We start from the raw sequence: 229862 nt of genomic DNA, 5'->3' as shown, positions 1-229862 counted from the left end.
GCTGACCGTGGAGATCCCCGCCGGCAGCCCCGCCGGCAGCCCCGCCGGTCGCGGCCCCGGCGTGACAAGCACCGCCGACATCCCGTACTTGTGCGGCCCCACCGCATCGTTCTCCGGGTTGTCACCCACGAACAGGATGTCCTCGCACGGGCAGCCCGCAGCCGAAGCCACCGCGGCGTAGAAGCGCGGATCCGGCTTGCGGATGCCCAGCGTGCCGGAGAGCACCAACGCGTTGAAGCAGTCGGCGATTCCGGCCGCTTTCAGGGTCTGGCGGCGGACCCGCTCGGGGCGGTCCGTGTTCGAGGCGAGGACGCACGTCAGGCCGGCCCTGTGCAGGTCCCGCAGCGCCCCTGCCGCCTCGGGGTCGATCCTTGCGTCGGGCAGCGCCGTGAACACCGCTTCCGTCGCGAGCCGCAGGTCAGGGATGCCTGCGCCGCTGTCCTGGGCGGCGCGGCGCAGGCGCGTCGCGAAGGTGCTGCGTACCTCCCGTGCGCGGTCGGCCTCCCTCAGCCGCCGGGTCGCGTTGTCGAATCGGGTGGGGAAGTCGTCGGGGACCACCGTCCCCGGCAGGTCCCGCAGAACCTCGGCGATCAACCGGCCGTCAGCCGCCGGGCCGTGACCCGCCAGCGTGCCGACGAAATCAAGCGCCAGCACTCGCACCTCTGCCATGAGACCGCCCCTTTCCCGGGATCGGACTCACCTTATTGAACTCGTCCTGTGGTGCCGGCCCGCAGCTGCGCGGTGTCGCCAAGTCGGGCCCGCCGGTGTCTCAGTTACCGGAGACGGCCACTCGATTTCCGTTCGGGGCGAGCGGGATCGGGATCGTGCGGGAATCCACGCTGCGGCGTTGGCGGGAGTCGAGCGGTTTCTGGTCGGCATTCACGTTCAGCGACACGCCCTGGCCCCCGCTGAACGTGCCACTGGCGAACGCATTCACGCCGTCCGCGATGACCTCGTATCCAGGTGTGTCGATGACCTGGTGCTGCCGGCAGTCCCGGAACACCTGCTCGATCGGCACGAACCACAGCCAGTGGCGATCTCCGTCCTGGTTGAGGTCGACCTTTTCGTTGAACCAGATCGCGACGTTGCCCCGCAGCGTGACCGTCGCCGTCCAGTCGATGTCGTACTTCTGCGTCCCGACCACCAGCGTCGCCTCGACCACCGATTTGGGCGGTATCCGCAGCGGGAGATCGACGCTCCAGGTCTGCGTCTCCTTGTGCGTGAACTCCTGCGTCGAGGACAGGCTCGCCTCGATCGACGTCGTCTCGCTGACCTTGGCGACCGCCGGAATCTCCGCCGACACCTCCACGCTCACGCCGATCTTCAGCGATTCGGTGACCGAGATCCGCAGATCCTGCTCGGTCGTCTTGCTCTGCTTGTAGGTGACGGTCTGCTCCACCGCGGTTCCATTGCGGTAGTTGGTGGCCACCGAACTGACCTGTCCCGGAACGGGGGATGGCGCATTCGCGTCGTAGATGATGTCCCGGTACTTCGCGCCGACCTGATGCCGGTGGTAGTCGTTGAGGAAGCTCTGCTTCGCGTAATCGGTGGACGCGGTGAAGCGGCAGCCGTTCGACGCCGGGAACCGTTCGCGGGCCATCCACCGCCCCCACGCGTCCGTAATCTCCTGGAGGGGCCGCGCCGACGTTTTCGCGCTGCCCTGACGAGGTGCGGCATGCGCCGCTGTTGTGAGCGATACGGGAATGGCCGTCGCCACTCCGACAGCGGGAGCCAGCGCTAGCAGGCGCCGTCTGGATACATGACTCATCAGCGGGGGAGCCCTTCGTTCCGTGCGGGGTGAAACAAGCCAACTTCCTTGGTACGCCATGCAATCCACTGACAGCCGTTCCGCATAGGGACTTTGGTCCTGACCCCGCGTTGGAGCGAGCGGGGAAATGGGTGTCAGCATGTATGGACGTGACCCATACCGATTACGGAGACTTCCCTGACCAGCATGTTCAGCCCAGGTAGGCGGCATTGTGCCCGGAGCCACGGAGGGAAGGCAGTTCGCGGAGCAATGAGAGGACCGGCGATGTCGCTGTTCTGGCGCATCTTTCTGCTGAACGCCGCCGTGGTCATCGTGGCCATGGCGCTGCTGCTCGGGCCGTATGTCACCGTCTCGAAGCATGTGCGGCTCGGTGAGGCCGAGGTGGTGGTGTCCGGTGTCGCCGTGATGCTGGTGGTCAACGCGCTCCTCGTCCGATTCTTCGGGCTGGCCCCTCTCAAGCGGCTCTCGCAGGCCATGACGACGGCCGATCTGACCCGCCGCGAGGCACGCCCGGAAGTCGTCGGAACCGGGGAAGTCGCCGACCTGACGAGGACGTTCAACTCCATGCTCGACCGCCTCGAATCCGAGCGAGCCATCAGCAGCGCCCGCATCCTGAGCGCCCAGGAGGCCGAACGGCAGCGCGTGGCAAGGGAGTTGCACGACGAGGTCGGTCAGACCCTCACCGCCGTGCTGCTCCAGCTGAAGCACGCGGCCGACCGGGCGCCCGCCGCCCTCGGTGAAGAACTCCACCTCGCGCAGGAGACCACCCGCGCCGGCCTGGACGAGATCCGCCGCATCGCGCGGCGCCTGCGCCCCGGGCTGCTCGAAGAGCTCGGCCTCGCCAGCGCCCTGCGCGCCCTGGCCGCCGAATTCACCGTGCCGGGCCTCGCCGTACGCCACCGCATCGACCGGGGCCTGCCACCCCTGGATCCCGACAGCGAGCTCGTCCTCTACCGGATCGCCCAAGAAGCCCTCACCAACCTGGCGCGCCACTCGGCCGCGACCCAGGCGGAGATACGACTGCGCGGTGGCCGTGCCGGGGTGGTCGAGCTGCGCATCAGGGACAACGGGACCGGCACCGGGCGGGCCCCGGAGGGCAACGGCATGCGCGGCATGCGCGAACGCGCGCTGCTGACGGGCGCGGAGCTGTCGTTCGGCTCCGGACCGGGCGGCGGCACCGAAGTCCGCCTGGCCATCGCCACCATGGCAGGGAGCGCCGCATGACGACACCGGACCGGACCCGAATCCTGCTCGCCGACGACCACGCCCTGGTACGCCGAGGCGTACGGCTCATCCTCGACAGTGAGCCGGACCTCACCGTGGTCGCCGAGGCCGACAACGGAGCCGAAGCCGTCCGTCTGGCCCGCGACACACCCGTCGACCTCGCCATCCTCGACATCGCGATGCCCCGCCAGACCGGACTCCAGGCCGCGCGCGAACTGTCCCGGCTCCAACCGGACCTGCGCATCCTGATTCTGACGATGTATCACAACGAGCAGTACTTCTTCGAAGCCCTCAAGGCCGGGGCCTGCGGCTACGTCCTCAAGACGGTCGCCGACCGCGACCTGGTCCTGGCCTGCCGGGCCGCCGTGCGCGACGAGCCGTTCCTGTACCCGGGGGCCGAGAACACACTGATCCGCGAGTACCTGGAACGCCTGCGCCAAGGTCGGCCGCTGCCCGACCGGGCGATCACCGAGCGGGAGGAGGAGATCCTCAAGCTCGTGGCCGAGGGGTACTCGTCGAAGGACATCGGCGAGCTCCTCGTCATCAGCAGCAAGACCGTGGAGCGCCACCGCGCCAACCTCCTGCAGAAGCTCGGTCTCCGCGACCGCCTCGAACTGACCCGATACGCCATAAGAGCCGGGCTCATCGAGCCCTAGCCCGACTCCCGCACGTTGAACACCCCTTGTACCAGGAGCCCCCGGTGGCCACACAAGATCGTGCCGTACGCACCCGCCAGGCACTCATCCACTCCGCGGCCGAAGCCTTCGAGCGGCACGGATACGTACCTGCGACACTCGCGGACATCAGCGCCGGCGCCGGTGTGAGTGTGGGAGCGCTCCACTTCCACTTCGCGAACAAGGCCGACGTGGCGACGAGCGTCGAGATGGCGGCGGCGGTGCGGCTGCGCCGGGCGGCCCGGAACGCGCAACGACCCGGCACGAACGCCCTGCAGCGGCTCACCGACACCTCGTACGCGCTCGCCGACCAGCTGCGCCGCGACGTCGTGTCCCGCGCGGGCCTGAAGCTGAGCGGTGAGGGAGCGCGGGAAGGAGGCCTCGATCTGCGCCGCGAATGGCGGGACTTCGTGCGGCGCCTGCTCGCGGAGGCATCCGATCAGGACTTCCCTGACGAGCCCGTCGAGCGGAGCGACATGGCGGACCTGATCGTCGCCGCCACCACCGGCTTCGAGTTGCTCGCGCGCCGGGACCCCGCCTGGGCGGCGCCCCCGCTCCTGAGCACCTTCTGGCGGCTGGTGCTGCCTCGGACGCCGTAGGCCCAGGTTGACCGGTTCGGGTGGGTCGCCCGGGGCGTGCTGGGACTCTTGGGCGGGGAGGGGCCAACGGCCGCTGCCGAGGGATGCGGCGCGGAGCGCCAGGTACGACGAGAGGAACGGAACATGCGCAAGAGGCACGGAACCCGGTGGCCGGTCCTGGCCGGTCTCACGGCACTGGGAGTGGCCGCTGGGGTGCTGCCCGCGGCCGCCGCCCCACCCGACCCGGGCGTCCGTGAACAGGCCCGCGTCCAGGCCTACTTGGGGCGAATAGCGGACTCCCCGAGCGAGCTCAGGAGCTTCCTGACGGAGCTGCCCAAGGGCGCGGATCTGCATCACCACCTGGGCGGCGCGGTGCGCCCGGAGTCGCTGATCGGATACGCGGCGCGGGACGGCAAGTGCATCGACACCACGAGCTACGTCGTCACACCCGGGCCCCAGCCCTGCGCGGCCGGACAGCGCCCGGCACGGGACGCCGTGGCTCCGGGCCCGTTCCGGCAGCAGGTGATCGAGGCGTGGTCGATGCAGGGGTTCGTGCTGCCACCCGACGGTGACCCACAGCCCGGACACGACCACTTCTTCGACACCTTCGGGAAGTTCGACGAGGCCGAGAACGGTCACGATGCGGACATGCTCGCCGAAGTGGCCCGCGCCGCCGCCAAGGAACACAGCAGCTACCTGGAGACCCTGACCACGCCGGAGGCCGGCCCGCTGAACCAGCTCGTCGACCGCATCCTCCCCAAGGATCCCGGTCCCGACGACTTCGCGCGGTTCCATGCCACGCTGACGGCGAACCCGCGGTTCGAGGCGCTGGTCCGGCAGGCGGCGGACGACACCGACCGCGGCGTCCGCGACTACCGCAAGAAGCTCGGCTGCGACTCCGGGGCTGCCCCGGAGGCCTGCCGGGTCGCGATCCGCTTCGACTACCAGGTGCTGCGCGCCCAGGACCCCCGCCATGTGTTCGCCCAGCAGATCCTCGGCTTCGAGCTCGTACGCCGACACCTCGGCGGAGTTGTCGGCGTGAACATGGTGCAGCCGGAGGACGCGCCCGTCGCGCTGCGGGACTACACCCTGCACATGAAGATGGTCGGCTTCCTCAAGTCCCTCGCCCCGAAGGTGCGGGTCAGCCTGCATGCCGGCGAACTCGTCGAAGGTCTCAACGGGGTCGGCGGACGCGACCTGACCTTCCACATCAACGAGGCCGTCGCCGTGGCCGGCGCCGACCGGATCGGCCACGGCGTCGACTTCGCCGACGAGAAGGACCCCGAAGCGCTGGCCGAACGGATGCGGAAGCAGCACGTCCTCGTCGAGGCACCGCTCATCAGCAACGCCCAGATCCTCCGCGTCAGCGGCGTCCGGCACCCGCTGCGCAGCTACCTCGACGCGGGCGTCCCGGTCGCCCTGGCCACCGACGACCCCGGCGTCAGCCGCAGCGACCTGACCGCGGTCTTCCAACTGGCCGTCACCGACCAGCAGTTGACCGTCACGCAGCTGCGCACCCTCGCGCGCGCCTCGCTGGACCACGGCTTCATCGAGGGCCGGAACCTGTGGAAGGAGCAGGACAGCTACGGCGCGTTCGCCGCTCCCTGCGAGAAGGACACGCCCGACGCGCACCGGCTGCCGAGCGCCGCCTGCCGCACCTTGCTCGCCGCCAGCCCCAAGGCGTCGCTCCAGTGGAAACTCGAAGTGGACTGGGCGAACTTCCTGAAGCGGTACGCCCACCGCTGAGCCGGCACGCGGCCCGTGCGCCTTGGGCTCAGGCGACGGTGACCCCGACCGAGTGCCAGCCCGTCGCCCCGTTCGGGACGGTCGGGGTGCGCTCCTCGGTCTGGGTCACGCCCGTGCCGTCGGTGGCCCGTACGGTCAGGGTGTGGTTGCCGAGGGCGGTGGCCTGCCAGGGGAAGGACCACAGGCGCCAGGTGTCGACGCTGTCCTGGGCCGCCAGGTTCGCCTGCTGCCAGGGCCCGTCGTCGACGCGCACCTCGACGCGCTCGATGCCCCGGTGCTGCGCCCAGGCCACCCCCGCGACCATGACCGTGCCCCGTTTGACCCGGGCGGGCGTCCTGGGGGTGTCGATGCGGGACTGCGTCTTGACCGGGGCCTGCTGCGACCAGGACCGCTGCACCCAGTACGCGTCGTACGCGGCGAACGTGGTCAGCTCGATGTCCTCGATCCACTTGCACGCGGACACGTATCCGTACAGGCCGGGCACCACCATCCGTACCGGAAAGCCGTGGGCGAAGGGCAGGGGCTGACCGTTCATGCCGATGGCGAGCATCGCGTCCCGGCCGTCGAGGACCGCCTCGACCGGGCTGCCGATCGTCACCCCGTCCACCGACCGGGCCACCAGCTGATCGGCGGGCCCGCCGCGCGAAGGCGGGCGCACGCCGCACTCCTTGAGGAGGTCGGCGAGGCGTACGCCGATCCAGCGGGCGTTGCCCACATAGGGACCGCCCACCTCGTTGGACACGCACGCCAACGTGATGTCCCGCTCGATCAGCTCGCCCGCCCGGCCCTGGACGAGGTCGTCGAAGGTGACCGTGCGAGGGGTCGTGACCCCCTCGCCGTGGATCTTCAGCCGCCAGGTGGTGGCGTCCACCTTCGGGACGATGAGGGCCGTGTCGACCCGGTAGAAGTCGGAGTTCGGGGTGAACAGCGGGCTCAGACCCGGGAGTTGGAGGTAGGCGGCCTTCGGGACGGGGGCGGCGGGTGAGGCCGGGCGGGGCAGGACGACCTTGGCGCGGGAGGCGTCCGCTCTCTCACCGCTTGAGTTCAGTACGCGGCCGAGCAGCCCCGCGGCGGCGGACGCGGCAGCCGCCGCGGTCGCCGCGACGACGAACGCGCGCCGGTCCCAGCCCTCGTCCCCGGCAACCCTCCGCGTGCCCGGTCGTACGCCGGGCAGGCGCCCGACGAGCCAGTACAGGAGCATGGAGCCCGCGGCCGCGCCGAACACGGACGGCAGCGCGTCCACCGCACTGTGCGAGTCGGGGCGCCCGGTGGCGGCCAGCGCCCCCACGACCCCGAACGCGAGGACCCCGGCGGCCCCGGCCCGCCGGTGGCGCAGGGCAAGGACCCCGAGGAACAGGGCGAGGACCGCGAGCACGGCGAGGATGCCGATCTGCAGGACGAGCTTGTCGTCCGTCCCGAAGTGACGGATCGCCCAGTCCTTGAGCGTCACCGGCGTCCGGTCGATGGCCGCCCCGCCGACGGCGGCCACCGGCCCGGCCTCCGGCCGGACGGCGGCCGACACCAACTCGGCCACCGCCAGCGCCGCACAGCCCGCGAGGAGCCCGCACAGGGCGCCGAGTGAGGTACGGGTCCGCCCGCTCAGTTTCGTCGTCACACTCCGCATTCGATACCGCGGCGGCATCGGATTGTCCACGCACGGGCCGTGCGGTCACACGGACGGCCGCGATTCCCCCTGATGGACCCTCAGCGCATGGTGACGGTCAGCAGCGAGTACTGAATCACCGTCAGATCCACGGTCACCGTGGTGCCGCCCACCTTCCAGGGGACCGGTACCGGGGCGGGCGAGGCACCGTCCGGCGAGCTGACCGCGGCGGCCGTCACCTGCCTGCCCGCCGGGACCTCCAGCGAGACCGTGCAGGCGGCCGGGGTGGTCCTGAACGGAGCCGGGCTCTCGCCGAAGGCGGTGAAGTTGACCAGCTGGACGACGGTGTCGTCGCCGAGGTGGCTCAGTTCCAGGTGGATCCGGTGGTCCCCGGTGAGCGAGACGGCGGGCGGCGCGGCGGTCCGTACGGGTTCGAGGAGCCGGTCGGCGCTCGGACCGTCCGTGCGCGACAGATACGAGAGGCCGGGCAGGTCCTTGAAGTACCAGCACGTGCCCGCCCCGAAGGCATGGCGGCTGGTGGCCGGCACCGGGTCGGCCCTGCGGAAGCCGAGCACATCGGCGAGCGCGTACTCGGTCCTCGCGGTGCCGAACGCGTCGAGGGCGGTGGGCGCGGGGCCGGTGATGACGACTGTGCCGCCGCCGCCCACGAACGAGCGAAGGACATCGGCCTCGGGATCCGAAACCGCTTGGAGGTTGGGCAGATACAGGACGCGATATCTCGCCAGGTCAGCGATGTCGAGCCCGGGGCTGGGCACGGTGTCGAACGGAACGTGCGCGTACACCAGCGCCTTGACCGTGCCCCGGAACTCGCCCAGCCACTTCTGCTGGGTGCAGCTCTCCTCGGAGCTCTCGAAGCTCCACCAGTCCGTGACCCCGGCCGGCGGTTTGGTGTTGACGTACATGCCGCTGCCCTGCACGGGACTGACGAAGTCGCGGCTGGCGGAGGAGTGGTACACGCCCACCGTCGCTCCGGAGACGGCGTCGAACAGCCGCTCCTGATGCGCCGCCACGAACCCGAACATGCGCGTGCGCATCGCGGTGTCGGTGCTCTGGTCCTTGAACGGGCTCTTGACCTCGTACGGGTTGCAGCCCGCCGCGAGCAGCTCGGCCATCACCAAGGAGGCGTCGTCGGCCTTCCAGCCGTACGAGAAGGCCCAGGCGGGCTTCGTTCCGCTGGCGGCCCGCGCGTACTTGTACATCGAGATCAGACAGGTCCAGTCGCTCGCCGTGGCGTGGCGCATCCCGTCGTAGTTGCCGAGGATGTCCACCTCCCACACCTGGCTGACGCCCTCCGCCCGGCGCAGTTGCGCGCCGTCCAGGCCGATGAGGGACGCGTACTGGTAGTCCATCGTCACCGTCTCGACGAACGTGACCAGGTCGGGATTGACGGAGCGGCCCGCCGCGGCGATGTCCAGCTGGAACTGCGACAGGTTGCGGTGGCGCCACTCGACGTAGCGGCGGAAGCCCGGGTTGGCGAAGTCGGCCGTGCGGGGCAGTTCGAGGCCGGTGTCCGCCTTGAACGCGGCCGCCGCCCACGAGGAGGCGTCGCACCAGCTCATCGCGCCGTCGAAGTAGATGGGAACGTCCGGCCAGATCGCGTCGACTCCCGTCGCCGCGAGAGCTCGGATCCGCGCCAAGTAGTAGTCACGCCAAGGGGAGTTGGGGCTCAGCCAGCAGCTCTCGTCACCCGGGTCCACCCAGACGACCAAGCCGCCGTAGAACACGTTGGGCCGCCCGTCGAGCCCGCGCTGCACCCAGTCCTTGCCGCTGCTGTTCTTGTAGAAGGAGGGCCCCTTCTCGCCGCCCGGGCTGATCAGTTCGAGCGAGGGATAGTACATGACCACGCGCATCCCGGCCGTGTGGGCAAGGTCCGCGAAACCCTTCACCTTCGCCATGTGCGCGGTGAACTGCTGGTCGGTCAGCCAGTTCGACAGGACGGTGTCGAGCTCGATCACGCTGACGTTCTGCGCCTTCAGCGCGCTGATGACGGGCAGCATGTCGCGCTGGGGATCGGCGTCGTCGTCGAAGGTGCCGTCCGCGAGCCGGGCGTATCTGGCCCAGTCGGGGAAGGCGGCCCCGGCGACCCGGCCGGCGTCAGGCGCATGGGCCCAGGCCGGGCGGGGGCCGCCGCCGGGGAGGAAGGGCAGCAGCTGTGATGTCACTGCCAGTCCTCCGGCGCCGAGCCCCGTCCTCAACACGCTGCGCCTGCTCAGTCTTCGTCTCGATTCCATGCCCGGATCTCTCCCATCGACCACACCGGACCGGTACGGTTCCGGCTCGGGCGAGGCATCCTGTCGCCACGTGGCGGGATCGGCCAGAGCGCCCTTTCGGCCAGCGCGGCGATGGAGTGCGGGCAGGGCGCTACGACACCACCTTCGCCGGGCACAGCCGCTGCGGCTTGCCGCCCTTGAGGGTCGCGTCCACGCAGCCGCCCGGGAGCCCGTCATGGGCGGTGCCGCCGAAGTTGGCCGTGACGGTGAGCGCGCCGTCGCCGAAGACGGTCCGCTGCACGGTGCGGTCGGCGGTCAGCCAGCCGAAGGACGTCAACTCTTCGGCCCCCGCTGCCTGGTGGAGCGGAGCGAAGTACTTCTGGAGCGCGGCCAGTTCGCGCAGGTTCTGGTCGTAGCGCTTGTCCTTGTCGCTGAGCACGAAGTTCAGCGGGGTGTTGTAGAGCATCGCGAGCAGCGCCCGCGTCACCTTCTGGTCGGGAAGCTTGCCGAAGGACAGTTCCCAGCGCTCCACGTTGATCAGCGAGCCGTGCAGCGCGGTCTCGTACAACGGCACGCGATAGGCCGGGTCGTACATCGCCTTGAGGGCGTCGGCCACCGCGGCCCGGTGCTCCGGCTTGAAGTCGCCGACCCGCACCGGCTTGAAGAACGTGTCGGGGGCCGCCGCGGGAGTGTAGCCGCCCCAGGCCGGGTCGTCCTTGGGCTGATCCTGCGCGCTGTCGAAGTGGCCCGTCTCCATCGGCCACAGCCGGCCGTCGGCCGGGGTGCCCGAGCCGTGGTCGAAGGCGAGGACCTGGTTGGCCCAGGACCCGGCGGCCTCCGAGCCGAGCACGAGCGGGGCCTGCTGCGCGGTGCCGTCGGTCAGGCGCCGCATCCGGGCGAGCCGGTTGGCCCGGTCCCGGGCCATGGTCATCGGGTGCGCGGCGTCGTGGTCACGGAAGAGCTCGCCTGCCGCGTCCACGTCCAGGAAGTAACTGGCCGCGCCATTGGCGATCAGCGAGCGCGTGCGATCGGCGAGGTAGTGCCGCTGCGGCTCGGCCTGCTCGAAGGCCTGCGAGCTGAGGTAGCAGCCCTGCTTGTGGAAGCCGGGCTGCGGCGTGCCGTCGGCCCGGCGCACGCAGAACGACGGGTAGACGTTGTCGGGCCAGACCGAGTTCGGGGGAGTGTCGGGGCCCTTGTCGCGCCCGTTGGCGAACGAGTCGTACGGCCCGACCAGGTACCCGGCCTTCTGCGCCGCGGTGACGTCCGCCGTCGTCATGGGCGAGTCGTCGGCGTCGTAGCCGAGCCAAAGACGGGAAACGCCGAGGGAGTTGAGCTTCTCGATGCCGGCCGTCTTGCGGCTGCCGCCCCAGGTGTAGGCGTGGAACGCGCCCAGGAGCCTGCCCGTCTCGGGGTTCTTCCGGATCTTCTCGCTCAGACTGCCGAGCTCGCCGTGGTCGGCGAGCCAGTGCCGGTAGTCGACGGCGGGCGCGACCGGGGAGCCGTCGGTGAGGCTGAAGGCGACGGTGTAGTCGCGGGTCGCGTTGCCGCCGGAGAAGGCGTGCTTGGCCGTGGTGCGCAGGCGCCCGCCCTGGGAGGCGTACGCGAGTGACGTGCCGATGTCGGTGGGGGAGAGGTAGCTGATGCCTCGGCCGGCGCCGAGGGTGTAGCCCCAGACGGGCAGGGTGAGCTGGGACGCCATGTCCTCCTCGGAGCCCACGAGTTGGGCACGCGTCGAGTTCCAGAAGGTGTCGGCGACGGGCAGTGACAGGCCCTCGCCGCGCGGGAGCTGGAGGGCGGAGGCCGTCTTGTCGGTGCCCGTGACCGGCCAGGCCAGGGTCCCGTCGCGGTCGGAGGTGATGGTGACGAGCAGCCTGCCCTGCTCGACATGTGCCTCGGCGTTCAGGCCCCGCCCGGGATACGACCAGCGGGCGCCCCGGCCCGACATGGTCACATGACCGGGCCTGCCCGGCGCGTCGGCGGCCGGGTCCGACACGCGCAGGGTGCGCCCGTCGTCGGTGCGGGCGTCGATCGCCAGGGTCGTGGGGTCGATGGTGGCCGTGCCCCCGGCGACGGGCAGTTCCACCCGGCCGGCGTGGATGCGTACCCCGGCCGCATGGGTGGGCCCGGCGGTGGCGGCCGGGGTCAGGCCGGCCGCCAGAGCGGTGGCGACGGCGAGAACGAGAAGGGTGCGACGGCCGCTTCGGCGGGCCGGGCGCGCCATGGATGACTTCCCCGTGCTGATGTCCATGGCGCATGGATAGCGAAGAGTTGTAAGAGGGTTTCTTAAGACGTGACGGTGCGAGCGGAGTCGGGGCTCCGAGCCCTCAGCCACGTGATAAATGTCGGCGGCTTCGAGCCGCTGTGTGCGAGGGTGCCCGGGCGTATCGGACTTGAGACATCGGAGGGGTGCATGAGTGCTGCCAGGGTCGCGGTCGTGACCAGCGGGGTCGGCTTCGAGTACGACGTCGACCTGCCGCTCATCGTGGCCGCCCTGCGAGCCGAAGGCCTGGCAGCACAAGCGGTCGCCTGGGACGCCGAAGCCGTGGCGTGGGACGGGTTCGACCTCGCGGTCATCCGCTCGACCTGGGACTACGCGACGCGCCTGGATGAGTTCCTCGCCTGGGCCGAGACCACATCCCGGCACACCCGGCTGCTCAACCCCGCGCCGATGGTGCGCTGGAGCAGCGACAAGCACTACCTCCTGGACCTCGCCGAGCGGGGTGTCCCCGTCGTGCCGACGCGAGTCCTCGAACCCGGAGACCGGTGCGCCGAGGCCGACTTCGGCCGGGCCGGGGACGTGGTGGTCAAGCCGGCCGTCTCCGCGGGCGCCCAGGACACCGCACGCTACGAACCCGGTCAGGCCGCGGAAGCCGTCCGCCATGCGCGGATGCTGCTCGACCAGGGCCGCGCGGTGCTGATCCAGCCGTATCTGTCCCTGGTGGAGGAGGGGGAACGGGCGCTGGTCTTCGTGCGCGGCGCGTTCAGCCACGCTCTGCGCAAGGGGCCGCTACTGACCGAGCCGGGAGTCATGGACAACTCCAGGATGCCGCACCCCGACCTCACCCCTTACCGCCCCACCGAGGCCGAACTGCGCACCGCCTCCGCCGCGTTGGCGGCCGTGCCGTCACCGGGGACCCCGCTGTTCGCCCGGGTCGATCTGGCCCTGGACGAGGACCGGGAGCCGGTGATCATGGAGCTGGAGCTCATCGAGCCCAATCTCTTCCTCCAGAGCAACCCGCGCGGGCTCACGCTTCTGGTCGAGGCGATCGCGTCGGAGGCCGGGCTCAGGGCCGCGTGATCAGGCCCTCGGCAGGCACCGGCGGCCAGTGGCCGGGGGCGAGGACGCCCAGCGCGTACGCCTTCGCCACAAGCGCCGTACGTCCCTGGACGCGCCAGCGCTGGGAGAGCCGGGTCAGGTGGTAGTTGACGCCGTCGACGGTCAGGCCCAGAGCCTTGCCGATGGCGGCCGTGGTCGCGCCGGACGCGGCAAGCGCGAGGATGCGGGCCTGCGCCTCGCTCACCGAACCGTGCGGGGAAGGCGGGGGTTCGGGGCGCTCGTCCCGTACGTACAGCATCGCGAGCAGCACGGGGGCCGGGTTGGGCACGGCCATGATCGGGTCGATGGTGAACTCGCCCTCGCGCTCGGCGCCGTCCTTGCCCGCCCGCCAGGTCACCTCGATGGGATAGCGGGACGTGCGGCCCGCGCGCAGCGCCCTGACCAGCCGGTCGATCTGCTCCTCGGAGCGCGGGGTGAACAGCTCGCGCAGCGAGCGCCCGCGCAGCCGTCCCGGGGTGGTGCCCCACTCGGCGGCCATCGCGGGATTGGCGACGTGCACCTCGCCGTCGATCGAGCACACGGCGATCGGCAGGGGAATGCGGTCGAGCAGGGTCAGGAAGTGGTTGCGCCACGCCCCCAAGTCCTCCACCACCGCCTGCTCGTCGGCCATGCCGCGTGCCACCGCCCCTCCTGGGCCCGTCCGCAAGTGCCGGACGCGAGAAACCACTGCACAATCATGCAGTCCCGCGCCCGAGAGCGGCACACCGGGCGGGTGACGCTGGATGCATGACGGACATGATCCTGATCCCCACAGACGCACACTCCGCCGCCGACGCCGTCCCCCTGGTGGACATTTCAGGCGCCGGTCTCACCGAGACGCCCGTCCAGCAGGCCATGGAGCTGGCCCGCGTGCACGGGCCGGTGTTCCGGCGCCGCCTCAACGAGCACGAGCACCTCTTCGTCAGCTCGCTCGACCTGGTCACCGAGCTCGCCGACGAGACCCGGTTCTCCAAGGGCATCTCGAAGACCCTCGACCATGTGCGCGAGTTCGCCGGCGACGGTCTGTTCACCGCCTACAACGACGAGCCGAACTGGGCCAAGGCGCACGACATCCTCATGCCCGCCTTCGCGCTCGGCTCGATGCGGACCTACCATCCGGCGATGCTGCGCGTCGCGCGCCGCGTGATGGACAGCTGGGACCGCCAGGCCGCGCGGGGCGCGGCGGTGGACGTCGCCGACGACATGACGCGGATGACCCTGGACACCATCGGTCTCGCCGGATTCGGCTTCGACTTCGACTCGTTCGGCCGGTCCACCCCGCACCCCTTCGTCGAGGCGATGGTGCGCTGCCTGGAGTGGAGCATGAAGCGGCTCGGCCGCACCCCGGACGGCGACTACAGCGAGCAGGACCAGGAGTTCGAGCGGGACTCGGGCTATCTCGCCTCCGTCGTCGACGAGGTCATCGCCGCCCGCACGAAGAGCGGGGACACCTCCGTCGACGACCTGCTCGGCCTGATGCTGGGCGCGGCCCACCCCGAGGACGGCACCACCCTGGACGCGGCCAACATCCGCAACCAGGTCATCACCTTCCTCATCGCCGGGCACGAGACCACCTCGGGCACCCTGTCCTTCGCGCTCTACCACCTCCTCAAGGACCCGACCGCGCTGCGCCTGGCCCAGCGCGAGGCCGACGAGCTGTGGGGCGACACCCCCGATCCCGACCCCACCTTCGAGGACATCGGCAAGCTGCGCTTCACCCGCCAGGTGCTCAGCGAGGCACTGCGCCTGTGGCCGACGGCGGCCGCCTTCACCCGGCAGGCCCGCGAGGACACCCTGCTCGGCGGGCGCGTCCCGCTGGGCGCCGGCGATCTGGTCACGGTGCTCACGTCGATGCTGCACCGCGATCCCGCATGGGGCGACAACCCCGAGCTGTTCGACCCGGCACGGTTCACGTCCGAGGCCGAGGCGGCCCGCTCCCCGCACGCGTACAAGCCGTTCGGAACCGGTGAACGGGCCTGCATCGGGCGGCAGTTCGCGCTCCACGAGGCGACGATGCTGCTTGCGCTGCTCGTGCACCGCTACCGCTTCGTGGACAGCGCGAACTACCAGCTGCGGATCAAGGAGACCCTCACCCTGAAGCCCCACGGTTTCGCGCTCTCCCTCATTCCGCGCACCCCGGCCGACCGGGCCCTGAACGGGGCCGCACTCCCCGCCGCGTCCGCCGGCACGACGTCCGAGGCCGCCGAGTCCGGGCCCGAACTGCCCTCCCGGGTCCGCCAGGGCACCGGCCTGCTGCTCCTGCACGGCACGAACTACGGCACGTGCCGCGAGTTCGCCGAGCGCCTGGCCGCCGAGGCCACCGCGCTCGGTCTCGCCACCGAGACCGCCCCGCTGGACGCCCACGCGGGCGCACTGCCCAAGGACCGTCCCGTCGTCATCGTCGCCGCCTCCTACAACGGGCAGCCGACCGACGACGCGGCCCGCTTCGTGCGCTGGATCGAGGACGCCGAGCCGGGAGCGGCCGACGGCGTGCCGTACGCGGTGCTCGGCGTCGGCGACCGCAACTGGGCCGCGACCTACCAGCGCGTCCCCACCCTGATCGACGACCGCCTCGCGGCCCTCGGCGCCGAGCGGCTGCTGCCCCGCGCCGAAGCCGACGCATCCGGTGAACTCATGGGCACGGTAAGGGAGTTCGCGGAGCATCTGCGGGTGGCACTCCTCGAACGGTACGGGGATCCGGAGACCGTCGGCGCCACCGTGCCGCCCACCGAGTCCGCGTACACCGTCACCGAGATCACCGGCGGGCCGCGCGAGGCGCTCGCCGCACGCCACGGCCTGATGGAGATGACCGTCACCGAGGCCCGCGACCTGACCTCGCCAGGCCACCCCCGGCCCAAGCGCTTCCTGCGTCTGGCCCTGCCCGACGGCGTCACCTACCGCACCGCCGACCACCTCACCGTCCTGCCCGCCAACGACCCGGCCGTCGTCGCCAGGGCCGCGGCGGCCCTCGGCGTGGACCTCGACACGGTCCTCGGCATCCACGCGCAGGGCGCCGCGCCCGCCGCCCTGCCGGTCGACCGTCCCCTGTCCGTGCGCGAACTCCTCGCCCATTACGTCGAGTTGGGCGCCCGCCCCACCCGCGACCAGATCGCGCTGCTCGCCGCGCACAACCCCTGCCCGCCCGAGCGCGCCGCCCTCGAACACCTGGCGGCGGACGACCCGCGCCCCCTGCTCGGCCTCATCGAGGACCACCCCGCGCTCAGGGGCGCACTCGACTGGCCCACCGTCCTGGAACTGCTGCCCCCGCTGCGCCCGCGCCAGTACTCGGTGTCCTCGTCGCCCGCCCGCGACCCGCGCCACGCCGACCTGATGGTCGCGCTCAACCCCGGCGGCACCGGCTCCGGCCACCTGCACTCGCTGCGCCCCGGAGACACCGTGCTCGCCCGGGTCCAGCCCTGCCGCGAGGCCTTCCGCATCCCGCCCGAGGCGTCGCAACCGGTCATCATGATCGCCGCGGGAACGGGCCTCGCGCCCTTCCGCGGTGCCGTCAGGGACCGCCTGACGGCACGTCAAACCACCACCGCCATCCTCTACTTCGGCTGTGACGCACCGGAGGCCGACTTCCTCCACGCCGACGAACTGCGCGCCGCCGAACGGGCCGGAGCCCTCTCGCTGCGCCCCGCCTTCAGTGCCTCGGCCGAGGGCGGCGGCCGCTTCGTGCAGCACCGCATCGCCGCCGAGGCCGACGAACTCTGGCCGCTCCTGGAGGCGGGCGCGCGGGTGTACGTGTGTGGCGACGGCAACCGCATGGCACCGGGTGTGCGGGCCGCCTTCCGCGACCTGTACGCCCAGCGCGCGGGCGCCTCGGCCGAGGACGCCGAGGCCTGGCTGAACCGGCTCACCGCCGAGGGCCGGTACGTGGAGGACGTCTACGCGGGCTGAGGCACCCCGGGCCCCGCTCCCCGGCCGGGCGATCGGGCCGGCCGGGGAGCGGGCCCGCGCGGCGCGCACCAGAATCGTAGGAACCGGGCAGGCCGGTCACCGTAAGGCAGGCCTCCCCGCCCACCTCGACACCGGGAGAGAGCACGCGATGCCCACCAGCCCCGCAAGCACCGAGAAGAGCACCATGAAGGCCATGACGTACGCCTCGTACGGGGACAACTCGGTCCTGAGACTGACCGAGGAGCCACTGCCCAAGGTGGGCCCGGGCGAGGTGGTCGTCCGGGTGCGCTGCGCGGCCGTCAACCCGGTCGACTGGAAGATCATGTCCGGCGGTCTGGACGGCATGATGGACACGGTCTTCCCGGTGGTCCCGGGCTGGGACGTCGCCGGTGTCGTGGAGCGCACGGGCATCGACACCCCCGAGTGGAAGGCGGGCGACGAGGTCTTCGCCTACGCCCGCAAGGACTACGTGCACGGCGGCACCTTCGCCGAGTTCGTGACCGTGCCGGTACGGGCGCTCGCCCGTCGGCCGAAGTCCCTGAGCTGGGAGGAGACCGCGGGCGTCCCGCTGGCGGGGCTCACCGCCCGGCAGACGCTGACCCGGCTCGGCACGGGCAAGGGCGACACGGTGCTCGTGCACGGCGCCGCGGGCGGCGTGGGCACGTTCGGCGTACAGATCGCGCGAGCCATGGGCGCCCGCGTCATCGGCACCGCCTCTGAGCGCAACCACGACCGGCTGCGCGAGCTGGGGGCCGAACCGGTGACGTACGGCGACGGCGTCGCCGACCGCGTCCGGGCGCTGGCCCCCGAGGGCGTGGACGTCGTCGTCGACTACGTGGGCGGGGTGCTCGACACCACCTTGGCGGTGCTGCGCGAAGGGGGCCGGCACGCCTCGATCGCCGACCCTTCCGTCATGGAGGCGGGTGGCCAGTGGATGTGGGTGCGCCCCGACGGTCCCGGGCTCGAAGCCCTTGCCACGCTCGCGGACGCGGGGCAGCTCAAGGTCCCGGTGGCCGAGTCGTTCCCGCTGGAGCGGCTCGCGGACGCGTTCGAACTCAGCCGGACGGGTCACGCCCACGGCAAGATCGTGATCCGGGTCGGCGAGGACGCGGCGTAATCCGCACCCGGTCAGGTCAGCGAGGACGTGACGCAATCCGCCGTTCGTGGCCGGGCCCGGTGTCGGGTCGGTGAACTCAGGGGTAATTCTGGACGCCCGGCCACCCGGATGCGCGTTCGGGTGCGGCCGGGTGCCTAGCATGAGCGGCGTCGTCCTCTCGCAGCTGACACGAACGGAGTGCCGTGATGAGCGACCCCGGTCCGGGCTCTGGTCAGGAACCGGCCGAACCCGACGAGGGGTCCGGCACAGCGGCCCACAAGTCCTGGCCGCCCGTCGGCCGGCGTACGGCGGCGGCCCTGGCCGTGGCCGTCGTCGCGGTGGGCGCGGGCGCCTATGCCCTCGCTTCGTCCGGCGGCGGCTCCTCGGACGCGAAGCCTCCGGCGGCCAAGGGGCCGACGACCGTCGAGGTGTCGGCCGGCGCCTGCGGCAAGGGCTGGAGCGGCGCGACACCGGGTCCGCAGGTCTTCGCGCTGCGCAACACGTCCTCGACGGCGGCCGAGGTCGATCTCACCGACCCGGCGACCGGCGCCGTCTACGGGGAGGTCGAGGGCCTCGCCCCCGGCACGACCCGCGAGATGCGCGTGGTCCTCGGCGGCGGTTCGTACGCCTTCAAGTGCCTGCCGGACGACGCCGACGCGGTCACCGGACCCACCGTGAAGATCGCGGGCGCGAGTACGGGGAGCGGACCGGCCGCGGTCCCGGTGACCCAGCACGACCTCATCCCCGTGGCCCTCGCCTACCAACAGTGGATCACGGCCAAAACCGTTGAACTCACCGACCGCACCGATGAGTTGAAGCGCGCCGTCGACGACGGCGACCTCGCCGCGGCACGGGACGCCTGGCTGCCCGCGCACCTGGTCTACGAGCGCATGGGAGCCGCCTACGACGCGTTCGGCGATGCGGACGCAGCCATCAACGGCTCGGGCCCCGCGCCCTCCGCCGCCGGAGCGGCCCAGGACTTCGAGGGCTTCCACCGCGTCGAGTACGGGCTGTGGCACGGCGAGTCGGCCGCATCGCTGCGCGGGCCCGCCGACCGGCTCGCCCAGGCCGTGCACGCCCTGCGCGACAGCTGGCCGCAGGAACGCCTCGACCCGGCCCAGCTGGGGCTGCGTGCACACGAGATCCTGGAGGCCACGGCGCAGTCGGAGCTCACCGGCCGCACCGACTACGGCAGCGGCACCAACCTCGCCACCGCCCGCGCCAACCTCGACGGCACCCGCGAACTCCTCACCCTGCTGCGCCCGTTGCTCACCAGCCGCTACCCGGACCTGCCGCGCCTCGACGCCTGGCTGGACCGCACCGAGCACACCCTGGACGGCTTCGGAACGGGTGGCCACTGGACGCCGCTTGACCGGCTCGGCCGCCAGGACCGGCAGCGGGTCAACAGCGACGTCGGCCAGGCGGTGGAACTCCTCGCCCCGGTGGCGACGATCTGTGATGCGCGGAGGACGGCATGAGCGAGGTACGACGGCGCGGCTTCCTGCGGGGCGCGGCCGTGGGGGTCGGGACCGCGGTCACCGGGGCCGCCCTGAGCGGCGCGATCCCCCGCCCGGCCCTGGCGGACGCCGCGAGCAAGCCCTCCGGGCACGTGGACTTCCACGGCGTGCACCAGGCCGGGATTCTCCAACCCCCGCAGCGGACAACGGCGTTGGTGTCCTTCGACGTGACCGCCGCGGACCGCAGGGAGCTCAGCGAGCTGCTGCGTACGCTCACGGAACGGGCCCGCTTCCTGGCCACGGGCGGCTCCCCGGCACCGGTGGGGATCACCGCGCCGCCGAGCGACTCCGGGGTGCTCGGCCCGCAGGGGCCCACGGGCGGGGTGACGGTCACCACGGGCGTCGGCGCTTCCCTCTTCGACGACCGGTTCGGCCTGAAGAGCCGCAAGCCGGCCCGGCTCACCGCGATGCCGGCCTTCCCCGACGACGACCTCGACGCGGCCTGGTGCCACGGCGACCTGAGCGTGCAGCTGTGCGCCGACACCCCGGACGTCGTTCTGCACGCCCTGCGCGACATCGCCCGGCACACCCGCGGCGGGATGCAGGTGCGCTGGCGCATGGACGGCTACACCAGCCCGCCACGGCCGAGCGGAACGCCCCGCAACCACATGGGTTTCAAGGACGGCACCGCCAACCCCGACACCGCGGACGCGGCCGCGATGGACCGGCTGGTGTGGGTGGGCGCCGGGGGCGGTGAGCCCGCGTGGACGGCCGGGGGCAGCTACCAGGTGGTGCGGCTGATCCGGATGCTGGTGGAGTTCTGGGACCGGGTCTCGATCGGTGAGCAGGAGCGGATGTTCGGGCGCAGCCGCGACACCGGCGCACCCCTCGACGGCAACGCCGAATTCGACGCCCCGAAGTTCGCGGAGGACCCCAAGGGCGATGTGATCCCCCTGGACAGCCACATACGGCTCGCCAATCCGCGCTCCGGACAGCCGAGCGAGAACCAGCGGATCCTGCGCCGCGGCTACAACTACGACCGCGGCATGGACGCCAACGGCGACCTCGACATGGGGCTCGTGTTCTGCTGCTACCAGCAGGACCTGGCCCGGCAGTTCGAGACCGTCCAGAAACGTCTGAAGGGCGAGCCGCTGGTGGACTACATCAAGCCATTCGGTGGCGGCTACTTCTTCGCCCTGCCCGGAGTGCGCGACCGGACCGACTGGTTCGGGCGGGCCCTGCTCGCCTGACGGTCGCCCACCCGGCCGCACATCACCAACAGAGGGTCAAGTTTTGGCCTGATATTCCTGACTGGCTGTTCACCAGGAGGACACGGTGTCGCCGTCGCGGTGTAGTGGTCCGCGCGAAACATCACGTCTCGTCAACGACATCAAGACGGCGGCCGGTCGCCGGACGCCAGTGGAGGCACGCGGAGCATGGGCAGCAAAGGTAGCGCGGCGGGTCCGGGGCGCTGGGCCAGACGGTGGGGGGCGTTCGCCGGAGCGGCGGCACTCGGCCTGCTGAGCGGTACGGTCCCGGCCGCGGCGGACTCGGCGGACCACCACGGCGGCCAGACGGCCACCCCGGTCAAGCACCTGGTGGTGCTCTTCCAGGAGAACGTGTCCTTCGACCACTACTTCGGCGCGTACCCGGTGGCGGCGAACACCGACGGCACGAAGTTCACCGCCGACAAGCACACCCCGAAGGACATCGACACCCTGCGCAACGCCGGGCTCCTGACGAAGAACCCGAACCAGTACCTGCCCAAGCGGCTCACCCCCGAGCAGGCGATGACCTGCGACCAGAACCACAGCTACGGGCCCGAGCAGTACGCCGCCAACGGCGGCAAGGCCGACCTGTACGTCCAGAACACGGACTCAGGCAAGTGCTCCGGCAACCTGTTCGGCGAGCCCGGCCTGGTCATGGACTACTACGACGGCAACACCGTCACCGCGATGTGGAACTACGCCCAGCACTACTCGCTCGGCGACAACTCGTTCAGCACCACCTACGGGCCCTCCACGCCCGGCGCGCTCAACCTCATCTCCGCGCAGACCCACGGGGTGATCTCCACCGACCCCGCCTCCGGCACCGAGCACCCCAAGCAGACGGCGAAGCCCGACCCGTACGCCGTCGTGTCTCCCAACGCCAAGGGCGTGGGCACGCTGGTCAACGACCCGGACCCGGCGTACGACGACTGCTCGGGCAAGGACCACACCAGCACCAGCCCGCTCGCGGCGATGCAGGGCCGAAACATCGGCGACCTGCTCAACCAGCAGAAGGTGACCTGGGGCTGGTTCCAGGGCGGCTTCCGGCCGAGCACCGCCTGGGACGGCAAGCAGGGCGACTACGCGAAGTGCTCCGGCACCACCCACACCAACGTGGGCGGCGCGGCGGCCATCGACTACAGCCCGCACCACTCGCCGTTCCAGTACTACAAGTCGACGGCCAACCCGCACCACCTGCCGCCGAAGAACACCGCGGAGATCGGCCACAACGGTCAGGCCAACCACAACTACGACCTCACCGACTTCGACGCCGCGCTCAAGGCGGGCAACCTGCCGGCCGTCAGCTTCCTGAAGGCCCCGGAGTACCAGGACGGCCACGCCGCCTACTCCGACCCGATCGACGAACAGCACTACCTCGTCGAGCAGATCAACAAGATCCAGCAGTCGCCGGAGTGGCAGGACACCGCGGTCGTCGTCGCCTACGACGACTCCGACGGCTGGTACGACCACGCCTACGCCAAGCCGCAGAACGGCTCGAAGGACACCAAGCCCGGCTCCGACGGCAAGGCCCCCGACAGCCCCGCCTGCCAGGCCGGACCGGCCGCGGCCGGCGGCTACTCCGACCGCTGCGGCCCCGGCACCCGCCAGCCGCTGCTCGTCATCTCGCCGTACAGCAAGGTCAACTCGGTCGACCACACCCGCACGGAGCAGGCGTCGATCACCCGCTTCATCGAGGACAACTGGCACACCGGACGCATCGGCGACGCCTCCTTCGACACCCGCGCGAACCCGCTGACCTCGGCGTTCGACTTCAAGCACCCCAACGGCAAGCAGGTCCTCCTCAACGCCGACGGGTCGGTCAAGTCGGTCACCGACATTCCCAAGCACCCGGTCCCGCCCACCTCTTCGACCGGGGGCAGCACGTCCGGCACGGGCGGCTCGGGCAACAACCCGACGACCCAGACGGCCGGCGAGACCCTCGCCGAGACCGGCTCCTCCTCGGCGCTCGTCCCGGCCGGGATCACCGCGGGCGCGCTCGCCGTGGGCGGCGCGGGCATCGCCTTCGCCCTGCACCGCCGCAGGAACCGCACCAGCGCGGCCCAGTAACTCCCGCTGCTGGCAATACAGTTGACCGAAGGGCCGCCGACGACGTGTCGGCGGCCCTTCGCGTTGCGTGGCACAGGACGCGCCGGGGGAGAGTCGGCCCGCCCGTCAGCGGGCAAGCAATAAGTGGGGAGGGGTGGTTCCGGCCGGCTCTCGCGGAAGGTTGCTGATGGGTATCTATGGGCAGGACTGGGCGTCGTACCAGTCGTCGACACCGAACACGGGCGGCCTGTCCTTCGCCTTCGTCAAGGTCACCGAAGGACTCTCGTACATCAACCCCCGCTGGGTGACACAGCGCGATCACGCCAAGGCCAACGGCCTGGTGTGGGGCGGCTACCACTACCCCCACATGGGCAACAGCGCGCAGGCCGAGGCCGACTACTTCATCGGCCAGGTCAACTGGCGGCCGGGCGACGTGGTGATCCTCGACTGGGAGGGCTACGACTCGGCGAACTCCGGTGTCCCCAAGTCGACCCAACGTGCCTACAAGGACGCCTGGTTGAGATACGTCAAGAGCCGCCTACCGCACAATCCCGTCGGCATGTACGCCAACCTCGACTACTGGTGGAACGTCGACCAGGACGGCTTCTACGCCGACTTCCTGTGGATCGCCACGGCCGGACGCGCCGCCGGGAACCCCGGGATCCGGGCCGGCTGGATGTTCCACCAGTACGGCGAGTCCAACGGCCTCGACCTGGACTACTGCCGCCTCGCCAGCACCAGTGAACTGCGCGACTGGGCCCTCTCGTTCCAGTACTCACCGCCTGAGGAGACCGACATGCCCCAATGGATCATCGGCCGCGTCGACCCGGGCGCCCAGCCCACCGTCGTCCTGCTGCCGCACGGCAGTGCGTGGGCCGGCTACAACCGCAAACTTCACCTGGGCATGGACCAGATCACCGACACCCCGGCGACCGGCTCGGTGCGCGTCGCCCTGCACGACGGCAACACGTGGCACGGCGTCCAGGCCGTGCAGCTCGCGGCCGAGGGAGGCCCGGTCGATGTGGACATCACCAGCGGCGATGTGAAGCTGAGCCTGCAGACGGACGCTGCGGGCGTCAGCTTCGCCGTCGAAACCTGGTAGTCCCGGTCGAAACCCGGCAGGACTCGGTCGTCTTCCTCGGCGACGCACGGCCCACGGCGTGACACGCTGGGCACTCTTGTGTCGTGAGTCATGCGAGGAGGCGGGTGCGCGTGCGGCCGATCCAGCCGGGGGAGACCCCTTCGGTCCTGACCGTCCTGGGGGAGGAGCGGCGGCTCCGCAAGGAGCTCGGATTCTGGAGCCTGACCGCGATCGGGTTCTCCAACATCCTCGGCTCGGGCTGGCTGTTCGCCGCCATGTTCGCCGCCCAGACCGCGGGGCCCGCGGCGCTGCTCTCCTGGGTCGGGGCGGGCGTGCTGTGCGCGCTCGTGGCCCTGGTCATGGTGGAACTCGGGGCCACCCGCCCGGAAGGCGGCGGCACGGTTCGGTGGCCGCTGTACGCGAGCGGGCGCCTCGTCGGCACCGTCGTCGGCTGGTCCGTGCTGCTCTCGGTCGGCGGCACGGCCGCGGAGATCAGCGCGATCATGCAGTACGCCGCGCACTATCTGCCGAGCCTCTACGACAACGGGCGCCTCACCGGCTCCGGCCTCGCCGTGGCCACCGGGCTCAGCGTGCTCCTGACGGCTCTCAACTGGTTCGCGGTGCGGACCTTCGCGAAGCTCAACAACCTGGTCTCGCTGTTCAAGGTGCTCATCCCTGTTCTCACGGTGGTCGCCCTGTTCCTCTCCGGCACGCACTCCGGCCGCCTCACCGACCACGGCGGCTTCGCACCGTACGGCTACGCGGCCTGTCTGACCGCGCTCGCCGGCGGCGGCATCGTGTACTCCGTCAACGGCTTCCAGGCACCCCTCGACTTCTCCGGCGAGGCCCGCAATCCGCGCCGCACCGTGCCGCTCGCGGTGCTCACCGGCATCGGCCTCGCGGTGCTCGTCTACCTCGGCCTGCAACTGGCCTTCCTCTTCACCGTCCCCGACTCCCTCCTCGGCCACGGCTGGCACGGCGTGAACTTCGACTCGCCCTTCGGCCAGCTCGCCCTCGTCCTCAACCTGCACTGGCTGGCCACCCTGCTGTACGCGGACGCCGTCGTCTCGCCCGGCGGCTCGGCCTACGTCGGGGTCGCGATCGACGCCCGGCACACCTACGCGCTGGCCAAGAACGGCCTGCTGCCCCGCTTCTTCATGCGCATCGACCCCCGCTCCGGGACGGCACGCCGCGCCCTGGTCCTGAACCTGCTCGTCATCATCGTCTTCATGCTGCCGTTCGGCGGCTGGCAGGACATCGTCAGCGTGATGGGCGACATGTACCTGCTCGTGTACGCGGCCTCGGCGGTCGCCGCCGCCGCGTTCCGGGCCCACGACAGGGACCGGGGACTTCCACCGGCCGACGGGCAGGTTCCCGGCGTGCACTGGATCGCGCCCATCAGCTTCCTCGTGGCCAGCGAGTTCGTCTTCTGGTCGGGCTGGCACCACCTGCGGCTCGCCCTGCCGCTGGTCCTGGCGGGCGTCCCCCTGTTCCTGCTGCTGCGCCGCGACGCGGAGGGGCGCTCCACGCTTCAGGAGCTGCGGCACGGCGCCTGGATCGTCTTCCACCTCGCCGCACTGACCCTGCTGTCGTGGCTCGGCACCTTCGGAGGCTCGGGCCACCTGCCGGCACCGTACGACTCCGTCGTGGTGGGCGCCCTCGCCCTCGCCGTGTTCGCGTGGGCGGTCCGCTCCGGCACGGCCCACCTCAGAACGGCCCCCGTCACCGCACTACCCACGACCTGACGGCACACGACGGCGCTTCCGGTACGCGAAGGTGAGCACGGCGAGCAGCGGCCCCCAGAGGACGAGCGGCGTGTAACAGAGGTAGAAGACGCCTCCCTGCCAGCCACCGGCCCGGCCCGGGAAGGTGTCGGGCAGCTCATCGCCCCGGATCGTGGTGCCCATCACCTGAGTGCTGAAGGCGAGGACGGTCCACATGAGCGTGAGTACGGTGGCCCCGCAGGCGCCCGGAATGACGATCGGCGTAGGCGAGGAGTTGAACCCCTCGGGGCACGCAGGGCACGGATGTCGTCGAACACCCGTCGCGGCCTGTCCCTCCGGTGTTACCTTCCGTGTCAATCGATGCGGAAGGTGCGCCTTGTGCGTGTCGGTTCCGGGGGGCGGTGAGTGCGGTGGGGGATCTTGATGCGGCAGGGGGCGCCGATGCGTTCCTGCGGCACATGTTGTGGCGGTATCCGGGACAACGGCAGCCGATCGTCGCGCTGTTGGGGCCGAGGCGGTCCGGCAAGACCGATCTGTTGCGGGCCGTGTCGCGGGCGTGTGGCGGGACCGTGGTGCACGCGGGGCTCGACTTCGAGGAGAACCCCGTCGACCCGGTGTCGGCGGCCGCCCTCGTCGCGTTCCAGATGATGCGCGGCTGGGACAATCTGCGCCGAGGCCCGGTGTTCCACCGCTTCGGGCTCGGGCTGCTCGCCCTGAACGAGAATCTGGACGCGGACCGGGGCCGGGCCGCCGACCAGATACGTGAGCTCATACAGCAGTACACCCGCAACACCCGGCCGGGCAGGTTCGCCGCCGGGGTGGAACACGCCGCGGCGACCACCATGGACGTCGTCGCCCAGGGAGCGTTGAGCCCCCTGGTCTCGGGGCCCGCGCGGGAAGTGGTCTCCGCCGTGCGAGAGCAGGCCAAGCCCGTCATCGGATCCCTGCTGCAGAGCGCCGCCCGCTGGGGCGTACGGGACGCGCTCAGGTGGCACATCAGCGTTCCCGAGGCCGAGTCCGCGCGCTCCATCGACGCGCTCATCAGGCTGAGTTCCACATCACGGTCCGCCGCGGTCGGCCCCCTGATGGCCGCCTTCCTCGCCGACGTCAAGGACCAGGCCGAACGCCATCCGCCACTGCGCTCCGCCTGCTCCTGCGTGCTGCCCGTCCACGGCGCCCGCCGAGACCGACACGACCACGCCTGGGTGCTCCTGGTCGACGGCGCGCAGACCCCGGCCGGACGCCGCTTCCTCGTCGAACTCGCCGGCGCCCGGTCCCGCAACCAACTGGCCGACACGGACGGTTCGGGCGCGGCGGACCCGCTGCTCGTCCTGGCCGCGTGCGAGCAGTGGCAGTCCGAGTGGACGTCCTGGTGGTGCGAGCCCTGGCGCTCGGCGCCGCTGAGCGCCACGCCCCAGCGCCGCGTCCCGCTCCTCTCCCGGGCGACCCGGACACTGTGGGCCCGGGAGAACGACGCGGCCGTCGCCGCCGAGCGCGGGCCCGCGGCCGCCTGGTGGTACCCCGTATGGCTCGACCCGATGACCGAGGAGCAGGTCGGGTACGCGATGGACCGCTCCGACCCGTCGCCGGCCCGGCCGCTGCCCGCATCCGTCGTCCACCGGCTCACCGGAGGCCACCGGGGCGCCGTTTCCGCCGTACTCGACGAACCGTTCGCCGCGCACCCCGGACCGCACGGCCCCGCCGTGTCCATGGTCGCCCCGGCCGACGAGGACGGCACGCCGCTGTGGTCCCACGCCCTGGAGACCAGCCTCCCCGAAGGGCTGCCCGTCCCCGGCGCCACCTGGAGTACCGCCCCCGCGATCGTCCTCGCTGCCGCCTACCTCGCCGACGTACGCACCGCGGACGACCCGCGCCTTCCCGCGGCCTCGACGGAACTCCCGCGCAGCCTGGAACTCCTGCGCCGGCACCTGTGGGTGAGCACCTTCACCCACCGCCCCTCGCGCATCCGCCAGATCGGCTGGGGCGACGCCGACGGGCCCGCCACGCTGCACCCCTGGCTGGCCCGCTCCGCACTCACCGCACTGAACACCGCCCGGCCCGCGCGACCTGTCGGCACGAACCCCTGGCACGAGCTGTTCGCGGCGCAGGCCCTCGCCCTGGCCGCCCTGCCGGTGCACGGCGGCGACCCTGCGGCCGTCGAGCGAGGGCTCTTCCACGACCTGGCCCTCGGCCGCTTCGCGCCGGTCGCCGCGGCGCTCGCCGACCGGTTCGACGAGGACCACCGCGCCTGGATCCGCCTGCTCGACTACCTCTCCTCGGCGCCCTGCCGGCTGCTGTACGAGCACTCGCCCCAGGAGGCGTACGCGCTGCTGCTCGACGGGGTCGAGGACGGCGGGCAGACGGTCCTCGCGGTGGCCACCGCCAAGCTGCTCGCCCTGCTGTGGCTGTACAGCGACCCGCTGACCGAGCACACCCGGCGCTGGGACGGCGAGATACAGGAATGCTTCACCCGCCTCGCGCACAACTCCCGTCTGCTGGACGTCAGTCCGCTCCAGCAGGCGGCGGCCGCCTTCGCCTAGCCCCGCGACGGACGCGGCACCCCCGCGCCAGTCGACCGCACCGCAAGGAGTGTCCATGCCACCCGCTGTAGGCAACCCCCGCTTCGGCCGGCTGCGCCGTCACCCGGTCCTCTCGCTCCTCGCGGCGCTCGTGATCCTCACCGGCCTCGTGTTCGGCGGCCGCTGGGGCTACGGCCGGCTCTTCCCGCCCTCGCTGACCTGCGGCACCGGCATGACCGCGACGGGGACGCCGCTCGCCTGCGCGGGCGTGAACATCGACAGCGGGCCGTTCACCGACCACGAACCCGCCCGGATGCGGGAGTTGGAGCACATGGTCAAGTCGGCCAACGACGCGGTGAAAGGCCCGTACACCAGCGTCGTCCTGATGCTGGACCTCTCGCCCGTCTCCGACGTGGACACCCTCACCTACGACTCCCTCTACCCGAACATCGAGGGCGCGCTCACCGCCGTGTGGCGGGCCAACAACACAGCCGCCTACGGCAGTACGCCCGCCATCAAGCTGTACCTCGCCAACATGGGCAGCCAGTACGGCTCCTGGGCCGCGACCGTGACCAACCTGAAGAAGCAGATGAGCGCCGAACGCATCTCGGCGGTCGTCGGACTCGGCCAGTCCACCGAGCAGACCCGGCAAGCCGCCGCGGCGATCTCCACGCAGCTGCACATTCCCGTCATCGGATCGACGGTGACGGGCGACTCGATGAACCTCGACCCGGCCGACCCCACCGGCAAGAAGCAGATCGTCGACATGTTCCGGGTCTCCCCGACCAACGCGGACTCGGTGATCGCCGCGAACCAGTACGTGTCCACCCTGAAGCCGGCCGTGACCTCCCTCGCCGTGGTCGCGGACAGCGTCACGGGCGACGACTACACGCAGACGCTCGCCGAGGCGGCCAAAAGCAAGTTCAAGGCGGCTGGCCGCACAGTGACCGTGCTCCCGTACACCTCGCCCAGCGATCTGCCCGCCGGATCGGGCCGCCAGGACTACCTGGTCCAGCAGTTCAACCTCATGCACGCCAACCTGTGCCAGGCTGCCCCCTCTGTCGTCTACTTCGCGGGCCGGGGCCGCGACCTCGGGGCGTTCGTGGAGAACTGGGTGCAGGGCGCGCCCTGCGGAATTCCCCAGCTGCACATCCTCGCCGGTGACGACGCCTCGGAGGCCATCCACGACAAGGGCGTTCTGAACGGCATCGCCTCGGGCCGGGTCACCGTCGCGTACACCGCGCTCGCCAGCCCCGACGAGTGGGGCAAGGACTGCCCCGGCTCCGACGCCAAGCACAACTACGACCAGTTCTGGGCGGCGTTCACCGGCCGGCCCGACCCCTGCACCGGCCAGCCGCTGACCGCCGACAAGGACGTGGCGACCCTCACCTTCGACCCCGCCGACCTGGGCAGCGGGCAGGCCATGCTCACGCACGACGCGGCCGTGGCGGCGATCAGCGCGGGCCGGCGTGACGCCGTCGGGCTCAAGAACCCGGGCCTGGAGACCGGCATCCTGCACCAGTTCTACTGCGCCCAGATGCTGCCGGGTGCGAGCGGCTGGCTGTCGTTCCGCGCCGACGGCACACCCGCGGGCAAGCCCACCCCGGTGGTCCAGCTCGGCTCCGACGGCTCGACCAGGACGATCGCCCTCACCTGGCCCGACGGCACCCCCAACCTGAGCCTGCCGCAGCGCGGCGGCAAGGGGGCACCCGGCTGCTGAATCCTGCATGAACCGCCCGGGGCACGGTACTCGGGGAGCGACGGGGCGGCCGGCCCGGCCGCCGGGGCCCGCTACGAGGAGGTGGCTTCGCACGAGCGAGCCCGGGGCCTTGGGAGCCGGCTTCAGGAGCATCGCCGTCACAGTGCGACGGAAGGCAGCGCGATGAGCACCGAAGTGAAAGTGGCCCTGGTCCTCGCGGCCCTCGCCCTCCTCGCGACCGCTGTGCTGACCGTTGTTCTGACGGTACGTCTGATCCGCGCCCGCAAAGTCCTCCAGGACGCCGGAATCCCCCTTGCGCACAAGGCCGCCTTCTGGGGCGCACTGCTCTACGTCATCAGCCCCGTCGACCTCCTCCCGGACCCGATCTACCTCGACGACATCGGCGTGCTGCTCCTGGCCCTGCGAACCCTGCACATGGCGGCCACCGCCCCGGGCGGCCCGGACAGGCTCACCGAGGGGCGGGGAGCAACGCGCGGAGATCGGCCGAAGTGATGAGGGCCTCGGCGCAGCCGTCGCGCAGGACGACCGCGGTGTCCTGGGCGTGCCCGGTCAGTGTGCCGAGGGCCGTCGCCGCGGGCTCGCCGTAGCCGAAGTGCGGGAGGGGCGGTTCGAGGTGGCCCGACAGCGGATCGGCCGGGCCCGCCGTGCCGTCGTGCAGGGCTGCTTCGAGTGCCGCCAGGGTCACCGATCCGGTGAGTTCGGGCGCGGTGGGTCGGCGCTCGGGGCCCGCCGGGCAGGGGCCGGCCGGCAGGACGGGGTCCTGGCCGCTCCGCTTCCTCGCGCGGAGCGCCTCCAGCGCGTCACCGACAGAGGTGTGACTGTTGAGGTAGGGCAGCGGTGAGGTGCCGCCGGCCATGGGCGCGGCGTCGGCCACCCTGGGCGCACTCTCGTCACCGTCGAGGAAGCCCAGGCGCAGCATCCAGGTGTCGTTGAAGTACTTGGACAGGTACTGCCTGCCGGAGTCCGGCAGGATCACCACTACGACGGCGTCGGGCCCGGCGTCCGCGGCGACCCGATGGGCCGCGGCCAGCGCCGTCCCCGAGGAACCGCCCGCCAACAGGCCCTGTTCGCGGGCGAGTTGGCGCAGTGTGTCGAGGGCCTGCCGGTCGGCGACGGGCACGATGCGGTCGACGACATCGGGGTGATAGGACGTGGGCCAGATGTCCTGGGCGGTGTCCGGGTGCAGGAAGTGTCCGGCCGCCTCGATGAAGTAGGGGCGGCCGTCGCCCCCGGAGTAGACGGACGACGCGGGGTCCGCGCCGATCACCTCGACGGCATGGCCGCTGACCTCCTTGAGGTAGCGTCCGGCGCCGCTGATCGTGCCGCCGGTCCCGATGCAGGACACCAGATGCGTGACGCGTCCCCGGGTCTGGCGCCAGATCTCCGGCCCGGTGGTCAGGTAGTGCGCGTCCGGGTTGGCCGGGTTGTCGTACTGGTTGGCCAGCCACCCGCCCGGCGTCGTCTCGGCGAGGTGGGCGGCGAAGCTCATCGGGTGGTCGGGATGCTGGCGCGGCAGACCGGCCGGCTTGACCACCACCTCGGCGCCGAACGCCCGCAGGGTGTCGACCTTCTCGTCACTGACCCGGTCGGAGACGACCACCACGATCCGGTACCCCTTCTCGGCCGCCACCAGCGCGAGCCCGATGCCCGTGTTGCCGGAGGTGGCCTCGATCACGGTCCCGCCGGGCCGCAGCAGCCCGTCCTTCTCCGCCTGCTCGATCATGCGCAGGCCGATCCGGTCCTTGGCGCTGCCCCCGATGCTCAGGTACTCCAGCTTCGCGTAGACAGCGGCGGCACCGCCGGTGCGCAGCCGGACCAGCGGGGTGCCGCCGACGAGGCCGAGCGCAGACTCATACACATCCATTGCGTCCATCACGGCACCTTAGCCAATGGCCGCAGACGTCAAGCGCCATGCCGAGATGGCGAGTTGGTCCGTACGCCGACCATTCCAGCCCAGCCCCTCCGGAATCGCCGTCCCGGAATCAGCAACGAAAGTTGCCGCGGCCACTCGACGGGCGCACGCTCCTTGACATGAGCGCACACAACGGTCCCGCACACGCACACGGGCACGCACACGGCAACAGCCATGGCCACGGTCACGGTGACATCGACTGGGAGGCCATGGCCGCCGTCCTGGAGAACGGTGGTGAACTCCAGCTCCCGGTGCTGCGCCGGACCGCGGCCCGCCTGGCGCAGGCACTCGCGCCCGAGCACGAGGTGCGGCGCGTGCTCGACGTCGGGAGCGGGCCGGGCGTCATGACCTGCGTGCTCGCCGAGACCTTCGCCGACGCCGACGTGGTCGCCGTCGACGGCGCGCCCGCGCTCCTCGACCACACCCTGGCCCGCGCCGAGCGGCTCGGCGTCGGTGAGAGGGTCGCCGTACGGCATGCGGAGTTGCCGGAGGGCCTGAAGGGCGGCGGCCTCGGCGCGGCGGATCTGGTCTGGAGCAGCAAGGCCGTGCACCACCTGGGCGATCAGCAGGGCGCGCTGGACGCGCTCGCCGGTGTCCTGAACCCCGGCGGCGTGCTCGCCGTGGCGGAGGGCGGTCTGCCCATGCGCTGTCTGCCGCGCGACATCGGGATCGGCAAGCCCGGTCTCCTGGCCCGGCTGGATGCCGCCCAGGAGCACTGGTTCGAGGCCATGCGCGCCGAGTTGCCCGGCAGCACCACCCTGGTCGAGGACTGGCCCGCGATGTTGCGCCGCGCCGGGCTCACCCGGGTCGGCAGCTTCACGCTCCTGCTCGACCTGCCGGCGCCCCTGGGCGAGCCGGCCCGTGTGTTCCTGCACGCCCAACTGACGCGGCTTCGGGAGACGATGAGCGAGTCCCTGGACGCGGAGGACCGCAAGACTCTGGACGTGCTGCTCGACGCGGACGCGCCGGACGGCATCCTGCGCCGCCCCGACGCGTTCCTCCTGTCCGCCACCACGGTTCATGCGGGCGTACGTCCGGCTTGACGGCGGGCGCCGGGCACGGCGGCCGGATCGCCAACTGGCCGCCGTGCTATAGGAGTTGCTCAATCAATCCGGCAATGGGGGCTATCGCTCGGCGTGCCCCTTCGCCAGCGACCACTCGCGGTGGAGGGTGCCCAGCGGGATGTGGTGCTCGATGACGGGCGTGCCGAACAGGGACAGCTGGAAGTCCAGCCGGCCGCTGAGGTCGAAGCCGCCGTACGCCGCCCAGGATGCGGACGCCGATGCCTTGCCGTCGCTCGACGCGTTCGCCTTGGCGTCGACCTCGCCGCGCAGATAGGGCGCGAAGTCCGCGGTGACGCCGACGGCCCCGTACAGGCCGACGGAGGCCTCGGCGCCGAGCGCGCCCTTGACCGTTCCGGCGGCGGTGACGCTCGCGTTCACCGGGGTGCTGTGCACGGCCGACGTGCTGACCGGGGCCCAGCCCTTGCCCGCCGCGTAGCTGCCGCCGACCCGGAAGTCGCCCTTGACGTCCTGCTGGACGTCGAGGGTGACGTGGCCGTCGGCCTCCACCTGGACGTAACAGGTCAGGTCGAGGTTGACGACGACGGGCACCGGGCCCACCTGGATGACCGGCGCGCTGTGCAGCTTGGCGAACGGGATGCGCTTGGGCGCGCCCGTACTGGCGGCGGCGCGGCCCTTGAGCGCCCACTGCGAGGACCAGTCGCCGCTCATGCCGAGGAACGCGGAGCTCAGGCCGAGCCCGCCGTCCTTGCTGCCGTCGTACGAGAACTCCACCTGGGGAGCGAGCTGTACGAAGCCGGAGACCGATGCTCCCGCCGAGGCGGGGGCGTCCTTGGCGGTGTCCACCGCGGCGTTCACGTCGAGGCGCAGGTTGCCGAGCGGCAGCTTGGCGCCCTGCGGGCCGAACCGTACGCCCTGGCTCTTGGCGTAGGAGAAGGTGACGCCCTTCATCAGGGGCACGACGCTGACGGACGCCGGGTCGACCGGGACCTTGCCGTCGGCCTTGTCGTCCTTGAGGACCGAGGCCAGGGTCGTGGCGGCGGTCTTCACCTCGGTGCCGCGGTCGTTCTTGCCCACGACCTCGGTGACCTTGGCGAGCAGGCCGTTGGGGGCGCCGGGCGCCGGCGCGCTGGCGATGATGTCGCCCACCGCGACCGGCTTGTCGGCCGGCTTGCCGGGCGTGGGGGAGTGGCTCGGCTTCGCGGTGTGGGCCGGCGGGGCCGTGGCTATGACGGCGCGCCCGCTCGCCTTGTCGTACGAGGCGACCTTGAACGAGGACTTCTCGGGCTGGCCCATTCCGGTACGGGTGCGAGCCAGCGGCGTCGGCGCGGCCGAGCCCTGCGGCGCGGCGTTCACGTCGAGCTGCTGGGTGCCGTCGGCCGTCGCCGAGGGCGTTGCGGCGCTTCCCGGCCCGGCCGCCGCGGTGTGGCCCGGCGAGGAGCAGCCCGTACCGGCCAGCGCGAGGGCGGTCAGGCCGGGGAGCAGGAGGCGTCTGGTGAGGGTGCGCACGTAGATGTGACCTTCGGGTTGGGGGGTGGCCGTTACCGACAGGTAACGTGAAGGTGATCATGCCATGTGCGCACGGCCGTGGTCACCTTCCGATCCCGCCAACTCGCCTGCTGGACAGGTCCGTTGAAGCTTCACCTACGGGTGGCTGGCGGACGCCTCCATGGGCGCTGTGCGCCGCCAGGGGTGAAGATTCTCCAACTGGGCTGCCAGATCGAGCAGTTGGTGCTCCGAACCCGGTCGTCCGACGAGCTGGACGGAACCCGGAAGGCCCGAGGGAAGCGAGCCGAACGGCACGGCGAGCGCGGGTCGGCCGGAGAGGTTCCACGGCGGGGTCATCGGCGAGCAGGCGGTGTTCACCAGCACATTGGCCAGCCAGCCGCGCTCGTGCCAGGCATCGGCCGCCGGGCCCGGTCGGGCGAGTGCGGGAGTCACCAGCACGTCGTACTTCTCGAAGAACGGATCGAGTCGCTGGTTCAACGCCGCGCGGTGGTCGGTGCGCAGCATGCCCAGCCGTCCGGCCAGCCGCCCGATCGCCGCGTGGCGCCGGGTGCGGGGTGCGAGCAGCCGCGGGTCGAGCCCTCGGGCGTCCTGCGCGGTGCCGCCCGTCCAGCGGGCGAGGATGGTCGTCCCGAACGACAGGGGATAGGGCGGATGGGCGGTCGTCAGGCGGTGGCCCGCCCCGGCGAGAGCCCGGGCGGCCTGGCGGGCGAGCCCCGCGTACGCCGTGCCAACCCGAACTCCCGTGATGGGACTACGAGTTGAGGACGCGATGTCAAGGCCCAGGCTCTTTCCGTTTGATGCGCCCTCGCCGAAGTCCGTGACCGGCTCGTCCGCGAGCACCGAGAACATCAGCCGCGCGTCCGCCGCCGTCGTCGCGAGCGGGCCGTTCTCCGACATGCCGAACCAGCCGCCGCCGAGGTCCAGGGGTACTCGCCCGGTGCCCGGCTTGAGGCCTATGAGGCCGCAGTGCGCGGCGGGGATGCGCAGTGAGCCCATGCCGTCGTTGCCGAGCGCGATCGGCACGAGGCCCGCCGCCACCGCGGCCGCACTGCCCCCGGACGAGCCGCCCGCCGTACGCGAGGGGTCCCAGGGGTTGCGGGCGATGCCGTGCACCCCGTCCGTGGTGCCGAAGACACACAGCTCCGGTACGTGGGTCAGCCCCACCACCACCGCGCCCGCCGCGCGGAGCCGGGCCACGGTGACATGGTCCTCGGCGGCCGGGGTCGCAGGAGTGGCCGCCGAGCCGTTGCGGGTGCTCTCGCCGCGTACCGGCAGATTGTCCTTGATGGCCACGGGCACGCCCGCGAGCGGCAGTCGGGCCAGATCCGGCCGCGCGCCCACCGCGTCGGCCTCCTCCAGCGCGGCGGCCGCACGCACCACCCGGAACGCGCCGACGCGGCCGTTCACTTCGGCGATCCGGGCCAGGTGGTCGGCGACCACCTCGCGGGGCGCGGCCTCCTTGCGGCGCACCGCCTCGGAGATCTCGACGGCGGTCCGGCCTGCCCACTGGGTCACGGTGGCTCCTCGCTGCTGACTTGGTCACGAAGGCTGAGGAGGTCACTCTGTACGGCTCGTACGGACTCTGTCGATACCGCGATCTTCAGTGGGCCCAACTGGGCGTCCAAATCGGCGAGTTGAGGTGACGAGGGGGAGTGAGGTGGCCGCGCAGTGCGGTGAGCGCGGGGTGCGGGTTGTCGCGGTGCCAGATGAGGGAGTGTGGGTAGACCGGCGTCGGGTCGACGAGGGGAATGCGGCGCAGGCCCTGGTCGGCCGGCCAGACGAACCGGGTCTGCTCGCCGACCAGGGTCGCCAGCGTCGAGGAGTCGGCGATCGTGTCGAGCAGCGGCTCGGTGCCGAAGTCGGGGCCGGTCGCCTCGATGGTGAGCCCGAACGCGACGGCGAGCTCTTCGTAGTAGGCCGCCCACTCGGTCCCCGTGACCAGGCCGGGCATCCAGATCCGGTGTCCGGCGAGCTCGGCGGGCGTGACCGCGCGGGCGGCGGCGAACGCGTGGCCCGGCCCGGTCAGGAGCTGCACGGGCTCGTCGTGGACCCGGGCGGTCACGATGCCCTCGGGCAGGTGCCGCTCGGGCAGCGTGACCGCGCGGAAGGACGCGTCGATCGTGCCGGAGAGGACCGCGGCGAAGGCGGCGTCCGCGTCGAAGAGGGTCACCACGTCGAGCTCGGTCCCGGGATGGGCGCCGTGGAAGTCGCGCAGCAGGTCGGCGGGCGCGAGCCGCCGGCCGATCACGTCGACGCGCAGCGCGCGGCGGCCGGGCCGAACGGAGGCGGCCGCCCGCTCCTCGGCCCGCAGCAGCGCCCGGGCATGGGGCAGGAACGCCTGCCCGTCCATGGTGGGCCGGGCCCCGCGCGGGGTCCGCGTGAACAGCCGCACACCGAGCTCCTTCTCCAGTGAGGCGATGCGCTTGGAGACGGCCTGCTGGGTGATGGCGAGGTCGGCGGCGGCCTGCTGGAACTGGCCCGCGTCCGCCACGGCGACATAGGTGCGTACCGCGTTGAGATCCACGTCGGGCGACCCTAGTGCACAATTTCTGGTTGTAGCTGTCCGCCCAGGTGGTTGTTTGACCGGCGGACAGGGCGGCCGCTTTGATCTCGCTGGTCAACGCGAGGTTGTACGGCAGGGGCGGCGAAGGGTGTGCTGGGAATGGTGGGCAAGCGGTCGTTGGGGCGGCAGTTCGGGTGGCTGTGGGCCGCGTACGGGGTCAGCACGGTCGGCACGATGCTGGCGTTCGACGCATTGCCGATCATTGCGATCCTGGTGCTGCACGCCGGGCCGGCCGCGGTGTCGGCGCTCGCCGCCACCGGGCTCGCGGTGGGGGCCGCGCTCGCGGTGCCGCTCGGCCCGTGGGTGGAGTTCCGCCGCAAACGGCCGGTCATGATCGCGGCGGACCTGATCCGGTTCGCGACCCTGCTGAGCATCCCCGCCGCGTTCGCGCTCGGCCTGCTCGGCTTCGTCCAGCTGGTGGTCGTGTCGATCGTCGTCGGCGCGGCCGACCTCACCTCCAGGGCGGCGAGCGGGGCCTGCCTCAAAGCGCTGGTACCGCCCGAGGACCTGCTCGTCGCGAACGGCCGGTTCGAGTCCACCAGCTGGACCGCCACCATGATCGGACCGCCGCTCGGCACGGCTGCGATCGGACTGTTCGGGCCGGTGACCACGGTCACGGCCGACGCGGTCAGCTATCTGTTCTCGGCCCTGGGGATCCGGGCGATCGGCGGGAAGGAGGAGCCGCCGCCGCAGCGCGCCACCCCGTCGTCGGGGCCGAGGCGGGGCGAGCTGCTCGAAGGGTGGCGGTTCATCCTGGCGCACCCGGCACTGCGTCCGCTGTTCTTCAACGCGGCCCTGAACAACGGCCTGATCATGGCGACCGCACCGCTGATGGCCACGCTCATGCTCGGCTCCCTCGGGTTCGCGCCCTGGCAGTACGGGCTCGCGTTCGGCGTCCCGTGCATCGGCGGCCTCATCGGCTCACGGCTCGTGCGTCGGCTCGTCGCGCGGTTCGGGCAGCACCGGGTGATGCTCGCCTCCGGGGCGCTGCGCGCGTGCTGGCTGCCCGGCCTCGCCTTCGTCCGCCCCGGAGCGGGCGGCCTCGTGCTGGTCATCGCCGTCGAGCTCGGGCTGATCACGTGCTGCGGGATCTTCAACCCGGTGCTCGCCACGTACCGGCTCGAACAGACCGGGGCTGACCGGGTCGCCCGCACCCTGTCCGCCTGGTCGGTCACCACCAAGGTCACCATCGCCGCCATGACCGCCCTGTGGGGCGTGCTGGCCGGCCTGACCGGCCCGCGCACCGCCATCGCCGCCGCCGGTGTCCTCATGCTGGCGACCCCGCTCCTGCTTCCCCGCCGGGCCGGTACGCCGCTGCGCGAGGGGGAACCGGCCCCGAGCAGCACCTGAGAACCCCCGTGCCGGTTGGCATCAACGACCGCTGAACTCCCGCAAATCCGCGTTGAGTTGGTCGGCATGCGTCACGTACAGGCCGTGGCCCCCGTTCTCGTACAGCTTGAAGGTGCTGCCCGGGATGAGGGCGGCGGCGCGGCGGCCGGTGAGGTCGATGGGGGCGGAGGCGTCCTTGTCGCCGTGGATCACGAGCGTGGGGACGTCGATCTTCCGTGCTTCGGACGCCATCTCCAGGGTCACCAGGTTGGCGAGGAGGGCGGTCGCGGCGCGGGCGGTGGCTCCATGGCAGTCCTGGATCACCTTCTGGACGTAGGCGGCCGAGACGTCGTTGCCGGGCAGGCCGAGGGCGAAGTAGGCGTCGCCGCCGGTCGCGAAGAACTCGGCGAGGTCCCTGCGGAACGTCTCGTTGGCCGCGGCGACGGCCTCGGCGGGCAGCCCCTGCGGGTTGTCGTCGCCGCGCACGATGCCCGGCGCCATGCCGGCCACCAGAGCGAGCCGCGCCACCCGGCCGCTGCCGTGCCGGGTCAGATACCGCACCGCCTCGGTCGAGCCGAGCGAGTGCCCGATCAGGGTGACGTCGCGCAGGTCGAGGTGGTCCAGGAGCGAACCGAGGTCGTCGGCCAGCGTGTCGAGGTCGAACCCGCCCCAGACGTCCTCCGACTTGCCGTGCCCGCGCCGGTCGAGGCCAACGCAGCGGTAGCCCTCGGCGGCCAGCGGCAGCATCTGGAACTCCCACATCTCGGTACCGAAATAAGCACTGTTGACGAAGACCAGGGTGGGTCCGTCGGCCGGTCCGTAGTCGACGAAGTGGAGCGTGGTTCCGTCGGTGGCGGTGGCGAAGTACGGCATGAGAATCTCCCCGTCGTGTGGTGTCGTGCGGTGTGACCGGCCGCTGTGGTGCGCCGTGTTCACACTGTGGCCCGGGGCGGGGGCCGGGCACCATTACGCGTGGGGTAATGGCCCTCGCCGAGCCGTTGCCAGTCCACTCACCTTGACGGCCACGGGGTAGGAGGGGCAGGTCAGTTGTCGGGGGAGGGGGCGTACTGGGCGGTGCCGTTGCCGAGCGACCAGTCGATGGACTCGTTCTCGGTGAGGGTGACGAAGACGTTGCGGGGCTCGGTGCCCGCGTACGCGTGGGCCAGCTCGGCGATCCGCTGGTAGAGGGCCCGCTTCTGGTCGGGCGTCCGCCCGGCGCGCAGGGTGATCGCGACGTAGACGATGCCGTGGTCGCGGGGTACGCCGAGATAGCTGTCGTAGCGCAGGGTGCCGCGGGTTCCGTCGTGACCGGCCAGGACCTGGAACCGGTCGTCGGGCGGGATGCCGATCGTCTCGACCAGGGCGTCGTGTACGGCACGGCCCAGGGCGTCGAGGCGATCGCTGTCGGCCCCCAGCGCGTCGATGCGGACGAACGGCATGTCGGGCTCCCCCTTCAGGAATTGAGGCCTGGATCCGGCCTCGTGGTGACGCTGCGACTCCCACTGTACATACTAGTAGGTACAGTAGAGGCATGGGTCGACAGGGCTTGGGGTCGGGGACCAGGCCCTGACGGAGTGTCAGAAGACGGAGAGGCCCGTCAGGGTCGTGAAGCGGTCCAGGGCGGCGACGCCTGCCACCGAGTTGCCGCGTTCGTCGAGGCCCGGGCTCCAGACACAGATCGTGCAGCGGCCGGGCACGACGGCGATGATGCCGCCGCCGACGCCGCTCTTGCCGGGCAGGCCCACGCGGTGCGCGAAGTCGCCGGCCGCGTCGTAGGTGCCGCAGGTCAGCATGACCGCGTTGATCTGCTTGGCCTGGCTGCGGGTGAGCAGGGACGAACCGTCCGCGAGTATCCCGTGCCGGGCCAGGAATCCGGCGGCCCGCGCCAGGTCGGCGCAGGACGCGTCCAGGGAGCACTGGCGGATGTACTGGTCGAGGAGGAGCGGGACCGGGGTCCTGATGTTGCCGTACGACGCCATGAAGTGGGCGAGGGCGGCGTTGCGGTCGCTGTGGGCGGCCTCGGAGGTGGCGACCTGCTCGTTGAAGTCGAGGCCGGCATTGCCGGACTCGGTACGAAGGAAGGTGCGCAGCGTGTCGGCCGCGGTGCCGGTCAAGGCCTGAAGGCGGTCGGTGACGACGAGGGCGCCCGCGTTGATGAACGGGTTGCGCGGGATCCCGGCCTCGTACTCCAGCTGCACCAGGGAGTTGAACGGGTTGCCGGAAGGCTCGCGCCCGACGTGCTCCCACAGCTCCTCGCCCTCGCGGGAGAGGCACAGCGCGAGGGTGAAGACCTTGGTGATGGACTGCGTGGAGAAGGGGTGCTGCCAGTCGCCGACCCCGTACACCGTGCCGTCGAGCTCGGCGACGGCCATGCCGAAACGCTGCGGGTCGGCCGAGGCGAGGACGGGGATGTAGTCGGCCGGGCGGCCGCGGCCCGGGGTGGCCGCGATCTCGGTGGCGATGCGGTCCAGGACCGACTGAAAGGACGAGGACACGCTCAACTTGCTCCGGATTCCTGCGGCACTGCACGACTGCATCACCCTACGACAGGCGGCGCGGTGGTGCGCAGGCGGCGGGGCGGCGCTCGCCGGGGGCCGCGCCATGCGAGGCGCCCCCCCCGGGGGGGGGACCTGGGGGAGCGCGGCCCGTGCGACCCCGAATGCCCGAAGCGCCCAGGCACTCGATCCGTGCCCGGTCGTCTGTGGTGCCGGAGCGGCGGGTAGGGAATCGTTACGTTGGGGCCCAACAGCCATACCCGGGGAGTTCCGTTGCCCGTACCCACGCTACCGCTCAACCCCGTCCACGGCCCGCGCGGCCTTCCTCCGCTGGGCAACCTCCTCGCCTTCGGGAAGGATCCCCTGGGCTTCCTGACCCGCCTGCGCGACGACTTCGGGGACGCCGTGACCTGGTCCCTGGGACCGAGGCGCAGCCTGTTCATCTCCCACCCCGGGCACATCCGGGAGCTGCTCGCGGCGCGCGAGGACACGTACGACATCCTCGAAATCAGCTGGGCGTTCCAGCAGATCACCGGGCAGAGCGTCATTCTCAGCAGGGGCGACGACTGGCGGCGCAAGCGCTCCCTGGTCCAGCCGACCGTCCGGCCGCGACAGGTCCGTTCGTACGCCGACGCCATGGTCGAGTGCGCCGGCGCGGCGGCCGACGGATGGCGTGACGGCGCGCGGATCGACGTCCGCAGGGAGATGGCGCTGATCACCCAACGGATCGTCCTGCGCACCCTGTTCGGCAACGACCTCGGGCAGCAGACCAGGGCTCTCGGTGATGCGATGGAGGTGGCCGAGCAGGCGGTGGGGGCCGAGTTGCGCGGCATCGCCCTCTTCCTGCCCGCCTGGGTACGCACCCCCTCCCGGCGGCGCCTGCTCGCGGCGGTGGCCACCATCGACGGCGAAGTGCACCGGCTCATCCGGGAACGGCAGGCCCGGTCCGCCACCGGGCGACAGGACCCGACCGGCACCGAACGACCCGGCCCGGCCCACCCCGCCGAAGAGCGCGACGACCTGCTCACGAGGCTTCTCGCCGCCCGCGACGAAGAGGGCCGTCCGCTCTCGCCCAAGGAGGTGCGCAACGAGGCTGTCACCCTCTGGGCGGCCGGACATGAGACGACGTCCACGGCGTTGACCTGGGCGTTCCAGCTGCTCGCCCGTGCGCCCGAGGCTCGCGCCCGCCTGGCAGCGGAGCTCCGGGAGGTGCTGGCCGGCCGGCCGCCCACCATCGACGACTACGAGCGCCTCACCTGGACCCAGCAGATCGTGAAGGAGGCCATGCGCCTCTACCCGCCGGTATGGCTCATCCCCGCGGTCGCGCGCGAGGGCGCCACGCTGGGCGGCGCCCGCATCCCGGCCGGAACCATCGTCTGGTGCAGCACGTGGACCACACACCGGGACCCACGCTGGTTCCCGCGGCCCGACCAGTTCCGCCCGGAACGCTGGGACGCCGACGCCCCCGACGAGGTGCCCGACCATGCCTGGTACCCCTTCGGTGGCGGCCCGCGCACCTGCCTCGGCGCCCGCTTCGCCCAGGTCGAGGCCGCCCTGGTCCTCGCCACGCTCGCCCAGCGCTTCCACCTGGACCTGCCCGACACGGAGGTGGCCCCACGCGTAGGCCTGCTCCTGCAGCCGGCCACCCCGCTCCACGCGACCCTGCGAGGCGTCAACTGCCAAGCAAGGCCGACCAGTTGACCTGGCAGCCCATATTCGCGTGCCGGACCGGTTCCGTCCCGGCTATGGTGATCACGTCCAGGTGCGCAGGCAGCGGTTACTTCTTTGGTTGAGCGCCTTCGGGCGTCCGGGTTCGAACCCCGCACACCGCGCGCCGCCCTGATCTCTGGACCCGTGCTCGGCCCCCATCGCTCACTGAGCGGCGGGGGCTTTGTGCTGCGGGGACCGGGCCGTCGTAAATCGCATGCCCTGCCGGGTCCGGTCCGGATACGGTGACCGAGCAGGGGCGCCCGGTGCGTAGGAGATGGGTACTTCGGGTTCAGTGGTCCGGGTTCGAACCCCGGCAGCCGGGAGTGATCCCGGTGGTGGTGTAAGTCAGCACGCTGGATTTACGCACCCATGGCCGATCTTGATCTCGGGCGCCCCTGCCTTGCCGCCCACCGCTGGCACTCCGGACATTCTCTGACTATGGTCAGAGAATGGACGCAGGGCACATCGAGCGGGTACGCCGCTTCAACCGCACCGTCACCGAACGCGTGGGGGTGCTCCACGACCGCTACCTCGGCCGCGACCGCCCCATCGGCGAGGCCCGGCTCCTTTGGGAGATCGGCGAGCAGGGGCAGGACGTACGGGGACTGCGCGAGCGCCTCGGGCTCGACTCCGGGTACGTCAGCCGACTGCTGCGCTCCCTGGAGGGCGACGGGCTCGTGACGGTCGAGCCGCAGCCCCGGGACCGGCGGGTGCGTACCGTCAAGCTCACCGACGCGGGCCGCGCGGAGCGGGCCGTCCTCGACCGGCGCAGCGACGAGCTCGCTGGCTCCCTGCTTGAGCCGCTCAACCCCGCTCAGCGCGCCCGCCTGGTCGCGGCCATGGCCGAGGTCGACCGATTGCTGACCGCCGCGACGGTCATGGTGGACGCCGTCGACCCGGACAGTCCCGACGCCGAGCGCTGTCTGCTGGCGTACTTCACCGAGTTGCAGGAGCGGTTCGACACGGGCTTCGACCCCGGGCTGAGCCTGCTGCCCGACGCCGGTGAACTCCGGTCTCCCCACGGCCTGTTCCTCGTCGCCCGGATGCACGGCGAGCCGATCGGCTGTGCCGGCCTGAAGCTGCCGGCCGACGCCCCGGCCGAGATCAAGCGCATGTGGGTGGCGCCCGCCGCGCGAGGCCTCGGCCTCGGCCGCCGGTTCCTGGCCGAGCTGGAGGCACGGGCCGCCGAGCACGGCCGTGACGTACTGCGCCTGGACACCAACAAGGCGCTCAGCGCCGCGATCGGCCTCTACCACTCGTGCGGCTTCGAGGAGGTTCCCGCCTTCAACGACGAGCCCTACGCCCACCATTGGTTCGAGAAGCGCATCTCCGGGCCCTCGCCGCACTGAGGTTACGCCGGTCCGGTCCTGCCCCGTGACGGTGCGTCAGCTTTGAGTGACCCAATCGCGTGCGGCAGCTCGGGCCGGGGGCCCGGTGTTCAGCGCAATGACGCGAAGCCCCGCGGCCGAACGACCGGACCTGTCAGCCGCGCTGAGCCGCGATCAGTTCCGCCGCCTCCTCGTCCGTGGCCACCGAGGGCGGGGAGCCCTCCAACGGCTTGCGGGCCGTCTCCTTCATGGCGAGCGCGGCCACCAGGCCGACCAGCCCGGCCAGCATCGTGTAGAACGCGGGCATCAGGTCGTTGCCGGTGGCGCCGATCAGCCCCTGGACCACCAGCGGCGTCGTGCCGCCGAACAGCGACACCGAAATGTTGAACCCGATCGAGAGGGAGCCGTAGCGGATCGCGGTGGGGAAGAGCGCGGGCAGCGCCGAGGACATGGTGCCCAGGTAACAGACCAGGGCGAGGCCGAGAGCGAGGAGCCCCACGAAGACCGCGACCGTGCCGCTCTGCTTGATCAGCAGGAAGCTGGGCACCGCGAGCACGATGAAGCCGAGCGAGCCGCCGATGAGGACCGGCCTGCGGCCGACCCGGTCGGAAAGCCGGCCGACGGAGTTGATGAGCGCCATCAGGACGATCATGACGACCACGATGGACATCAGCCCGCCGGTCTCGTTGAAGCCGAGCGTCGAGAGGTACGTCGGCATGTACGAGAGCAGCATGTAGTCGGTGATGTTGAACGCGGCGACCAGCGCCAGGCAGAGCAGCATCGCCCGCCCGTTGCCGAAGAGGATGCGCTTGAGCGGCACCTTCTCGTGCTCGGCGGTGGCGGAGCCCGCCTCCTCCAGCTTCTTGAACGCGGGTGACTCGTCGAGCCTGAGTCGCAGGTAGAGGCCTACGAGCCCGAGCGGCCCCGCCACCAGGAACGGGATCCGCCAGCCCCACTGCTGCATCGCGTCGTCGCTGAGCAGCAGGGTGAGGGCGGTCACGAGCGAGGCGGCCGCCGTGTAGCCGATCAGCGTGCCGAACTCCAGGAAAGAGCCCCAGAACCCGCGGCGCTTGTCGGGCGCGTACTCCGCGATGAACGTGGCGGCCCCGCCGTACTCACCACCGGTCGAGAAACCCTGGACCATGCGGCAGAGGATCAGCAGGACGGGCGCCCAGACGCCGATGGTCGCGTAGCTGGGGATCAGGCCGATGGACAGTGTTGCGGCAGCCATCATGATCATGGTGAGGGCGAGGATCTTCTTCCGGCCGACCCGGTCGCCGAGCGGCCCGAAGAACATGCCGCCGAGCGGCCTGACCAGGAACGCCGCGGCGAACGTCGCCAGTGACGCGATGACCTGCATGGTGTCGCCGGCGCCGGAGAAGAACACCTTGCCGATGATCACGGCGAGGTAGGAGTACACCCCGAAGTCGAACCACTCCATGGCGTTGCCCAGCGCCGTGGCCTTGACCGCGCGTTTGACGGCGGCCTCGTCCGTGACGGTGATGTCCGAACGGCGCAGTACGGGATTGCGTCTGCGGTGGACCGCCCGGAACAGCGAACGGTGCCTGGCGACTGCCTCGGGCGGATGATCCTCGGTGCTCAGCACGCAGTGACTCTTTCGTTAGGCGATAGAAGGGTGCGCCCTACATGGAACTACCTCGACGCGACGCGGTTGCGCGGTGAACGTCCCCGGTCGCCGGACCAAAGCCCCGGGGCGGCAGCGGGACTCAGGTCCCCAATCGCAGCAAAAGGGACTCGTGAGCGGGGGCGGGCTCAGGGCGGCGGGCGGTCCAACCCGAACTCCGTAGGAAGAATTCCAGCAGATTTATCCACCGCTGGCGTCGGATATCCCGGCCATCCGTCCCGCCGCAAATGCGAGCGCGTTTTCCAGCCGCGCAAAGCGCGTGTCGCGGTACGCAAAAGCGAGCGTGGCGCGACACGTTCCGCGCCACGCTCGCCGCATTCGGTTCTCAGCCGATGCCTCAGTCCTTCAAGGCGTCCTTGGCCTTCTCCTTCGCCTGCCGGGCATCGCCCTTGGCCTGGTCGATACGCCCTTCCGCGGTGCGGCGCTCGTTGCCCGCCATGCGCCCGAGCGCTTCCTTCGCCTTGCCCTTGGCCTGTTCGGCCTTCGCCTTCTCGTCGCTCGACATGGAAATACCTCCACATGCGGTCGATCGCGTAATCCGACATGGATACGCATCGCCGCTCCAGCGGATCTTAAACAGGCGGACTACGCAAAAGATGGCGGCGGCCCGACCGGCGCCCGAAGGGCGTGGGCGGTGAAGTCGTCGCTCGAACTCCCCGACCGGCCGCCGGAGCCCACCGGCAGGCCCGTCCACGAGGCGGTGTTCAAGGGGGCGATCTGGTACGGGGCCCAGGGCGAGCCGCACTTCGTGAGACTGGCCGCGTCGGGCCGGCGCCCACCGATGCGACCCCAGGTCCGGGCCCACCTAGAAGTGGGCCTGCGTCCCGTCATCGACCGCGCTCGTCCTGGCCGACACCGGTAGTCGGTCCACTGCGGAGACACGCCTCCAACTCCCGGTGGAATAGCGCTGGTTGACCACCCGCACCCCGGCGGTCAGGCCGCCTGGAGCTGAGTCAGCGTCTGACGCAGCTCCTCACGCAGGGCGCGTCCCGCTGCCTCGGCGTCGCCCTCGGTGATGGCGTCCACGAGGGCGGCGTGCCCGGCGTCCCCATGGTCCGGCTCGTCGGTCCGCAGGCCGAGGAGGTCCACCAGGTCGATCAGACCCTGGCGCAGCGCGGGGACGAATTCGGTGAACAGGGCGGTCAGGACGGGGTTGTGCGCTGCGGCGACCACGGCCGCGTGCAGGGCGATGTCGGCGTCGACGAACTCCGCGCTGCTGCCGTTCGAGGCGCTCCGCCGCCCGGCCAGCGCCGATTCGATGGCGCCGAGATCCTCACCGGTACGCCGCCGAGCCGCCAACTGGGCCGCCTCGACCTCCATGACCATGCGGACTTCGTAGACGTCGGCCACGGCTGCCCGGCGGAGCTGGCTGGGCCAGTCCTCCCTGGGGCTTGTGGCGATGACGAACACGCCGGAGCCCTGGCGTGCCTGTACGAGCCCCGCTCCGGCGAGCGCGCGCAGTGCTTCCCGGACCGTCGAGCGCCCGACGCCGAGGATCCGCGCGAGCGAGGTCTCGCCGGGGAGCTTCGTCCCCACGGGCCACTCCTCCCCGACGATCTGTTCGCGCAGCCGGTCAGTGGCCTGCTCTACCAGGGGAGTTGGCCGCAGAGCGCCCAGCGGCATCCGAGGTCACCTTCTTTCAGTTCTCAGGTTGTCTGAGGAGTTCAACTGTGGTTACTGTACCGGCATGTTGCTGCACGAGCTCCTTCTCGGCTGCCGCTGCGGGGTCTGACACGACCGGCACCCCGCAGCGGGTGCCAGGCCGCGCCGGTCACCACACGGCTGACCGAAAGAAGCTCTGTCTCATGACTTCCCCCGGAACCGGGACGTTCCCCACGCTCCGCACTCCGTCCGCCGCCGTACCGCAGGACGCGCCCGCCTGGAATCCGCAGCGCCCGAGCGCGATGCCGCACCACCGATACCGGCCCGCGCACGATCGGGTCGCGCTGCCGCTGACCGACCGGACCTGGCCGTCGCGGCGGCTCGAACGGGCCCCGCTGTGGGTGCCCGTGGACCTGCGCGACGGCAACCAGGCACTCGCCGAACCCATGGACACCGCGCGCAAGCGGCGGATGTTCGACCTCCTGGTCACCATGGGATTCAAGGAGATCGAGGTCGGCTACCCCTCGGCGAGCCAGACCGACTTCGACTTCGTACGCCATCTGGCGACTAGCGGCGCGGTACCCGAGGACGTGACCGTCTCCGTCTTCACCCCGGCCCGCCGCGACCTGATCGACCGGACCGTCGACTCCGTCGAAGGGCTGCCGCGCACCCTGATCCACCTCTACACCGCCACCGCGCCGGTGTGGCGGGACGTGGTCCTCGGGCGTTCCCGGGCCGAGGTCCACCGACTGATCCTGGAAGCCGGGACCCAGCTGATGCGGCGCGCCGGGCAACTGCGGGGCACCGACGTCCGGTTCGAGTTCTCACCCGAGGTCTTCAACCTCACGGAGCCGGACTTCGTCCTGGAAGTCTGCGACAGCATGACCGAGCTGTGGCAGGCGACCCCCGACCGGCCGGTGGTGCACAATCTGCCGGCCACGGTGGAGATCGCCACGCCCAATGTGTACGCGGACCAGATCGAGTACATGCACCGCCACCTGGCGCGGCGCGACTCGGTCATCCTCTCCGTGCACCCGCACAACGACCGGGGCACCGGTGTCGCATGCGCCGAACTCGCCGTCCTGGCCGGGGCGCAGCGCGTGGAAGGCTGCCTGTTCGGCAACGGTGAGCGGACGGGGAACGTCGACCTGGTCACGCTGGCTCTGAACCTGTACGCGCAGGGGGTGAACCCGATGGTCGACTTCTCCGACATCGACGCCGTGCGCGAGGTGGTGGAGCACTGCAACCGGCTGCCGGTCCACCCGCGCCACCCCTACGGCGGCGACCTCGTCCACACCGCGTTCTCCGGAACACACCAGGACGCCATCTCCAAGGGCATGGCTCACCACGCGAAGCGGGCGGCGGAGCTGGGCGTCCCGGCGCGGGAGGCGCCCTGGGAGGTGCCGTATCTGCCGATCGATCCGAGTGACGTCGGGCGTACGTATGAGGAAGTCATCCGCATCAACTCCCAGTCCGGCAAGGGCGGCATCGCCCATCTGCTGCACACCCACCACGGCCTGGACCTGCCCAAGGCCATGCGCCCGGACTTCTCCCGCACGGTGCAGCGGGCCACCGACGCCGGCGGCCGGGAGCTCTCGCACGAGGACCTGTGGGAACTGTTCCGCACCACCTACATCACACCCGGTGTGGACGGTCCCTGCACGCTGGTCTCCTGGGAGACGGGTGAAGTCCGGCCGGGGGAGCACGAGTTCAGCTGTGTCCTGCGTACGGACGGTGGGGAGCGCACGCTGTACGGAACCGGCAACGGGCCGCTGTCGGCCTTCACCGACGCCCTCGCGACGGCCGGGATCACGGTCGACATCCTCACCTACGCCGAGCACTCCACAGGTACCGGACCGGGCAGCCCCGCCGTCGCCTACGCCGAATGCCGGGTGGCTGACGTCATGTGCTGGGGTGCGGGCTGGGACACCTCCATCCTCTCCGCCTCGGTCCACGCGGTGATGGCCGCCGTCAACCGTGCCGGGCGGGGCTGACCATGGACACGACCCCCGTCATCCGGGTGAAGAACGTCGACGTCGTCCGCGACGGCAAGCCGATCCTGTGCGACGTGTCGCTGACCGTACGGCCGGGAGAACACTGGGCGCTGCTCGGCGCCAACGGCGCGGGCAAGAGCACGCTGCTCAGCCTTCTCGGAGCACTCGTGCATCCAACGCGGGGCGCCGTCGAGGTCCTGGGGCACGCACTCGGCCGAGTCGACATGCGCCAACTGCGCACGTACATCGGCCATGTCGACCCACGGCATGCGGTGCGCTCTCCTCTCAGGGTCCGTGACGTGGTGCTGACCGGGCTGACGAATACGAGTGAGTGGGTACCGCGCTGGACGCCCACGGCGGAGCAGGCCGCGCGGGCCGAGCGGCTCACCGCTCTGCTCGGCCTCGCCGAACGCCACGAGGCCCGGTGGCCGACCCTGTCCCAGGGCGAAAGAGGCCGGGCGCTGATCGCGCGGGCCCTCATGCCGAGCCCCCGGCTGCTCCTGCTCGACGAGCCGGCGACCGGCCTCGACGTCGCCGGACGGGAGCAGCTCATCGAACGCGTCGACGCGCTCCAACTCGCCGACCAGGAACTGTCGTCGGTCCTGGTCACCCACCACCTGGAGGAACTTCCGCCGGGCACGACCCATGTGATGCTGCTGCGCGAGGGCCGCGCGCTGGCCCTTGGCCCGGCGGAGGACGTCCTGACCAGCGACCAGGTGAGCACGTGCTTCGCCCACCCGATCCACCTCACCCGCGCGGACGGCCGCTGGAACGTGAGGGCGGGCCGGGAGGCTCAGGAGCGGGTGGGCTGACGGGGCGAGGGGTGCACGCCGGTTGGTGTGACAACGGCCCTCGCGCGGGAGGCGGGTGTTCCTCTCAGCCGCGGCCGAAGAGGCGCTTCAAGCGGCCCGGGCGGGGTCCGGGTGACGCGCGGCGACGGCCCGCACCAACTGCTCGAACGGCCGCACCGCGGGCCGCTGTTCCTCGGGCAGGGGGTCCGGCAGATGCCCCGCGATCCGGGACACGGACCGCGCCAGCGCGTCCGGGCTGAGCGCCCGGGCCAGTTCGGCATCGGTGAGCCAGGCCGCGTCGGCCCAGGGCGTGCCGGGTGCGAAGCCGATGGCCGAGGCGATGAGCCCGACCGCGGTGTCCCGGTCCCCTGCGGCCGCCTCGACGTGGGCTCGGCAGACCAGCGTGCCCAGGTACGTTTCCCCTTCGAGGGGGAAGAGGTCCCGGGCCGCGGCGGCGCCGCCTGCCTTCGCGCACAGCTCCGCCAGGGCCTCGTGCAACTCGGGCAGTTGCGGCTCGCCGAGCATGGCGTCGGCCAGGTGCTTCGCCGCGTGGGGGAGGTCGTCGCTGTGGAGGGCGAGCCTGGCCACCGACACCTCTCCCTCCGCCGCCAGCCGTTCGTCGCCGCACTCCGGGTGCTGCATGCCCCACTCCCCACCTGAAACCAAGACCGTGTCGAGCGCAGAGGTTATCCGCAGGGCCTGAGCCGCCCGGGCAGGGGGCCAGGGCCACGCTCGCAAAACGGTTTGACGCTCGGCCGCACCCGGCGGTGGGATGGCGGCCCATGAGCGCAGAGCAGATGCATCACGGTCAGCACCCCGTGGACGATGACCTCGTACGGGCGCTGATCGCCGGGCAGTTGCCGCAGTGGGCCGGGCTCGCGGTGGAGCGGTTTCCGTCTGGCGGGACCGTCAACGCCATGTATCGCCTGGGCGACGACATGGTCGTACGGCTGCCGCTGGTCGAGGGCGGGGCCCCGGACGTGTCGCTGGAGCAGGAGTGGCTGCCTCGCCTCGCGCCACTGCTGCCCATTGCCATTCCCGAGGTGGTCGGCGTCGGGGAGCCGGCTGAGGGGTACCCGTGGCCATGGTCGGTGTACCGGTGGCTGGGCGGAGAGACCCCCGAAGCCGGGGCGCTCACCGAGCCCGTACTCGTCGCCGGGGATCTCGCCGGATTCGTGATGGCGATGCGGAGCATCACCCTGCCCGGGGCACCAACGGCCCACCGGGGAGGGCAACTTGGTTCGCTCGATACCGAGACCCGCGCGGCGATCGAGCAGCTTCGGGCGATTCCGGAGGAGGGCATCGACTGCGATGCGGTGGCGGCCGTGTGGGAGGACGCCGTGCGGGCCCCGGGCTGGGGCGGCCCGCCGGTGTGGCTGCACGCCGATCTCATGCCGGGCAACCTCCTGGTGGACGCGGGCAGGCTCACCGCAGTGATCGACTTCGGCTGCCTGGGGATGGGCGACCCGGCCTGCGATCTGTTCCCCGCGTGGAACCTCCTCCCGGCCGGTGCGAGGCGGGTCTTCCGCGAGGCCGTCGGTGTGGACGACGCGACCTGGAACCGCGGCCGGGCGCGAGCGCTCTCCCAGGCGCTGATCGCGCTGCCCTACTACCGCACGACGAACCCGGCGATGGCGCTCAACGCCCGCCATGTGATCCGCGAAGTCCTGGCTGAGTAACTGACGTGCTGTGTGCGGGAGTTGAGGGTGTGCGGTGGCGCCCCGGGCGGGTCGTCGACCTGTCCGGGGCGCGGCACGGCGGGTTCAGGCGAGCGGCTTCTCCAGCACGGACTTGCGGTGGCTGAACGTCTCGATCGAGTAGCGGCCGTGGTAGCTGCCCATGCCGCTCTCGCCGACCCCGCCGAACGGCAGGTCGGAGACGGTCAGATGGGCGAGCGGCAGGCCGAACCCGAGGCCTCCGGACGACGTCTCGGCGGCCAGGCGCTCGCGCGTGGTGTCCGAGTCGGTGAAGGCGTACAGGGCCAGCGGCTTGTCGCGGTCGTTGATGAACTCGATGGCCTCGTCCAGGCCTGCCACCGTGACGATCGGCAGGATCGGGCCGAAGATCTCCTCCCGCATGACCGGCGCCTTGGGGTCGACGTCGGCCAGGACGGTGGGCGCGATGTACTTGGTGGCCCGGTCGGTGGCGCCGCCGGTCACGGCACGGCCCGAGTCGAGCAGCGAGCTGAGCCGGTCGAAGTGCCGTTCGTTGACGATCCGGCCGTACTCCTTGGAGCTCTGCGGCTCGGCTCCGAAGAGTGCCTCGACGGCGCGGGCGAACAGGGGCTCCAGCGCGCGGGCGGTCTCCGGGTCGGTCAGGACGTAGTCGGGCGCGACACAGGTCTGGCCGGCGTTGAGGAACTTGCCCCGGGCCAGCCGGTCGGCGACGACGGACAGGTCGGCGCCGCGGTCGACGAATGCCGGGGACTTGCCGCCCAGTTCGAGGGTGACCGGGGTGAGATGCTCGGCGGCGGCCCGCATCACGATGCGGCCGACCGTGCCGTTGCCGGTGTAGAAGATGTGGTCGAAGCGCTCGGCGAGCAGCGCGGTGGTCTCGGGTACGGCGCCTTCGACGACGGCGACCGCGGCGGTGTCGAGGTACTGCGGCAGCAGGCGGGCGATGGCCGAGGAGGCGGCGGGGGCCAGCTCGCTGGGCTTGACGACGACCGCGTTCCCGGAGGCCAGCGCGCCGAGCATCGGGGTCAGCAGGAGCTGGACCGGATAGTTCCAGGGAGCGATGACGAGGACCACGCCCAGCGGGTCGTACTGCGTCCAGGCCGACGCGTCCGGGCCGAGGTGCGCGGGCACCGGGGCGGGCTCCGGCCGCAGCCACTCGGCGAGGTGCTCCAGGGTGTGGTCGATCTCGCGAATCGTGAAGTCGATCTCGGTACGGAAGGCTTCGGTCGAGCTCTTGCCCAGGTCGGCGTGGAGGGCTTCCGCGAGGTCGGCGCCGTGGATCGTGAGCATCTCGCGCAGCCGGCGCAGCTGGGTGGTGCGCCACTCGACGGGCTTGGTGCGGCCGGAGCGGAAGGCGGCGCGCAGCCGGGCGACGATCTCGGCGGGCTGCTCGGGGGTGTGGTCGTTCACGGTGCCTCGCTGATCAGTGCCGACCCGACCGCCGGGAGGGCGGTGAGGTCGAGCCGATTGGTTCGATGCAGATGCCAACCATTGAGGTTCGTAAATAAATTCCGGATCGACGGAGATCGACGGAAAATACTTTGCGTGACGGGTCCGGTACGGGCGCGGGGCAGCCGGCGGGACGACCCCTGATCTACATGTGGGGCCGGCCGTAGTACCGCCCGAACTGCTCCAGGTAGGAGGGCTCACCGGCATGTTTGGCCGCGTCGTACTCGGGAGCGCTTCGGATCTCGTCCTTGGTCCGGTTCACGTAGACCGTTTCCGTGGCGGCGTCGATGGCCTCGATGGTTCCGACGGGCAGGAGTACGTGCCTGCCGAAGATCCATGCTCCGGTGTCGACCACGAGGTGGGCGGCGTCGACGGCTTCGGAGTGCTTGTCGATCTTCCCGATGTGACCGTCGGTGGCTTCCACCCGGTAGCCGACGAGGTCAACTCCTGCCCGATACCCGGCAGTTGGCTGAAACTTCCAGATCTCGTCGCTCACCATCGTGCCTCTCCGGTGCGGGTGGACGGGCCGTCGCTGATTGCCGTGAACGTACGTCGCCGCCGAGAGTGCCGCCACCTCGGCCACCATGCGCGCGCTCACACAGTGTGACGCTCCGGGGTGCGGACCGTGCGGGTGTGGGGTCACGATGGAAGGCGCTCCAGGGCCGGCCACCGTCCGACGGTGACTCCGGCGCCCGGAGGGGCGTCGACACCCGCCACACCTTCCTCGTCCTTCGTCCGATCCCGGAGCAGATGATGCTGTCACCCCACTCGTACGTCGTCCATGAGCTCCTGGCCCTCCTGCGCAGCCGGGAACGCAGGGCCGCCCAGTCGCCGTGGGACGCCCGCGCGCGACAGGCGCGGGACGACGCGGCGTACACACTGTGCGTCCTGATGGGGGAGCGGACCACCGCCGCCGCCGTGGAATCGGCCGAGCGGCATCTCGCACACAGTCGCGGTGTGGTGCTGCCGAACGTTGCCCTGGCCCCGGACCGGGCTGTCTGACGAGCGCGGGCTATGCCCTGGTCGGGAGGTAGGGGCCGGGGCCCTTGAGGGTGCGGTGGATGGGGACGGTCGCCGTGTGGCGCAGGCCGGGCAGGGTGGACACCGACTCGGTGAGATAGCGGTAGAAGAGCTGCGCCGTCGGGACGTCGATGCTTGCGTACAGGTTGGCCGTGCCGGTCACGGCGGCGGCGAAGGACACCTGCGGGTGCGCGGCGAGCGCCTCGCCCGCCTCCGCCAGGCGGGACGGGTCGATCTCCAGCCACAGGGCCGCCCGGAAGTTCCGCTGCAGGACGTCCGGGTGGTACTCGACGTCGAAGTAGAGGACCCCGGCCGTCCTGAGTTCCGTGATGCGACGGCGCACCGTCGAGGGCGACAGGCCGGTCGCGGCGGCCAGTTCACCGGGCGCCGCCCGGCCGTCCCGCGCCAGCAGATCGAGCAGCTGCCGGTCGCTGTCGTCCAGCGTCACCGCGGGTGTGTCGGCCGTGGCCCGCACCGGGGCGAGGGGAGGCGTGAGTCGTGCGACCTGCGCGGCCGTCAGAGGTCCGCTCTTGTTGATGGTGCCGAGGTCCTGGCCGAAGAAGACGTGCAACAGGCAGTGCGCCGAGACATCCAGCACCTGAGGTGTGCGCGGCAGCTTCTGCAGGAGCGGTGACTCCTCGATGCCGGCGCCCCGGGTCCGCACCGAGCAGGAGATCTCGGTGCCACCCGAGCTGAGGTTGACCCACGTGGTGTCCGTGCGCCGGGCCATCGCCGCGCCGATCGAAGCCGCCGCATCGGGCGTGCACCGTACGCGCACGACCCACGGGGAGTCGCCGAGCCGCTGCGGGTCGGTCAGGCCCAGGACCCGGAGCTTGCCGGCGGAGCGCAGTCTCGACCAGCGCCGGGCGGCCGTCTGGTCGGACACCCCGAGGGCGTCGGCGATCTCGCGGAACGATGCCCGGCCGTTGATCTGAAGGGCATGCGCGAGCGCCAGGTCCTCCTCCGACAGTTCGCGATCCGTGCGGTCGAGGATGTCGAGATACGTCTTCATGGGACCCATGATGTCGGATCTGAGCAAGGTGCCAGCCGTGGCTCATGGGAATCGCCTGCGGTGCCCAAGACTCGCTCACAGGGGCCACGCCGTGATCAAGAGCGCGATTCAGGCCCCCGACACCTGCTCGATCCGATCGGAGAACCTGACATGCGCAAGTGGTGGCCCCTGACGGCGGTCTGCCTTGGCGCCTTCATCCTGCTGGTGGACGTGACCATCGTGAACGTGGCACTGCCCAGCATGGCTGACGACCTCGACGCCTCCTTCACCTCGCTGCAATGGGTGATCGACGGATACGCCCTGGCCCTCGCCGCCCTGCTCCTGGCCTCCGGCTCCCTCGCGGACCGGTTCGGCCACCGGCGGTTCTACGTCTACGGCCTGGCTCTCTTCGCCGCGGCCTCCCTGGTGTGCGGCCTCGCACCCAGCGTGGGCGTGCTGATCGCCGCCCGCGTAGTGCAGGGCATCGGCGGCGCCGCCATGTTCGCCACGGCCCCCGCCCTCCTGCTCACCTCGTACCAGGGCAGGGACCGGGGTACGGCCTTCGGGGTGTGGGGCGCGGCCAACGGAGCCGCCGCCGCGGCCGGCCCGCTGCTCGGCGGTCTGCTCACCGAGCACATCAGCTGGCCGACGATCTTCTGGGTCAATCTGCCCGTCGCGGCTGTCGCCATCGCCATGACACTGCGCGTGGTCCGGCCCGACCAGCCCCGTACGGTAGCCGCGAAAGCCCGCGTCGACCTGCCCGGTGCGGCCGCCTTCACCGTCGCCGCGGGCAGCCTCACCTACGGACTCATCCGTGGCGGGGAGGCGGGCTGGACCGGGGCCGAGACCCTGGCGACGTTCGCCGTCACCGCCCTGGCGCTCGTCGCGTTCGTGGTGATCGAGCACCGAACCGCGCGACGCGGCGGCGCCCCGATGCTGGATCTGGCGCTCCTGCGCCGGCCGTCGTTCGCGGGTCTGATGAGCGGCGCGCTGCTGCTCCAGGGCAGCGCCTTCGGCTGTCTGGTCCTGGTCTCGTTGTGGCTTCAGTCCGTACTGGGGCTCAGCCCGGTCGCGGCGGGCCTCGCGCTGACCCCGCTGGCCGCGGCGTCCTTCGTCGTGGCCGTCTTCGCCGGGCGCCACATCCAGCGCCTTGCCCCGCGCGTGCCGATCGGTGCGGGACTGCTCCTCGTCGCGGCGGGCATGCTGTTGCTGCGCGCCGGGATGACCGCCGACGCGGGGCGGGCCTCCCTCCTGTGGGGCCTCGTGGTCACCGGTATCGGGGTGGGTCTGGCCACGCCGGTGCTCGTCTCGGCCGCCACCTCGACCGTGCCGCCCCAGCGGGCGGGCATGGCGGGCGGTGCGGTCAACACGTTCCGCCAGCTGGGCATGACTCTGGCCATCGCGGTCCTCGGCGCCGTCTTCACCAACCGCGCGGCCGCCCTGCTCGCCGACTCCGGCACGGTGCCCGACGCCGACCAGGGCGCGGCCGCGCTGGCCGCGGGCCAGGCGCAGCACCTCGTCGACGCGGCACCCGCCGCACATCACGACGCGGCGCGACGCCTCGTGCACCAGGCCTTCGCGACCGGCCTCGACCGCGTCTTCCTGCTGTCGGCCATCGCGGCGGCCCTCGGCGGGCTGATCGTCCTGGCGCTCGTACGACCGCCGGCCCGGGCTGCCACGGGCGTGACCGGCGGCGGCCCCTCGGCGGCATCGGCGCCGCGCCCCCGGCGGGATTCGGTGTCGACGGGGGTGTGACCGGGCCCGACCTCGGGCGACCTCCTATCAGGTCAACAGGCCCTGTACATCAGCGAGTTCGGGGCCCGACGAACACGATGACGGAGGCCACCTGCTCCCGCTTGGGGTGGGTGTCCGCGCCGCCGAGACCGTAGTGGGTTTCTACGCGCTCGACGACGAGGGGATGGCCCGTGAGCCACAGGGTGACGGTCTGCCCGACGGCCGGGATGGGCAACGGGCCTTCGAACATGGCGAGTTCGACCGCCTCGGCGCTGTCCGTCGTATGGACGAACGTCATGATCTGACGGGTGCGTGTGAAGTCCTGCTCGAAGTCGACCTTGTCGCGGGCGGCCAGGGTGGAGGTGATGGCATCGGGAAGGCTCATGGGGTCATCATCGCGCCTCGTCCGCCCGCGCAGGGTCCCCCAAGCCCCTGGCCGATCTCGGCCAGGGGCTTCGGAGCGCCCGCCCACGGCCATCGGGGGTACGTGCCCGAACCGATCAGGAATGGAGAAGCGCGCCCACCGGGCCGCAATTAGCGTGGTCGTCATGAGGCACACCGGGGCGGTGTGACCCACGAATCCAGGAGCGATCATGACCACCACCGGCTCTTCCACCCAGGGCATCAAGACCGTGCTGCACCCCGTCTCCGACCTGGCGGCGGCCAAGGCGGTGTACACCGCTCTGCTCGGTGTGGCGCCGCAGAGCGACGAGCCGTACTACGTCGGCTACGAGGCCGAGGGACAGCAGATCGGGCTGGTCCCGGGCGGCGCGGAGCAGGGCATGACCGGGCCGGTGGCGTACTGGCACGTGCCGGACATCGAGGCGAAGCTCGCCGAGGTGACCGCCGCGGGAGCCAAGGTGAAGGACTCCCCTCGCGACGTGGGCGGCGGTCGCCTGGTGGCCACCTTCACCGACCCCGACGGCAATGTCCTCGGGCTGCTCCAGGACCGATGAGCGCGGACCGCCCGCCGGCCGCAGCGGCACCGACCCGCCCCGGCCGGTCCCGCGGACCACGCCGGACCATTGCCGCGGCGGCGGCGACGAAGTAGAACCGTACGTACTGCCCGCACGTGCTGACAGCGCCGGGCGGACCGGGCCGGGCGACACCGGCGGGAACCGCGCACGCGGCCCGTCCCACAGATGGAGAACACGATAAGCATGGCCAAGAGGACGGACCCGCAGTCGCCTGCGCCGCACGCTGCCGACAGCCACGACCTGATCCGCGTGCACGGCGCGCGCGAGAACAACCTCAAGGACGTCAGCATCCAGATCCCGAAGCGCCGGCTCACGGTGTTCACCGGTGTCTCCGGCTCGGGCAAGAGCTCGCTGGTGTTCAACACGATCGCGGCCGAGTCGCAGCGGCTGATCAACGAGACGTACAGCGCGTTCGTACAGGGCTTCATGCCGAGCCTGGCACGGCCCGAGGTCGACGTGCTCGACGGCCTGACCACCGTGATCACCGTCGACCAGCAGCGGATGGGCGCCGACCCGCGGTCCACGGTCGGCACCGCCACCGACGCCAACGCGATGCTGCGCATCCTCTTCAGCCGCCTCGGCAAGCCGCACATCGGCCCGCCCAGCGCGTACTCCTTCAACACCGCGTCGGTGAGGGCGAGCGGTGCGATCACCGTAGAGCGGGGCAACAAGACCAAGGCGCAGAAGGCGACCTTCAGCCGCACCGGCGGCATGTGCGTCCGCTGCGAGGGCCGGGGCGCGGTCTCCGACATCGACCTCACCCAGCTGTACGACGACTCGAAGTCGCTCTCCGAAGGCGCGTTCACCATCCCCGGCTGGAAGTCGGACAGCCAGTGGACCGTGCAGGTCTACGCCCAGTCCGGCTTCGTCGACCCAGACAAGCCGATCCGCGAGTACACCAAGAAGGAACTGCGGGACTTCCTCTACGGGGAGCCGGTCAAGGTGAAGGTCAACGGGGTCAACCTCACCTACGAAGGGCTCATCCCCAAGATCCAGAAGTCGTTCCTGGCCAAGGACAAGGAGGCGCTGCAGCCGCACATCCGGGCCTTCGTGGAGCGCGCGGTCACCTTCACCGTCTGTCCCGAGTGCGACGGAACCCGGCTCAGCGAGGGCGCCAGGTCGTCGAAGATCAAGCGGATCAGCATCGCGGACGCCTGCGCGATGGAGATCCGCGACCTGGCGGAGTGGGTACGCGGCCTCAAGGAACCTTCCCCAAGCTCTTCGAGCAGGGGATACCCCACCGTCGCGCCGCTGCTCACCGCGCTCCAGCAGACCCTCGACTCGTTCGTCGAGATCGGCCTCGGCTACCTCGCGCTCGACCGGCCCGCGGGCACCCTGTCCGGCGGTGAGTCGCAGCGCGTCAAGATGATCCGCCACCTCGGGTCCTCGCTCACCGATGTCACGTACGTCTTCGACGAGCCCACCGCGGGCCTGCATCCGCATGACATCCAGCGGATGAACGAGTTGCTGCTCCGCCTGCGGGACAAGGGCAACACGGTGCTCGTCGTCGAGCACAAGCCGGAGATGATCGCGATCGCCGACCACGTCGTGGACCTCGGGCCGGGCGCCGGTGCGGCGGGCGGCGCGGTCTGCTTCGAGGGCTCCGTCGAGGCGTTGCGGGCCGGCGACACCATCACAGGGCGGCATCTGGACGACCGGACCACCGTCAAGGAGACGGTGCGCGAGTCCAGTCACGCACTGAAGATCCGCGGCGCGACGGCGAACAACCTGCGCGACGTCGACATCGACATCCCGCTCGGCGTGCTGACGGTCGTCACCGGCGTCGCAGGATCCGGCAAGAGCTCGCTCGTGCACGGTTCGATCCCGGCCGGCGAGGGCGTGATCTCGGTCGACCAGAGCCCGATCAAGGGTTCGCGACGCAGCAACCCGGCGACGTACACGGGACTGCTCGACCCGATCCGCAAGGCGTTCGCGAAGGTCAACGGCGTGAAGCCGGCGCTGTTCAGCGCCAACTCCGAGGGCGCCTGCCCCACGTGCAACGGCGCCGGGGTGATCTACACCGACCTCGGCATGATGGCGGGCACCGCCACCACCTGCGAGGACTGCGAGGGCAAGCGGTTCGACGCCTCGGTGCTCGACTACCACCTCGGCGGCCGCGACATCAGCGAGGTCCTCGCGATGTCGGTGACCGAGGCCGAGGAGTTCTTCGGCGCGGGCGAGGCACACACCCCGGCCGCACACCGCATCCTCGAACGGCTCGTGGACGTCGGACTCGGCTACCTCACCATCGGCCAGCCGCTGACCACCCTTTCCGGCGGCGAGCGGCAGCGGCTCAAGCTGGCGACCCACATGGGCGACAAGGGCGGTGTGTACGTCCTGGACGAGCCGACCACGGGCCTGCACCTCGCCGACGTCGCGCAACTCCTCGGCCTGCTCGACCGGTTGGTGGACTCCGGCAAGTCCGTCATCGTCGTCGAGCACCACCAGGCGGTCATGGCGCACGCCGACTGGATCATCGACCTCGGCCCCGGCGCGGGCCACGACGGCGGCCACATCGTCTTCGAAGGCACCCCGGCCGACCTGGTCGCCGACCGCTCGACCCTGACGGGGGAGCACCTGGCGGCGTATGTGGGTGGGTGACTGAGGTCTCCGTATCCGCCTCTGCCCGCCCCGCTTGGCGGGGCGGGGCGGGCAGAGGATGCCGCGGGCTTCGTAAGACAGGCAGTGAGGGAGTCAACTCCCAGTCCGCTGGCGGCAGTTACGCTACCTCGTCCTGGCGGTGTTCCACCACGAGGAACGTGTCGCTGTCGAGGTCCATCACCACCGTGGCAGCGCGGCCACGCCTCCTGAGTTGAGCCGCATACTCCTCGGCCGGCCAGGAACCGCGCGGGTCACCGGCAGGAAAACGCCCAAGCACCGACATCGGAGCAGCCTCCCCTTCGAACCGTCACTCGTACGGCGCGCCTGCCCTCGAATCGTCAGGGCATGCCCCCTGCGTTCCCCCGTGCTTCCCGTGCGACGAGCCCGAGGCTCGGGTCGACTTCCGCCAACTCGCAACTGATGTCCCATAGTTGGGCAGCCAAGGTCGTGTCGGTGAGATGGCTCCACAACTGCTCGCAGCGTGGTTTGCCGCGCAAGCCGAAGACCCGCGGTCCCCACAGCCGGCCACCCGCGATCCCCGGATCGAGAACGGCTCTCACCGCGGGCCACGCCCCGGCGTGCTTGCCCTGGAGGATGACACCTGCGGGCAGGCCACGCAGTCGCTCGCCGGCGGTGCGCACATGTACGGGTGGCCGCGAGGGGGTGAGCGAGTCCAGGGCGCCGCCGGGGTGGACCACCACGCTGGACACCGCACTGCCGGACGTGCGCAGCCGGCGGTCGAGTTCGAGGGCGAAGTGCATCTGGGCCAGCTTCGACCGCCCGTACGTGCGCTTGGGCCGGTAGTCCTCGGCGGATTGCAGGTCATCCAGATCGAGTCGCTCGGACTTCGCCGCGAAGCTGCCCACCGTCACGACGCGGGCGGCCGGTGCGGCCGAAAGGAGGGGTGCGAGCCATCGGGTCAGTGCGAGGTGCCCGAGGTGGTTGGTGGCGAACATCAGCTCGTGTCCGTCCCGGGTCTCGCGGCGCGGCGGATCGTCGAGCGCCACCCCCGCGTTGTGGACCACCGCGTCCAGATGGTCCAGCTCCAACGTTTCCACAGCGGGTCGCAAGGACCTCAACTCGGCCAGATCCAGGCGCACTTGGCGAATCCGCGCACCAGGAACCCGGGACCGGATGGAGACCGCGGCGGCCTCGGCCTTCGCCGGGTTCCGGCTGCCGAGCACGACGGTGGCTCCGGTAGCGGCGAGCTGCTCCGCGACGAAGTATCCGATGCCGGCGTTCCCGCCGGTCACCAGGAAGATCTTGCCCTCGGCGCGCGGGGGGCGATGCACGTCCCATGGTTGGGGCTGGGGTGCGGTGGGCCTCATGGACGCTCCTTGAGCCTGGGAAGCGGGAAGTGACGGGGCGCGGGCGGGGCGGGTTGCCCCCCACGACCGCGGTGCCCTCAACCTCGCACCCCCCACCGACAGCTCACCGATGGCTCACCTACACGCGGCGACACCCCGAGCGCCGAAACGCCGGACGGTCCGCGCTCGCCGGGCGGAAAGCCGACATACCTATACGATCTCGGCCGCACAGGGTGCCGCGCGTTCGGGCCCCTCCACAAGCCGCCGCGATGCGGCGGGATGCGGAAGGAACGCTCCAGCGATGAGAACAAGGCTCGCCCGTTCGGTGACCACACTCGCGGCCGCTGTCGCGCTCGTGACCGGGAGCGCGGTCTTCGCCTCCGGCGCGCAGGCACGGACCGGGCCGGACACGGCCGGGGTGCGCGCCGCGCTGCAACGCGTACTGGCGGCAGGCGCACCGGGCGCGTTCGCCGTGATCCGGGATCACCGCGACCCAGGACTCGACCGGACGCTGACCGTCGGCGAGGCCGACCTGGACGGCACACCCATGCGGGCGGATGCGCGCTTCAGGGTCGGCAGCAACACCAAGATGTTCACCGCGGCCGTCGTGATGCGCCTGGCCGAACAGGGCCGTCTCGATCTGGACGAGCCGTTGCGCGACTACCTGCCGGCCGGGACGCTGCCGATGAACTGGCCGATCACCGCACGCCAGGTCCTTGAACACCGCGCCGGAGTCTACGACCACATCAACGATCTCCTTGAGCAGGGCGGAGAGGAGACCACGGCCGCCTTCGAGGCGCGCATCCGCAACACCGTGTACGAGCCCCGGGATCTCGTGGCCCTGTCGGTGAAGCACGGGTTGCAGTACGCGCCGGGAACCGCCTACGCGTACTCGAACTCCGGCTTCGTCCTGTTGGCGCTGGCCGCAGAGCACCTCACCGGGCGCCCCTACGCCGAGCTGTTGCGCGAGCAGATCTTCGCGCCGCTCGGGCTGCGCCGGACGTCCTTCACCGTGCCCGCGAAGCGCATCGCCGGCCGGCACATCACGGGCTATCTGACCCATGACGACCACCGCGAGCCGCTCCTGGATTCGACCGAGCAGACCGCGTCCTGGATCTGGAGCGCGGGCGGCATCGTCTCCTCCGCGCGCGACCTCGACCGCTTCCTGACCGCTCTGCTCGCCGGGAGCGCCGGAGGGCTGGTCTCGGACGACTCGCTACGGCAGATGACCAGGGTGCTGCCCACGGGCACGCCGAAGATCGCTTACGGGCTCGGGATCCGGCAGATCTCCCTGTCCTGCGGCAAGGTGCTCGGCCACGGCGGAATCGTCCAGGGCTACCAGTCGCAGGCGTTCTCCACGCCGGGCGGGGAGCGCACGGTCGTCGTCTTCGCCAACGCCTCCAACAACGGTGCCGTGACGGAGGGGCTGATGGGCGCGCTTGAGCCCGCGTTCTGCGGCAGGCCTTCGGCTGTTGCCCCGCGCCACTCACGCACCCCAGACGCGCGGGACGCCCAGGTGATCCCGGCCGTCGAGGACGCGCGTATCTGAGAGGCGCGCCCACCTTGTCTGTCGGGCCTTGTCTATCGGGCCCCCGGCTCGGCCCCCGCCGGGACTTCGTAGATCTTCCCGTCGACGCCGGACCGGTAGAGCTTGCCCGCCGAGAACCCGCGGTCGCCGTGGCCGTACGTGATCTGGGTGGAGAGGTACAGGCCCGACTGCACGGAGCAGAGCGTTCCCTGTTCGGCCCGCCAGATCTGACCGGCCGCGTGGGTGGCGATCAGGGGGCGGCCCCGGCTGTCGAGGGTGAGGCCGTCGGGGAGGCCGAGGGTGTCGGACGGGCCGGCGGGGATCCAGCGTTCGGGGTGCGCCGGGTCGTCGGTGGGGATGCGGTACAGCGCCGGGGCCGGGGTGGTCTGGATGACGTACACCTCGTTGCCCTGCGGGGAGACGGCGATGCCGTTCGGCATCAGGACATGGGCCCAGGCCGGGTCGACCCGGCCGTCGGGTGTGACGCGGCCGATGTTCCGGCCGCCCACGGTGGTGGTGTAGACGGTGCCGTCGGGTGCGAGGGCGACTCCGTCGATGCCGCCGAGCCCGGAGGCGTACGTGCTGACCTTGCCGGAGTCCGGATCCACCAGGAGGAGCTTCGAGACCGGGAAGAGGTCGCCGGTGAGTGAATGACCGAGGTCGTTCCCGGTGCCGACGAGAAGCCGGCCGTCGTCGCGGACGACGATGCCGCCGTTGGCGCCGATATCGCCGGTGAGGGCCACGGGAGCGCTGCCCGGTGCGTCGATGCGGTAGACGCGGCCGGTGAAGTAGGCGGTGGCGAACATGCGGCCCTGCTTGTCGACGATGATCGACTCGGCCCAGTCGGGTACTTGCGCGACCTGCACCGGTGGCGCGGCCGCTGTCGTCCCGCACGCGGGCGCCGCATGGGCGGGGGCCGGTGGCAGCAGAGCCGCGGCGGCGGCCAGCGCGACCGCGAGGAGGGCGCGCGGCCCCCGTATCGAGGTGCGGGGCATGTTCGTCGGCCTCATCAATTCCCTTCCCTGCGCGGGCTGTTGGGCAACACTTCGGCTCCGGGATCTTCCGGCACTGTAAGAGTGTGCGTCAACAGGGGGCAGGGCGAGGGGAGTTCCGCCGACTCGTCGGTGAGCCGCTGATGTGTGGCTGAGACGTGCTGTCCCGGGGCCGGAGGGGACTCAGTGGCGGCTTCGGTTGCCGATGAGGAGGCGGTAGAGCATGAGCACGATGACCGAGCCGACGATGGCGGCGATCCACGTCGAGAGGTGGAAGAACCCGTTGATGGAGTGGACGTGGAAGATGACCTTCCCGAGCCACCCGCCGAGGAGTCCGCCGACGATGCCGATGACCATGGTGACGAGACAGCCGCCCGGGTCCTTGCCGGGCATGATGGCCTTGGCGATGGCGCCGGCGAGAAGGCCGATGAGGATCCAGGCAATGATGCTCATGGTGAGTCCCATCCCAAGGTCGGGGTGCACCGCGCCGGCGCGGTGCAGGAGGTGGGCCGTTCCGGGGGGCCGGGGGCCTTGTCTGGAAGAGTGCCCCGGTCGGGAATCGCTATGCCCGCCGCATCGCCCATTGGGGGGTCATCGGTAGTGCATGGGGAGCAGCCGCGCCCGCTGAGCGGTGCCGCTCCGGGCAGTGCGCCCGCCCCCGGCACTCGCTGACCGTGCCCGTACGATCCCCTCCCGCCGATCGGCGTCCGAGCGGCGGGTTCGCCCCGCGGCCGGACGGCGGGACACGGCACCTCGGTGTTTGACGTGCGCCTTCCGAGGAACGCGGCGACACGGTCGCCGAACGCACCTCGGCGCCGACCGCCCGCGTCGCGCATCTCGCGTTCACATGGATGGACCGGCGCCCGGGTACTCAGCCGTGCGAGACGGTGAGCTTGTAGAAGGCGACCCGGGCGCCCTTGGTCGTGCTGTTGGAGGACGACTGGTTGTACGAGCCCGCCTTGAAGTACTGCTGGTAGCTGTTGAAGGAGGACGGGATCGCGTAGTGGGTGGTGCTTCCGTTGACCGTCAGGTCGATGGTGCGGCCCCCGGAGACGCCGATCGTGTAGCTCCACTTCGTGCCGACCGGCACGTGGCCCACCGTGTGGGTCGTCTGCCCGCCCGACGGTGAGTTCTCCGTGCCCAGGACGATGTCGCCGTTGGCCCGGTAGTAGAGCTCCACCAGTGGTTTGGTGGACGGGCCGCCCTTGCCGAGGTGGATCTGGCCGACGCAGACGTTGGACGTCACCGACACCACGCGCAGCGTCGCGTTCAGCCGGTGGGTTCCGCCCAGCGCCCAGTTCGCGGGGCTGCCGTCGCGGTTCATCTCGCGCAGTTCGGAGCGGGCGTGGTCGGAGTTCGGCGTGGTGACACCCTTTTCCGGGGCCCAGAACGTCATCGCGCCGTCGTGCGCGTCGCTGTAGAAGTACGCGTCCTGGTATCCGTTGGCGCCCTGGAGCCGGGACGACGGGATCGTGGTCGGCGACCCGGGCGAGCCCACCGGCTCCTGGAGCTCCCACACCGACAGGTCGAAGGTGCCGCCGGGCGCGACCGACGTGTTCGGGAGTGCGTGGGAGGCGCTGCTGGTGCCGGGAATGCTGTCGCTCTGTGCAGCAACTGCCTTGATTGCAGGGCTTGTTGCTGATAGTGGGGCCGCGAGGGAAAGGGTGCCGACGGCGACAGCAGTGGCGGTGAGGGGCAGGAGCAGGGGGCGTATGCGCATCAGGGGACCTTCTGGTGGGGGGTGTGTTGGTGACCGTGCGGTTGGCGGGAGCGCTGACATCTCCCCGTCATGTTCCGTATGTTGAACGCCGTGCTCGTTTATGAACGGGGAAACCGTAGGGCCCTGGCGTGGGCGCGTCAAGAGAGCCGGGGCCCGCCGTTCGATGAAGCGCGGACGGGGTACCCGGGGTGACATGGCATCAGGACCTCGGCTCCAGCGGCGTACCTGGCTAGCGGCGGTGGCCCGTGCGGCCGTGCTGATCGCGGGGTTCGTCTGCATGGTGGCGTTTGCGGTGGTGCTGGCCCGGGCCACCCTCGTCCCGTCACCCGCGTCCGTCCGGCTGACGCACACCAACCTGCGTCCGGGCGACTCGATACGCGCCTATCTCGCACAGCCCGACTGGCGGGACGCGGTGAAGCAGGTCGGCGGCAACGTGTTGCTCGGCATGCCCTTCGGGGTGCTGCTGCCGGTGCTGTTTCCCCGGACGCGCGGCCTCGTGCGCGTGGTCATCATGACCGCGTTCGTGATGTTCACCGTCGAGGCGGCCCAGGGTCTGTTGGTCACGGGCCGGGCCTTCGACGTCGACGACGTCATCCTCAACTCGCTTGGTTCCTTTGCCGGTTACCTGCTCCTGGGCCGTTGGCTCGGCCGCGCCCTGCACCCCCGGCGGCACCACTGGTGGCAACGCCGCCCGGCCGACTCCGTGGCCTGCGCCGAGGCGCCTCCCGACACCAGCGGGTCGAAGTCGCGCCTGCCCGCGATCCTGCGGGCGGCGCGCAAGCCGGCCCGGTGAGCGCCGGGCCGGCCGTGGGGTGGCACGGCTCGCGGGCACACCTCCATCGGTAGCCGTACTCACCCCGTACTGCTCACCTCGTGCTCCTCACTCCGTGGTGATCCCGGTGATGACCGCGTCGCCGAGTGGAGCCTCGTCCTCCGCGTAGCCTGCCGTCCGCAGTGCGGCGGTGACCGTCCGGCGAGCCTCGCGCTCGGCGCCCTCGGTGTCGTCGGCCTCCACTTCGAGGCGGATGCTGAAGGCCGACGACCCGCTGTAGAAGGTGAGCATCTCCAGGTGCTCCGCCTCGCCGACGCGGGTGCCGCGCGGGTCGGCCGGGCGCAGGGCGCGTTCGAGGGTCGCGGTGGTCGCCTCGGTGCGCTCCGCGAGAAGGGTTCCGGGGATCGTTACGACATAGGTGGTCATAGAGCTACGGGGTGCCCAGCGAGCCCCCTTCGTACACCCCGGAGTACCGCGAACGGCGTGCGGCACGGGGCTGGGCGGGCCTTCTTCAGGCCGGGCGACGGGACGGGGTGACCTGCGCGATGAGCAGGGCGATGTCGTCGTGGCCCTGCGGCGGGGGCAGCGCGGCGAGGAGGCGGTCGCAGGTCGCTTCCAGGGGCAGGCGGTGATGGGTGAGCGCGTCGAGCAGGGCGCGCAGCCGGTCGTCGATGGGCTGGTCGCGGGTTTCGACGAGGCCGTCGGTGTACAGGACGAGCCGGTCGCCGGGCGCACAGTCGACCGTGGTGGCCTGGAAGGGGACGCCGCCGACGCCGAGCGGCGCGCCGGTGGGGAGTTGCAGGAAGCGGGGGGCGCGGCCCGGGCGGTCCCAGATGGGTGGCAGATGCCCGGCGAGGGCGATGCGGCAGTGCGTGCGGTGCGGGTCGTAGACGGCGTACACGCAGGTGGCGGTCGTCTCGTCCAGCTCGGCGGTGATGCGGTCGAGGTGGCGCAGGACGTCGGCGGGGTCGAGGTCGAGGCCGGCCAGCGTACGGGTGGCGGTGCGCAACTGTCCCATCGTGGCAGCCGCGTTGATGCCGTGCCCCATCACGTCACCGACGACGAGCGCGGTCTTGTCGCCGGCCACGGGGATCGCGTCGAACCAGTCGCCGCCGGCCTCGCCGATGGCGGCCGCGGGCTGGTAGCGGTAGGCGACGTCGAGCCCCGTGGGCTGGGGCGGCTGGCGCGGCAGGAGGTGGCGTTGGAGCGAGAGGGCGGCGTGGCGCTGCTGCTGGTACCAGCGGGCGTTGTCTATGGAGACGGCGGCCCGGGTGGCGAGTTCGAGGGCCAGGACGGCGTCGTCGTGGGTGAAGGGCTGCGGATTGCGGGCCCGTTTGAGGTCGAGGGCGCCGAGGACCTCACCGCGCGCGATCAGCGGGACCGCCAGGTAGGAGTGCAGGCCCGCGCGGTCGAGGAGGGCGGCGGCCTCGTCGTCACGGGCGATGTTCGCCAGATCCCCCGGCCCGACGTGGCTGATCAGGACCGGCCGCGCCGTGGTGACGCACCGGGTGACCAGGCGCTCCGCGTTGTACTTCGCGATGTTGCCCGGGGGATCGGCCGCCGCCCGGAGCGCCTCGGAGGGATAGGCGGACGCGACGGCCAGGGCGCGGATGGACACGGGCCCCGTCGAAGGGGCCTTGGCGGCGCCGTGGCCCTCCAGGACGGAGTCGAGGAGGTCGACGGCCGCTATGTCGGCGAGGTCGGTCACCACGAGGTCCGCCAGCTCGTGGGCGGTGCGGTTCAGGTCGAGGGTGGTGCCCACGCGCACCGACGCACGGGCGATCAGGTCGAGGCGTCTGCGGGCCTCGGCGGCCTCATTCGCCGCGTGGTACTGCTCGCTGACGTCCACGACCGACGTCGCGACGCCGAGTACCCGGCCGGCCGGGTCCTCCAGGCGGTAGTACGACACGTTCCAGGCGTGCTCGTTCGGATCGCCGAAGGTCCGGCCGATGGCCGTCTCGTCGAGCAGCGGCACGCCCGTCTCCAGGACCCGCCGCATCACGGACTCGATGTGCGCGGTGTCCAGGAACGGCAGGGCGTCATGGACCGTCCGCCCCATGTGATCGGCGGACGTGACCCCGTTGATCCGTGCCAGCGCCGGGTTGACCAGGACGTAGCGCAGGTCGGTGTCCAGCACCGCCAGGCCGATCGGCGACTGTGACACGAGGCGCACCGAAAGGGCCAGGTCGCGCTCGACGGCGCGCAGCGTCGGCTCGTCGGTGGCGATTCCCAGCGCGTACAGGCCGCCGTGCTCGTCCTGGAGCCGCATGTTGCGGAACTCCACCATCCGCGTGCGGCCGTCCTTGTGCCGGACCGGGAAGACGCCCGCCCATGCCCCGCCGCCGCTCATCACCCGGGCGAACAGGTCGAGGACCTGCGGGCGGTGCTCCTCGGCCACCAGGAGCTTCGCGGCGGAATGGCCGAGGGCGTCCTGCGCGTCCCAGCCGAACAGCTCGTGGGCCTGCGGGCTCCACAGGGCGATCCGGCCGGTCTCGTCCAGGACGATGGCGGCGACCCCCAGCACGTCGAGGAGGCCGCCCGGCTCGGATGCGGCGACGCGCAGCGGACCGAGCCGCTCCCCGAATACCTCGGATGCGTTCATCGTCGGCCCTTCGTCAGCCCGCCAGACGCCTCACTCCTGTCTCAGCGCCTTCACCATCTTCTCCCGGCGCGCAGAGATCGGCAGAGGAGATCCGGGAAGAGAGTCGGGTCGCGCACGCTGAGTAACTGCCTCGGGCGCCGGGCCGCGCCCGAGGCGGTGGGACGGTCAGCGCGCCCGGTCGGGCTGCGCCTCCCGATCCCGCGCAGGCGCGGCCTGGTGGTCCTGCGCCTGAGGCTTCCCGCGCTGCTCGTCGTGCTGCGCCAGGACCGCGAGGAGGGTGGCCACGGTCAGTCCGGCCTCGGCCGGGTGTCTCAGGGGCGTGCTCGGTTCGATGCGGTACGTGTTGGAGCGCCCGTGCCGGGTGTGGGAGAGGTATCCGGCCTCCTCCAGATCGGCGATGATCCGCTGGACGGCGCGCTCGGTGAGCCGGCAGTGCGCGGCGATGTCGCGTATGCGGGTCGAGGGGTCGTCGGCGATCGCGGCCAGCACGCGGGCGTGGTTGGTGAGGAACGTCCAGCCTGCATGCGGTTCAGGTACGGCACCCATGCCCCCAGGGTAGGACGAGGCATTCGCGCAAACAATCAGGCGAAACACCTTTCGCGAATCGCCTGTCGGTCCCAGGGGCGGCTTTCACCCGCGCCGGTCATGGTGAAGCGGATCACACGGCCGGGGTGTCACGTTTCTTTGGGGCGAGGTGTCTCGATGGGCGTGCGTGGACAGGGGAGCAGGCATGAACAGCGAAAAGAGGTCTGGTGGGATGCCAGGGTATGCATGCGCGGCAGGGGGGAGGCGGGTCGTGACTGAGGACGCCTTCAGCGAGCACCGCCCGCTGCTGTTCACGATCGCCTACGAGATGCTGGGCAGCGCCGCCGACGCCGAGGACGTGCTTCAGGAGAGCTATCTGCGGTGGAGCGCGGTCGACCCGGCCGAGGTCGAGCATCCGCGCGCCTACCTGGTGCGCGTGGTGACCCGGCAGTCGCTCAATCATCTGCGTACGGTCAAGGCACGGCGCGAGGAGTACATCGGCACCTGGCTGCCCGAGCCGATCCGCACCGGACCCGCGGTGAGCGAGGACGCGATCCTGGCCGAGTCCGTGTCGATGGCCCTGATGCTCGTCCTGGAGACGCTGAACCCGACCGAGCGCGCGGTGTTCGTGCTGCACGACGTGTTCGGCTACAGCCACGGCGAGATCGCCGCCTCGATCGGCAAGAACGAGGTGACGGTCCGTCAAATCGCTCACCGGGCACGGCGGCACGTACACGCGCGGCGCCGGCGCTTCGAGCCCGGATCCGAAGCCACCCGCGAGATCGTCCAGCGGTTCCTGCTCGCGACGTCGACCGGTGAGATCCAGGCGCTGATGGATCTGATGGCGCCCGACGTCGTTCAGATCGCCGACGGCGGCGGGAAGGTGACCGCCGCGCGTCGCCCGATCACCGGCAGCGAGGAGGTGGCCCGGTTCGTCCTCGGTGTGGCCCGTACCAGCATCACCCCCGACACCCGGATCGAGCACGCCACGTACAACGGCATGCCCGCGGCACGGTTCCTCACCGACGGCGAACTCGACTGGCTGGTCGCCTTCGAGATCCACGACGGGCGGATCACCGGCCTCTATGCCGTGCGCAACCCGGACAAGCTGCACCGCGACGACGTGGTGCGCCCACTCGACAGAGGAGTGCACTGACCGTGGAAACCATGACCGCCGAGCGTGTCATCGACGCCCCCATCGACGATGTCTTCGCCTGGCTCACCACGACCACCAACTACGAGCGCTCCCCCCTGGTGCTGCGCTGCCGGCTGACCCGGCGGGGCGAGTCCACGCCCTACGGCGTGGGTGCGGTGCGCAGCCACCTCTGGGCGATCGGCTGGCTCAGGGAGCGCATCACCCGTTACGAGGCGCCCTACGCCACCGAATACGTCGTCGAGCGCAGTGTGCCGCCGTCCCGGCACGAGTTCGGCGGCATGACGTTCACCGAGGTCGACGGGGGTACCCGGGTCCACTGGACCACCCGCGCGGAGATGAAGCTGCCGGTGCTGGGCCCCGTCCTGACCCGGGTCCTCGTGCGGCCGATGATCACCCGTTCCTTCGCCAGCATCCTCGACGCGGCCGACGCCGCGCTGACCCGACAGCCGCACGTGAACGGGAAGATGACGAAGCGTCAGCGGCCCGCGTGAATCAGCGCGCCGGATCCAGATGCGGCCGAACGCGCCTGCGCTCACGGGGGGCCGGTCGAGTGACCGCCACGCCGAGCGGCGCCGGCTGGGGCACGTAGCCGAAGTGGCGGGAGTCTGGGTGCGCGCCGCATCGCTCCGCACGACCAGCGACCCGGGCGGCACCAGCGAGCCGTCCGAGGCCCCGACGACGGCGCGGACCTCGGGCGGCACGGGGTCACCGGGCATCGCCGAGACCCGCTTGACCAGCCAGGACAGGGCTTCGTCGCCATCGCCGAACGGCAGTGGATTGCGGAAGACCACCGCGTCGCCGAGCCGCACCCGCTGGGTGCGGCGCACCAGCAGGCGGTCGCCGTCGGCGAAGGCCGGCGCCCTGCTCGACCCGGTGACCCTGACCGGCGTGACGCGGGCCCGCAGGGCGCGTACGGAAAGGAGGAGCACGCCCGCGCCCACGGCCGGCGCCGCCGTGGTCCGCCCGGCATCCGTCATGTGAGCGCGCCTTTCGTTCCGGGCGGTTCACGTGGCCGCCGCCGGGGTCCTGGGCCGGTCGCCGCGCTCGGCGTACCCGGCCGCCTGCAGCGCGAAGAGCCGGGCGTAGTGCCCGCCGCGCAGGGCCGTCAGCTCGTCGTGGGAGCCGAGTTCGGCGATCTCGCCGTCCACCAGGACGGCGATGGTGTCCGCCTCGCGCAGGGCGCCGAGCGAATCGCGGCGTTCGGCGCGCTGGTGGGCGCGCTGCTCGTGATCTTCACGGACGGACTGGGCGTGCTGTTCGACGACGGTACGCCGCGCACGTCGGGGCGGGGTCCGCAGATCCGCGTCCTGACCTCAACCGGCCTGGTTCGCCCGTCGGTTGAGGCTGCCTCGGGGCTCACAGCCCGGTCGCCCCGAACCCTCCTGCTGAAGGCGGACACCCCGCCGCACGCTGACACGAGACCCCGGAGAGTCACCCATGCCCTTCCTCGTCGCCGCCGTCGCCCTCATCGCCGTGCTCTGTCTGCTCAACCTGCTGCTCACCTTCGACCCGGCCCGCCTCCCGGCGCCCTCGAAGACGACGGTCTGACTCCGGGCCCACCGCAAGTTCCGCTCTACGGCTGGACGTTGGGGCTCGGTGAGCACTCCAACTGTTTCTGACTGGGTATGGCCCCGCAGATCGTCACGGACTCCGCCGGTGCGTCGTCGGTGACCGCGAGCATCTGGGTGTAGGTGTCCCGGTCGGTCCGGATCGTGGCCTGGAGTTCCAGGCCGGTCCGGTCCCGGATCTTGACGACGTCGCCGACCGCGCCGTTCTCGATCCGCCCCCACACCGCATGGCAGGCGGGGCTGTACCGCAGCTCGATGTGCATGCCGCGCAGCCAGGTGTCGTGCGAGGTGCTCGCGTCCCACTGGCAGTCCATGGCCTGCGGATCACGCCGTAGGCAGGTGTCTCCGGAACAGCGCGCGTCCACCTTCCCGCCTGCGGGCACGGGAGCCGCCTGGCCGGTCCCGGCACCCGATGCCTGGGCGCCGGGCGTCTTGGCGGCCCCGCCATGTGCGCCGGACGCGGTTCCCATGACCACAACGGTGGCGACCGCGCCCATGACCGCGCCCGTCGCGATGTAGCCGACGGCCCCGAGTCTTCGCTGCCAGGACGGGCGCCCGACGAGCCGCCGCCGGGCGGGGGCCGGTTCGGGTGGGCGGGGCGCGTCGCGTTCCGGCTCCACGACCGTGGGTGCCGGGTCCTGGGGCTCGGCCGTAGTGGCTGCGGGCTCGGGTGTCGCGGGCTCAGGTGCCAACGCCTCGGCGGCGGCCGGTTCCTGGGCAGGCGGCTGCGCCTGGCCCGCCGCCACGAGCAGGGCGAGCAGCGGACGCGGGTCCGCTCCGGTGGCCGCGGCGAACTGCTCGACGGCCACCTTGGAAGGGAGCTGCTTCCCGTTCAGGAAACGCTCCCAGGAGGAGCGGCTGTAGTGGGTCCGCTCGGCCAACTGGCCGTAGCTGAACCCGGATGCCTGCTTGACGCGGCGCAGTTCCCCGAAGAGCTGTTCCTGCGTCCCCGCCGGTGCATCGGTCTGGTCCGACACGTGCTTCCCCCGTCATCACTCGCGGCGGACGGCAACTCTCCTGGCCATCACGCGGACCACAGAGTAACCGGACCTTTCGTCCGAAGGCGTCGATGTGGGCGTCGCACCCGTCGCAGGGCGGGGCAGTGTGTGGATCACCACACTCCGGGCTCACTCGGCGGTGCGCCGGAAGGCGGCGCGGTAGTCCCGTGGACGTCGGCCGGTGTGTCGGGCGAAGAGCGCGGCGAAGGTTCCCGGGTCGCGGTAGCCGACCGCCGTGGCGATGCCGGCGACGGTGCGGTCCGTGGTCTCCAGGAGGTGCCGGGCGCGCCGGACGCGGGACAACTGCAGGTACTCCAGCGGACTCTGCCCCGTCTCACCCGCGAAGCGTCGCAGCAGCGTACGCGTACTGACATTGAACGTGTCCGACAGCGCGGCCAGGTCGTACCGGTCGGCGAGGTTCTGGTCGAGCCGGCGCATGACCCGGCGGGAGAAATCGGATCCCGGCTGAGGAAGAAGGCCGACGTCGACGTACGGAGTCTGGGACGAGCGGGCGTCGTCGAGCAGGGCCACCCGTGCGGTCGTCCGTGCCACCTCGGCACCGCTGTGCTCGCGGATCAGGCCGAGGGCGAAGTCGTACATGGCACTGAACGCGGCCGTCGTCGTCACACCCCTGTCGGTGACGACGAGATGCTCCGGCCGGACATCGGCGTCCGGACAACGCCGGGCCAATCCGTCCGCCAGTAGCCAACAGGTCGTCGCCCGTCGCCCGTTGAGCAGCCCGGCCTCGGCGAGCAGGAACGCGCCGACGCAGATCGAGACGACGACGTCGCCCGCGGTCGCGTGGGAGCGGATCACGGCGATTTCAGGGGCGAGGGCGGCGAGTTTCGCGTCCACGTCGAGGCCCGGTACGAGCTCGAAGCCCGGCACGACAAGTACGTCGACCTGGCGCGGCGGAGAGACGGCCAGCTGCGCGCCGCCCGACGCGATGACACGCCGGCGAGGCGAGACGATCGACACCTCGTACCCGGCGCGGTCGGGTCCCGCGACGTGCGCGGCCATCGTCAAGAGGTCGGGTACGCCGAACACTTCGGACGCGAAGCAGCCCGGGTAGGCCAGGACACCGATCCGCAGCGCACTCACGTTTGCCCATCCCACCGTGGCGAGATTACCCGCATGTCTGGCGATCCGGCCCCTCGTTCTGCCGGGCACATGGGGCCACGCTGCGACCATGAGTACTGACAGCGGATGCCTCGACGACCCGGTTTCGGACTTCTCCCGCCAACTCGTGGACGTGGACGGGGTGGTGAAGGCGGTATACGTCGCCGGTTCCGGGCCGGCCGTCGTGCTGATGCCGGAGATGCCGGGCATCAGCCCCGACGTCCTGCGCATGGCGCGGTGGGTGCGGGACGCGGGATTCACCGTCCACGTCCCCTCGCTGTTCGGGGTCGACGGCGCCCGTCCCACGGTGGAGGGCGGGGAGCGGATCGTCCGTCGCGCATGTGTCAGTGCGGAGTTCCGCGCGTTCGCCGGGGGTGGCACGAGCCCCGTGACGGCGTGGCTGCGCGGGCTCGCGCGCCGGGCGCATGCCGCGTGCGGCGGCGTGGGAGTCGGCGCGATCGGGCTGTGCTTCACCGGCAACTTCGCCCTCACCATGACGCTGGAGCCGGCCGTCGTAGCCCCCGTGCTCGGCCATCCGTCGCTGCCGCTGGACGACCCCGCGGGGCTCGAAATCAGCGACGAGGACGCGCGTGCGGTCCGCGACCGCGTCGAGCGCGACGGCCTGAAGGTCCTCGCCTACCGCTTCGAGGGCGACCGCTGGTGCACGGGCCGGCGCTTCGCCGCCTACCGGGCGCTGCTCGGCGACGCCTTCGACGGCCGTGTCCTGCCCGACAGCGCCGCGAACACCGACCCGCCCCCCTTCTTCCGCGACGTGGTCGGCACCCCGCACAGTGTGGTCACCGCACACCTCGTCGACGAGGCCGGCCATCCGACGCTGAAGGCCAGGGACGAGATCCTCGACTTTCTGGCCGAGCGCCTTGGGGCTCGGAACTAAGCCCGAACTTGTTCGTAACGAACATGTTCGTTACCGTGGACGTGTGACTCCACAGACCCCAGCCCCCCGCAGCCGTCGCGAGCGGCCCGCCAAGCCCGCGCTCACCCACGAGGGCATCGTCGCGACGGCGGTCCGCCTGATGGAAGCCGAAGGGCTGCAGCGCGTCACCATGCGCCGCCTGGCCCAGGAGCTCGACACGGGTCCCGCGTCGCTGTACGTGTACGTGGCCAACACCGCCGAACTGCACGCGGCGATCCTGGAGGAACTCCTGGGCGCGGTCGACCTGGCACCCGCCGCCACCCGGGGCGACTGGCACGAGCGGCTGCTCCACGTGCTCGGCTCGTACGTCGATGTGCTGTTCGCCAACCCGAGCCTGGCCCGCGCCGCACTGGTCGCGCGCCCCGCGGGCCCGAACTACCTGGCGCTGGTCGAGGCCATTCTGGCGCTCCTGCACGAAGGCGAGGTGCCGGACGCGCAGGCCGCCTGGGGCGTGGACGTACTGCTCCAGGTCGCCACCGCCACCGCCGCCGAACACTCGACCCGCGAACAGTCCGGCAACGCCGAGAGCGAGCACGACACCGTCGCCGCGGCCCTGCGCGAAGCCTCGCCCGACACCCACCCGCGCATCGCCGCGCTCGGTGACGACCTCGTCTCCGGCACGCCTCGGCAGCGCTTCGCCTGGATCTTCGGCGCGGTGATCAACGGCACGAAGACCACCCCGCGTGCCTGAGGGCTACCCGCGTCACCGTCCGCACGCCCCGGGCCACCGGACCTACGCAATGAAATGAGAGCACCCCATGAACACCCCCATGAGCACCCCCATCGGCTCCACCGCGAGCAGCCACACCCCGCACCACCCCATCGCCGTCATCGGCGCCGGGCTCGGCGGTCTCACCCTCGCCCGCGTCCTGCACGTACACGGCATCGAAGCCGCCGTCTTCGACCTCGACGCCTCCCCGGACGCCCGCACCCAGGGCGGCATGCTCGACATCCACGAGGAATCAGGCCAAGAGGCCCTGCATGCCGCGCAGTTGCACCACGAGTTCCTCGCCAAGGTGCACCCGGGCGGCCAGGCGATGCGCATCCTCGACAAGCACGCCCGCGTGCTGCGCGAGGAGGCCGACGACGGAACCGGCGGCCGCCCCGAGATCGACCGAGGCGACCTGCGCGCGCTGCTCCTCGGCTCCCTGCCGCCCGGCACGGTGCGCTGGGACTCCAAGGTCACGGCGGCGCGTCCGGTGGGCGGGGGAGTGCACGAGGTGACCCTCGCCGACGGCAGTGCGTTCACCACCGGTCTCCTCGTCGGCGCCGACGGAGCGTGGTCCCGGGTCCGGCCGCTGCTGTCCGGAGCGACACCCACGTACACCGGAATCAGCTTCGTCGAACTCGACCTCCTGGAGGCGGAGACCCGCCATCCCGAGGCGGCGCGGCTCGTCGGTGGCGGCATGCTCTTCGCGGTGGGCGACGACAAGGGATTCCTCGGCCACCGGGAATCCGACGGCAGCCTGCACATCTACGCCGCGCTGCGTACCGCCGAGGAGTGGCTGTCCGGCATCGACTTCACCGACACGGCGGCTGCCAGGACAGCAGTCCTGGACCAATTCGCCGACTGGGCAGCCGAGTTGAGGAGGCTGGTCACCGACGCCGACGGCCCGATGACACCCCGGACGATCCACGCCCTGCCCATCGGTCACCGCTGGGAGCGCGTGCCGGGCGTGACCCTCCTCGGCGACGCGGCGCATCTGATGTCCCCGTTCGCCGGGGAAGGCGCCAACCTCGCGATGATCGACGGCGCGGACCTCGGACGCTCCCTGGCCCGCCACGCCGGGAACATCGAGGTGGCCCTGGCGGCATACGAGGAGAAGCTCTTCCCGCGTGCCGAAGCGACCGCCAGGGAGTCGGCCGATGGGCTCGACACCATCTTCAACGCTGATGCGCCGCGGCCGTTGCTCGACATGTTCGCGGCTTTCGACGCCCAGACGGCCTGAGGTCAACGCCAGGCGGGTTCGCCGCGGATGACGGGCGGCGTCCTCCGCGGCGAACTGATGAGCCGTCAGCCGTCGATGCGGTGCTGGGTCCAGAACGAGGTCAGGTCCGTGGTCGTGGCCGCCTGGGCCGCCGCCTTGAACTCGGCCGTCGTCGAGACTCCGTACCAGTGCGAAGTGGCGTAGTCCTTCAGCAACTTGGCCATGACGCTGTCACCGAGGACGCGCCGCAGGTCGTGCAGGGCGCACTTGCCGTAGCCGTAGACGACGGTCGAGTACCGGGAGGAGTGGGCGTCCCAGTACGCCATGGAGTTCGTGATCTTCTCGGCGGACGACGCCCACGACACGCTGTTCCAGCAGTTGGCGCCGGTCTTGTTCTGCGCCAGATCGGTGGAGTAGTCGGCGAACGCCTCGTCCAGCCAAGGGCTGTTGTACTCGTCGTCGCCGACGATGCCGTACCACCACTGGTGCCCGATCTCGTGCGTGAGCGCCGTGGTGGAGACCAGGTCGAGGACGAAGCCGGGGTATTCCATGCCGCCGAACCAGTAGTTGTTGTCGATCACCGCGTCCAGCTCGCCGTACGGGTACGCCCCGAAGCGGGCCGCGTGCGTGTCCACGGCGGACTTGGCGGTGGCCAGCATCGACTGGGCGTCGGAGGAGCTGATGCCCGAGACGGAGTAGATGTTGATGGCGGTGCCGGCGGGCGAGGTGCCGGAGATCTTGCTGAACGGGCCGGCCGCCCAGGCGAAGTCGCGAACCTTGGACGCGGTGGCCGTGGTGACGGTGCGTCCGCTGGAGCCGGGGGTGTCGACCGAGGTGCCGGTGGCCGGGACCAGCAGGCTGGTGGGGTGGTCGAGGGTCACCTTGAAGTCGGCGGCCAGCGAGTAGAAGGACTCGCCGTTGTTGGTGTACGGGTCCAGGTGCCAGCCCGCCGCGTCACGGATGGCCAGGACCGGCAGGGCGTTGCCTATGTTGTTGAACGCCCCGTCGGCGCCGAAGCGGTCGGCGCCATCGGGCACGGTGATGCCCAGGTCGAAGCCGATCGTGGCGCTCTGCCCCTGGGCCAGCGGCGTCGGCAGGTCGATCTTGAGGGCCGTGCAGCCGACCGAGAGGGCGCCCGCGGTACCGCCGGTGACGTTGCTGACCGTGATCGGCATCGCTGAGCAGGTGCCGTGGTAGTTGTCCCACAGCCGCAGATACACCTCGCCGAGCGCGGTGGCCGAGGCGTTGGTGAAGGTCGCACTCTCGTGCCCGGTCCAGCCGTTGCCGCTCGCGTTGCTGGTCAGACTGACGTCGTACGAGGGCGCGGCCGGCGTGCGGGTGGAGTCCGCGGGCGGGGTCGAGCCGCCGGAGGTGTCGAGGGCGACGTCGTCGAGGACGAAGCTCGTCTTGAGGCTGGAGTCCTCCGTGCCGGTGAAGGCCACGTTGACGGTCTGCCCCGCGAAGCTGGACACGTCGAACGACTTCTGCACGTACCCGGTGTTCTTGTCGAGGTTCGAGTACGTCGCCAGCGTGGTGCCGCCGATCTTCGCCGTCAGCTTGTCGTACGCGGTCGACGAGGTCGTCTCGGCCGTGTCGATGTGCAGCCAGAACGTGAGTGTGGCGGTGCTGCAGCCGGACGGGATGGTGACGCTCTGGGAGAGGGTGTCGGTGTGTGTGCTGCCCACACCGTTCAGCCAGGCGAAGTGGGTGCCGCCGTGGGCGCTCTCGCCGGTGCGATTGGTGATCACGCTTGTCGACGACTGGGTCCAGGGTGAAGTACCACTCTCGAAGCCACCGTTGGCGACCACCTGGGCCGGGGTGCAGGCATCGGCGCGCGGGGCCTGGGCCGACGCCGGGGTGGCGGGAAGGGATACGGCAGCCAGCGCGGCGACGGCGCACGCGGCCGCCGCGAGGGACTTGTGGGGGGTGGATCTCACACGGAACTCCTTTGAGGCGGCCGGGATTCCGGCCTGCTCGGTGGTCGCCCGGCCCGGCTTGGGTGCGCCGGAGGACGACCGCGGGCGGTGCGCGGCACGTGCACGATCTCTGAGGTGAGACTTGTACCGCCGTCTCCCCGGGGTCAGGGCGTCGGCTGGGGGGAAGCTTGGCAGGTCTGATCGGAGCATGCCAAGAGAAGCGCTGGACGTGTTTGCGGCAGAACCGGAAGGGCGCGCACCGCCCTCTTTGTGGCAGAACCGGAAGGGCGCGCACCGGCCTCGATTCCCGAGACCGGCACGCGCCCTTCAGCCCTGTGGTACCCCTACGGTGCCGCGTGCACCTCCCTCTCGGAGTCCTCCTCCGCCACCTCCGTCGCGCGCGGCCGGAGCATCGTCGCGGCCAGCGCCGCCGTGGCCACGAGAACGGCCGCGGCCACCCCGGCGACCGTGGTGAAGCCCTGGTCGTAGGCCCGGCGGGCCGCCGCGGTGAGGTTCGCGGCGGTGGTGGCGGGGAGCTGCTTCAGGACGTCCTCCGCCGAGGCGAACGACTCCTGGGCGGCGCTCTGCTGCCCCGGGCTCAGGCCGGGCACCTCGGGCAGCGACGTGCGGTACGTCGCGGCGAGCGCGGTGCCGAGGATGGCGACGCCGAGCCCGGCGCCGAGCTCGAAGGAGGTCTCCTGGATCGCGGCGGCCTCGCCGGAGCGTTCGGGGTTCGCCGCGGCCATGATGGAGTCCGCGCCCAGCGTCATCACGACTCCCGCGCCCAGCCCGGCGGCGACGAGCGGCACCACGAGCCTGGCGTAGTGCGAGGTGTCCCCGGTCAGTGCCAGGGCCGACGCCGCCGCCGCGAACAGGCCGAGCGAACCGGTCAGCGCCCAGCGGTTGCCCCAACGCGCCGAAGCCCAGGGCGCGGTGGTGGCCCCCACCGCGTTCGCCGCCGCCAGCGGCATGAGGGCGAGCCCGGCCCGTACCGGCGAGAACCCGCCGACCTGCTGGAACCACTGGGTGAGGAAGAACAGCAGCGCCACATAACTTCCGAAGCAGCCGATCACGCAGAGCGTCGCGGTGGAGAAGCGCCGGTCGGCGAAGAGCGAGAAGTCCAACAGCGGTTCCGACAGGCGCCGTTGGCGACGTACGAAGAGGAAGAGCAGCAGCGCCCCGCCGACTGCCGCGGCCAGGATGAGCGGATCGACCCCCACGCGCTCGCCGGCCTGCTTCAGCGCGTACACGACCCCCGCGAGCCCGGTGATCGACAGGGCGACGCTGGCCATGTCCCAGCGCCGCGGGGAAGGGTTGCGGGATTCGGGCACCACACGGGCGCCCACGACCAGGATGACGAGCACGATCGGCACATTGACCAGAAAGACCGCGCCCCAGCCCCAGCGTTCGGTGATCAGGCCGCCGAGCAGTGGGCCGAGGGTGGCGCCGACACTGTGGGCCGAGGTCCAGATGCCGATCGCGATGGCGCGTTCCCGGTCGTCGGTGAACACGACGCGGATGATGGCCACGGTCGACGCCATGATCATCGCGGCCCCGACGCCCAACGCGACCCGGGCGGCGATCAGTTGGGGCGTCGAGTGGGAGAACGCGGCGGCCGCCGACGCGAGCCCGAACACGGCGAAGCCGCTGAGCACCATGCGCTTGCGCCCGATGCGGTCGCCGAGGGTGCCGCAGGTGACGAGCAGCGAGGCGAGGGTGAGCGAGTAGATGTCGACGATCCACAGGAGTTGGACGCCGCTGGGATGCAGGTCGAGGGACATGCTCGGCACGGCCGCGTGCAGCACGGTCAGGTCGATCCCGCACAGCAGCAGGCTGGTGGAAACCACCGCGAGGACCAGCCATTTGCGCCGCTGCGCGGCGGCATCCGGTTCGCCCGGGATCTTTGCGGGGGCATCGCTATTCGTCATGCTCGCACTATCGTGGGATACGAATACAGGGCGCAAGTACGGTCTCGAATGTGACGTAGTATCAAGATGTATACCAGGTTTCAAGATGTATACCGTCAAGGTATATGCCGTGGTGGAGGTGGAGTCGTGCGCGACGGTTCGGAACGCGCGGAAAACACGCCGGAATATTGCGCGATCGAGAGCGCCATGGAGGTCCTGGGTGGCCGATGGAAACTGGCCATCCTGAAGGAACTTCTGGCCGGGACACGGCGGTTCAGTGAGCTCAAGCGAGCCCTGCCCCGGATCACCCAGCGGATGCTCACCCGCCAGTTACGCGAAATGGAGACCGACGGCCTGGTCATAAGGACCGTTTACCGGGAGGTGCCGCCGAAGGTCGAGTATTCGCTCACCGAGATCGGCCGCAGCCTGGACGAAATCGCGGAACAACTCGACACCTGGGGGCGCTGGTACCGGACGATGCGGGCCATTGAGACGGACCCGGACCGCGAATTCCCGGTGGCTGATCCTCGTGACGCGGACGCGGAAATCCCCGTCGTACGTGCCTAGCACGCACCCCGCGTGGCCGATGAGCCACGCGGGGTGCCCGCACCACCCGCTCAGAACTCCAGCAGGTTCTGCCGGAGCGTGTTCCCGGGGGTGTACGCGGAGCGGGTCAGCCCCCGGCGTTGCAGCGCCGGGACGAGCCCGTCGGTGACCTCGGCGATGTAGCGGCGGTTCAGCCGCAGCACAGGCGTCGTAATCATGAAGCCGTCGCCGCCGACCTCCTCCATCACCTCACCCATCCGCTCGGCCACCTGGTCCGGGGTTCCGATCAGCTCAACCGAGGAGACCAGCCCGCCCGCGGCGTCGACGACCAGCTCACGCAGCGTTTTGCCGCTGCCCCACTGCTGGAGCTGGTCGAGCGAGCCCTGTTCCCCATTGGTCTCAAGGCGGTACGGGAGCGGCTCGTCCAGATCGAACTGGGCGAAGTCGATCTCCGTGAGCGCGGATGTCTCGGCGAGGATGTCATGGATGAACTCGGGCGAGTTGATCATCCGGGTGTGCTTGTCCCGCGCATCCTGTTCGGTCTCGCCGAGCACGGGCGTGATGCAGAACAGGACCTTGATGGCGTCCGGGTCGCGCCCGTGGTCCTTGGCGTGGGCCCGCACGTCGTCGCGGAACTGCTTCATGCCCTCCACGCCATTGGCGATGGCGATGATCGAGTCCGCGTTGCGGGCCGCGAAGGCCCGGCCCCGGGGAGAGGCACCCGCCTGCACGAAGGCCGGCCGGTGCTGGGGCGAGGGCACCGTGTTCAAGGGGCCGCGCACCTGGAAGTACTTGCCCTTGAAGTGGATGGGCCGCACCTTGGTGTGGTCCGCGTACACGCCCTTCTCGCGGTCGAGTACGACGGCGTCCGCGTCCCAGGACGCGAAGAGCTGCTTGACGACGTCGACGTATTCGTCGGCCATCTCGTACCGGACATCGCGCGGCGGCAGCTTGTCGAGGCCGAAGTTCTGCGCGGCCAGGTCCTCCGCGCTGGTGACGATGTTCCAGCCGAACCGGCCACCCAGCATGCTGTCGAGGGTCGAGGAGAGCCGCGCCGTCATGAACGGCGGATACGCCAGTGTGGAAAGGGTGGCCACGATGCCCAATTGCGAGGTCGCCACCCCCATGGCCACCGCCAGCGGCACGGGGTCGTGCTTGGGCACCACCATCGCCTGCCTGAGAGCCGCCTCGGCGGAGCCGCCGTAGGACTCCGGCACCATCAGCTTGTCCTCGACGATGACGTAGTCGAAGCAGGCGCGCTCCAGCGCCTGGGCCACCTCGGTGTGGAACTTCCCGTCCCACGGCGACCCGCCGGTCCCGAACGGGCCCTGCCAGTCGTCGGGGGTGAAGTTGAAGATGAAGGCGAGATGGAACTTGCCCGCCGACCGGTCCTGCGATGTGGTCCTTGTCATGCGCGTCGTCCCTTCGGTGCGGCTGAGACCGCTGCGGCTTTGTCACTGCGGCCGTTGGGGGACGTACGGCCGCGTCGGTCCGGGCGGGTGCGGGCGAGCAGCAGGCCATCGCCGTGGCGGACCATGGCCAGCGCCTCGTCGGTCACGTGGCGGAAGAGCTTCTCGCCGAGCTCCGCGCTGGATCCCGAAGTGGACGACAGGATCCCGTTGTTGGAGATCTGCTTCACATCGATGGGGTGCAGATAGACCCCGCTGCGCGGCGGATCGTCGTGCTCGGGCCGCTCCTCGGTGACCAACTCCGGGCGCAGGTGCAGCATCAGGCTGGTCTCGGTCAGGCCGGCGTGCTCCGCGTGCCAGCCGGGGAAGCCGGGCACCTCGGCGGCGATCCACGATTCCTGGACGAGGCTCCACCAGCTGAAGGCGTACACCTCGCGGCCGTCGAGGAGACCGCGAGCACGTACTTGATCGAGCGCCTCGAAGAGGAAGGGCTCGTTCTCGAAGTGGCCGTTCACGATGATCAACCGCTCGAAGGGCAGCGCGACGAGCGACTCCAGGGCTTCCCGTACGAAGCGGATGAGGGTGTCGCCGCCCACGTACAGCGTGCCGGGGAAGGAGAGCCCGCCGCCGCTCTGCGGGAGCGAGCGGGCGGCGATCTGGTGCACGGGCAGGGTGAGTCCGTCAAGACCGGCGGCGATCTCGGCCGCGAACGCCTCGGCGAGGTCGGAGTCGACGCTGAGCGGCAGGTGCGGGCCGTGCTGTTCGGTGGCGCCGATCGGCCAGACCAGGGTCCTGCCCTGGACGGACCGGTTCACGTCGGCGCTGGTCAGGGCGGAGTACGCGGCGTGGGTCATCGGGCCGCTCCCGCCGTGGCGCCGGCCGGGCGCACGAGGGCGGCACCGGTCTCGGTCACGATCCGGTCCAGCGTCTCGTACATGTCGGTGTGCAGCGCCGTGTAGACCTGCGCCACGTTCGCGCCCACGCTCAGATAGTCGGCGACGTCCCGGCCGGAGCTCACGCCGCCGCAACCGAGGACGGGCAGGTCGAATCCGCGTCGCCGGAGCTGCCAAATGGCAGCCAGGACAAGGGGTTTGATGGCGGGGCCCGAGTAGCCGAAGACGCCGCCGAGTTCGAGGTCGCCGGTTTCGGGCGAGACGGCGGCGCCGGAGATCGTGTCGCTGACCGTGACGGCGTCCGCGCCGCCCGCGACTGCCGCGCGCACCCGGTCCGCCAGGCCCTCGCCGATGGCGAGTTTGACCGAGATCGGCAGCGTGGTGCGGGCGCGGGTGGCCGCCGTGTAGGCGTGGACCCGGTCGGGAGTGTCCTCCTCGCCGCCGGGCTCCTCGTTGATGCAGGAGATGCCGAGCTCCAGCGCCGGGCAGCCGGTGGCCGCCACGCGGGCGGCGAGCTCACCGAGCTCGGCCGGGGTGTCGGCGTGCACGGAGGCGATCACCGGTAACCGCTCGTCCGCGAAGGACGTGAGGACCGCCAGCCAGTGCTCGACCGACCTCTTGGAGTACGTGGTGCTGTTCAGCATGCCCGAAGGCAACCGTAAGATCCGCTCGTCGAGATCCTGGGGCGGACTGGGGTGGATCGTCTTGGTGACGACGGCCCCCGCGCCGGTCGCGAGGAGCTTGCGGATGTTGCGTTCCTGGTCGGTGAGCAGGCCGGAGCCGACCACGACCGGATTCTTGAGGGTGAGTCCCAATATGCGTACGGCGTCGGACAATTGAGGTCTCCGTGGTGAGGCTGTGCGGGATGCGCGGCCGACCGGGCGCGGGCCGGGTGACGGCCGGGCAGGGGAGTGCGAGGAGTGCCGTCAGGCGCCCGTGACGATGGCTGAGCCGAGGGCCTCGCGCTGCACCTCGGTGGCGGCGAGCACGGCGTCGACCAGGAGCCCGGGCTTCTCGTTGAACTCGTCGAAGTCGATGACCTGCACCGAACCCACCCGGTGCAGCCCCTTGAGCAGATGGCTGGCCGAGTCCACGAACGGCTGCTTGGTCACCAGGACGATGGGGCGGCCCAGCGCGGTCGCCCAGCCCAGCTCCACGTGCGTGCCGTCGGTGCGGCGCAGGGTGAGGTCGGGCAGCACCGGAAGGACGGGGACGAACACGTCGCACTTGCGCATCCACCGGAAGTCGCGCACCGAGACCTGCTCGGGGGTGAACTGCGCGGTGTCCTCGCCGAACTTCTCGGCCACATGGGCGGAGAAGATGTTGCCACCGTTCTCGCGGACGGCGCCGATGGCCCTGGTGATCGCGGACTGGAGGTCGCCCGCGAAGCCGTTCGGCAGGATCGCGTGCTGGATCGGACCGCCCACGAACACGTCGAGGCCCGTGAGCAGACCCGACCGGTCATGGATCATTGCCATGTGAATTCTCCTGACAGAAAATTAACGTCGAATTGGTGGGGGAGTGGCATGGCCAGGAGTCGACACGTCATGGAGGACGCGCCGACGGGACGAAATACCTGAGCGGGATCGAGAGCGAGATCGAGCCATTTGGGTGGCCGAATTCCGGAGCTCTGGCGGGAAAGCGAGGGTGCGCGTGCGGAGCGCGGAACGCCTCACCGGTCCGAATATGTGCAGGTGCTCCGGGGTTATACCGGCCCGTCCGTGCTCTCGCTCAGCGATGCGTACCGGCCACGGTGGTACAGCAGTGGCTTCCGGTCCTCGGCGGTATCCAGGGCGAGCACCCGGGCGGCGACGACAGTATGGTCGCCCGCGTCGAATTCGGCCTCGATCGCGCACTCGAACCAGGAGCACGCGCCGTCGAGCCTGGGGGGCGCGCCGGGCGGGCAACTCCAGCCCACACCCGCGTACTTGTCGCCACCTGGGCGGGCGAAAAGCCTGCTCAGAGCGGTCTGATCCTCAGCGAGGACGTTCACACAGAAGCGCCCCGCGACCCTGATGAGCGGCCACGTCGTGGACGTCCGGCCGGGACAGACGAGAATCCGCGGCGGGTCGAGGGAGAGCGAGGAGAAGGCCTGGCAGGTGAAGCCGACGGGACCCTTCGGGCCCACGGCGCTGAGGACGGTCAGGCCGGTACAGAAGGTGCCGACCGCAGACCGGAATGAATCGGGGGTGACGTGGTCCTGAACTGCGATGGATGTGCTGTCGCCATGCAAGGGAAGTTCCTCACGGTAGAGCAGCTGATCCGATCGGCCCGTTTTTCCGTGAGCTTTCTCGGAGATAAAAGTCTGCACTAGATGGCGAGTCGGGACAAGGGACCTATGAATCGTAAACGAGATATTGCAATGATCTAGGTATGTTGAATGATTCGGGCGACCGAACGCGTACCAGAACGCGCCTAGTTGGACTCCTGGCCCGTGGACGCGGCCTCGGCGACCGCGACGGACAGGTGTTTGCGTACGGGCTCGGGCAGCGGCGTACCCCCTGCGGAGTCCACCACCTGCTCGGCCAGGCTGCGCAGTTTGGTGTTGGTGTGCTGGGAGGTGGTCACCAGCACCTTCCAGGCGTCCTCGGGAGTGAGGGCGAACGCGGCCATGAGGATGCCGCGGGCCAGATCGATGGTCCCCCGGCTCTCCATCGCCCGCCGCAACTGCCCGAGTTCGAGGCGGAGATCCATGTCGGGGTCGGGATCGGTGTCAGGGGTCGGGGCAGGGGCAGGGGCGAGGTCGAGACCGCGGCCCGGGTCCGGATCGTCCGATGGCGGGGCGATGCGCGGGGTGTCGCCGAGACCAAGGGCCGCGGCGGGCTCGTCCAGGGCCCGCCGCCTGATGTGCAGCAGGATGTTGACGGCGGAGCACCCGCAGAACTCGACGCCGCTGAGGTCCAGTTGGATGTAGCCGTCCGACCCGGCGGGGTCCGCGTGCAGGGCTTGTCGCAGCTGTTGGTCCGTGGCGAGATCGAGTTCGCCGCACACGTCAACGACGGTCCCGTCGCCGTCGGGGCGGCTGAAGACCGTCAGTCCGGACAGTCGATGTGTGGCGGTCGAGCCGGTCAGCCTGGTGCACGTGCCGGCCCGCCCGGACTCGGACTCTTCACAGTGCGGCATGGCCATCTCCCCCTGCGCACTCCGGCAGTTCCTCCTTGCCCAGATTCGCGCTCACCAGAGACATACGTCAAGAGATACATGAAGCCAAGTTCGGGTATTCCTCAACACGAACCGGTGGGCCTACGATTCGCCCATGGGTGGAGTACCGGAACCGCACACGGGATGGACGTTCATCACCAACCACGCGCGCGTGCTCGCGACCATCGCCGAGGACCAGAACGCGCGGATCCGGGACATCGCCGCCCGCTGCAGACTCACGGAGCGGGCCGTCCAGAAGATCATTTCTGACCTGGAGCAGAGTGGCTTCCTCTCCCACGCCCGGGAGGGACGCGGCAACACCTACCGGATCGAGCCGGGAAAGATCCTGCGGCACCCCGCCGAGGCCGAGGCCGGCCTCACCGTGGCCTCCCTGCTCGGCCTCCTCGCCCAGGACGAGGACCACCGAGCCACGCCGGCCGGCAACGGCGCGCACGCCGACGGGGACGGCCGCTGACCGGCGTGACCTGCGGGCGAACCGGGTGTGCGTGCCGCGGCTTGATCTCGCGGGTGACGCTGGCCGATTGCGAGCTGGTCGTGGGCGTCGTGCGTCGAGAGGATTCTCCCCTGCCGGGTGGGGCGACCGAGAGGGGCGGGAGTTCATGAGGTCACGACGAAGAACGTTGCGGGACGGCGGAGTCGGGGCGCTGCTGCGGGGCATGGTCGCGCTGGCGATCGCCTGCGCGGGAGCGGCCGGGGTGCCCGCGGTGGCGCAGGCGGCACCCGCCGCGGCCACGACCACGTCCGCATGCGGTACGGATTCCGGAGCCAAGGGCCTGGCGAGCTCGCCGGTCTCCGACAGCCTGGTGTCCGTGGACCGCGCGGACGGCCGGATCGCGCAGTTCCAGCTCTTCTACGACACCACGGCCACCAGGGGCCTGCCCTTCGTGTGGCACCGCGAACAGGCCGCACCGGGCGGTGCGTACGGCGCCTGGCAGCGGGTGAGCGCGGCGACCGTGGGGCCCAAGAGCTACTACATCACGGCGATGGAGAACTCGGCGGGCGACCTGGAGCTGCTGTTCTCCACCTACGGGACGTTCTGCCACGCCGTGGAGGACGCCGGCCCGGGCGGCTGGAGCAGCCCGGACGCCTTCGGGCTCGCCCCGACCCCCTACCACGGCGGAGTCGTCCTGTTCAAAGAGCGCGACGGCAGCATCGACGCCTTCGCGTCCGGGGCGAACAACGGCAGCACGATGGAGGTGCGGCACCAGCAGAACGCGGAATCCGGCTGGGGTCCGGTGCTGCCCATGGGGCTGGTACCCGGCCAGGACGTGGGGCTGAGCCAGCCGAGCACGGTGGATCAACTCCCCGACGGCAGGCTCCACTTGACGGTACGTGAGTGGAACCGGGACCGCATGTGGGAGATCTACCAGTCGCTTCCCGGCGGTGGCTGGGGACCGTGGCAGCTGATGTCCCCGACAGCGGCAGCAGCACCTGCCGCACTGACGGCCACCGCCGGCCCGCAGCTGAACGTGAACCGCACCACCGGCCTGCGGGACGGCGACATCGTCAAGTTCACCATCGCGGGCGGGCCGCCCAAGGACTACGTCTGGGTCAAGGAGTGCGGCCCCTCGGCGTCCGCGACCACCTGTGACGACGACACGGGCCGCCAGTTCCGCGTGTACCCGGACGGCACGTACCAGCTCTCCCCGAAGAAGCTGTACGCCCAACTGAGCACCACGGCAGGGAAGTTCGACTGCCGTACGGTGTCGTCGAGCAACCCGTGCTCGCTCGCCCTGACCGACAACACCGGGGCGCTGCTCACCACCGTGCCGCTGCGCTTCGCCCCGCACGGGCCCCTGGAGGCGCCGCCCACGTTGCAGGTGAACCCCGACACGGGTCTGGTGGACGGCCAGGCGGTGCGGGCGACGGGCAAGGGCTACGAACCGCAGTACCACGTGGTGATCATGGAGTGCGCGACCGGCTCGGCCGACACCTTCGGCTGCCGCCCCCGCTCCCGGCCGCCGGCCACCAGCGACACGGGCCGAGTGGACGAGACGATCACCCTGTCGGCGACGTTCACCGCCATCGACGGCCGCACCATCGACTGCCGTGCCGAGGGCGCGTGCGAGCTGGTGGTCTTCGGCACGCGGGTCCGCGGCCCGGAATCGGTCCGCCATCCGCTCGGCTTCGTACCGCCGCCCGCGTCGGGAGGGTGAGGCATCGGCCGTGGGTTGGGGGTGCCCTCAGCCCAGGGCCGCCTCCCGGTAGGGCCGGAAGAAGGCGCGCAGCTCCTCGGCGTACAGCTCGGGCTCCTCGAACGGCGCGAAGTGCCCGCCCCGGGCCGGCTCGGTCACGTACGCCACGTTCGCCATGCGATCGAGCCACGCCCGGGGCGGCAGGACGACGTCGCCCGGGAACAGCGAGAAGCCGGACGGTACTTCGACGCGGCGGGCGTGCTGGGCGGGCGGGATCGCGGCGTTCGCGCGGTACATGCGCATCGACGAGCCGATGGTCTCGGTCAGCCAGTAGAGCGTGACGTTCGTGAGGATCTCGTCCTTCGTGAAGCTCCGCTCCACGTCGCCGCCGCAGTCACTCCACGCCCGGAGCTTCTCGACGATCCAGGCGGCGAGCCCGGCCGGCGAGTCGGCGAGTCCGAAGGCGGCGGTCTGCGGCTTCGTACGGTGCATGGCGGCGTACGCGCCCTCGGTCGCGCCCCAGGCCGCGGCGCCCTCCAGCCAGGCACGCTCCTCTGCCGAGAGTTCCGCCGGGTCGCCGGAGAAGACGGGCAGGCCCGCGTCGGTGCGGTGGACGGCCACGACCCGGTCGGGGTGGTCGAGAGCGAGGTAGCGGCTGACGTGGCTGCCGACGTCCCCGCCCGCCGCGCCGAACCGCTCGTAACCCAGGACGCCCATGAGCTCGGCCCACAGCCCGGCGACGGCGATGGCGTCCAGGGGCGGCCCGGTTGGGCGGTCGGAGTACCCGTAGCCCGGCATGTCGGGCACGACCACGTCGAACGCGTCGGCGGGGTCGGCGCCGTGCGCACCGGGATCGGTGAGGAGCGGGACGACCTTCGAGTAGCGCCAGAACGAGTCCGGCCAGCCGTGGCTGAGGACCAGCGGCAGCACGGGCCCGGCCGGCGCGACGGCCCGGGCATGCACGAAGTGGACCCCGAGCCCGCCGAGCGGCACGCGGAAGTGTGGGAGCCGGGCGAGCGCGGCCTCCTGCGCGGGCCAGTCGAACCCGTCCGCCCAGTACGCGACGAGCTCGCGCAGGTAGTCGAGATCGGTCCCGAGTGCCCACCCGGCGTCCTCGGGCGCATCCGGCCAGCGCGTCGCCCGCAGCCGCGCGCGGAGATCCGCGAGCGCGGCGGGGGAGGTCCGCGGGGTGAACGACTCGGGGCGAAGCGGGGTGATGTGCGGCATGAGATGCACCCTAACGGTGGGGTGGCGGCTACCGCCTTGTCCTGTACGGCTGTTAGGGCCTGGCTCCGCTTCGGGCGGCAGCTTGGGCCTTCCTCGCCGAGTGGACGGTCCACAGGGTGAGCGGCCCGTAGACCGCGAGCATGAGGGCCTGTGAGACGTTGGCCGCGGGCCCGACCGGCAGCAGGTACACGGCCGCGATCCGCAGCCCCGCGTCGATGAGGAGCGAGATCCCCCAGATCAGGGAGACACGGAACCAGCGGGCCCGCATGGCGGAGGTGTTCGCGGAGCTCCGGAACTCGTCGTGCCGCGCGGAACCGGCCGAGCGGGCGAAGCGCAGGGCCGCGTAATAGGCGAGCGGGCGCCCGATGACACAGCTGCCGACGAAGACGAGCCCCGCCGTGAAGGAGCCCGCCGCGTCCTTGGCGAGGACGAACCGGGGGTCGCCGGTGGTGAAGCTCAGGGCGAGCCCCGAGCCGAACAGGGTGAGTAAGAACAGCGCGAACGGGTCGAGCCTGCGCTGGCGCAGCACCACCCAGAGTGTGCGCAGCCCGGCGACAACGGTGGCCAGGAGCAGGGCGAGGTAGTTGCTCGCGCCGAACAGCCCGGCGACGAAGTAGGCGATCACCGAGAGCCCGATGTCGTAGAAGAGGGTGGAGGCCATCGCCCGCATGGACGGGTCGAGCCGCCTGCGGGGCGCAGTGGCAGCGGACTTGCTGGACGGTTCGGACGAGGTCGGTCGCATGGCGAGCCCCCATTGGTCTCGTAGAGGAAGTCGGTTCCAACGCATTCCCGCATTCGGGGACGCATCCATGAATTGCTTCGGGGGATGCCCTCAGGAGAGGGGCGTGGAATGCATTCCATGACGTTCGAGAATTCTTTTGTCTCGAACACAACCGACGTTAACTCGCCCTGGTCGTACGTGTCTTGGGGCGCTCGGTGGACATTCGGGCGGTCGTCTCCACCACTGGGTGGAGAAGGGTGGACCCGGAAGAAGCGGCGCTTGCCCCAGGTCTGCGGCGCCCGACCGGCTCGCAGGCTCGGGGGCTGCTCCGGCCGTACGGAGCCCGGCGATAGCGTGGGGCCACGTGGCGTGCCACCGCTTCGCGAGAAGGTCGTGAGTTCTGTTGCACGGCAAAAACAAAGGCAAGGAGAGTCACACTCTCCCTGCCACTCTCAACTTATAGCGCGCTGGGGGGCTTGCCGCAAGGCCCGGGTCATGGCGCACAATCGTCGGCCGAAGCCAGAACCTGCGCATTTGGGGGCGCGGTGTCGTCGAATCAGTGGTGGGACCAAGCACCGTGCAGTTGTGGCCGGGGGTGTTCGGTGCGGAGGTGCGCGGCGCCCGAATCGTCAGAGGGAAGGCAAGCAGGGATGAGGACGTGCTCGACAAAAGGTTCGGCAGAGTGGGAGGCGCCGGTGATCCGATCGGCCACCGCAGTGCGACGGGGCACGGTTGCCCGGGAGGTGTCGCGATGACTGAGCAGTACGTGCTGGATCTTCAAGAGGTCGACGAGACGCAGGTCGCGGTCGTGGGCGGCAAGGGCGCGCACCTGGGCGAGCTGTCGCGGATCGAAGGCGTTCGCGTCCCGGGTGGCTTCTGCGTGACGACGGAGGCCTTCCGGCGGATCATGGCGCAAGCGCCGTCGATCGAGGATCGGCTCGACCAGCTGTCGCGCCTCGACCCGGACGACCGGGAGGCGATCGGCACGCTCAGCGCGGAGATCCGTCGGACCATCGAAGGGATTGCCGTCCCGGGCGATCTGGTGGCGGCGATCACCGGCGCGCTCGTCCGGCTCGGCGAGGAAACCGCCTGCGCCGTCCGGTCCAGCGCGACGGCGGAGGACCTGCCGACAGCCTCCTTCGCCGGCCAGCAGGACACGTACCTGAACGTCGTGGGACCGACGGCGATCCTTCAGCACGTCAGCCGGTGCTGGGCCTCGCTGTTCACCGAGCGGGCCGTGACCTACCGTCGGCGCAACGGCATCGACCACCGTACGGTCCACATGGCCGTGGTCGTGCAGCGGATGGCCTTCCCGCAAGCGTCCGGCATCCTGTTCACCGCCGACCCCGTCACGGGCAACCGGAAGGTCGCCACCGTGGACGCGGGCTTCGGCCTCGGCGAGGCGCTGGTCTCCGGCCTGGTGAACCCGGACGTCTTCAAGGTGCGACACGGCGAAGTCGTCGCCAAGACGATCGCCGCCAAGCAGCGTGCCGTCCACGCCCTGCCGGCCGGCGGCACGCGGGAAGTGGCGATCGACTCGCGGTGTCAGGAGGAACCGGCGCTGACGGATGCGCAGGCCGTGCATCTCGTGCGGCTCGGGCGGCGGATCGAGGCGCACTTCGGCCGCCCGCAGGACATCGAATGGTGCCTGGTCGACGACGACTTCCAGATCGTTCAGTCCCGGCCGATCACGACGCTGTACCCCGTCCCCGAGGCCGGTGACCAGGAGAACCACGTATACGTCTCCGTCGGTCATCAGCAGATGATGACCGACGCCATGAAGCCCCTGGGGCTCTCCACGTGGCAGCTGACGGCCATGGTGGCGATGCACGAGGCCGGCGGCAGGCTGTTCGTCGACGTCACCCGGCGCCTGGCCTCGCCCGCGAGCCGTGCCGGCCTCCTCGACCTCATGGGGAGAGGCGATCCGCTGGTCAGGGACGCGCTGGAAACCGTCCTCGACCGCGACGACTTCGTCCCCTCGCTTTCCGACGAGGCCCCCGGTGGGCCGCCGGCCGGCGGCCGGCCCGCCCCGATCGAGACCGATCCGGCCATCGTGGCCGAGCTGATCGAGCGCAGCCGGGTGTCCGTCGCCGCCCTGGAACGCGACATCCGGACGAAGACCGGACCGGCACTGTTCGACTTCCTCCTCGACGCCTTCGATGAGCACAAGCGCGTCCTCAGTGACCCACTGAACATCCAGGCGATCATGGCGGGGATGGAGGCCACGTGGTGGCTCAACGACCGGCTGAAGGAGTGGCTGGGCGAGAAGAACGCGGCTGACACGCTGACGCTGTCCGCCCCCGACAACGTCACGTCGGAGATGGGACTGGCACTGCTCGACGTCGCGGACGTGATCCGCCCGCATCCGGAGGTGCTGGCGTTCCTGGAAGGCGTCGAGGACGAGGGCTTCCTGGACGAGCTGGCGAAGCTCGCGGGCGGGACCGAGGCGCGGGACGCCATCGAGGCCTACCTCGACCGGTACGGCATGCGCTGCGTCGGCGAGATCGACATTTCGAGGCCACGTTGGCGCGAGCGGCCCAGCACACTTGTGCCGGTGATCCTCGACAACGTCAGGAACTTCGAGCCGGGCGCCGCCGAGCGGCGCTTCGAGCAGGGGCGGCAGAAGGCGCGGGAGAAGGAACAGGACGTGCTGTCACGCCTGCGGGCCCTGCCGGACGGGGACCGGAAAGCCGACGAGACCAAGCGGATGATCGACCGGGTCAGGACCTTCATCGGGTACCGGGAGTACCCGAAGTACGGCATCGTCAGCCGCTACTTCGTCTACAAGCAGGCCCTGATGGGGGAGGCCGAGCGCCTCGTGCAGGCCGGTGTACTGCGTGCGAAGGAGGACGTCTTCTACCTCACGTTCCAGGAACTGAACGACGTCGTGCGCTCGAACCGGGTGGACGACCGGCTCGTCCAGCAGCGCAAGGAGGCGTTCCGGTCGTGCCAGGCGCTCACGCCGCCCCGGGTGCTGACCTCGGACGGTGAGGCCGTCACCGGGGCGTACCGGCGTGACGACGTGCCCGCCGGCGCCCTGATCGGACTACCGGTCTCCGCCGGGACCATCGAGGGAAGGGCCCGCGTCATCCTCGACATGGCGGACGCCGATCTCGAAGCGGGCGACATCCTGGTCACGACCTTCACGGACCCCAGCTGGTCGCCGCTGTTCGTCGCGGTCGCGGGTCTGGTGACGGAGGTGGGCGGCCTGATGACCCATGGCGCGGTGATCGCCCGGGAGTACGGCTTGCCGGCCGTCGTGGGCGTCGAGCAAGCCACCCGGCGGATCCGGGACGGGCAGCGCATCCGCGTGCACGGAACCGACGGGTACATCGAGATCCTGCCCTGACCGACCACACCGAGCAGCCCCGTCCGTAGCCGTGGCTCAGCCGTTGGCGGTCCACCCCGGGACCGTCGGCAGCAGCTTCTCGGCGACGCGGAGCAGTACCGCGTCGTCGGGAATCAAGCCGTCCGAACGCCACAGGGTCACCTCGAAGGAGCCGCCGCTGTCCTTCGCGTTCTGGGCCACGGAGACGACGCGGGCCGGGACGCCGGGACCGGTTTGGGCGTCACCCCCGTCGAGCCGGAAGCGGATGCTGATGGTCTGGTCCGAGTAGAGGACCGCCGGCCGCCCAAGCACCGTCCGCTGTTGCGCGCCCCGCCCCAGCAGCGAGGCCGACCCGGCCACGGGAAGACCGTCGAAGGTGCCCGCCAGCGTCACGGTGTACGTCTCGAACTTGACCTGGGCCGAGGGGGTGGGGATGTCCTTGCCACCGAGAAGGCCCATGGAGCTGTCGCTGCCGCTGGCGGTCTTCGCGATCTGCCCCGGCGTGCCGAGGAGTTCGGCGAGGTCGGGACGGTTCAACGCCTCGCACAGCTGCGCACCGGAGACATGGGCCTTCCCCGCTGCCGTCGTGGGCTCCCCGTCCGAGCAGGTGGCGGGCTTCGCGACACCGCTGGAGTCCGACAGCGCCCCGGACGCCCACGCACCGGCACAGAGTGCCGCCACCAACGCCACGGCCGCGACGGCTTGCAGCCAGGGGCTCCCGCTCTCCTTGGGCGCGCCGATGCCTTTTGTCATGTCCCCCGTCATGTCCCCCACCTGCATTGATCCCCCGACATGTGCCCCGATACGTGGCCCGCGGACCCTAACCCGTGATCACCGGGGGGACAAGGAGGTGGGCCGTCCGCGGTGCGAGATCACGGGTGGGTTATCCCGTTGCCGGCCCAAGGGGCATGACCATAAAGTCGCCGACATGTCTCTGCACACCCGTATGCGCCAGGCCCTGCCCGAAGCGATGCGCGCCCGCGACAAGGTGGCCGTGCGCGCTCTGCGCGCGACGCTCGCGGCGCTGGACAACGCCGAGGCGGTGCCGGTCGGCGCGGCCGAACTGCGCGGCGTGGCCCTGGAGGCATCACCGGTCGGCGTGGGTGCCACCGAAGCGGTACGGCGTGAGCTGAGCGAGGGCGACATGGCGGACATCGTGCGGGCCGAGATCGCCGAACGGCTGGAGGCGGCAGCGAAGTTGACCGCCCCCGCGCACGCCGACCGGGCCGCGGAGCTCCAAGCGGAAGTCACCGTGCTGCGGCGGTTCCTCGATGCTCCGGGTGCTCTGTAGGACGCGGCTGGAAGCGCTGCGGCACGGTCCGCGAGCCGTGAGTGCTTGACCCAGGCGTGCGGTGCGGGGAGGAGAGCCCGGACGGCACGGTTTGCGGATTCTCGGCGCGGGGGACCGATGAGTTCCGCGGCTGCGGTTCGTCTGACCGACGACGATGCGAACCGAGTCCTCGAAGCCAAGGAGCCCCGCCATGCGCAAGATCACCGCAGGCCTGTTCATCTCCCTCGACGGTGTCGTCGCCGAGCCCCATACCTGGCACTTTCCGTACTACAACGACGAGATGGGCGCCGCTGTCATGGGCGACATCCACGGCTGCGACACGTTCCTGTTCGGCCGTACGACCTATGACGCCTTCGCCGAGGCATGGCCCGCACGGGAGCTCGCGGGCGGCGAGGACGCGGGCTTGGCGAAGGACTTCGGTGACACCCGCAAGGTCGTCGTGTCGAGCCGAAAGCTCGACTTCACATGGCGCAACTCCGAACAACTCCAGGGCGACTTCGTCGCGGCCATCGAGGCGCTGAAGGCGGAGGACAGCAGCAAGGGCATCTCCGTCACCGGCTCGGTCTCCGTGGTCCGCCAGCTCCTGGCGGCGGGCCTGCTCGACGAGCTCCGCCTGCTGGTACACCCGATCGTCCTGGGCCAGGGCCTGCGCCTGTTCGCGGAGGGCGAGGGGCCCTACCCGCTGAAGCTGGTCACGTCGCAGACGTTCAGGACCGGGGTGATGCATCTGCTGTACGCGCCGGCCGAGGTGGCCGAGGGCGCGGCGGCGGAGTAGTCCGGCGGGCTCAGCGGGGTTCTTCGCCTTCGTGGACCTGTGGTTTTCCGCAGTGCGGTTCGACGGTTGACCGCATGGTTCCCGACGGCCCCAACTCCTAGCGTTGCGGCCATGATTGCAGCGAGCAGTGGAGCAGAGCCGACTGGTGGGATCGCCGCATGGGCCGTTCACATCATGGAGTTGCTGGGTGCGCCGGGCGCCGGCCTGACCAACGCAGTGGACACGGTGCTGCCCTTCGTCCCGAGTGAGGTCATCCTGCCGGTGGCGGGGTTCACAGCGGGACAGGGCCGGACGAGTCCGGTGGCCGTCATCGTGTGGACCACGATCGGGTCGGTGGTCGGCTCCCTGCTCGTCTACTTCGCTGGCGCGGCACTGGGCCGCGACCGCACCGGCGGATCGCGGAGAGAATCCCTCTCGTCCAGGCGCACGAGATCGACAGGGCCGAGGCGTGGTTCGCGCGGCACGGTGCCAAGACGGTGTTCTTCGCGCGCATGGTGCCGGTGTTCCGGAGCCTGATCTCCATTCCGGCCGGCATCGAGCGCATGCCGCTGACGGTCTTCGTCGGCCTGACCGCCCTGGGCAGCCTCGTCTGGAACACCGTGTTCGTCATGGCTGGGTTCTGGCTGGGTGACAACTGGCGGCTGGTCGAGGACTACGGCGGCATCGTGTCGAAGGGGGTGGGGGCAGCCATCGTGCTGCTGGTCGGTTACTTCGTGGTCTCCCGGCTGCCACGCTCCAGGGGCCGGCACGGCGCATGACCCGTCTAATCTCGCCGACCATGGGGAGATGGACTGCGCGGGGTGTCACGGGAAGCGTCGTCCGGTCGGTGGCCGGGTTGGTCCTTGGCACGCTGTCCGCCCTGGTCGAGATGGTCTTCCTGGTGCTGGCTGCCCCGGTGCTGGCCCTGCGCCACGGCCGTCCGCTTCCCCAGGCGCTCCCCGGCTCCGCTCTGCGGCTGGCCCGTATCGAACGCCTGAGGGCGGCGGTGTTCCTGGGCGGCGACGGCGCCGGGGAGTTCACGGCGGGGCGCGCCCTGCGCTACCTCGCGAGCCGCTGCCCCGTCGGTCTGCTGGGCGGCGGAGCCCTCACCGTCCTCGGCTTCGGCGCCGCGACGACCACTCAAGTGCTGACCGGCTGGCTCCGGGGCGAGAAGCCGGACGGGATCGCTGCGACCTGGCCGGTCGTCACCTACCTGCTCACAGTGGGAACGCTCGCGCTCTTCCTCGACGTGGTCGGCCTCGCGGCCGTGGTCGCCCTGGAGCGCGCACTGGTCCGCCGATTCCTCGGCCTGAGCGAGCGCGAGCTGATGCGGCGTCGGATCGCCCACTTGTCGGCGAGCCGCGCCGGGATCGTCGAGGCCGTGGACGCCGAGCGCCGCCGCATCGAACGGGACCTGCACGACGGGCTCCAACAACGCCTGGTCGCCCTGGCGATGCTGCTCGGCCGCGCCCGGCGCAGCGGCTCGGAGGAGCTCTACGCACAGGCCCACGAGGAATCGCAGCGGGCGCTGGACGAACTGCGCCAGGTCGCCTGGCGGGTGTACCCGGCCCACTTGGACGATCTGGGCCTGGAGGAGGCGCTGGCGACGGTGGCTGAGCGTTCGGCCCTACCGGTACGGGTGCGGTGTGCTCTCGCCGCCCGCCCGGCACCCCGGATCGAGACCGCCGCCTACTTCACGGTCCGCGAGGCCGTCACCAACGCCGCCAAACATGCCGGGGCCACCCGCATAGACGTCCAAGTGGCAGTCGTGGAGACGGAATCCGGCCCAGTGCTCAGCGTGCGCATCACCGACGACGGGGTGGGCGGCGCCGATGCGGGCGGCGGCGGACTGGCCGGCCTGGCCCGTCGGACAGCCGCGCTCGACGGCCGTTTCAGGGTGCTGAGCCCGCCCGGTGGCCCGACCCTCGTGGAGGCGGAGCTGCCGTGCGCGTGATACTCGCGGAGGACTCCACCCTGCTGCGCGAGGGGCTGGTCCGGCTCCTTGCGGAGGAGGGCCACGAGGTGGTGGCCACGGGGGACGCGTCCGCACTGCTGGCGGCGGTGTCCGCCGCGCCGCCGGACGTCGTCGTGGTCGACGTACGCATGCCGCCGACCCACACCGACGAGGGCCTGCGAGCCGCGCTGACCATCAGGCGCGACCATCCACGGGTAGGGGTCCTGGTCCTGTCGCAGTACGTCGAGAAGCGTTACGCCACCCAGTTGCTGTCCTCGGACCCGCAGGGCATCGGCTACCTGCTCAAGGACAGGGTGGCGCGGGTGGAGGAGTTCTTGGACGCGTTGGAGCGCGTACGGTCGGGAGGCGCGGCGTTCGACCCCGAGATGGTGCGCCAACTCCTCGCCCGCACAAGCCACTTCGACTCCTTGGAACGCCTCACCGCCCGCGAGCTCGCCGTCCTCGCCCACATGGCACAGGGTCACACCAACGCCTCGATCGCCGACCGGCTTCATGTGTCGCAGAGTGCCGTCGAGAAGCACAGCAACGCGATCTTCGACAAGCTGGAACTGCCGCAGGCGGCGGGTTACAGCCGCCGCGTGCTCGCGGTGCTGCGTTATCTGAAGTCCTGAGGAGGGTGGAGGCTCGCCGCCGCCGGCACGGCACCTGCCCCCACTGTCGCCGTGACGCTGTTCACCCCTCGGGGTTCGTCGTGCGCCAAGTCGCCATCTGCTTGCGGAACTTGGGGCACTTGACGATGTCCTCCTCGCTGCACTGAAGGGCATGGGTCAGGAGCTGGTGGGCGTGGTCCAGGTCGAGCATGCGTTGCTCGATTTCGATGACCTTGGCCCGCATCATCGCCTGTCTGCGCGGCTGGTCCTGCTGGAGCTCGCCGATCTCGACCAGGGTCAGCCCCGCCTGCTGGCACTTGCGCAGCACCTTGATCCGCTCGGCGTCCTCCGGGACGTAGCGCCGCTGGCCGCCCTGCCGTTCGGGGGCGGGCAGCAGGCCGTGGCGTTCCCAGTACCGGATCGCCGAGGCCGGAACGCCGGTCAGTTCGGAGAGTTGCCCGATCGTCATCCGCATGTCGCGCTCCTCGTCCCGGCCGCATTTGACTTAAACCTTAGTTCAAGTTGAAGAGTGGTTCGCACGTGGACAGCGGCGAACCACCAGCGGTCGCCGCAACGGATCTGGGAGATGGATCATGGCCAATACCGATGCAGACATGGTCAAGGAAGAGCGGGCGCGGCAGCTGGTCGAGGCCGCCGAGAGTCTTTTCGCGACGGGGGTGATGTCCCACTCCGGGCACGCCAATCTGAGCGCCCGGCTGGACGGGGAGCGGCTTCTGCTGACGCCGGGGTTCGTCCGCGGGCTGCGGCCCGAGCAACTCGCGACCGTTGGTTTCGACGGGCAGGTCATCGAGGGCGAGCTGCAGTCCGTGAGCGCCGAGATCATCGCCATGCACAGCACCGTCTACCGGGCCCGCCCGCACGTGGGCGCGATCATCCACACCCACTCGCCCGCCGCGACCGCCTTCGCCGTGGCCAACCGGCCGCTGCCGTGCCGGACCGAGCCGATGCTGCGCTTCGGGCAGGCCGAGGACGTGCCGGTGGTTCCGTGGGGGCCGCGCGGTTCGGACGTGTCGGTGCGCGGCATGGCCGAGGTCCTGGAGCGGCGTGCGACGACGGCCGCCGTCCTGCTGGCCAACCACGGCCTCCTGGTGTTCGGCCCGGATGTGGCCGCCACCGCTCACCTCGTGGTGGCCATCGAGGAGAGCGCCGAGGCGGAGATCGCCGCGGCGGCGATCGGAGGCGGCGTGGACTTTCCCCCGGGCGCCCAGGAGGCCGTGCGAGCCTCGATCGCGCGGGTTTCGTCATGACGGACGACGACTGCGCCCGCCGCGCCGAGGCCGTACGGGACCGCTACCGCTCCACGCTGGGCGCCGTTCCCGGCGGTGTGCAGGAGCGACTGCGCCTTGCCCAGGACTTCGACCGGCTGCCCACCGAGGAGGCGATCGCGGCACTGCGGCACATCGTGCTGACCGACAGTCCGCTGGGCGGCCGGGTGCAGCAGCTGGTCCACTTCGGGCAGCTGCTCGCTCTCGGCCGGGCGCATCCCGCCCGGATCCACGCCCGGGGCGCACTCCACGCCGGAGCCGGCATCCCCGACCTCATCGGGGTCGCCGAGACCGCGCTGATCACGGCGGGCGTACCGGCCTACGCACTCGGCACCGAGATCATCGCCGAGCTGACGCCGGCCGAGGGCGCGGAGCAAGTCCGGGGCCCGGTCGGTCCCGGTCTCCCGGACGCGGACGTCGTTCATGAGGAATTCCGCGAGCCGTGCGTGGGCGCCGTGCGCGCTCAGGGGGACCCGGTCGATGCGCGTGGCGCAGCCAAGGATCTTCGTAAATAACTTGCTGCAATTTTCAGACTGGATTTGCGCCCATCTCTTGACGGGGTGTCGGCCACGGCGGGATCGTCTTCCACGCGCAACCGAGCCCGACCGCTCCGGCGGCCTGAGTGCCGAACACCGCTGTTCCCGAACGGCGTTCGGCGCAATGCGGCCGGGGACGGGGCGCCGGAGCAGGGCGGGGCACAGGTGGGTGGGGCGGCCGGTGGGGAGTGGGGGCGCCGGCCCCCGTCTACTGGACCGGCACGGGCAGTGCCAGGTCCACCGTCACCCGGCCCTCGCCCCCGTGGTGCGTGGCCGATGAAGCCAGCGGCGCGTGGCCCGCGGCGGTTGCGGCCAGGACGTACGCGCCGCCCCGCGGGACCGGCACCGCGTACCGGCCGGTCTCGTCGGTGTGAGCCGAACCCGCCTGGCGGCCCGCGTGGTCGATCAGGGTGACCTTGGCGTGTGGCACGGGCGCGCCGGACGCGGCGACCACCCGGCCGTGGAACGCGGCAAGGACCTCCGTGGCGTGCTCCAGGACGGCGTCCTCCTCGCTGCTGGCCCGCAGCTGCGGCTTCGTGGCCGGGCGGCCCTTGGGCAGGAAGACGGCGAGCAGCAGCCCGCCCGCCACCGCGGCCGTGGCGATCAGGAACGAGACGCGGAAGCCGTGCATGGTCGGGAGCTGGACCGGGCCGAAGGGCTGCGCGGTGTTCGCGAGCACCATGCCGATGACGGCGCTCGACACCGACGTACCGATCGAGCGCATCAGGGTGTTGAGGCCGTTGGCCGCGCCCGTCTCTGACGGGTCGACCGCGCCGATGATCAGCGCGGGGAGCGAGGAGTAGGCGAGGCCTATGCCCGCGCCGACGACCACCGAGATGACGATGGTCTGCCAGGCCGCGTTCATCAGGCCGAGCCCCGCCCCGTACCCGATCGCGATGATCAGCATGCCGAGGATGAGGGTGGTCTTCGGTCCGTACTTGGCCGAGAGGCGCGCGTAGACCGGCGCGGTCAGCATCATCGTCAGGCCGAGCGGCGCGACGCAGAGACCGGCGACGACCATCGACTGGCCGAGGCCGTACCCGGTGGCCTTCGGCAGCTGGAGCAGCTGGGGCAGCACGAGCGAGATCGCGTAGAAGGCGACGCCGACCATCGTCGAGGCGAGGTTGGTGAGCAGCACCTCGCGCCGGGCGGTGGTGCGCAGGTTCACCAGCGGCGCCTTGACGCGCAGTTCCATCACGCCCCACAGGACGAGAACGAGCAGCGCCGCGCCGAGCAGGCCGAGCGTGGTGGTCGATCCCCAGCCCCAGTCGCTGCCCTTGGTGATCGGAAGCAGCAGCAGGACCAGGCCCGCGGAGAGGCCGAGCGCCCCGACCACGTCGAAGGTGCCCTCCGCCTTGACCTTGCTCTCCGGCACGAAGAGGAGGGTGAGGAGCATCGCCACCACGCCAAGGCCCGCCGAGCCGAAGAACAGGGCGTGCCAGTCGGCGTGTTGGGCGACCAGGGCCGCGAGCGGCAGGGCGAGCCCGCCGCCGACGCCGATGGAGGAGCTCATCAGGGCCATCGCCGAGCCGAGCTTCTCGCGGGGCAGCTCGTCCCGCATCAGGCCGATGCCGAGCGGGATGGCGCCCATGGCGAAGCCCTGCAGAGCGCGGCCGACGATCATCACGAGGAGCTGGCTGGTGAAGCCGGCGATCAGCGAGCCGACCACCATGATGGCGAGGCTGGCCAGGAGCATGCGGCGCTTGCCGTACAGGTCGCCGAGCCGCCCCATGATCGGGGTGGCCACGGCGCCGGCGAGCAGGGTCGAGGTCATGACCCAGGTGGCATTGGAGGGCGAGGTGCTGAGCAGCGTCGGCAGGTCCTTGATGACCGGGACCAGCAGCGTCTGCATCACCGCGACCGTGATGCCGGCGAAGGCGAGGACGGGGACGACACCGCGTATGCCGCGAGGCTCGGCCTGCTGGTGGGGCGTCGGCTGGGACATTACGGGGCCTCCGGAGGCGGGGTGAGGTCGGCGGCGGCACCTGGGCGGGGTACGTGCTGCTGAACCCGTTTCCCCAGGCGACTATTCCGGGGAACGTGGCCGAATGTCGTACGAGCGGGAATCTTGACCTGGATGGCAAGCCCTTGACCTTTTCATTGCCGTGGCGGCCGAGAGGCTCCCGCTGAGACGGCACGGTCGCGGAACGAATTCCCTTCCCGGGCGGCGGGCCCGTTCGGTGCGGTACCGCTCGTCGCCGGAGACGGCGCAAAGATCCCGACTCACCCCGGCTCACCCCGCCTCCGAGGCCTTCGTCCGGTCAGCCGGTCGCGGCCGCGGCGGTGGCGGCGGCCGACATCGCCGGGTCCGTGACGCTCGGGGTGCCCGTCTCGATGTGGCCGGCCAGGCGGCGCAGGAAGCCGTCCGCGGTGTTGGCGGTGGCCGTCAGGTCGTACCAGCCGCTCGCCGTCGCGAAGGGCGCGGTGACCGGGGCGGTGGCCGTGGTGTGAGCCGGGACGGAGTAGGTCCAGGGGCCGCCGGTCGCGTACGCGTTGTCCGTGACCGTCACCGTGGCCGCGCTCCCGCCGGTGTTGGTGAAGGCGAGGCGCACCTCGCTACGAGCCGTGTCGTAGGTGGCCGCGACCTCCACCGATGCGGCGGTGCCGGTGCACGCCGTGACGCGGTTGCCGGCGAAGCGGCGGTGGAATCCGTTGGGGCCGTACAGCGACAGGTCGTACGCGCCGGTGGGGGTGCCCGCGACCCAGTAGTCCGACACCGTGGCCCCGCCGTCGACCGTGTACAGCCAGGGGCCGTCGGTGCGATGGGCGTTGGGGTGGACGGAGTAGGTCACGCCCGCGGTGCCGGTGTTGGTCATGTCGATCCAGAACTCGCCGCCCGCGCAGTCGGTCCTGCCGCTCGCGTTCGGCTGCCACGGCAGCGCCCGCGCCGGCTTCGTCCCGGACTCCTGTACGGGCACGGACTGCTGAGCGGGGATCTTGGGCGCGGGCAGGGTCGAGCACTGGGTGTCGGCGCCGGAGACGTACCCGCTGGTGTCGGGCAGTGACGGCCAGGACGCGTTGGCCGTGCCGAAGCCGAAGGCCGACGTCAGGTCGCCGCTCACGGCCCGGCGCCAGGCGCTGATGTTGGGCTCGTGGACACCGAAGCGCTGCTCCAGGAAGCGGATCACCGAGGTGTGGTCGAAGACCTGGGAGCAGACGTAACCTCCGCGCGTCCAGGGTGAGACGACGATCAGGGGGACGCGCGGGCCCATGCCGATCGCCTTGCCGCCGGAGATTTCGCCCGCCGTGCCGACGGAGCTGATGCCCTGGCTGGACGAGGCGGGCGGGACGGGCGGCGGTACGTGGTCGAAGAATCCGCCGTTCTCGTCGTAGTTGAGGATGAAGGCGGTGTTCGACCAGACGTCCTGGTTGGCGGCCAGCGCCGAGAGCAGCCGGGCCGACAGGTCCTCTCCCCAGGCGGGCTTGTAGTTGGCGTGCTCGGACAGGGAGGCCGGCGCGATGATCCACGACACCTGGGGCAGGGTGCCCGCGTCGATGTCCTTCTTGAAGGCGCTCTCCAGGTCCGGGACGGTAGCCATGCCCTTGTCGTGCAGGGGCGAACCGGGCTTGGCGTTCTTGAAGTTGGCGAACCAGGCCAGGGCGTTGTCGTCGAAGTTGTCGCTCTGCTGGTAGACCTTCCAGCTGATCCCGGCCGCCTCCAGGCGCTCCGCGTACGTGGTCCAGGTGAACCCGGCGGACGGCTCGGTGTTGTCGAGGACGGCGCTCTTGCCCACGGACAGGCCGTTCGAGCCGGTGAACAGGTGCAGCCGGTTCGGGTTGGTCTGCGTCAGCGTCGAGCAGAAGTAGTGGTCGCAGACCGTGAACGCGTCGGCGAGCGCGTAGTAGAACGGCAGGTCCGCGCGCTTGAAGTAGCCCATGCCGAGGCCGGGCGTGCGCGCGGTGTTCCAGGCGTCGTACTTGCCGTTGTTCCAGATCGCCGTGTCCACCGGGTAGCTCATCGCGGGCGCGTCGGCGCAGATGGCGCTGGTCGCGGCCGTGTCCATGTGGAACGGCAGGATGTAGCCGTCGGAGTTGGAGTACGGCTGGTGGAACGCGGACTTGCCACCGGGAAGGCTGATGGCGTTGCGGTCGGCGAAGCCCCGGACGCCCTTCATGGACCCGTAATAGTGGTCGAAGGCCCGGTTCTCCTGCATGAAGACGACCACGTGCTGGATGTCGCCGATGCTGCCACCGGCCGTGGCGGGCGCGGCCAGCGCCTGCTGGAGGGCGTCCGGCAGGGCGGACAGCGCGGCGGCGCTGCCGGTGGCGCCTGCCGCCATGCTGATGAATCTGCGTCGGGACACGGGACTCACGGGCACTCCTTGAGGTGAGGGCAGCTGACCCACGCTCGGTGAACTGCCTTGCTGGGGAGGTGACTTGGCGAGGCGGTGCGGGTGCGGAGTCGTACGTCCGGAGGGCCGCCCGGCTCGGCTTGAGCCTGGCGCCGCCGGGTGGCCACGGGTCGCGAGTTGTCTTTCCAGTGTTCTAACAGGTGCTGAAGTTTGGACTAGTCCCGTTATTGAGTCGTTATGTGTCGGGAATATTCGATCTCTCCAGACCGCCCGCGCAACACCACACCTTCGGACGCGACGAAGTCCCGTGCGGCGTCCGCTCGTTGAGGTATGGCGTGCGCGGGGGTAGGGAGCGAGGGCCCTACTCGTCGTCCCAGGACAGTGAGCTCATCTTCCAGCCGGCAGGCGTCCGTACGAACTGGGTCGTCTTGTGGCCGGAGCCCTCGAACCATTCGCCGTTGAGGCATCCGGACTTGCGGTACCGGCTGAAGCGGTGTGCGATCGAGCCGAAGATCTCGGTCCGCTCGGCGACCTCCCACTCGGAGAACTCCGTCAGGGTGCCGTCGTTGAGGATCTTCTCCCGGGGCGCCACGAACGAGTCGAGGTCGTGGACCACGGGCTCGCCCCCGACGTTGCTGATGATCATTCCCTGCGGAACGAACACCTCCCGGACGATGTCGACGTTCGGCCGGCCGCCTCCGGTGTTGGTGAACGCGCCGAGGAAGGCGTGCATCAGCCGGTCGAGCTCGGCCTTGACGTCGGGCGCGGGCCCTTCGGTGGGCGGCCACTCTTCGGCGAGGACCGCCCATATTTCGGAGTCCTGCCGTGCGCCCCGGTACGGGTAGCGTCCGCGCAGGACGCCTTCGCGCGTCATTCCGAGCCGGCGCGCGGCCTCGATGCTGCGGGTGTTGCCGGCCGCGACCCACCATTCGACGCGGCTCATCGCCCGTTCCGTGAAGGCCCAGTCGATGAGCACCCGGCATGCCCGGGTCACCAGGCCGCGCCCCGCGCCCTTCTCCTCCAGCCAGCAGCCGATCTCACACACGCCCGAAGCCGTGTCGAAGCTCGTGAACATGACCCCGCCGACCAGCGTGCCGTCGAGCCAGATCCCGTAGATCCGGCGGGAGTCCTCGGCCTGCCGGTCCGCGTAGCGCTGGAGGGTGGCCTCGGCGGTCACGAGGTCGGTGCTGAACGTCGCCCACGGTATCCACGGGTCGACATACGGGCGGGCGCGGTCCATGTGCTCCAGGAACTCCCGCGCCTGCCAGGGTTCCAGGGGGCGGAGCTGAGCGTCGTCGCCGAGCGGCAGTGCGAACACGGATCCCTCGTTTCCACAGGTACGTAACAAGCGTTCGGTATGTAAGGTAGCAGCATGCCACCCGCGCCAGGAGATCGTGAAGCCCGCCGTGAAGACGTAAGCCAGGCGGTGTGGGAAGTCCTCGCCGAGAGAGGGTTCGGGGGGCTCACCCTGCGGGCCGTCGCGACCGCCATGGGTGTTTCGACCGGCATGCTCATGCACTACTTCCCGACCAAACGGGCCCTGGTCGCCCATGCGCTGGACCTGCTGGAGACCCGCACGGCTCAGCGGCCGCGCCGGGAGCGTCCCGCCGAGGGGATCGCGGCGCTGCGGGCGATGCTCCTCGACATCCTGCCGCTGACCGCCGGCGACACCGCCCGCAACCGGATCTGGGTCAGCTCCTGGGACCTGGCCCTCGCCGACGACGGGCTCGGCTCGGAACAGGCCGATCGCTACACCCGGCTGCGCGCATCGATCAGCCCGCACCTCGAAGCCGCGCGAGCCGCCGGGGAGCTGCCGGAATCGGCCGATCCGGACCAACTCGCCGCCACCGCCGTGGCGTTCACCCACGGCCTGGTGGTCCAGGCCCTCTTCGATCCGGCCCGGTTCACCGAGGCCGTGCAGGTAGCCATGCTCGACGACTTCCTCGCTTCGATCTCGGATCGTCCGGGACGGGGGCGGTAGAGCTGAGGCCTCCTGGCTGGCGGCTGCCCGCAGGCCCCGCGAGCCGTCCGTAATTGGCTGGCGCGGCGTGCGGACACGGCGGATGATCCGGGGAGTGGGGGCCGTGCGTCGTCCTCCACCTTCCTGAGATTTCCGACGTGCCTGGGGTTCTGACGTGTCTGACGTTCCTGAGGGGGAGTCGCGATGACTGTTGCCGGGTCCGAGGTGGCCGACTCACGGCCCCAAGTCCGCGCTGCGGTCGGGGCGTTGAAGGGCGGCTGGGAGGCGGGGGTGGCGGTTTTCCGCGGCATCCCGTTCGCCGAGCCCCCGGTCGGCGCGTTGCGGTTCGCCGCGCCGCGGCCCGTGCGGGGATGGAGCGGGGTTCGGGAGGCGTTCTCGTACGGTTCGCCGCCCCCGCAGGGCGGCCACTTCGGCATGGACGCGCTGGCGCAGGACACGGGCGACCACGACTGGCTGACGGTCAATGTCTGGTCGCCGGAATCCAGCCCGGGCGCGGGGCTGCCGGTGATGGTGTGGGTCCATGGCGGCGCGTACACGATCGGCATGTCCGGCCTCCCGGAGTACGACGGTGGCCGGCTCGCCCGGGACGGCGGTGTCGTCGTGGTGACGTTCAACTACCGCGTGGGACTTGAGGGTTTCGCGCAGATCGAGGGTGCTCCCGCCAATCGGGGCCTGCTGGACCAGGTCGCCGTGCTGGAGTGGGTGCGCGACAACATCGAGGCCTTCGGCGGGGACCCGGGCCGGGTCACGGTCTTCGGCCAGTCGGCGGGCGGGGGATCGATCGCCGCGCTCCTCGCGATGGACCGTACGGCCGGGCTCGTCCACCGGGCCGTCGTGCAGAGCGCACCGGGCACGTTCTTCTCGCCCGAGCTCGCCGCGGACATCACGGCTGCCTGCGCCGCCGAGCTGGGGCTGCGGCCCACGGTGGCCGACCTGGCCGGTGTGGCCCCGGATCGCCTGTCCGCCGCCGGTGACGCGGTCGCCGCGAAGATCGACCGGTGGACGCACCGCTGGGGCCGGCCCGCGCGCCGGTCGATCCTCTTCGCGCCGGTCGTCGACGGCGACGTCCTGGACGCTACGCCGTGGCAGGCCCTGGCCGACGGAGCGCGCCGGGACCTCGGCCTTCTGGTCGGCCACACCCGGGAGGAGCAGCGCCTGTTCACCGCGCTCGACGGCCTGCTCGGCCAGGTGACCGAGGAGCAGGCCGCGACCGCCCTGTGTACCTTCGCCCCGGGCCCGGACGGCGAGCGCCGCTACCGGGAGGCATTCCCGACGGCGGGTCCGGACGAGTTGTACGAACTGGTCCACTCCGACTGGCTGTTCCGCATGCCCACCCTCCACCTCGCCGAGTCCCAGGTCGCCGCCGGAGGCCGGGTGCACGTCTACGAGTTGACCTGGCCCGCACCGGGCATGGGCGCCGCCTTCGGCGCGTGCCACGGCTTGGACGTACCCCTGGTCTTCGGCAACCTGGACCGCGGCCGGCCGGCGCTCCTGATCGGTGCCGAGCCGTCCCCGGAGGCGGAGGCCCTGTCCGCCCGCATGCGTACGGCATGGACATCGTTCGCCGCCTGCGGCGACCCCGGCTGGCCCGCGTACGACACCCACCAACGCCGAGTCCAGCTCTTCGACGCCCGGCCCGCTGTCGCCGCGTACCCGGAGGACTCCTCCCGCCTGATCTGGCAGAACCACACGTTTCCGGTGCTGCCGCTGATCGGCGAGTAGCTACGACCGACCCGGCGTCCGCTTCCTGGCATGATCACGGCGTGACTGATGAGCATGTGCGGCAGCCCGGCGGCGGGAAGTGTGTCCTATTCGACGTCGACGGCACGTTGATCGATGCCGTGGAGAACCAGCGCGGGGTGTGGGCGGCATGGGCGGCGCGGTACGGGCGGGACCCCGAAGAGACCTACCGGGTGGCGCTGCGGACCAGGCCGATGGAGACCTTCGCGGAAGTCGTGCCGGACCGGGACCCGCGGGAGTGTCTGGCCGCGTTGCACGCGCTGGAGGACGACGATGTACGGTCAGGGGTCTACTCGGCGTTCGACGGTGCGCGGGAGTTGCTGACCGGTTTGGCGCCGGGGGCCTGGGGGTTGGTGACCTCCAACTATGAGCACCGGGTGCGGGGGCGCTTTGCCCGCGCCGGGCTGCCCGTGCCGAGTGTCATCGTGGACGCGGCTGCCGTGGCCGAGGGCAAGCCGTCGCCTGCGCCGTACTTGCTGGCCGCCGAACTGCTAGGGGCCGAACCCGCGGACTGCCTGGTCGTCGAGGACGCCCCGTCGGGTGTGGCGGCGGGACTGCGGGCCGGCATGCAGGTGTGGGGCGTCAACGCCGCGGTTCCGGTGGCGGGCGTACACCGGCACTTCGCGACGCTGAACGAAGGTGTCCCGGAGATCCTGGCCTTCGTCTCTGCCACGACACGATCGTCAGGCGCTGGGGCCACGCCTAAAGCGGCGGGACCATCTTGAAGTAGCGCTCCAGGAGGGCGGCATCGCCCCGGACCTCCAAGCCGTCGGAGGGGATGCGGTGCCACAGGAACAGCATCAACTCCGATGCTGTGGCGGTCAGTTCGACGTCACAGCATCCGGCGCCCTCGTTCAGCAGAACGCCCTCGGGATCCATCTGCACCACCCAGAGGCCGGAGCCGTCGGACTGCCGGAACCGGAGCCGTTCGCCCTGGCCCGCCGGTGCGTTCTGGCGGGTGCGGCGGGCGGGAGCCATGACCTGGAAGGTGTGGCTCACGGCGTCGGCGGCGAGCTGCCGGTCCACGGGCTGGGCCGTACCCAGGGCGTGCTCGATGTCCCAGCGGTGGACGGCCGCCTCGATGGCCTGCATGCGCCGCCAGAACCCCACGGACCGCTCGTCCGACCAGGACCACACCCGCTCGGCGGGATCGCGTTCGGCGAAGAGTGCCGCCAGGCGGGAGGCCCCGTCGTGGAACCAGTCGAGGAGCCCGGCGGGCAACGGGCCGCGATTCGGGGCGAGTTGAGGATCGGGCCAGCCCGCCATGTCCGGGGGCAGGGACAGGTAGGTGAAGTCGTCGTCCTTCGGACGATCGATCAGCCCCTCGCTGATCACGTGGCTCACATAGCGGTGCACGGCGCCCAGATGAAACACGAGATCGGCCACCGACCAGGCCGGGCACGAGGGCACCAGCGCCACCCCGCCGCTGCCCGCCTCCCACGACGCCGCGCGGGCCGCGCCCTCGAACGCCTCGACCTCGCGACGGAACTGGGCAACGTAGTCCATGGCTTCGGCACTCCTGACGTGACGCTGTTCGTAGGTGTGGCTAACCTATCCGCCCATAGGGCGAGTTGGAGGATTTCCTGGCAGGTGCCGTCCTCCCGGTGGAGGCGCGGGCGGCCGACCCGGTGCAGCACCGGGATCGTCTTTTCCGCAATCCGCGCCTCGGCTCCTCAGCGGAGCATGGACGCGCTCAGCCGGAACACGTCTGTGAGACGCCCCCGCCCATCAGAACTCAAGTCGAGGACGAGGGCATCCTCAGTCACCGCACCGGCGTGCCCGCACCGTCCGCGGGGCTCACCAGGTCACCGGGATCTCCGCCGGCATGATGGCCATGCGGTTCGGGTGCCAGGGGACCTTCGCCGGTGGTACGGCCAGGCGGAGGGCGGGCAGGTGGTCGAGGAGGGTGCGGAAGGCCACGTCGGACTGGCGGCGGACCAGATGGGCGCCGGGGCAGTGGTGGCGGCCGTAGCCGAAGCGGAGATGTGGGTTGGGGGAACGGGTGGGGTCGAACTCTTCGGGGGCGAAGAACGCGGCCGGGTCGTAGTTCACCGCGTCCAGGGAGAGCAGGATCATCTCGCCCTCCTTCACCTCGGCGGAGCCGAGCCGCGCGTCCCGTGTGACGAAGCGCGGGATCGCGTTGCCCAGGACCACGCTGCAGCGCAGCAGCTCCTCCACGCACTGAGGCATCGTTTCCGGGCGGGCTCGTAACGCGTCCATGACCTCGGGGCGCTGGAGCAGGTTGAAGGCCGCCACGCCCAGGAAGCTCGCGAAGTCCTCGTACCCGCTGACGAAGAGGACGGATACGATGTTTGATAGCTGATGGTCAGTCAAACCTGGCTGTGCGGTGTTGAGATCAGCCAGGCGGTCTGCCAGGCCGCGCGGTGCGCCGGGGCTGCGAGTGGACATGTGCTCGTGCATGTACACGCGGATCTCCTCCCAGTTGCGGGCGAGTTCCTCGTGGGTGGGTGTGACCATGGTCAGGTCCAGGTCGGCTCGTACCGCGAGCCAGGCGTGGTCCTCGAAGGGCAGGCCGAGCAGCCGGCACATGCATTGCCCGGCGACCCACTCCGCGAAGTGGTGCTGCAAGTCGCCCGGGCCGCCCTCGCGGACCATCGCCTCCAGGCCCTCGCGGGTCACGCCTTCGACCCAGTCGGCGGGCAGCGCGGGCTGGTCGCGGCCGAGGGCCTTGAGCACCTCGTCGCGCAGCCCGGCCTGCTGCAGGTGGTTCATGGCGTCGAGCAGTTCGGGCGCCATGATCGGAGCGTCCTGCGCCGGGCTGTCGGCCTGGCCCAGTACGGAGCGGTCGAAGGCGCGGTCGCGCAGCACGTGCTGGGCCAGCTCGTAGCCGGTGACCAGCCATGCCTCGTCGCCGGAGTTGGTGCTGACCCGCGCCACGGGGCAGCGGCTCTGGAGCTCGGCGAGCTCGGGGGCCAGCCGGTCGCCCCGGGTGCTGAAGGGGTAGTGAGGGAGGGGATCCCCGGTCGGGGATCCCTCGGAGGTGCGTGCTTGGGGGGTGGTCATGGGGTGCGGGCCTTTCTCCTGGGGTGCGTACGGGTACGAGGGCGTGGTCACCAGCGCACGGGCAGCACGGCCGGCGCGCGCAGCGGGGTGGACTCGTCCCAGGGGATGGTCCGCGCGGGCACGGCCAGCTCGATCCCGGGGAGCCGTTCCAGCAACACCTCGATGGCGACGGCGAGTTGCAGACGGGTCAGGTGTCCGCCCATGCAGGAGTGCGGGCCGTGCCCGAAGGCGACGTGCGCGTTGGGGGTGCGGGCAAGGTCGAGGCGGTCGGCGTCGACGAACTGCTCCGGGTCGCGGTTGGCGGACGCGGGCACCGGGACGACCGCGTCACCGGCGCGGATCCGCTGCCCGTGCAGGGTGAAGTCCTCCGTCGCGACAAGGATGTTGATGGCGTTCATCAGAGGCACGTACCGCAGCAGCTCCTCCACGGCAGTGCCGATCCCCTCGGGCGTCTCGCGCAGCCTGCGAAGTTCATCGGGACGGGTGAGCAGCGCGAGCAGCGCGTTGCCGGTGTGCTGGATGTTGGTCTTGTAGCCCGCCATGAGCATGGTGACGACGAAGCTGACGACGTCGTCCCGGTTCAGCCGGCCCCCCGGGCGGAGTGCTTCTGCCAGGAGCAGCCCGATGTAGTCCTCGCCCTCGCCGTCCTTCTCCCGGCGGGAGATGAGGTCGTCGGCGTAGTCCTGCAGGGCGTACAGCGCCGCGAGCACCTCCTCCATCGAGAGCCCGGACGCCCCCAGGAGCGCGAGGGTGTGCGGAAGGTAGATCTCGCGGTCCTCGTACGGCAGGCCGACGGTCTCGCACAGCACGCGCAGCGGCAGTGGCTCGGCGTAGGAGGCGACGAGATCGGCCGCCTCGCCGTCCGCTGTCCCGGCCACCATCGCGTCGACGAGTTCCCCGGCCATCGCCCGGATCCGGGGCCGCATGAACTCCAGTCGTCGTCGGCCGAACATCGGCAGGACGGCGCGGCGCACGCGTTCGTGGTGCTCGCCGGTCATCTCCAGGAAGGTCGGCAGGGCGGGCGGCGGGGCGTCGGCCCCTTCGCGGAGCGGCCAGGCCGAAAGGAGCGGCCGGACGAGCCTCGGGTCGGCGAACGCGGCACGCACGTCCTCGTAGCGGCTGATCAGCCAGCCGGTCTCGCCGTTGGGTAACTGCGCCTGGACAACGGGCTGTTCGGCGCGCAGCCGGGCGTACGCACAGGGCGGTCCCGCCGTACCGGGTTCGACTTCCGGGACCGGGACGAGGGCTTCGGGGCGGCTCACGCGGCGTGCTCCGATCCCACCGCGGCGGTGCGCGGCGTGCCGTGGCCGAGCGGGTGTGCGGGCCGCGCGATGTAGCCGGAGGCGAAGAAAAACTCCAGGTAGCGGTCGAGCAGCGCGGCATCGACCGGCGGGCAGTGCAGCCCGCTGCCGGCCAGCGCTCGATCGGCGTTGCTCCGCCCCAGGACCGGGAAGGTGCCCTTGAGGTACATCTCCTTGACGGACATGTCGGCGTTGCGGCTGCGGTCCACGCACAGGGACACGAACGGCGCCGTGGCGCTGGCGGGGTTCTCGGCGACGTACCGCACCAGCTCGCCGACCCACTGGGCGTACGGCAGCGTCCGCACGGCAACACCCGCCGCGCGCATCCGCTCCAGGACGTCCGACAGCATCGCCGGGCGGGGGTTGGTGAGGTGGTAGACCCGGCCGTCGGCCCGCTGGTGGGTGGCGATGTGCACCACCGACTCGGCGAGGTGGTCGACGGGGACGAAGTCCATCGGCAGCTCGATGCCGGGAGCCAGACCCGTTTCGGCGATCGTCTTGAACAGCGAACAGATCGCCGTCTCGGTGTTGCACGCGCCGTGCACCCGGTCGCCCGTCACCTCGTACGGCCGGTACACGGCCACCGGCAACCCCTGTTCTGCCGCGCTCCGCAACACCCCTTCGGCTACCCACTTGCTCTCCGCGTAGCCCATGGTGAGCCCGTCGGCGTGGGCCGGCGGCAGGTCCTCGGCCACCTCGCGGACCCCGGCGGTGCCGAACCCGGCGACGACGGCGACGGTCGAGACGAAGTGCACGGGTACGCGACGGGGCGCCGCGATGCGGATGACCTCCCGGGTTCCGTCGACGTTCGCCGGGCGCAACTGCTCGTACGGATAAAGGAAGTTGACCCGCGCGCCGTTGTGCACGACAAGGTCGAGGCGGCGGGCCAGCTCGGCGGTGTGTGTGGTCGAAAGACCCAGTCCGGGCTGCGCCAGGTCCCCGGGGAAGCACTCCACGCGCCGCCACTCGGCCTCGTCGAGGCGCAGCCCGTAGCGGGCGAGCGTGGTGCGCACCCGCTGCTCGGCGTGTGCCGGGTTCGTCGCCCGTACGGGGCAGTGGACGCGGGCGGCCGTCGAGCGCAGCAGCCGGTGCAACAGGAACGCGCCGACGAACCCCGAAGCCCCGGTGAGCAGGACGTCCCTGGGGTCCTGCGGGCGCGGGTCCGGGCCCTCGGCGGGTGGCAGGGCGAAGCCGAGCTCGGTCTCCCGTACGAAGTCGACGACCGGCTCCGGCCCGGCCGCCCGGCCGAACCCGCCCCGGACGTCGCGCACGGCGGCAGTGAAGCCCTCCAGCGTGGGGGCGGCCAGGAGCGCCCTGATCAGGGTCGAGCCGAGGGCGGCGTCGAGGTTGAGCACGGCCAGGGCGCGGGTGACGACCTCCGAGGCGAGCAAGGAGTCGCCGCCGAGCAGGAAGAAGTCGTCTTGGGGCAGCGGACGTACGCGCAGCACCTGCTGCCACACCTCGGTGAGGACGTCGAGCAGCCCCTCGATCTTCGGCCCGTCCTCCGTGCCGCTGCCGTTCGGCGGTGTGGGTGACTTCAGACGGGTGCGGTCGATCTTGCCGCCGCTGGTCACCGGGAAGCGGTCCATGGGGACGAGGGCGGGGACGGCCTGTGCGGGCAGCCACTGGGCGCAGTACGCGCGAAGGGCGGCCAGCGGCAGGGGACGGCCGGGTCGGGAGGCGGTTACGTAGGCGGTGAGGGTGCCGGAGCCGGCCTCGACGACGGCCTCGCCTATCTCGGGGTGGGCCCGTAATCGGGCCTCGACCTCGTCGAGTTCGATGCGCGCGCCGCGCAGCTTCACCTGGCGGTCGAGGCGGCCGCGGTACTCAAGGAGCCCGTCGGCGGTCAGCACGGCCCGGTCGCCGGTCCGGTACAGAAGGCCGCCCGGTTCGACGGCGGGCAGCGCGACGAACCGCTGGGCGGTGAGCCGTGGGTCGCCGAGGTAGCCGAGGGCAAGGCCGTCCCCGCCGACGTACAACTCGCCCTCCTCGCCGGGCTTCGCGACCGAGCCGTCCAGCCGCAGGACATGGCAGGTGGAGGCGCCGAAGGGGCGGCCGAGGGGGACGCTCGCGGCATCCTCGGGAAGGGGGCTCAGCACGTGCGCGGTGGAGACCACGGCGTTCTCGGTCGGGCCGTAGAAGTTGACCACCGTCGTGTCGGGGCAGGCCGCGAGGACGGCGTTCGCGAGGCGCGGGTCCATCGCCTCCCCGCCCGCGGAGACGAAGCGCAGCGAGGCCAGCGCCTCGGGGCGGGTCCGGGCGACCAGGTGGAACACGCTCGTCGTCAGATAGGCCACGGTGACGTCGGCGGCGTGGAAGAGCCGTTCCAGCGCGGCGGGGGAGAGCAGTTCCTCCCGGTCGGCCAGGACCAGGCAGGCGCCGGTGAGCAGGGCGCCCCATATCTCGATGGTCGAGGCGTCGGAGGACAGGCCGTACGCGTGCAGCACCCCGTCCCCCGGTCCGGGCGGGGGCAGTTGGGGCTCGGAGAGGACCAGGCGCACCACGCCGCGATGAGGTACGGCGACCGGCTTGGGGCGGCCCGTCGTGCCGGAGGTGAAGGCCACGTAGGCGCAGTCCGTCGCGGAGCCGGTCCGTGTGAGGGCGGCCGGCCGGGTGAGGTGGTCGGTGGCGTGGCCGAGCGGACCGACCTCGACCGACGCGCGTAGACCGCGGACGCGGCGCGTACTGCCGGGCAGCGTGACGGCGGCACTGAGCCCCGCGTCCTCGGCCATCGCCCGCAGCCGGGCCGGCGGCAGGTCCTCGTCGAGCGGCACGTACGCGCAGCCCGCCTTCAGGATGCCGAGCAGCGCCACCAGCGCCTCAAGGGAGCGGCTGCCGCACACGCCTATCAGCTCACCGGGCCGGATGCCGTGCGCGGTGAGGCGCGCCGCCAAGTCATTGGCGTGGGCGTCGAGTTGACCGTACGTCACGACGCGTTCCCCGTGCCGTGCCGCCGGTGCGTCCGGCCGGGCCGCGGCCTGCGCCTCGAACAGCTCCGGGATGACGCTGTCCCGCGGATAGCCGGGCACGGGTGTGCCGACGGCGGGGCGCGGAGGAACGGACAACGGGCGTGACGAGGCTAACGGAACATCGGTGTGGTTCATCAAGTCCTTCTCGCTTGTACGGCTTTCGTGCGCCGGGCCTGCGCGGCCGGCGCGGGAATGTCGGGACGGGAGGCGCTCAGCCGGTGTTGTCGCGCGTGCCTTCCTCGGCGAAGTCCGCCGCGAACGCGGCGAAGTCGGCGCTGCGCCAGCGTTCCGGGCGCATGCGGAAGAGGACGTCGTCCTTGAGCTGCGCCGAGGTGGCCAGCAGATACGCGTGCGCCTCCGCGGGATCCAGGTACCGATGGGCCAGTGCCTCGCGCACGGCCGGCGGTATCGGGTCCTCGATCGCCGTGACCGGCCCCTCGACGCTGACGTACCGGTACGGCCGCTTCTCGTCCTGCACGCAGAGGCTGAAGCGCCCGGCGGTGCGCAGGAGGCGTGACTTGATGTTCTCCCGGTTCGTGCCGACGACTACCTCGCCCCCGGGCTCGTAGCCGTACCACACCGGCACGATCAGGGGTGCGCGGTCGCCGCCCCGGGAGTCGGTGATGCCGAGCACGCCGACGAGTGGCTCGGCGAGGAATCGCTCGCGGTCCTGACGTGGCATGGAAGGCAGCATGTGTCGGGCTCCTGTCTCGATGACTTGGCCGAGGGATTGGCCGAGGTGACGCTGTTGTGGGCGTCACCGCGTTGAGCAATCTTGAGAACGAGTGATCACTCCCCGGCGAAATAGCCAATAAACTTGCGCTTTAGGCAGTTTTGAGCCGGTTTCCGCCGTGCTTTGTCCGGTTCTGGGGGCGTCCGGGTGCGGGACGTGAAAAGCCCAGGCTGGCGCGGGGCGCGGGGCGCGGGGCGCGGGGCGCGGGGCGCGGGGCGCGGGGCGCCGCGTTCGAGATCGAGTCGCTCGACGTGGCCGCCGGCACCGAAGTGGCCTTCGCCCACGCCCTGCCCCCAGGTCAGGGCCGCGTCGGCAGGACCCGTACCTCCGCGTCGGGGAGCTTCGTCCACCAGTGGTTGTAGCGGCTGTACGGTGCCGGATCGCGGTCGGCGAGGAGGGCGGTCAGGGACTCGGCCTCCGCCGCGAGGGCGTCCCACGTGGTGGGGGAGAGGGGGTGGAAGGCCGTGGCTTCGATGCCGGCGTCCACCGGGCGCCACACTCCGGCCACGTACCCGTCCACAAGCAGGGTGGGCAGCACGTCGCCGTTGTTGCGGATGACGGCGGGGCGGTAGGCCGGGGGGATCACTCGGCTGCGGTCGGCGTAGGCGAGCAGGATGCTGTCCCACATCGCCATGAGGCGGGGCGGGGCGGGGGTGTCCGAGGGGGGCCGGGAGGCATCCGGCAGGTCGAACAGCGTGACGCCGCCGGGGCCTTGGAACTCCACGACGGCACCCGTCAGGGCGCGCAGGGCCTCGCGTACCGCTGCCCGTCGCACCGTCGCGAACTGCGCCACGTCCGCCACCGAAGCGGGCCCGAACCCCGCCAAGTAGCGCAGGATCAGGGTCCGCAGGGTCTCCGGGTCAGCCGTCCGGCCGGTGGGCGCAGGCGCCTTCCCGGCCGCGACGAAGAACGACCGGGTGCCGAACGACCACGGCGGGCCCGACGGAGCGTGGTGCAGCGGCGCGTACGCCTTCAGCCCCCACCAGCCCCCTCCCGCCTTCTCACTGCCCAGCCGCTCCTCGACCCACGCCCGCATCTCGGCCATGCTCCGCGGCCGGTCCGCGAACGCAAGCAGCTCCGGCACCAGCGCTTCGGCATCCGCGGGCGTCAGCCCCGCGGCGGCGAAGCGGTACCCGAGCCGGGAGCTGTACAGCGTCGGCTGCATCGCCCCGCGGAAGACCTCGTAATCCTCGGCGAGCACCGCGTGCAGGGTGATCCGCATCAGGGTCGCCCGCACCACAGAGCGCCGCGCGAAGGCTTCGTCGAGCTCAGCAGGGTCGAAGCCGACGAGCCGGTTCCACAGCGCGAGGTACGGGGAGGCCGGGTGCTGCGCCTGAAGCGCCACCACGCGCCGCACGCCGTCCGGGACGGTCAGCGGCTCGCGCGCCAGCAGCAACTGCCGACTCAGACCGGCCCGGTTGAGCTCGCGCTCGGTGATCTCCATGGTCGGCGATTCTGCCGTGGCCCGTCCCGCGACCGCCAGCATCGGCGGCGACGTGCGGTGCGGTCGCCCTGGAGCCGGCGCAGCACGGCGGTCCGCTCAGGGCGGGGTTGCTTCGCAGCGCACAGCGGCCGGTGGCAGCTGCGCCGCCAGCCCCATGCGTCACCTAATGGCTGATCGTTCAATGGCTGGTCGTTCAGAATCCGAGGGATCCCAGGAGGCCGGTGACCGGGGATACGAGGTCGTGGCCGAACTGCGTGATCTTCGTGGCGACCTTGGACCCGCCCAGCGCGCCGATCCACTTGGACTGACCGACCTTCCGCTTGGCGGCGGCGCCGAGCCCGCGACCGGTTCGGCCAGTCGCTGGCCATGGTCACCTACCGTCCCTCGGGCGCGGCCACCGCCAACGAGTCGATCCCGGCGGTCGGTTCGCCCGGCGAGGACCTGGACATCGACGGCGCCGGCAAGGCGGACACTGGCATGGTGCAGACATTCCGGCTCACCTCCACCGGCACGTTCAGCCAGCTCAACACCTACTACTCCGGCACCGCCACCGATACCACCTACCAGCCCGGCCAGGGAGGCCTGCCGGCCACCGGCGGCCGCTTCGGCTACGTGGCTCGCTGATGATCCGTCAACTAACCGTTAGTCCCGGGAGTTCCGGAATGACAGAGCAAGAGAGGGCCTCCCCGGCACCGCACCTGTGGCGCCGGGGAGGCACTGTTGTCGCGGGCTCTGCCACACTCGGCCAGGTGGCGTCGCAGGGCGAAAATCGATACCCGGGCGCTGCGATCATGGAGCGGATACCGATGTGCGCAGCCCGGAAGGAACCACTCGCGATGCCCGTACCTGCCGACCCGACGGTCCTTCATCCGATGCCGGGGCAGCCGCGCGTGGTGCTGCTCAAGGCGCTGGTGAAGTCTCCACTGATCGAGGTCGGGGAGTACTCCTACTACGACGATCCGGACGATGCGACCGCCTTCGAGACGCGCAACGTGCTCTACCACTACGGGCCGGAGAAGCTGGTCATCGGGAAGTTCTGCGCGCTGGGCACGGGGGTGCGGTTCATCATGAACGGGGCCAACCACCGCATGGACGGCCCCTCGACCTTCCCCTTCCCCACCATGGGCGGCTCCTGGGCCGAGCACTTCGACCTGCTCACCGGCCTGCCGAACCGGGGGGACACCGTCGTCGGCAACGATGTCTGGTTCGGACACGCCACGACGGTCATGCCGGGCGTACGGATCGGCCACGGCGCGATCATCGGCTCCGGCGCCGTGGTCACCACGGACGTACCCGACTTCGGCATCGTCGGCGGCAACCCGGCCCGCCTCATCCGCACCCGCCACAGCGAGCAGGACATCGCCCGGCTGCTTGCCGTGGCCTGGTGGGACTGGCCCGCGGAGCACATCACCGAGCACGTACGGACGATCATGTCGGGGAGCGTCGCCGAGCTGGAAGCCGCTGCCCCCGAAAGCCCCAGTGGCCGGGGGCGGTGAAGAGGTGCGCCCCTGCTTCACCACCCCCGTCCTCGATCAGCGGCGCGGGCTCACGGTCATGCGGATGTCATCGGCCGCCCACAGCACGAACCGCTCGATCGGCGTCACGTCATGTCCGGGCACGGGCCGGAACCGGAAGCGCTTGAGCAGGACGGCGAGGACCAGCTGGGCCTCGACCACGGCCAGGGCGGCGCCCTCGCAGCTGCGCGGCCCGAGCCCGAAGGGGATGTACGCCAGCCTCGGACGCTTGGCCACCTCCTGCGGAGTGAACCGCTCGGGCACGAACTTTTCGGGCTCGGGCCAGTGGTCCGGGTTCATGTGCACGGCCCAGAACGGATAGAAGACCGTCGCCCCGGCCGGGATCTCGTACTCGCCCAGGACGATGGCCTCGGTCGTCTCCCGCGCACCGTAGGGACCGGGCGGATAGAGCCGCATGGACTCCTTGAGGACCATGTCCAGATAGGTGAGCCGCCGAAGGTCGGCGTACTCGGGCGCCGCACGGTCACCGAGTACGCGCTCCAGCTCATCGGCGACGCGGTCGGCCACCTCGGGATGGCCGCCCAGCAGATGCAGGGTCCAGGAGACGGCAACGCCGGTGGTGTGGTGCGCGGCGAGGAGCGACATCATGACGGTGTCGCGGATCCGCGCGGGCCGCTCACCCGCCTCGACGAGCGCCCCGATCAGATCGCTCCTTTCCATGCCGCCGCCGGATTTGTGCGCCGCGACGATGCGGTCGACTGTCGCGCGCAGATAGGTGAGGGCCTCCGCCGCCCGCTCGGCACCTTCCTCCCCGACGCCCGGGGCCGGTACCTCGTAGAGGCGCCCCAGGTATTCGGTGAGCACTTCCTCGAACGCGGCGATGACGGCGTCCGGGTCCTCGACGTCGCCTCCCAGCGCGTACTCGCAGATCATCCGCAGCGTCAGCGCGGTGAGGTCCTTCTGCAATGCGGCCGGCTCGCGGTCGGCCCGCTCGGCCCAGCCGTCCGCGAGCGCTGTCGTCAGCTCGGTGAACCGCGTGAAGTGCCGCTCGTGAGAGGGGCGTCCGGCCAGTACGGACAGCAGCAGGCGCCGCAGGGGAGTGTGCTCGTCGGTCGGCAGCACCTGCAGGTTCCCCGCCTCGAACAGCGGGGCCAGGAACTCGAAGAGCCGCTCCGGCCGCTTGTCGATGTGAGCCGTGGCTTCCAGCAGTACGGGATCGGCGACCGACACGGCCGTGTGTGCACCCGGAAGCTGGAACCGCACGACGGGCCCGTACTCGGCGTGCAGCCACCGCTGGTAGTTGTGCAGTCCGCCTGCCGCCGCGATGGCGCCGACCCCGTCGTCCGTACGGGGCTCGGGACCGGGGATGTTCATGGCCGCTCCTCATGGTTGTCGGACATGTCCATGAGCATCCGCGATGCACGCGTGGTCCACCAGGGCACCTGCCCGGTCCAGTCCGGGCCGTCGTAGTCCGGCCGGTCCATGTCACGTGTGGCGTCATGTCACCCCAGGGCCGGGGCTGTTGGCGAGCCAGGACCATTCGGACCACGTGCTGAACCCGGTTTGCCACTTGTGGTGGACCCCGTCGCGGCCGGCGCCGAACACCTCGATCCGGCCGTCCGCGTTGGTCGTGGCCGCGATCTCGGTGCCGCCACCGCCGAACGCGGCCCAGTCGCCGTAGCGGGCGTTGACTCCGGTCTGCCAGGTGTGCATGGCCACGTCGCCGTTGATGGCGAACACCTCGACCCGTCCGTCGGGGGTGCGGTCGCTGGTCAACTGGGAGTTCGCGGGACCGGCCGCGGGCTCCCACTCCGACCAACTGGCGCTCCCCGTCTGGTACCTGTGGAACACGCCCACCGGTCCGGAGGCGAACACCTCAAGGCGCCCATCGGCGTTGTGATTGACCGTCAGATCACGCCCCGGGCCGCCGAACCCCTCCCACGCCGACCAGCCGCCGTTGACAGCGGTCTGGTACTGGTGCTGGAAGACGTTGTCATTGAGCGCGAAGACCTCAAGCCGGCCGTCGGGCGCCTTCTCCATCTCGATGCGGCCGGCGCTCGGTCCGCCGCCTGTCGACTCCCATGCGGACCAGCCGCTGTTGGGAGCGGTCTGGTACGTGTGGAACACCCCCGAGGGGCCGGAGGCGAACACCTCCAACCGTCCATCGGCGTTGGCGCCGGCGGTGACGTGACTCCCGCCGGTGCCGAAGCCCTCCCAGCCCGACCAGCCGCCGGACGGAGACGTCTGGTAGCGGTGCTGGAGTACGTCGCCGTTGAGCGCGAACACCTCCAGGCGCCCGTCGGCGTTGGGCGCGACCGCGAGTTCCGCGTTGCCCGGCCCGCCCAGCGCCTCCCACTCCGACCAGGCGCCGTTCACCTGCGACTGCCACGCGTGATGCACCCCGTCGGCCCCGGCGGCGAACGCTTCGAGCCGCCCGTCGGCCGAGCGCGTCGAGACCAGCCGCCCCGACTCGACCGGATACACCAACGGCGCGGGCCTGGGCCCGCCGCCAGGGGTGCACGGCAGTCCCACGCCGCGCTCCGCGAGGTAGGGGAGCGGATCGATGCCACGGATGTCGGTCGAGGTGCCGACGCGCACCCGCAGATGGAGGTGCGGGCCACTGGACTCGCCCTCGCTGCCCATGAGCGCGATGCGCTGCCCGGCCGCTACGTGGTCACCGACGAAGACGTCCCGCTGGTACATGTGCCCGTACTCGGTCACCGTGCCGTCCGGATGCAGGATGCGGATCCACTGGCCGTAGCCCTGTGCCGGGCCGGAGTTGATGACCTCGCCGTCGCCGACGGCGTAGATCGGTGTCCCGTAGTCGCCGGCTATGTCGATGCCGTCGTGGGCGTCGCTGTAGCGCTGCGACACGAAGCCGGTCGTGGGGCACGATCCGGCGAATCCGGCGGCCTGGGCGGCCGCCGGCGGCGCGGTCACCAGCGACGGCAGTACGGCGGCGGCCGCGGCGAGCGCGAAGCGCAGCGCGCGCCGGGAAAGACCGTGAAGCACCTGGCGCTCCTCCCCTTGGGATCCCGGTGAGATCAAGTCGGGTGGACGGTAGCCCAGCGCGCCCGTCGGGGGCACCCGGAACGCTACGGACTGACAAACGGCGAGGAGGGGACATCCGCCGACTCCCCGGGCCGGAAGCCGACGCAGGCCATGGCGAAACCCCTTCGGAACCATGTCGGATCGGCATGAAACGACCCGGCTCGGAGCGTACTGAATCGGCCAGATCGCAGGAGCTGACCAATGGTCAGGATGTGTAACGTTCGACCTGAGTGAGGTTCGATGACGCGGGGGCGAGGAGGGGGCAGTGAGCGGGGTAGTGATCTATGTGCCGCGGGCGCGCGCGGAGGCCGCAGGTGAGCCGTCCGGTGACGCCGTGACACTGCGGCTGGGACCGGGCGAGGTGGCACGCTTCGGGCGGGGCTCCGCGACGACCCCGGTCGAGCTCCGCCTCGACGACGAGGCGATCTCCCGGCTCGCGGGGGAGATCCGGGTGACGGACGACCACTGGCAGCTCAGCAACCTCAGCACGACGCAGAGCTATCTCGTCGAGAACCCGGAGGGGGCCGGGGAGTATCTGCGGGTACCGCCGCGGCGGGCCGGAGCGCCCATCCCCTTCGAGTTCTCGCGGGTCGTGCTGCCCACCCGCCGCAACACCACCGTCGCCTTCCAGGTGTTCGCGCCCGACCACGTCTACCTCGACCCGGACGGCCTGGGCGGCCAATGGGGGAGCCGCACCGTCACGGCGTACTCCCTGGACGAGACGGCCCTCTACTTCCTGATCCTCGTCGCGCTCTGCGAACCACGGCTGCGCGACGAGTCGCCCGTAGCGGTGCCGACCACGCCCCAGATCGTCGAACGGCTCAAGGGGCACCCCGCGTGCGCCCGGCTCACGGCCCGGGCGGTCAGCTCGCACATCGACTACCTCGCCGACGAGAAGATGCGGATCAGCGCACCGGCCGAGTCCGGGCCCCGCAGGGAGGCCCGCCGCAACGGCAAACGGGAGACGATCGTCGGGCTCGTGCTGCGCTTCGGGCTCGTACGGGAGGAACACCTCGCGCTGCTGCCGCCCCGCACCGGGGCCGGCGCGCAGGAGCGGGGGACGGCGGGATGAGACGGCGACCCGCACACCGTGACGGCCGGCGAAGGAGAGGGGGCCACGGTGCACCGTCCGGCCGACACCTCGGGAAGTGACCGTACGGAACTCCTCCCGCCCGGGTACCGCGTGGGCCGCTGGGAGGTCACCGAGGCGATCGGCGCCGGAGGCTGGGCGACCGTCCACGCGGGAAGGTCGGTCGAGGACGCCGCTACGGAGCAGGAGGCCGTCGCGCTCAAGGTGCTGCCGACCGCCGGGCTCGCACCGCGCCAGGCCCGCAAGGTGGCCGAAACCGCCCGGCGCGAGGTCGAGTTCGGCCGTCGGTCCTCGCACCCGAGGCTGATCCGCCTCCTGGACACCGTCGTACTCAGCGAACCCGACCATCCGATCCTCGACGGCGCGATCGTGCTGGTCATGGAGCGGGCCGAGCGCAGTCTGCGGGAGCTGCTCGACACCGGCGTGAGCGAGAGGGAAGGCGCCCGGCTCATCACCCAGATCTGTGAGGGCCTCGCGCATCTGCACCGCAGCGGATGGGTGCACGGCGACCTCAAACCGGACAACATCCTGCTCATGGCGGACGGTTCGGTGAAGCTCTCGGACTTCGGGCTCGTCACCGAGCTGACCGGCACCCACGGCACCCACGGGTACGCGCCCCCGATGGGCACCTTCGACTACCTTCCGCCCGAGCGCTGGAAGGCTCCGCTCGGCGAGCAGGGCGTCGAAGTCCGGCCGAGCGCCGACATCTGGGCCCTCGGCATCACGATCCACGAGCTGTTCGCCCGCGGCGCCTCGCCGTTCCCCGGCGCCACCCCGATGGCGCGCGGCGCGGCGACACAGGAATATGCCGACGGGCGGGCGCCGCTGCGCCTGGACGGCGCGGTGCCGCCGTTCTGGCGCGCGCTGGCCGCCGACTGCCTGGCTCCTACGCACCCCGCCCGCGCCGAGCACCCCGCCGAGAGCCTGCTCACGCGCATCACCGACCGGCAGCCCACCGAGACGGACGCTGCTGTGCCGTCCGAGCTGCCCGCGGAACGCCGACGGGGACGTAGACGGGCCGCGTTCGCCACGCTCGCGGTGTGCGCGCTGGCCGCCACGATCTGGCCGCACCTGCAGCGCGACGACGCCGGGTCCGGCGCCACGAACGCCGAACCGCCCGGCCGGATCAGGGTGTTCAACGCCGACCAGAGCTGCCGGGGCCGTACCGACCGGGACCCGCAGTGCAGCCTCGGCCTGGCGATCGACCCGATGCGGCCCTACACCGTCGACAACGTCGTACCGACCCGGGTGTGGCACGGCGACGAACTCGCCGTCGACTGCCGGCTCGCCCAGGGCATGCAGATCATCGACGAGGCGGACACGCACTCCGCCGACTGGTACCGCGTCCGGCTGCCGCAAGGTTCGGGCCGGCCCACGGCCTGGCTGCCCGCCGTCCGCACCAAGGACCGCCCTTCCGTCCCCGACTGCCCGGCTCCCAGCCCCGTCCGGTGAGGGGAGCCCGGCGACCCACCGGGATCCCCCACCGCAACGGGCGTCCGATGCCCGCCCCCGTACGTCGCCACGGTCAATCACCTTGTCCAGCAAGGTAGTTGGGCCGTGACTGTGGGGCACCGGCGCACGGCTTGAGTCCATCGCGGATCCTCGCGCATGTCACTCCGGATCGTTCCGGATGCCGGACCGCGCGCCCCCACGGCTACCTTGCGGACCGTTGGCCCCCGGACCGCGCCCACCCCTCACCCGTCCGCGACCTCACCCGACCCACGACTCACAACCACGACCCTCACTCGATCGACGAAGGAGCAGCCACGTGCATGGTTCAACCGCGCGGCGCGCGAGACTCGGAACAGCGATGCTGCTGGTCGCGACCGCCGTTTCCACGCTGGCCGGACCGGCCAGGGCACAGGGCGTCAAGGACGTGCCCGGCCCCCTCGGGCACGCCGCGACGGCCGAGTTGTACTGCGGCATCCCCGCCGAGCGGGACATCGCGGTGACCCGCAAGGTGTACGAGGTCGGCCAGCGCCGCGGCGTGTCCGACAAGGTGATGCTCGCCGGCTTCGAGACGGGCTGGGTCGAGTCCCGCATGAACAACCTCAACTGTGGGGACCGGGACTCGCTCGGAGTCTTCCAGCAGCGGCCCTCACAGGGGTGGTGCAACCCCGACCAGTGCCTCGACGTCGACTACGCGGCGAACAAGTTCTTCGAAGTGGCCCAGCAGATGGAGCCCAACTGGGACACCGCGGGAGAGCTCGCCCAAGCCGTCCAGCGCTCCGCCTACCCCGAGCGCTACCCCCAAGCGGAGGGCTACGCGAGGGAGTTGATGGGCGAGGCGTTCCGGCCGTACGGCACCATCGGGGCGAAGTACGCGGGGCTCGGCGGCCCGAACGGACCGCTCGGCCTGCCGCTGCGCGCGGAGGAGGACGCCCGGCTCGGCGGACGCTTCCAGCTCTTCCAGAACGGAGTCGTCATCTGGCACCCCGACTCCGCCTTCGCGATCTACGGGGACATCCTCAAGAAGTACTGGGACACCGACTCCGAGCAGCGCTGGGGCTTCCCGACGATGGACGAGGCGGACGGAGCGCAGGCGCCGGACGGGACCCGGGGCCGCTACCAGTTCTTCGAGCGAGGCCTGTTCATGTGGTCGCAGCCGACCGGCGCGCACACCGTGCAGGGCGCCATCTACGACGCCTTCCACGCCGCGGGTCACGAGCAGGCACTCGGCTACCCCATGACCGACGAGGTCGACGAGGCGGGCGGCAAGGCCCAGCGGTTCCAGAAGGTCACCATCCACTGGAACGCGAGCCGGGGCACCTGGACCACCAACAACTGACGTGGCCACGGCCGCACTTACCCGTCATTCACCGATCAGGAGGATCTGTTGAGCGAGCAGCACCGCCCCAGCCGCAGGAACGTTCTCAAGGCCGTCGGCGGAGCCTCCGCCGCGCTGGCGCTCGGCGCCGGGACCGTCCTTTCGGCGGCGTCGTCGGCCAGCGCGGCCGACGACGGCTTCGGGCTGCGCATCCTGGAGCGCGGCGAGGGCGACCCCCGCATGTGGTACTACCGGTTCCAGACCGCCGAGATCGGCTGGAACCCCGCCGTCAACGTCCTGCTCCCGGACGACTACCACACCAGCGGCCGCACCTACCCCGTCCTCTACCTGCTGCACGGCGGCGGTGACGGCCAGGACTTCATCACGTTCGACCGCCTGGGCATCCGTGCCTGGACGGCGGGCAAGCCGGTCATCGTGGTGATGCCCGACGGCGGACACGCGGGCTGGTACTCCAACCCGGTCAGCTCGACCGTCGGCCCGCGCAACTGGGAGAGCTTCCACATCAACCAGCTCATCCCGTGGATCGACGCCAACTTCCGGACGTATGCGGAGTACGACGGCCGTGCCGTGTCCGGGTTCTCGATGGGCGGCTTCGGCGCGCTGAAGTACGCGGCCAAGTACTGGGGTCACTTCGCCTCGGTGAGCTCCCACTCCGGCCCGGCCAGCCTGCGCGGCAACGCGGCCGGGATCCCCGGCGGGGTCGTGCACTGGGCCAACGCGTCGTCCGCCGCCATCGAGCTGGGCGGCGGCACCGTCTACGGCATCCCGTGGGACCAGAACCGGGTCAGCATGGACAACCCGTGCGAGCGGGTCGAGAGCTACCGCAACAAGCGGATCTTCATGGTGGCCGGCACCAGCCCCGAGCCGACCTTCTGGGACCGGTTCAACGAGACCGCGGTGCTCGAAACCCAGCGGGAGTGGCGCGGCTTCCTGGACCGGGCGGGCATCCCGCACGAGTGGTACGAGGTGCCCGGCGGCCACTTCGTCCGCCCCGACCTGTTCATCCGCGACCTCGACGGCATCGTGGGCAGGCTCCGCAAGGCGTAGTGACACGGGCGGCGGCATGCGGGCCGTCGCGTCACTGCCACAGGCACCGTCCAGGTGAGCCGTGTCTCACCTGGGCGGTGCCGCTTGTCTATGCAACGAGTTGCATAGAAGGATTCGGGCATGGCGCTTGAGCACGCGATCCTCGTCTCGCTGTTGGAGAAGCCGGGCTCCGGTTATGAACTGGCCCGGCGCTTCGACCGGTCCATCGGCTACTTCTGGGCCGCCACGCACCAGCAGATCTACCGCATCCTCAAGCGCATGGAGAACGACGGCTGGATCGACGCCCGCGAGGTGGCGCAACAGAGCCGGCCGGACAAGAAGGAGTACTCCGTCGCCGCGCCCGGCCGGGCCGCGCTCTCCCGATGGCTGCACGAGCCGATCGAACCCGAGAGCGTCCGGCACGAGCTCGCCGTGAAGATCCGCGGTGCGGCCTTCGACGACCCGGCCGCGCTGCTGGCCGAGGTGGCGCGGCACCGCCAGGCGCACGCCGACCGGCTCGCGCACTATCTCGCGGGGGAGCGTCGCGACTTCACGGGACCGGGCGCGCCCGACACACCCGACGCCGGGCAGGAGCTCCAGCACGTCGTGCTGCGCGGCGGCATCGCGTACGAACGCATGACGCTCGCCTGGCTCGACGACGTGATCGCCACCCTCCACCGGCTCGGCCCAGAGCGCTGAACCGGTGCCGCAACCCGCCCACACGCAGGGCACGTTCTCAGTGCCCCAACTCCCCGATCCGGAAAGGCGAATGGCCATGGCCGACGCGCTGCTGTTCAACCCGCGCACCTATGACCCGACCCACTTCGACCCCGAGACCCGCAGGCTGCTGCGCGCGACCGTCGACTGGTTCGAGCAGCGCGGCAAGCGCCGGCTGATCGAGGACTACCGCTCGCGCGCCTGGCTGGCGGACTTCCTCGCGTTCTCCGCCAAGGAAGGGCTGTTCGCGACGTTCCTCACCCCGGCTTCCGCCGCCGGTCAGGGCGAGGGGGACAAGCGCTGGGACACCGCGCGGATCGCCGCCCTCAACGAGATCTTCGGGTTCTACGGCCTCGACTACTGGTACGCCTGGCAGGTCACCATCCTGGGCCTCGGCCCGGTCTGGCAGAGCGACAACGCCGCGGCGCGCGCCCGCGCCGCCGAACTCCTCGACCAGGGAGAGGTGTTCGCGTTCGGCCTGTCCGAGAAGACCCACGGCGCGGACATCTACTCCACCGACATGCTCCTGGAGCCGGACGGCGACGGCGGGTTCCGGGCGACCGGCTCCAAGTACTACATCGGCAACGGCAACGCCGCCGGCCTCGTCTCGGTGTTCGGCCGCCGTACTGACGTCGAGGGCCCCGACGGCTACGTCTTCTTCGCCGCCGACAGCCGCCACGAGGCCTACCACCTGGTGAAGAACGTCGTCGACTCCTCGAAGTACGTCAGCGAGTTCCGCCTGGAGAACTACCCGGTCGGCGCCGAGGACGTCCTGCACACCGGCCGCGCCGCCTTCGACGCCGCCCTGAACACCGTCAACGTCGGCAAGTTCAACCTGTGCACCGCCTCGATCGGCATCTGCGAACACGCGATGTACGAGGCCGTCACCCACGCCCACCAGCGCATCCTCTACGGCCGCCCCGTCACCGCCTTCCCGCACGTGCGGCGCGAGCTGGCCGACGCCTACGTCCGCCTCGTCGGCATGAAGCTGTTCAGCGACCGTGCCGTCGACTACTTCCGCACGGCGGGACCCGACGACCGCCGCTACCTCCTCTTCAACCCGATGACGAAGATGAAGGTGACCACCGAGGGCGAGAAGGTCATCGACCTGATGTGGGACGTCATCGCCGCCAAGGGCTTCGAGAAGGACAACTACTTCGCCCAGGCGGCCGTCGAGATCCGCGGCCTGCCCAAGCTGGAGGGCACGGTCCACGTCAACCTCGCCCTGATCCTGAAGTTCATGGGCAACCACCTCCTGAAGCCGGCCGAGTACGCGCCCGTGCCGACCCGCCTCGACGCGGCCGACGACACCTTCCTCTTCCAGCAGGGACCGGCCCGGGGCCTCGGCGCCATCCGCTTCCACGACTGGCGCACCGCCTTCGACGCGTACGCCGAGGTGGCGAACGTCGCCCGCTTCCGCGAACAGGCCGACGCGCTCTGCGAGTTCGTCACCACGGCCGCCCCCGACGAGGAGCAGAGCCGCGACCTCGACCTGCTGCTCGCCGTCGGCCAGCTCTTCGCGCTGGTCGTGCACGGCCAGCTGATCCTGGAGCAGGCGCGCCTGACGGGCCTGGAACAGGACGTGCTCGACGAGCTCTTCGCCGTCCTGGTACGCGACTTCTCCGCGCACGCCGTCGAGCTGCACGGCAAGGACTCCGCGACCGAGGCACAGCAGAACTGGGCGCTGGGCGCGGTGCGGCGTCCGGTCGTCGACGAGGCCCGCTCGGCCCGCGTCTGGGAACGCGTGGAGGCGCTGGCGGGCGCGTACGAGATGGCGCCGTAGCGGCTGTCGCCAGGGCCGTTCACGCGGCCCGGCAGACGTGGCGTGCTTTCAGGCCCTCGGTCCGTGGTTTCGGGCCGGGGGCCTGTCGCGCCGGCCCGCCCTGTTCTCGACGGTCCGGCTCGACGGCGTGGGCGACGTCGAGCGCGCCCGCAGGCCGTGGTCCCGGGCTCAGCCGCCTCCGCAGCCATGCCCGCCGCAACCGTGCCCACCGCAGCCGTGGCCCCCTCCGTGACCGCCGCCGTGGCCGCCCCCGTACCCGCCTCCAGAGCCTCCCTGCCCTCCTCCGCAGCCCGATCCGCCGCCGTCCCAGCGCTTGGGCCCCGCGCTCTGCGGACGCCGGCCGCCTACGCTCGGATTCGCCCGGGGCCGGGCTGTCCGCTTCGCGTCCTGCTCGCGTCGGCGCGCCTCCCAACGCTCCTCCCGCTCGCGCTTCGCACGCTCCTCCTCCCGGATCCGCTCGCGCCGCGTCGCATCGCGGACCGCGCCGTCGGCGGGCTGCCACCGGCCGAGTCCGTGATGGCGCCGCGGCAGCAGCGCGGCGACGGCGACGGCCGCGTACGTGCGCTCCTGCGCCCGGTAGGCGGAGCGCTCGATGACGGCGTACTCCACCGCGATCTCGGCGCCTTCGCAGGGCACGCCGTACAGAACCGCCTCGAAGGGCTCGCTGTGCGGGTCGATGTCGTAGTGCCCGTCGTCCGGCCCGTAGGCGGAACTGGTGCCCAGGAAGCGCCCCGCTTGGTCGGTGTCGCGGTCCTTGGGGAAGTATGCGATCAGGGGGCGGGCGGAGGTGGTGAGAGCGTCCGGATACAGCCAGCAGTAGCCGTTCGGGCCGATGCGAACGCCCACCCTGAGAGCGGGCTGGGACTCGTTGTGCAGCCGCCGCGCCGCCCGGTAGGCGACATGGCCCCGCCCGTACACGGAGCTGCCGGTCACGAGCAGGAGCAGCGCCAGGCCCTGCTGCCCTACGGCGTCGTACGCGGGCGCGCCGTCCGGCACGGACAGGCTCGCAACGAGGCCGTCGGCCAGGATCGCGACGCCGACCAGACAGAGGGCGAGCCCCAGGTAGAACTGGCGGAACCCGCGGTAGCCGTCCGACTCGGGCGCCCGATCCGGGAGAGGGAAGCGGACCTGCCCGGCCGCGGCGAGCGCGAGTGCGCGCTGGCGTCGGCGGGCCCGCAGCCGGAGGACCGCACCCATCAACGCCCAGGCGCCGACGGCCAGTTCGAGGACGTGTCCGCTGTCGGTGCGCCGGTCCAGGGAGCCGGTCGACGCCAACGAGAGGGCCGCGTCCGCCGCGACCACGAGCGCGGCCGGCACGGCTGGAACCGGAAGAAAGCGGTACCACAACGGCAGCGCGGCCAGCAGGACCGTCGCGGGGTAACCCCGCCAGTCCGTACCGCCGGACGCGGCGCCCGACCAGCCGGAAGTCAGGACGTACGGCGCGACGACCGCGACGAGCAGGACCCAACTGCCCGCGACCGGGGCGAAGACCGCCGGAACGCGGGCCTTCAGCCACCGCTCGGCATCGGCGAGGGGCCACGCCGCGATGCCGCCCTCGGGCAGAGCTCCCGGCGGCAGCCGCTTGACGTAGTCCCTCACGACGAGCTCCTTCAGCATCGTCCGGCAGTGACGCGACGCGGTATCTCCCTTTGTTTCCAGGTGACTTGGGGGCCCGGGGCCGCTGTCCGACAAGTCTGCACGACGAGGCGGAGGAGTAGCCACCCCGGACGTTCGAGACAACGGCTCGGCGGAAGCTTCTGCGGGAACGGTCGCAACCTCGCGGGCGGCCGCACGTCGTATGGGGCAAGGGCGCGGATCCGCGCCCGGTCAGCGTCAAGCGCAGCCCATGGAGGCCCCGTTGCCGAACTTGTCTCTCCTCTCCCCGGAACGCTGCGGTCAGGCGGTCCGGGCGGCCGTCCTGGTGCTGGTCCTCGCCCTTTACGCGGCGCTCATGCCGTCGTCCGCGCAGGCCACGCCCCCGACCTCGACCGCGCCGACTGTCTCGCAGTCGCAAGTGATGCCGCACCTGAAGGCACTGCAGCGCATCGCCGACCGCAACGGCGGCAACCGCGCGCATGGCACCCAGGGTTACGCACAGTCGGTGGCGTACGTGCGGCACGCGTTGGACCGGGCGGGCTTCCACACGGAGCTCCGCCACTTCTCGTACGGCGGCGCGGACGGCTACAACCTGATCGCCGACTGGCCGGGCGGCGACCCGAACCATGTGCTGCTCACCGGCGCCCATCTCGACAGCGTCGCGGCGGGACCCGGGATCAATGACAACGGGTCCGGCGCTGCGGCCGTCCTGACCACCGCCCTTCAGGTGGCCAAGGCCGGCCTCAAGCCCACCCGGCATCTGCGCTTCGCCTGGTGGGGAGCGGAGGAACTGGGACTGATCGGGTCGGCGGACTACGTACGCGGCCTCTCCGCCGACGACCGGAAGGCGGTCGACCTGTACCTCAACCTCGATCAGGCGGGCAGCAAGAACACCCAGCAGTGGCTCGTCGTGAACGACGCGGCACATGGTGAGAGCGCCGCGTTCCAGGCGTTCCAGGCATGGTTCGCCGCCCGGGGCATCGCCACCTTCGACATCGGTGTGGGTGGCTCGGACCACGAGTCGTTCGGCAAAGCGGGCATCGCGTCGTCCGGCTTCAGCACCGGTATCTCGGACTGCATCCACAACGCCTGCGACAACCTCGCCAACGTCGATCCAGTGACGGAGACCACCAGCACCAACGCCCTCATCGGCGTGGTGTGGCAGTTCGCCGCCACCGCCCGGTCCTGACCACCGCCCCAGGAAGCAGAGATGCGCACACCACCGACTCACCTCCGCCGTACGACGAGAGCGGCGCTGGCGGCCGCCACCGCCCTCGGCATCGCTCTGACGGCCGTCCCCGCCGGCGCGACAGGCGTCAAGGACCCTTACTTCCCCGACGACGGCAACTCCGGCTACGACGTGGCCCATTACGACGTCCACATCGGCTACGACCCGGCGCGCGCCGACCATCTGGACGGCGACACGACCGTCACGGCGCGTGCCACCCACACCCTGGACCGCTTCGCCCTGGACCTGAAGGGCTTCGAGGTCGCCTCCGTCACCGTGAACGGCGCCCCGGCGAGGTCGTTCTCGCGGTCCGGGGAGCACAAGCTGGTCGTCGAACCGGCTCACCGGGTGGCCAAGGGCACCACGTTCGCGGTCCGGGTGAAGTACGCCGGCCGGCCCGACGCCGAGGGCTGGCACGTCCTGGCCAGCGGCGGCGCGAACGCGGCGGGCGAACCGCACGCCGCGACCTCCTGGTACCCGTCCAACGACCACCCGTCCGACAAGGCCACCTTCGCCCTCACCGCGACCGTGCCCGACGGCTGGGCCGCCATCGGCAACGGCCTGCCCGGCCCGACCACCACCGAGGGCGGCAGGACGACCTTCCGCTGGCGCGAGGACCGGCCGATGGCCACCTATCTCAGTACGGTCGCCATCGACCGGTTCACCGTCCACCGCTCGCAACTCGCCGACGGCACACCGGTCATCACGGCCTACGGTCCCGACGTGCCGGTCGACACGCCGACCGAGGCCCTGCAGAACGACATCCTCGGCTTCCTGGTATCTAAGTTCGGCCCGTACCCGTTCTCCTCGGCGGGCGCCATCGTCGTCGGCTGGTCCACGGGTCCGCACGCCCGCGCGCTGGACCTGGAGACACAGAGCCGACCCACCTACACGGGGGGTCTGTTCGACGTCGCGGTGGTGCACGAGAACGCCCACCAATGGTTCGGCGACAGCGTCTCGTTCAGCGACTGGCGCGACGGCTGTCTGGCCGAGTGCTTCGCCCAGTACGCCAACCAGCTGTGGGAGGAGCACAAGGGAGCCAACCTCGACACAGGCTTCTATGCCCCACTCATCAAGGAGAACAAGGACAACCCGGCTTACTGGTCCACCAAGCTCTACGACCCGGGCAAAGGCAAGGAACTCGACCCCGCCCTGTACTTCAAGGGCTCGCTGATGCTCCACGCGCTGCGGCGCACCGTCGGGGACGACGCGTTCTTCGACACCCTCCGGCGCTGGACCAGCTCCCACGCGTACGGCAATGCCTCCTTCCCGGAGTTCGAGGCGCTGGCGGCGAAGGTGTCGGGCAAGGACCTCAAGGGCTTCTTCGACGCATGGGCCCACGGGACGACGATCCCGCCGAAGCAGTACCTCTACCCGGGCGGCCTGGCTGCACTGGCCGACCGGTAACCGCCCGCCAGAGCCCGCCGCCGCCCGGATCGGGTCCCGTCCCGGCGGCGGTGGGCCTCGGGTTCCTGAGAGACGTCAGCCGTGGTGGGGGTAGTCGGGCAGTGCGATGGCGTTGGCCGCGTGGGTGAGCTCCTCGGAAGAGCTCGGGCTGCCGTTGGTCTTGCGACGGGCGAGCTGCTGGTTCTCGCGGACGTACTCACGCATCAACTGCTCGTAGCGGGCGAAGGCCACACGGTGGTCGTCCGGGTGGTTGGCGAGCTCTCCCGCGAGTACGTAGGCGCCGACCAGGGCGATGCTGGTGCCTTGGCCGGATCGCGGTGAAGGGCAATAGCCCGCGTCCCCGACGAGCCCGACCCGCCCTGTCGACCAGCTTTCCATGCGGACCAGGCTCATCGAGTCGAAGTAGAAATCCGGCGCGTCCCACATGCTCGCAAGGAGGCGGGGCGTTTCCCAGCCGACGTCGGCGAAGCGCTCGGCGAGGATGTTCTTCTGCTGCTCGGGATCGCGGTGGTCGAAGTCGAGTTCCGCGGACCGGAAGAGCAGCATCGCCCTGGCCTCGGTGTTGTGCCGGGCGCTGTAGACGCCGACCAGCGCGTCATCGATGGTGTGGTACATCTGCCAATGGTCGAGGCCGAGGAAGTTGTCCACGCTGAAGATGGCGAGATAGCTGTCGAGGAAATGGAGGAATTCCGACTCCGGGCCGAAGGCCAGCCGCCGCACGCCGGAGTGCAGGCCGTCCGCGCCGATCACCAGGTCGAAGCGGCGTGGACGTTCGTGCTGGAAGCGGACCTCGACGCCGTCGTCGTCCTGTGTGAGGGAGGTGATGACATCGCCGAACAGATAGTCGTTCCCGTAGCGACTCGCGTCGAACAGCAGGGTCGTCAGGTCGTCCCGCATGATTTCGACGTCGTCGTTGTCGATGAGGCCGCCGGTCAGGGTGGCCTCGGTGGACCTGGACAATTCCTCACCCCGACCGTCCACGAACGACATGCCGCGCATGTCGGTGGTGGCCGCCCGCACCTTGTCGAGCAGCCACATCCGTTCCACGACCTGTAACGCGACGCCGCGGATGTCGATGGCCTGCCCGCCCCTGCGCAGCCCGGGTGCCCGCTCCACGATCGTCGGGTGGAACCCCGCGCGCTGCAACCAGTGAGCCAGCGTCAGCCCCGCGACACTCGCTCCGGAGATCAGAACATTCCTCTTTCGCATGGCCTCTCCCAATGTTGTCGACGTGTACGCCGGTGACCGCTTCGTCCGCGTCCGCGGACTCCTTGAGTCTTGACACGGGATGACGCGACGGCAATGCCCAGATCGGCAAGCAATAGTTCCGTTCTGAGCAACTACCGTGCCTGGAGCCCTGACACCCGCGGAACCGGGCAGGTGCGGTGCGGTCGGGCGGAATCAGACCGAAGCCGTGTGCTGGCCGGATCCGGTCAGCTGCGCGAACGCCCGGGAAACCGCAGCCAGTTGGGCCGCCTCGGCGTCCGTTCCGATGGCGGCCCCGTCTCCCAGGAGAGGCGGGGGACAGGCGAGGTCCGGGGCGGGCGGTGAGGCGGTCGCCCGGTCCAGGGCGGCCAGGATCGACGCCGCGCAGGCGGTGGCCGCGCTGTCCGGTCCCGTCGGGGACGGGTCCCGCAGGTGCGGACGCAGGAGCAGCAGGCCGTCGTGGATCTCGATGACGCGGCGGTAGAGGGCGAATCCCAGGGCGCGAGGCGCGAGTTCGGTGAAGCCGCGCCGGGGCCCCAGCAGGGCGATCTCCGGGAAGCTCCGGCAGAGGGCGGACCACAGCGGTGTCAGTGCCCGATAGGTGCGGTAGGACCACCACCAGTGACGCAGCGCGGACCATGCGGCGGTGCTGCCGCCCGCGATGAGCAGGGCCGCGCACAGCAGACCCAGGACCGCGGAGACGCCGTCCTCGCCGTCGGTCTGGCGGCCGGTGAACAGGGCGAGCCGGATGTCGTCGAACCCCCAGGCCGTCCACACCACGCCCGCGGCCGCGCCGGCGCAGAGCAGGCGCAGTCCGACGCGCAAGGCTCCGTCGGCCCGCCGGGATCTGTGCAGGGAAGCCCGGCACAGGGCCGCCGCGTGCCAAGCCGGGTAGAGCGTGATGGTCGTGTTGTAGGCGACCAGGAACGGACGGTGGCGGGTGTCGACGAACAGTTCCCCGGAGGCGTGCTGGATGTGGGCCGCCGAGAAGAGCAACACCAGGGCCAGGAGCGTCAACCCGGCTGTGATGAGCTGCCGTTGAACCGATCTGGCGGTCACCAGCCCCATGCAGGCGACCGCCGCGATCCGCAGCAGGTCGCCCGCGAGCATGGGCAGGCCCGGCAGGGCGAACGTGTCCTCGACCGCCCGGGCGGTGGCCGGAGCGAGGACGACGAGGGCGGCGCCCAGGCAGAAGGCGAAGCGGTGCACGTACTGCTGCGCGGCGCCGCGTCGCTCGGCGCGCAGCGTGCTCCACCGGTACAGGCCGAACACACACAGGGCGAGTCCGGCCAGGCACTGGAGGACGTCAGTCACGGCCACCCCGCCACCGGGCGGAGTCGAGGAAGGGGTCCGACGGCCGGGCCGGCAGGTACCAGACCGCGCGCTGGAGGATCAGCGAGGCCAGCAACTCGGCCTCCCGCTCCTGTGGATCGGTGTAGACCGTCCGGCCGAGGACGCGCCGCACAAGACCCGGCGAGAGGTGTGGGGTGAGCTCCGTCGAGAGGGTGCCGTCGTGTCCGCACAAGAGGTGGGACAGCTCGTGAACGAGGATGTGCTGGCGGTGCAGCGGGGCCGTGTCCGCGGCGTACGCGATGTAGTCGGCGAGTTCCGCCGAGACCAGCAGGCCGCACGGTAAGCCGGGATGCCAGTCGGTCGGCATGAGTTCGATCGGCCGGCCCCGCTGCTCCGCCACGGCGGCGATGAGTTCGACCGCGTCGAAGGGAACGGGGAGCTCCAGCGAGGCGGCGATGTCGCGGCACCTTCGCAGCCGGTCCCTGGAAGCGCGGCCCGCCCGATCGGTGCCCCAACGGCCGGGCATCATCGGCCGGTCGAGCGGCGCCGGTCGGCCTCGCGACGGGCGATGGAATCGATCAGGTCGCGTACGGTCCCCAGTCCGTCGGGGGAGAGGTGGACCGCGCGCAACGCGACATCGCGCACACCGGCGTCCCGCATGGCGGAGAGGAGGGCGACCTCCTCGCCGACCTTGGCGCCCTCCGCGTCGTCGAAGAAGTACGCGACGGGCACCTGGAAGAACGCGGCCAGCGCTTCCAGATGGCGCTTGGTGGGGTTGTCCCGGCGGCCGGTCCGCAGCTGCCACAGATAGGTGGCGGAAAACGTCTCTCCGCTCGACTCGCGGCAGGCCCTGGCCACTTCCTCGTTGCTGTAGGGCGAGCGGTCCGGGCGGCGTACCGCCTGGAAGAGGGCCTCTATGCGCTCCGCCAATGACTGGGCCCCGGCCTCCGGCACCGTCCCACCTCCGTTCAGTAACGGCATAGTAAGCGACCGCGCGCGGGACGGGACCGGCACCGTCCGATCTCAACTGAGATGAATGAACTGGTCAATCTCTTCACATCAGTTGACACTCTGGCATCCCTTCGATCAGGCTTCGACGCGGAGTTGCACGTCCGTCCGATCAGCCCTTGTGAATGAAGGAGCACCCCCATGAGACGCACTGCCGCCGCCTTATTGACCGCGCTGTTGGCGATCTGCGCAGCCGTCGCCCTGCCCGGCACGGCGCAGGCCGCTGCCAGCCCCGGTTCGTGCACCACCCACTACGGCGGTCCGATGGGCAGCGCTTCCTGCTCAGGCGTGGCCCCGGGCACCCAGTGGCGGGCCGTGGTCGGCTGCTTCTACGTGGTGAGCGGCCAGCCGGTCCCGTTCCAGGTGGTCGGCAACATCGTCACCGGCGACGGCACGTCGACCGGCGCGTGTACGGGAGCCTCCTACGCGACCAAGTACATCGACGCCGTGGTCGTGGGCGTCACGGGCAGCCAGGGACGGCTGGTCGGCTACGGCGGCAAGTGCGTGGACATCCGCAGCGGAAAGACCACGGTCGCCACCCCCGTGCAGGTCTACGACTGCAACGGCACCGGCGCCCAGTGGTGGACCCTGGGCACGGACCACACGGTGCGCGCGCTCGGCATGTGTCTCAACGTGGTGTGGGGACGCAGTGAGAACGGGACCAAGGTCGAGATCTACGACTGCCAGCAGGGCAGCCAGAGCGAGCAGTGGGTCCCGCAGCCGGACGGCTCGCTCAAGAACGCCCTCACCGGCAAGTGCCTCGACGACCTCGGCTTCAACACCGCCAACGGCACGCAGCTGGGCATCTGGGACTGCAACGGCCTGGCCAACCAGAAGTGGGTACTGACCCCCTGACGGACCACCCCGCCCCTGCCCCTCTCGCCGCTCGCGCGACCGAGCGGTCGGGAGGGGTGTCAGGGGGTAGCCGTGGTGTGGCCTGACCACGCGGGCGGCCAGGGCGATCACGGGGCTGTCACTGACGTTCTGCGCATCAGGAGTGGACCAGCTACCGCACACGGCGGCCGCGCCACTCCGCGCGGTTACTTGGCTGGTTTGCCGGGCTGGTCGTGGGTCGCGCAGTGGATGCCGCCTCCGCCGGAGGCGATGGTGTCGATCTTCACGGGGACGACGTCCCGCTTGGGGAAGTGGTCCTGCAGGATGCCCTTGGCCCGGTCGTCGGCCCGGGCGTCGCCGAAACGGGGCATGAACACGGCGTCGTTGGCGACGTAGAAGTTCGCGTAGGTGGAGACGAAGTCGTCGCCCCGGCCAGTGATCTTGTCGAGGTCGGGCTGCGGCAGGTCGATGACCTCAAGTCGCTTGCCGCGCGCGTCAGTTGCCTCCTTGAGGACCGCCCGGGCCTGGTCGGCCGACCGGGCCCAGACGTCCGGCGGGCTGCCGGGGAAGGCCTGGTCGACCAAGACGACACCCGGCGCGGTGAACCGGGCGATGCTGTCGACGTGGGCGTCGGTGATGTCCTTGCCCCGCACCCCGGCCAGCCAGAGCACCTTCTTGACGCCGAGGCTGCTCTTCAGCTCGGCCTCGATCTGGTCGCGGGTCTTGCCGGGGTTGCGGTTCTTGTTGACCACCGAGCTCTCCGTGACAAGGAGCGTGCCCTCTCCGTCGGTCTCGAAGGAACCGCCCTCGGCGACCAGCGGCGCCTTGACGCGCGCGATGCCGTACTTCGCGAGCAGCACCCGGCCGACCTGGCCGTCGTTGGTGTGCACCTGCTTGTTGCCCCAGCCGCTGAAGTTGAGGTCGACGCCCAGGGTGCGGCCGTTCTCCGCCACGAAAACCGGCACTGTGTCGCGGGCCCACAGGTCGTCCACCGCGAGCGGGATCACCTCGACCTGGGAGCCGCAGGCCCGCTGGGCCGCCGCCTGCTGGTCGGGCCGGGCCATCAGCACCACGGGCTCGTACTCCGCGACCGCCCGCGCCACGCGCGCGATGTCCTCGCGCACGGACGGCAGTTGCTCGCCCCACACCGAATCAAGGGCCGGCCAGGACATGAACGTCCGGGCGTGGCTGTCCCACTCGGCGCCGAAGCGCCGGCCCGCGCTCTGTTCACCCGCGGCCGAGGGCGAGGAGGAGGTCGCGTCAGCCGGGTCGTTCCCGGGACTGCAGGCCGTGGAGGTGACGGCGAGGGCGCCGACTCCGGCGAACGTGCGCAGTGCGGTGCGCCGGGACACGGGGGGAAGCGGCACGGAGAAACTCCTGCCGAAGAGGGCGTCGAGCAGCCGCCTGCCTGTGGGGAGGTGGGTCATGGGTGGTGCTCCGCATCAAGTGCTGTGCATTGGTGGGGCTATTTTCGCACTGACTGAAAATTCAGTCAAGATATGGAGAGGGGGCGCCACCTCGAACGGGGCATGCCCGCAGCCTCAGGCCCGTGCGCTCGGGAGGAGCTCGCGCTCCAAGGCGGCCGTGATGTGGGCCCTCGCTTCCCGGGTGGTGATCAAGCCGGCCAGCCAGCGCCCGCTCAGCCCCTCCACCAGGGCCGTCAGCCGGATCGCGGCGGCTCGTGAGTCGACGGACGCGGGGATGGTTCCGTCGTCCTGGCCGTCGGCGATCAGCTCGGCCAGGTCGACGAGCCAGCGCTCGGTCAGCGCGGTCAGGACCGGCCGCAGCCCTTCGTCGAAGGTCGCCGCCGCACGGACCTCGCCCCACACGGCGGAGTTCTCGCGTACGGCGGCATCGTCCTGGAATTCCGCGGCAAGCAGCCGGAGCAGCAGCTCATGGGCGGGGGAGTCGTCGTCCTCCGCGATGTCCGCATAGCCCTCAGCGCGGTCGTTGACGTACTCCAGCGCGCTGGTCACCAGGCCCGCGCGGTCGCGGAAGTGGTAGTAGATCAGCGTCTTGGACACGCCCGCCTCGGCGGCCACGTCCTCCACCCGCAGCCCTCGGACGCCCCGCAGGGCTATCACTCGGCAGGTCGCTTCCAGCAGCTTGGCGCGTCGAGTACTCACCTTCGTACAGTAGCCACTCAGGTGCGGTGCGCTCGCCGTACGGCACGTGCCGCTATCGGCGAGCGAGCCGCTCCAACTCCACGGCGACGGCCTCAAGGAGCAGGGTGCGGGCGTGAGCCAAGGGGAGAATGCCGCTGAGCCAGCGCATGCTGAGACCTTCGAGGAGCGCGGTGAGCCGCTCGGCCGAGGCGGCCAGGCTGGTGGCCGGGGACATGGGGCTGACCTGGCCGAGGAGATCGGCGATCTCCTGCACCCAGATCAACGTGGCCTTGGCGAGGTCTTCCCGGAGCTCGGGCTCGAATATGGCGTTCGCCCGCAGCTCGCCCCAGGCGGTGCTGTTCTCCCGCACCACGGGCTCGTCCTGCAGTTCAAGGAGCAGGGTCTGTTCCAGCTCCTGCCGGGGACTCAGCGGTGCGGCGTCCGTTTCGCGCTCGGTGGTGTAGCGCTCGGCGCGGTCGCTGATGAACTCCAGGGTGCGGCGCAGGATTCCGGCGCGGTCCTTGAAGTGGTAGTAGATCAGCGCGGTGGACACCCCGGCCTCGGCGGCCAGCTCCTCGACGCGCAGGCCACGCACCCCGCGCCGGGCGATGACCCGCGCGGCTGCTTCCATGATCGCTGTTCTACGGTCGCCCACGGTTCCCCACCCTATCCGCCCCGGTCAGGGCCCTGTCCCCTGGTTCGTCGCACAAAGGGCAGCGGGCCTCGCCGCCCAAGCCTTGGGGTACCCGGTCCGCTTGTATCGCTTTGTATCGCCGCCGAACCTCTTGACTGAATTTTCAGTCAGTGCGATGTTCAGGCCACGTGCTGCCGGCCCGCCCAATCGAATGTCGGCCCCGATCGAAAGAGATCTCCCCTCATGCGCATCCATGACCCGGCCTTCGCGCCCGTACAACGCCCCCGCCCGAAGGCGCGGACATGCGGCTGACACCCACGGAACGCGACCGGCTGCTGCTGTTCGGCGCCGCGGAACTGGCCCGGGCCCGCAGAGCCCGGGGGTGCCTCCTGAACGTGCCCGAGGCGACCGCCCTGATCGCCGACACCGTGTGCGAGGCGGCCCGGGACGGTGCCCGCCTCGCCGAGGCCGTCGCCGCGGCCCGCCTGGTGCTCGGGTCCGGGGACGTACTGCCCGGCGTGCCCGATGTCGTCACCGAGATCCATGTGGAGGCGGTCTTCGACGACGGGAGCAGGCTGGCCGTCGTCAGCGATCCTTTCGGCGGGGGCGGCCTCGGGGCCCGCGCGCCGGGGGCGGTACTGCCCGGCGCCGAGGCGGTCCCCGGCCCCGAGCCGGTGTGTGTGGTGACGGTCCGCAACACCGCCCCGGTCCCGGTCAGCGTCACCTCGCACTTCCACTTCTTCGAGGCCAACCCCCGCCTGGACTTCGACCGGGCCGCCGCCTTCGGAATGCGGCTGGCCGAGCCCGCGGGAACGTCCACGAGGTTCGCCCCGGGCACCTCCCGCGAGGTCCCGCTCGTGCCCATCGGCGGCGACCGCGTCGTCATCGGCTTCGCCGGTCTGGTCGACGGGCCGCTGGACGCCCCGGGTGCCAAGCGGGAGGCGCTGCGCCGGGCGGCGGCGTGCGGCTATCTCGGTGCCGGCCCGAACGACGACCAAGACCTGGAGGCGGCACCGTGAACAACTCCATCGACGCGCGCGAGTACGCGGCCGTGCACGGCCCGCGGGCCGGTGACCGGGTACGCCTCGGAGACACCGGCCTGGTGGTGCGGGTGGAGTCCGACTCACAGGCCCCGGGCGATGAGTTCCTGGCCGGGTTCGGGAAGACCGCCCGTGACGGGCTGCACCTGAAGGCGGCCGCGGTCCGCGAGACCTGTGACGTCGTCATCAGCAACGTCCTGGTGATCGACGCGGCCCTCGGGATCCGCAAGGTGTCCATCGGCATCCGCGAGGGGCGGATCGCGGCCATCGGCCGGGCGGGCAACCCGGACACGCTGTCCGGGGTGGACGTCGTGGTCGGCACCGGCACGACGATCGTCTCCGGCGAGGGCATGATCGCCACGGCGGGCGCCGTCGACACCCACGTACACCTGCTGTCGCCCCGCATCATGGAGGCGTCCCTGGCCTCCGGTGTCACCACGATCATCGGCCAGGAGATCGGGCCGGCCTGGGGCGTCGGCGTCAATTCACCCTGGGCGCTGCGCCACGCGTTCAACGCCTTCGACGCCTGGCCGGTCAACATCGGCTTCCTCGGCCGGGGTTCGTCGTCGGACGGCGCGCCGTTGGTGGAGGCGCTGGCCGAGGGTGGCGCCTGCGGGCCACGAGGACATGGGCGCGCACACCCGGGCGCTCGACACCGCGCTGCGCGTGGCGGAGGAGCACGACGTCCAAGTCGCCCTGCACAGCGACGGGTTGAATGAATGCCTCACCGTCGAGGACACCCTGAAGGTGCTCGAAGGTCGCACCATCCACGCCTTCCACATCGAGGGCTGCGGCGGCGGACACGTACCCGATGTGCTGAGCATGGCGGGCGTTGCGAACGTCATCGGGTCGTCCACCAACCCCACCCTGCCGTTCGGCCGGGACGCGGTCGCCGAGCACTACGGCATGATCGTGTCCGTGCACGGCCTGCAGCCGGAGCTTCCCGGCGATGCGGCCATGGCCCGCGACCGCATCCGCGCGGGGACCATGGGAGCCGAGGACGTGCTCCACGACCTCGGGGTCATCGGGATCACCTCGTCCGACGCGCAGGGCATGGGGCGGGCCGGGGAAACCGTGCGCCGCACCTTCGCCGTCGCCGGGAAGATGAAGGCCGAGCTCGGCCCCCTGGAGGGCGACGGGCCCGGCGACGACAACGCCCGCGTCCTGCGCTACATCGCCAAACTCACCATCAACCCGGCGATCGCGCACGGCCTTTCGCACGAGGTCGGCTCCATCGAGACCGGCAAGCTCGCGGACATCGTGCTGTGGTGGCCCCATTCCTTCGGTGCGAAGCCCCAGTTGGTCCTCAAGGCCGGCTTCCCCGCCTACGGCGTGACCGGCGACCCCAATGCCGCCACCGACCGCTGCGAACCCCTCGTCCTCGGCCCGCTGTTCGGCGCCCACGGCGCGACCGCGGCCGACCTGTCGGTGGCGTTCGTCAGCCGGGCCGCCGCCGAGTCCGGGTCCTCCGGCCGGCCGTACGACGCCCTGGCGACGCGGCGCCGACGGGTCGCGGTGCGCGGCACCCGCGGCATCGGCCCGGCGGACCTGGTGAACAACACGCGCCTCGGCGAGGTCCAGGTCGGGGCGGACAGCGGACTCGTGACCCTGGACGGCGCCCCGATCCGCTCCGGCCCGGCGCAGGAAGTGCCGCTGAGCCGCCTGTACTTCCTGTAGCCGGGTGGCCGAGATCCTTCGGTCCTTTGTCTTGACTGAATTTTCAGTTCGGTGGAGTATTCCGGGCACACCAGCGGTCAGCACGGCCATCGTCCGCCCGGATCGAACCCTGAACGACCGGTCCGGAATCCGCCACCCACCCCCGTGGCCCCCCTTTCGCAGTCCTTTCGAAGTCCTGACGAAGAGAGTTGTGATGACCTTCCGCATGCCCGCCGAGTGGACCGAGCACGAGCGCTGCCTGATGGCGTGGCCCACCCGCCACGACCTCTGGGGCGCCGTCCTGGCGCAGGCCAAGCAGGAGTACGCCCAAGTGGCCCGAGCCATCGCGGAGTTCGAGCCGGTGACCATGGTCGCGCCGCCCGGCCACGGAGACGACGCCCGCGCACTGTGCGGCGACGGCATCGAGGTGATCGAACTGCCCCTGGACGACTCGTGGTTCAGGGACTCCGGGCCCATCTTCGTGCTCGGCCCCGACGGCCGCCGGGCCGGCGTCGACTTCCGGTTCAACGCATGGGGCGGCAAGCACCATCCGTACGACGCCGACGACCGCGTCAGCGCGCTGCTCCTGGAGCACCTCGGCGAGCGCACCGTCCGCTCCGAAATGGTCCTGGAGGGCGGGGCGATCACCGTGGACGGCGAGGGCACCCTGATCACCACCGAGCAGTGCCTGCTCCATCCCAACCGCAATCCGCGCCTGAGCAGGGAGGAGATCGAGGCGGAGCTGAAGGCCGGGCTCGGCGTCACCAAGGTCATCTGGCTGCCGTACGGCGGGCTCCTGGACACCGAGACCGACGGACACGTGGACGGCGTCTGCGCCTTCGTCGCCCCGGGCCGGGTCCTGGTCCAGCTCCCCGATGATCCAGGGCACCCCGACCACGCCCGGATGCGGGCCAACCGCGCGGTCCTCGAAGCCACCCCGGACGCCCAGGGCCGCACCCTGGAGATCATCGACCTTCCGCAGAGCGCGTTCACCGAGGTCGACGGCGCCCCCGTCGAGGTCGGCTACCTCAACTTCTACCTGGCCAACGGCGGGGTGGTCGTCCCCGTCGCCGGCCTGCCCCAGGACGCCGAGGCCCTGGCGGTCATCGCCGCGGCCTGTCCTGACCGCAAGGTCGTCGGCGTGCCCGCCCGGGCGCTCGCCCACGGCGGCGGAGGAGTCCACTGCATCACCCAGCAGGTGCCCGCCGCGCCTGATTCCTCGCGCTGAGCGCCGCCGCCCGTCCGCCAGGCCTGTAGCCGCCCAGGCCGCCCCCCTCACCCTCCATCGTGCCCGTACGGAGAGGAACCGCTCCGATGCCCATTCCACCGCCCCGGCCAGGAGGACGCCGTCCCCACCGGCTCGCCCTGATCGCGACGGCCCTGGCCGCCGCCCTCCTCATCTCCGCCTGTGCGGGACCTCCCGGCACCAACTCCCCAGGAAAGACAGCGGACTTCGAGCTCTCCGCCGGCACCCCGCCCGCCAAGGGCGAGATCGGCTCCTTCAGCTGGGCCCTCTACGCGGAGCCCCCGACGCTCGACTACATCTCCGCCTTCGACTACCCGCAGAACATGATCCTCTCCAATGTCTGCGAGAGCCTCATGCGCTGGACGCCCCAGCTCAAGCTTGCGCCGGGCCTGGCCGAGAAGGCCACCAACCCCGACCCGCTGACGTGGGTCTACGACCTGCGCCCCGGAGTGCACTTCCACGACGGCAGTACCCTGACCGCCGACGACGTCGTGTTCAGCCTCGGCCGGCAGATGAACCCCGACAACGGAGCCGCCTGGGCGCAGGTCTTCCAGAACGTCGCCACGCTCACCAAGACCGGCCCGCTCCAGGTCACCGTAAAACTGAAGCAGCCCGACTCCCAGTTCCCCCAGTACATGGCGACGGCCGCCGGCGTGGTCGCGAGCCGGGCCGGAGTCCGGGCGGCGGGCAAGGAGTACGGCACCTCGGGCGGCCTCGACTGCACCGGACCGTACAAGCTCGGGACCTGGAGCAAGGGACAGTCGATCGAACTCGACCGGTTCGCCGGCTACTGGGGCGCCAAGGCCAAATCGGGGAAAGCGGTGTTCCGCTTCCTCACCGACTCCTCCGCGCGTACCAAGGCCATGCTCAGCGGCGAAGTGGACGGCGGATACCTCATCCCCACCGAGAGCTACGGCGCACTGCGCTCCAGCGGCGCGGGCACCCTCTACTTCGGTGAGGGCCTCAGCACCGACAACGTCAACGTGACCGACATGCACGGTGTGCTCGGTGACGTCCGCGTCCGGCGCGCCCTGGCCCTGGCCCTGGACCGTCGGGGCTTCGTGAAGACCGGCCTCGGTGGCGCAGGGACCGTCACCAACTCCCTTACCGCCAAGGCGGCTTGGGTCACCGCGCCCGAGCAGGTCCGGCACGAGGCCTTCGACGGCCTCCCCTCCGTCGAGCCCAACCTGGACGAGGCCCGAAGGCTCGTCAAGCAAGCCGGAGCCACCGGAAAGAAGGTGACCGTCGCGACCAGCTCGATCGGCCAGGACGTGTCACTGCTCGCCACCGCCCTCCAGGCGGCCGGCACCCAGATCGGGCTCGACGTCCAGCTGAAGACGATCGCCCCCAACGCCTTCACCGCACTGTTCACCGACCCCAAGGCACGCGAGGGCATCGACCTGTTCCCCGAGACGTACTACGACTCCATCACCGACCCCCTGGACCTCCTCAGCAACTTCCGCACCGGCTCCTACCAGAACTACGCCGGATACAGCGACCGCGCCTACGACCAGCTCGTCGACCAGGCACGCGCCGCCTACGACCCGGCCACCCGCTTCGCCGTCGAGGCCAAGCTCCAGCAGAAGGCGGCCGAGCAGGTGTTGTGGATCCCGGTCGCCGAATGGCCGACCGCCGTGTTCCTCAACAAGCGGATCACTGGCGCCCCCACCACCATCTCCTACCTCTACTACCCATGGGCGGCGGATGTGGGGGCCGCACAGTGAGCTTCCTCAGATTCGCCCTGCGCCGCCTCGCCGAAATGGCGGCCACACTGCTCGCCGCCTCGTTCGTGATCTTCGGCGCGATGTATCTGGCGCCGGGCAGCCCGGCGAGCTTCCTCCTCTCGGGGCGCTCCGCCTCGCTGTCCGCCCTGGAGGCGATCAACCATCAGTACCACCTCGACGACCCGTTCGCCGTACGGTACTTCCGCTGGCTCGGCCAGCTCCTGCACGGTGACTTCGGCCGCTCGATCACGTACCGCACGGACGTGTCGCGGCTGCTCGCCGACCGGCTGCCCAGCACCCTGCTGCTGGTAGCCATGGCGCTCGGTCTCGTCGTGGTCGCGGGCCTCGTCCTCGGCCGGATCGCCGCGGTGCGGGGCGGCGTCGTGGATTCGACGATCCTGGTCACCACCACGCTCGCCGTCGGCACCCCGTCCTTCGTCGCCGCGGTGCTGCTCCAGGGCCTGTTCGCGGTGCGGCTGCACTGGTTCCCGGCCGGCGGAACCGGCGACGGGCTCGCCCGGATGATCTGGCACCTGACCCTGCCCGCCATCGCGCTGGCCCTGTACCTGATCGGCATGCTGGCCCGCGTCACCCGCAGCGCCATGCTCGACGTCCTGGGCCAGGAACATGTCACGGTGGCCCTCAGCCGGGGCGTGCCCCGACGCAAGGTGATGAGCCGTCATGTGTTCCGCAACGCGCTCGGCACCGTGCTCACCACCGGCGGCCTGATCGTCTCCACCCTCCTGGTGTGCACCGTCCTGGTGGAGTCGGCGTTCGGTGTCGGCGGCATCGGCCAGCTCCTCGAACTCTCCATCACCACCAAGGACTTTCCCACCGTGCAGGCCATCTCCCTGACCATGGTCGGCCTGTTCATGGCGGTGAACCTGGTCGTCGACCTGGTCCACCCCCTGGTCGACCCGCGCATCGCCCTCAGCCCCCGGAGGTCCGCCGCATGAGCGTCGCCGTCCTGCGGCGCCCCGGCCTCTCCCGGCTCCGCACGCCCCACGCACCGCTGTACCTGCTGTGCCTCGGCTTCGTCACCCTCGTCGTGCTGGCGGCGCTGCTCGCCCCCTGGCTGGCTCCGGCCGACCCCAACGCGGTGGACCTGGGCAACGCGCTCGCGGGCCCGTCCGCCGCCCACCCCTTCGGTGTCGACTCCTCCGGCCGCGACACCCTCGCCCGCCTCGTCATGGGTGCCCGCGCCTCGCTCCTCGGCCCGCTCGGAGTGGTCGCCTTCTCCACCCTGGCGGGCGTGGCCATCGGAACCACCGCCGCCTGGCGGGGCGGCTGGCTCGACTCCGTCCTCTCCCGCAGCACGGAACTCGTCTTCGCCTTCCCCGGCATGCTCCTCGCGATCCTCATCGTCGCGGTGTACGGAGAGGGGCTCACCGCACCCGTCATCGCGCTCGCCGTCGCCTACCTCCCGTACGTCAGCCGGCTCACCCGCTCCCTGGTGCTCGCAGAGCGTGAACGACCTTATGTGAACGCCTACTTGGTGCAGGGTCACTCCGGGACGCAGATCTGTCTGCGGCACGTCCTGCCCAACATCGGGCCCGTCGTCCTCGCCCAGTCCACCATCAACTTCGGCTACGCCCTGATCGACCTGGCCGGACTCTCCTTCCTCGGCCTCGGCGTCCCCGCGCTCACCCCCGACTGGGGCCGGATGGTCCTCGACGGCCAGACCGCCATCCAGCGCGGCTACCCCCTGTCGGCGATCTGGCCGTGCGCCGCGATCGTGCTCACCGTCGTCGCGTTCAACGTGGTCGGCGAGCGCTGGGCCGACCACGTCGCGAGGAGGGACCGATGAACACCCCTGCCACCGTCGAGGAGCCGTCAGCCGTCCCGTACGTACTCGACATCAAGGGTCTGCGCCTGCGGCTGCCGAGCACCGCCCGGCCCGTGCTCGACGGCGTCGACCTCAGTGTCTCGGCCGGGGAGACCGTGGCGCTGGTCGGCGAATCGGGCTCCGGCAAGACACTCACCTCACGCAGCGTCCTGCGACTGCTGCCACCCGGAGCCGGCGCCTCGGGCACCGTCCGGGTCGCGGGCGAGGACGTGCTCACCATGACCGCCGCACGCCTGCGCGCCCTGCGCACCGGCACGGCCGCCATGATCTTCCAGGACCCCCGGGCGGCCATCAACCCGCTGCGCCGGATCGGCGACTTCCTCACCGAGAGCCTGCGCCTCAACACCATGATGCCCGCCGAAGAAGCCAACCGGCGCGCGGGGGAGATGCTCGTGGCGGTCGGTCTCACCACCGCCGCGCTGCGCCGCTACCCGGGCCAGCTCTCCGGCGGCATGCTCCAACGCGTCATGATCGCCGCCGCGTTGATGGGCGAACCGGCGCTGCTCCTCGCCGACGAGGCCACCACCGCCCTCGACGTCACGACCCAGGCCGAAGTCGTCGCGCTCCTGGCCGACCTGCGGGACCGCTTCCGCACCGCACTGCTCTTCGTCACCCATGACCTCGGCCTCGCCGCGACCATCAGCGACCGGGTGTACGTCATGTACGCCGGGCGGATCGTCGAGACGGGTTCCGCCGACGCCCTGTTCGCCCGGCCCCGCCACCCGTACACGGAGGCCCTGCTCGCGGCCACCCCACGGCTCGACGCGCCGCAGGGCCGACTGGCCGCCATTGACGGTCAACTCCCGGATCTGCAGGCCGAGTTGACCGGCTGCCCCTTCGCGCCGCGCTGCGTCCACGCCACCACCGTCTGCGCGGAACAGGCGCCCGCCGACCGGCCGGTCACGGGTGACCCGGGCAGGGGTGTGCACCGTGTCGCGTGCCACCACAGCGACCGCGTCCAGGGGAGCGCCACTCATGGCTGAGACCGTTCTGCAGGTCAGCGGCATACACCGTCGCTTCGGGAGCGTCCGGGCCGTCGACGACGTGTCGTTCTCCCTCGCCAGGGGTGGAGCGCTCGGCATCGTCGGCGAATCGGGCTCGGGCAAGACGACGACCGCCCGGATCGTCGTGGGCCTGGAGGGCGCGGACGCGGGCCGCGTACTGGTGCGGGGTCACGAGCGCACGGGTCGTGCTCGTGGCCGGGCCGCCAGGCTGGCGCGGGCCCGGGAGGTGCAGATGGTCTTCCAGGACCCCTTCCTCTCGCTGGACCCGAGGGTCTGCGTCGAGGCGGCACTGCGGGAAGCCCTGCGGCTCCACTTCCCCGGTGCGGACCATTCCCGGCGCCTGGCCGAGCTCCTCGACCAGGTCGGCCTGGGTGACCGGGCCCGTGACGCACTTCCCCGGCAGCTCTCGGGCGGCCAGCGCCAGCGCGTCGCCATCGCGCGGGCGCTGGCCGTGGAGCCGGCCATCCTGGTCCTCGACGAGGCCGTGGCGGCCCTGGACGTGTCGGTGCAGGCGCAGATCCTCAATCTGCTGGCCGACATCCGGGCGGAGACCGGCGTCGGCTATCTGTTCATCACCCATGACCTCGGCGTGGTGCGCTGCGTCACCGACGACGTGATCGTCATGCGGCAGGGCCGGATCGTCGAGTCGGGCAGCACGGACCAGGTTCTCTCGGAACCCCAACACCCTTATACGCGGCTCCTGCTGGACTCGGTTCCGCGCCCGGGATGGGACCCGCGAGCCATCGTGGCCGCACGTCGAGCCCTGCAACAGACCCCACTCCTTGAGCACCGTACCCAACCGATCGGAGACCAGAAATGACTGACCCCTCCGCATCCGGCGCCCCATCACCCCGCCAACTGGGCCGAAGAACCTTCGTGGCCGCCGCCGGACTAGCGGCAGCAGGTACGGCCTGGGCGGCGACCGCCACAGGCAGGGCTCACGCCGCCGCGGCCCCCGAAGGCATCGCCGTGCCCCTCGACACCGCTGCGCACACCCGGACCTGGATGGCATGGCCCGACAGCAGCGCCATCTGGGGCCGCCAACTGGCCGGAGTTCAGGCCGACATCGCCCTCGTCGCGAAGACGATAGCCAGGTACGAACCCGTCACTGTCTGCGCCAATTCCGCCAGTGTCGCCACGGCGCGCAGCGCGTGCGGCTCGGCCGTGACCGTGCTCGGCTCGATCCCGGTCGACGACTGCTGGATGCGCGACACCGGGCCGGTCTTCCGCACCGACGGTGCCGGAGGCTTGGACGCCATCGGCCTCAACTTCAACGGCTGGGGCAACAAACAGGCCCACGCGAAGGACGCCCTGGTCGCCCAGCGGATAGCGGCGAGCCTCGGTGTGCCGTTCACCGCGGCGGGCGTCGTCGGCGAGGGCGGCGCGGTGGAGACGGACGGCAACGGCACCCTCATGGCGACCCGGAGCAGTCTCATCAACACCAACCGCAACCGGAACATGAAGCAGGCCCAGATCGAAGCGGCCCTGTGCGAGGCGTTCGGCGCCACGGAAGTGATCTGGTTCAACGGCGTGACCGGGCGGGACATCACCGACGACCACGTCGACGCGACCTCCAGGTTCCTGGCGGCCGGGGCGGGGCTCGTCCAGCTGCCCCTGGCCACCGACAACGACGCCTGGTCCAAGGACGCCCGCCAGCAGTACCAGACCCTCTCCGCATCCCGCGATGCCGCAGGCAACCCGATCCGAGTCACCCAGCTCCAGGGCCCCGACTACGGCCTCATCCGCTCCAGTAACCCCAACTTCGTTGCCGCGTACGCCAATTACTACGTCTGCAACGGCGGGGTGATATCCGCCCAGTTCGGCGACGCCCGCGCCGACGCCGCGGCGAAGGCCACCCTCCAGCGGCTGTTCCCGGGCCGGGTCGTCGAGCAGCTCGACATCGACCGCCTCGGCGCGGGCGGCGGCGGCATCCACTGCGTCACCCAGCAGCAGCCGCGGCGATGAAGGCGGGGTCGGCCGCCGGAACGGAGCGAGTCTCGTGGTGAGTGCTCAGTCCTTGTGAGCCGCGATCGCGATCTGGACGAACGATCGGATGACGGGATTCGTGTCATCCTCCCTCCAAGCCACCACCATGCGGCTCGGTGGCATGTCGACCAGCGGCACCACGGCCAGCCCCTCGCCCGGCTCGTGGTCCAGGAGCGTCATGCCGACCGTGCCGTTCCACAGCACGGCTTGCCTGCATTCCTGGACGGCGCGCACCACAGGACCTTCGCGCGGCTCGCCGCCGCTCCAGTACGCCTGCCAGAGGGGGTCGGTACCTTGCGGGAAGAGGAACCAGCGGCGGTCGGCCAGGTCGGCCAGTTCCAGGCTGTGGCGGACGGCCAGCACGTCGTCGGCGCGCAGCAGCGCGCCCACCGGATCGCTGCGCAGTTCACGCACACTCAGGCCGGTCTCGTCGAACGGCCCGCGGGTCAGGGCCACGTCGACCCCGCCGGCGTGCAGCCCGCAGGTGGGATCGGTCAGGTCCGCCTCGCGGACCCGGACTTCGACCTGCGGGTGCCGCCGGCGGTAGGCGGCGGCCAGCCGTGTCGCGCGCGGGTCGGTGCTGTCGCCCAGGATGCCGATGGTGATGGCCGTGGCGCCGGCCGCCGCGGCCACACGTCCCCGTACCCGGTCGGCCCGGGCGAGCAGGGCCCGCGCCTCGTCGAGCAGCACCGCTCCCGCCGGGGTGAGCGCGACACCGCCCGGGGAGCGGTCGAACAGCGCGGCGCCGAGCTCGGTCTCCAACTGTTTGATCGCCCGGCTCAGTGGCGGCTGACTCATGTGCAGCCGTCCGGCGGCCCGGCCGAAATGGAGTTCCTCGGCGACTGCCACGAAATAGCGCAGCGTACGTAGCTCCATGCTGTGACGATACCCGCTCGGTATCGGCCTCCCGGAATGGGTCTTGGACGGCCCGCCGCCCCTGGCGGTGGAATCGAGGCATGACTGAAGAACAGAAGGCCAGTGAGCCGATCTCCGATCCCGCCGTCTCGGTGGTCGGCCCGGGCGACGGCGAGACGATCGTTCTGGGCACCACGCGGCTGCGCATCCTCGAAGACGGCAGCAACACCGGGCACCGCCTCGGTCTTGCCGAGTCCGTCCTCGCGCCGCACACGCCCGGACCGCCGCAGCACCGGCACGCCCAGCACGACGAGGGCTTCTACGTCATCTCGGGCACCGTGCGGTTCACCGTCGGAGAGAAGGACTACGACGCGGGCGCGGGCACCCTCGTGATGGTCCCACCCGGAGCCCCGCACACCTTCGCCAACGTGACCGACCAACCGGCCGTCATGCTCAGCACGTTCACGCCGGACCTGTACGTCCAGTACTTCCGCGATCTGCGGCAGATGATCGCCGCCGGCCAGGCACTGACCCCACAGGCGACCGTGGAGACGATGAGCCGTTACGCCACCGAGCCCGCCACCGACTTCACCCAGGGGCCGAGGGAATCGTGAACGTCGCCTTTTGGAGCGCGGCCGGCCTGCTCGCGCTGTTCTATCTCTACGCGGGCGGGCTGAAGGTGGTCCGCGGCCGTGAGCGGCTCCGGCCGATGATGGCCTGGGTGGACAGCACGCCGATGCCTGCGGTCAGGGCCATCGGGCTGATCGAAGTGCTCGGAGCGGCCGGGCTGATCCTCCCGCCGCTGACCGGCATCGCGCCCTGGCTGGCCCTGGCCGCGGCCGTCGGGTTCATGGTGCTGCAGATCGCCGCGACCGGGGTTCACCTGAGCCGCGGAGACCGCCGGCTCGCACTCAACATCGTGCTTTTCCTCCTCGCGGCGGTGACCGTCTGGCCGGCGGTTGCTCGGCTGTGACGTGAGTCTGGGGAGGTGTCACGGCCGAGCAGGCCGGGGCCGCTGTCGACCGGCGGCAGTCGGCTGGATGCCAACTGCCGCCGGTATGAGCCCAGTTGATGCGTCGACTACCGAAGGACGCCGTGCACGGCCTCGGGGTCGGTGGGGGAGAGGCGGTTGCTGGTGGCCTTGCGGGTGAGGGCGGGCGGCGGGGTCACGTAGGTGGGGGTGGGGTCGGCTTCGGGGGCGCAGGCCTTCGCTATGCGCCCGCCTCCCTTGGGGAGGCTGCCGTCGCGGAGGTAGTCGGTGAAGGTGTCGTCCAGGCAGGCGTTGCCGTGGAAGAGGATCTCGTGGAAACTGCCGCCGTTCTGGACGACCAGCTTCGAACCGGGCAGCGCGTCGTGCATGGCGAGCCCGCCCTCGTACGGGGTGGCGGCGTCCTCGGTGGCCTGGAAGAGCAGCACGGGCGGCAGGCTCTTACCGGTGATCTTCATACGGCCCGCCGGGTTGCCCTGGTAGGGCAAGAACATGCAGGCGGCGTTGTACCACATGTTGTTGTACGTGTAGAAGGGCGCCGACGCGTTCACACCGGCCTGGTCCTTCTTCCAGAACTCCCAGTCGCGCGGCCAGGCGCTCTCGGTGCACTGCGCCGCGTTGTACGCGGGGAAGGCGCCGTCGTCGGCGCCCGGCGCCGCGTACAGGTTGTAGGCGATGTTCAGCGGCCGGGTGTCGTGCTGGGTGACGTAGGCGGAGAGCACGGTGGCCATGCGCGGCCAGCGCAGGAAGTTGTAACCACCGCCGTAGAAGGTGTCCTCGAACTCGGCGGGACCGATCTTGCCGGGGGCCGGGGCGGCGTCCGCGGGGTTGCTCCGCAGGTCCGCTTCGACCTGCTGGTACGCCTTCTCGACGGCGGCCGCGTCCGTACCGAGGTGGTAGACCGAGTCGGCCTTGGCCGCCCAAGCCGCGAAGGCGTCGAAGCGGCGCTGGTGCTCCTTGTCCTGGAGGACGTTGTGGTCGTACCAGCTGATGGTGGGCCCGACGATGCTGTCGAGCACCATCCGCCGGACGTGCGAGGGGAAGAGCTGGCCGTAGGTGGAGCCGAGCGAGGTGCCCCAGGAGCCGCCGTAGAAGTTGATCTTCGGCGCTCCGAGTGCCCGGCGGATGCTGTCCATGTCGCGCGCGTTGTCGACGGTGGTCATGTGCGGCATGAGCCAGGACCAGTCGGCCGCACAGTCGGCGGCGTACCCGGCCGCCTTCTTCAGCCAGGCCTTCGAAGTGCCCTGGCTCACCTGGTAGTCGGGCCGCTCGCCGTCGAAGTAGTGGGCGTCGCAGACGACATGGGGATCGCTGCCGTTGGTGCCGCGCGGGTCGAAGCCGATCCAGTCGTAGGTCGAGGCGACGTCCTTCGGGATCTGCCCGGAGATGTAGGCGGGCATCCAGAGCCCGGAGTCTCCGGGGCCACCGGGGTTGAGCAGGATCGGACCCTGCTGCTTGCTCTTGGGCGCGGTGGCGGGGAGCCGGTTCAGCTTGATCTTGATCTTCCGGCCGTGCGGGTCTGCGTAGTCCACCGGCACGTCGAGCATCGCGCACTGCAGCGCGGGTGTGCTGGTGTCGTTGCAGGAGCTCCAGACGAGCTTTCCCTGCCCGGTGTCCGCGGCCGCGGCCGCGTCGGGTGCCGCGCTGGCGGACGTTCCAGTGAGGGCTGCGACGGCGGTGGCCGCCGAGAGCAGGGCGATGATTTTTCTCATGGAGAGCATGATGTGATATGTGAAATTTTACAGCTAGAGAACTGACGGGACGTTATCAAGCTGTGACTGGAGCGGAGTCGGGGACACCCGCCCCGAGGCCGCGCCCTCTTCTTAAGCCGTCGCCCGCCGAACCTCGTAGCTCCAGCGTGTGAGCGCCCGGACGATCGTTTCGGCGCCGATGGGACGCCCCGCCGCTCATGGACGGAAACATTGCCGGTGCGCCGACGCGGCGGGTGACCGTGCGCGGGCACGTTCGTGATGCCCGGCTGAGTACGGGTACTCATGCGTGCTCTCCGGTGGGCCTGGCAAGGTGCGGGCCATGACGCGTGTACTCGGCGAACGCTCGCCTCGGTGGCAGTGGCCCTGGTCCAGCAGAACGTCCCTCGGCACCGATCTGGCTGCCGCCATTCTGCTCTTCGTCGTCGAGGCCGCCACCGGCGCCGGGAGGCTCTTCAGCGACGGTATGGAGGTGTGGGCCGCGCAGGGGGATCAGGCCAGGATCGACGCGTCGGCACTCGCGGGCATCGCCTGGACGGAGCACTTCCTCGTCGTCATCGTGGTACTTGCCGCGGTCGCGGCGCTGGCCCGCGCGCCCTGGACGTTGTTCCTGCAACTCGTCGCGGCCTGCATCGTGGCAGTGCTGCTCGTGTCCTCGCAGCACGGCTACGACCGCGGCCACCCCGGCCCCGCGCCCACCCCCGACCCCGGATACACCCCTTGCTACAGCGGCAGCGGACGGTGTTACTGAACCACCGTCAGATGGGGGGGGCTGGTCGGGAAGGGGGCCACCGGCAGGCGTAGGAGAGGGTGCCGAACCGGATGCCCACCATGTCACCCCGGATCATTCCGGATGCCTGCACCGGCATTCCCCGCACTACCTTGTCGACCGCGTCCGTCAGACCGACAAGACCGGGGAGCAGTGATGCCGACGACCGCCACCAGCCGCCGGCCGACCTCCACCATGCTCAGGCATCAGGAGCGCAGGGTGCTCCATGCGGTCGGGTGCGGCTTGCGCGACGACGAGATCGCCGCCGACCTCGCCATTCCCGAGGACGCCGTGGCCGGACACCTCGCGCGCATCCTCGCGAAGCTCGGGCTGCGCGACCGGGCCGCCGCCATCGTCCACGCCTTCGACTGCGGCCTGGTCGTGCCCGGCAGCGGACCCCGTACCCGGGAGGCGGGACCAGGGCCGCGCACCGCCGTCGGCCGGGCCGCCGGGCCGAAGGTGCGGATCTCCGTCCTCGGACCGCTCCAGGCTTGGCAGGACGGGCGGCCCCTGAACCTGGGGCACCTCCGCCAGCAAGCCGTACTGGCGGCGCTCGCCCTGGGTGCGGGGCGTACGGTCAGCCAGCAGGAACTCCTCGACGGAGTATGGGGGATGGAGCCGCCGCTCACGAATGTGGTGCCGGTGTACATCTACCGCTTGCGCAAGACCCTGCGCATCGGCGACCGGCCCGACTCCGTGATCGAGCACGGCCGGTGCGGCTACCGGCTGGCCCCCGACGCGGTCGAAGTGGACGTCGCGCGCCTGGAGGAGCTGCTCGGCGATGTCCGCAGGGCCGACCGTGCGGGCGACGCGACCGAGGCGGTCCGGCTGTGTTCCCAGGCGCTCGACCTGTTCCGCGGGGAGCTCCTGTCCGGTCTGCCCGGACCGCTCGCCGAGCTGGAGCGGGTGCGGCTCAGCGAGCGCCGGATCGTCATCATGCAGCGGAAGCTGGGGTGGCAGCTCCGGCTGGGCCGGCACTCCGAAACGATCGCCGAACTGTTCGCCCTGGCCTCGGAGCATCCCCTGAACGAGCCGGTGGCCGCCTTGCTGATGCACGCGCTCTACCGCAGCGGCCGACAGGCCGACGCGCTGACCGTGTTCGACCGCGCCCGCCGCCGGCTGGCCGACGACCTGGGGGTTCCGCCGAGCCGGATGCTCCGGCGGACGTACCAGATGATTCTGCGCGGGGACGAAGCCGGCCTGGGCCTCACCAGAGCCACGCGGTGACCGCCGGACCGGCTTCGTCGCGGTAGGGGCCACGGTGACGGTGCCCCTACCCCTGCCTCACACCTGATCGTGGTTACCAGGGGTACCAGGCGCCGTTGTACCACTGCTCGTTGGCGTCGTCGTTGTGGTGATCCATGTTGAAGTCCGGCCAGTAGTTGTCATTGTGGTTCTTCGGGTAGGTCCAAATGCCGGCGGACTCGTCGCAGATGTAGTCCCAGTAGCAGATCGACTTGACCGGCACGTTGCCGAAGTCCCGGTCACTGCCTGAGAGCGGGGGGCCGATGATGCCGCCGAACGGCGCGGCGCTGCCGTTGGTGCCGGGACCGCCCTGACGCTTGGGGTCCGCGAGGAGAATGGCGTTGACGTTGCCGAACGACCTCCAGTTCTCGCTGATCCAGACGTGCACCACTGCGGCACCCAAGGAGTACCCGCCCATCTTGACGTGCTGGTCCGGGCACGCGGCACGCTGGTCTCGGACCAGCCGGTTGAGCTCGTTGACGCCCGACCGGACGCTCGGACCGCTGGGGACCTGGCTGGAATACCCCACGTGCTGCTGGATGTTGCCCGTGAATCGGTCGTTGTCCCATGTGCTCCACGTGCCCCCGACAACGATGGTGTAGGTGCCGTCGCACGAAGCCGCCGCCCGCGCGGTGGCGCCCTGTGCCGTGGCCCCCTGCGCCGCCGAAACGCCCACTGTCAGCAGCAGCCCGGCTAACGCGGTCCTGATCCTGCTGGCTCGCATTGGAACCTCCCCATGTAGTTGGCCCACGCGCCCGTTCTCCGATGCGGAACGCCCTCGGCCAAGGTCACCGGACGACAGTGGCAGCCGTCGATGACATCCCGATGAAACCTGCCGCGCCCGAGCGTGCCGCCCACCGGGGCACGGCCGGGAACGCCCTGTGCGGGCGGGGCCCGGACGCCCGCTCCATCGGGATTTCATCCGTCCTCCTTAACGTGTCCGCGTTCGGGCGAGGGCCCGGACCACAGGGGAAGGACGGCTCGATGGTGCGGAGGAGATGCAGAGCGAGGACGGCGATGGCGGTCACGGCCGCGGTGGCGGTGATCAGCACGATGACGGCCGCCGGGTCGCCCGGGGCCGGGTCATCGGCCGCCGTACAGGGCCCGGACAAGCCGACGATCCGTTACACCGAATACGGAATCCCGCACATCATCGCCTCGAACTGGGAAGGGCTGGGCACGGGCTACGGGTACGCCGCCGCCAAGGACAACATCTGCACCCTGGCCGACACCTATCTGATGGTCAACGCACAGAGGTCCCGCTATCTGGGACCCGACGGCAAGGCGAGCCCGGGCGAGACGCAGAACACCACCAATCTCAACAGCGACCTGTACTTCCAGCGCATCAACGACAACCGGGTGGTGGAGCGGCTGCTCGACCAGCCCGCCCCCAACGGCCCCGAGCCGGAGGTCAAAGAGGCCATTCGCGGCTACGTCCAGGGATACAACAGGTACCTGGCCGAGACGGGCGTGAACAGCATCTCCGACCCGGCCTGCCGCGGCGCGGCCTGGGTGAAGCCGATCACGGAGCTGGACGTCTACCGGCACGCGCACGCCGAGATCATCATGGGCAGCGCCGATCCGCTGCTGAACGGTGAGGTGACCGCCCAGCCACCGGGGGCGTCGGCCGCCGCGCCCAAGGCACCCGCACCGAAGGCGCCCTCACCCGAGGAGACCGCGAAGAAGATCCGCGATGCCATGGCCGCCAGCCGTCAACAGAGCATGGGCAGCAACGCGCTGGCGGTCGGTTCGCAGGGCGTGTCCCAGGGCACCAGCATGATGCTGGCCAACCCGCACTTCCCGTGGCAGGGCAAGAACCGCATGTGGCAGAGCCAGTTGACGATCCCGGGAAAGGTCAATGTCTCCGGGGGCAGCCTGCTCGGACTCCCCGCGGTGAACATCGGGCACAACGACGACGTCGCCTGGAGCCACACCATCGCCACGGTGGCCCCGTTCGGACTCTTCGACGTGCAGGTGGACCCGCTGAACCCGACCAACTACCTGGTCGACGGCACCTGGCAGAAGATGACCTCGCAGCAGGTCAACGTGGACGTACGGAACGCGGACGGCTCCATCGGCAAGGTCAGCAGGACGTTGTGGTCCACCCGCTACGGCCCGATCACCACATCCATGCAGGGCGTTCCACTGCCCTGGGTGGTCAGCGCGCACGCGGTACGCGACGTGAACATGGACAACCTGCGGGCCATGAACACCTGGTTCCACCTCGACCAGACCAAGGACGTCGATGACGTCGTGAACACCCTGGAGACCACGGAGGGCATCCCCTTCTTCAACACCGTCGCCTCCGACCGCAAGGGCAACGCCCTGTACGCGGACATCCAGGCCACCCCGAACATCACCGACGAGCACGCCCAGTCGTGCCTCACCGAGACCGGCAAACTGCTGTGGAACCAGGCACTGCGGCTGCCGAACGTGCCGCCGATCTCCATCTTCGACGGCAAGCGCGGCGCGTGCGACTGGCCCGACGACCCGAACGCGGTCGCGCCGGGGCTGCTCGACCCGCACAAGCAGCCACGCCTGATCCGGTCCGACTTCGTGGGCAACGCCAACGACAGCGCCTGGCTGGCCAACCCCGAGCAGCCGCTGTCGTACCCCAGGGTGATGGGCGACGCGGCGGCGCCCCGGTCGCTGCGTACCCAGGAGTTGATCCTGACCGCGCAGAACCGGCTCAACGGCACCGACGGGCTGCCGGGCCGGGGCTTCACACCGGAGAACATGCGGCAGTTGCTGTTCGCCGACAACAGCCGCGCGGCCGACCTGGCCCTCGACGCCACGGTGACGATGTGCCAGAACGTCCCCTTCGGGCTCATCCTCGTGGACGGCAGCTTGGTCAACGTGAGCGAGGCGTGCCCGATCCTGGCCGCCTGGAAGGACCACGACTACTCGGCGGACAGCCGGGGATCCTGGCTGTTCGAGAACTACTGGGCCTTCCTGCTCAACGGGCAGGCGGCCGAGAAGCTGCCGTGGCGGGTTCCCTTCGACCCCAAGGACCCGGTGCACACGCCCAATTCGCTCGATTCCACAAGCTCCGCCGTGCGCGACGCGTTCGGCCGGGCGGTGCTCGCGCTGCGCAACGCGGGAGTTCCGCTGAACGCACCGCTGTCGGACGTCCAGAAGATCACCCGCAACGGCGAGCAGATCCCGATCCACGGCTCGATCAGTGAACTCGGCGTGCTGAACGTGGTCACTCCTGGTGTGGTCGACGGCAAGCTGGACATCACGTTCGGGTCGAGCTTCATACAGGAGGTGCGGTTCACCGCCGACGGTCCGCCCCAGACGTCCTCGGTCCTCGCCTACTCCCAGTCGGCCAACCCGAACTCGCCGCACTACGCCGATCAGACCAAGCTGTTCTCGGCCGGCCAGTGGCTGACCGAGCGGTTCACGGAGGACCAGATCGCGTCGTCGTCCTTGGAGGTCAAGGTCCTGGACTGAGACCGGGACGTAGCGGCACGCCGGGGTCTCGACGACGGTCTCCGGCGTGCCATTTCATCGGGATGTCATCGCTTCCCGATAAGTTCCGCGCCGCACGACGACAACGCTCACGAGGGGGCTTGCTGTGCTGAGGAAATCGAGCAGATGGCGCATGGTGGTGGCCTTGATGGCCGCGCTGGTGGGAACGGCCCTGCCGGCAGGTTCGGCGCAAGCCGCCGACCGCACCACACCGCCGCCGATGACGGACGGGTTCGGCCTGACCCAGGTCGACACGGCGACCGGCGGTCCCACCAACTTCTACATCACCGTGACCACACCCGAGGTCGCGGGCAAGCACCACATCAAAATCATTCTGCCGAGCGGCTACTACGACGATCCGGCCAGACGCTACCCGGTGCTGTACTTCCTGCACGGCTCCCCCGACGACCCCGTCCAGCAGACGTATCCGGCGCTGACCACCTCGAACTCGATGATCACCGTCATCCCTGACGGCGGCGCTCGCGGCTGGTATGCGAACTGGCTCAACCAGAAAACGGCGGCCGGCGCGCAGAACTGGGAGAACTTCCACCTCAAGCAGGTGATTCCGTTCATCGACGCCAACCTGCGCACCATCAACACCAAGAAGGCCCGGGCCATCGCCGGTGTCTCCATGGGCGGGTTCGGAGCCTTCCACTACGCCCAGGACCACCCCGAGCTCTTCAGCCAGACCGCGTCCCTGTCGGGAGACATCGACATGTCGGCCGACTCCATGGACCTGCGCCTCGCCACGGTCGCCTCCCTCATCGACGCGCAGGGCGTGATCTGCGGCTCGTCCTCCGGCGTCTGCGACCCCAACAACGACCCCTACAAGCCCGGCGTGGACAGCGATGCCCTGTTCGGCTCGCCCTACCCGGTGTTCAACGCCGACTGGCGGTGGAACGAGGTCGACCCGTCCCAACACATGGACAAGCTCAAGGGAGTCGGGGTTTCCATCTACGTGGGCAACGGACGCGGCTCGGCCATCGAGCCCGAGTTCTGGCTCGAAGGCGCGTCGAAACACGTCAAGGACCGCATGGACGCGCTCGGCATGTCGTACTACTACGTGGACTACGGCGACGGCGCCGCCTGGGGCACCCAGTGCAACGGCGGCCACAACGGCGGCTGCTGGGAACAGGACCTCCGAGACCTGATCCCCCGCCTGGAAAGGTCCTTCGCTTCCTGACGATCCGTCAATAAGTGCGAATCAGGGGCCGGCCAGGGGATCAGGCGTGGGCAGGCCGGCCCAGAAGGCGCATTGGTGGTCGGCCGCGAAGGTGGTTGACGGGTGGGTGTTCCGCGGGTTGAGGACGAGGACCGTGTGGTGTGGGCCGGTGGTGGGCCACCTCGTCCCGCCCGGCACGTCGGGGTTCCCGGTGCGGGCGAACGCTCCCCAGCGGAGTTTCATGCGGTCGCCGAACGCCGCCTGAGTCGGGGTCAGCGGCCGGTCGGCCATGGTGAAGTCGTGCAGGTAGGCGAGGTCGGCGCTGTGGCCGTTGGCCATGTCGAGGCCCGGGACCTGGGCCCCGTACAGCGTGGGGGAGTCCGGGTCGTCGAACTCGTAGACGTAGGTGGGCACTTGGGCCGAGAGCGTGCGTGCGGTGACGTACGTCTGGCAGGCGAAGGTGGAGTCGGTGAGCAGTGCCGACATCGCCTCGTACGGGGAGGGGTAGGCGGACAGTGGGTAGCGGGCCAGTACTTGTGGGGCCGCCCGGCCGTACGTGGCCGTGATCTGCTCGGTGTACTCCTGCGCCGTGAGGTGCGGCTGGGTGAGGGCGACGAAGAAGCGGCTCTCGGACCGGGTGCTGCCGATCACGACCGGCACCTTGTTCCAGGTGCCCGCTGAGATGGCCTCGGACGGTTGCATGGGCAGCAGCCCGTCACCGAACGCGGGTCCTTGCGTCGGGCGGGTCCGCGCGGCCGCGACGAGCTCGGCGGGGGAGAGTTCGCGCAGGCACGCGGCCCTTGTCGCGACGTCGGGGCACCCCGCCCCGGCCGCGTACGCCCGGTCGTCGTCGGCCTTCCGGGCGGCGCTGGGGGCGGGGACGAGCGAGCAGGGCCCGCTCTGCAGGATGGCGTGCGAGAACAGGCCGGTCGCGTGCGGCGACGCGAGCATCGCGCAGACCGATGCGCTGCCCGCGGACTGGCCCCAGATGGTGACGTCGGCCGGATCTCCGCCGAACGCGCGGATGTTGTCGCGGGTCCAGCCGAGTGCCGCAATCTGGTCCATCAGCCCGTACGAGCCCGAACCGAGCGTGTTGTCGCGGGTGAGTTCCGGGACGGCGAGGTAACCGAGCTGACCGAGCCGGTAGTTGATGCTCACGACGATGCTGCCGGTGCTGTCGGCCATGGTCCGGCCGCCGAACTGGGTGCCCGTCCCCTGGCTGTACGCGCCGCCGTGCATCCAGAGGAGGACCGGGAGGCGGGCCCCGGGCCGGGTGTTCCGCGGCCGGTAGACGTCCAGGTAGAGGCAGTCCTCACTGGTGTCCTGCGGGTCCCGCAGCCCGAACGGAGAGAACTGAGTGCAGGCGGGAGCCTGTCGGGTGGCATCCCGCGTCCCGCTCCACCGCGCGGGCTGCTGGGGCGGGCGGAACCGCAGGTTGCCCACGGGTGGCGCTGCATACGGAATGCCGAGGAACTCCTCGGCCCCGTCGTGCAGTTGACCGGCGAGGCGGCCGTGGCCGGTGGTCACGGCGGGACGTACGGGGGCGGGGGCCGCCGGGGCCATCGGGGCGGTGAGGAACTGGGTGCCCAGGGTTGCCGCCGTGAGCGCCAGAGCCAGGACTGTTGAGCGGCGGGTCGTGCGCGACTTCTTCACTTCTCCTCCAGTGTCGTCGTCTTCACCAAGGCCCTAGGGGCGCAGGCCCGCGAGGAGTGCCGCGGTGCCGGCGAACCCGGCCGGGCCGGTGTTCCAGTTGGGGGAGATGGGAGTGATCGACACCTTGTCGGCGGCGACCGCCTCCGCGTCACCGCCCTTCTCGGCGGGCTGGGGGACCACCTTGACGTCGACCTTCCAGGTGCCGTCACCGGAGTCCGTGTAGTCCGCTTTGAGGAAGGGCTGCGGATCCTGGGTGGTGACGGCTGCACCGCTGGCGGTGCCCGTGCCGTCCGGGCCGATCACGGGGTGGTCGACGTTGAGACCCACGCCGGGCGGGAGCAGCGGCCCGTGCTTCGCGTGAGCCCGCAGCCGGTCGATGAGCTTGACCGTGAAGTCGTTGGTGGGGCGCATGGCGTTGAGGACGAGTTGCGGCACCGGGACCGCGAGCCCGCCGGTGCTCACCGCGATCGCGGGCACGCCGCTCTCCAGGGCTGCCACGGCGCCGCCGACGGTTCCGGAGTGGATGGCGAGGCCGGCCACGTTGGGGCCGAAGTTGGTTCCGGAGATCACCAGATCGGGCGCCCGGCCGGCGAACGCCTCGGCGAGCCCGAAGGACACCGCGTCGCCCGGCGTGCCGTCCACGGCCCACACCCGCGGCTCGGGATGTCTGACCGTCACCGTGGTGGCGCTCATCATCTTCGTTCCCGCACCGCTCTGGTTGGTGAGCGGGGCGACGATGGTGACGTCGTACCCGGCGGAGGTGAGCCGCTGGAACATGAGACGGATGCCGGGTGCGTCGTAGCCGTCGTCGTTGGTCAGCAGGATCCGCAGTGGCGCGGACGCCTTGTCGTGCGTGGCGGCGGTCGCCGGCACCGTACCGGTCAGGGCGGACGTACCCAGCAGCAGGGCCGCGACGGGCAGAGCGTGCTTGTGCCTCATGGTGTGCTCCTTCGAACAGGCGGTAGAGGAAGGGGAGTTGACGGTCAGCGCACGCCGCGGATCGGGAGGATCGCCAGGGCGCCCAGGAGGGACAGCGCGCCGCCGAAGAGGAACAGCGGGGTGTAGCCGCCGAGCGCGGTCACCACGGCGGAGGCGACGAACGGGGCGACGATCTGCGGTCCGGCGTTCGCGATGTTGAGGACACCCATGTCGCGTGCGGCGTCCTCGGCGCGGGGCAGCACGAGTGTCACCACGGCGGTGTCCACCGCCATGAAGCAGCCGAAGGCGAGACCGTTGAGCGCGGAAAAGACGATCATGCCGGTCCAGGTCGGGCTGATCACGGGGACGGCCATCACAAGACCGGCGAGCGCGGCCGACATCGCGACGAAGATCTTGCGCCGGTTCCAGCGGTCCGAAAGGAAGCCTCCCACCATGGTCGAGACGGCCATCGAGGCCATCGCCACGGGGGTGAGGATCGCCATCGCGGTGGGAGGGTCGAGGTTCGCGGGCAGCGCGATGTGGTCGTCCAGGATGTACAGCTGGTAGCCCACGACGGAGAAGTAGCCGAGCACCATCAGGGCCCGCCCGATGAACGCCCACCGGAAGTCGTGGTGGGACAGCGCGGACAGGAACGCCGCGATCCGTTCGCGCCGGGGCACGGCGGGCGTGGGGCACGTGGCGGGCGTACCCGCGGGCACATCGGGGCAGCGGGAGGCGAGCAGGACCGCCGCGCCGGCCGCCAAGGCTCCCAGCACCAGGTAGCCGAGCGTGGGCTGGCCGGACGTCTGCGAGGCGATCAGCACTCCGGCCGTGCCGCCGATCGGCAGCCCGAGTCCGACCAGGGCGGAGGCGGTGCCGCGGCGCGCCACGGGGATGCGGTCCGGCACGACGGCGGTGACCGCGGCCTGGTAGACGTTCATCGTCGCCTGCACCAGGCACCACCCGATGCCGACAAGCAGCGCCGTGTGCACGCTGCCCAGGAACGCGAGCAGCGCCAGTGAGGCGAGTGCGCCGCCCAGGACCCATGGATTGCGGCGTCCCGTACGGTCCGAGAGGGCGCCGGCGATCGGGTTGAACGCGGTGGCGAACACCGCGCTGACCCCGCCCACGACGCCCAGGACAGCGACCTTGTTCGCCGGGTCGATCTCGGCGATCTGGGTCGGGAGCAGTACGGAACCGACCCCCATGTACACGGCCAGCATGGAGGAGTTGGCGACGAGGAGGAGCAGCATGAGGCCGCGCTTGTGCGGCTCAGTCGCTTCGGACGCCTGCGGCCCGATCAGTTCACCGTTGGTCACGACGACCTCCGGCGGGAGCGGGCGGGCGGTCCGCCGAGCGGTGGATGAGGGGATGCATGTCGACTCCTGGGGGACGGAGTGGAGGGGGAAACCGGCGACGGGCGTGTGACGCGGGAATTCGGGATGCGCCGCAGGGAGGAGGCGGGCACCGGTGTTCCAGATATCGCGTTACACGTGTAAGGCTCGGCGGTAGGGATTGTGTAGCACCAGGAGTGGCGCTGTGGGTAGGGGTGTGGAGGGTTTGAGGCGGGAATCGTGACCGTCGGTCTACTCTCTTGCTGTTACACGTGTAGCTACTGGCGGGCTACCCTTGCGGCGATAGGAATATGCAGCTTTAGTGACGAACGGCAGAGTTACGCGACATCCGCTCGGCTGTTGAATCGTGCAAGGCGCCTGCTGGAAGGAATCCCATGGCTGATGCATCAGGTGAGGTCTCGCCCGTCGTCCGGCTGCCGGCCGGTCGGTTGCGCGGTGCCGCCGCAGGCGAGGGGGGAGTCGTCGCCTTCAGAGGGGTGCCGTACGCCGCGCCGCCGGTGGGCGAGCTCAGGTGGCGCCCCGCGCGGCCGCACCCGGGCTGGGACGGCACTCGGGACGCAACCGCGTACGGACCCAGCGCGCCGCAGATGTTCCTGGCGGGCGGTGACCCGGTCCTGGGTGGTCACGGAAGCCCGCCGTTCGACGAGGACTGCCTGACGCTCAACGTGTGGACCCCGGCGGTCGACGACGCCAAGCGGCCCGTGCTGGTCTGGATCCACGGCGGTGGCTTCGTCTCGGGCTCCGGGGCGCTGCCCATCTACTCCGGCGAGACCTTCGCGCGCGACGGCGACTTGGTCGTCGTCACCCTCAACTACCGCATCGGACCGCTCGGTTACCTGTCCTTCGGCCAGGACGGGGAGGCCGACGACGGGCCCGCCAACCTCTGGCTCACGGACCAACTCGCCGCACTGCGCTGGGTCCGCGACAACATCGCGCACTTCGGTGGCGACCCGGACCGCATCACGGTCGCCGGCCAGTCGGGCGGCGCCGTCTCCGCCGCTTCCCTGGCCGGACACCCCGAAGCGCAGGGCCTGTTCCAGCGGGTCATCCTGCAGAGCCCGCCCCTCGGCCTGAGCATCCCGACGCGTGAGGAATACCGGCAGCGCGAAGATGCCTTCCTGGAGGCGGCCGGGGTGAAGAGCGTCGACGAACTCCGCGAACTGCCCTGGCCGCGGCTGCTGGAGGCCGCCGGAGGACTGTTCGCCCGCACCGCGCGCTGGGGATACTGGCCCACCCCCTTCCTGCCCGTACGCGACGACGTCACCCTGTTCCGCCATCCCGCGACGACCCTCCTTCACGGCGCCGCGACCGACATCGACGTACTCGTCGGCTGGACCCGGGACGAGGCCAACTTCGGCTTCGCCCTGGACGAGGGCTACGCGTCGGCCACCCGCGAACAGGTGGCCGCGCGGGTCGCCGAGACCTTCCCCGCGGCGGGCGCCGAGGTGTACGACGCGTACGAGCGGGCCCGGCCCGGCGCCCGGCCGGTGGACGTGCTCATGGACCTCATCACCGACGAACTGTTCCGGGCCCCCGGCGTCCAACTGGCCGAATCCAGGGCGGAGTTGGGGCACCCCGTCTGGGCCTACGAGTTCGACTTCCCGGCGCCCGCACAAGATGGCGTGTTCGCCGCCGCCCACTGTCTGGAGCTCCCCTTCGTCTTCGACAACCTGGCCGACTGGGCCCACGCGCCACTGGCCGAGGGGATCGACCCGGCCGCGGAACGCGGACTGGCGGACGCGATGCACCGTGCGTGGATCTCGTTCATCCGGACCGGCGACCCGAACCACGCAGCCATGCCCGAGTGGAAGCGCTACGGCGCGGACACCCGCACCACGATGCGCTTCAGCTCGGCCACCGCGCCCGTGGACGACCTCGCGGAGCAGGTGCGCCGTCTGTACGGACGGGTATCGGCGCGCGAGTGACGTCTGGCGTGGAGGCGTGGAGGTCATGCGTGCCCGGGCGGGGCGCAAGGTAAGTCGTTACACGTGTGATCTCTGGCCGACCGGTGAGAGACCGGCACCGGCCGGCACGTGTGGGGAACCGGGCACTGCTGCCCTCTCCGTGTAACGCGTGTAACCTTGGTTGGTACTGGTCGGGGCGACCGGTGACAGCCAGGGAAGGGCGCCATGGCCGAGGAGCTGACCGCGCGGGCGGCCGTCACGAGCGCGGACGTCGCGCGCCTGGCCGGCGTGTCGCGGGCCACCGTGTCCTTCGTACTCAACGACACCCAGGCGCACCGTGTCAGCGACAGCACGCGGGCCCGCGTGCGCGCAGCGGCCGACCAGCTGGGCTACGTTCCGCACGCCGCCGCCCGGTCGCTGCGCGCGGGGCGCAGCAACCTGGTGCTGATGCCGGCGTCCGTCTCGGCGGTCGGCCGCCTGGTCAGCACCTGGCTCGACGATCTGCACAGCGAACTCGAACGGCACGGATACACCACCGTGCTGCACGCCGGACGCTTCTCCGACGCGGTCGGCGCCGCCCGCGCCTGGGCCGAGCTGCGTCCGGCGGCCGTGGTCGCCCTCGACGGCGGCAGCCTCACCGCCGAAGCCGCCACGGTGCTGCGCCGGGCCGGGGTGCGCGCGGTGGTGGCCTTCGCCGCCCGCCCGGTGGAGGGCGTCCACACCATCGCCTTCGACCACGCCCGCATCGGCGCGCTCGCCGTCGAACACCTCGTCTCCCGAGGGCGGACCACCATCGGTGTCGTGATGCCGAAGGAGCGCGGCCTCGACACCTTCGCCCGGCCGCGCCTGGCCGGCGCCGAGAGCGTCGCGGCCCGCAGCAGGGCGAGCGTCAGTGCGGTCGAGCTGGCCTACACCCGGGAGTCCGCCGCCGAACTCGCGGCCCGCTGGCGGGAGTTGGGCCTGGACGGGGTGTTCGCCTACAACGACGAGTACGCGGCGCTGCTCGTGCGCGCGCTCCAGGACGAGGGCATTTCCGTCCCTGATGACGTGGCTGTCGTGGGCTGTGACGACCTGGTGCTCGCCGCGCTCGAACGGCCCGCGCTCACCACCGTACGTCTCGACCTGCCCGAGCCCGGACGGATCGCGGACATGCTGCACGAGCTGGTCGACACGGGCACCGCGCCCGAGATGCCGGGCGTGGAGCCCATGCTGGTTCACCGTCAGTCCTCGTGACGGCTCACGTTCCTGTCCGACACCTGTAGTTGGGGCCGTCGCCTGCCGGTGAGCGGGAGGTCCCGCGCGGAACCGCCGTTCCACGCGGGACTCTCGGCCGCGCTCAGGCGCCCAAATGGCGGGCGAGGAAGGCGACGCTCTCCGTGACGATCGGCGTCACGTCGGGGGCGCCGAGGAAGATGTGGTCCGCGCCGTCCACCGGCTGGAGCGTGACGTCGCCGCCGGCCCGTTCGAGCGCCTCGGCGAGGATCTCGCTCTGGCTGTACGGCACGAGGCCGTCCCGCGTTCCGTGGATCAGGAGGAACGGCGGCGGCGTCGCGGGGCCCGCGTAGGTCACGGGGCTGGCGGCGCGGGCCAGCTCGGGGTGCTGTTCGGGCGGGCCGCCCAGGAGCGCGCTGAACGGGTTGGGGTACTCGGTGCCGGGCGGGGAGGGCGGCAGGGGATGTGCGAGCAGCGAGCCGATCTCGGACACCCCGTACCAGTCGACCACGGCCAGCACTCCGCTGTCCTCGTCGCGCACCCCTTCGGCCCCCTCCAGCGCACCGCCGTCGCCGCTGTCCGGGCGGGCGAGCCCGGCGAGGGCGGCCAGATGCCCTCCGGCCGACTCGCCCCAGACGCCGATGCGGTCCTTGTCGATGCCGAAGGCGTCGGCGAAGCGCCGCACGTACCGGATGGCGGCCTTCACGTCGTGCAGTTGTGCCGGGAACGGGGCTTCCAGGCTGTGCCGGTAGTCGATGCTGACGAGGGCGAGGCCCGCCCGCAGTACTGCGCCGTGCAGCAGCTCGACGGGCACGGTCGGCGGCGGGTAGCGGCGGTCGCCCTCCAGCCAGCCGCCGCCGTGGATCCACACCACCGCCGGGACCGGGCCGTCGCCGGGCGGTACGTGCACGTCGAGCAGCCGGGGCCGGTAGCCGGGGGTGGTCGCATACGTCACGCCGCCGAAGCCGCGCACCCCGTCCTGCCCGACCCGGGGCGGGGCGGGGGCGCGAAAGGGGGGCGGCGGCCATTCGAGACCGGGCCCGGCCGCCGGGTCGGCCGGGGGCTGCTGGGCCACTGCCGGGGATTGCGTCATGTGTCCGCCTCTTTCTGCTGGGTGTGGGGCCGGTGGGCGACGTGGCGCACAGGCGTCGTGCCAGGTGGTCACGTCGGCGCGGGCGCCGGGCCGAGACTCCTCGGCCTTCGGACCGCGCTTCGAGCTCATGCGACGTATGTCCGAAATGCCTTGCCAGGATCGAATGAAACCTCTAGGCTGTTACACGTGTAACGAAACGCCTTGCGACGCATTATGCATCAACTCCAGGGAAACCCCAAGGACCCGATCGCGGCAGTTACACGAGTGAACAGCGGGTGTCATCACCCTCCTCGTAGGGGAGTTCGCCATGCTCAACGCCATCCCCGTTCCCATACCCGCCCGGCGTGTGAGTGTCCCGCGGTCCTCGTCGCCGGGCTGTCGCCGCGCCCGCTGGGCGGCGCGACCGACGGTCGCCGTCGTCCCGAGACTCCGCGTGTCGGTCCGTGCCGTCCTCGACGACTGGCGCGTCGCGCCGGACCGCGGGGAACTCGGGATTCACGTCCCCGCTGTGTGACTTCTCGGTGCCGGGTCCCCGGTCGCCGGATTCTGTGTGACGCACCGTCAGTAAAAATCTCTATCGCGAAAGATTGACGGTCGCCATTGCGGCGCCATACTGGCTCCACTCCCTCTGCTGCCCCCGAGATTGAGGTGCGCCCCATGGAGCTCTCCCCGTCCGCCCATGTGGACACGTTCTGCCGCGACCGGCTCCCCGCCTTCCACCTCTGGCCCCAACTGCACTACGACCTGCCGGAGTTGACGTATCCGGACCGCCTCAACTGTGCCCAGCGTCTACTCGACGATGCCGTCGGACGCTGGGGTGCCGACCGGCCGTGCCTGCTGACGCCCACCGGCCGCTGGAGCTACGGCGACCTCCTGCGGCGCGCCAATCAAGTGGCACGGGTCCTCGTCGAGGACTTCGGGCTGCGCCCCGGAAACCGAGTCCTGCTGCGCGGCCCCAACAACCCGTGGCTCGTGGCGGCCTGGTTCGGGGTGCTCAAGGCGGGTGGTGTCGCCGTCACGACGATGCCGCTGCTGCGCGCCGCCGAACTCGCCCAACTGCACGACATCAGCCGCCCCGCCGTCGCCCTGTGCGACCACCGCTACGTCGGCGAACTGGGCGCCGCGGACACGCCGGGCCTGCCCGTTCTCGCCTACGGCGGAGACAACGATGACGACTTGGTGCGGCGCTGCGAGACCAAAGCGGGCACCTTCTCGAACGCCGTCACCGCCGCCGACGACGTCGCCCTGATCGCCTTCACGTCCGGCACGACGGGACGGCCCAAGGCGACCCTGCACTTCCACCGCGACGTACTCGCCAATGCCGACACCTTCTCGCGGCACGTCCTGAAACCACGTCAGGACGATGTGTTCACCGGGACACCGCCGCTGGCCTTCACCTTCGGGCTCGGCGGTCTGGTGGTCTTCCCGCTCCATGTGGGGGCGGCGACGCTGCTGATCGAGCAGGCCTCGCCGGAACGGCTTGCCGACCTCGTCGCGGAGCACGGCGTCACCGTGCTGTTCACCGCACCCACCGCCTACCGGGCGATGCTGGCGGCCGGTGTGGCCGACCGCCTGGCGGGCCTGCGACGGTGTGTATCGGCCGGAGAGGCCATGCCCGCCCAGGTGTGGGAGGAGTTCCGCGCCGCGACGGGCGTACGCGTCATCGACGGCATCGGTGCCACCGAGATGCTCCATGTGTTCATCTCGGCGGCGGACGACGCCATCCGGCCCGGCGCCACCGGCAAGCCGGTCCCCGGCTACCGGGCGAGAATCGTCGACGAGGCGGGCGATCCCGTGCCCGACGGGGAGCCCGGCCTCCTCGCGGTCACCGGCCCCACCGGCTGCCGCTACCTCGACGACCCGCGCCAGACCGCGTACGTCAGGAACGGCTGGAACATCACGGGCGACACCTACGTGCGGGACCGGGACGGCTACTTCTGGTACGTGGCCCGCAGCGACGACATGATCGTCACCTCCGGCTACAACGTCGCCGGTCCCGAAGTCGAGAAGGCGCTCGTCACGCACCCCTACGTCCTGGAGTGCGGCGTCGTCGGAGCGCCCGACGACAGGCGCGGAATGATCGTCAAGGCGTACGTGGTCCTGCGTGCGGGTGTCGCCCCCGACGAGGTCGCCGTCAAGGAACTCCAGAACCACGTCAAGCAGACCATCGCGCCCTACAAGTACCCGCGCGCCGTCGAGTTCGTCGCCGAACTCCCGCGCACCAGCAACGGAAAGCTCCGGCGCGGCGCCCTGCGCGAGCGGGCCGCGCGCGCTGCCGGCTAGGGCGCGCTCGCCACCACACCGCCACCTCCCGGCCCGAGTGCCGCATGTCCCGACGAAAGGCACCCTGATGCACACCCCATCGGACGACGGCTGCGCCGCCGGAATCCCGCAAGCCCAAGAGACGAATCTGCCCAGCGTCGTCATCGAGCGGCGCGTCGAATGGCCCGACACCGATGCCGCCGGCCACTACCACCACTCCACCGTCGTGCGCTGGGTCGAGGCGGCCGAGGCCGTCCTGCTGCGGCGCCTGGGTCTGGCCCACCTCTTCGGGAGCACGCCGCGCGTCCACTTCGAGGCCGACTATCGAGCCCGGCTGTGGTTCGGGGACCTCGTCCGCATCGAGCTGCGCGTCGACCGGGTCGGCACCGCCTCCCTGCGGTACGCCTTCACGGTCCGCGGCCACGGGCAGGAGGCCGCAGCCACGGGTTGCATGGCGATCGCCCACTCGGCCGCGCGGGCGAGCGGATCCACGCCCTGGCCGGACGAAGTGCGCGAACTCCTGGTCAAGGCCGGTCCCCAGGCACCCGAACTCCTCGCCTGAGATGGGTGGTTCATGCGAGCCTCGCGATATTATGCAGTTTTCTTGACGATCGCAGGAATGACGCCATACGTTGTTTCTGGAACCACGAGGAGGACGCCGTGCGTGTAGCGGTCATCGGTGGAGGGCCCGGCGGGCTGTACTTCGCGGCCCTGGCCAAGCAGCTCTCGCCGAGCTGGGAGATAACGGTCTGGGAGCGCAACGCCGCCGACGACACCTTCGGATTCGGCGTGGTGTTCTCCGACGAGACCCTCGACGGCATCGCGCAGGCCGACCCGGAGATCTTCGCGGCGATGTCCGCGGAGTTCGCCCGCTGGAGCGACGTCGACGTCCGCTACCGGGGCCAGGTGCTCACCTCCGGCGGCCACGGCTTCGCGGCCCTGGGGCGCAAGCGCCTGCTGCGGATCCTGCAGGAACGGTGCGCCGCACTTCAGGTGGACGTCCGGTACCGCACCCAGGCCCCGCCCGCCGGCCAACTGGCCGCCGAATACGACCTGGTGGTGGCGAGCGACGGCGTGCGGTCGGCGACGCGCGCGGCTTACGCGGACACCTTCACCGCGGACCTCGACGAGCGGCACTGCCGTTACATGTGGCTGGCCACGGACAAGGTCTTCGAGGCCTTCACCTTCATCGTCGCCGAAGGCGACTTCGGGACGCTCCAGGTCCACGCCTACCCGTTCGACGCCACGCGCAGCACGTTCATCGTAGAGATGGACGAGGACGCCTGGCGGCGCGCGGGATTCGAGGAGTTCGCCGACCGTGACTTTCCGCCCGGAACCAGCGACGACGCCAGCATCCGCCGGTGCGAGGAGCTGCTCGCCGGCCATCTCGACGGCCACCGGCTGATCCCCAACGGCTCCAAGTGGATCCGGTTCACCACGGTCCGCAACGCGACATGGCGCCACGACAACGTGGTGCTGCTCGGGGACGCCGCCCACACCGCCCACTTCTCCATAGGCTCCGGCACCAAGCTCGCGATGGAGGACGCACTGGCCCTCGCGGCCTGCCTCCACGAGCACCCCGATGTGCCCGCCGCGCTCGCCGCGTACGAGGCCGAACGCAAGCCGGTAGTGGAGTCCACCCAGCGCGCGGCGCAGGCCAGCCTCGAATGGTTCGAGAACGTCGGCCGCTACACCGGGCAGGAGACCCCGCAGTTCGCCTTCAACCTGCTGACCCGCAGCCGCCGCGTCACGTACGACAACCTGCGCGTCCGTGACCGGCGGTTCACCGACGCCGTGGCTGGGTGGCACGCCGCCGAAGGGGTGGGCGACGCCGCCACGCCACCGATGTTCAGGCCCTCCCGCCTCGGCGGCCTGCGGCTGCGCAACCGCGTCGTCGTCCCTCCCACCGCCCTGTACGCCGCCGTGGACGGCGTGCCCGGCGACTTCGACCTCCTGCACCTGAGCACCCAGGCGCTCGGCGGCTCGGCACTGGTCATCGCGGGCATGACGGCCGTCAGTGCCGACGGCCGGGCCACCCTCGGCTGCCCAGGCCTCTACACCGACGAACAGGAAGCGGCCTGGCGGCGGATCACCGACTTCGTCCGCCGGCAGTCGGACACCTGCCTGGGCGTCCAGCTCACCCACGCGGGGCGCCGCGCCGCCACCAGCCCCCCGCGCGCGGACGGGACGTCCGTCCCGCTCGGCGAAGGTGAAGGTGAAGGCGAAAGCGGATGGCCGCTGATCGCTGCCTCCCCGCTCGCCTGGGACGCGGCGAGCACCACCCCGCGCGAAGCGACCCGCGAGGACATGGACACCGTCGTCCAGGACTTCGTCGAGGCGGCCCGCCGGGCCGACCGCGCGGGATTCGACGCCCTTCAACTCCAGTACGGCCACGGCCAGTTGATGTCAGGATTCCTGTCGCCACTGACCAATCTCCGCACCGACGGGTACGGAGGCGAACTGGCCGGGCGGCTGCGCTTCCCCCTCGAAGTGCTGCGGGCGGTCCGTGCGGTGTGGCCCGCCGGCAAGGCGCTGATCGTGCGGATCTCGGCGGCCGACTGGGCCGAGGGAGGCATCGGTGAGGCGGACGTCGTCGAGATGTGCCGCGCGCTGGCGGACGGGGGAGCGGACGCGATCGACGTGTCCACGGGCGAGGTCGTCGCCCACGAGCGGCCAAGGTACGGCCGCAGCTACCAGACGCCCTACGCCGACCTGATCCGCAACGCCACCGGGATCCCCACCATCGCCGTCGGCGCCATCTCCACGTACGACGACGTCAACTCGATCATCCTGGCCGGCCGGGCCGACCTGTGCGCCGTCGGCCGGGCCCAGCTCCACGACCCGCTGTGGACGCTGCACGCCGCCGCGGCGCAGAACTACACCGGACCCGGAGCTCCCTGGCCCGCGCAGTGGAAGGCGGGCAGCGCCCGGCAACCGGGCGCCCGCACCGACCGCGTCCCGCCCCGCCTCCACCTGCTCCGGACGATCGACGCCCCCGTACACCAGCGCTGGCTGCCACGGCTGGCCGCTGCCACGACGGCCCCGTGACATGGAGGAACCCATGGAGAAACCGCCCCGCTTCAAGGCCGCCGCCGCGCAGTCCTCGCCCGTCTTCCTCGATCCGGCGGCCACGGTCGACAAGGCCGTGGCCCTGGTGGCCGAGGCCGCCGCCAACGGCGCCGAACTCGTGGTGTTCCCCGAGGCGTTCGTGCCCGGCTACCCGTACTGGAACTGGACCATGACGCCGGTCCAGGGCTCCCCGTGGTTCGAGCGACTCCGACAGGCGTCCGTCGACATCCCCGGGCCGCATGTGGACGCCCTGCGCGCGGCGGCGCGCCAGTACGGCGTCGTCCTCGTCATCGGGGTCAACGAACGCAGCCCGTACAGCCTCGGCATCCTCTACAACACGATGCTCACCATCGGGCAGGGCGGCGAGCTGCTCGGCGTGCACCGCAAACTCGTCCCCACCTGGGCCGAGAAGCTCACCTGGACCGGCGGGGACGGCAGTTCGCTCAAGGTCCACCAGACTCCCGTCGGGCCGCTGGGCGTCCTTGCCTGCGGCGAGAACACCAACACGCTCGCCCGGTTCACCCTGCTCGCCCAGGGAGAGCTGGTCCACGCGGCGAGTTACATCGCACTGCCCGTCGCCCCCGAGGACTACGACATGGCGGACGCCATCGCCGTACGCACCGCCGCCCACTGCTTCGAGGGCAAGGTGTTCTCCGTGGTGGCCTGTTCCACCATCTCGCCCGAGATCGTGGACACCGTCGCCGGAGACGACCAGGACGTACGGCGCATGCTCGCCCGTCCGCGCAGCGCCCTGTCCGGGATCTTCGGCCCCGACGGCCGGCCCGTCACCGACCCGCTCATCGACGACGAGGGCATCGTCTACGCCGACATCGACCTGGCCAAGTGCGTCCAGCCCAAGCAGATGCACGACATCCTCGGCCACTACAACCGCTTCGACGTGTTCCGGCTGCACGTCGACAACACCCCGCGCACCCCCGTGACGTTCGCGACACCACCCGGGTCCCCCGATGCCGCACCCACCGTCGCGCCCCTGTCCACCGACAGCACCGGCAACCCGCAGGAGGAGCCATGACCACCGAGTACGACGACGGGCGACTGGGCCGGGCACGCGTGTCCGACACCCCTGAACTCACCGCGTATTACGACGAACTCGCCCAGCTGGAGGCGGGGGCCCTGTGGACCGTCGCCAACGACATCGAACCCTGGTACCCCCAGCCGAAGTCCGTGCCCGTCCTGTGGCGTTACCGCGAGATCCGGCCCCTGGTGCGCAAGGCCCTCGACCTGGTCAAGGCCGATGACGCGGGCCGCCGGGTGGTCATGCTCGTCAATCCCGGCCGCAAGGACGTGAGCGCCGCCGTCGGGCTCCTCTACACCGGTCTCCAGATCATGGGGCCCGGCGAGGCCATGACCGCCCACCGCCACCAGGCCGCGGCCCTCCGCTTCGTCCACGAGGGAACCGGCGCCTGGACCATCGTCGACGGACAGAGACTCAAGGTCGGCCCGCGCGACTTCGCCATCACACCCAACGGCACCTGGCACGAACACGGCAACGACTCCGACGAGGCCCCCGTCATCTGGCAGGACGGCCTCGACATCCCCCTCGTCAACGCCCACGACGCGGGTTTCTACGAAGTCCACCCGGACCTGTACCAGCAGCCCGGAAAGGTGATCAACTCCTCCGTGCTCAGCTACGGCGCCAACCTGCTGCCGTACGGCGCCGAGAAGTGGACCCGGCCCTACTCGCCGCTGCTCGCCTACCCGTGGGAGCAGACGTACGAGTCGCTGCGCAACCTCGCCCGGGCGACGGAGGGCTCGCCCCACGACGGAGTGATCGCCGAGTACACCAACCCGGTCACCGGGGGATCCGTCATGCCCACCATGGGCGCCCACATGCAACTGCTCAGGCCCGGCCAGGCCACCCAGGCCCACCGCCACACCGGATCGGTCATCTACACGGCCGCGAAGGGCCACGGGTATTCGGTCATCGCCGGACAACGCCTCACCTGGCAGCAGGGCGACATCTTCTGCGTCCCCTCCTGGGCCTGGCACGAGCACCACAACCTCGACCAGGACGACGACGCCTGCCTGTTCTCCTTCAACGACTTCCCCGTGATGCGCTCCCTCGGCTTCTACCGCGAAGAGGCCTACACCGACAACGGCGGCCACCAGCCCACCGCGTAGACCGCAGGACACCAGACCCGCCTCCGCGCCGCGACCGCCGGCCCTGACACCGGTTACCGGCGCGGAGGCGCCCCCTGGGGGGAGCGGGTCGAACCCGCCCCGCACGACCCGCTCCCGGGCCCTGCCTGAGCCATCAACTCCAGCCATCCATATAGGAGTTCACATGCGACTGGTGACCTACACCGTCGACGACACCTCCGCCCGCCTGGGTGCCCAGCTCGACGACCACGTGATCGACCTCGCCGCACTGGCCGCCCGCCACGGCACCGAACTGCCCCACGACCTGCTGTCCTTCGTCCAGGCAGGGCCTGCCGCCCAGGAGACCGCCCAGCGCCTGCTCGCCGGGGGTGGGACCACCTTGCCGACGGGGATACGACACCGGCTCGGCGACGTCTCGCTGCGCGCCCCGCTGCGCCCGGGGAAGATCATCGGTGTCGGCCTGAACTACGTCGAGCACGTCGAGGAGTCCAGCCGCAGCCTGGACACCGACAAGGAACTGCCGCCGCGCCCGGTGCTGTTCAGCAAGCCCGCCACCGCGGTGACGGGACCCGGGCAGCCCATCCTGCACAACGCCGACCTGACCGCTCAGCTCGACTGGGAGTGCGAACTCGCCGTCGTCATCGGCCGCACCGCGTGCCGCGTCAGTGAACAGGACGCGTACGACCACGTCTTCGGCTACAGCATCGTCAACGACATCAGCGCCCGCGACCAGCGCCGCTCCGGCCAGTGGTTCTTCTCCAAGGGGCAGGACTCCTACGCCCCCTTCGGCCCCGCGGTCGTCACCGCGGACGACATCGCCGACCCGATGACACTCGACCTTTCGCTGCGGGTCAACGGCGTGACGAAGCAGAAGTCCAACACCCGGCACATGCTCTTCCCGATCGCCCGCCTCATCGCCGACATCAGCTCGGGCGTGACCCTGGAGCCCGGCGACGTCATCGCCACCGGGTCACCCTCCGGCGTCGGCGCGGGCATGGTGCCCCCGGAATTCCTCACCCCGGGCGACATCGTCGAAGCCACCGTCGAAGGCATCGGCACCCTCACCAACCCCGTCGTCGACGCCCGCTGAACGCCCACCCAGACCAGGCCCAGGAGCCCCCGTGTCCCACCGCACCTACCGGATCGGGCAGATCGTGCCCAGCTCCAACGTCACGATGGAAACCGAGATACCGGCCATCCTGCGCGCGCGGGAGAGCGTCGCGCCCGAGCGGTTCACCTTCCACTCCAGCCGGATGCGCATGACCCATGTCACCCGCGAACAGCTCAAGGCCATGGACGCCGACTCCGACCGCTGCGCCGTCGAACTCTCCGACGCCCGCGTGGACGTCCTCGGCTACGCCTGCCTCGTGGCCATCATGAGCATGGGTCTCGGCTACCACCGAACGTCCGAGGAGCGCCTGCACACCCGCACGGTCGAGAACAGCGCCGCGGCCCCCGTCGTCACCAGTGCCGGCGCCCTCGTTCACGGCCTGCACACCCTCGGCGCGCGCAAGATCGCGCTCATCGCCCCCTACATGCGGCCGCTGACGCGGACGGTGGTGGAGTACCTGACCCACGAGGGTGTCCAGGTGCTCGACTACGAGGCGCTGGAGATCCCCGACAACCTCGACGTCGCCGCGCACGATCCCGCCCAACTGCCCAGTATTGCCAAGGCACTTCAGTACACCGACGCGGACGCCGTGGTCCTGTCCGCCTGCGTCCAGATGCCCTCCCTCGGCGCCGTCGAGGAAGCCGAGCAACTGCTCGGCAAGCCGGTCGTCTCCGCCGCGATCTGCACCGCGCACCAGATGCTGCGCGCGCTCGGCCTGCCGGCCGTGGCACCCGGTGCCGGCCACCTGCTGTCGGGCGCGTACGCCGAGACGCCGCGGGCCCCGGGCGCGGTGGCCACCGCTGACTGACCGTACGGCTCCGGCCGACCGGCCCGGCGGGCAGGGCCGGTTGCTCGATAGGATCGCCACCGCACACCACGGAAGGCGATCATGTCGGACAGTCTCCTCAGGCCCAGCTCGTTGATCAACACGGTCTACGGGGCGTTTCTGCGCCGGCTCGGCGGATGGATCTCCATCGCCGACCTGATCGTTCTGATGGGCGAGCTCGACGTGGAGGGCCCGGCCGTGCGCTCGGCGATCTCCCGCCTGAAGAAGCGGGGCATCCTCGAACCCGAACGGCGGGGCGTCAACGGCTACCGGCTCAGCCCCGCCGTGCACGAGGTCTTCGACGAGGGCGACCGTCGCATCTTCGGCAGCCTGGAACCGGCGGACCTGGCCGACGGCTGGGTGATGGCAGTCTTCTCGGTACCGGAGTCCGAGCGTGCGTACCGCTACCAGCTCCGCACCCGTCTGACATGGCTCGGGTTCGGGAACATGGCTCCCGGGGTGTGGCTGGCTCCCGGGCGCCTCCTCGACGACGCCCGCGGCGCGCTGGTCCGGCTCGGACTGAGCGAGTACGCGCACCTCTTCACCTCGCAGTACGCGGCCTTCAGCGACCTGCGTGCGTCGGTGAGCTCCTGGTGGGACTTCCCGGCGATCCAGGCCCAGTACGCCGCGTTCACCGACACCTACGGGCCGGTGGCGCAGCGCCTGGCCCAAGAGGAAGACCTCGATGACACGGAGGCCTTCCGTCACTACGTCCCGCTGCTGACCCAGTGGCGCCGCCTCCCGTACCTGGACCCGGGGCTGCCGAAGGAGCTCCTGCCCGACGACTGGAACGCGATCGCCGCACGTCAGCTCTTCCAGCAGCTGCGCGCCGCCCTCGCCGGACCGAGCCTGCGCCATGTGCGGACGGTGACCGGCCTCGACGAGCCGCCGGCCATGGACGGCACACCCTAAGGAACTGCTTCCTGAATCGCGCAACGGCCCCGGTGTCCCGCCACCGGGACTTGTCCGCTGTCCGCCGCCCGACACTGTACGAAGGCAAGAGAATGACGACACGTGCCCAGCCGGTCGACCACGAACTCATCGAGGCCGCGGCCCACGTCGCGCGTACTCGGTGCCGCGGCGACAACCACACCATGGCGGCCGCGGCCCGTGCCCGGGACGGCCGGATCGTCACGGCGGTGAACGCCTACCACTTCACCGGCGGCCCCTGCGCCGAGCTGGTCGTCATCGGCACGGCGGCCGCCCAGGGCGCGTACGAGCTGGACACGATCGTCGCCGTGGGGGACCGAGACCGGGGGGTCGTTTCCCCCTGCGGCCGGTGCCGCCAAGTCCTGCTCGACTACTTTCCGGCCCTGAAGGTCATCGTGGGCTCGGGCGATCAGCTTCGAACCGTCTCCATCACCGACCTGCTCCCGGAGAGCTACGTCTGGGCCGACCACCAACTGGACGCCGGGCCGGCCACTCCGCTCAGCGCGAGCTGACGCCGGCAACGGTCGTGCGCAGGGTCTCGGTCCACCAGTCGAGCATGCGGTCGCGCGCGGCCGCGTCAAGGCCCGCGCTTCGGCGGAATTCGCTGCCGAACAGGGGTTCCGTCGCAACGGCCTGATGCAGCGCGGCCACCGTCAGTTGGATCGCCTCACGGGTGGGCGGGGTCCGGCCGGTGGCCGCGCAGTCGGCCAGCGCCTGTGTGTGCAGGCGGTCCACGATCTCGTCGAGCATGCCGCTTCCGGTGTCTCGCCAGCCCGACTGATGCAGCGCGAGGGCCAGTTCGGCGTAGCCGTCGGCGTAGAGCGCGGCCAGCACGCGGACGAGTTCAGCAGGGTCGGGCGGACCTTCGGTCAACTTGCCCAGGGCGGCGTGCAGTTGGGCCTTGAGCTTGGCCCCGCCGAAGCGCAGGAGCGCCGACAGCAACTGTTGGCGGGTGCCGAAGTGGTGGTTGACCGCGGCATCGGACACCCCGATCTCGGCGGCCACGGCCCGCACTTGCACGGCCGCGGGACCGCCCGCGGCGAGCAGTTCGCCCGCGGCTTCCAGGATCAGTCGCTTGGCCTCATCGGGTGTGCGTCGCATGCGGTTAGCCACGCCCCAACCTTACCTTGACCCATCAAGGCAGGAGGCTTACCTTGGAGAGCCAAGGTAAGAGGGTGGGTGTCGCGATGGACGGGCAGAGCACGGCCTTGTCGATGACCGAGCTGGCGGTGTCCCTGGGGGTCCGGATCCACGATCCGGCACCGCCGTCCGAGATCTTCCACTCCCGCGCGGGCTGCCGGTTGCACGGATTCGACTGGGGCGGAACGGGACCCGCGGTGATCCTCTTGCACGGCGGTGGACTGAGCGCGCACACCTGGGACTTCGTCTGCCTCGGCCTGCGCGGCGTCGCGCGGCTCGTCGCACTGGATCTGCGCGGCCACGGCGACAGCGACTGGTCCGACGACTACCGGATCGCCGCGATGGCCGAGGACGTCGTCGCCGCGGCCGACCACCTCGGCTTCGGCCGGGTGCGACTGGTTGGTATGTCGCTCGGAGGCGTGGTCGCCGCCCATGTCGCCGACGCGTATCCCGGTCGCGTCGAGCGGCTGGCGCTGATCGACGTCGCACCCGGCGTCGACTTCGAGAGCACCGGAAGGATGCGGGCCTTCATGACCGGACTCGGCCCGGTCACCGAACTCGACGCGGTCGTGGATGCCGCGATGCGGGTCAATCCCCGGGCCGATCGCGCGGGCGTCGCCTATCGCATGAACACCCTGTTCCGCCGTGTGCCCAACGGCGATTGGGTGCCGAAGGGCGAGCCGCGACCGCCCGACTTCCCCGCGATCCTCGCCGCCATCGACCGCCTCGCCACGCACCTCACGGGCCTTCCGGTACTGCTCGTACGCGGCGGGCGAAGCAGGGTGCTGCCGCAGTCCACCGCCGAACGCCTGGTGGGACGCATTCCCGACGGCGAACTCGTGGTGGTGCCGGACGCGGGACACAACGTGCAGGAGGACAATCCGGCGGCGCTGATCACCGCGCTGCGAGCCTTCCTGACAGGCTGACGCCGCAGGGCTCGCGCCGCTTGAGAGCGTCGCACGCCCGCCCCCGCGAGGCTACGGATGTGGCCCGGAGCGCACGTGCGCACGCACCCCTTGCAGGCCGAACAGGATGAGGAGCTCGACCGCGGCGCCGTCCGCGCTGCCCAGCCAGTGCGGCATGGACGTGTCGAACTCGGCTGCCTCACCCGGCGCCAACGTCAGGTCGCGCTCACCCAGTACGAGCCGTAGCCGCCCATTGAGCACGTACAGCCACTCGAAGCCTTCGTGCGTCTGCGGGGTAGGTGCCAGCGGCTCCGGCCGAGCCGGGATGATCATCTTGAACGCGTGCACCCCGCCCGGCCGTCGGGACAACGGAACGAAGACCGACCCGAACCGCTGGACCGGCTTCAGGTGAATGCGGGGGTCGCCCGTGCGCGGGGCACCGACGAGGTCGTCCAGCGGAACGTCGTAGATCCGGGCCAGCGGCAGCAGCAACTCCAAGGTCGCCCGGCGCTGCCCGCTCTCCAGGGTCACCGGCCTGCCGCCGGGCGACGCGCTGGACCTCGGCTGCGGCAACGGCGGCGACGCATTGTGGCTCGCCCGGCGGGGGTGGCACGTCACCGCCGTCGACATCTCGGCCGTGGCGGTCGAGCGGCTCGCCGGGCTTGCCCGTTCACACGGCCTGGGCGACCGGCTCACCTCCGTACAACATGACCTGGCCGTACAGCATGACCTGCACGGCTCCTTCCCGCAGGGCGAGTTCGACCTGATCTGTGCCCACTACCTGCACACCCCCTTCGACCTGGACAGGGCAACCGTCCTGCGCAGGGCCGCGCACGCGCTGCGTGTGGGCGGGCAGTTGCTGGTCGTCGACCATGGCTCGACCGCGCCGTGGTCGTGGAACCAGGATCCCGACGTCCACTACCCGACCCCGGTGGAGGTTGCCGCGGGCACCGATCTGGACCCGGCGACGTGGACGGTCGAGCGGGCCGAGTCACCCCGCCGGATCGCCACCGGACCGGACGGGCGGACCGCCGAGGTCACTGACCATGTCCTGCTCATCCGCCGAGGCCGGCGCTGAACTGACCGACGGCTCGACCCGGTCGCTGATGCTCAAGTCCTTTGTCGGCTGGGGATGTTGGTGGCTGGCCTCGGCCCTTACGGGGTGTAGACGGCGCCGCTTCCGTACAACTGCTGGGTGAAGCTCGAAATGTAGGTGTGTCGGTCGGAGCCGTCCAGGTTGTAGGTGAGGTACACGCCGTAGCCTTCGCTGACCGTTCGCTGGGCGAGGCTCGCCGCGGTGCTCGTGGGCGTCGCTGTGATGTCGATGGCGGCGGGCGACAGGGCCGACTTGGGCAGGGCGATGCCCGGGACGCCCCAGGTGCCGTAGTACGGGTTCCAGGCGTAGTTGAACTTCGACGAGATGTTCACGCCGCCGTAGGACAGTCGCGACGCCGCGGGGCCGATGTTGTACAGGGAGATGAGTTTGCCGGGCATGCTGTCGCGCAACGCGGAGACCAGGTAGACGAACGAGCTGCTGTTGGGCTGGCCGGTGCCGTTGTTGCCGTACTCGGCGTACTCGTCGTCGAAGTCGATGCCGTCAAGGCCGTACTTGGTGACGGCGTCGGACAGTTGCTTGGCGAACGCCGTGGCCGCCGTCTTGGAGGGGAAGTTGGCGAAGCCCGCACCTTGATGGTTTCCGAGTACGGACAGCATGACCTTGATGCCCTTGGCCTGCAGCGGGCGGATCTGGGTCTGCGCGTTGTCGAGGACGCGCTGCACGTTGTCGTTGAAGTACAGGTACGCCGACTTCTTCGTGGTGTCGTAGTTGATGTTGGCCGCGAAGATGACGGCGATGTCGAATACGTTGCCGCCGCCGTTGGCCAGCGTGTACTTGCCGGCGTTGAGCATGCTGTTGCTGTTCACCTCGATGTAGGCCACCGAGGTCGGCCCCTTCTTGGCGGCCTGCGCGGCCGCGGCTGCGGGAGCGGTCGCAGTCGCGCCGCCCGCCAGGGCCGCTGCCGCCAGGAGCGCGAGTGCGGCCGTCCGCACTCTGCCCCAACCGAATGTGCGCATGTTCATCAGCCTCCTGTCGCGTGGACTCGCCTCATGAATCCGTTCGCAGGAAGAGTGGCAGGCTCATGCCAAACCCGCCAGGGAAAGGCGTGCGGTGACGGTCGGCGCTGCGGGGCGGCGTTCGGTAAGGGGCCGCCTATCGGGTGGTGGTGATGCCCGTCAGGATGAGGTCGATGCCGGCGAGGAACTGCTCGCGGGCGATGGCCCGGATCGCCTCCCGAGGCCGACCCACCGGCCACGTCGGTCATGACGCGGCCGATGACGTCGTCAGTGGCGGCCGCGAGCGGGTCGTTCTTGTTGGCGACATGCCAGTAGGTTGCCCCGGCGCCGGTGGCCAGGCGTGCCGTATCCAGGGGAGCGGGCGACCTGGTGTCGTCCCGGGCGAGTGCCGCCTCCCGCACGTCAGCTTCCGGGCCGGGTACGGGTTCTACTGGAACGCGGGCAGGTTGCGGGCGACCCACTTGCCGAAGGGATTGGCCGGCCGGTGGAGGACCTTCTCCACGTCGGGGCTGATCTCCTGCTCGGCCGGCAGCGGCACGCCGAGGATGTCCAGGGTGCCGTCGATGACCTCCTGCGGCATGAAGCGCGCCATGTGGGCATGGGCGTCCTCGCGGGACAGCTCCACGAAGGTCACCGCCTCGCCCAGTGCCTCGGAGATCACCGCGGCCTGCCGGCGCGGGCTGATGGCCTCGGGGCCGGTCAGCTCGTAGGTAAGGCCGGTGTGGCCGTCTTCGAGCAGGGCGGCCGCAGCGACCGCGGCGATGTCCGCCGGGTCGATGACGGGCAGTGCCACATCACCGAACGGGGCGAAGACCGTCCGCTTCGTACGGACCGGCTCGGCCCAGGCGAAGGCGTTGGAGGCGAAACCGCTCGGGCGCAGGATGGTGAAGTCCAGTGCGGACGCGCGCACGGCAGCCTCGAACTCGCGCAGGCGGGTGTGCGAAAGAGCCTGTGGGCGGGTGGAGTTGATCTGCGAGGACAGTAGGACGACCCGCTCGACCCCGGCTTCCTCGGCTACGTTCAACAAGGCGCCCGGGCTCTCGCCCCGGCTGTTGAGTTCACCGCCAAGGAGCACGAAGAGGGCGTCGGCGCCTTCGAGGGCCGGCCGCATGCTCGCGGAATCCCCGACGTCGGCCCGGACGTGCCGGACCCCGGCCGGAAGCCCCGTCAGCTGTGGACGCCGCGAGACGGCCACGGTTTCCTTCCCCGCCTCGGCCAGCAGCCCCGCCAGTGTCCGCCCTACGTTGCCGGTCGCACCCGTTACCACGATCATTGCGATCCCCAGGAGTTAGTTAGTTGACTGACTTGGTTGGACCGTAGCACGAGCCCGCCGAGGGTTGTCTATAGTTAGTTGGGTGACTGACTCAGCAAAGCCGCGGGTGCGGGCATCCGACAAGCGCCGACGGCTCACGACAGCGGCGGCCCAGGTCCTGCACGAGCAGGGCGTCGAACGCACCACCCTCGCCGACATCGCGCGCGCGGCCGACGTCCCCGTCGGGAACGTCTACTACTACTTCAAGACCAAGGACGAACTGGTCAGGGCCGCACTGTCCGAGCACAGCGCGCACCTGGACGAAGTCGCCGACCGGCTGGGCGAGTTGTCCGACCCGCGCGACCGCCTCAAGGCCTTGGTCGAAGGCTGGGTCGACCGGCGCGATGTCGCCGCCCGCTACGGGTGCCCCACCGGCACCCTGGCCGTAGAACTCGACAAGCGTGCCGACGGGGGCCTCGACGCGGAGGCCGGAGCGGTGATCCGGCGGCTGCTCGACTGGGCCGGGGACCAGTTCCGTCTCATGGGCCTGCCCGACCCGGACGGCCTCGCCGTCACCCTCGTCTCCGGCTATCAAGGCATGTCGCTCCTGGCCAATGCCCTGCGCGACCCGGACATCATGACCCGCGAGGGCGCCCGCCTCGTGGCTTGGCTCGACTCCCTGAAGGCTCCGGCCCACCCGACGCGCTGACCCGGGCCGGCACCGTGCTCACCGTGTCAACTGGCGAGGAACGGACCCAGTACCGCGGTGAGTTCGATGGGTGTGTCCAGCGCGATGAGGTGGGCGGCGGCGGGGAACTCGACCAGGGTGGCCTCGGTGATCTCGGTGGCGTACCGGCGGGCGATGTCCTGGAAGTCGGGTACGTCGAGCTTGCCGATGCCCACCAGGGTGGGGACGGGGATGGCGGCGAGGTCACCATGGACGGGGCCCCTGGAGTGCTCGCCCACGATGTCCTGGTTCACCAGTGACGTCCTTACCGAGCCGCGGAGTTGGTCGGCCAGTCCCGCGGCGACGTCGTCCCACTCACGGGCAGGCCCGCGCAGCCACATGTCCAGGTTCACTTGGACGGCGGTGTCCAGGTCGTGCGCGTCCAAGGCCGCTGTTTCCGCCTCGTCGTAGGCGACCATGTCCGCGGACCAGTCGTATCCCCGCCATGGCGGGGCGAGCAGCGCCAGGGAGTGCACTCGGTCCGGGTAGGTGAGGGTGAAGTCCAGGGCCACGCGCCCGCCCCAGGACGCGCCGACGAGCCGCACACGTTCGTGGCCGAGGTGGTCCAGGAGGCGGCGCAGGTCGTCGGCCTCGCTGAACGGTCCGCTCGGGGGCGCTGACTCGCCGAAGCCGCGCAGGTCGTAGCGGATGACCGTGTGCCGCTCCGCGAGGGCGGGCACGACCGCGTCCCACATACGGTGATCGGCGACGCCGGCGTGCACGAGCACGACGGGCGGCCCGTCGCCGGCGAGGACGTAGGAAAGGTGGCCGAGATCGTCAGGGCATATGAGCATCGGGCGATGCTCGCAGAACGACAGTGCGGGCGCCACTCGATTCGGGGCGCCCAGCTTTGGCCTCACTTACGGGACAACGCTCAGAGTGGATCGGACACCGCAAGCGGCGGGCCGACGAAGCTCACCCCGACGGCATGGCCCAACTCGGCCAGGGCAGCCTGGTCGGCCGGGTCCGGCAGCAGGTGCGTGTAGTTCTGGAAGAACTCCTCCATGCCCATGGACGGCACGACGAGTTCCATGATGACGAGCGCCCCGTCGGTCCGGCCGCCGTCCGCCATGATCGTGCCGCTGCCGCCGATCGGCAGGGAAACCGGTGTGCCGTCGCCCGGCCCGACGACGAAGGGGTGTGCGGTTGCGGCCATGGAGACTCCCTGTGCCTGTCGGGGGCATGTTTCAGCCGCGCCTTGGGGCAGTGCCTACCAGCGACTCTGCGCCTGCGCTCACGAGACCGCCAGTCGGTCGTGCCGGCCGGTCCGGAGGGAAGGTGCGCGTACGGCCCTTGACCTGGGGCTTTGGGGCCCGTCCGGCGAAGATCTTGCCGGACGGGCCCCGCGTACGGAGAAGGGCTCAGCGCTTCAGCATGAAGGTGAAGTCGCCGGAGAGCTTGCCGCTCAGCCGGACCGCCGAAACGAGTTTCCCTTCCGCGATCAGCCTCTCGACCTCAGCACGTGAAAGGCCGCAACCTTCGGCGATCAGGCGCACCGGCCGGACAGGTATCCGCGCCGCGAAGCGGACCGATACATCGGTCTTCCCCAAGCTCCCGGCCTCGCTTGAGCAGGGGAGACCTCCTCGGAGGTCCAGGTGATCCGATCCGCCGGTGTCGAGGCGCCAGGCGTCGTCCCAGTCGAGAGCGATGCGATTGCGGCGCCGCACGACCGGATCCTGGAGCAACTCGGCTGCCAGACCTGGGTCGTTGTCATGCATCCGGTCCAGCAGCTCAGGTCGTACGGAGCGCACATTCATCCGCTCCAGAACCGTGAGCTTCGTCGTCTCCCCGCAAGCGGTGCAGAGCGCGAGGAGCCAGGCGTCGATGAGCTTGTGGTTCGCATTGACGCGAAATTTACCGTTGGCCCGGAAGTGCCCGGACGCGCACGTGTGGCAACGGCGGAGAACGAGTGGCAGGCAGGTGGGTGTGACCACCCAGTTTTCGAGCACAGAAGTACACCGATCTCAGTGAGAAGTCCGCAGCAAAAAGCAGCGCGGCGCACATGCGCGACGCGCGACAAATCAGCACTCGGGAGGTCTCACACGGTGTACAACGGCACGTCCTTGCCCAGACGAATCGGATCGGCAGCACGGTAAGGCCGCACAGTGGCGCGGCTCCACCGATTTTCGCGCGCCTCACCGCCGGTGGAACCGACGGCACGGCAACTCCGTCCGTATCAGTGGTTGTTGATGTGTCTCTGCCACACCAACTCCGTTTCGCGACAGGGCAGTTCTCGCAGGCTCACAGGGGGCATGGATGAGTGGGGATTCAGTGCCGTACCAGGGGCACCTCGACCGGGACGGGGTGGTGCAGCAGGTCGGCGCGGCGGCGGCGCGGGAGGGGCTGGGGGCGCATCGCGCGGCCTATCCGTCGATCGCGCAGGCTCAGCGTCAGCACGTCAAGCGCGTCCAGATCGCGGCCGCGGTGCTGGCCGTCCTCGTGGTGATCTGCCTGGCGACCGGCTACGTACCGCTCGCCTTCGTCGTGGGGCTGCCGCTGCTGATGTGCCTGTACGCAGTCATGAAGTACAGCAGTGCCGCCAACCGGAACGAGGGGTCCCGCCTCGACCTGTTCGAGCACGGGCTCACCTCGGTCCACCAAGGTGCTGTACGAGTGGTCCGCTACGCCGACACGACCGTGCTGCAGAACAACGTCCGGCACACCCAGTACGGCCAGACCACCAGGATCAGCTACGCGTACACCGTTACCGACACCACGGGTACGCAGGTGACCCTCCGGGAGGGCTACGCGCAGCCCCACGAGTGGGGCCCCGCGATCCAGCAGGCCGTCACTCAGGCCCAACTGCCGCAGGCGGTCGCCGAGTTGAACGCGGGCCGTCGGCTGGAGTTCGGCCCGCTGTGGCTGACACCCACGGAGATCGGGTCGGGCAACAAGTCCACGCCCTGGCCGCAGGTCGAGGAGATCGCGGTGAAGGACGGATACGTACGGATCCGCGTCGCCGGGCGGTGGAGTGCCCTGTCGATGACGGCGGTGAGCCGCATCCCCAACTTCCTCGTGTTCCACGCCCTGGCTGATCACCTGCGACGAGGCTCGGCCTCCGGCGGGTGAGTGACCGCAACTCGCACCCTGGACTGGGCTGTTACCGGCCGCGGGGCCCCGGCCGAAATTCGCTTGACCTGGCCGTGGGGGCAACGCTGCACTGTGGCCGAGCATCACGCGTCGTGGTGTCGCCATCCCAAGGAGGCAGCGGCAGCAATGGAGATACGTCCCACCACCGACCAGGACCTCGACGTCTTCGTCGACACCCTCCACGCCGCGTTCGGACGCTTCCCGGAAACCCCGAAGGACGGTGCAGGGGCCTGGTGGTCGGCCCTCGAAATGGACCGCAGCCTACTCGCCATGACGGCGGACGGGCGGCCCGTCGGCACCACCGGCGCGTACTCCTTCGAGCTCACCCTGCCCGGCGAGATCCTCGTCCCGGCCGCCGGGGTGACCGGCGTCGGCGTGCTGCCCTCGCACCGACGTCAGGGCGTGCTCAGCGCGATGATGCGGCATCAGCTCGCCGAGCTGCGGGCCCGGGGGGAGTTCCTCTCCGTACTGCTGGCCTCCGAGGCCCTGATCTACCGCAGGTTCGGCTACGGACCGGCGACCTACACGCAGCGGTTGACGGTGCCGCGCCGTCAGGGCGCCCTCGCCCGTCCCCGCGCGGGTACGACGGCCGATGCCCCGACGACCGGCTCCGTCGAGGTGCTGCGGCGCGCCGAGTGCGGCGAGATCCTGGAAGCGGTCTACGACCGGTACCGCCGCGCACAGCCCGGCGCGCTGTCCCGGCCGCACCGCTGGTGGGCCCTGGGCGCGGGGCAGCCCCCGGTCTCTCAGGCGCCGCGCTACGTCGCCGTCCACCGTGACGCCGACGGTGTACCGGACGGGTATGCCAGCTACTCGCTGGGCGAGTCCGAGACTTTGACGGTCGACGAGACCATCGCCCTCGACGACGACGTCTTCACGGCCCTGGCCCGGTGCGTGCTCGGACACGACCTGGTCGCTCAGGTCGTGTTCAAACACGTCCCGCCCCAACACCCGCTGCGCTGGCAGCTCGCGGACTTCCGCGCCGGCCAGGTGAGCGGCGACACCGACTGGCTCTGGGTGCGTCTGCTCGACGTGCCGCGGGCGCTGACCTCGCGCGGCTGGTTCACCGACGGTGAGCTCGTCCTCGACGTCGACGACCCGTTCCTCGGCGAGCACGGCCGCTACCTGCTGACCGTCCGGGACGGCAAGGCGGACTGCGCCGCGACGGACCGGGAGCCCGACCTGTCCCTGGACGTGAGCGACCTGGGCTCGGTCTACCTCGGCGGCACCGCCCCGAGCACGCTCGTGCGGGCCGGACACATCCGCGCCAACCGCCCGGGCGCGGCAGCCGTCGCGGACGCCCTGTTCCGCGCCGAGCGCCCGCCACACTGCCTGCACTGGTTCTGACCGCACGCTCTCGGTGGCCACTATGGCCATTTGATGATGGAAGCAGGCTGAGAACATGTCATGAAATCTGCCCTGGGCGCGCTACTTTTTGGGATAGATCGACGGCTTGGTGACGTCACGCGTGGCGGCGGGGGAGCCCCACGGCTCAGGCGTCGGCACACCTCGTGTACGCCGACGCCCGCATACCGCCGCAGCCGGATGCGTCACCGCACCACCTCGTCACCCAGCCGCCCTACGTGCACATCTGCCCGCTTCAAGGCAGAGACTTGAAGGAGTCCCCCCTCTTGACCGCTCACCTCCAACACGACGTCGGCCGCCGTACGTTACGGGCCCTCATCGCCGCACTGTGCGGGATCGTCGCTGTCACCGCGCTCGGTACGACCCCGGCGGCGGCAGCCGATCAGCGGCACGCGATCTACGCCATCGCGCACCGGGTCGACACCCTGGACGGCGTGGACGCCGCGCTCAACCACGGCGCGAACGGCATCGAGATCGACGTCTGCGCCTGGTGGAACCCGAACGAATGGCGTGCCTATCACGACTGTTCCTCAGCCGGTGACAACCGCTACGGCCCCAGCTTCGACAGCATGATCGACCGCATCCTTTCCAACGCCAAGGCAGGGCGCCGCCTCGCGCTGGTCTGGCTGGACATCAAGGACCCCAACTACTGCGGAGAAGCGCCGAACCGCGCGTGCAGCGTCGCCGGACTGCGCGACAAGGCACAGCGGCTGACGGCCGCCGGGATCCAGGTGCTGTACGGATTTTTCGAGTACCACGGTGGCAGCACCCCCGACGTCGGCGGCCGGGGCTGGAAGAGCCTGGAAGGCAAGCTCGGCAGCCTTGAGGGCATCACGAGCACCGGCACCCGCGACCAGGTCGTCGGCGCCTTCGACCGGTCCGGTTCCGGATTCCCGACCGGGCACCGGGCGATGGACTACGGCGACTCCGACATCACCAAGGGATTCGGCAACTGCACGGAAGCCACCTGGAACACGTGCGCGGAACTGAAGAAGGGCGCCCAGGACCGTGCCGCGGGAAGGCTCGCGGCCACGCTGTCCTGGACGACCACCTACAACGACCCCTGGTACGTAGACAAACTGCTGGGCGATGCGCGCGTGGACGGCATCATCGCGGGCTACGGCGCCTTCAACGGAGTGAAGGAGTACGACAACACCTGGCAGTGCGCCAATGCCATCAAGCTCGTCCGTGACTGGGTGAACCAGCACAGCGCCACGCACCGCATGGCCACCAGCGGTGACCGCCTGTTCAGGTAGCCCCGAGGAACGCCGTCGGCCGGGACCCCGGCCGACGGTCGTCGGGCTGCTCGGAGCGGTGTGAGGATCCGCACGTCAGGGGGCCAGGGGGCGGCTATAGGGTGGCTCGGCATGGAGCCACGATTCAGCAGCGGTGACGTCATCGTCAGGAGAGAGATCCTCGACGGGCGGGAGTGGATGGTCTATCCGCTGCGCGTCGTCGCCGACGACAGTCACCTCCTCGCCGCGTATCTGGCGAAGGGCACGCCGATCGCCTTCGGCGGCGGCGAGTTCAAGTGGGGACTCCACCCCTGGGTTCATTTCGACCACACCTGGCAGTCGGACGGGGTGCTGCAACTGCAGCGGCCCGGCGATGGGTATTCCGTGTGGGCCCGGCTGAAAGACGGTGAACTCCGGGACTGGTACGTGAACTTCCAGGAGCCCATGCGCCGGACCCGGCGAGGCTTCGACACGCTCGACCAGGAACTCGACCTGGTGATCGCGGCTGACGGTTCGGCCTACGAGTGGAAGGACGTCGACCACTTCGAGGAGCGGGTACGCACGGGCGGCTTCGGGCCCGGCGAGGCGGACGCCGTACGACGTGCCGCGGCCGAGGTCGTCCGGCTGATCGAGCGGGGCGGGCGCTGGTGGGAGGAGTGGCGGGACTGGCGCCCGGCGGCCGGGTTCCTCGACGTGCCCGGCCCGGTCGCCATCTCGGGTGCCCCCACGGGCGGGGCTTCGTAGGGCGTGGGCCGGGGCGGTCATGGTCAGCACACCCTGTTCGCGACGGAGCCGCCGGCCAGAGCCGCGTTGAGGTCGCGGACCAGGATGCGGCCGACCTTGGCCTGCGCGTCCGTCGTGCTGGCGCCGATGTGCGGAGTCAGGACCACGTTGTCCAGAGCGGCGAACTCCGGGGTGCCGCTCTCCCGGCTGTGGACGTCGAGGGCGGCACCCGCGATGGTCTTCTCGCGCAGCGCCCGCAGCAGCGCGGCCTCGTCGACGACGCCGCCGCGGGACACGTCGACCAGGTAGGAGCCGGTGCCCATCAGGGCGAGTTCCGCCTCGCCGATCAGCCCGCGCGTGTGCTCCGTGAGCGGCACGGACAGGCACACCGCGTCGGCGGCGGTGAGCAGCTCGGGCAGCTCGACCCGTTCGACGCCGCGCTCGCGCAGCGCGGCGTCCCGCTCGGGCGAGGGCCGGGCCACGCAGGCGAGGACGCGCATGCCGAGGCCGTTCGCGAGTTCGGCGATGCGCGACCCGATCGAGCCCTGGCCGACCACCCCGAGGACATGGTCGCGCAGCTCCGGGCCCGCCAGGTTCGGCTTGTCCCAGATGCCGTCCCGGATCTGCCGGTCGGCCCGGGCGATGTTGCGGGTCACCGCGAGGAGCAGACCGAGGGCGAGCTCGGCGACGGCTTCCGCCGAGGCGCCGGGAACGTTGAGCACCTGGACGCCGGCTTCCCGGGCGGCCTCCAGGTCGATGTTCTCGGTGCCGGCGCCGGCCCGTGCCACCACCCTCAGACGCTGCCCCGCCCTGATGACGTCGGCCGTGACGCGTACGCCGCTGCGCACCACGAGGGCATCGGCCCCGGCGGCGAGGGCCAGGAGTTCGTCGTGGCCGGGACGGATCCGCACCTCGACCTCGTGGGCCTCGGCCAGGGCGGCCAGGGCGTCCGGATCGACCGGATCGAGTACGACGACGCGCGCTCGCTTTGTCATTGCTCGCTGTCCAATCCTCGTCAGGCTTCCAACACCGCTCGATCCTGCCCGACGGCCACCGGCGCGAAGGCACACACCATGCGTACGCTGCCGGACAACTTGGCTCCATCCCCAGCCGGGGTCCTCCTCGGCAGAGCAGGGCGAGTGCGATGTCAGTGGCGGGCCGCCGAGATGAACGAGCGGATCAACTCCGTTGATTTGACGCCGCGTTCACTCTCCACGCCACTGGAGACGTCCACTCCCCAGGCGCCGGTGACGTCGGCGGCCCGGCGGACGTTGCCCGGGTGCAACCCACCCGCAAGCAGCCAGCGCCCGGCGGGGGCGGCGAACTCGGGGGAAGCCCAGTTCCACGGTTCGCCCGAACCGGGGTCGGGTGCGTCGAGGAGCAGCAGGTCCTCGCCCAGCTCGCCGAGCCGTGCCGGGATCTCGGTGGCGGTCGTGGCCCGGATCAGCGTGCGGCCCTGCGACCGCAGCGCCTCGTAGTACTCCGGGCCCTCGTCGCCGTGCAACTGGACCGCACGGATGCCGCTCTCCTCCGTGAGGCAGCGGACCTCGTCGAGCGACTGGCCGCGGAAGACCCCCACCGTGAGAACGTGCGCCGGTACGCGTTCCGCGAGCCGCCGCGCGGTTGCGGCGTCGACCGTGCGCGCACTGGTCGCGAAGACGAACCCGACCGCGTCCGCGCCCGCCTCGACGCAGGTGTCGACGTCCTGCGCGGTCCGCAGACCGCAGATCTTGACGAAGAGATCGCTCATGCCCTGAGTCAATCAAACCGCCTGACCGCCTGACTTCCACGGGGGCGCCCGGACGAGCGGCGTGCTGTCGGCCCGATCGCCCAGGGGCCACGGAGCCGGCGCGCACACCGCACACGACCGAACACTCCGTCAGGAGTCCTTCGGCACCATCCGGTGCAGGCCCTTGCGGTCGTAGTAGGAGGCCGCGGCCAGGCCGAAGGCCAGAGCCACCACCACCCCGATGGAGATCATGATCCAGGCGCGGGTGAGGCCTGCCTCGGCACGGGCGTCGAAATAGAGGATGGCGCGCACCCCTCCGCCGAGTTGTCGCATCGGTTCGAACACCGCCAGCCAGCGGTAGAAGCCGGGCAACGCCTCCAGCGGAATCGTCGTACCGGAGGAGGGCAGGGCGAGCACGATGAAGACGAACATGCTGACGAGCTGCCCGATGCCGCCGAACGCCGCATTGACGGACTGCACTCCGAGACCCACGGTGGCGCTGGCGCAGAACGAGAACACCCACAGCAGCCACAGGTGTGAGGCGTCCATTCCCAGGATCACCACGCAGGCCAGCATGATCAGAGCGGATGTCAGCGCGGCGATCGCGACGGACATGACCCACTTGATGATCAGGGTGCGGGTGCGGTTGATCGGTACCACCGGGCGCCGGGTGTGCCAGGGGCCGATCTCGCTGTCCGCGTAGCCCAGGCCCACATCGACGCCGTTGCTGATGATGTTGCCGCCCATGAAGCCGGCGAGCACCAGCAGCAGCGCGTAGTAGAAGGCGGTCAGGCCCAGACCGCTGTGCGACCCGATGGGGTGGCCGACCTTGACCGTGACGCTGATCGGGTCGGCGAGCAGCAGCCGTGCCGTGCCGCTCGCACCGGCGGAGGCCGCGGTGAGCGTCTTGCCGAGTTGCAGCGAGGCCTGGTGAGCGGCCGTCTGGTTGATGTTGCTGGCGAAGGAGGAGGCGAGGCTGCCCACGCCGGGGTTGGTGAGGACGAGCATGGTGGGCCGTGCCGGGGTCGCCGCGGTGCCGCTGGGGAGCGCCGCCACGGCCGCGGTGAAGCCCTCGGGAACCTCAAGGACTCCGTAGAGCTTGCCGGTGGCCAGCTGCTGTTGGGCCGCGCCCCGCTCCAGCTGTTTCCAGGACACCCGCTCACCGGGGGCCTTGGCGATCGAGCCGGTGATCTGGGCACCCAGATTGGTGTGTTGCCCGGCCATGACGGCACCGCGGTCGGCGTTGACCAGACCGACGGGCAGCCGGTGCATGTGGCCGTTGGGGTCGACGATGCCGCCCATGTACAGGAGCGAGAGCAGCAGCACGGCCAGCGAGACGATGACCGTGGGGAACTTCCAGATCTTGGGGTTGCGCAGCACCTGGCCCGGGCGTGCCTGGCCCGGCTTCGCCTTGGCCGCAGAGGGCTGGACAGGGGAAGACATGGCGCTCCAGGGGCTTCGGTGGGCAGCACCGGCAACCTAACTGCGGCCGCGCCCCCGAGCCCGGCGCCCCGCGCTCGCCCCGCCCGCCGGTTCCACCCGACGGCGGAGCGCGGGCTACCGGATCAGCCGGTCGCACTCTTCGACGGTGCTGTCGTAACTGCCCTGGAGGAAGGCGCAGATCGCGGCGAGCTGGTCGTCGGAGAAGGTGGCCGTCAGCCGGCGGCTGCGGGCGTCCATCTGCTCGTAGAACGAGGCGATCCGTTCGAGTCCCGGGGCGAAGGCTTCGACGAGTACGCGGCGGCGGTCCTGAGGGTCGGGCTTCCGCTGGACGTAACCCGCCTTCTCCAAGCGGTCGATCATGTGCGTGACCGCGCCGGTGGAGCGCCCGAGTCGGGAGCCGAGTGCGCCGGCGGTGCAGGCTCCGGCGCGGTTGAGCACGTGCAGGCACAGCAGATCGGTCTGCGCGATGCCAAGACGCTGGGCGATCAGGTCGTTGAGTCGCCCCAGGGCTCCGGCGAGGTCCGTCAGCGACGCGATGATCCGGTCGGCCGGTTCGCCGGGCTGGTCGTCCTGGTGATTGACGCGCATGCGGGCTTCCATTTACCTTCGCGATTAAGATACTTAGTGATACAGCTACTGTATCCGACGCGCTGCTCCCTCGACTTGGAGGGAGCAGCGACGGTCCTGGTCTGATGCGCCCTCTTTGGAAGGAGTCCTGCCATGGACGGCTGGTACGTGGACGACCGCTGCACCAACTGCGATGTCGCCCGGCAACTCGCGCCCGATCTGATCGCCGAGGCCGACGGAAAGTCGCGGATTCTGCGCACCCCGCGCGACGAGGCGGAGACACGGAGCCTCCACGCGGCGGTCTTCGCCTGCCCCACACGCTCGATCCGTCCGGCGTCCGGGACCATCGACCGGGCGCTCGACCCGTTTCCGATGGCCTTGGACGACGGCGTACTGATCTGCGGACACAACTCCCAGCACACCGCCGGGGCCAACTCCTATCTCCTGCTGCGACCGTCCGGCACGGCCATGATGATCGACACGCCGCGCTGGAGCCGTGGCCTCGCCGAGCGTTACGCGGCATCGAGCCCGGTCACCGATGTGCTGCTCACACACCGGGACCACGCCGCACACGGCCGCCGTTACGCGGACCACTTCGGCGCCCGCCTGTGGATCCACGAGGGAGACCTCGACGCGGCACCGGACGCCGACCAGGTGATCCGGGGCCTCGAACCCGTCGAGATCGGCGAGGGGGTCATCGCCCATCCCCTGCCCGGCCACACCCGGGGGAGCGTGCTCTACCTCGCGGACGACCGGTACTGCTTCAGCGGTGACAGCTTCTACTGGTCGCGCGCCACCGGCGATCTGGAAGTCGCGGACAGCGTGACCTGGTACTCCATCGAGGAGTTGGCCAACTCTCTGATCAGGACGGCCGGACGGCTGCGATTCGAGTGGGTCCTGGCCGGTCATGGTGACCGCCACCGTCTGTCCGTCGACGAGATGTCCCACCGGCTGCGGGCGCTGGCAGAACGCACGAGACTGCTCCGGCCCCGGCCGGTCGACTTCACGGCCGTCCGCTGGTGAGGCAAGGACGCAACGTGACGATTCTCTGACCCCTCCCTGGCGATGAGTTTCGCCAGCGTGCCGGGGCCATCTGTTGGCAGTTGGCACTGGCGGCGCCGTATCCGTCGAGGGCAACACCTATCGGGCGTTCGCACGGATGCTGGCCTGCAGGTGACGCTCTTCCCCGTCATCACCGGTCGGACCGGGCTCGGCCCGATCTTCCAAGGTGCGGCCGACTTCGGCCTGGAGCTGGTCGAGCACCGGACGCTGGACGGGCACATCCAAGAGCTCGTCCACCGGCCCACCCTCGACTGACCCATAGGGAGTCCGAAGAGGATCCCCATGCCTGCGGGCATGTGCAGGCCTCCGGGGTGGAGACGTGGCGTGCGGCGATCTCCACCCCCGGTTCCACCCATGGGTCCAGGTGCGTGAGGCCGGGCGGCAGCAGTCTTGAGGGCATGACAACGACCGACTGGATCACCGACATCGCGCTCGTCCTCGTCGTCTTCCGGCAGCTGCGGGAAGGCCGCCTCGACCTCAAGACCTTCCTGATCCCGCTGGGGATCGTGGCCTTCGTCGCCCACACCTACCTCGACTCCATCCCCACCGCCGGCAACGACCTGCTGCTCATCGGAGCGCTGATGGCCGTGGGCGCGGCACTCGGCATCGCAGGCGGCGTCTACACCCGGATCCGCATCGCGGGGGAGCACCTGCTGATCAAGGCCGGCGCGGTCTCCGCGATCCTGTGGGTGCTCGGCATGGGCGCCCGCATGGGCTTCCAGGTGTGGGTCGAGCACGGCGGAGCCGACAACGTCGCCCGGTTCAGCATCGCCCACCACATCACCACGGATCAGGCATGGGTCGCCGCCTTCGTCCTGATGGCGCTCACCGAGGTGGTCACGCGGCTCGCCACGATCTTCCTCCGGGGCCGCATGGTCGCCCGCCGGCAGCCGCTCGCGGCGGTGGCCCGTACCACCCGCACGCTCGACCGCACGGCCTGACCGTGGGCTATGGTCGCGCCGTGCCCGAAGCCCAGAACGCCCCGGCCCCCGGGCCGGCCTCGCACCACGAGGCCGGCCCGCGGGCCGTGCCCGGCCAGGACCCGCGCATGCAGTGGGCCCTGACCCTGTTCGTCATCGGTTCCGCGATCTGGACGGTCCGGCCGCTCGGCCTCAGCGGCCGGGGCCTGGCATGCGGGGCCCTGCTCCTGGTGAACTGTGTCGCCCTGGCGGCCCGGCACCTGCCCGAGGACAGGGTTCCCCCACGCGTCGCCCTGGTGTGGCTGACCGCCGGCGTCGTCGCCGCGGCGGCACTGCTCGGCGTCAGCAGCAGCGGATCGGGCTACCTCTTCGCGTACTTCCTCGTCGGGCACATCGGGTTCCGGCTTGAGACCGGACGGGCCCTCACTCTCGCGGCGCTGTGCAGTGTGCTGTGCACCGGCGTGCTGTACTTCCGTCTCGGCTCCGGCCACGATCTGCTGCCCTGGACGCTCGGCCTGACCACTGGCGGACCGGTCCTGATCGGCATCCTCAACCGCAGCAGCCGGCAGGCCGTACTGGCGGCGATCTCGGCGGCCGAGTCCGCGGAGCGGGCCGCCCGTGCCGAGGCCCAGACCGCCGTACTGACCGAACGCGGCAGGATCGCCCGCGACGTGCACGACGTCCTGGCCCACTCGCTGGCAGGCATCAACATGCAGTTGGAGCTGGCGGACGCGCTGATGGACACCGGCGATCTCGACAAGGTCCGCGAGGCGAACCAGAAGGCGCACAGCATGGTCAAGGAGAGCCTGAAACAGGCCCAGTGGACCGTGCACGCGCTGCGTGAGGACTCCCTGCCGCTGGTGGAGAGCCTGGCCGCGATGCTGGAGTCGTCCGGCCACCGCGACGGCCTGACCATTACGGGGACCGCCCGCGAAGTGCCGTCCCGGGTGACCCAGAACCTGCTGCGGATCGCTCAGGAAGCGCTGACCAACGCGGCCCGGCACGCGCCCGGCGGTGAGGTCCGCGTGGAGCTGACGTACGCCGCGGAGTCCATGACACTGACGGTGAGCAACAGTCCGGCAACCCGTAAGGTGAGCCCGGGCGTTGGCAGCGGGATGGGGCTCATCGGCATGCGTGAACGGGTCGCCCTCCTTGGCGGAACGATTACGGCGGGCCCGGTGGTGGCCGGCCCGGACGAAGGCGGCTGGCAAGTGGAGGCAGTGATCCCGGGATGAGTGAACCGACACAGAACGCACAGCGGTTGAAGGTGATCGTGGCCGACGACCAGGCCGCCGTACGGGAGCCGCTGGCCGCGGTCCTGGGCCTGGCGAAGGACATCGACGTCGTCGCGGCCGCCGCCGACGGGGCCGAGGTGCTCGCCGCGGCCGCCGCGGGGCCGGTGGACGTCGTCCTGATGGACCTGCGCATGCCCGTGATGGACGGCATCGAGGCAACGCGGCGGCTGACCGAGGAGCACCCGGAGGTGGCCGTGGTCGTACTGACCACGTTCGCCGACGACGACTCGATCCTGGCCGCGCTGAGCGCCGGGGCACGCGGATACCTGACCAAGAACGCGGGGCGCGAGGACATCGCCCGCGCCATCCGAGCGGCCGCGGCGGGACAGTCGGTCCTCGACCGCGAGGTCCAGGACCGGCTCCTGGCCACGGCCCGCACCAAGGCCCCGACGCCCGAACAGCCGCTGCCCGGCGACATCACACCGCGCGAACGCGAGGTGCTGACCCTGATCGGCCAGGGACTGCCGAACCGGGCGATCGCCGAGAAGCTCTTCATCAGCGAGGCCACGGTCAAGACCCACATCAACAACCTGTTCGCCAAGGCCGATATCAGAGACCGCGCCGACGCCGTACGCCGCGCCATCACAGCGGGCCTGGCCTGACCCGGCGACGCCACTCGCGCCGCCATAGCCGTCCGTGTGCCCGTCGACAAGGGGTGGGGCGGAATGCGGGAAGACGGCATGATGAGACGTCAGCAACCGGACTGAGAAAGGGAGTTGACATGTGTCACGCGGACAGACGCGCCCGTCGCACACCTCGTCCCTGCGGCGGGCGTCGTGAGTTACGGAGGATGCCTCGACGTCGCCTCGGCGCAGGCGGTCGGTCGACGGCGACGACAGCGCTGATCGCGGAGGTCGGCCCGGGCGGGAGGCCGTGGTGAGCGGAGCGGATCCGAATCGGCTGAACCGCCGTGGGCTGCTCGCGGCAGGTGCGATGGCCGCGGCGGCGAGCGTGGTCGGCCCGCCGGCTTCCGCGGCTGCCGCGGATACCGGCGCGGCGACGGGGGAGCGGACAGGCTTCGGGCCGGTGACGGTCCGTCCGGGGGACACCCGTTACGAAAGCCTGCTGCGCGGCAACAACTTCCGCTTCGTGGGGCGGCCGGACGAGATCCGCGTCGTCGGGTCGACCGAGCAGGTGGTGCGCGCGGTCGCCGATGCCGTACGGTCCGGGCGCCGGGTGGCCGTGCGCAGCGGCGGACACTGCTTCGAGAACTTCACCGCCGACCCGGCCGTGCGGCTGCTCCTGGACATGTCGCCCATGGACGCCGTCGGCTACGACGCTGCGCGCGGCGCGTTCGCGGTGCAGCCGGGCGCCACGCTCGGGCACGTCTACCGGACGCTGTTCAAGGGCTGGGGAGTGACCGTCCCCGCCGGCGGCTGCCCGGAGGTGGGCGCGGGCGGACACTTCGCCGGCGGCGGGTACGGGCCGCTGTCCCGCCGGTACGGATCGGTGGTGGACCACCTCTACGGCGTCGAGGTGGTGGTGGTCGACCAGGACGGCACCGCCCGAGCGGTGGTGGCGACGCGCGAGCCGGACGATCCGCACCGCGACCTGTTCTGGGCGCACACGGGCGGAGGCGGCGGGAACTTCGGGGTGGTCACCCGGTACTGGCTGCGATCCCCCGGCCCGCGCGGGGGCGACCCGTCGCGGCTCCTGCCCGCCGCTCCGCGCGAGCAGTTGGCGTACCTGGTCACCTGGCCCTGGGACAAGAAGATGACCCGGCAGGCGTTCACCAGGCTGCTGCACAACTTCGGTACCTGGCACGAACGCAACAGCGCGCCCGGCTCGCCGTACGCCGGCCTCTACGCGATCCTCATCCCGATGCACAGCAGCGCGGGCGGCTTCCTGATGACCGTGCAGATCGACGCGGACATTCCGGGTGCCCAGAACCTGGTGCGCGAGTTCGCGAACGCGGTCACCGCGGGCACCGGGCTCGCAGGGCAGGAGACCTGGCTTTCGATGCCTTGGCTGCACCCGACCACCTGGCCGGGCACCGGCGAGCCCGGCAACGTCGGCACCCGCCGCTACAAGATCAAGGCAGGCTATCTGCGCCGCTCGCTCACCGAAGCGCAACTCGACGCCATCCACCGGAACTTGACCAACAGCTCGGGCACGGCGGGCGGCGGCATGCTCCTGGTCGGGTACGGGGGCCAGGTCGGCGCCGTCGCGGCCGACGCCACGGCCGTCGCCCAACGAGATGTGATCATGAAGGCCGTCTACCAGACGATCTGGTCCGACGAGCGCGACGACGCCACCAACCTCGCCTGGGTCCGCGCCTTCTACCGTGACGTGTACGCCGACACCGGCGGCGTCCCCGTGCCCGGCGCGGTCAGCGACGGCGCCTACATCAACTACCCGGACACCGACCTGGCCGACCCCGAGTGGAACACCTCCGGCGTGCCGTGGCACACCCTCTACTACAAGGACAACTATCCGCGCCTCCAACAGGTCAAGGCCTGTTGGGACCCGCGCGACGTTTTCCACCACGCACTGTCGATCCGGCCGTCCACCTGACCGGGGCGGGCCGGGTCCGGTCGTGCGCGGCTCTGATGCACGGCCGTATTCGTGCCGACGGGGATGGCTGTCCTGTCGCGGGAGTGGTGCCGGCCGCGGTCCGGCACCACTCCCGCCAGGCATCAGGCATCAGGCATCAGACGCCGGGCCTCAGACCCAGATGCGTACGGCTTCCATACGCCGTGACTGACCCGTCGTCCCCACATAGACCGGGTTTCCGGTGACCGAGCTCAGCCAGCCGTACCCCTCCACATGCGCCTGCGCGCCCACGCTGCCCGTCCCGACCTGGACGCCCAGCGCCTCCATCCGCCGCGACTGGCCGGTGGTGCCGACGGTCACGACAGTGCCGTCCCCGCCGCACCTCCAGCCCTGCCAGCCGATGTCGGCCAGGTGGGCGTCGGCGCAGACGCCGCCGACGCCGCTGGTCGAGATCGCCAGCGCCTCCATGCGGCGGCTCTGGCCGGTCGTGCCCGCCACGCTGCCGTCGCAGACCGCCGACTGCCAGCCGATGTCCTGGACATGGGCGGCGTAACAGATCACCCGGGCGTTCGGGGAGAGCGAGGCGCGCGCTCTGCTGGTCGCCGCCTTCAGCTCCGCGACCACCGAGGCGGGCGCCTCGACGGTCGAACCGCCGGTGCCCGCAGCGCTGATGGCCGGGGCGGCGGCCGGAGCCGGGACCGACGGCTGAGCCTGGGCCTCGGCCACCCCGGTGGCTCCCAGGGCGCCCGCCAGCGCCAGCCCCACGACGACACCGGCGGTCTTCCTCATGGTCTTCTTCATGATTTTCCCCTCCTTGTACCGACTGGTCGCGCATATCTGTATCCGCGTTCCGAGGAGGGGAACAACCGTTTGCCGCGGTTACGGCTGAGAGCAGTCCCGGCATGGCGCGCTCCGCGAGCTTGTGCCGGCACCGCTCGGTGTGCGTCGGCCCCTGGCGAGCCAACTGGGTTGGCAATACAGGGAGTTGGGGGACGCCGTGGCCGGTTGCGTGTGTGCCGCTGTGGCGTTACGACACTGAGGTCGGCGACTCCGGAGCCAGTGAGTTGCCCGGCGGTATGTGCCCGCAGTCGGACGGGGCCGGCCTGCCCGCGAACCGGTCGCCGAGCCAGCCGATCGCCCCCGGGGCCCAGGCCGCGGCCACCGGGACGTGGCTGAGCAGGTCGTACTGGTGGAAGGCGATGGAGCCGTTGCCGGAGGAGCAGTACTGCCGGGCGAGGGCGCGGACGTCCCCGGCGACCATGACCCCGTCGCCTCTCCCGATGCCAGGCGGGTTGCCGAAGGTCCCCTCGACGACGCCTCCGGAGCCCTGGGCGATGAACCCGGGAACGGTCGGGGTGGCGGCCGAACCCAGGTTGATCTTGTTGACCGCCTCGACGAACGCGGTCACCGAGTTCGGATCGGCGTACTGCGGCTTCGCCAGCTTCTTCCACGTCAACCCGGGGTAGTGGCCCAGTGCGTCGAGGAGCGAGCCGTGCTCCAGGTCCTGGTACACCCGCTGACCGTAGCTGTTGAGGTACTGCTTCAGGTCGATGCCGTACGACCGGGCGACCCCGATGATCGCCATGGGGATGACGCCGGACCACACGACCGAGCCGTCCACGTACTTGAGGTTGTGCGCCGGATCCACGAGCAGGCCGCCCTCGGCGAAGCCCACCAGCCGCTTGTTGACGTCGGGCGCGTACGCCGGTGCGAGCGCGGCCGCCCAGCCGGTCGCGATGGCGCCGCCGGAGTAGCCCATCAGGCCGACCCGGGTGTCGGCGTTCATGCCGGTCCCGGCCTCGGGGTCGGTCGCGGCCCGGATCGAGTCCAGCGTGTTGGCCGCGTACTCCGGTCCGGCCGCGAAGTCGGCCCGCTGCCCCTCGGTGTCGGGGATGACGACGTTGTAGCCCTGCGCCACCAGGGGCGCCAGGAAGAGGTTCTCACTGTTCGCGAGGATGCCGCCCAGCGTGACATCACCGGCGATGGCGCGGGAGGGCCCGTCCTTGGGGTTGAGGGAGTCGTAGAACGACTGGTAGGACACCGCCTTGCCGCTGTCACCCTTGATGCTGCGCACCACGGTGGTCACGTTGGCGGCCGGGCGCCCCTGAGCGTCACGGGTGCGGTAGAGCAGCTGGACTGCCTTGACCGGAGTGGGTAAACCCGCGATGTGGTACTGCAACGTCCGCTTCTTCAGCACGGTGCCCGGCGCGTACGAGGACAACGGCGTGCTGCTGTCGTAGGTGTAGAACGGGTCGCTGGAACCGGCCGTCGACGGCGTGGCGGCGGCTGTGGCCACCGGCGCGAAGGTGGCGGCCAGCACCGTGGCAACCGCGGTCGCCAGCACCCGCTTGGTGTGTCTGAACATGGCTTCCCCGTGGGTCGTGGAGTGAGTGACAGGAGTGACCCCAGGAAAGTTACCTATAGGTAACTGCACTGCATAGAGCCGCGACTGTGACTTTTTCGGATGCGGGCTCGCCAACTGCGTGGCACGTACGCCGCCCTGCCTGCGTCGCGGTGCTCGGCGGCAGCGTGCTTCCTGCCGGCCGCCGGGACGAGGGTGGCGCCGGGGCCGGGTCAGGAGGGCTGCGCTGTTGGGGTCAGAGCATGATGAGCAGGCGCGTCTTCGGCTTGAGTTTCCTGTTCACCGACCGGCTCTGCACGTACACCTCCAACGCGGGATTGTTCCCCGCCTTCACGGAGACGGTCCCCTGGATACCCGTGCCGAACAGAAGGCTGCGTGCCGCATCGCCCGTATAGGCGCGGTCGGTGTCCTTCTCGACGACGATGACTTCCTTGTTCTGCTGAACCTGAGCCCGGGCACCCAACTGGTAGTAACACGCGCCACGTTCGTACGTCACACCCGGATGTGAATCGACGAAGGGGCGAATCTCGACCTCCTTGTCGACCTTCAGGAGCCGGTACTTGTCGGCCGGAATCGGTTCGAGGCTCGCCCGCACCTCGTCCACCGATATGTCCTGACCGACGGCGAACAGGTTCTTCGTGCCGCGCACCCCCTGCTCGCGGCCCCGGAGGAAGCTGGTGGCGGCAGCGCGCACGGTGCCGATCGCCTCCTCCACGCCCTTCTGGGAATCCGCGTCCCAGATCGCGATGTTGCCGGCCGGGAAACCGTAGTTCTGCGCGGTCCGCTTGGCCAGGGAGTTCGGAACGAGGATCGCGGACGTCCAGTGCCCCGGAAGCCCGCCCATCGTCGCCGTGATCCTGTCGAGCCACGGGCCGAGGATGGCCGGGTCGCCGTCGTGCCGCTTGTCTCCGCCGGAGGCGTTCTCCTCGCCGTCCGTCACCACGATCTGCAGGAAGCTGTGCTCGCCGTACTGCTCCCAGATGTGACCCAGGTCGTCCAGAGACTTCAGCGAAGCCTCGATCAGGGCGGTAGCGCCATTGTTGACCCGGTACAGACCCCGCATGGACGGCAAGTGCTTCACGTCCATGTCCCAGACCAGGTTCTCCACCTGGTGGTCGAAGGAGTAGAGGCTGATCCGCGTCTCATGGCCGAGGCTGTCCGATTCCGCCTTCAGCCCCGCCACGAACTCGTCCACAACGCGGATGAGCTGACTCTGGTGCGGACGCATGGAACCCGAACAGTCCACTACCAACGCGACGTGATTCACCTTGTGCTGGATCTTGTTTACGGACATGCTTTTGCTCCCCCTCAAAGGCTCCCCGAGTGATGTTTTCACTGTAGGTGGAGGCACTGACAACGCCGTCTGATGCCCGATCACCTGCCTTCCCTGGTGCCGTGCCAGGCGTCGGGGGCCGGGCTGTCGCCGCGCGGGGGATCCGGGCGGGACGGTGACGGGAAGCGCTGGCGGCACTCTCCTGGCATGTCATGTGCTGGGAGGAGGGCGCGATGAACGGGAACGCGCAGCGGGTGCTGCTCGTGCGGCCGGAACCGCGGGTACTGGAGTCGGTCGCGGCTGTGGGGCTCGACGCGTGGCTGGTGCGGGCCGACCACGACCCTCCGGCTCAAGGGGCTTTCTCCGAGCGGCAGTTGGCGGGAAACGTCGACGACGTGGGCGCCCTCCGGGCCCTGCTGGTCCGGGCGGCGCGCGCCTTCGACATCACGCACGTGCTGTACTTCGGCGACCTGCCCGGCCCCCGGCTGGCGGTCGGGCAGGCGCTCCTTGAACTGCACCCCGGGCAGGGCAGGGTCCTTGAGGGGCTCCGCGATCCGGCCCTCCTGCGACGGATGCTCAACCAGAGCGGGGTGTCCGCCGTGCGCGCCGTGCCCGTCACATCGGCGGCGATGGCACTGGCCTGGGCGGACGGGTTCCCGTACCCCTTCGTGATCAAGAACGGGTCGGGACGGCACCGCGGCGAGATCATCCGAGGCCGGGCCCAACTGGAGGCCTGGGCCCGGCGGTCGCCCCGCATGCCCTGCGTCGTGGAGGAGTGTCTCGCCGGGCCCGAGGTGGTCGTAGAGACGTTCAGCCATGCGGGGATGCACGAGGTGATCCGGCTGACCGCGCTGGACGGCGCGGTGGTCGGGCCTCGTACGGGACCAGGGCTCGGCGGGCGCTCGACGGACGCCGACGTGGTGGGGGCGCGGGCCGTCGTCCGTGCGCTGCTCGACCTCGTGGGGCTGGAGTTCGGCTTCGTACGGACGCGTGTGGTGCTGACGCGCGAAGGGCCGCGCGTCGCGGACGTGGAGGCGACCGGGGGCTCGGTCCCGCGGGCTCCGGTCGGCAACGGGGCCGGGCGGGACGTCGTGGTGGACGTGCTGGGCGCGCTCGCGGGCCGGCCGCCGTCCGGGCCGTGGCTGCTGTCGGGCTGAATTGTGGATGGCGGGGGACCGCTCGCCATCGGTCCGGGCCGTCATCGGAGCGGCCCGGGAACACCGAGGTATCCGCCGGGAACGGGGCAGGACCGGTTCGGGAAGGCGACGCACGAACATCGGTGATGTCAGAGCGACCACGCACCACCACTCACTCGAAGGACGTCACCATGCGCAGCTCCCTCACCAAGTTCGTCGGCGTCTTCGCGGCGGCCGCCCTCGTCCTGGGTCTCGGCGTCGCGGGTGCGGCATCGACGGGTTCCACCGCCCCGGCGCTCGCGGACAGCAAGGGCCCGACCTCGGTGCGGGCCGACAGCAAGGGCCCGACCGTGGTCGTCCAGTCGCTGCCGGTCAGTCGGTGAGCTGCGGGGCGACACGCCCCATGAAGGCGCTCAGCGCGTCGGCGGCCTCCTGGTGGCGCGCGGACGCCGGCAGGTCCCCCGACGCCTCGGCGGCGTCGGCCAGGCCGTACAGGGCGCCGGCCTCCTCGGCGCGGTAGTGGATCGGCGCCGCCAGCTCATACGCCCGGCGGTGCAGTGTCGCGGCCCGCTCGTGGTCACCGCGGCGCCCGTGGAACCGCCCGACGATGTTCTCGACCTTGGCCTGCCGGGTGGGACTGCCGCCGGCACGGGCGAGCCGCAGCGCCTCGTCCGCGAAACCCGCGGATCCGTCGGCGTCCCCGAACAGTTCCTCCACCGTGGCGGACAGTGCGAGGGCGAGCGCGACGTCACCGGGCGGGCTCGACGGGTGGCAGCGTTCGCGGGCCCGGCGCAGGCAGTCGCGGGCCTCCTCGTAGGAGCCGAGTCCGACCTGGGCGAATGCCAGGTCGGTGAGCGCCATGACGTGACTGTCGCGGTAGTCGAGGCGGTCGTGGACCGCGAGAGCGGCGCGGGCCATGGCGGCCGCCTCGTCGTATTTGCCCCACTGGGCGTACAGGGTGCTGAGGTTCGTGAGGGTCTCGGCCTCGGCGCGCGGGACCTCCAGGGCTCGCTCCAGGCCGAGTGCGCGTTCCAGGCGGGGGAGCGCCTCGGCGTGGCGGCCCAGAACGGTGAGGAGCAGTCCGATCGTGGACTCGCCGTGTGCCTCGGTGAGTTGGTCGCCGAGCCGGGCGGCGATGTCACGGCCCTCGGTGGCGGACTGGATGCCCTCTTCGAGATGGCCGAGCTTCCAGCAGGCCACGCTCAGGTTGGAGAGGGTGAAACCGAGCACGGCGAGGTCCCCCGTGCGCCGGGCCGCGACGACGGCGGTTTGGCTGAGGTCCTTGAACTCGTCGTAGCGGCCGAGGGCGTTGAGCCGGAACACGATGTTGCGGGTGAGGCTGACGGTGTGCCGGTCGAACCCGTGCCGGTCGGCGAGGGACACCGATGCGACGAGACTCGCGTGTTCGTGGTCGAACCAGCGGCGGGTCTGCTCCATGTCGGCGAAGCGGGGCACCTCCCCTTCATAGGGCGCGAGTTGAGTGGGGCGCGGGCTGCGGCCCGGGAACAGACGGGTGCAGGCGGCCTCGGTCGCCGTGAGGTAGTAGTCGAGCAGCCGCCGTACGGCCGCTGTGTCGTCCTGCTCGGTGGCGGGCCGGCTCTGGCTCTGCGCGAAGGTCCGTACGAGATCGTGGAATCGGTACAGGCCGATGTCGGGCTGCTGGAGCAGTTGGACGTCCAGGAGCCGTTCTAGGACCGTCTCCGCGCTGCGCGTGTCCGTCCCCAGGAGCGCGGCGGCGGCATGCGCGTCCACGTCCGCGCCGGGGTGCAGGCCAAGGACGCGGAACGCCGCGCGGTGCCCCTCCTCCATGGCCTGGTACGACAGCTGCAGGGTGGCGGCGACGCTGCGCTCGCCCGCGCTGAGTTCCTCCAGGCGGTACGTCTCGTCGCGCAGCCGGTCCACGAGGTAACTCAGCGTCCAGCGCGGCCTGTTGCGCAGGCGTGCGGTGACGATGCGCAGCGCGAGGGGAAGCCTGCCGCAGAGCAGTACGAGCTCCGCGGCGGCCTCCGGCTCCGCGGCGACGCGGGCCCGACCGAGGACCTCCTCGATGAGCAGGGTGCCGTCCTCGGGCGACATGGGGCCGACGGAGAGCCAGTCGGCGCCGTCGAGGTCGAGCAGGCGTTCCCGGCTGGTGACCAGTACCAGGCAGCCCGGTGAGGCGGGCAGCAGCGGCAGCACCTGTGCGGCGTCCGCGGCGTTGTCGAGCAGGAGGAGCACGCGGCGGCCCGCGAGCGTGGAGCGCCAGAGCGCGGCGCGCCCCGGGACGTCGTCGGGGATGTGGTCGCTGGACGTGCCGAGGGCGCGCAGCAGGCTGTCGAGCGCGGCGGCCGGTGTCATCGGGGTCTCGCCGGGAGTGAACCCGCGCAGGTCGATGTGGAGCTGGCCGTCCGGGAAGTCGGCGGCGGCCGTGTGCGCGGCGTGCACGGCGAGGGAGGTCTTGCCGCTGCCGCCCATGCCGTCGATCGCCACGAGGGCGCTGGTGCGACCGGGTTCGCCGCGGCCGCTCGTGGAGGATCCGGCGCCGGTCATGGAGGCGAGCAGCGTGGAGAGCTCCCGGTCGCGGCCGGTGAAGTCCGCCAGGTCGTAGGGCAGGGTGCAGGGCGCCTCGGACGGATCGTCCTGCTTCGGGTGATCCCGTGGCGCCGGCTCCTTGGCCGGAGCGGCGGCCGCGGAGTGCTCGGCGGGCGCGCTGTCCCGCGGCGCCGCTGGGCGGGGGACCGGGGCTTGCACTTCGGGCGCTTCGCGCAATATCGCTTCGTACAGCTCGCTCAGCCGGGAGCTGGGGTCTATGCCGAGCTCCTCGACGAGGAGGTCGCGGACCTTGTGGTACTCCTCCAGGGCCTCGGCCTGCCGGCCGCCGCGGTACAGGGCGAGCATCAGGTGGCCCCGCAGGGTCTCCCGCAGCGGGTTCTGGGCGACGAGATCACGCAGGTCGGCGACGAGTTCGCCGGTCTCGCCGGCGGACAGGCGCAGCTCCGTGAGCTGCTCGGCGGCGGCGACGCGGCGCTCCTCCAGCATGGTCGCGGCGGCTTCGAGGAGGTCGCTGCCCGTTCCCGACAGGGCGGGCCCGCGCCACAGGTCGAGCGCCCGGCGCAGCGCGTCGGCCGCTTCGGCGGGCTGCCCCTCACCGCCGGCAAGGCTCGCCCGGCGCACCTGGGCGCTGAACTCGGTGAGGTCCAGCTCCACCGCACCGAGGGCCACTTGGTAGCCGGGCCCGTCGGTGACGACGACCTCGCCGCCGCCCGGAATGCGCCGGCGCAGTTCGGCGACGGCCTTGCGCACCTGGTGGGCGGCGGTCGCGGGCGGGTTGTCGTTCCATGCCGCCTCCACCAGACGGGTCACGGGAACGGTGCGGCCCGCCTCCAGGAGCAGGCTCGCGAGCACGCGTTCGTGGATCGCGCCGCCGAGGCGCAGTCGCTTCCCGTCCGCCCAACCCTCAAGCGGACCAAGGATGTTGAAGCGTGGATTCCCGCCGTCGTACCCCGTCATTACCTTCCCCGTTCCGCCCTGAAAATCCCTGGCCAGGGCATTACTCGGCGATCATAGGGGTTGCCCGCGGGACGGTACAGAGTGGTCTTGACCTGTAGGACGGCACGCGCGTTCCCTCCAGGTTCCCCTCGCTGGGGCGGCGCGGTCCCGCGAGACGGGAGCGGGGCGGTAACGGAACGGGAGCGCGGCCGTGGAGTCTTCAGGCATCGAGAGCCCCGGCCAGCGGCCAGGAGCGGCCGACTCCGACGGTTCATCCGTTGCGACGGCCCCGCTGCCGCCCGTACGAAAGGCGCCCTCGACCGCCCTTACCGGACCCACCGAAAGAAACGAGAACCACCGTGGCCCTCGATACGAAAGCCGCCGAGACGGAACCCGTGAGCGCGCCGTCGAAGAGGGCGGCGGCGCCGTCCGGACCCCGGTCCGCGAAGCGCTCGCTCGCCGTGTGGCTGGGGCCGATCCTGGCAACCGCGGCCACCCTCATCTGGTCGGGCAACTTCGTCATAGCACGCGCCCTGCACGAGACGGTGCCTCCGGTCCAGACCGCCTTCTGGCGGTGGACGATCGCGATGCTGGCGGTGGCACCGCTGGCCGCCGCGCAGACATGGCGGCAGCGCGCCCTGATCCGCAAGCACCTGGGCTTCCTCACGCTCGCGGCACTGCTCGGGGTGACGTTGTTCAACAGCCTCATCTACCAGGCGGGCCGCAGCACTTCGGCCACCAACCTGGCGCTGATAGCCGCCACGTCGCCCGCGATGATCGTTGCCTTCGGAGTGCTGACCGGCGGTGAACGAGTCTCACGGCGCCGGGCCGCCGGTCTGGTCATCGCGCTCCTGGGCGTGATCGCGCTCGTCAGCAAAGCCTCCCTGTCGGTGCTCCTGGGCCTGGAGTTCTCCACGGGCGACCTGTGGATGCTGGTGGCCACGGCGACGTTCGCCGGGTACAGCGCGATGGTGCGCCGCAAGCCGGCCGGCCTGACGGGGCTCGCGTTCCTCTTCACCACGTTCGTGCTGGGCACGCTGATGCTGGTGCCCGCATACGCGGTGAGCCTCAGCGTCCAGGGCGGGTTCACGCCGACCGGCGGAACGCTCGGAGCCCTCTTCTACATCGGCGTGTGCTCGTCCGCCGTCGCCTACTTCACCTGGAACAAGGCCATCGACCTGATCGGTGCCACCCGCGCCGGGTTCATCTACTACCTGCAGCCCGTGTTCGTCGCCGTCGTTTCGTACTTCGCCCTCGGTGAGCCGACGACCCCGATCCAGGTGGCGTGCATGGGACTGATCATCGTGGGGATCGCGCTGGGATCGGGTGCCACGGCCAAGCGCGCCGAGCCGGCCGCCCAGACAGAACAGACCGCACCCACCCCGCACGCCGCACAGCCGCAGTCGTCATCCACGGCCGCCTGAACTTCCCTTCGTCAGGGCGCGTTTGACGACGATCGCTCCGACCCTCTCGAACGCCCACCGGCGTAATCCACTTCCGCTCAACGAACCTCAACGAACAAGGAATCAGGATCATGTCCTTCCCGACCATCAACGCCGAGCGCCTGCTGTCCGACATCACCCACCTCGGCCAGATCGGCGCCGACCCCAAGGGAAGCATCTACCGGGTGGCCGGCTCAGCGGCCGATCTCGCCGGGCGTGACTGGATCGACAAGACGATGCGCGTCGCCGGGCTCGACACCTGGCGGGACGACATCGGCAACGTATTCAGCCGACGCGCCGCCAGCGAGGGCCCCTGGCTGCTCATCGGTTCCCACGCCGACACCGTCCCCGGCGGCGGCCGGCTGGACGGGGCGTACGGAGTGATCGCGGCCATGGAGGTGCTGCGCACCCTGCACGAAGCGAACCACCCGGCAGCCGACTACTTGGAGACGGTCGCGTTCTACGACGAGGAGGGCGTCACCCTCCAGTCGAACGGCGGCCTCGTCGGATCGACGGCCCTGAGCCACAACCCCCACGTGACGGAACTGCTGGGCTACCTCGAACTGCACGTCGAGCAGGGGCCGCGCATGGAACGCGCCCAGCTGGACCTGAGCGCCGTGACCGGCATCGTCGGAGTGCGCCGCTACATGATCGGGGTCGAGGGCCAGGAGAACCACGCGGGCACCACGCCGTTCGAGCTGCGCGCCGACGCGGGACGGGTGGCGACCCGCTTCGGAGCACTGGTGCGGGACGTGTGCCAGCAGGTCGATCCGGCCTCCATCGGCAACGTGGGCTCGATCGTCCTGGAGCCGAACGCGCCGAACGTGGTGCCGGGCGCGGCCACCGTGCAGGTGGAGGTGCGTGCCGGAACGGAAAAGGCCCTCGACGCGATCGAGGAACTCCTGGCCGAGGAGCTGCGGCTGATCGCCGGGGAGGAGCAGTGCAGGGCGGAGCTGCGCACCACGTCGGCGAAGCCCGTCGCGGACTTCGACACCCGGCTGGTCGATGCCGTGGAGCAGGTGTGCGTGCGCAACTCCGAGCGTTTCCAGCGGATGCTGAGCTACGCCGGACATGACGCGAGCGTGATGAGCACGAAGGTCCCGACGGCGATGATCTTCGTGCCGAGCACGGGCGGCTACAGCCACTCCAACCTGGAGCACACTCCGGACGAGCAACTGGTCCTGGGCACGCAGGCCCTCCTGGAGAGCGTCGTCGCGGTGGTGAACCTGATGCTCGCGACGGACGTCTCGGAGCGCCACGCGCTGGCCGCCTGACGCAGCCGGCCCCGTATCCGGTCTCGGCCGAAGGCCCCGGTTCCCGCGCGGAGTTGCGGGGGCCGGGGCCTTTCCGGTCTGCTCTGCGGGCACCAGCAGGCTCGGACATCGCAAGGAGCCGCTCGCCCGGGCGAGCGCTGAGCGCCGTGGGCCCCTAGTACCAGCCCGCCGTCGAACCCGCCAGCGGACGGGGGCCGGTGCGCGGACGCTACTCGTGTACGGGTAGAACCGGCCGGCCGGTCGTTTGGCTCGGGGCCGCGAGGGTTAACCGGATCCCATGCGATTCCTGTCAGCGAAGACGGCGCCGGCCGGGTTGGGCGCTCCGGGACGAAGCCATGGCAACGGATGTGATGCCATGGCTCAGGCCCTGCTCAAGGCCCTCGACGCGCTCGGCGAGGCCCATCAGCTGGACAAGATCACCGGCCGGTTGCAGAAGGCTGTTCGCGCGTTGCCCCTGGGACCGTACCGCGCTGTCCTCCAGGGGCGGCCGCTCGGACACCCGCTGCACCCCGTGCTCGTACAGGTGCCGATCGGTGCGTGGACTTCCGCCGCGGTGCTCGATCTCGTGCCGGGCGCCGGGCGCAACGCGCGTCTCCTGGTGGGCATGGGGGTCGTCTCCGCCGTGCCGGCCGCGTGGGCGGGGTGGGTGGACTGGGCCGAGCAGCCCGAGCGGCAGCTGCGTACGGGAGTGGTGCACGCCGCGTCGAACGGCGTGGCCATCGGTCTGTACGCCGGCTCCTGGGTCGTACGGGGCCGCGGCAGGCCGGCGCTCGGTCGGCTCCTCGCGTTCGCCGGGCTGACGGTGGCCAGCGCCGCCGGAATGATCGGAGGCCATCTCGCCTACCGGCAGGCGGCCGGCGCCAACAAGACCGAGCCGATCCATCACCTGGTGGAGCCGGGTTGGCACGCGGTGGGCAGCGCCGCGGAGTTCTCCGAGGGGCGGGCGGCCCGGCGGATGCTGGGAGCGGTGCCGCTGCTCGTGGTGCGGGAGCCGGACGGTGGGTTCCACGTCCTGGTCGACCGGTGCAGCCACATGGCGGGTCCGCTGTCCGAGGGCAAAGTGGCCGACGGATGCGTCGAGTGCCCGTGGCACGGCAGCGTCTTCCGCTTGGCGGACGGCCAGAACGTAGGAGGCCCTGCCACGGCACCCCAGCCCGTCTTCGAAACCCGGCTGACCGGGCAGGACGTGCTGGAAGTAAGGCTCCCGGGCGCGGCCCAGCGGGCCACCGGAAGAGCCGACGGGGCAAGCTGAACGAGCGGCGGTTCGCGGGGCTCGCCGGGCTCGGACTGGTCTGGGTGGGGGAAGGTGGGTGACCGGGGGCGGCTGCGAGTCGTTGAGCCCGGCGCATATGGAGAGTGCACACGGGTCCCGGCGCCTGACCAGCCCGGGGCCCGGCACACTCGACACCCTGCCGCCCGGCCGGCGCATCGGTCACGCGTGTCCGACACCGGTGGCGGCGACGGTCGAGAGGTTCGCTTTTGGGGGGCGGCTGCGGCCGCCTGGGAGGCCACTGGCGGACCGCGGCCGTACCAGCCTCCACTGCGGCGCATTGGTCTGAATGGGCGCAATTTGTGACGTGTTCTGCATGTTCTTCGTTCTAGGGGCGGCAGGTTTCACAGGGCGGGCCTGTCACCCCTAACTAACCCACCGAATGGGAGCACAACCGTGATCAAGCAGGTTCTCGCCGGCGCGGCCTTCGCCACCGCCGCAACGATGGCCGTCGCCATGCCCGCCTCGGCACACACCACCGCGCAGGCGCACAGGAGCCCCACCGACGCGCTCCAGAAGGTCCTCGCCACCCAGGTCGGACAGGGCCCGACGTCGAGCGGCCAGGGGGGTACCACCAGCTTCGGGACCCGCAACGGCGACACCGCCGTCACGGGCGAGTCGGGCGGCATCCTCAACAACCACGGTGCCCCGCTCGGAAACGTGGACGGACGCTGCCTCGTGCCGCTGCCCGAGGGCGAGGGCATCGGCGGACACCTGCTCGGCACCATCAAGAACGACTGCAACATCGCGCCCGTCGACCAGTTCCAGGCCCCGCAGAAGCTGCTCTGACGTACGCCGTCATGCCGTCCGACAGGACATGAAAAGCGGGGCCGTTGCCTTACAGCAGCGGCCCCGCCGGCTTTAGTTGCGGTGCCGGGGCCCGGCACGGCGGGTGCTCGCGTCCGCTCCGTATGGCGGCAGGCAGATGCAGGCGGGCCCGGCGGTGCCCAGGCCGGCCCGCTCGTCGGCATCGCGATGTGGCCAGGAACTCGACGGTCGGGTCGAGCACTTCGGGCACGCGAGCGCCGAGCCGAGGATTCGCCGTACCGGACGGCGGTCCTCGTTCCGTCAGTGGCTGCTCGTCACTGCGCCGGTGGGGCCGCCTGCGGCCTCCCGGCGTACGGTCTCGGCGACGCTCGACAGGGCTGCGCCAAGGTGGCGGCGCTGCGCAGCGGTCAGAGGGTCGAAAACGAGTCGGCGCACCTGCGCGACGTGCCCCGGTGCGCTCTCGACCACCTTCTGCCGACCGCTGTCGGTCAGGGTGGCCAGGGTGTACCGACCGTCCGCCGGGTCAATGCGACGGACGATCCACTTCCGTGCCTCAAAGCGGTCCATGAGCTTCGACAACCGCGGGAGTGTGCTGTCGCAGCCCCGGGCCAACTCGCTGAGGCGCATGGTGACTTGAGGCGCCATCGACAACCGGGCGAGCACGCTGTACTCGAAGTTGGAGATGCCCGCGTCGCGCTGCAACTGACGGTCCAGGGCCGCAGGCAGCGCGATCACGACGGTGAGAAGGTCCTGCCAAAGTTCCTGCTGCTCGGTGTCGAGCCACGGTGACGGTGCATCCATGCGACCCATCGTACTTGCCCGGGCAAGAGATTTCTGTTGCCCAGGCAAGTCAATGAGGTCTATCTTGTGAGTTGCCCAGGCAAGTGAAGCTCGGCCTCATCAAGGAGCCCTTTGTGACCAAGATCAGCATTTTCCTCACCCGGCGGGCAGACCTCACCCACGCGGAGTTCGTGGACTACTGGACGCAGAAGCACAACGCACTGATCGCGAGCCTGCCCGCCGGAGAGGTCCCGGTCCGGCGCTACGTCCAGCTCCTGCCCACCAACGACGAGATCCCCGGCGTGACCAACGCTGTCTACGACGGTGTCGCCGAGGTGTGGGTCGATGACGTCGCCGATGCCGCCCGCTGGTTCACGTCCGACACGTACACCACGGTCGTCGCCGAGGACGAGGAGAAATTCCTGGATCGTTCTCAGACCCGCTTCCTCTACACCACCGAGAGCCCGGTCTTCGGTTGAGCACCGCCAGCGGCGGCACCCTGCCGCCCTGACGACACTGATGATCGCGGCACCGACGAACAGTCAATAGGTAGTTGGTTCAGGGTTCCCGATGCCGCCCGGATTCCCAGCCTCAGATCACCCGTGTCAATCCTCACTGGCTGACTGCGTACTTCGGGGTCAGCGGGGTCGCGTCGCAGGCCTACCGACGTCCAACAAACACGTCCGGCCCGGCCCGGCATGGCGGTGGTCATGCCGGGCGCGGTGCCCACAATCGATGCCGGACCACTCGTTGCGGCCCGCGATCTCGGGCCGGTCCGGCTGGTCGATGTGCCAGGTGTGCCTGAAGGGCCGGGACTTCGGCGGGACCTTGCGGATCGTACCGATGGGTGTGTCGTATGTGTCCAGGACACGGAAGTGACGCTGACCGTCGACCTCCTGGCCATCCTCGACGGTGAGCGGGACGCGGGTGCAATCCCGGCCCTCGAAGAGTTGTTGCGGGCCGTTCACGAAGGCGGAGGTGTTGAGGAACGCGCACGGAGCGTACGCCGGCTTCTTGCCGATCATCCGCGGGGTCCGCAGAGCCCACATGTCGCGTTCGGCCTCGCGGCCGTTGAGCCGCGGCATGTTGCTGATCGAAAACTGCTCGACGCTGTGCCAGTCGGCCACCGGCACCATGTCCGCCGTCAGTTTCGGCTTACGAAAACCCATCTCGCCCATCCCCGCGCCTGCACCTTCACCGTAACGAACCCGAACATGCAGGCCGCGAGCGGCTGATGCTCCATGCATGAGCCGTCGGCGGACGAGCGGACGAGCGGACCGTGCCGGACAGTGCACGCCTGCTCCCGGATCGCCGCCGGGGACCGCGAGCGACGTGGTCGGCGACCGAGAACTCGCCCCGTCCGGCGGGGAGATGGTAGCCGGGCTTGCGGATCGACCACCGGGTTTGCAGGCTTCGCTGCATACCAGCAGGAAGGAATGCCAACCATGATCCTCCCGAAGGTCAGGGACCCTCGCTTCGTGACGATCCGCCGTGGTGGGACCCTCACTGATCCGGATCACCATCTGCTCGCCCTGTGGGCAGCGGCTTGCGCGGAGCACGTCCTTGATCTCTTCGAGTCGGCTCAGCCCGAGGATCCACGGCCGCGCCAGGCGATCGAGCATGCCCGCGCCTGGGTGCGTGGCGAGGTCAAGATGATGCAGGCCCGTGCGGCGGGCGGCCACGCAATGGGTGCGGCGCGAGACCTGCGGGGCGCGGCACGGCATGCCGCCTACGCCGCCGGCCAAGCCGCAGTCGTCGCACACGTCGCCGCGCACGAGCTCGGTGCGGCCGCCTATGCGATCAAGGCCGTACGGGCTGCCGCGCCAAAAGACGAGAGTGAGGCCGCAGGGCGACGCGAGTGCCAGTGGCAACGCGACCAGCTCCCGGAGGCGATTCGCGAGCTCGTCCTTGACGACCAGCGATTGCGGAACGACATCTGCTGGTCGGTGTTTGACTGCTGAGTGCGCATCCGGCGCCAGCACCATCCACAAGAAGACGATCGCCGCCAGTGCCTCTCGGTCTCCGACGCGTCGGAGGCGCGCGCGGCGGTGTCGTCCCCGCGCCGACCCCGTCCTCGCTCACATGCGGCAAGAGCTGAGAGTTACGCCGGCGGGCGGGTGAGCTTGGCGGCCACCGCGTCGAGGACCCAGTCCAGGCCGGTCGCGAAGGACGTCTCGGCGTCCACGTCCGTGCCGTCGTACACGGCCTTGGCCAGGGCCGGGAAACGGCCCGTGGCCAGCATTCTCGTCACATGCGGGCCCGAGGCGCGCCGCCACTCGTGCTTGGACAGGCCTGTGGCGCGCTCGGCCCGCACGTTCGCGATCTCGCGCCTGATCGCACCAGTGAAGTAGGCGCTGACCGTCTCGACAGCGCGCATGACGGTGTCGACGTCGGCGAGGCCGTCGAGGGCGGCCAGCTTGGCCTCGGTCACGGCAAGGCCGTTCGGGCCCAGGGTCGGGCGGCCGCCGAGCAGGTCGGCCAGCCATTCGTGACGGAGAGCCGCCTGCCTGGTGCGGTGGGCGAGCACGCGCAGCGCCTCCCGCCAGTCACCGGGCTGCTCCTCGGGGAGGATCTCGGCCTGGACCTCGTCCACCATGAGGTCGAACAGCTCCTGCTTGGTGGAGATGTATCCGTACAGCCGCATCGGGCCGGCGTTCAGCCGGGCGGCCACCTTGCGCAACGACACCGTCTCAAGGCCGCCGTCGTCGGCGAGCGCGATGGCGGCGGCGACGATCCGCTCGCGGTCGAGCGGCACGGGGCGAGTCGGCGGCTCCGGGCGGTCCCAGACAGTCATGGTCACACCGTTCTCTTGCGATGCATCATATTGGGGAAATACAGTGTATCGACATGAGACATCGTATCGCTGTTGTCGGGGGCGGCCCCGGTGGCCTTGCCTTCGCCCGTGTCCTGCACCGCCATGGCTACCCCGTCGCCGTCCTTGAACGCGATCCCGCCCCCGACGCCCGCCCCCCGGGCGGCACGCTGGACCTCCATGAAGGGCTGGGCCAGCTCGCGCTGGACAAGGCGGGGCTGCTGACGGAGTTCCAGGCGCTGTCACGCCCCGAGGGACAGGCCATGCGCATCCTGGACACGGACGGGACGGTCCTGCGCGACTGGCCTGCGCGACCGGACGACCCGGCCAATCCCGAGATCGACCGCGGGCAACTGCGTGACCTGCTGCTCGGCCCCCTCGACGTCCAGTGGGGCCGGGACGTGACGCAGGTGGTGCCGGGGGAGGACCGGGACGGCGTCCTGGTCCGTTTCGCGGACGGCGGGCAGGAGACCTTCGACCTCGTGGTCGGCGCGGACGGCGCCTGGTCCCGGATCCGCCCGGCAGTCTCGTCGGTGACGCCGCACTACACCGGCGTCACCTCGGTCGAGACCTCCCTCGACGACGTCGACACCCGCCACCCCGACCTCGCCCGGTTGATCGGAGACGGTTCCGTGGCTGCGTACGGCGTGAACCGGTCCCTCGTCGCCCAGCGCAACAGTGGCGGCCACGTCAAGGTGTACGCCAAGTTCCGCGCGCCGCTGGACTGGCACGCGAGCCTTGACCTGGCCGACGACGAGGCCGTGCGATCGGGCCTGCTGGCCCTGTTCGACGGCTGGGCCGCTCCCGTCCTCGACCTCCTCCGCCACGGCACCGCTTTCGTCCACCGCCCCTTCTACGTCCTGCCCGTGTCCCACACCTGGACCCACGTACCCGGCGTGACGCTACTGGGCGACGCCGCCCATCTGATGCCCCCATTGGGGGCGGGCGCGAACCTCGCGATGCTGGAAGGCGCCGAACTCGCCGAGGCCATCGCCACCGGCCCCGACGATCTGGACGCGGCGGTCCGCGCCTTCGAGGAACAGATGTGGGCACGGGCCGGCAAGTGGGCGAAGATCACCACGGCCGGTCTGGAACGCCTCGTGAGCCCGGACCCCGCCGAAGCCCTCGCCCTCTTCGACCAAGTCCAGCCATCCTGACTGCCAAGCGCGAGAGCACCAGCCCTGAAGTCTCGTCAAGGCTTCACGGGACAGCAGTAGTGCATGACACCGCTCCGGTCGATATTGGCAGGCGGGGGAGTTCGAGGAGCGGGGGTGCGATGCGGTGCTGTGCTACGTGGCGGGCACCCGCAGCGCGGCCAGCACGGGCAGGTGATCCGTGGCTGCCCGGAGGTCTCGTACAAAGACGCCGGGGAGCCCCATCGGGACCCCGCACCCCAACACTTCCAGCCCGTCCGTCGCGAAGACCGCGTCGATCCTCTGCAGCGGATCGCCCAGCCGTGTGGTGTGCTCCCGCCCCCACGGCTTCGCCGCCCAGCCGTCCTGCAGGGCGTCCGCGAGCAGCCCGAAGGTGCGGCCGTCGGGCCGGTCGTTGAAGTCGCCCCCGACGACGGCGTACGGCACGTTCAAGTCGGACAGCTTCTCCAAGAGCAGTCGGCCCTGCCCGTGGCGTTCCTGGGCGTTGACGCTCAGATGGCAGCTGAGGACCCCGAGCCGGGCGGGTCCGAACCGCAGCACGGCGGTCGAGAAACCGCGCTGGTGCAGGCCGGGGGTGCGGGGTAGCAGGACGTCCTCGGTGCGCTCCACGTGGGCACGCAGCGAGGAGAGGATCATGGGGCCGGAGGCGGTGGCGCCGCCCGCGACGTACACGAGCCCGGAGGTCCGGGCGAGGCGGGCGGCGGCTTTGCGCCAGCGGAAGAACCGCGGCGCTTCCTGAACGCAGACGACGTCGGGCTCGCAGGCCCGGATCACCCGGGCGAGGGCTTCGACATCGTCGCGCATGGAACGGACGTTGTAACTGAGCACGCGCACGATCGCGGAACCATCGGGCTCCGTCGCCGACTTGGGCAGATCCCGCAAGCTTCCCCTCTCCACGCTTCCCCTCTCCACGCCTTCTTCTTACCGCCGGGACGGTGTGATGCGGACGGTAATGTACGGCGGTGCCGAGCCCGGCTGAACCGGTTCGGCACCGCTGGAACGCACCGTAGTGGTTCATGTCCGCTGCGGCGGAGCACATGCCTGGTCCCGTAGCAGTTACTGAAGTTGGGGCGCCGCGTCGGTGGTGAAGGGTGGCGCAGGGTTGCGGTGGGTGTCCGTTTCGGAACTCGCGGCCGGTGGCGTTGTGTGGGCGCTGGGTGTGTCCGTGGTGGCCGTCGTTTGATGGGCTGGGCCATACCGGGGAACCTGATGACAAACCGCGAGTGGGGGTCGGGGAGGGGGCACTGTCCGGGGAGCGCCACATCCGTGGGCCCCTCACACTGGAGACATCGTGCGATCCATCAGACGAACCGTCACCGTCGCTGTGCTGACCGCTGTAGTGCTGTGCACCGCCTCGCTCACACCGGCCTTCGCCGATGATGACGACAGCCCCCTGACCAGCTCCGTCGGCGGACTCGGTGGTCTGGGCACCGGTGCCGATGCGCTGACCAGGGCCGTCGCCGCGGTCGCCGGCCTGGGTTAGTCGGAAGGGATTCTGGTGGTCGAACGCTCGTCCTTGACGGCGTGCCCCGATGCGGAGGAGACGGCTGATGGGCAGTGGCGGACGGCCGCCGGACTCCGGTCCGTCCGGCGGATCGAGGCGCTCGCCGCTGGACATGACACATGCGCGGCGGCGTCTCAGACGGCTCGGCACCGCGATGGCAGCCCGTGCGGCCGCGGCTGCGGCCGGTACTCGGGCCATGGCGCGGCGGATCGGCCGGACGCCGCCGCCTCCAGGGCCCTTCCGCCCCGGATTCTGGCGCAGTCCGATCCGCGGTCCCTGGCTGACATCGGTGTTCGGCTTGCTGCTGCTGGTCGGCATCCCGGTGCTCTTCGTCACCGGGATGCTCTCGTACGCGGCCTACAATCCGGATCTGGGCCCGCTCAATGACCAGACCCCCGACAAGGGCCTGCTCGGCTTCTACCTCTTCGACTGGCCCACGCACCCCTATTGGCTCTACCGGCTGACCCAGGGTGTGCACATCACACTCGGCGTGGTCCTTGTGCCGGTGCTCCTCGCCAAGCTGTGGTCGGTCATCCCGAAGCTGTTCGAGTGGCTTCCGGTCCGCACGGTCGCCCACGGCCTTGAGCGGCTGTCCCTGCTGATGCTGGTGGGTGGGGTCATCTTCGAGTTCGTGACCGGAATCCTCAACATCCAGCTCTACTACGTCTTCCCAGGCTCCTTCTACACCCTGCACTTCTACGGTGCCTGGGTGTTCATCGCCGCGTTCGTGGTTCACGTGGCGCTGCGGCTCGGCCGGATGACCCGTGCCCTCGGCTCCCGCGACCTGGCCGCCGAACTGCGCACCGGCGTGGCCGACACCCGGCCCGAGCCCCCCGACCCGGACGGCCTGGTACCGGCCGCGCCCGCGGCGCCGACGATGTCACGCCGCGGTGCCGTGGGGATGGTGGGGGCGGGGTCACTGCTCCTGCTGGTGGTGACCGCCGGGCAGAGCATCGGCGGTCGGCTGCGCACCACCGCCCTCCTCGCGCCGCACAACCGCAACCCGGGCAGCGGGCCCAACGGCTTCCAGATCAACAAAACCGCTGCGGCCGTCGGGGTCTCCCTGTCCCACGTCGGCCCGAGCTGGCGGCTGGAGGTGCGTGGCCGAGGACCGGCGGCGGTCTTCACGCGCGAACAGCTCCTGACGATGCGTCAGTACGCGGCCGCGCTGCCGATCGCCTGTGTGGAAGGGTGGTCCACCGCCGACCAGCACTGGAGCGGCCTGCGCCTTGCCGACCTCGCCGCCATGTCAGGACTGCCCGACGCGGACAGCGTCCTGGTGGAATCCGTGCAACCGCCGGGCCCCTACAGCTCGGTGGTCCTGCGCGGCAACCAGATCCACGACCCCCGGGCCCTGCTCGCCCTGCGCGTCAACGGCGCGGATCTCTCGCTCGACCACGGCTACCCCGCCCGTGTCATCGTCCCGGCCAACCCTGGTGTGAACAACACCAAGTGGGTGCACCGGCTTACCTTCAGGACCTGACCATGGCACGATTCGCCCGCTGGTACGGCTCCGGGCCCCTCCATCTCCTCGTGCTGATCTGCTCGTTCGCGCTCACCGGCTACGCCCTGGTGCGGCTGTTCGCGGTCCGGCCGCTCGAAGTGGCGATCTGGTTCGTGGGAGCGGCGATCCTCCACGACCTGATCCTGCTACCGCTGTACTCGCTCGCCGATCTCTCGGCCCAGTCCGTACTGCGGCACCGCGCCGGCCGCGTGCCGGAGGTGCCGTGGATCAACTACCTGCGCGTACCCACCTTCCTGTCCGGTGTGCTGCTCCTCGTGTGGTTCCCGCTCATCCTCGATCTGGCGGTCCCCTACGAAGGTGCCACGCGGCTGTCCGAAAACGTCTACCTCGGCCGCTGGCTGGCGATCACGGCGGTGCTCTTCGGCGCTTCGGCACTGGCCTTCGCACTCACATTGCGCCGCCTGCGCCGAGCCGCCGATACCGACGACGAGGAGTAGTTAGTTCGGCTCGGGCGAGCACGATGGCCGATGAGGGATGTAACACTTCCGGGCGCTGCGACCAAGTAGAGATGTAAGGCACCACACGCCCGGCCTGCCCCAAGGAGCCATCCGTGCCAGCGGAGCATCCGACAGCACCACCCATGCGCGACCCCGCCGGGTTCGCAGCGTTCTACGAGCAGCAGTTCGACACCGTGCTCAGCTTTGTCACCCGACGTGTCGACAGCCCGCACCTGGCCGCCGACCTCACCGCGGACATCTTCGTGGCCGCACTGGAACACGCGCACACCTACGACGCCCGGCGCGGCGCGCCCGTCGCCTGGCTGCACGGCATATCCCGTAACGTCATCTCCGCGCACTTCCGCGGCAGCGCCCGCGAGCAGCACGCGGTCGCCCGGATCACCGGCCGACGGCTGCTGGACGACCAGGACATCAGCGCCATCGAGGGGCGGATCGATGCCGCCCGCGCCGCCCGGCAGATGGCAGCGGCCCACGCCGCGCTGCCCGACACACTGCGCGAAGTGCTCGACCTGGTCGCCCTTGACGGGTTGACCACCCGCGAGGCCGCGCAGGCGCTGGGCATCACCTCGACCGCCGCCCGGGTCCGGCTGCACCGCGCCCGTAGGGCCCTGCAAGCCGCCGAGCACACCCGAACCGACTCCCGCGAAGCCGTTCTGGAGGCCACCCAGTGAACGCCCCCCTGCACTTCAAGCAGCAGCTCGCGGACGAGCTCAACGCCCGCGCGGCCACCCTGGCCGACCTGCCCGGCCACCGCGCCCGGATCCGCGTCCCGCGCCGCCGAGTCACGTTCACGCTGGGCGCCGTCGCGGCCGCCGTCGCCGTGGCGGTCGCCGTGCCGCTGGCCGGCGGGACCCACGACAAGCAGACCGCGGCCGGTCCCTCGGCCGCGCCGACGCCGCACCGCGCCGAGAGCGGTGGCATCGACATCGTCAATGCCGACTACGCGATGAAGTCCATCCCGGACGGCACCATCGCCGTGAAGGTGATGAGCCCCAAGGGCATCCCCGGGCTGCAGGACGCCCTGCGCCAAGCGGGCATCCCCGCAGCGGTGATGGGGTTCTCCGCCTCCTGCAACGCCACCGTCCACTACGACAACAGCGTCGACCCATTGAAGGTGTTCCCCCAGGTCGGCGCGGACAGCGGGATCAGCGGGCACTACTCGCTGATCAGGCCGAGTGCCGTCCCCCATGGGGAGCACCTCCTGTTCGTGGCGACGACGGGACCGCACGGGCAGGTGGGCACACTGCAGATGTCGGTGGTGCGCGAGGTGCCCAACTGCGTCCCGGAGTCCGACAACGGCATCGGCGAGGGATACGTCGCCCCGGGGACGAATCCGTAGGCAGGCAGGCCAGAAGCCCTGCACGGCGTGGCAGTTGTCGTCCGGGACGACACTCTGCCCGCCGTGCTGCGGGGAGCCCCCGAGGTGGCCGCACTCGCCGTACTGCGGCGAAGTGCCGGGCCACACCGGGTCGAGGAAGTCCGCGATCAGCTGCGCGAAAAGCCGTGATGGCCGGGTTCGGCCGAAGACCGGTTCCGGCCAGACTGGGAGGCGCCGAGCCGTCGACAAGGCGTCAGCACGCTGTCTAGCGTGCGGGGCAGACTTCCACCCCACCACTGGAGGATCCCCATGAGACGCGCACGTCGAAGCAGCCTGTCCACGGCCGTCACGCTCGCGGTGGCGCTGCTCTGCGCGACCCCCGTGAGCGCCCACGCCTCAGCCGAGCCGGGCAACGGCCACCCGGGGCAGCAGAGGAACCAGCACGGTGGCGGCCACGACACGCTGTGGACCACACCGAGCACCCTCAGCAAGGACGACAACACCGAGTTGGTCGGCATCGACCCCGCCACCGGCAAGGAGGTGGCACGCTTCGGGATCGGCAAGGAAGCCGAGACCTGGGCGGCCGCACTCTCGAAGGACCAGCGCACCGCGTACCTGGCGAACCACCACAGCGGCACGCTGTCCGTGGTGGACATGGTCGGGCGCAGGCTGGCGAAGGAGATCCCGATGGGCGTGGACGCCGACGCCATCGCACTCTCCCCGGACGGGAAGACGGCATACGTGACCAGCATGGTCGCTCAGTCGCTGGCGGTGGTGGACCTCATGGCCGGCAAGGTCGTCAGGACCGTCGATCTGGGTGCGCCGGCGCAGGGCGTGGCGATCAGCTCCGACGGAAGGACCGCGTACCTGGGTATCTACTCCAGGGACCGGATCGACCGAATGGACCTGTCGAATTACCAGGTCACGGCCTCTTACACCGGCGGCAGGGCTCCTCGCGAGGTGCTACTCAGCCACGACGGCAAGACGCTGTACGCCACTGACTACTACGGTGGCACCGTCTCGGAGTACCAAGTGGACAACCCGGCCGCGAAGCCCCGTCAGGCGCAGGTCGGCGGGCGACCGTTCAAGGCCCAGCTGTCGAAGGACGGCAGAAGTCTGTACGTGGCCAACACCGCGGAGGACAGCGTCTCGGTGGTGGACACCCGCACGCTGAAAGCCCGTCAGATCGCCGTACCGGACTCCTTCGGCACGCTGGCGCTGGCATCCAACGGCAAGCAGTTGTTCCAGGCGCAGGAGGACAAGGCCGGCATCACCTCCATCGACCTGCGTGCCGGGAAGTCCACCGCGACCCTGGATCCGGCCGGGCTGCCACAGGTCACCTCGCTGTTCCTGACGGCCGGCTGAGTCGCGGCCGAACGCGAGCCCTGCGTCGACGAGTTGTCCACAGGCCGCTGCCGGATGCTGTCGGGTCCGGCGGCGGCCGGATAGCCTGCGGGAGTGTGGGAAGCCGTGGGGTTGGGTGAGAGCGAGGAGCGGGTCTATCGGGCGCTCGTGAGGCTCGGCAGGGGTTCGGCCCAGGAGTGTGCGGCGGAAACGGGCCTGGCCCGGGCCGAAGTACGGGCCGCGCTGCGGAACTTGGCCGGGCTCGGGCTGGTCGAGGCCGACGGTGACGATGCGGAGGGGACCGATGGCGAAGCGTGGCTGTCAGCCGATCCCCAGGTGGCGCTCGGCGCGCTGCTGCGCCAACGCCGCACGGAGCTGGACCGCATGCGGCAGTCGGTGGACGAGCTGTCCGCCGAGTACCGAGAGGCTCAACTGCGCGACGACCCGGCGCGGTTGACCGAAGTGGTACGGGGTGGCACGGCGCAGTATGCCCGAGTTCAGGACCTCCTGGCCGGCACCGAGGGGGAACTGCTGACGCTGGTCGGCCCGCCGTTCCTGGATCCGGCCGACGACAGCCTGGCCCCGATGCAGCGGCTCTTGGAACGGGGTGTGGAGTGCCGCGCGGTACACGCCGCCGAGGTGCTGGCCGCGGACGGGGGCTGGCGGCAGGCACAGCGGCTGGCGGAGCTGGGCGAGCGGATACGGGTGCTGCCGAGCGTGCCGGTGAAACTGGTGATCGCGGACCGGCGGCGGGCGCTGCTGCCGCTGTCCACCCATGCCGACCGGATGATGGACAGCGCGGTGCTGGTGCGCCATTCGGCGTTGACGGACGCGCTGGTGGCCCTGTTCGAGCAGCTGTGGGAGCGGGGCACTCCGCTGGGAGCGCTGGACGGAGCGCGAATCGGCGCCGGCCCGGTGGCCGCGTCGGCGCAGACGCCGACACCGGACGACGCGCTGCTGGCGCTGCTGGCGGCGGGTTTGAAGGACGAAGCGATCGCGCGGCAACTCCACATCAGCGAGCGGAGCCTGCGGCGGCGGATGTCGGTGCTGATGGGACGCCTTGCGGCGACGAGCAGGTTTCAGGCGGGAATTCAGGCGACGCGGCGGGGCTGGCTGTAGGGGAGCCACAGGGAGTCGCGGTCGCCCCCGTGCCTTCTTCGCAGAAGAGTCCTCCTGTTCCTCTCGTCACGCCTGGCGGCGTGAAAATCGGTGCGCGGAGCGTCGAAGCGGGTGCGCGCGCTCCTGACCGCCGTGTCGTTCCTGGAGCGCAGGCAGCGATGGTGGGTATGGAGGCTGTCCGTCCACGTCGATGCGGTTTGGGCCTGCGCGCCCGAAGAAGAGTCTGACGAGGGAGCCAGCCAGGGGCCACCGACTGTTGCCACGTGCACGCCGTTCAGCCTTGCCGTTCCCCTCCGGCTTCCCGGGCAGTCTCCACCCCAGGGGAGCCCAAGGCCGGGAGGAACTGTGGACGAGCCGCGCGAGGAACTGCCGGACGAGACGGTGGCCCGAGTGGCCGCGATCGATATTGCCAAGAACAGCGGCGTGGTGTGCCTGCGGCTGCCGCATGAAACCCGCGAGGGCGCGCGCACCCAGAAGGTGTGGACCGTCGCGGCGACCACCAACGCGATCCTGGAGCTCGGCGACCACCTGATCTGCCAGGGCGTCGATCTGGTGGTGATGGAGGCGACCGGCGTCTTCTGGCAGCCCTTCTACTACCTGCTGGAAAGCCGGGGGCTGCGGTGCTGGCTGGTCAACGCCCGCCAGGTCAAGAACGTCCCGGGCCGGCCGAAGACCGACAAACTGGACGCGATATGGCTGGCCAAGCTCCTCGAACGCGGCATGGTCCGCCCTTCCTTCGTGCCGCCCCGTCCCGTGCGACACCTACGGGATTTCACCCGCACCCGCACCGTGTTCGTCCGCGAGCGATCGCGCCACAAGCTGCGGGCCGACAAGGTTCTGCAGGATGCGCAGATCAAACTCTCGTCCGTGGCCACCGATCCGTTCGGCCTCTCGGGACGGGCGATGATGGAGGCGCTCATCGCGGGCGAGCGCAACCCCCGGACCCTGGCCAACCTCGCTCAAGGCCGGCTGACCACCAAGCACGACGCCCTGGTCGAAGCCCTGACCGGGCAGTTCGACGACCACCACGCCCGACTGCTGCGGCTCCTTTTGACCACCGTCGACCACCTCACCGCGCAGATCACCGCGCTCGACCAGGACATCGCCACGACGCTCGCGTCCCTGCCCGACCCCCGCAGTGACGCGCCGGACCACGCACCGTCGCCCGCTGCTGTGCCGTTCGGGGACGAGCTGCTGGCCCGCCTGGACGACATCCCCGGCGTCGGCCCAACCTCCGCACGGATCATCCTGGCCGAGATCGGCCCCGACATGAGCGTCTTCCCCACACCCGCCCACCTCGCCTCATGGGCGAAGCTGTGCCCCTGCACCATCCAGTCCGGCGCCAAGAGCACCACCGGGCCCGCCGGCAAAGGAAACCCCTGGCTCAAAGGCGCGCTCGGCGAAGCGGCCAGTGCCGCCGCCCGGACCGACACCTTCCTCGGCGCCCGCTACCGACGCCTGGTCAAACGCCGCGGTCACGCCAAGGCCCTGGTCGCGGTCGCCCGCTCGATCCTCGTCATCGTCTGGCATCTCATCGACGACCCACACGCCCGCTACCAGGAACTCGGCCCCGACTGGCACCAGCGACATCTCCACCCCCAACGCAAGCCCCGAGACCTCGTCCGCCAGCTCGAGCACCTCGGCCACCAGGTCACCCTCGCCCCCAGCGCCGACACCGCCTGAACACCCGTCACAGACCCGTCCGGGACGGCTCCGCCACCCGGACGCTACCGCCTGCCCATCGGACCGTTGATTTTCCGTTCAGTAGTTGGGGCCGCTGCGCTGGCCGCCGTGATGGCGGGAAAATCGGCCTGTGTCCGTCCGGGACG

The 229862-nt window shown here is 70.7% G+C and carries 203 protein-coding genes and 3 pseudogenes (1 of these 206 running past the window's edge); 116 read left to right on the top strand and 90 right to left on the bottom strand.

Annotated features, from left to right (window positions below; all coding sequences use genetic code 11):
- Together ADK54_RS38980 and ADK54_RS38975 are read right to left on the bottom strand one after the other, a co-directional pair.
- Nucleotides 1-669, bottom strand: the 5' portion of a protein-coding gene (locus ADK54_RS38980) for an HAD family hydrolase (protein ID WP_053730553.1). The gene continues 54 nt to the left of window position 1, outside the view; 669 of the gene's 723 nt are visible here — the first part of the coding sequence; the start codon lies at nt 667-669; its stop codon lies off the left edge, out of view.
- 100 nt (nt 670-769) lie between these two features.
- A complete protein-coding gene (locus ADK54_RS38975; protein ID WP_234392391.1) occupies nt 770-1600 on the bottom strand; it encodes an ETX/MTX2 family pore-forming toxin in 831 nt (276 codons plus the stop codon).
- Nucleotides 1601-2032: 432 nt separating this feature from the next.
- On the opposite strand from ADK54_RS38975, the gene ADK54_RS38970 reads away from it, so the two are divergent.
- The 4 genes from ADK54_RS38970 to ADK54_RS38955 all read left to right on the top strand — a co-directional run bounded on the left by ADK54_RS38970 (nt 2033) and on the right by ADK54_RS38955 (nt 5990).
- Complete coding sequence (locus ADK54_RS38970) at nt 2033-2992, top strand: HAMP domain-containing sensor histidine kinase (RefSeq protein ID WP_053730551.1); 960 nt, start codon at nt 2033-2035, stop codon at nt 2990-2992.
- A complete protein-coding gene (locus tag ADK54_RS38965) occupies nt 2989-3648 on the top strand; it encodes a response regulator (RefSeq protein WP_053730550.1) in 660 nt (219 codons plus the stop codon). Before ADK54_RS38970 ends, ADK54_RS38965 begins: the two co-directional genes overlap by 4 nt.
- Nucleotides 3649-3692: 44 nt before the next feature.
- Complete coding sequence (locus tag ADK54_RS38960) at nt 3693-4265, top strand: ScbR family autoregulator-binding transcription factor (protein WP_053730549.1); 573 nt, start codon at nt 3693-3695, stop codon at nt 4263-4265.
- A 123-nt stretch (nt 4266-4388) separates the two neighbouring features.
- Nucleotides 4389-5990 carry a hypothetical protein gene (locus tag ADK54_RS38955; RefSeq protein ID WP_053730548.1) on the top strand — a complete coding sequence of 534 codons (1602 nt, stop codon included), beginning with the start codon at nt 4389-4391 and terminating at the stop codon, nt 5988-5990.
- A 28-nt stretch (nt 5991-6018) separates the two neighbouring features.
- Here the strand turns inward: ADK54_RS38955 and ADK54_RS38950 are convergent, their stop codons facing one another.
- From ADK54_RS38950 to ADK54_RS38940, 3 genes are all read right to left on the bottom strand, one after another.
- The gene (locus tag ADK54_RS38950; RefSeq protein ID WP_053730547.1) at nt 6019-7614 is read right to left on the bottom strand and encodes a molybdopterin-dependent oxidoreductase; all 1596 of its coding nucleotides are present in this window, start codon (nt 7612-7614) and stop codon (nt 6019-6021) included.
- An 80-nt stretch (nt 7615-7694) separates the two neighbouring features.
- On the bottom strand, nt 7695-9776 hold the full coding sequence (locus ADK54_RS38945; protein WP_234392390.1) for a hypothetical protein: 2082 nt from the start codon (nt 9774-9776) through the stop codon (nt 7695-7697).
- Nucleotides 9777-9975: 199 nt separating this feature from the next.
- Nucleotides 9976-12072: a glycoside hydrolase gene (locus tag ADK54_RS38940; protein WP_234392389.1), complete on the bottom strand. Its 2097-nt coding sequence runs from the start codon at nt 12070-12072 to the stop codon at nt 9976-9978.
- A 162-nt stretch (nt 12073-12234) separates the two neighbouring features.
- On the opposite strand from ADK54_RS38940, the gene ADK54_RS38935 reads away from it, so the two are divergent.
- Nucleotides 12235-13122: an ATP-grasp domain-containing protein gene (locus ADK54_RS38935; protein ID WP_053730544.1), complete on the top strand. Its 888-nt coding sequence runs from the start codon at nt 12235-12237 to the stop codon at nt 13120-13122.
- On the opposite strand, the gene ADK54_RS38930 is transcribed toward ADK54_RS38935, so the two are convergent.
- Nucleotides 13109-13783: a PAS domain-containing protein gene (locus ADK54_RS38930; protein WP_420717477.1), complete on the bottom strand. Its 675-nt coding sequence runs from the start codon at nt 13781-13783 to the stop codon at nt 13109-13111. The two genes, ADK54_RS38935 and ADK54_RS38930, sit on opposite strands and share 14 nt — an antisense overlap.
- 104 nt (nt 13784-13887) lie before the next feature.
- On the opposite strand from ADK54_RS38930, the gene ADK54_RS38925 reads away from it, so the two are divergent.
- From ADK54_RS38925 to ADK54_RS38895, 7 genes are all read left to right on the top strand, one after another.
- Entirely contained in the window at nt 13888-17043 is a 3156-nt protein-coding gene (locus ADK54_RS38925; RefSeq protein WP_078966973.1) for a bifunctional cytochrome P450/NADPH--P450 reductase, read from the top strand.
- Nucleotides 17044-17227: 184 nt separating this feature from the next.
- On the top strand, nt 17228-18160 hold the full coding sequence (locus ADK54_RS38920) for an NADP-dependent oxidoreductase (protein WP_078966980.1): 933 nt from the start codon (nt 17228-17230) through the stop codon (nt 18158-18160).
- A gap of 185 nt (nt 18161-18345) precedes the next feature.
- On the top strand, nt 18346-19617 hold the full coding sequence (locus tag ADK54_RS38915) for an EfeM/EfeO family lipoprotein (protein WP_053730541.1): 1272 nt from the start codon (nt 18346-18348) through the stop codon (nt 19615-19617).
- The gene (gene efeB, locus ADK54_RS38910; protein WP_053730540.1) at nt 19614-20846 is read left to right on the top strand and encodes an iron uptake transporter deferrochelatase/peroxidase subunit; all 1233 of its coding nucleotides are present in this window, start codon (nt 19614-19616) and stop codon (nt 20844-20846) included. The genes ADK54_RS38915 and efeB overlap by 4 nt, the downstream gene beginning before the upstream one ends.
- Before the next feature lie 186 nt (nt 20847-21032).
- Nucleotides 21033-22931, top strand: coding sequence for a phospholipase C (locus ADK54_RS38905; protein WP_053730539.1), 1899 nt, complete (start codon nt 21033-21035; stop codon nt 22929-22931).
- Between the two features lie 166 nt (nt 22932-23097).
- On the top strand, nt 23098-24012 hold the full coding sequence (locus ADK54_RS38900; protein WP_053730538.1) for a glycoside hydrolase family 25 protein: 915 nt from the start codon (nt 23098-23100) through the stop codon (nt 24010-24012).
- A 119-nt stretch (nt 24013-24131) separates the two neighbouring features.
- On the top strand, nt 24132-25736 hold the full coding sequence (locus ADK54_RS38895) for an APC family permease (RefSeq protein ID WP_053730584.1): 1605 nt from the start codon (nt 24132-24134) through the stop codon (nt 25734-25736).
- On the opposite strand, the gene ADK54_RS38890 is transcribed toward ADK54_RS38895, so the two are convergent.
- On the bottom strand, nt 25722-25931 hold the full coding sequence (locus ADK54_RS38890) for a hypothetical protein (protein ID WP_053730537.1): 210 nt from the start codon (nt 25929-25931) through the stop codon (nt 25722-25724). The two genes, ADK54_RS38895 and ADK54_RS38890, sit on opposite strands and share 15 nt — an antisense overlap.
- A 242-nt stretch (nt 25932-26173) precedes the next feature.
- Between ADK54_RS38890 and ADK54_RS38885 the strand changes: the two genes are divergently transcribed.
- From ADK54_RS38885 to ADK54_RS38875, 3 genes are all read left to right on the top strand, one after another.
- On the top strand, nt 26174-28255 hold the full coding sequence (locus ADK54_RS38885) for a hypothetical protein (protein WP_053730536.1): 2082 nt from the start codon (nt 26174-26176) through the stop codon (nt 28253-28255).
- 55 nt (nt 28256-28310) lie between these two features.
- Entirely contained in the window at nt 28311-29954 is a 1644-nt protein-coding gene (locus tag ADK54_RS38880) for an ABC transporter substrate-binding protein (RefSeq protein ID WP_053730535.1), read from the top strand.
- Nucleotides 29955-30116: 162 nt separating this feature from the next.
- The gene (locus ADK54_RS38875; RefSeq protein ID WP_053730534.1) at nt 30117-30446 is read left to right on the top strand and encodes a YkvA family protein; all 330 of its coding nucleotides are present in this window, start codon (nt 30117-30119) and stop codon (nt 30444-30446) included.
- Here the strand turns inward: ADK54_RS38875 and ADK54_RS38870 are convergent.
- Nucleotides 30403-31827, bottom strand: coding sequence for a pyridoxal-phosphate dependent enzyme (locus ADK54_RS38870; protein ID WP_324610223.1), 1425 nt, complete (start codon nt 31825-31827; stop codon nt 30403-30405). The two genes, ADK54_RS38875 and ADK54_RS38870, sit on opposite strands and share 44 nt — an antisense overlap.
- A gap of 158 nt (nt 31828-31985) precedes the next feature.
- Between ADK54_RS38870 and ADK54_RS38865 the strand changes: the two genes are divergently transcribed.
- Complete coding sequence (locus ADK54_RS38865) at nt 31986-32909, top strand: class I SAM-dependent methyltransferase (RefSeq protein WP_053730583.1); 924 nt, start codon at nt 31986-31988, stop codon at nt 32907-32909.
- Nucleotides 32910-32990: 81 nt separating this feature from the next.
- On the opposite strand, the gene ADK54_RS38860 is transcribed toward ADK54_RS38865, so the two are convergent.
- The 3 genes from ADK54_RS38860 to ADK54_RS38850 form a co-directional block, all read right to left on the bottom strand.
- A complete protein-coding gene (locus ADK54_RS38860; protein ID WP_053730532.1) occupies nt 32991-34397 on the bottom strand; it encodes a hypothetical protein in 1407 nt (468 codons plus the stop codon).
- Nucleotides 34398-34532: 135 nt separating this feature from the next.
- Nucleotides 34533-35912: an amidase gene (locus tag ADK54_RS38855; RefSeq protein ID WP_053730531.1), complete on the bottom strand. Its 1380-nt coding sequence runs from the start codon at nt 35910-35912 to the stop codon at nt 34533-34535.
- Between the two features lie 85 nt (nt 35913-35997).
- A complete protein-coding gene (locus ADK54_RS38850) occupies nt 35998-36921 on the bottom strand; it encodes a LysR family transcriptional regulator (RefSeq protein WP_053730530.1) in 924 nt (307 codons plus the stop codon).
- A 138-nt stretch (nt 36922-37059) separates the two neighbouring features.
- Here ADK54_RS38850 and ADK54_RS38845 point away from each other — a divergent pair, with 138 nt between their 5' ends.
- Entirely contained in the window at nt 37060-38310 is a 1251-nt protein-coding gene (locus ADK54_RS38845; protein ID WP_053730529.1) for an MFS transporter, read from the top strand.
- Nucleotides 38311-38331: 21 nt separating this feature from the next.
- Here ADK54_RS38845 and ADK54_RS38840 read toward each other — a convergent pair whose 3' ends face one another.
- From ADK54_RS38840 to ADK54_RS38830, 3 genes are all read right to left on the bottom strand, one after another.
- Nucleotides 38332-39162 carry an alpha/beta fold hydrolase gene (locus ADK54_RS38840; protein WP_053730528.1) on the bottom strand — a complete coding sequence of 277 codons (831 nt, stop codon included), beginning with the start codon at nt 39160-39162 and terminating at the stop codon, nt 38332-38334.
- 170 nt (nt 39163-39332) lie between these two features.
- On the bottom strand, nt 39333-39728 hold the full coding sequence (locus ADK54_RS38835) for a tautomerase family protein (RefSeq protein WP_053730527.1): 396 nt from the start codon (nt 39726-39728) through the stop codon (nt 39333-39335).
- Nucleotides 39729-39866: 138 nt separating this feature from the next.
- Nucleotides 39867-40826 (bottom strand): glutaminase, encoded by a 960-nt coding sequence (locus tag ADK54_RS38830; RefSeq protein WP_053730526.1) that lies wholly within the window; start codon nt 40824-40826, stop codon nt 39867-39869.
- A gap of 231 nt (nt 40827-41057) precedes the next feature.
- On the opposite strand from ADK54_RS38830, the gene ADK54_RS38825 reads away from it, so the two are divergent.
- Nucleotides 41058-42485 carry a cytochrome P450 gene (locus ADK54_RS38825; RefSeq protein WP_053730525.1) on the top strand — a complete coding sequence of 476 codons (1428 nt, stop codon included), beginning with the start codon at nt 41058-41060 and terminating at the stop codon, nt 42483-42485.
- A gap of 458 nt (nt 42486-42943) precedes the next feature.
- Complete coding sequence (locus tag ADK54_RS38820; RefSeq protein WP_053730524.1) at nt 42944-43843, top strand: bifunctional helix-turn-helix transcriptional regulator/GNAT family N-acetyltransferase; 900 nt, start codon at nt 42944-42946, stop codon at nt 43841-43843.
- Nucleotides 43844-43976: 133 nt separating this feature from the next.
- On the opposite strand, the gene ADK54_RS38815 is transcribed toward ADK54_RS38820, so the two are convergent.
- Both ADK54_RS38815 and ADK54_RS44310 read right to left on the bottom strand, forming a co-directional pair.
- Nucleotides 43977-45428 (bottom strand): MFS transporter, encoded by a 1452-nt coding sequence (locus ADK54_RS38815; protein WP_053730523.1) that lies wholly within the window; start codon nt 45426-45428, stop codon nt 43977-43979.
- A 376-nt stretch (nt 45429-45804) separates the two neighbouring features.
- Entirely contained in the window at nt 45805-45972 is a 168-nt protein-coding gene (locus ADK54_RS44310) for a CsbD family protein (RefSeq protein WP_078966972.1), read from the bottom strand.
- A 129-nt stretch (nt 45973-46101) separates the two neighbouring features.
- Here ADK54_RS44310 and ADK54_RS46480 point away from each other — a divergent pair, with 129 nt between their 5' ends.
- Complete coding sequence (locus ADK54_RS46480) at nt 46102-46329, top strand: hypothetical protein (RefSeq protein ID WP_159048021.1); 228 nt, start codon at nt 46102-46104, stop codon at nt 46327-46329.
- 71 nt (nt 46330-46400) lie between these two features.
- Here ADK54_RS46480 and ADK54_RS38810 read toward each other — a convergent pair whose 3' ends face one another.
- Entirely contained in the window at nt 46401-47090 is a 690-nt protein-coding gene (locus ADK54_RS38810) for a FadR/GntR family transcriptional regulator (protein ID WP_053730522.1), read from the bottom strand.
- 182 nt (nt 47091-47272) lie between these two features.
- Here ADK54_RS38810 and leuA point away from each other — a divergent pair, with 182 nt between their 5' ends.
- Together leuA and ADK54_RS38800 are read left to right on the top strand one after the other, a co-directional pair.
- Nucleotides 47273-49063, top strand: a complete 1791-nt coding sequence (leuA, locus tag ADK54_RS38805; RefSeq protein ID WP_053730521.1) for a 2-isopropylmalate synthase — start codon at nt 47273-47275, stop codon at nt 49061-49063.
- Between the two features lie 2 nt (nt 49064-49065).
- Nucleotides 49066-49875 carry an ABC transporter ATP-binding protein gene (locus ADK54_RS38800; RefSeq protein WP_053730520.1) on the top strand — a complete coding sequence of 270 codons (810 nt, stop codon included), beginning with the start codon at nt 49066-49068 and terminating at the stop codon, nt 49873-49875.
- Between the two features lie 87 nt (nt 49876-49962).
- On the opposite strand, the gene ADK54_RS38795 is transcribed toward ADK54_RS38800, so the two are convergent.
- A complete protein-coding gene (locus ADK54_RS38795; RefSeq protein WP_053730519.1) occupies nt 49963-50496 on the bottom strand; it encodes a hypothetical protein in 534 nt (177 codons plus the stop codon).
- Nucleotides 50497-50636: 140 nt separating this feature from the next.
- Here ADK54_RS38795 and ADK54_RS38790 point away from each other — a divergent pair, with 140 nt between their 5' ends.
- The gene (locus ADK54_RS38790; RefSeq protein ID WP_199827134.1) at nt 50637-51533 is read left to right on the top strand and encodes an aminoglycoside phosphotransferase family protein; all 897 of its coding nucleotides are present in this window, start codon (nt 50637-50639) and stop codon (nt 51531-51533) included.
- A gap of 84 nt (nt 51534-51617) precedes the next feature.
- Here ADK54_RS38790 and ADK54_RS38785 read toward each other — a convergent pair whose 3' ends face one another.
- Both ADK54_RS38785 and ADK54_RS38780 read right to left on the bottom strand, forming a co-directional pair.
- Nucleotides 51618-52940, bottom strand: coding sequence for an aldehyde dehydrogenase family protein (locus tag ADK54_RS38785; protein WP_053730517.1), 1323 nt, complete (start codon nt 52938-52940; stop codon nt 51618-51620).
- Between the two features lie 184 nt (nt 52941-53124).
- A complete protein-coding gene (locus ADK54_RS38780; protein ID WP_420717476.1) occupies nt 53125-53577 on the bottom strand; it encodes a PRC-barrel domain-containing protein in 453 nt (150 codons plus the stop codon).
- 35 nt (nt 53578-53612) lie between these two features.
- Here ADK54_RS38780 and ADK54_RS38775 point away from each other — a divergent pair, with 35 nt between their 5' ends.
- Nucleotides 53613-53981 carry a DUF5133 domain-containing protein gene (locus tag ADK54_RS38775; RefSeq protein WP_053730516.1) on the top strand — a complete coding sequence of 123 codons (369 nt, stop codon included), beginning with the start codon at nt 53613-53615 and terminating at the stop codon, nt 53979-53981.
- Between the two features lie 10 nt (nt 53982-53991).
- Here ADK54_RS38775 and ADK54_RS38770 read toward each other — a convergent pair whose 3' ends face one another.
- Nucleotides 53992-55011: an Lrp/AsnC family transcriptional regulator gene (locus ADK54_RS38770; RefSeq protein WP_053730581.1), complete on the bottom strand. Its 1020-nt coding sequence runs from the start codon at nt 55009-55011 to the stop codon at nt 53992-53994.
- Between the two features lie 150 nt (nt 55012-55161).
- Between ADK54_RS38770 and ADK54_RS38765 the strand changes: the two genes are divergently transcribed.
- Nucleotides 55162-56745, top strand: coding sequence for an MFS transporter (locus ADK54_RS38765; RefSeq protein ID WP_078966971.1), 1584 nt, complete (start codon nt 55162-55164; stop codon nt 56743-56745).
- A gap of 49 nt (nt 56746-56794) precedes the next feature.
- Here the strand turns inward: ADK54_RS38765 and ADK54_RS38760 are convergent, their stop codons facing one another.
- The gene (locus ADK54_RS38760) at nt 56795-57109 is read right to left on the bottom strand and encodes a hypothetical protein (RefSeq protein ID WP_053730515.1); all 315 of its coding nucleotides are present in this window, start codon (nt 57107-57109) and stop codon (nt 56795-56797) included.
- A 208-nt stretch (nt 57110-57317) separates the two neighbouring features.
- On the opposite strand from ADK54_RS38760, the gene ADK54_RS38755 reads away from it, so the two are divergent.
- A complete protein-coding gene (locus ADK54_RS38755; protein ID WP_053730514.1) occupies nt 57318-57680 on the top strand; it encodes a VOC family protein in 363 nt (120 codons plus the stop codon).
- Between the two features lie 198 nt (nt 57681-57878).
- On the top strand, nt 57879-60302 hold the full coding sequence (locus ADK54_RS38750; RefSeq protein ID WP_053730580.1) for an excinuclease ABC subunit UvrA: 2424 nt from the start codon (nt 57879-57881) through the stop codon (nt 60300-60302).
- A gap of 338 nt (nt 60303-60640) precedes the next feature.
- On the opposite strand, the gene ADK54_RS38745 is transcribed toward ADK54_RS38750, so the two are convergent.
- Nucleotides 60641-61630, bottom strand: coding sequence for an SDR family NAD(P)-dependent oxidoreductase (locus ADK54_RS38745; RefSeq protein ID WP_053730513.1), 990 nt, complete (start codon nt 61628-61630; stop codon nt 60641-60643).
- Between the two features lie 280 nt (nt 61631-61910).
- Between ADK54_RS38745 and ADK54_RS38740 the strand changes: the two genes are divergently transcribed.
- Entirely contained in the window at nt 61911-63158 is a 1248-nt protein-coding gene (locus ADK54_RS38740) for a serine hydrolase domain-containing protein (RefSeq protein ID WP_063802153.1), read from the top strand.
- Between the two features lie 32 nt (nt 63159-63190).
- On the opposite strand, the gene ADK54_RS38735 is transcribed toward ADK54_RS38740, so the two are convergent.
- The 3 genes from ADK54_RS38735 to ADK54_RS38725 form a co-directional block, all read right to left on the bottom strand.
- Entirely contained in the window at nt 63191-64147 is a 957-nt protein-coding gene (locus ADK54_RS38735) for an SMP-30/gluconolactonase/LRE family protein (protein ID WP_063802152.1), read from the bottom strand.
- A 165-nt stretch (nt 64148-64312) separates the two neighbouring features.
- Complete coding sequence (locus tag ADK54_RS38730) at nt 64313-64582, bottom strand: GlsB/YeaQ/YmgE family stress response membrane protein (protein ID WP_053730579.1); 270 nt, start codon at nt 64580-64582, stop codon at nt 64313-64315.
- Between the two features lie 418 nt (nt 64583-65000).
- Nucleotides 65001-65849 (bottom strand): polysaccharide lyase family 7 protein, encoded by an 849-nt coding sequence (locus ADK54_RS38725; RefSeq protein WP_053730510.1) that lies wholly within the window; start codon nt 65847-65849, stop codon nt 65001-65003.
- Between the two features lie 193 nt (nt 65850-66042).
- Here ADK54_RS38725 and ADK54_RS38720 point away from each other — a divergent pair, with 193 nt between their 5' ends.
- The gene (locus ADK54_RS38720; protein WP_107090727.1) at nt 66043-66642 is read left to right on the top strand and encodes a VanZ family protein; all 600 of its coding nucleotides are present in this window, start codon (nt 66043-66045) and stop codon (nt 66640-66642) included.
- Between the two features lie 87 nt (nt 66643-66729).
- On the opposite strand, the gene ADK54_RS38715 is transcribed toward ADK54_RS38720, so the two are convergent.
- The 3 genes from ADK54_RS38715 to ADK54_RS38705 all read right to left on the bottom strand — a co-directional run bounded on the left by ADK54_RS38715 (nt 66730) and on the right by ADK54_RS38705 (nt 69769).
- Nucleotides 66730-67047, bottom strand: coding sequence for a hypothetical protein (locus ADK54_RS38715; RefSeq protein ID WP_053730509.1), 318 nt, complete (start codon nt 67045-67047; stop codon nt 66730-66732).
- An 85-nt stretch (nt 67048-67132) separates the two neighbouring features.
- Nucleotides 67133-69223 (bottom strand): SpoIIE family protein phosphatase, encoded by a 2091-nt coding sequence (locus tag ADK54_RS38710; RefSeq protein WP_053730508.1) that lies wholly within the window; start codon nt 69221-69223, stop codon nt 67133-67135.
- 165 nt (nt 69224-69388) lie between these two features.
- Entirely contained in the window at nt 69389-69769 is a 381-nt protein-coding gene (locus ADK54_RS38705) for a helix-turn-helix transcriptional regulator (RefSeq protein ID WP_053730507.1), read from the bottom strand.
- A 250-nt stretch (nt 69770-70019) separates the two neighbouring features.
- Between ADK54_RS38705 and ADK54_RS38700 the strand changes: the two genes are divergently transcribed.
- Nucleotides 70020-70904: an RNA polymerase sigma-70 factor gene (locus ADK54_RS38700; RefSeq protein WP_053730506.1), complete on the top strand. Its 885-nt coding sequence runs from the start codon at nt 70020-70022 to the stop codon at nt 70902-70904.
- Between the two features lie 2 nt (nt 70905-70906).
- Complete coding sequence (locus ADK54_RS38695) at nt 70907-71395, top strand: SRPBCC family protein (RefSeq protein WP_053730505.1); 489 nt, start codon at nt 70907-70909, stop codon at nt 71393-71395.
- Nucleotides 71396-71662: 267 nt separating this feature from the next.
- Here the strand turns inward: ADK54_RS38695 and ADK54_RS49015 are convergent.
- The 4 genes and pseudogenes from ADK54_RS49015 to ADK54_RS38680 form a co-directional block, all read right to left on the bottom strand.
- Nucleotides 71663-71881, bottom strand: a pseudogene (locus ADK54_RS49015) (S24/S26 family peptidase); the annotation flags it as partial.
- 27 nt (nt 71882-71908) lie between these two features.
- Nucleotides 71909-72052 (bottom strand): hypothetical protein, encoded by a 144-nt coding sequence (locus tag ADK54_RS44300; RefSeq protein WP_420717475.1) that lies wholly within the window; start codon nt 72050-72052, stop codon nt 71909-71911.
- Between the two features lie 425 nt (nt 72053-72477).
- On the bottom strand, nt 72478-73449 hold the full coding sequence (locus tag ADK54_RS38685) for a helix-turn-helix domain-containing protein (RefSeq protein ID WP_053730503.1): 972 nt from the start codon (nt 73447-73449) through the stop codon (nt 72478-72480).
- Between the two features lie 150 nt (nt 73450-73599).
- Nucleotides 73600-74571 carry a GlxA family transcriptional regulator gene (locus ADK54_RS38680; RefSeq protein WP_053730502.1) on the bottom strand — a complete coding sequence of 324 codons (972 nt, stop codon included), beginning with the start codon at nt 74569-74571 and terminating at the stop codon, nt 73600-73602.
- 88 nt (nt 74572-74659) lie between these two features.
- Between ADK54_RS38680 and ADK54_RS38675 the strand changes: the two genes are divergently transcribed.
- The 3 genes from ADK54_RS38675 to ADK54_RS38665 all read left to right on the top strand — a co-directional run bounded on the left by ADK54_RS38675 (nt 74660) and on the right by ADK54_RS38665 (nt 77472).
- Nucleotides 74660-75484: a dienelactone hydrolase family protein gene (locus ADK54_RS38675; RefSeq protein WP_053730501.1), complete on the top strand. Its 825-nt coding sequence runs from the start codon at nt 74660-74662 to the stop codon at nt 75482-75484.
- A gap of 43 nt (nt 75485-75527) precedes the next feature.
- A complete protein-coding gene (locus ADK54_RS38670) occupies nt 75528-76214 on the top strand; it encodes a TetR/AcrR family transcriptional regulator (RefSeq protein ID WP_053730500.1) in 687 nt (228 codons plus the stop codon).
- 79 nt (nt 76215-76293) lie between these two features.
- Entirely contained in the window at nt 76294-77472 is a 1179-nt protein-coding gene (locus ADK54_RS38665) for an FAD-dependent oxidoreductase (protein ID WP_053730578.1), read from the top strand.
- Nucleotides 77473-77537: 65 nt separating this feature from the next.
- Here the strand turns inward: ADK54_RS38665 and ADK54_RS38660 are convergent, their stop codons facing one another.
- Nucleotides 77538-79388, bottom strand: a complete 1851-nt coding sequence (locus ADK54_RS38660) for a M1 family aminopeptidase (protein WP_053730499.1) — start codon at nt 79386-79388, stop codon at nt 77538-77540.
- A 323-nt stretch (nt 79389-79711) separates the two neighbouring features.
- On the bottom strand, nt 79712-81295 hold the full coding sequence (locus ADK54_RS38655) for an MFS transporter (protein WP_053730498.1): 1584 nt from the start codon (nt 81293-81295) through the stop codon (nt 79712-79714).
- 186 nt (nt 81296-81481) lie between these two features.
- Here ADK54_RS38655 and ADK54_RS44295 point away from each other — a divergent pair, with 186 nt between their 5' ends.
- Complete coding sequence (locus ADK54_RS44295) at nt 81482-81841, top strand: winged helix-turn-helix transcriptional regulator (protein WP_199827138.1); 360 nt, start codon at nt 81482-81484, stop codon at nt 81839-81841.
- 50 nt (nt 81842-81891) lie between these two features.
- Here ADK54_RS44295 and ADK54_RS38645 read toward each other — a convergent pair whose 3' ends face one another.
- From ADK54_RS38645 to ADK54_RS38620, 6 genes are all read right to left on the bottom strand, one after another.
- Nucleotides 81892-83232: an NtaA/DmoA family FMN-dependent monooxygenase gene (locus ADK54_RS38645; RefSeq protein WP_053730497.1), complete on the bottom strand. Its 1341-nt coding sequence runs from the start codon at nt 83230-83232 to the stop codon at nt 81892-81894.
- A complete protein-coding gene (locus tag ADK54_RS38640) occupies nt 83229-84083 on the bottom strand; it encodes a creatininase family protein (protein WP_078966965.1) in 855 nt (284 codons plus the stop codon). Before ADK54_RS38640 ends, ADK54_RS38645 begins: the two co-directional genes overlap by 4 nt.
- The gene (locus tag ADK54_RS38635; protein ID WP_053730496.1) at nt 84080-84958 is read right to left on the bottom strand and encodes a dihydroorotate dehydrogenase; all 879 of its coding nucleotides are present in this window, start codon (nt 84956-84958) and stop codon (nt 84080-84082) included. The genes ADK54_RS38640 and ADK54_RS38635 overlap by 4 nt, the downstream gene beginning before the upstream one ends.
- Before the next feature lie 90 nt (nt 84959-85048).
- Nucleotides 85049-85600 carry a nucleoside 2-deoxyribosyltransferase gene (locus tag ADK54_RS38630; protein WP_053730495.1) on the bottom strand — a complete coding sequence of 184 codons (552 nt, stop codon included), beginning with the start codon at nt 85598-85600 and terminating at the stop codon, nt 85049-85051.
- Between the two features lie 227 nt (nt 85601-85827).
- Complete coding sequence (locus tag ADK54_RS38625; RefSeq protein ID WP_234392387.1) at nt 85828-86355, bottom strand: flavin reductase family protein; 528 nt, start codon at nt 86353-86355, stop codon at nt 85828-85830.
- Between the two features lie 182 nt (nt 86356-86537).
- Nucleotides 86538-87245 (bottom strand): ANTAR domain-containing protein, encoded by a 708-nt coding sequence (locus tag ADK54_RS38620; protein WP_078966977.1) that lies wholly within the window; start codon nt 87243-87245, stop codon nt 86538-86540.
- A gap of 133 nt (nt 87246-87378) precedes the next feature.
- Here ADK54_RS38620 and ADK54_RS38615 point away from each other — a divergent pair, with 133 nt between their 5' ends.
- Together ADK54_RS38615 and ADK54_RS38610 are read left to right on the top strand one after the other, a co-directional pair.
- Nucleotides 87379-87738 carry a winged helix-turn-helix domain-containing protein gene (locus ADK54_RS38615; RefSeq protein WP_053730493.1) on the top strand — a complete coding sequence of 120 codons (360 nt, stop codon included), beginning with the start codon at nt 87379-87381 and terminating at the stop codon, nt 87736-87738.
- A gap of 145 nt (nt 87739-87883) precedes the next feature.
- Nucleotides 87884-89440, top strand: coding sequence for a neocarzinostatin apoprotein domain-containing protein (locus ADK54_RS38610; RefSeq protein WP_107090725.1), 1557 nt, complete (start codon nt 87884-87886; stop codon nt 89438-89440).
- Nucleotides 89441-89467: 27 nt separating this feature from the next.
- On the opposite strand, the gene ADK54_RS38605 is transcribed toward ADK54_RS38610, so the two are convergent.
- Together ADK54_RS38605 and ADK54_RS38600 are read right to left on the bottom strand one after the other, a co-directional pair.
- Nucleotides 89468-90646, bottom strand: coding sequence for an epoxide hydrolase family protein (locus tag ADK54_RS38605; protein WP_053730576.1), 1179 nt, complete (start codon nt 90644-90646; stop codon nt 89468-89470).
- Between the two features lie 52 nt (nt 90647-90698).
- Entirely contained in the window at nt 90699-91388 is a 690-nt protein-coding gene (locus ADK54_RS38600; RefSeq protein ID WP_234392386.1) for a VC0807 family protein, read from the bottom strand.
- Between the two features lie 730 nt (nt 91389-92118).
- Here ADK54_RS38600 and rph point away from each other — a divergent pair.
- Nucleotides 92119-94716, top strand: a complete 2598-nt coding sequence (gene rph, locus ADK54_RS38595; protein ID WP_053730491.1) for a rifamycin-inactivating phosphotransferase — start codon at nt 92119-92121, stop codon at nt 94714-94716.
- A gap of 36 nt (nt 94717-94752) precedes the next feature.
- Here rph and ADK54_RS38590 read toward each other — a convergent pair whose 3' ends face one another.
- Complete coding sequence (locus tag ADK54_RS38590; RefSeq protein WP_234392385.1) at nt 94753-95460, bottom strand: DUF6215 domain-containing protein; 708 nt, start codon at nt 95458-95460, stop codon at nt 94753-94755.
- A 205-nt stretch (nt 95461-95665) separates the two neighbouring features.
- On the opposite strand from ADK54_RS38590, the gene ADK54_RS38585 reads away from it, so the two are divergent.
- The 5 genes from ADK54_RS38585 to ADK54_RS38565 all read left to right on the top strand — a co-directional run bounded on the left by ADK54_RS38585 (nt 95666) and on the right by ADK54_RS38565 (nt 99326).
- The gene (locus tag ADK54_RS38585; RefSeq protein ID WP_053730574.1) at nt 95666-95986 is read left to right on the top strand and encodes a hypothetical protein; all 321 of its coding nucleotides are present in this window, start codon (nt 95666-95668) and stop codon (nt 95984-95986) included.
- Between the two features lie 190 nt (nt 95987-96176).
- Nucleotides 96177-96761, top strand: a complete 585-nt coding sequence (locus ADK54_RS38580; protein ID WP_053730489.1) for a dihydrofolate reductase family protein — start codon at nt 96177-96179, stop codon at nt 96759-96761.
- A gap of 476 nt (nt 96762-97237) precedes the next feature.
- Entirely contained in the window at nt 97238-97519 is a 282-nt protein-coding gene (locus ADK54_RS49010; RefSeq protein ID WP_420717474.1) for a DedA family protein, read from the top strand.
- A gap of 20 nt (nt 97520-97539) precedes the next feature.
- On the top strand, nt 97540-98694 hold the full coding sequence (locus ADK54_RS38570; protein ID WP_053730488.1) for a sensor histidine kinase: 1155 nt from the start codon (nt 97540-97542) through the stop codon (nt 98692-98694).
- Nucleotides 98685-99326, top strand: coding sequence for a DNA-binding response regulator (locus tag ADK54_RS38565; protein WP_053730487.1), 642 nt, complete (start codon nt 98685-98687; stop codon nt 99324-99326). Before ADK54_RS38570 ends, ADK54_RS38565 begins: the two co-directional genes overlap by 10 nt.
- A gap of 61 nt (nt 99327-99387) precedes the next feature.
- Here ADK54_RS38565 and ADK54_RS38560 read toward each other — a convergent pair whose 3' ends face one another.
- Nucleotides 99388-99780, bottom strand: coding sequence for a MerR family transcriptional regulator (locus tag ADK54_RS38560; RefSeq protein ID WP_053730486.1), 393 nt, complete (start codon nt 99778-99780; stop codon nt 99388-99390).
- A gap of 118 nt (nt 99781-99898) precedes the next feature.
- On the opposite strand from ADK54_RS38560, the gene ADK54_RS38555 reads away from it, so the two are divergent.
- Together ADK54_RS38555 and ADK54_RS38550 are read left to right on the top strand one after the other, a co-directional pair.
- On the top strand, nt 99899-100573 hold the full coding sequence (locus tag ADK54_RS38555; protein WP_053730485.1) for a class II aldolase/adducin family protein: 675 nt from the start codon (nt 99899-99901) through the stop codon (nt 100571-100573).
- Nucleotides 100570-101106 carry a carboxymuconolactone decarboxylase family protein gene (locus ADK54_RS38550; RefSeq protein WP_107090723.1) on the top strand — a complete coding sequence of 179 codons (537 nt, stop codon included), beginning with the start codon at nt 100570-100572 and terminating at the stop codon, nt 101104-101106. The genes ADK54_RS38555 and ADK54_RS38550 overlap by 4 nt, the downstream gene beginning before the upstream one ends.
- A 229-nt stretch (nt 101107-101335) precedes the next feature.
- On the opposite strand, the gene ADK54_RS38545 is transcribed toward ADK54_RS38550, so the two are convergent.
- From ADK54_RS38545 to ADK54_RS38535, 3 genes are all read right to left on the bottom strand, one after another.
- Entirely contained in the window at nt 101336-103072 is a 1737-nt protein-coding gene (locus ADK54_RS38545; RefSeq protein ID WP_053730484.1) for an MFS transporter, read from the bottom strand.
- Between the two features lie 316 nt (nt 103073-103388).
- Nucleotides 103389-105431: a phosphocholine-specific phospholipase C gene (locus tag ADK54_RS38540; protein ID WP_234392384.1), complete on the bottom strand. Its 2043-nt coding sequence runs from the start codon at nt 105429-105431 to the stop codon at nt 103389-103391.
- 349 nt (nt 105432-105780) lie between these two features.
- A complete protein-coding gene (locus ADK54_RS38535) occupies nt 105781-106737 on the bottom strand; it encodes a GNAT family N-acetyltransferase (RefSeq protein ID WP_053730482.1) in 957 nt (318 codons plus the stop codon).
- Between the two features lie 54 nt (nt 106738-106791).
- On the opposite strand from ADK54_RS38535, the gene ADK54_RS38530 reads away from it, so the two are divergent.
- The 3 genes from ADK54_RS38530 to ADK54_RS38520 all read left to right on the top strand — a co-directional run bounded on the left by ADK54_RS38530 (nt 106792) and on the right by ADK54_RS38520 (nt 109865).
- Nucleotides 106792-107400, top strand: a complete 609-nt coding sequence (locus tag ADK54_RS38530) for a TetR/AcrR family transcriptional regulator (protein WP_053730481.1) — start codon at nt 106792-106794, stop codon at nt 107398-107400.
- Between the two features lie 183 nt (nt 107401-107583).
- Complete coding sequence (locus tag ADK54_RS38525; protein WP_053730480.1) at nt 107584-109122, top strand: carboxylesterase/lipase family protein; 1539 nt, start codon at nt 107584-107586, stop codon at nt 109120-109122.
- 41 nt (nt 109123-109163) lie between these two features.
- Nucleotides 109164-109865 carry an HAD family hydrolase gene (locus ADK54_RS38520; RefSeq protein ID WP_053730479.1) on the top strand — a complete coding sequence of 234 codons (702 nt, stop codon included), beginning with the start codon at nt 109164-109166 and terminating at the stop codon, nt 109863-109865.
- On the opposite strand, the gene ADK54_RS38515 is transcribed toward ADK54_RS38520, so the two are convergent.
- The 6 genes from ADK54_RS38515 to ADK54_RS38490 all read right to left on the bottom strand — a co-directional run bounded on the left by ADK54_RS38515 (nt 109843) and on the right by ADK54_RS38490 (nt 118611).
- Nucleotides 109843-110646, bottom strand: coding sequence for a maleylpyruvate isomerase family mycothiol-dependent enzyme (locus tag ADK54_RS38515; protein ID WP_053730478.1), 804 nt, complete (start codon nt 110644-110646; stop codon nt 109843-109845). The two genes, ADK54_RS38520 and ADK54_RS38515, sit on opposite strands and share 23 nt — an antisense overlap.
- 291 nt (nt 110647-110937) lie before the next feature.
- On the bottom strand, nt 110938-112164 hold the full coding sequence (locus ADK54_RS38510) for a cytochrome P450 (RefSeq protein WP_053730477.1): 1227 nt from the start codon (nt 112162-112164) through the stop codon (nt 110938-110940).
- 47 nt (nt 112165-112211) lie between these two features.
- On the bottom strand, nt 112212-113426 hold the full coding sequence (locus tag ADK54_RS38505) for a cytochrome P450 family protein (RefSeq protein WP_053730476.1): 1215 nt from the start codon (nt 113424-113426) through the stop codon (nt 112212-112214).
- On the bottom strand, nt 113423-116530 hold the full coding sequence (locus ADK54_RS38500) for an amino acid adenylation domain-containing protein (protein WP_234392383.1): 3108 nt from the start codon (nt 116528-116530) through the stop codon (nt 113423-113425). The genes ADK54_RS38505 and ADK54_RS38500 overlap by 4 nt, the downstream gene beginning before the upstream one ends.
- Nucleotides 116531-116645: 115 nt before the next feature.
- The gene (locus ADK54_RS38495; protein WP_234392382.1) at nt 116646-117116 is read right to left on the bottom strand and encodes a pyridoxamine 5'-phosphate oxidase family protein; all 471 of its coding nucleotides are present in this window, start codon (nt 117114-117116) and stop codon (nt 116646-116648) included.
- A gap of 349 nt (nt 117117-117465) precedes the next feature.
- A complete protein-coding gene (locus ADK54_RS38490; RefSeq protein ID WP_053730473.1) occupies nt 117466-118611 on the bottom strand; it encodes a winged helix DNA-binding domain-containing protein in 1146 nt (381 codons plus the stop codon).
- Between the two features lie 366 nt (nt 118612-118977).
- Between ADK54_RS38490 and ADK54_RS38485 the strand changes: the two genes are divergently transcribed.
- Together ADK54_RS38485 and ADK54_RS38480 are read left to right on the top strand one after the other, a co-directional pair.
- Nucleotides 118978-119235: a hypothetical protein gene (locus ADK54_RS38485; protein ID WP_053730472.1), complete on the top strand. Its 258-nt coding sequence runs from the start codon at nt 118978-118980 to the stop codon at nt 119233-119235.
- Nucleotides 119236-119447: 212 nt separating this feature from the next.
- Entirely contained in the window at nt 119448-120107 is a 660-nt protein-coding gene (locus tag ADK54_RS38480; protein WP_053730471.1) for a CatB-related O-acetyltransferase, read from the top strand.
- Between the two features lie 36 nt (nt 120108-120143).
- Here ADK54_RS38480 and ADK54_RS38475 read toward each other — a convergent pair whose 3' ends face one another.
- Both ADK54_RS38475 and ADK54_RS38470 read right to left on the bottom strand, forming a co-directional pair.
- Nucleotides 120144-121460: a cytochrome P450 gene (locus ADK54_RS38475; RefSeq protein WP_053730470.1), complete on the bottom strand. Its 1317-nt coding sequence runs from the start codon at nt 121458-121460 to the stop codon at nt 120144-120146.
- Between the two features lie 123 nt (nt 121461-121583).
- Nucleotides 121584-123098 (bottom strand): peptidoglycan DD-metalloendopeptidase family protein, encoded by a 1515-nt coding sequence (locus ADK54_RS38470; RefSeq protein ID WP_053730469.1) that lies wholly within the window; start codon nt 123096-123098, stop codon nt 121584-121586.
- Between the two features lie 304 nt (nt 123099-123402).
- Between ADK54_RS38470 and ADK54_RS38465 the strand changes: the two genes are divergently transcribed.
- From ADK54_RS38465 to ADK54_RS38440, 6 genes are all read left to right on the top strand, one after another.
- Entirely contained in the window at nt 123403-124209 is an 807-nt protein-coding gene (locus tag ADK54_RS38465; protein WP_199827132.1) for a serine/threonine protein kinase, read from the top strand.
- Between the two features lie 48 nt (nt 124210-124257).
- On the top strand, nt 124258-125679 hold the full coding sequence (locus tag ADK54_RS38460; RefSeq protein WP_053730468.1) for a serine/threonine-protein kinase: 1422 nt from the start codon (nt 124258-124260) through the stop codon (nt 125677-125679).
- Between the two features lie 316 nt (nt 125680-125995).
- Nucleotides 125996-127015: an LGFP repeat-containing protein gene (locus ADK54_RS38455; protein WP_234392381.1), complete on the top strand. Its 1020-nt coding sequence runs from the start codon at nt 125996-125998 to the stop codon at nt 127013-127015.
- A gap of 48 nt (nt 127016-127063) precedes the next feature.
- The gene (locus ADK54_RS38450) at nt 127064-128062 is read left to right on the top strand and encodes an alpha/beta hydrolase (RefSeq protein ID WP_053730466.1); all 999 of its coding nucleotides are present in this window, start codon (nt 127064-127066) and stop codon (nt 128060-128062) included.
- Between the two features lie 120 nt (nt 128063-128182).
- The gene (locus tag ADK54_RS38445) at nt 128183-128740 is read left to right on the top strand and encodes a PadR family transcriptional regulator (protein ID WP_053730465.1); all 558 of its coding nucleotides are present in this window, start codon (nt 128183-128185) and stop codon (nt 128738-128740) included.
- A 76-nt stretch (nt 128741-128816) separates the two neighbouring features.
- Entirely contained in the window at nt 128817-130541 is a 1725-nt protein-coding gene (locus tag ADK54_RS38440) for an acyl-CoA dehydrogenase family protein (protein ID WP_053730572.1), read from the top strand.
- A gap of 168 nt (nt 130542-130709) precedes the next feature.
- Here ADK54_RS38440 and ADK54_RS38435 read toward each other — a convergent pair whose 3' ends face one another.
- Complete coding sequence (locus tag ADK54_RS38435) at nt 130710-132140, bottom strand: hypothetical protein (RefSeq protein WP_199827131.1); 1431 nt, start codon at nt 132138-132140, stop codon at nt 130710-130712.
- Between the two features lie 259 nt (nt 132141-132399).
- On the opposite strand from ADK54_RS38435, the gene ADK54_RS38430 reads away from it, so the two are divergent.
- Both ADK54_RS38430 and ADK54_RS38425 read left to right on the top strand, forming a co-directional pair.
- A complete protein-coding gene (locus ADK54_RS38430; RefSeq protein WP_234392380.1) occupies nt 132400-133326 on the top strand; it encodes a M20/M25/M40 family metallo-hydrolase in 927 nt (308 codons plus the stop codon).
- A gap of 21 nt (nt 133327-133347) precedes the next feature.
- Nucleotides 133348-134772 carry a M1 family metallopeptidase gene (locus ADK54_RS38425; protein ID WP_053730462.1) on the top strand — a complete coding sequence of 475 codons (1425 nt, stop codon included), beginning with the start codon at nt 133348-133350 and terminating at the stop codon, nt 134770-134772.
- 75 nt (nt 134773-134847) lie between these two features.
- On the opposite strand, the gene ADK54_RS38420 is transcribed toward ADK54_RS38425, so the two are convergent.
- From ADK54_RS38420 to ADK54_RS38405, 4 genes are all read right to left on the bottom strand, one after another.
- Complete coding sequence (locus tag ADK54_RS38420) at nt 134848-135981, bottom strand: FAD-dependent monooxygenase (protein WP_053730461.1); 1134 nt, start codon at nt 135979-135981, stop codon at nt 134848-134850.
- Nucleotides 135982-136173: 192 nt separating this feature from the next.
- Nucleotides 136174-137292 carry an MAB_1171c family putative transporter gene (locus tag ADK54_RS38415; protein ID WP_053730460.1) on the bottom strand — a complete coding sequence of 373 codons (1119 nt, stop codon included), beginning with the start codon at nt 137290-137292 and terminating at the stop codon, nt 136174-136176.
- A complete protein-coding gene (locus tag ADK54_RS38410) occupies nt 137285-137800 on the bottom strand; it encodes a ParH-like protein (protein ID WP_053730459.1) in 516 nt (171 codons plus the stop codon). The genes ADK54_RS38415 and ADK54_RS38410 overlap by 8 nt, the downstream gene beginning before the upstream one ends.
- Nucleotides 137797-138252, bottom strand: coding sequence for a hypothetical protein (locus tag ADK54_RS38405; protein ID WP_053730458.1), 456 nt, complete (start codon nt 138250-138252; stop codon nt 137797-137799). The genes ADK54_RS38410 and ADK54_RS38405 overlap by 4 nt, the downstream gene beginning before the upstream one ends.
- Before the next feature lie 168 nt (nt 138253-138420).
- On the opposite strand from ADK54_RS38405, the gene ADK54_RS38400 reads away from it, so the two are divergent.
- Nucleotides 138421-139134, top strand: coding sequence for an RICIN domain-containing protein (locus ADK54_RS38400; RefSeq protein ID WP_053730457.1), 714 nt, complete (start codon nt 138421-138423; stop codon nt 139132-139134).
- A gap of 185 nt (nt 139135-139319) precedes the next feature.
- On the opposite strand, the gene ADK54_RS38395 is transcribed toward ADK54_RS38400, so the two are convergent.
- The 3 genes from ADK54_RS38395 to ADK54_RS38385 form a co-directional block, all read right to left on the bottom strand.
- Nucleotides 139320-140540, bottom strand: coding sequence for an agmatine deiminase family protein (locus ADK54_RS38395; RefSeq protein WP_078966964.1), 1221 nt, complete (start codon nt 140538-140540; stop codon nt 139320-139322).
- A 114-nt stretch (nt 140541-140654) separates the two neighbouring features.
- Entirely contained in the window at nt 140655-141239 is a 585-nt protein-coding gene (locus ADK54_RS38390) for a TetR/AcrR family transcriptional regulator (protein ID WP_053730456.1), read from the bottom strand.
- A 52-nt stretch (nt 141240-141291) separates the two neighbouring features.
- Entirely contained in the window at nt 141292-141849 is a 558-nt protein-coding gene (locus ADK54_RS38385; RefSeq protein ID WP_053730455.1) for a TetR/AcrR family transcriptional regulator, read from the bottom strand.
- Between the two features lie 305 nt (nt 141850-142154).
- Here ADK54_RS38385 and ureA point away from each other — a divergent pair, with 305 nt between their 5' ends.
- The 9 genes and pseudogenes from ureA (at nt 142155) to ADK54_RS38340 (ending at nt 152333) form a co-directional block, all read left to right on the top strand.
- Nucleotides 142155-142871: an urease subunit gamma gene (gene ureA, locus ADK54_RS38380; RefSeq protein ID WP_053730454.1), complete on the top strand. Its 717-nt coding sequence runs from the start codon at nt 142155-142157 to the stop codon at nt 142869-142871.
- A gap of 8 nt (nt 142872-142879) precedes the next feature.
- Nucleotides 142880-144569: pseudogene (locus ADK54_RS38375) on the top strand (urease subunit alpha).
- Nucleotides 144570-144762: 193 nt separating this feature from the next.
- Nucleotides 144763-145776: an agmatine deiminase family protein gene (locus tag ADK54_RS38370; RefSeq protein WP_234392378.1), complete on the top strand. Its 1014-nt coding sequence runs from the start codon at nt 144763-144765 to the stop codon at nt 145774-145776.
- A gap of 86 nt (nt 145777-145862) precedes the next feature.
- Nucleotides 145863-147518, top strand: coding sequence for an ABC transporter substrate-binding protein (locus ADK54_RS38365; RefSeq protein ID WP_053730453.1), 1656 nt, complete (start codon nt 145863-145865; stop codon nt 147516-147518).
- Nucleotides 147515-148474 carry an ABC transporter permease gene (locus ADK54_RS38360; RefSeq protein WP_078966962.1) on the top strand — a complete coding sequence of 320 codons (960 nt, stop codon included), beginning with the start codon at nt 147515-147517 and terminating at the stop codon, nt 148472-148474. Before ADK54_RS38365 ends, ADK54_RS38360 begins: the two co-directional genes overlap by 4 nt.
- Nucleotides 148471-149325 (top strand): ABC transporter permease, encoded by an 855-nt coding sequence (locus ADK54_RS38355; protein WP_053730451.1) that lies wholly within the window; start codon nt 148471-148473, stop codon nt 149323-149325. The genes ADK54_RS38360 and ADK54_RS38355 overlap by 4 nt, the downstream gene beginning before the upstream one ends.
- Complete coding sequence (locus tag ADK54_RS38350; RefSeq protein WP_053730450.1) at nt 149322-150347, top strand: ABC transporter ATP-binding protein; 1026 nt, start codon at nt 149322-149324, stop codon at nt 150345-150347. The genes ADK54_RS38355 and ADK54_RS38350 overlap by 4 nt, the downstream gene beginning before the upstream one ends.
- The gene (locus ADK54_RS38345) at nt 150340-151188 is read left to right on the top strand and encodes an ABC transporter ATP-binding protein (RefSeq protein WP_053730449.1); all 849 of its coding nucleotides are present in this window, start codon (nt 150340-150342) and stop codon (nt 151186-151188) included. Before ADK54_RS38350 ends, ADK54_RS38345 begins: the two co-directional genes overlap by 8 nt.
- Nucleotides 151185-152333, top strand: coding sequence for an agmatine deiminase family protein (locus tag ADK54_RS38340; protein WP_053730448.1), 1149 nt, complete (start codon nt 151185-151187; stop codon nt 152331-152333). The genes ADK54_RS38345 and ADK54_RS38340 overlap by 4 nt, the downstream gene beginning before the upstream one ends.
- A 45-nt stretch (nt 152334-152378) precedes the next feature.
- On the opposite strand, the gene ADK54_RS38335 is transcribed toward ADK54_RS38340, so the two are convergent.
- Complete coding sequence (locus ADK54_RS38335) at nt 152379-153230, bottom strand: LysR family transcriptional regulator (RefSeq protein ID WP_053730447.1); 852 nt, start codon at nt 153228-153230, stop codon at nt 152379-152381.
- A gap of 80 nt (nt 153231-153310) precedes the next feature.
- Between ADK54_RS38335 and ADK54_RS38330 the strand changes: the two genes are divergently transcribed.
- Both ADK54_RS38330 and ADK54_RS38325 read left to right on the top strand, forming a co-directional pair.
- Nucleotides 153311-153823: a dimethylsulfonioproprionate lyase family protein gene (locus tag ADK54_RS38330; RefSeq protein WP_053730446.1), complete on the top strand. Its 513-nt coding sequence runs from the start codon at nt 153311-153313 to the stop codon at nt 153821-153823.
- Nucleotides 153820-154182: a DoxX family protein gene (locus ADK54_RS38325; RefSeq protein ID WP_053730445.1), complete on the top strand. Its 363-nt coding sequence runs from the start codon at nt 153820-153822 to the stop codon at nt 154180-154182. The genes ADK54_RS38330 and ADK54_RS38325 overlap by 4 nt, the downstream gene beginning before the upstream one ends.
- A gap of 107 nt (nt 154183-154289) precedes the next feature.
- Here the strand turns inward: ADK54_RS38325 and ADK54_RS38320 are convergent, their stop codons facing one another.
- Entirely contained in the window at nt 154290-155909 is a 1620-nt protein-coding gene (locus tag ADK54_RS38320; protein ID WP_078966975.1) for an alpha/beta hydrolase, read from the bottom strand.
- 319 nt (nt 155910-156228) lie between these two features.
- Between ADK54_RS38320 and ADK54_RS38315 the strand changes: the two genes are divergently transcribed.
- Both ADK54_RS38315 and ADK54_RS38310 read left to right on the top strand, forming a co-directional pair.
- Nucleotides 156229-156657, top strand: a complete 429-nt coding sequence (locus ADK54_RS38315; RefSeq protein ID WP_063802151.1) for a DUF6234 family protein — start codon at nt 156229-156231, stop codon at nt 156655-156657.
- Nucleotides 156658-156831: 174 nt separating this feature from the next.
- The gene (locus tag ADK54_RS38310; RefSeq protein WP_053730444.1) at nt 156832-157902 is read left to right on the top strand and encodes a BTAD domain-containing putative transcriptional regulator; all 1071 of its coding nucleotides are present in this window, start codon (nt 156832-156834) and stop codon (nt 157900-157902) included.
- 73 nt (nt 157903-157975) lie between these two features.
- Here the strand turns inward: ADK54_RS38310 and ADK54_RS38305 are convergent, their stop codons facing one another.
- Nucleotides 157976-158644, bottom strand: coding sequence for a cutinase family protein (locus ADK54_RS38305; protein WP_053730443.1), 669 nt, complete (start codon nt 158642-158644; stop codon nt 157976-157978).
- A gap of 260 nt (nt 158645-158904) precedes the next feature.
- Between ADK54_RS38305 and ADK54_RS38300 the strand changes: the two genes are divergently transcribed.
- Both ADK54_RS38300 and ADK54_RS38295 read left to right on the top strand, forming a co-directional pair.
- Nucleotides 158905-161373: a penicillin acylase family protein gene (locus ADK54_RS38300; protein ID WP_053730442.1), complete on the top strand. Its 2469-nt coding sequence runs from the start codon at nt 158905-158907 to the stop codon at nt 161371-161373.
- A 124-nt stretch (nt 161374-161497) separates the two neighbouring features.
- A complete protein-coding gene (locus ADK54_RS38295) occupies nt 161498-162574 on the top strand; it encodes an alpha/beta fold hydrolase (RefSeq protein WP_053730441.1) in 1077 nt (358 codons plus the stop codon).
- A gap of 21 nt (nt 162575-162595) precedes the next feature.
- Here ADK54_RS38295 and ADK54_RS38290 read toward each other — a convergent pair whose 3' ends face one another.
- The 3 genes from ADK54_RS38290 to ADK54_RS38280 are packed head-to-tail and all read right to left on the bottom strand — an operon-like array spanning nt 162596 to nt 166443.
- Nucleotides 162596-164206 (bottom strand): carboxylesterase/lipase family protein, encoded by a 1611-nt coding sequence (locus ADK54_RS38290; protein ID WP_053730440.1) that lies wholly within the window; start codon nt 164204-164206, stop codon nt 162596-162598.
- Between the two features lie 33 nt (nt 164207-164239).
- Nucleotides 164240-165145 carry a 5'/3'-nucleotidase SurE gene (surE, locus tag ADK54_RS38285; RefSeq protein WP_053730439.1) on the bottom strand — a complete coding sequence of 302 codons (906 nt, stop codon included), beginning with the start codon at nt 165143-165145 and terminating at the stop codon, nt 164240-164242.
- 44 nt (nt 165146-165189) lie between these two features.
- The gene (locus ADK54_RS38280) at nt 165190-166443 is read right to left on the bottom strand and encodes an MFS transporter (protein WP_053730438.1); all 1254 of its coding nucleotides are present in this window, start codon (nt 166441-166443) and stop codon (nt 165190-165192) included.
- A 410-nt stretch (nt 166444-166853) separates the two neighbouring features.
- Here ADK54_RS38280 and ADK54_RS38275 point away from each other — a divergent pair, with 410 nt between their 5' ends.
- Nucleotides 166854-168404 carry a carboxylesterase/lipase family protein gene (locus ADK54_RS38275; protein ID WP_063802150.1) on the top strand — a complete coding sequence of 517 codons (1551 nt, stop codon included), beginning with the start codon at nt 166854-166856 and terminating at the stop codon, nt 168402-168404.
- Between the two features lie 204 nt (nt 168405-168608).
- A complete protein-coding gene (locus ADK54_RS38270) occupies nt 168609-169616 on the top strand; it encodes a LacI family DNA-binding transcriptional regulator (RefSeq protein WP_053730436.1) in 1008 nt (335 codons plus the stop codon).
- A gap of 103 nt (nt 169617-169719) precedes the next feature.
- Here ADK54_RS38270 and ADK54_RS38265 read toward each other — a convergent pair whose 3' ends face one another.
- Entirely contained in the window at nt 169720-170688 is a 969-nt protein-coding gene (locus tag ADK54_RS38265) for an alpha/beta hydrolase (RefSeq protein ID WP_053730435.1), read from the bottom strand.
- Between the two features lie 657 nt (nt 170689-171345).
- On the opposite strand from ADK54_RS38265, the gene ADK54_RS38260 reads away from it, so the two are divergent.
- The 9 genes from ADK54_RS38260 to ADK54_RS38220 all read left to right on the top strand — a co-directional run bounded on the left by ADK54_RS38260 (nt 171346) and on the right by ADK54_RS38220 (nt 181519).
- Nucleotides 171346-172971, top strand: coding sequence for a benzoate-CoA ligase family protein (locus ADK54_RS38260; protein WP_053730434.1), 1626 nt, complete (start codon nt 171346-171348; stop codon nt 172969-172971).
- A gap of 67 nt (nt 172972-173038) precedes the next feature.
- Nucleotides 173039-173512 (top strand): acyl-CoA thioesterase, encoded by a 474-nt coding sequence (locus ADK54_RS38255; protein WP_078966961.1) that lies wholly within the window; start codon nt 173039-173041, stop codon nt 173510-173512.
- 98 nt (nt 173513-173610) lie between these two features.
- Nucleotides 173611-175998, top strand: a complete 2388-nt coding sequence (locus tag ADK54_RS38250) for a bifunctional salicylyl-CoA 5-hydroxylase/oxidoreductase (RefSeq protein ID WP_053730433.1) — start codon at nt 173611-173613, stop codon at nt 175996-175998.
- 13 nt (nt 175999-176011) lie between these two features.
- Nucleotides 176012-177052, top strand: coding sequence for a carbon-nitrogen hydrolase family protein (locus ADK54_RS38245; RefSeq protein WP_053730566.1), 1041 nt, complete (start codon nt 176012-176014; stop codon nt 177050-177052).
- A complete protein-coding gene (locus ADK54_RS38240; protein ID WP_053730432.1) occupies nt 177049-178161 on the top strand; it encodes a cupin domain-containing protein in 1113 nt (370 codons plus the stop codon). The genes ADK54_RS38245 and ADK54_RS38240 overlap by 4 nt, the downstream gene beginning before the upstream one ends.
- A gap of 163 nt (nt 178162-178324) precedes the next feature.
- Nucleotides 178325-179230, top strand: coding sequence for a fumarylacetoacetate hydrolase family protein (locus tag ADK54_RS38235; RefSeq protein WP_053730431.1), 906 nt, complete (start codon nt 178325-178327; stop codon nt 179228-179230).
- A gap of 85 nt (nt 179231-179315) precedes the next feature.
- On the top strand, nt 179316-180059 hold the full coding sequence (locus ADK54_RS38230) for an Asp/Glu racemase (RefSeq protein ID WP_053730565.1): 744 nt from the start codon (nt 179316-179318) through the stop codon (nt 180057-180059).
- An 81-nt stretch (nt 180060-180140) separates the two neighbouring features.
- Complete coding sequence (locus tag ADK54_RS38225) at nt 180141-180989, top strand: PaaX family transcriptional regulator C-terminal domain-containing protein (RefSeq protein ID WP_053730430.1); 849 nt, start codon at nt 180141-180143, stop codon at nt 180987-180989.
- Nucleotides 180990-181081: 92 nt separating this feature from the next.
- Nucleotides 181082-181519: a cytidine deaminase gene (locus tag ADK54_RS38220; protein WP_053730564.1), complete on the top strand. Its 438-nt coding sequence runs from the start codon at nt 181082-181084 to the stop codon at nt 181517-181519.
- On the opposite strand, the gene ADK54_RS38215 is transcribed toward ADK54_RS38220, so the two are convergent.
- On the bottom strand, nt 181506-182108 hold the full coding sequence (locus ADK54_RS38215; protein WP_053730429.1) for a TetR/AcrR family transcriptional regulator: 603 nt from the start codon (nt 182106-182108) through the stop codon (nt 181506-181508). The two genes, ADK54_RS38220 and ADK54_RS38215, sit on opposite strands and share 14 nt — an antisense overlap.
- A gap of 53 nt (nt 182109-182161) precedes the next feature.
- Here ADK54_RS38215 and ADK54_RS38210 point away from each other — a divergent pair, with 53 nt between their 5' ends.
- A complete protein-coding gene (locus tag ADK54_RS38210) occupies nt 182162-183073 on the top strand; it encodes an alpha/beta fold hydrolase (protein WP_159048020.1) in 912 nt (303 codons plus the stop codon).
- Nucleotides 183074-183124: 51 nt separating this feature from the next.
- On the opposite strand, the gene ADK54_RS38205 is transcribed toward ADK54_RS38210, so the two are convergent.
- Nucleotides 183125-183625 carry a cupin domain-containing protein gene (locus tag ADK54_RS38205; RefSeq protein ID WP_053730428.1) on the bottom strand — a complete coding sequence of 167 codons (501 nt, stop codon included), beginning with the start codon at nt 183623-183625 and terminating at the stop codon, nt 183125-183127.
- Here ADK54_RS38205 and ADK54_RS38200 point away from each other — a divergent pair.
- Nucleotides 183522-184130 (top strand): class I SAM-dependent methyltransferase, encoded by a 609-nt coding sequence (locus ADK54_RS38200; protein ID WP_053730427.1) that lies wholly within the window; start codon nt 183522-183524, stop codon nt 184128-184130. The two genes, ADK54_RS38205 and ADK54_RS38200, sit on opposite strands and share 104 nt — an antisense overlap.
- Before the next feature lie 77 nt (nt 184131-184207).
- On the opposite strand, the gene ADK54_RS38195 is transcribed toward ADK54_RS38200, so the two are convergent.
- On the bottom strand, nt 184208-185125 hold the full coding sequence (locus tag ADK54_RS38195; RefSeq protein ID WP_053730562.1) for an endo-beta-N-acetylglucosaminidase H: 918 nt from the start codon (nt 185123-185125) through the stop codon (nt 184208-184210).
- Between the two features lie 427 nt (nt 185126-185552).
- Nucleotides 185553-186398 carry an SDR family oxidoreductase gene (locus ADK54_RS38190; RefSeq protein WP_053730426.1) on the bottom strand — a complete coding sequence of 282 codons (846 nt, stop codon included), beginning with the start codon at nt 186396-186398 and terminating at the stop codon, nt 185553-185555.
- A gap of 82 nt (nt 186399-186480) precedes the next feature.
- On the opposite strand from ADK54_RS38190, the gene ADK54_RS38185 reads away from it, so the two are divergent.
- Nucleotides 186481-187086, top strand: coding sequence for a TetR/AcrR family transcriptional regulator (locus ADK54_RS38185; RefSeq protein ID WP_053730425.1), 606 nt, complete (start codon nt 186481-186483; stop codon nt 187084-187086).
- Between the two features lie 26 nt (nt 187087-187112).
- Here the strand turns inward: ADK54_RS38185 and ADK54_RS38180 are convergent, their stop codons facing one another.
- The 3 genes from ADK54_RS38180 to ADK54_RS38170 form a co-directional block, all read right to left on the bottom strand.
- Nucleotides 187113-187898: an alpha/beta fold hydrolase gene (locus ADK54_RS38180; RefSeq protein WP_053730561.1), complete on the bottom strand. Its 786-nt coding sequence runs from the start codon at nt 187896-187898 to the stop codon at nt 187113-187115.
- Between the two features lie 80 nt (nt 187899-187978).
- Nucleotides 187979-188260, bottom strand: a complete 282-nt coding sequence (locus ADK54_RS38175; RefSeq protein WP_053730424.1) for a hypothetical protein — start codon at nt 188258-188260, stop codon at nt 187979-187981.
- 205 nt (nt 188261-188465) lie between these two features.
- Nucleotides 188466-189053: a DUF1062 domain-containing protein gene (locus ADK54_RS38170; protein ID WP_053730423.1), complete on the bottom strand. Its 588-nt coding sequence runs from the start codon at nt 189051-189053 to the stop codon at nt 188466-188468.
- A gap of 307 nt (nt 189054-189360) precedes the next feature.
- On the opposite strand from ADK54_RS38170, the gene ADK54_RS38165 reads away from it, so the two are divergent.
- The 4 genes from ADK54_RS38165 to ADK54_RS38150 all read left to right on the top strand — a co-directional run bounded on the left by ADK54_RS38165 (nt 189361) and on the right by ADK54_RS38150 (nt 193538).
- Nucleotides 189361-190173 carry a DUF6585 family protein gene (locus tag ADK54_RS38165; protein ID WP_063802149.1) on the top strand — a complete coding sequence of 271 codons (813 nt, stop codon included), beginning with the start codon at nt 189361-189363 and terminating at the stop codon, nt 190171-190173.
- 147 nt (nt 190174-190320) lie between these two features.
- Nucleotides 190321-191541 carry a GNAT family N-acetyltransferase gene (locus tag ADK54_RS38160; protein WP_053730421.1) on the top strand — a complete coding sequence of 407 codons (1221 nt, stop codon included), beginning with the start codon at nt 190321-190323 and terminating at the stop codon, nt 191539-191541.
- Nucleotides 191542-191825: 284 nt separating this feature from the next.
- Nucleotides 191826-192815, top strand: a complete 990-nt coding sequence (locus ADK54_RS38155) for a phospholipase (protein ID WP_053730420.1) — start codon at nt 191826-191828, stop codon at nt 192813-192815.
- Nucleotides 192816-192926: 111 nt separating this feature from the next.
- Entirely contained in the window at nt 192927-193538 is a 612-nt protein-coding gene (locus tag ADK54_RS38150) for a DUF402 domain-containing protein (protein ID WP_053730419.1), read from the top strand.
- Between the two features lie 23 nt (nt 193539-193561).
- Here the strand turns inward: ADK54_RS38150 and ADK54_RS38145 are convergent, their stop codons facing one another.
- From ADK54_RS38145 to ADK54_RS38130, 4 genes are all read right to left on the bottom strand, one after another.
- Nucleotides 193562-194512, bottom strand: coding sequence for an NAD(P)-dependent oxidoreductase (locus ADK54_RS38145; protein WP_053730418.1), 951 nt, complete (start codon nt 194510-194512; stop codon nt 193562-193564).
- A 152-nt stretch (nt 194513-194664) separates the two neighbouring features.
- On the bottom strand, nt 194665-195267 hold the full coding sequence (locus ADK54_RS38140; protein WP_053730417.1) for a phosphoribosylanthranilate isomerase: 603 nt from the start codon (nt 195265-195267) through the stop codon (nt 194665-194667).
- Between the two features lie 129 nt (nt 195268-195396).
- Nucleotides 195397-196689: a YhgE/Pip domain-containing protein gene (locus ADK54_RS38135; protein ID WP_053730416.1), complete on the bottom strand. Its 1293-nt coding sequence runs from the start codon at nt 196687-196689 to the stop codon at nt 195397-195399.
- A gap of 114 nt (nt 196690-196803) precedes the next feature.
- A complete protein-coding gene (locus ADK54_RS38130) occupies nt 196804-197277 on the bottom strand; it encodes a MarR family winged helix-turn-helix transcriptional regulator (protein WP_053730415.1) in 474 nt (157 codons plus the stop codon).
- Between the two features lie 132 nt (nt 197278-197409).
- Between ADK54_RS38130 and ADK54_RS38125 the strand changes: the two genes are divergently transcribed.
- From ADK54_RS38125 to ADK54_RS38105, 6 genes and pseudogenes are all read left to right on the top strand, one after another.
- Nucleotides 197410-198279, top strand: coding sequence for a 4Fe-4S domain-containing protein (locus ADK54_RS38125; protein WP_053730414.1), 870 nt, complete (start codon nt 197410-197412; stop codon nt 198277-198279).
- A 144-nt stretch (nt 198280-198423) separates the two neighbouring features.
- A pseudogene (locus ADK54_RS44285) lies at nt 198424-198573 on the top strand (deaminase); the annotation flags it as partial.
- 143 nt (nt 198574-198716) lie between these two features.
- Entirely contained in the window at nt 198717-199259 is a 543-nt protein-coding gene (locus tag ADK54_RS38120) for a hypothetical protein (RefSeq protein ID WP_053730413.1), read from the top strand.
- Nucleotides 199260-199366: 107 nt separating this feature from the next.
- Entirely contained in the window at nt 199367-200473 is a 1107-nt protein-coding gene (locus tag ADK54_RS38115; RefSeq protein ID WP_053730560.1) for a sensor histidine kinase, read from the top strand.
- Nucleotides 200470-201135, top strand: a complete 666-nt coding sequence (locus ADK54_RS38110) for a response regulator transcription factor (RefSeq protein ID WP_053730412.1) — start codon at nt 200470-200472, stop codon at nt 201133-201135. The genes ADK54_RS38115 and ADK54_RS38110 overlap by 4 nt, the downstream gene beginning before the upstream one ends.
- A 331-nt stretch (nt 201136-201466) precedes the next feature.
- Nucleotides 201467-203047: an FAD-dependent oxidoreductase gene (locus ADK54_RS38105; protein WP_053730411.1), complete on the top strand. Its 1581-nt coding sequence runs from the start codon at nt 201467-201469 to the stop codon at nt 203045-203047.
- Between the two features lie 150 nt (nt 203048-203197).
- On the opposite strand, the gene ADK54_RS38100 is transcribed toward ADK54_RS38105, so the two are convergent.
- The 3 genes from ADK54_RS38100 to ADK54_RS38090 all read right to left on the bottom strand — a co-directional run bounded on the left by ADK54_RS38100 (nt 203198) and on the right by ADK54_RS38090 (nt 206682).
- Nucleotides 203198-203827 carry a hypothetical protein gene (locus tag ADK54_RS38100; RefSeq protein WP_053730410.1) on the bottom strand — a complete coding sequence of 210 codons (630 nt, stop codon included), beginning with the start codon at nt 203825-203827 and terminating at the stop codon, nt 203198-203200.
- Between the two features lie 226 nt (nt 203828-204053).
- A complete protein-coding gene (locus ADK54_RS38095) occupies nt 204054-205391 on the bottom strand; it encodes a lipase family protein (RefSeq protein WP_053730409.1) in 1338 nt (445 codons plus the stop codon).
- Between the two features lie 232 nt (nt 205392-205623).
- Entirely contained in the window at nt 205624-206682 is a 1059-nt protein-coding gene (locus ADK54_RS38090; protein WP_053730408.1) for a vWA domain-containing protein, read from the bottom strand.
- 212 nt (nt 206683-206894) lie between these two features.
- Here ADK54_RS38090 and ADK54_RS38085 point away from each other — a divergent pair, with 212 nt between their 5' ends.
- Nucleotides 206895-207818, top strand: a complete 924-nt coding sequence (locus ADK54_RS38085) for a hypothetical protein (protein WP_053730407.1) — start codon at nt 206895-206897, stop codon at nt 207816-207818.
- A gap of 170 nt (nt 207819-207988) precedes the next feature.
- Nucleotides 207989-208180, top strand: coding sequence for a hypothetical protein (locus tag ADK54_RS38080; RefSeq protein ID WP_053730406.1), 192 nt, complete (start codon nt 207989-207991; stop codon nt 208178-208180).
- On the opposite strand, the gene ADK54_RS38075 is transcribed toward ADK54_RS38080, so the two are convergent.
- On the bottom strand, nt 208170-211286 hold the full coding sequence (locus tag ADK54_RS38075) for an AfsR/SARP family transcriptional regulator (RefSeq protein WP_234392377.1): 3117 nt from the start codon (nt 211284-211286) through the stop codon (nt 208170-208172). The two genes, ADK54_RS38080 and ADK54_RS38075, sit on opposite strands and share 11 nt — an antisense overlap.
- Nucleotides 211287-211624: 338 nt before the next feature.
- On the opposite strand from ADK54_RS38075, the gene ADK54_RS38070 reads away from it, so the two are divergent.
- The 4 genes from ADK54_RS38070 (at nt 211625) to ADK54_RS38055 (ending at nt 216040) form a co-directional block, all read left to right on the top strand.
- Nucleotides 211625-212689 (top strand): DMT family transporter, encoded by a 1065-nt coding sequence (locus ADK54_RS38070; RefSeq protein WP_063802148.1) that lies wholly within the window; start codon nt 211625-211627, stop codon nt 212687-212689.
- A gap of 110 nt (nt 212690-212799) precedes the next feature.
- A complete protein-coding gene (locus tag ADK54_RS38065; protein WP_053730405.1) occupies nt 212800-213981 on the top strand; it encodes a M20/M25/M40 family metallo-hydrolase in 1182 nt (393 codons plus the stop codon).
- A 355-nt stretch (nt 213982-214336) separates the two neighbouring features.
- A complete protein-coding gene (locus tag ADK54_RS38060) occupies nt 214337-215233 on the top strand; it encodes a Rieske 2Fe-2S domain-containing protein (RefSeq protein ID WP_078966958.1) in 897 nt (298 codons plus the stop codon).
- A 414-nt stretch (nt 215234-215647) separates the two neighbouring features.
- Nucleotides 215648-216040 (top strand): hypothetical protein, encoded by a 393-nt coding sequence (locus ADK54_RS38055; protein ID WP_053730404.1) that lies wholly within the window; start codon nt 215648-215650, stop codon nt 216038-216040.
- 279 nt (nt 216041-216319) lie between these two features.
- On the opposite strand, the gene ADK54_RS38050 is transcribed toward ADK54_RS38055, so the two are convergent.
- Nucleotides 216320-216820, bottom strand: coding sequence for a MarR family winged helix-turn-helix transcriptional regulator (locus tag ADK54_RS38050; protein WP_053730403.1), 501 nt, complete (start codon nt 216818-216820; stop codon nt 216320-216322).
- A gap of 113 nt (nt 216821-216933) precedes the next feature.
- Here ADK54_RS38050 and ADK54_RS38045 point away from each other — a divergent pair, with 113 nt between their 5' ends.
- On the top strand, nt 216934-217278 hold the full coding sequence (locus tag ADK54_RS38045) for an EthD domain-containing protein (RefSeq protein ID WP_063802154.1): 345 nt from the start codon (nt 216934-216936) through the stop codon (nt 217276-217278).
- 159 nt (nt 217279-217437) lie between these two features.
- On the opposite strand, the gene ADK54_RS38040 is transcribed toward ADK54_RS38045, so the two are convergent.
- Nucleotides 217438-217968, bottom strand: a complete 531-nt coding sequence (locus ADK54_RS38040) for a hypothetical protein (protein ID WP_159048019.1) — start codon at nt 217966-217968, stop codon at nt 217438-217440.
- Between the two features lie 276 nt (nt 217969-218244).
- Between ADK54_RS38040 and ADK54_RS38035 the strand changes: the two genes are divergently transcribed.
- Complete coding sequence (locus tag ADK54_RS38035) at nt 218245-218760, top strand: putative immunity protein (RefSeq protein ID WP_053730400.1); 516 nt, start codon at nt 218245-218247, stop codon at nt 218758-218760.
- Nucleotides 218761-218900: 140 nt separating this feature from the next.
- Here ADK54_RS38035 and ADK54_RS38030 read toward each other — a convergent pair whose 3' ends face one another.
- Entirely contained in the window at nt 218901-219593 is a 693-nt protein-coding gene (locus ADK54_RS38030) for a TetR/AcrR family transcriptional regulator (RefSeq protein WP_053730557.1), read from the bottom strand.
- Nucleotides 219594-219646: 53 nt separating this feature from the next.
- Between ADK54_RS38030 and ADK54_RS38025 the strand changes: the two genes are divergently transcribed.
- On the top strand, nt 219647-220768 hold the full coding sequence (locus ADK54_RS38025) for an FAD-dependent oxidoreductase (protein WP_053730399.1): 1122 nt from the start codon (nt 219647-219649) through the stop codon (nt 220766-220768).
- A 132-nt stretch (nt 220769-220900) separates the two neighbouring features.
- On the opposite strand, the gene ADK54_RS38020 is transcribed toward ADK54_RS38025, so the two are convergent.
- Nucleotides 220901-221662, bottom strand: coding sequence for an endonuclease/exonuclease/phosphatase family protein (locus ADK54_RS38020; RefSeq protein ID WP_078966956.1), 762 nt, complete (start codon nt 221660-221662; stop codon nt 220901-220903).
- A gap of 394 nt (nt 221663-222056) precedes the next feature.
- Here ADK54_RS38020 and ADK54_RS46475 point away from each other — a divergent pair, with 394 nt between their 5' ends.
- From ADK54_RS46475 to ADK54_RS37985, 9 genes are all read left to right on the top strand, one after another.
- Complete coding sequence (locus ADK54_RS46475) at nt 222057-222248, top strand: hypothetical protein (protein ID WP_159048018.1); 192 nt, start codon at nt 222057-222059, stop codon at nt 222246-222248.
- 217 nt (nt 222249-222465) lie between these two features.
- Nucleotides 222466-223752, top strand: a complete 1287-nt coding sequence (locus tag ADK54_RS38015) for a molybdopterin-dependent oxidoreductase (RefSeq protein WP_199827136.1) — start codon at nt 222466-222468, stop codon at nt 223750-223752.
- A 2-nt stretch (nt 223753-223754) separates the two neighbouring features.
- Entirely contained in the window at nt 223755-224231 is a 477-nt protein-coding gene (locus tag ADK54_RS38010; RefSeq protein WP_053730397.1) for a hypothetical protein, read from the top strand.
- Between the two features lie 113 nt (nt 224232-224344).
- Complete coding sequence (locus tag ADK54_RS38005) at nt 224345-224923, top strand: RNA polymerase sigma factor (RefSeq protein WP_234392376.1); 579 nt, start codon at nt 224345-224347, stop codon at nt 224921-224923.
- Nucleotides 224920-225591 carry a hypothetical protein gene (locus tag ADK54_RS38000; RefSeq protein ID WP_053730395.1) on the top strand — a complete coding sequence of 224 codons (672 nt, stop codon included), beginning with the start codon at nt 224920-224922 and terminating at the stop codon, nt 225589-225591. Before ADK54_RS38005 ends, ADK54_RS38000 begins: the two co-directional genes overlap by 4 nt.
- A 27-nt stretch (nt 225592-225618) precedes the next feature.
- Entirely contained in the window at nt 225619-225759 is a 141-nt protein-coding gene (locus ADK54_RS46470; protein WP_159048017.1) for a hypothetical protein, read from the top strand.
- A gap of 120 nt (nt 225760-225879) precedes the next feature.
- Nucleotides 225880-226935, top strand: coding sequence for a cytochrome D1 domain-containing protein (locus ADK54_RS37995; protein WP_053730394.1), 1056 nt, complete (start codon nt 225880-225882; stop codon nt 226933-226935).
- A gap of 93 nt (nt 226936-227028) precedes the next feature.
- The gene (locus ADK54_RS37990; RefSeq protein WP_063802147.1) at nt 227029-228033 is read left to right on the top strand and encodes a helix-turn-helix domain-containing protein; all 1005 of its coding nucleotides are present in this window, start codon (nt 227029-227031) and stop codon (nt 228031-228033) included.
- Between the two features lie 345 nt (nt 228034-228378).
- Nucleotides 228379-229716, top strand: a complete 1338-nt coding sequence (locus tag ADK54_RS37985; protein WP_053730392.1) for an IS110 family transposase — start codon at nt 228379-228381, stop codon at nt 229714-229716.
- Nucleotides 229717-229862: the final 146 nt, after the last annotated feature.

Origin of the sequence: Streptomyces sp. WM6378 (assembly GCF_001279695.1) — a bacterium.
Lineage (GTDB): Bacteria > Actinomycetota > Actinomycetes > Streptomycetales > Streptomycetaceae > Streptomyces.
Note: the sequence above shows the minus strand (reverse complement) of the source record. Positions and strands in the feature narration are given on the sequence as shown.

Coding starts and splice junctions, on each gene's coding strand:
- ADK54_RS38370 (WP_234392378.1), top strand. CDS start 144,763: ATGACCTTCCGCATGCCCGCCGAGTGGACCGAGCACGAGCGCTGCCTG.
- ADK54_RS38120 (WP_053730413.1), top strand. CDS start 198,717: ATGACAACGACCGACTGGATCACCGACATCGCGCTCGTCCTCGTCGTC.
- ADK54_RS38950 (WP_053730547.1), bottom strand. CDS start 7,614: ATGCGGAGTGTGACGACGAAACTGAGCGGGCGGACCCGTACCTCACTC.
- ADK54_RS38175 (WP_053730424.1), bottom strand. CDS start 188,260: ATGGCCGCAACCGCACACCCCTTCGTCGTCGGGCCGGGCGACGGCACA.
- ADK54_RS38795 (WP_053730519.1), bottom strand. CDS start 50,496: ATGCAGCACCCGGAGTGCGGCGACGAACGGCTGGCGGCGGAGGGAGAG.
- ADK54_RS38925 (WP_078966973.1), top strand. CDS start 13,888: ATGACGGACATGATCCTGATCCCCACAGACGCACACTCCGCCGCCGAC.
- ADK54_RS38510 (WP_053730477.1), bottom strand. CDS start 112,164: ATGACCACCCCCCAAGCACGCACCTCCGAGGGATCCCCGACCGGGGAT.
- ADK54_RS38310 (WP_053730444.1), top strand. CDS start 156,832: ATGCCGACGACCGCCACCAGCCGCCGGCCGACCTCCACCATGCTCAGG.
- ADK54_RS38615 (WP_053730493.1), top strand. CDS start 87,379: ATGGGTGGAGTACCGGAACCGCACACGGGATGGACGTTCATCACCAAC.
- efeB (WP_053730540.1), top strand. CDS start 19,614: ATGAGCGAGGTACGACGGCGCGGCTTCCTGCGGGGCGCGGCCGTGGGG.
- ADK54_RS38030 (WP_053730557.1), bottom strand. CDS start 219,593: ATGACTGTCTGGGACCGCCCGGAGCCGCCGACTCGCCCCGTGCCGCTC.
- ADK54_RS38330 (WP_053730446.1), top strand. CDS start 153,311: ATGACTGAAGAACAGAAGGCCAGTGAGCCGATCTCCGATCCCGCCGTC.
- ADK54_RS38475 (WP_053730470.1), bottom strand. CDS start 121,460: ATGAACATCCCCGGTCCCGAGCCCCGTACGGACGACGGGGTCGGCGCC.
- ADK54_RS38820 (WP_053730524.1), top strand. CDS start 42,944: ATGGACGCAGGGCACATCGAGCGGGTACGCCGCTTCAACCGCACCGTC.
- ADK54_RS38345 (WP_053730449.1), top strand. CDS start 150,340: ATGGCTGAGACCGTTCTGCAGGTCAGCGGCATACACCGTCGCTTCGGG.
- ADK54_RS38920 (WP_078966980.1), top strand. CDS start 17,228: ATGAAGGCCATGACGTACGCCTCGTACGGGGACAACTCGGTCCTGAGA.
- ADK54_RS38490 (WP_053730473.1), bottom strand. CDS start 118,611: ATGGAGATCACCGAGCGCGAGCTCAACCGGGCCGGTCTGAGTCGGCAG.
- ADK54_RS38220 (WP_053730564.1), top strand. CDS start 181,082: ATGACGACACGTGCCCAGCCGGTCGACCACGAACTCATCGAGGCCGCG.
- ADK54_RS38940 (WP_234392389.1), bottom strand. CDS start 12,072: ATGGACATCAGCACGGGGAAGTCATCCATGGCGCGCCCGGCCCGCCGA.
- ADK54_RS38585 (WP_053730574.1), top strand. CDS start 95,666: ATGCGCGCCCGCGACAAGGTGGCCGTGCGCGCTCTGCGCGCGACGCTC.
- ADK54_RS38135 (WP_053730416.1), bottom strand. CDS start 196,689: ATGTCTTCCCCTGTCCAGCCCTCTGCGGCCAAGGCGAAGCCGGGCCAG.
- ADK54_RS38640 (WP_078966965.1), bottom strand. CDS start 84,083: ATGACCCACGCCGCGTACTCCGCCCTGACCAGCGCCGACGTGAACCGG.
- ADK54_RS38975 (WP_234392391.1), bottom strand. CDS start 1,600: ATGGCCCGCGAACGGTTCCCGGCGTCGAACGGCTGCCGCTTCACCGCG.
- ADK54_RS38620 (WP_078966977.1), bottom strand. CDS start 87,245: ATGCCGCACTGTGAAGAGTCCGAGTCCGGGCGGGCCGGCACGTGCACC.
- ADK54_RS38405 (WP_053730458.1), bottom strand. CDS start 138,252: ATGCCGTTACTGAACGGAGGTGGGACGGTGCCGGAGGCCGGGGCCCAG.
- ADK54_RS38890 (WP_053730537.1), bottom strand. CDS start 25,931: ATGTGGACCGTCCTCGCCTTCAGCACTCAGGTGATGGGCACCACGATC.
- ADK54_RS38480 (WP_053730471.1), top strand. CDS start 119,448: ATGCCCGTACCTGCCGACCCGACGGTCCTTCATCCGATGCCGGGGCAG.
- ADK54_RS38225 (WP_053730430.1), top strand. CDS start 180,141: ATGTCGGACAGTCTCCTCAGGCCCAGCTCGTTGATCAACACGGTCTAC.
- ADK54_RS38970 (WP_053730551.1), top strand. CDS start 2,033: ATGTCGCTGTTCTGGCGCATCTTTCTGCTGAACGCCGCCGTGGTCATC.
- ADK54_RS38150 (WP_053730419.1), top strand. CDS start 192,927: ATGGAGCCACGATTCAGCAGCGGTGACGTCATCGTCAGGAGAGAGATC.
- ADK54_RS38605 (WP_053730576.1), bottom strand. CDS start 90,646: ATGCCGCACATCACCCCGCTTCGCCCCGAGTCGTTCACCCCGCGGACC.
- ADK54_RS38235 (WP_053730431.1), top strand. CDS start 178,325: ATGCGACTGGTGACCTACACCGTCGACGACACCTCCGCCCGCCTGGGT.
- ADK54_RS38035 (WP_053730400.1), top strand. CDS start 218,245: ATGATCCTCCCGAAGGTCAGGGACCCTCGCTTCGTGACGATCCGCCGT.
- ADK54_RS38530 (WP_053730481.1), top strand. CDS start 106,792: ATGCCACCCGCGCCAGGAGATCGTGAAGCCCGCCGTGAAGACGTAAGC.
- ADK54_RS38590 (WP_234392385.1), bottom strand. CDS start 95,460: ATGACGGGGGACATGACAAAAGGCATCGGCGCGCCCAAGGAGAGCGGG.
- ADK54_RS38610 (WP_107090725.1), top strand. CDS start 87,884: ATGAGGTCACGACGAAGAACGTTGCGGGACGGCGGAGTCGGGGCGCTG.
- ADK54_RS38560 (WP_053730486.1), bottom strand. CDS start 99,780: ATGCGGATGACGATCGGGCAACTCTCCGAACTGACCGGCGTTCCGGCC.
- ADK54_RS38745 (WP_053730513.1), bottom strand. CDS start 61,630: ATGAGGCCCACCGCACCCCAGCCCCAACCATGGGACGTGCATCGCCCC.
- ADK54_RS38710 (WP_053730508.1), bottom strand. CDS start 69,223: ATGAACGCATCCGAGGTATTCGGGGAGCGGCTCGGTCCGCTGCGCGTC.
- ADK54_RS38730 (WP_053730579.1), bottom strand. CDS start 64,582: ATGAGCATCATTGCCTGGATCCTCATCGGCCTTCTCGCCGGCGCCATC.
- ADK54_RS38160 (WP_053730421.1), top strand. CDS start 190,321: ATGGAGATACGTCCCACCACCGACCAGGACCTCGACGTCTTCGTCGAC.
- ADK54_RS38545 (WP_053730484.1), bottom strand. CDS start 103,072: ATGTCCCAGCCGACGCCCCACCAGCAGGCCGAGCCTCGCGGCATACGC.
- ADK54_RS44295 (WP_199827138.1), top strand. CDS start 81,482: ATGGAGGTCCTGGGTGGCCGATGGAAACTGGCCATCCTGAAGGAACTT.
- ADK54_RS38340 (WP_053730448.1), top strand. CDS start 151,185: ATGACTGACCCCTCCGCATCCGGCGCCCCATCACCCCGCCAACTGGGC.
- ADK54_RS38355 (WP_053730451.1), top strand. CDS start 148,471: ATGAGCGTCGCCGTCCTGCGGCGCCCCGGCCTCTCCCGGCTCCGCACG.
- ADK54_RS38400 (WP_053730457.1), top strand. CDS start 138,421: ATGAGACGCACTGCCGCCGCCTTATTGACCGCGCTGTTGGCGATCTGC.
- ADK54_RS38240 (WP_053730432.1), top strand. CDS start 177,049: ATGACCACCGAGTACGACGACGGGCGACTGGGCCGGGCACGCGTGTCC.
- ADK54_RS38410 (WP_053730459.1), bottom strand. CDS start 137,800: ATGATGCCCGGCCGTTGGGGCACCGATCGGGCGGGCCGCGCTTCCAGG.
- ADK54_RS38080 (WP_053730406.1), top strand. CDS start 207,989: ATGCGCAGCTCCCTCACCAAGTTCGTCGGCGTCTTCGCGGCGGCCGCC.
- ADK54_RS38025 (WP_053730399.1), top strand. CDS start 219,647: ATGAGACATCGTATCGCTGTTGTCGGGGGCGGCCCCGGTGGCCTTGCC.
- ADK54_RS38085 (WP_053730407.1), top strand. CDS start 206,895: ATGAACGGGAACGCGCAGCGGGTGCTGCTCGTGCGGCCGGAACCGCGG.
- ADK54_RS38060 (WP_078966958.1), top strand. CDS start 214,337: ATGGCTCAGGCCCTGCTCAAGGCCCTCGACGCGCTCGGCGAGGCCCAT.
- ADK54_RS38875 (WP_053730534.1), top strand. CDS start 30,117: ATGAGCACCGAAGTGAAAGTGGCCCTGGTCCTCGCGGCCCTCGCCCTC.
- ADK54_RS38365 (WP_053730453.1), top strand. CDS start 145,863: ATGCCCATTCCACCGCCCCGGCCAGGAGGACGCCGTCCCCACCGGCTC.
- ADK54_RS38770 (WP_053730581.1), bottom strand. CDS start 55,011: ATGAAGACGTATCTCGACATCCTCGACCGCACGGATCGCGAACTGTCG.
- ADK54_RS38735 (WP_063802152.1), bottom strand. CDS start 64,147: ATGAGGCCGACGAACATGCCCCGCACCTCGATACGGGGGCCGCGCGCC.
- ADK54_RS38830 (WP_053730526.1), bottom strand. CDS start 40,826: ATGCAGTCGTGCAGTGCCGCAGGAATCCGGAGCAAGTTGAGCGTGTCC.
- ureA (WP_053730454.1), top strand. CDS start 142,155: ATGCGGCTGACACCCACGGAACGCGACCGGCTGCTGCTGTTCGGCGCC.
- ADK54_RS38715 (WP_053730509.1), bottom strand. CDS start 67,047: ATGACCACCTATGTCGTAACGATCCCCGGAACCCTTCTCGCGGAGCGC.
- ADK54_RS38810 (WP_053730522.1), bottom strand. CDS start 47,090: ATGCCGCTGGGCGCTCTGCGGCCAACTCCCCTGGTAGAGCAGGCCACT.
- ADK54_RS38515 (WP_053730478.1), bottom strand. CDS start 110,646: ATGGACTACGTTGCCCAGTTCCGTCGCGAGGTCGAGGCGTTCGAGGGC.
- ADK54_RS38335 (WP_053730447.1), bottom strand. CDS start 153,230: ATGGAGCTACGTACGCTGCGCTATTTCGTGGCAGTCGCCGAGGAACTC.
- ADK54_RS38140 (WP_053730417.1), bottom strand. CDS start 195,267: ATGAGCGATCTCTTCGTCAAGATCTGCGGTCTGCGGACCGCGCAGGAC.
- ADK54_RS38095 (WP_053730409.1), bottom strand. CDS start 205,391: ATGTTCAGACACACCAAGCGGGTGCTGGCGACCGCGGTTGCCACGGTG.
- ADK54_RS38260 (WP_053730434.1), top strand. CDS start 171,346: ATGGAGCTCTCCCCGTCCGCCCATGTGGACACGTTCTGCCGCGACCGG.
- ADK54_RS38965 (WP_053730550.1), top strand. CDS start 2,989: ATGACGACACCGGACCGGACCCGAATCCTGCTCGCCGACGACCACGCC.
- ADK54_RS38195 (WP_053730562.1), bottom strand. CDS start 185,125: ATGCGCACATTCGGTTGGGGCAGAGTGCGGACGGCCGCACTCGCGCTC.
- ADK54_RS38665 (WP_053730578.1), top strand. CDS start 76,294: ATGAGCACCCCCATCGGCTCCACCGCGAGCAGCCACACCCCGCACCAC.
- ADK54_RS38880 (WP_053730535.1), top strand. CDS start 28,311: ATGCCACCCGCTGTAGGCAACCCCCGCTTCGGCCGGCTGCGCCGTCAC.
- ADK54_RS38935 (WP_053730544.1), top strand. CDS start 12,235: ATGAGTGCTGCCAGGGTCGCGGTCGTGACCAGCGGGGTCGGCTTCGAG.
- ADK54_RS38385 (WP_053730455.1), bottom strand. CDS start 141,849: ATGGAAGCAGCCGCGCGGGTCATCGCCCGGCGCGGGGTGCGTGGCCTG.
- ADK54_RS38905 (WP_053730539.1), top strand. CDS start 21,033: ATGGGCAGCAAAGGTAGCGCGGCGGGTCCGGGGCGCTGGGCCAGACGG.
- ADK54_RS38230 (WP_053730565.1), top strand. CDS start 179,316: ATGGAAACCGAGATACCGGCCATCCTGCGCGCGCGGGAGAGCGTCGCG.
- ADK54_RS38765 (WP_078966971.1), top strand. CDS start 55,162: ATGCGCAAGTGGTGGCCCCTGACGGCGGTCTGCCTTGGCGCCTTCATC.
- ADK54_RS38705 (WP_053730507.1), bottom strand. CDS start 69,769: ATGGGTGCCGTACCTGAACCGCATGCAGGCTGGACGTTCCTCACCAAC.
- ADK54_RS38485 (WP_053730472.1), top strand. CDS start 118,978: ATGGTCACCTACCGTCCCTCGGGCGCGGCCACCGCCAACGAGTCGATC.
- ADK54_RS38065 (WP_053730405.1), top strand. CDS start 212,800: ATGTCCTTCCCGACCATCAACGCCGAGCGCCTGCTGTCCGACATCACC.
- ADK54_RS38015 (WP_199827136.1), top strand. CDS start 222,466: ATGGCGCGGCGGATCGGCCGGACGCCGCCGCCTCCAGGGCCCTTCCGC.
- ADK54_RS38420 (WP_053730461.1), bottom strand. CDS start 135,981: ATGCGAAAGAGGAATGTTCTGATCTCCGGAGCGAGTGTCGCGGGGCTG.
- leuA (WP_053730521.1), top strand. CDS start 47,273: ATGACTTCCCCCGGAACCGGGACGTTCCCCACGCTCCGCACTCCGTCC.
- ADK54_RS38040 (WP_159048019.1), bottom strand. CDS start 217,968: ATGGGTTTTCGTAAGCCGAAACTGACGGCGGACATGGTGCCGGTGGCC.
- surE (WP_053730439.1), bottom strand. CDS start 165,145: ATGAGGCACAAGCACGCTCTGCCCGTCGCGGCCCTGCTGCTGGGTACG.
- ADK54_RS38645 (WP_053730497.1), bottom strand. CDS start 83,232: ATGACAAGGACCACATCGCAGGACCGGTCGGCGGGCAAGTTCCATCTC.
- ADK54_RS38130 (WP_053730415.1), bottom strand. CDS start 197,277: ATGCGCGTCAATCACCAGGACGACCAGCCCGGCGAACCGGCCGACCGG.
- rph (WP_053730491.1), top strand. CDS start 92,119: ATGACTGAGCAGTACGTGCTGGATCTTCAAGAGGTCGACGAGACGCAG.
- ADK54_RS38275 (WP_063802150.1), top strand. CDS start 166,854: ATGGCTGATGCATCAGGTGAGGTCTCGCCCGTCGTCCGGCTGCCGGCC.
- ADK54_RS38600 (WP_234392386.1), bottom strand. CDS start 91,388: ATGCGACCGACCTCGTCCGAACCGTCCAGCAAGTCCGCTGCCACTGCG.
- ADK54_RS38090 (WP_053730408.1), bottom strand. CDS start 206,682: ATGTCCGTAAACAAGATCCAGCACAAGGTGAATCACGTCGCGTTGGTA.
- ADK54_RS38800 (WP_053730520.1), top strand. CDS start 49,066: ATGGACACGACCCCCGTCATCCGGGTGAAGAACGTCGACGTCGTCCGC.
- ADK54_RS38100 (WP_053730410.1), bottom strand. CDS start 203,827: ATGAAGAAGACCATGAGGAAGACCGCCGGTGTCGTCGTGGGGCTGGCG.
- ADK54_RS38265 (WP_053730435.1), bottom strand. CDS start 170,688: ATGACGCAATCCCCGGCAGTGGCCCAGCAGCCCCCGGCCGACCCGGCG.
- ADK54_RS38865 (WP_053730583.1), top strand. CDS start 31,986: ATGAGCGCACACAACGGTCCCGCACACGCACACGGGCACGCACACGGC.
- ADK54_RS38255 (WP_078966961.1), top strand. CDS start 173,039: ATGCACACCCCATCGGACGACGGCTGCGCCGCCGGAATCCCGCAAGCC.
- ADK54_RS38105 (WP_053730411.1), top strand. CDS start 201,467: ATGGCCGCGGCGGCGAGCGTGGTCGGCCCGCCGGCTTCCGCGGCTGCC.
- ADK54_RS38180 (WP_053730561.1), bottom strand. CDS start 187,898: ATGCTCATATGCCCTGACGATCTCGGCCACCTTTCCTACGTCCTCGCC.
- ADK54_RS38165 (WP_063802149.1), top strand. CDS start 189,361: ATGAGTGGGGATTCAGTGCCGTACCAGGGGCACCTCGACCGGGACGGG.
- ADK54_RS38630 (WP_053730495.1), bottom strand. CDS start 85,600: ATGGCAATGATCCATGACCGGTCGGGTCTGCTCACGGGCCTCGACGTG.
- ADK54_RS38315 (WP_063802151.1), top strand. CDS start 156,229: ATGACGCGTGTACTCGGCGAACGCTCGCCTCGGTGGCAGTGGCCCTGG.
- ADK54_RS38245 (WP_053730566.1), top strand. CDS start 176,012: ATGGAGAAACCGCCCCGCTTCAAGGCCGCCGCCGCGCAGTCCTCGCCC.
- ADK54_RS38550 (WP_107090723.1), top strand. CDS start 100,570: ATGACGGACGACGACTGCGCCCGCCGCGCCGAGGCCGTACGGGACCGC.
- ADK54_RS38915 (WP_053730541.1), top strand. CDS start 18,346: ATGAGCGACCCCGGTCCGGGCTCTGGTCAGGAACCGGCCGAACCCGAC.
- ADK54_RS38010 (WP_053730397.1), top strand. CDS start 223,755: ATGGCACGATTCGCCCGCTGGTACGGCTCCGGGCCCCTCCATCTCCTC.
- ADK54_RS38440 (WP_053730572.1), top strand. CDS start 128,817: ATGGCCGACGCGCTGCTGTTCAACCCGCGCACCTATGACCCGACCCAC.
- ADK54_RS38445 (WP_053730465.1), top strand. CDS start 128,183: ATGGCGCTTGAGCACGCGATCCTCGTCTCGCTGTTGGAGAAGCCGGGC.
- ADK54_RS38190 (WP_053730426.1), bottom strand. CDS start 186,398: ATGATCGTGGTAACGGGTGCGACCGGCAACGTAGGGCGGACACTGGCG.
- ADK54_RS38110 (WP_053730412.1), top strand. CDS start 200,470: ATGAGTGAACCGACACAGAACGCACAGCGGTTGAAGGTGATCGTGGCC.
- ADK54_RS38145 (WP_053730418.1), bottom strand. CDS start 194,512: ATGACAAAGCGAGCGCGCGTCGTCGTACTCGATCCGGTCGATCCGGAC.
- ADK54_RS38790 (WP_199827134.1), top strand. CDS start 50,637: ATGAGCGCAGAGCAGATGCATCACGGTCAGCACCCCGTGGACGATGAC.
- ADK54_RS38425 (WP_053730462.1), top strand. CDS start 133,348: ATGCGCACACCACCGACTCACCTCCGCCGTACGACGAGAGCGGCGCTG.
- ADK54_RS38720 (WP_107090727.1), top strand. CDS start 66,043: ATGGCATCAGGACCTCGGCTCCAGCGGCGTACCTGGCTAGCGGCGGTG.
- ADK54_RS38125 (WP_053730414.1), top strand. CDS start 197,410: ATGGACGGCTGGTACGTGGACGACCGCTGCACCAACTGCGATGTCGCC.
- ADK54_RS38270 (WP_053730436.1), top strand. CDS start 168,609: ATGGCCGAGGAGCTGACCGCGCGGGCGGCCGTCACGAGCGCGGACGTC.
- ADK54_RS38075 (WP_234392377.1), bottom strand. CDS start 211,286: ATGACGGGGTACGACGGCGGGAATCCACGCTTCAACATCCTTGGTCCG.
- ADK54_RS38215 (WP_053730429.1), bottom strand. CDS start 182,108: ATGCGACGCACACCCGATGAGGCCAAGCGACTGATCCTGGAAGCCGCG.
- ADK54_RS38050 (WP_053730403.1), bottom strand. CDS start 216,820: ATGGATGCACCGTCACCGTGGCTCGACACCGAGCAGCAGGAACTTTGG.
- ADK54_RS38870 (WP_324610223.1), bottom strand. CDS start 31,827: ATGGACGCAATGGATGTGTATGAGTCTGCGCTCGGCCTCGTCGGCGGC.
- ADK54_RS38320 (WP_078966975.1), bottom strand. CDS start 155,909: ATGAGAAAAATCATCGCCCTGCTCTCGGCGGCCACCGCCGTCGCAGCC.
- ADK54_RS38570 (WP_053730488.1), top strand. CDS start 97,540: ATGGGGAGATGGACTGCGCGGGGTGTCACGGGAAGCGTCGTCCGGTCG.
- ADK54_RS44310 (WP_078966972.1), bottom strand. CDS start 45,972: ATGTCGAGCGACGAGAAGGCGAAGGCCGAACAGGCCAAGGGCAAGGCG.
- ADK54_RS38955 (WP_053730548.1), top strand. CDS start 4,389: ATGCGCAAGAGGCACGGAACCCGGTGGCCGGTCCTGGCCGGTCTCACG.
- ADK54_RS38885 (WP_053730536.1), top strand. CDS start 26,174: ATGTTGTGGCGGTATCCGGGACAACGGCAGCCGATCGTCGCGCTGTTG.
- ADK54_RS38900 (WP_053730538.1), top strand. CDS start 23,098: ATGGGTATCTATGGGCAGGACTGGGCGTCGTACCAGTCGTCGACACCG.
- ADK54_RS38555 (WP_053730485.1), top strand. CDS start 99,899: ATGGCCAATACCGATGCAGACATGGTCAAGGAAGAGCGGGCGCGGCAG.
- ADK54_RS38525 (WP_053730480.1), top strand. CDS start 107,584: ATGACTGTTGCCGGGTCCGAGGTGGCCGACTCACGGCCCCAAGTCCGC.
- ADK54_RS38305 (WP_053730443.1), bottom strand. CDS start 158,644: ATGCGAGCCAGCAGGATCAGGACCGCGTTAGCCGGGCTGCTGCTGACA.
- ADK54_RS38350 (WP_053730450.1), top strand. CDS start 149,322: ATGAACACCCCTGCCACCGTCGAGGAGCCGTCAGCCGTCCCGTACGTA.
- ADK54_RS38740 (WP_063802153.1), top strand. CDS start 61,911: ATGAGAACAAGGCTCGCCCGTTCGGTGACCACACTCGCGGCCGCTGTC.
- ADK54_RS37995 (WP_053730394.1), top strand. CDS start 225,880: ATGAGACGCGCACGTCGAAGCAGCCTGTCCACGGCCGTCACGCTCGCG.
- ADK54_RS38760 (WP_053730515.1), bottom strand. CDS start 57,109: ATGAGCCTTCCCGATGCCATCACCTCCACCCTGGCCGCCCGCGACAAG.
- ADK54_RS38835 (WP_053730527.1), bottom strand. CDS start 39,728: ATGCCGTTCGTCCGCATCGACGCGCTGGGGGCCGACAGCGATCGCCTC.
- ADK54_RS38580 (WP_053730489.1), top strand. CDS start 96,177: ATGCGCAAGATCACCGCAGGCCTGTTCATCTCCCTCGACGGTGTCGTC.
- ADK54_RS38655 (WP_053730498.1), bottom strand. CDS start 81,295: ATGACGAATAGCGATGCCCCCGCAAAGATCCCGGGCGAACCGGATGCC.
- ADK54_RS38675 (WP_053730501.1), top strand. CDS start 74,660: ATGAGTACTGACAGCGGATGCCTCGACGACCCGGTTTCGGACTTCTCC.
- ADK54_RS38495 (WP_234392382.1), bottom strand. CDS start 117,116: ATGCCACGTCAGGACCGCGAGCGATTCCTCGCCGAGCCACTCGTCGGC.
- ADK54_RS38755 (WP_053730514.1), top strand. CDS start 57,318: ATGACCACCACCGGCTCTTCCACCCAGGGCATCAAGACCGTGCTGCAC.
- ADK54_RS38845 (WP_053730529.1), top strand. CDS start 37,060: ATGGTGGGCAAGCGGTCGTTGGGGCGGCAGTTCGGGTGGCTGTGGGCC.
- ADK54_RS38725 (WP_053730510.1), bottom strand. CDS start 65,849: ATGCGCATACGCCCCCTGCTCCTGCCCCTCACCGCCACTGCTGTCGCC.
- ADK54_RS38300 (WP_053730442.1), top strand. CDS start 158,905: ATGGTGCGGAGGAGATGCAGAGCGAGGACGGCGATGGCGGTCACGGCC.
- ADK54_RS38395 (WP_078966964.1), bottom strand. CDS start 140,540: ATGACCCACCTCCCCACAGGCAGGCGGCTGCTCGACGCCCTCTTCGGC.
- ADK54_RS38115 (WP_053730560.1), top strand. CDS start 199,367: ATGCAGTGGGCCCTGACCCTGTTCGTCATCGGTTCCGCGATCTGGACG.
- ADK54_RS38840 (WP_053730528.1), bottom strand. CDS start 39,162: ATGCCGTACTTCGCCACCGCCACCGACGGAACCACGCTCCACTTCGTC.